The following is a 204,246-nucleotide window of genomic DNA, read 5'->3' on the forward strand; positions in this document are numbered from 1 at the left end:
CTGGGTGCGGTCCTGGATGAAGTGTTGCAACTGCGCCTGCATGCCGTTGAACGCTAGAATCGCCTGGCGGATTTCATGGGGCCCGAGCGGCTCGATGGGCGGCGCACGAAAGTCAGCGCCAAAACGCCGCACGCCCTGGGCGAAATGCTGCAACGGCCGGGCCAGGCGCCGAGTGGCGACCAGCGTGACCAGCGCGGTGGAAATCAGCACCATGACCAACACCACCAGGCCTCGCGGGCCTTCCGCCAGGCCCCAACTGCGCGACGGCGCGCTGAACATCAGCCAGGACTGGTCTACCAGTTGCACCACCAGCGCATAGTGCCCGCCGGGGCCTGCCCAGTCGGACGGTTCATAGGCTTCCATGTGCCGTTCCGGCCCCTTGAGCAATTGCCTGAACACTTGGTCGGAATGAAAACCCGGGTCGGCCAAGACCGGTACATCAATGCCTGCGCGGGTGGCCGACCAACTCACACTGAAACTGTCATCGCCCACCGCCTGCGTCAGTGGTACACGCTGGGCCGGCTCTGCCGCCTCAATCATCCGTACGATCACCGCGACCTTTTCCAGCAGCCCGGTTTCACCCAGCGGCGGCCGGGCCCAAACGCCCGCCAGTTGCGAGAACAGCGCGTTGAAGGCCAGCGCGGTAAGCATCGCCACCAGGATGGTCAGGGCGATCCAGCGGGCTACGGTGTCCCGGGGTTTGAAGCGGCTCATGAGCGGCTCACCGCGACGGTGAACTGGTAACCGCCGTTGCGCACCGTGCGAATCATCGCCGGGCGCTTGGTATCGAACTCCAGCTTGCGTCGCAGGCGGCTGACCTGCACGTCGATACTGCGGTCGAACGCGTCATGGCTATGGCCACGCGCCAGGTTCAGCAATTGCTCGCGGGTCAGCACGCGCTGAGGGTGTTCGACAAATACCAGCAGCAGGTCGAACTCGCCGGACGACAGCGGGATCATCACCTGGTCTGGCGAACGCAACTCCCGGCGCGTCAGGTCCAGTTGCCAGCCGGCGAAGCGAATCAGCGGCCGCGAAGTGTCACCCGGGGCGGGCCGACTTTCTCCGGCGCGACGCAGTACGGCGCGCACCCGGGCGAGCAGCTCACGGGCATCGAAGGGTTTGCTCAGGTAGTCATCAGCGCCCATTTCCAGCCCCACCACGCGGTCACTGAGTTCTCCCATGGCGGTCAGCATTATCACCGGCGTCGCGTATTGCTGGCGCAGGCGCTGGCACAGCAACAGGCCGTTGTCTCCCGGCAACATCAGGTCGAGGATGATCAGGTCGGCAGGCGCACGCTCCATGGCCACCCACAGGTCGGCCCCATTGGCGGCGGTCTCGACCGTGTAGCCGTGTTGCAGGAAAAATTTCTTCAGCAGGGCGAGGACCTCAAGGTCGTCGTCCACGATTAAAAGATGGCTCACCGGCGGGCATCACTTGGTCTTGTCGATGCGCCATCTAAAACCATTCGACGCGGCCCGTCATATATTTCAATCGTGCAATAAAGCAGAAATCTTTGTGCAAGCCACGCCTGCGAGCATCGGCCTCCTTTTCCCGGAGACTGAACCCATGCGCCCGCTGACGTACCCCCAGCACCTGGCTCGCCAGGTGGTGTTATTGCTGACAGTGTCTTACCTGACAGGCTGCGCGAGCCCTGCCAACGTGGCCAGTACCACACGCTGCGCACAGGTTTCCTATCCGGTGTATGACCCCGCCGAGCCAGTCAACCGGGGCGTCTTCGCCTTCAATCGCGCGGTGGACGACTACGCCCTTGCACCTGTAGCCCGTGGCTACCGATACCTGCCGGATTTTTTCCAGCAGGGTGTGCATAACTTCGCCAGTAACTTCAGCGAGCCCAAGGTGTTTATCAACGACCTGTTGCAGGGCAACCCACAGCGCTCGATCAACACACTGGGACGTTTTGCGGTGAACACCACCGTAGGGATCGTCGGGCTGATCGATGTCTCGGACCCGCTGGGCATCCCTCGTCACACCGCCGACTTCGGCCAGACCTTTGGCGTGTGGGGGATTGGCAACGGGCCGATCGTCGAACTGCCCTTGCTGGGCACCGGCAACAGTCGCGACGCGGCGGGCAAAGTCTTGAACTTCCTGGTGGCGCCGCTGGGCGACAGCGATACTGTGCAAACCCTGGGCACCCTCAGCCTGGTGGGCGGTACGGTCGATACGCGAGCGTCATTGCTGCCGCTGACCGACAGCCTGCAAAAGTTGCCGGACTACTACAGTGCGCTGCGTAACGTGGTGGCCGAACACCGCGCGGCCTTTGTGCTGGAGGGCAAGCAGGGAGCGACGTCGCCCCAGGCCGATAGTTGCGCAAAAGGAGCCGGCGATGATTTCTGACTCCAGCTCACTGGTACTGCAACATCGGGTTCGCAAACGCGGGGCCAACGCCCTGCTCTGCCGGGAAACCCGCCTGAGTGTGTCATCCGAACAAGGCCGCCTGGTGCTCAGCCGGTATGTCGAACAGTACAGCCCGCAGGGTGTGCGTTGGGTCGAGCGCCAGCACAGTGTGGCGCTGGGGGATGTACTGCGCTGGATGATTGCTGAAGGCGAGCCCTCTGCCACCCGGTCATGATTTGAGATGAAAGGTTTATAGCTCGGGCTCGCGAGGGCCGCGTAACTTGCCGCTTTCCCGGCTATCGCGCCTTAACAAAACACTGACATTGAATGCGCTACCTTTTCGGCCCAACCTTGCCCAGAGCCGTTGCCTTGATGCCTCACCCCGACTCACTTCCCGCTGTACTCGCCGGCCCATTGCTGCGGCGCCTGGAACCCCGGCGCCTGGTGATGTGGCTGGTAGGAAGTCGCGCCCTGGCGTTGAACCTGAGGCTGCAAATTGCCGAAGGCGAAACGCTCGATATCGAGCTGGACGCCAGCCGCTGCCAAGTGGTGCCCGTCGGACGCCAGGCGTTTATCCACCTGATCGACGTACCGCTGGCCGACGCCCTGCCCCATGACGTGAGCATCGGCTACGACTTGCTCGTAGAGAGTGCCGGCATCGCCGAGTGGGCACCGCACCTGCTCTACCCAGGCGCACCAAGCCCGAACTTCGTCCTGCACAGCCGCATCCACCAACTGGTGCACGGCTCGTGCCGCAAACCTCACCACAGCGCAGACGAAGGTTTGCTGTGTGTCGACCGGCTGCTGGCCGACTCGACCACTGTCGAAGAGCGCCCGGCGTTGTTGATGATGAGTGGCGACCAGGTCTACGCCGACGATGTCGCGGGGCCGATGCTGCGGGCCATTCATGCGCTGGTTGCCCGCCTTGGCCTGTTCGACGAGCACCTCGACGGCGCCGTCGTCGACAACAGCGCAGCGCTCTATGAGCATGCCGCCAGCTACTACCATCGCGCCGATCTGTTGCCCGCCCTGGAGAGTAACGAGACCCTGCGCGAGCGTTTCTTTGGCGGTGTGAAAAAACCGATTTTCACCAGCAGCAGCGCCGACAACCACTTGGTGACCTTCGCCGAAGTCATGGCAATGTACCTGCTCGCCTGGTCGCCCGTGCCGTGGGGCCTGATTAACCCGCGAGCGCCAAGGTTGCGCGCCGAAGAACAGGTGCGTTACGCCCATGAGCAGGTGCAGATCGACAAGTTTCGTGCAGGCCTGGACGGCGTGGCCAGGGTATTCGCCCACCTCTCCTGCCTGATGATTTTCGATGACCACGACATCACCGACGACTGGAACCTTAGCGCCCAATGGGAAGAAACCGCCTACGGCCATCCATTTTCCAAGCGCATCATCGGCAACGCACTGCTGGCTTACATGCTCTGCCAGGGTTGGGGCAATAATCCGGATGCGTTTGACACGCTGCTGGGCAAAACCCTGGCGTTGGCTACACAAACCCATGACAACTATCTGGATGCTGGCGCTTTGGATGAGCTGGTGGAGGCACTGCTGAAGTTCCAGCAATGGCACTACGTATTGCCCACAACGCCCGCGCTGGTGGTTATCGACACTCGCACCCGGCGCTGGCGCAGCGAGTTCAACCTCAAGCAACCCTCCGGCCTGCTGGACTGGGAAGCCTTGAGTGAACTGCAACAGGAACTGCTGGATCACCCCTCGGCGATCATCGTTTCACCTGCGCCTATCTTTGGCGTCAAGCTGATCGAGACGGTGCAAAAGGCCTTCAGCTGGTGCGGCTATCCGCTGCTGGTAGACGCCGAAAACTGGATGGCCCATCGCGGCGCGGCGCAGGTGATCCTCAATATCTTTCGCCACTCACGCACCCCGGGCAACTACGTGATCCTGTCGGGGGACGTGCATTACTCGTTCGTCTACGAAGTGCTGATCCGCCATCGCAACGCCGGGCCGAAGATCTGGCAGATCACCAGCAGTGGCATCAAGAACGAATTCCCCCCACGCCTGCTGGAATGGTTCGACCGCCTCAATCGCTGGCTCTACTCACCGCGCTCACCGCTGAACTGGCTAACCCGGCGCCGGCCCATGCAGGTTGTGCCGCATATTCCGGAACACGCCGAGGCGGGTGAGCGCCTGTGGAATAGCGCCGGGATTGGACAGGTGTTTTTTAACCGGCAAGGGCAGCCAGAGGCGATTTATCAGCACAATGCCAATGGGGCACCGCGCACGAAGATGGTGGCGCCGGAGTGAGTTTTCCTACCCACGCCAGACAACCTTCCGATGTGATTCCCGGAAGCTGCTGAACACGCAGTTTCTCTTGCCATTTTTCGCAATATTTCAGTCCCCACCGTTTACAGCGCAACGTGCGACGCTTTGAAAAAGCATATTGGTTCCGACTTTGATGAATTCCTTAACGAACAGGGGCTCATTGAAGAGGTTTCAGCCGCAGCATTGAAGCGTGTGATCGCCTGGCAACTGGCTGAGGCAATGAAAGCCCAGCGCATCAGCAAAAAAGCACTGGCCGAGCGCATGCACACCAGTCGCACCGCAGTGGACAGAGCGCTGGATCAGAACGATGCAGGCATGACCCTCGCCACCCTGGCAAGCGCCGCACGGGCGTTGGGACAACGGGTTGAGGTGCGCCTTGTGCCGAATCCGAACGCAACGCCGGCAATGATTTGAAGGCTGACCAGACCGCAGAACGAAACAAGCGATGCCACAACAAATAGTAGCCTTTAGCCATGCCCCAACTAGACCAAAGCCCCCCTTTCTAAGCGCCGAAGCGCCGTTGTACAGTACCGCCAGCCACGGAGTATCGGCGTCAACTTAGACTGGCCATCGGAGCCAGTCCACGCAGGGAGCGCGCAATGGACGATACATCCGGCAGCGAATCGTCGACCAACGACTTTTCCGAGCTTAACGCCGACGTGCTGCACGCCATCATGGAGTTGGTCAGCGACGGGATCTGGGACTGGAACGCCAACACCGGCTTCGTCTACCGCAACCCCGGCTGGTACGAAATGCTCGGTTACGCCCGTCACTCGCTGGAAAATAGCGTATTCACTTGGGAAAACGTGATTCATCCCGAGGACTACCCGCAGGTGATGGTGTTGTTCGACGACTACATCAACCGCCGTACCACGCACTATCAAGCCGAATACCGCTGCCTCAAAAAAGACGGCTCCTACCTGTGGATCGAAGACCGCGGCTACGTGATCGCACGTAACAAGGACGGTTCGATCGGCCGCATGGTCGGTGTCCACCGCAGCATCCAGGCGCGCAAGCACTCTCTCGAACAATTGGAACGACGCAACCAATCCCTTGAAGCCCTGGTGGCCGAGCGCACCCGCGAGCTTTCGCGGGTTAATCAACAACTGCAGTTGCAACTGGACGAGAATCGCTCCCTGGCCGAACGCGATGCCTTGACCCGCGTCGCCAATCGTTACCGCCTGGAGCGCGTGCTGCTGGAGGAGTGCGATCGCGCCCAACGCTTTCGCTCGCCGCTGTCACTGATTGCCATGGACATTGATGACTTCAAGCCTATCAACGACCAGCACGGCCACGCCGTCGGCGATGAAACCCTGGTGCGCGTGGTGGAATGCCTGGAAGCCTGCAGGCGCCCTGGCGACTTGCTGGCGCGTTGGGGCGGCGATGAGTTCATGGTGATCGCGCCAAACAGCACGCTGGAAACCGCGCGGCAACTGGCCGAGGGGATGCGCACTGCACTCAAGGACTTGCCCGCCGTGGGCCAATTCAAGGTGACGTTGAGCCTGGGCGTGGTGGAGCGACGCAACGAAGAGTCCCCCGCCTGCCTGATGGCCAGGGCAGATCAGGCGTTGTATCGCTCCAAGGCGGCGGGCAAGGACACCGTGTCTGAGTAAAGCCTTCAGCGAACCGGCGGCGCGTACTGGATGCCGCCGTTGCTCCACAGGGCGTTGAGGCCGCGCTTGATCTTCAGCACACTGCCCTGGCCGATGTTGCGCTCGAACACTTCGCTGTAGTTACCCACTTGCTTGACGATCTGCACTACCCAGTCCTTGCGCAGTTTCAGGTCCTTGCCGTAGTCACCGTCTGCGCCCAGCAGACGGGCGACATCCGGGTTTTTGGTGGACCTGGCCTGCTCTTCGACGTTCTCGGAGGTGATGCCCATCTCCTCGGCGTTGAGCATGGCGAACAGGGTCCACTTGACGATGCTGAACCACTCGTCATCCCCCTTGCGCACCAGTGGCCCCAGCGGTTCCTTGGAAATAACCTCCGACAACACCACGAATTCGTCCGGATGAGCCATCTTGATTCGCTGGGCGTACAAGCCCGACTGGTCGGTGGTCAGCACGTCGCAGCGGCCGGCTTCCAGGCCCTTGGCGCTTTCGTCGGCGGTGTCGAAGGTGATCGGTGTGTACTTCATGCCGTTGGAGCGGAAGTAGTCAGAAACATTCAGCTCGGTGGTAGTTCCGGCCTGGATGCAGATGGTCGCGCCGTTCAGGTCCTTGGCGCTCTTGACCCCAAGTTTGGTGTTCACCAGGAACCCGATGCCGTCGTAATAGGTCACGCCGGTGAACACCATGCCCATGCCGGCGTCACGGGAACTGGTCCAGGTGGTATTGCGGGAAATCAGGTCGATCTCGCCGGACTGCAGCGCTGTGAAACGCTCCTTGGCGGTCAACTGGCTGAACTTCACTTTTGACGCATCACCGAACAGTGCCGCCGCAACGGCGTGGCACACGTCCACATCGATGCCGGTCATCTTGCCGTTGGCGTCCGGCACGCCAAAGCCCGGCAACCCATCACTGACGCCACACTGGATAAAACCCTTCTTCTGGATCGCATCCAGGGTCGCCCCCGCGTGTGCGCTTGCGGCCAGCCCGAATAGTGCTGCGGCGGTGAATGCCGCCAACGTGGACTTCATGTGCTTCATGCAAGGCGCTCCCTGTCGGTCTTTATTATTCGGCGCCGTAAACCCGCGCCGGTTTATAGTGTTGCCGGTCAGTATCGACGGCTTTACTCCTTGGCCACAAACGACGTTTAGGCAAAGGCTCCTTCCGATTTGGAATGAACTCCTCATGATATCGAAACGCTTGACCCCTTCGATGACTGCCCTGCAATGCTTCGAAGCCGCCGCCCGCCACCTGAGTTTTACCCGCGCGGCCGAAGAGCTGCACCTGACCCAAAGTGCGGTGAGCAAGCAGGTGGCGCAGTTGGAAGAAATGCTCTGCCACCCGTTGTTCCAGCGGGTGCGCCAGCGTTTGTACCTGTCGCCGGCGGGCGCTTTGTACCTTGCAGAGGTGCGCAAAATCCTCAACCAGGTGGATATTTCCAGCCGCTATATCCTGACCTACGGCGGCGAAACCGAAGTGCTGCGCATCGCCACCCAGCCGACCTTCGGTGACCGCTGGCTGGTGCCCAAACTCAAGGATTTTGCCGCGCTGCACCCCACTGTCCATCTGGACGTACGTAACGAACTGGAACCGTTCGACGTGTTGCAGGCCAAGGCTGACATTGCGTTTTTCTTCGGCCAGGGATCGTGGCCGGGGGCGACCTGCATCGAGCTGTTTCGCGAAGCCGTGGTGCCGGTGTGCGCCCCCGGCTTTGTCGCCGCCGGCAGCGACGCCTCGTCCCGCCACACGTTGCTGCAATGCACCTCGCGCCCTGAAGCCTGGCACGCGTGGTTTCTGGAACAGGGCCTGCATTCGCAAAACAGCTACCACGGGCCGCGCTTCGACACGTTCTACATGTGCATTCGCGCAGCACAATCGGGGTATGGCGTAGCGCTGGTGCCGCAGTACCTGGTGGCCGAGGAATTGGCGAGCGGCAGCCTGATGATCCCTTGGGATTACACGATGCCCAGCGCCGGCGCGCATTTTATCGCGCATGCCGAACATGCCGGGGAGATCCCGAAAGTGAAGGCATTTTTGAGCTGGATGGTGGAGTACACCACAGCACATCGCGACTTTTAATAATGACCCGGCGACTTTATTTCGTTTGCGGCGCAGGGCGGCTCACGGCTTAGATAAAAGGACGCATCCTATTCTTGAGTCCCGGATCCATGAGCCGCGAAACCATCAGCCAGTCGATTTCCGTTGTCCACCCCATCAGCCTCAGCCACGGCAAGAACGCCGAAGTCTGGGACACCACGGGCAAGCGCTACATCGACTTTGTGGGCGGCATCGGCGTGCTCAATCTGGGCCATTGCCATCCGCGTGTGGTCGAGGCAATTCGCGAGCAGGCGACCAAACTCACTCACTACGCTTTCAACGCCGCACCTCACGCGCCCTACATCGAATTGATGGGCCGTCTTACCGCGTTCATCCCGGTGGACTACCCGGTCAGCGGCATGCTCACCAACAGTGGCGCGGAAGCTGCGGAAAACGCCTTGAAAATCGTGCGCGGCGCCACTGGCCGCACAGCTGTGATCGCCTTTGACGGTGCATTTCACGGGCGTACGCTGGCCACCCTGAATCTCAATGGCAAGGTCGCGCCGTACAAGCAAAAAGTCGGCGTGTTGCCGGGGCCGGTGTTCCACCTGCCCTTCCCCAGCCGCGACAACGGCGTGACCTGCAGCGAAGCGCTGAAGGCGATGGACCGCCTGTTCAGTGTGGAAATCGACGTTGACGACGTGGCTTGCTTCATCATTGAACCGGTGCAGGGCGAAGGAGGCTTCCTGGCCCTGGACGTGGAATTCGCCCAGGCGCTGCGCCGCTTCTGCGACGAGAAAAACATCCTGCTGATTGCCGATGAAATCCAGTCCGGCTTCGGCCGTACCGGCCAGCGTTTTGCCTTCTCGCGGCTGGGGATTGAGCCGGACCTGATCCTGCTGGGCAAAAGCATCGCCGGCGGTGTGCCATTGGGTGCGGTGGTGGGTCGCAAGACATTGCTCGACAACCTGCCCAAAGGCGGCCTCGGCGGCACCTACTCCGGTAACCCGATTGCCTGCGCGGCGGCCTTGGCCACCCTGGATGAAATGACTGACGAGCACCTGCAAGGTTGGGGCGCGCAGCAGGAAGAATCGATCGTCAGCCGCTACGAATCATGGCGTTCGAAAAAGCTCTGCCCATACCTCGGCCGCTTGACCGGCGTGGGCGCCATGCGCGGCATCGAACTGGCCAACGCAGACGGCAGCCCGGCGCCACAACAACTGACCCAACTGCTGGCACTGGCCCGCGAGGCTGGTTTGTTGCTGATGCCCAGCGGCAAATCGCGCCACATCATCCGCCTGCTGGCGCCGTTGACGATTGAGGCGGCGGTGCTGGAGGAAGGGTTGGACATTCTTGAGGAGTGTTTGGCGAAGCTGGCTTAAAAACCAAAAAGCCCGGCGGGGAGCCGGGCTTCGAACGGAAAGACTCAGTGAACGAGTCGGGCGACGCCAAATGCGATGGCAGACAAGGCGCCAGCTGTTCCGACAAACCATTTCAGCAGTCGGGTTTCCAACGATTGCATATCCGTTCTGAAATTGGCGATAGAGAGATCCAACCTAGAGGTTGCTTCGAGCAGGTCGATTTTGGTCTGCATCAGATCGGACTTGGTGGCCATGTGCTCCTGCATGCCATCCAGCTTCGTCTCAACGCGCTCCAATCTCGCCTCAACTTGTGAAATACGCTTTTCCAAATCGTTTTCTCCTCCGTTGCCGCCACCGCCTGCGCCGCCTTTGCGGTCGTAGCCTGATGACGAACCTTGACGGTACTCCTGGCGAAGATAGCTCACATTATCCTTGAGGTCATTCGCCATTTCAGGCCTCCTTCTTTTGGGTCAAAGCATTCAGTCCATCAGCTACACCTTCCATGCAGTCGATAAACTCATTCAGCTTCACCCATGCTTCATCTGCCGCCTGTTTTACATCCACGTCTTCACTATGTTTGAGCGCGCCGGACAAGCAAATGATGCCGGAGCCGAGCCTCGCAATTGCACTGTGATACTGACCAAGAATAATGACTAGTTCCCCGGCTGTTACGGCCTTTGCCTCACCCACGTTGTCGTCGCCTTCCATGTCGACCCCCCATCCGTTTTGGTGACGCAGATAACCACGCCCTCAAACACAAACCAACGAACAGTTTGCTACCAAATCCGACGATCCAGCCCACTATTACCAAATCCGAAAGAATCCATCTTCCGTTTAGCCCTTTCTCTCCCCGCGCCGGGGCTTTATCCTTGTCAGCAACAAACTGAAACGTTTCACCCTTCCATCAAAACATCGACCGCCCGTGTTCACTGCCTTTGTGCGAACGCGCCAGGCCGCTGTTTGCGTTTCAAAACCATAAAATATTAAGACCCCATTTTGCCTATGCCTGCTTTCCCAAACCTGCGCCTGTGCGCTGCGCTGTTACCGTTCGGCCTGATCAACTGTGCCCAGGCCGCACCTGCCTTTGACGCTGAATCCCCATGGATGCTGGGTGATTTCGGCGGCACTCGGACAGCGCTGTCTCAACAAGGCTACGACTTCAAATTTGACTACACCGGCGAGATGGGCAGCAACCTGCACGGCGGTTCAGACCACGACCGCACGGCGCGCTACAGCGATCAATTCGGCCTGGGCACCCACCTGGACCTGCAGAAGATTCTCGGCTGGCACGACGCCGAGTTCCAGTTGACGGTGACCGAGCGCAGCGGCAATAACATCACCAATGACCGGGTCAACGACCCGCGTGTGGGCGGGTTTACCTCGTCCCAGGAAGTGTGGGGCCGTGGCCAGACCTGGCGCCTGACGCAGATGTGGTACCAGCAAAAATTCTTCGACCAGAAGCTCGACATCAAGGCCGGGCGCTTCGGCGAAGGCGAAGACTTCAACAGCTTCCCTTGCGACTTCCAGAACCTGGCCTTCTGCGGCTCTCAGGTCGGCAATTGGGTCGGCAGCATCTGGTACAACTGGCCGGTGAGCCAGTGGGCGTTGCGGGTCAAATATCACCTGACGCCCGAGTTGTACGCCCAAATCGGCGCCTATGAACAGAACCCGTCCAACCTGGACCGCGGCAATGGCTTCAAGCTCAGCGGCAGCGGCACCCAAGGCGCCCTGCTCCCGGTTGAGCTGGTGTGGACGCCCACGCTGAACGGCCTGCCCGGTGAATACCGCGCCGGTTACTACTACAGCAGCGCTACGGCCCGCGATGTCTATAAAGACCGCAACGACCAGCCGGCGGCCCTCAGCGGCGAAGCCTACCGCAGCGCCTCCAGCAAACACGGGGTGTGGCTGGGTGTGCAGCAACAAGTCACCAGCCTGGCCAGCGACCATTCGCGCGGTTTGAGCGTGTTCGCCAACGGCACGATGCACGACAAGAAAACCAACGCTGTGGATAACTACGTGCAGGCCGGCGTGGTCTACAAAGGCCCGTTCGACGCCCGCGCCAAGGACGATATCGGCTTTGCCGTGGCCCGGGTGCACGTCAACCCGGCCTACCGCAAAAACGCCGAGGCAAGCAACCAGGCCCGCGCCGTCTTCGATTTCGATGACCCGGCCTACCTGCCGATTCAGCACACCGAATACAGCGCCGAACTCTATTACGGCATTCACGTCACGAACTGGCTGACGGTGCGTCCGAACCTGCAATACATCCGCCATCCCGGGGCCGTGGCCCAGGTGGATGACGCGCTGATTGGCGGAATCAAGCTGCAAAGTTCCTTCTGATTTCTGAATAAACCTAATTTTCCCTGAACCATGCCTGCGCCGGAACGTCATCTACAGTGAACTGTGCGCAACCAATTCAAAACGTAACGGAGAACCACACTATGAGCACTGATGGTGCTTCAAGTCCAAGTCGCCTGCTGCCCAGGCTACTGGGGATCTTGCTGCTGATAATGGGCCTGGCCTTGTTGGCCGGGGGGATCAAGTTGAGCATGCTCGGCGGGTCGCTGTATTACCTGCTGGCCGGTCTCGGCATCACCGTCACAGGCCTGTTGCTGCTGGCGACACGCCGCGCGGCGCTGGGCTTGTACGCGCTGGTGCTGTTTGCCAGCACCGTCTGGGCGCTGTGGGAAGTCGGCCTGGACTGGTGGCAATTGGTGCCGCGCCTGGCCCTGCTGTTCGCCCTCGGCATCGTCATGTTGCTCCCGTGGTTCCGCCGTCCGTTGCTGCGTGGCCAGGCCTCGCCACTGGGCACTGGCGCCCTGAGCGTCGCCGTAGTACTGGCTGGCGCCGCTGCCTTGGCCAGCCAATTCACCGACCCGGGTGCCTTGGTCAAGAAAGGCCAACTGGACCGCGACGCGGTACCAGGCATGGCCAGCGCCGCGCCGGCCCAGGCCGATGGTGACTGGAACTCCTATGGCCGTTCGGCCTTCGGTGATCGCTACTCGCCGCTGGCGCAGATCACCCCGGAAAACGCCCACAAGCTGGTGCCGGCCTGGACGTATCGCACCGGCGACATCCCTGGCCCAGGCGATCCCGGTGAAACCACCGCGGAAAACACCCCGCTGAAAGTCAACGGCATGCTCTACGTGTGCACCCCGCACAGCCAGGTGATTGCCCTGGACCCGGACACCGGCAAGGAAATCTGGCGTTTCGACCCGAAGATCAGCAGCGAAGGCGCTGCCAACTTCAAGGGTTGGGCGCACATGACCTGCCGTGGCGTGTCGTATCACGATGACGCCGTGTATGCCTCCGAGCAGAGCCCAACCGGCAGCGCCAGCCCGGCCGCCGCGCCGAATGCCTGCCCGAAACGCATCTTCGTACCGACTGCTGACACCCGTCTGATCGCCCTGAACGCCGACACCGGCAAGATGTGCGAAGACTTCGGTGACAAAGGCCAGATCGACCTGCGTGCCAATATCGGCACCTTCGCCCCGGGCGGTTACTACTCCACCTCGCCACCGGCCGTTACCAAGAACCTGGTAGTGATCGGCGGTCACGTGACCGACAACGTCTCCACCGACGAGCCGAGCGGCGTGATCCGCGCGTTCGACGTGCACACCGGCAAGCTGGTGTGGAACTGGGACAGCGGCAACCCGGACGACACCACCCCGTTGGCTGAGGGCAAGACCTACACCCGCAACTCGCCGAACATGTGGTCCATGTTCAGCGTCGACGAAAAACTCGGCATGCTCTACCTGCCGATGGGTAACCAGATGCCCGACCAGTACGGCGGCGACCGTACCCCGGACTCCGAGAAGTACAGCGCCGGCCTGACTGCCCTGGACATCGACAGCGGCCACGTGAAGTGGACCTTCCAGTTCACTCACCATGACCTCTGGGACATGGACGTGGGCGGCCAGCCTTCGCTGATCGACATCAAGACCGCTGACGGCGTCAAGCAAGCGGTAATGGCATCGACCAAGCAAGGCAGCATCTACACGCTGGACCGTACCAACGGCCAGCCAGTGGTGCCGATCAACGAAATCCCTGTACCGCAAGGCGCAGTGGCCGGCGATCACACCGCACCGACCCAACCGAAATCGGACCTGAACTTCATGCCACCGCCCCTCAAGGAGCGTGACATGTGGGGCGTGACGCCGTTCGACCAGATGCTGTGCCGGATTGATTTCAAATCCATGCGCTACGACGGTCCGTTCACCCCGCCATCGCTGCAGGGCTCGATCGTTTACCCGGGTAACTTCGGCGTGTTCGACTGGGGCGGCATTTCGGTCGACCCGGTTCGCCAGATTGCTTTCGTGAACCCAAGCTACATGGCGTTCAAATCGAAACTGATCCCGGCCGCCGACATCGCCAAGCAAGGCCCAAGGGTCAGCGAAACCGAAGGCGTGCAGCCAAACAAAGGCGCGCCGTACGGTGTGATCCTCGAAGCCATGCTGTCGCCACTGGGCCTGCCGTGCCAGGCGCCGGCGTGGGGTTATGTGGCTGCGGTCGACCTGACCAACCACCAGACCATCTGGATGCACAAGAACGGCACCGTGCGTGACAGCTCGCCGGTTCCGATCCCACTGACCATGGGCGTGCCAAGCCTGGGCGGCACGTTCACCACCGCCGGTGGCGTGTCCTTCCTCAGCGGTACACTGGACCAGTACCTGCGCGCCTATGACGTGAAAAACGGCAAGCAGTTGTGGGAAGGCCGCCTGCCTGCAGGCGCGCAAACCACCCCGATGACCTACACCGGCAAGGACGGCAAGCAGTACGTGCTGGTCATGGCCGGCGGTCATGGTTCCCTGGGCACCAAACAGGGTGACTATGTGATGGCGTTCAAACTGCCGGATTAAGCAACACCGGCGGCAAGAAAAAGGCGGCTACCTTTGGGTAGCCGCCTTTTTTATTTTTCGAGGTTTTTTATTTTTCAATGACCTCACCACGCATCGGCGCCAGCCGGGCGATCAGGCGGTTCTGCGCCGGCACTGCAACGCCCTGCGCATCCATCGCCTTGATCAGGTCTTCCACCAGCGCATTGAAGTCACTGCGGCTGACATTCTGGCCCTTGTGGCTCTCGGCCATGGTGTCGCCGGTATAGGTACAAGGCCCGCCCGCTTCAGCGCAGAACTGCTCGATCAACTTGTTGCGCAGGCGCTGAATATCGATGCGCCGAAAACGCTCAACTATCCGCTCGTCCCGGGCAATGTTAAGCAACATGCCTTCCACGATCCGGGTGATTCCCGGCGTGGCACCGAGGTCGCGGTAGAGGCTGTCATCCTTGGGCGGTTGCTGTGCGCAACCCACCATCATCAGTGCGAGCATCCAGGGCAAGACGCGCATCAGAAACTCCCCTGCACAGACAGATAGGTGCCGTTCTGGTTGGCCAGCGTGGCGATTTCCCCAAGGCGCGCATAAGCCAATACAAACGACACATGCTTGTTGGGGAAGTAACCGACAAACACGTCGGCCCAATCGCTTTCACCGGCAAACGACAGGTTGTCCGGCTTCTGTCGGTATTCCACCCCCAACGCCCAGCGCGGGTTGAACAGTACCGCCACCGAACCTTCCTTCAACAGGCTGCGGCTGTCACGGCGGTCGCCGCCAAACCCGAGCAACCCGGTCTCGTTGGCCCGGCTGTAGCGCAAGCTGCCGTTGACCAGCAGGTTGTAGCCAAATGCTGCGCCCATCAACAGGCGACTGGCCGCCAGGTAGCCTTCGACATCACTATCGCGCTTGGCGCCCACCAGGCTCGGGATCTCGAAGTTGTTCTGGTGCTTGTACTCAAGCCCAACGGACACCTGGGGCAGTTGGTCATAGATCACATCCCCGAACAGCCGCACTTTCACCCCAAGCACATCCTGGCCTAGGTTGTCCTCGGGCAAATTGAGCTTATGCACCAACGAGCCGAGGTCGAAGCGCTGACGGGCAAAGGACAGCTCCACACGGTTGTCATACGCCACCGCCAGCCCGGCGACATCCAACCGGTAGTCCGGCAGGTTGACCGTGGTGGCGAACGCCGTGGCGCCCCATTCGTGCCGCTCGCCGTAACCGGCCAGTACCGCCCACGGTGTGATGCCACCACCGCCCGCACCTTCCAGGCTGCTGGCGCCGCCGGTGGCGATCAAGCGGCCGTTGTCGGCCAGGGCTGTTTGCAACGTAAGACCGGCCAGGCAACCGATCACTAAAGAAAAACGCAACGTCATGACACTCAATGAACCAGGGAAGTTTGTGCACTGAGGGGCAAGGCCACCCAGGCTTCGAAAGCGTCGGCACTCAAGGGCCGGCTGATCAGGTAGCCCTGGGCCGTGTCGCATTGCCAGCGCTCTAGCAGGCGCAGGCTGTGGGCGTATTCGACGCCCTCGGCGACCACTTTCAGGCCCAGGTTGTGGCTCATCTCGATGGTCGAACGCACGATCACCGCGTCTTCGCTGGTTTCATCGAGGTTGCGCACAAAGGATTGGTCGATCTTCAGCTCTTGCACCGGCAGGCGCTTGAGGTGCGCCAGGGACGAGTAACCGGTGCCGAAGTCATCCACCGACAGGCTGATGCCGCAGTCGCGCAGCAGGTGCAAGACCTTGAGGGCTTTTTCCGGTTCGCGCATCACCGCGCTCTCGGTGATTTCGAACAACAGTTGCTCGGCGGGCAAGCCGTAGCGACGCAACAACGCCGACACACGATGGGCCAGTTCATCACCGAGCAAGTCATCCGCCGAGATATTCAGGGACAGCTGCAGGTACAGGCCGCGACGGTTCCATTCGCACAGTTGGCGAATGCCCTCCTCGATCACCCATTGAGTCAGCAACTGGATACTGCCGGTGCGTTCGGCCAGCGGGATAAATTCGGCCGGAGAGACCAGCCCGAACTGCGGGTGCTGCCAGCGCAGAAGGGCCTCGGCCTGGCGCACGTGGCCTTGGCGGATATCCAGCTTGGGCTGGTAATGCAGCAACAGTTGGCCATGGCCGGGCGCGTGGCGCAGGTCACGGATCAGGGTGATCTGGCGGCGGTGCGCCAGGTCGCGGCCGTGCTCGTAGACCTGCAGGCGACCGGGCATTTGCGCCGCGTCTTTCATCGCAATCGCCGCGCGCTCCAGCAAGGTATGCGGGCTTTCGCCATCAGCCGGGTAAGCCGCAATGCCCAAGCGGCAATCCAGCGCCAGGTGATGGCCGCCGATGCGGTGCGCACGCAACAGCAACTGTTGAAGTTTGTCGCCCATCGCCACCGCTTCATCGCTGCCGGCACCTTCGAGCAACAACAGGAATTCGTCGGCAATCAGATGCGCCAGGGTATCGCCGGGGCGCAATGCGCCTTGCAGCCTGCGGCTGACTTCGAGCAACAATTGGTCGACCGCCTCCGGCCCGACAGCTTCGCTGGCGGCCCGCAGATTGTCGATGCCCAAGTAGATCAGGGCCACTGGCCGATGCAGCGCCATCGCGCTGCCCAGTCGTTCCATGGCCAGTGCGCGATTAGGCAAGCCGGTGAGGCGATCATGCAGCGCGTTGTGGGCCAGTTGGTGCTCCCGCTCGGCAATCCCGCTTTGCATCGAGTTGACGGCAGTCGCCAGCAGGCCCAATTCGTCGCTGCGCTCAAGGGCCACCGGGGTGTGGTAATCGCCCTGGCCAATGCGTTCCGCCGCCGCAGCCAACGCCTTCACCGGCCGCGATACACCACGGGCCAGCAACAACGCACCGATCAACGAGGCCAGCAGCGCGATCAGCGCAATGCCGAGGATCTTCTCATCCAGTGGCACAAAGGCTTGCATTGCCGCGTCCAGCGGGCTTTGCAGTAGGGCCAGCACCTGGCCGTCGGGGTCACTGGCAAGCACCAGCGACTGGCTGAGAAAGCTGTGCTGCAAATGCTCGGTCATCGACACGCCATGGCGGGTTGAATCGCCCAACATCAGGCCCACGATACTGTCGCGCAGCACCGGGGGCTGGGTACTGACCAAGTCGCCGGGTTGCTGGTGATCCACGGTCAGGAACGACACTTGCAGGTTGCTCAACGAACGCAATTCATCGGCGAAGGCGTTGTCCATGCTGAAGCCCATCACCACCCGCGCAATCGGTAATGGCGCCAGCACCGAAGCCTCCACCAGCAGGTGCGGCTTGCCTTGCAGCGGCACCATCAGCATGGCCTGGCGGTTGCGCCGGGCGTCACGCAGGGCCTGGTCGTAACGAAAAATCGTGCCCTCCCCAACTTCGTCCAGGGTGCTGGCGAGGACTTTGCCGTCCATGCCCAGCAGAATCATGTCACTGGCATTGATGCGCTTGCCATGGTTGAGCAGCACCGAGCGCATGGTCGCCGAATCACCACTGGCTACTGCGTCGCGAAACCCGAAGTCTGCGGCGAGCAATTGCACGCCATCGGCCAGGCGTCGCCCACGCACTTCCAGCAGCCGCTCAAACACCCGCGTGCCAACCTCCAATTGAGTCATGGCCTGCCCGTGTACCGCCGAGCGGGTTGCCGCCTTGACGCTGAAGTACACCGCGCCAATCACCACCAGCAACAGCAGGATCAAAACGCTGGCGACTCGCGCCTGAAAGCTACTGCGCAGTTTCACGGGCAGCTCGACTGAAGGCATCACCGAAGGCGGTCGGCGCCGGTGCGGTGGGGGTCTCGGCAGAGCGCGGTTCAAGGGCCAGTTGAAAATGCCGGGTGAGGCCGCCAGCGGGAATATTCAGGGTGCCACCGTCCAGCGGCTGCATACCGGCGAGCTGCGGATGCCACAGGGTGACCTGGTAATTACCCGCCGGCAGTTGCTCCAGGCGCAGGCGGCCCTGGGCATCGCTGACGCCAAAGCGTGGGTCTTGGGTGACGTAGACGTAGCCGAGCATCCAGTCGTGGATGTTGCAGCCGAGCACCACCACGCCAGGTTTATCGAACAGCAACGGATCGGCAGGCGTACCTTCGTAAAGGCGCAGCTCGAAGCGCTTGGCGGTGGAAAAGGAATACACCTGGTGGCGAATATTGTCGCTGTTGGGGAAGCGAATCTGCGTGCCGGTGTGCACCGCCAGCACGTGGGGCGCGAACTGTTGGCCGCGCTGGTCCATGTCTGCCTTGAGTGCACCGGCCGGCGCACTGGCCGGGCCTTGCAGGGTCACTACCGCGTCATTTACCGGAGTGCCATCGGCCTGCTGCAACTGCACCTCAAGCGTCGCCGCACAGGCCCAGCCAGGCATCGATAACAATAAAGCGACAAGGGAAAACTGCTGGAAAATCCTGGCCATTCGAGGTCCGCAAAAAAGGAAAAATAAAAAGCGGCCTGCCTTGGCACAGAAAGTCGGCAACAGACAATACGGCACAGATGATGCCGTAAATAAGGCTAATTGCCATCATTGAATCTACGAAAGCCCTGACCGCTGGTCGGCAAAAACCTATGCAATCGGTCAGGAGCTGTAGAGGTTATCGACCGACAGGGAAAAACCTGTAGCCGATAAAAAGCCTTTTAGACGGGTACGTGCTCGCGGCGCATCCACCTTTCGAAGGCCACGGCATTTAATGGCCGGCTGATCAGATAACCCTGGGCCGTGTCGCATTTCCAGAGCTTGAGCAGCTTGAGGCTCGGTTCGAACTCCACCCCTTCGGCCACCACCCTGAGCCCCAGGTTGTGGCTCATTTCAATGGTCGAGCGCACGATCACGCCGTCGCCGGAGGTGCTGTCGAGGTTGCGCACGAACGACTGGTCGATCTTCAGTTCCTGCACCGGCAGGCGTTGCAGTTGCGCCAGGGATGAGTAGCCTGTGCCAAAGTCGTCCACCGACAGGCTGATGCCACAGCCGCGCAATTGCTCCAGCACGCTGAGTGCCTGGGCCGGGTTGTGCATGATTGCGCTTTCGGTGATTTCGAAAATCAGTTGTCGGGCTGATACGCGGTAGCGCGCCAGCAGTTCAGTGACCCGCGATGCCAGGTTGTCATCCGCCAGGTCATCCACCGAGATGTTTACCGACAGTTGCACCTGTAACCCGCGCACCTCCCATTCGGCCAATTGCCGAATAGCCTCCTCGATCACCCACTGGGTCAGGCTGCCCATGCTACCGGTGCGCTCGGCCAAGGGAATGAACTCGGCAGGCGACACCAGGCCCAGGCTCGGGTGCTGCCAACGCAACAGCGCTTCGGCCTGGCGCACATGACCATGGTGCAGGTCGAGCTTGGGCTGATAACACAGGTACAACTCGCCCTCGGCCGCCGCACGGCGCAAGTCGCGAATCAGAGTGATCTGGCGTTGATGGGCGAGGTCGCGGTCTTGCTGGTAGATCTGTAAATAACCCGGCAGCGCCGCCGCATCGTGGCGGGCAATCGCGGCGCGGCTGATCAGCTCTTCAACCAGTTGGCCGTCGGCAGGGTAAGCGGCAATGCCAATGCTCACTTCATGGCGCAGGTCATCGCCGCCAATGCGCTGGGGCTCGGTCAACAGCCCATACAGGCGGTCGGCCAAGGCCACGACACGGTCGATCTCGGTGTTTTCCAGCAACAGCAAAAATTCGCTGCCGGTAATGCGTGCGGCCGTGTCGCTGGCCGACAGGCTCGACAGCAGGCAGCGGCTGGCGTCACGGAGCATTTCTTCCACACCTTCCGGGCCGTAGCCTTCGTTGATCACCCGGTAGTTTTCAATGCCCAGGTACACCAACACCACAGGCCGGCCGGCGCTGATAGCGCTGCCCAGGCGCTCCATGGCCAACGCCCGGTTGGGCAGGCCGGTGAGCGAGTCGTGCAGGGCGTTGTGGGCCAGTTGCCGTTCGCGCACGGCGATCCCGTTTTGCATGGCGTTGAAGGCCTGGGCCAGCAAGCCGAACTCATCGTGGCTGCGCACCCGCACCGGTGTGCGGTAGTCACCGGCCCCGATGCGGTCCGCCGCCTGTACCAGCGCGTTGAGTGGGCGCGAAACCCGCCGCGCCAGAAACAGCGCACCCGCCAGCGACACCAGCAGCACCACCAGGGCTATCGCGAGAAATTGCCGGTCCAGCGGCGCGAAGGATTCGAGGGCGTGATCCAGCGGGCTTTGCAGCAGCACCCGTACCTCACCGCCGTCTGCGGTGTTGCCCAGGGGCAGCACCTGGCTCAGATAACGCTGGCCGTGAAACCGGTTCAGTTGCGCCACCGGGTTGATGTAGGTGCGCTGCAAGTCACTGACGATCGATGCTTGAAACGCCAGCGGCTGAGTGCTGAACAGCTCGCCCGGCTGACCGTTGTGTGTACTGATGAACGACACTTCCAGGTTGCTCATGGAACGCAATTCGCTGGCAAAGATTTCGTCCATGGGAAACCCCATGACGACGTGGGCAATCGGTGCGGGGTCAACGACCTCCTGCTGCACCAGCAAAAAAGGCCGGCCATCCAGGGCCACGATCAACATCTGCAGGCCATTGCGCCGGGCCTGGCGCAACGCATCGTTATAGGGAAAAGCCTGCCCGGGCGTCAGCGCCTGCAATGTGCTGACCATCACCTGCCCATCGAGCCCCAGCACAAACACTTCACTGGAGGTAAGGCCGGTGCCATGCCGGCGCAGCGTGGCGAGAATCGCAGCAGGTTCGCCATCGGCTACGGCCTGGCGAAAGGGCAGGTCCGCCGTGAGCCAGTTCAAGCCGTATTGCAGGCGCCGGCCTCGCAGGTCGAGCAAGCGTTCGAAGACCTGGCTGCCGGTTTCCAGCTGCACCTGGGCCTGGTTTTCCACCGCGTGATTGGTCGCCGTCTTCACCGCGAAATACACTGCCGCTACCACCACCAGCAACAGTAACGCCAACACCCCGGCGATCCGGGTTTGAAACGTATGGCGCCACCTCATTTTGTTGCCCTCTGGCAGCGCCTGCTCCCTCCAGCCGAAACGTCCCTGCGTCATGCGCGTCCCTCGCGATAGCTGAACTGGCGTCAAATAAATGCCCTTTCCGTCAGGGCATTCGAATTATCCAGATTAGCTGCGCAAGAGAAGAAGTGCACCCAATAAATACGGGAACTTTAGTGTCATTAATTTGGCGACCACCTCATCAGGCCTAGATGCGCGCCCGCATGAAGTCACCCCAACGCCGCACCAGGTAGTTGTGCTCGTCCATCACCGAGTTCCACACCGCGATATGGCCCATGCGCTGCTGATAGGAACCGCCGTCGCGCACTTCTCCCACGTCGATCAACGGCAGGCCATCGCTGCCCAGCAGCTCCTCCCGCGCGGGCAGGCCGGCGTACCAGTAGTCCCATTCGGCGCCGCTCAAGTGATCACGGCTGCGGGCCGGGTTGCCGATGTAGTAACCCTGGCGCGCCATTACCGCGCCAGGCCAGCCGGACAGCCACCAGTTGAGGTAGGCGTAGGCCGCATCCAGCACTGGGCCCTTGGCATGACGCGACAATGACAACCCGCCGAACCAGGCGCGATAGCCTTCACTGGGCACGGCCAAGCGGTATTTGACCCCGGCCCGATGCAGGCGCATCAGGGTCGGAGACCACAAACTCTGGATGTCGATGCTCGGGCGGAGCATCAATTGCGCCGCTTCTTCGTCATCGGACCAGAACGCTGCAAAGTGCCCTTCCTTCTGCTTGCGCACCAAAATATCGGCGAGTACGTCGATTTCCTCGATGCTCATGTTGCCGATGTCCTTGAAGCTCGCGAGCCCCGCGCCCTGCACCGCCAGCGCGGCGTCGAGGGCTCCGATGGCGGCGTCACTTTGCAACGCGGTGCGCGCTCCCCAGGCCGGGTCCAGCAGCCAGCCCCAGCTCTCGTTGGCGCGGTTGAAACCTTCGGGCAACCGTTCAGGGCGGTAGGCAAAACTGTCGGCATTGTGGGTCAGCGGCAGCATGCTGATGCGTTCGGTGACGGTGCTGCCGAGGCTGCCGTCGTGCTGCACGAACAAGCGCTCGCTGGGCACACTGCCGCTGCCCAGGCGGTCGTTGGCAGACAAACGGCCGCGCTTGGGCAAGTCGTTGATCTCGTGCCACAGGGCAATACGCCGGGTGTCGATCGGCTGGATCGCCCGCGCCGGCCATACGAAGTCGACGTTGTGAAACCACTGGTCGTAGAGGTCGTAGCTGTCGGGCTGCATGACTGCGATGCGCTGGGCCTGCGCCACATCGTGCACCTGGTACACCAGGCGAATGCCCAAGTCTTGTTCAGCGCGCACACGCAAGGTTTCGAGCAAGGTTACCGACGTGCCGAGGACGCGAAGCGTGATCATGCGGCAAACCTTCTGGAGAACACTTCAAAGGAGCGACGCAGCAGCGCCGGGTCGAGGCCACGCAGGATAAACACCAGGCGTGACTGCCGATCGGTGCCCGGCCATGCGGGCAAGTGGACCGGCGCATGCAGGCAATGCTGCACGCCATGAATGACGATGGGGGCCAAGCTTGCGTTCACGTTGAGCAGTCCTTTGACGCGAAGAATACGTTCGCCGTGGCATCTTAACAGCATCGATAACCAGACCCCGAACCCCACCCAATCCAGCGGCTGGTCGAAGGTCAGGCAGCAGACTTGCGCGTCGCCGTGGTTGGCGGCGGTGGTTTGATGGAGTTTCCAGCGGCGGACTTCAGCGGCGGGTTCGGCACTGCGCAGGCCTTCGCCGAGCAGCAGTTGCTCACCGCTGTCGATGTCGCAGGTGTTGAGGATCGGCGTACCGGCGTTCAGTGCCTGCAAATGCGCGCGCAGTGGGCCGCCGTCTTCGATGAGGTCGGTCTTGCTCAACAGCAGGCGATCGGCGGCGGCCACTTGCGCCAGCCATTCCGGGTGCAGGCGCTCTTGCAAGGCGGCGTGGCTGGCGTCCACCAACGTGACCACCAGGCCAATATGAAAGCGCCCGCGCAGTTGCACGTCGTTGTTCAACGTGGCCAGGATCGGCGCCGGGTCGGCCAGGCCGGTGGTCTCCAGGATTACCCGTTTGAACGCCGGAATCTCGCCCCGCTCGCGGCGCTGCAACAGGCCGAGCAAGGCGTCTTTCAACTCGCCGCGAATCGAACAGCAGACGCAACCGCTGGGCAACAACACCGTGTCCGGCGCCACTTCTTCCACCAGCAGATGGTCGATGCCGACGTCGCCGAATTCATTGATCAGCAACGCCGTGTCTCCGAGGCTTTCGCCTTGCAGCAGGCGCTTGAGCAGGGTGGTCTTGCCGCTGCCGAGAAAACCGGTGATGACGTTCAGAGCGATGCTCATATTTCTACCTCAATGATGCCCCTGTAGGAGCCCGGCTTGCCGGCGATGGCGATATGAAGGGCGCCATCGCCGGCAAGCCGGGCTCCTACAGCTCCAGATGATCGAGCAGGCGCGGGTCCAACGGGTCCAGCGGTCGACCGAGCAGGGTCTCTGCCGCCCGCCACAACTCATCCAGGCCGCTGGCCAGTGCCTGTTTGCCGGTAGCGCCCAGCAGCAGATAGGACGCGCCCTGGAAGTCTTCGACCTTGAGCCGGAACACTGCCAGCACCTGATTGATCGCGGCAATGCGGCGCAAGCGTTCGCGCCGTCGCGGCAATTCATCGCCCAACGGGTCGCTCCAGTGCAGGTCTTCGCCCAGCAGGCCGCAGAGTCCGCACATGCTATTGCCCGCTCATGGCATGACATCGCCGGAATTCGGGCCGAGGGTCTGGCCGACGAACAGGTTGCCGCCCTCGCTGGCCAATAGCACGGCGGTGGGTGCCACTTCGTCCGCCAGGCCAAAACGGCCCAGGGGCAGCTCGGCGGCCTTGGCACGTTTCCAGGTGTCGCTGATGCCGCCTACCAATGGCGTCTCGATGGGCCCGGGCGCGATGGCATTCACCAACACGTTGTCCTTGGCCACTTCCAGGGCCAGGGATTTTGTGAAACCAATGACGCCGGCCTTTGCCGCGGCATAGTGCGTGAGCTCTGCACCACCCTTGATACCCAGTTGCGAAGCGACGTTGATAATCCGCCCCCAGCGCTGGGCGACCATGTGGGGCAAGGCGCGCTGGCTGGCGACGAAGACGCTGGTGAGGTCGACGCGCAGCATGTCGTTCCACATGTCCATGGTCAGATCGACGCAACGGGCCTGGGTCAGCATGCCGGCGTTGTTGACCAGGATGTCGATGCCGCCGTAGTGGGCGACGCAGGCATCGACGCTGGCCTGGGCGCCGTCGACAGTGCCGACGTCGGCTACGCACTCAAGGACTTCGGCGCCGAGGTTGCGGCAGGTGATCGCGGTTTCGGCCAGGGTTGCGGCGTTACGGTCGGCCAATAGCAGACGTGCGCCTTCGACGGCATAGGCGCGTGCGATGGCGGCGCCGATACCGCTGCCGGCGCCGGTGATCACAGCACGGCGGTTAGCAAGTTGGGGCATTGTTATTCCTCTACGGGTCGAGTGTTACCTGTGGGAGCTGGCTTGCCTGCGATGGCATCACCTCGGTGTATCTGAAGGACCGAGTTGCCTGCATCGCAGGCAAGCCAGCTCCCACATTTGAATTGCATCAGACTTGAATCCGCATCAATCCGGCCAGCGCACGGTCAAGCCACCATCAATTACAATGCTTTGCCCGGTCAGGTAACTCGACTCCTCACTGGTCAAGAACCGCACCAGGGACGCCACTTCATCCGCCCGCCCTACCCGGCCCAATGGAATCGCCCGCGCCGCTTTCGCCAGTCCTTCCGGGCCCAGGGAGTTTTTCGCATCCAGCGACTGCGGCGTCTCGATCAACCCCGGGATCACCGCATTGCAGCGAATCCCCAACGGCGCCAGTTCCACCGCCAGCGACCGACACAACCCCGGCACACCCGCCTTGGCAGCCGCATAGTGCGCGTGCTCCTGCCAGCCATATACGCCACCGGCAATCGACGAAATCGCCACCAACGCGCCGCCTTCGTGCATATGCCGGGTCGCCGCCCGGAAGGTGCGCATCACCCCGGTCAGGTCGACGTTGAGCATCTCGTTCCACAGCTCGTCGGTCATCTCCAGCAACGGTGCGCGCCTTAACAACCCCGCGTTGGCTACCGCGTAATCGAGGCGACCAAAGTGCTGGACCGCCTGCGCCGCCAGGTTATCCACCGACGCGGTATCGCCCACGTCCAGCGGCAACATCAGGCATTCACCGCCGGCTTCTTCCACCTGCAAAACAGTGTGATGCGGGTCATGAGGATCGGCCGGGTAATACCCGCCCACCACCGCCACGCCACTGCGGGCATACGCCACCGCGAGGGCCTGGCCGATGCCGCTGGCGGCACCGGTAATCAACGCAACTCTACGACTCATCAACTCACTCCTTACTGAACGGTTTCCGGACGCACATGACGCGCGGCAAACATCAACGCACCGGACAGGAAGCACGGCAGCGCGCCGAACCACAGCGCAGCGGTCTGCCAGTCACTGCCGGCCGACAACACTTGAGTGGCGCCGAACCCTGCGACCACGGCACCAATCGGCCCCATGGCATGGATGATCGCGCCACCGGTGGCACGGATGCTGGTGGGAAAACTTTCGCTGATGAAAAACAGCGCCGCCGAGTACGGCCCGATCAGGAAGAACAGGCCCAGGCTGTACAGACCGACCACCATCGCCATGTTGCTCGGGCCATAGAGCATCCCGGCAAACGCCAGCCCGCCGAGCATCCAGCCCAGGCCAATGACGTTGCGGCGGCCGATCTTGTCGCCCATCCAGCCGTGGCTGAGGTAGCCGCAGTAACCCACCAGGTTCGATAGCACGAGGATGATCAGCGAGTTCTCGAACGAGATGTGGTGCACGCTGACGATCACCGAAGTGCCCAGCACGCTGAACACCTGGATCGCCGCCCAGTTGAGCAACAGCGCCGCGCCAATCACCAATGTTGCACGGCGCGCCGGGCCACGGAACGCAGCCTTGAGGCCAGCCTTGCTGTGTTCGTCATAGTCCACGCCGTAGGTCACGGCGACGTTCTGCGCTTCTTTTACCGAGCCGCTTTTGCGCAGTTCGCTGATGCGCTGGTGAATCTGGAACTGCGGGCTTTCCTTGAGCTTGCGCGCCATGACCGCAATCACAATCGCCGGGATCGCTGCAAACACGAAGCAACCCTGCCAGCCAATCACCGGCAACAACAGCGCGGTCAACCCTGCCGCGATCAACGCACCCACCGGCCAACCGCCCTGCACCAGGCTGTAGATAAAGCCGCGACGCTTGGCCAGTTTTGGATCATCGGAGGCAGCGTACAACTCGCTCAGGTAGGTCGCGTTGACGGTTTCCTCGGCATAACCCAGGCCGCCCAGCGAACGGATCAGGATCAGCGACGACTTGCCCCACGCGCCGCCAATCGCGGTGAGTGCCGAGCAGATCGCCGAACCGGCCACGGTGAAAATAATCCCCTTGCGCCGGCCCAGCTTGTCCACGATCGGACCGATGGCCAGCGCGACCACGGCGGTGCCTACCGCCACCCATGTCGCAATCTCTGCCTGCTCCACTTCACCCCAGTTAAAGTGCCGGCCGATTTCCGGCAGCAAGGTGCCGAACAGGATGAAGTCATACACCGCAAACACCCAGGCGAAAAACGCGATCCAGGTGGCGAACCGCACTTCCTTGGGCGTCAGTTGCCGGGGTTTCCAGCCAGTCAGATCAAGCTTGTTGTAGATAGACATAAATCGCGCCTCGCAAGGTGGGCCAGGGGTTAGGTACGGGTGTCAGGTACGCGGTTGGCGGCGGATAAAGTCATCGGCGATTTCGTCGAAGGTGACGAAGCGCACGCCGGCATGGCTCTGGATGTGTTCGATCAACCGTTCAAGCATCAGCAGCACTTGCGGGCGGCCGGAAACGTCGGGGTGGATGGTCATGGTGAACACCGCGTGTTCATGCTCGCGGTAGACCCAGTCGAACTGGTCGCGCCACATTTCTTCCAGGTGACGCGGGTTGACGAAGCCGTGGCTGTTGGGGGCTTTCTTGATGAACATCATTGGCGGCAGGTCGTCGAGATACCAGTTGGCCGGGATCTCCACCAGGTCGGTTTCTTCGCCGCGCACCAGGGGTTTCATCCAGGTGTCGGGGTGCTGGCTGTAGTCGATCTTGGTCCAGGTGTCGCCCTTGCGCACGTAGTAGGGGTGGAAGTCGTTGTGCATCAGGCTGTGGTCGTACTTGATGCCTTTTTTCAGCAGCAGTTCGTTGGTCACCTTGCTGAATTCCCACCATGGCGCGACGTAGCCGGTGGGGCGCTTGCCGGTGACCTGGGTGATCAGCTCGATGGACTTGTCGAGGACGATTTCTTCCTGCTCGGCGGTCATGGCGATGGGGTTTTCGTGGCTGTAGCCGTGCACGCCGATTTCGTGGCCGGCGTCGGCCACTGCCTTCATTTGCTCGGGGAAGGTTTCCATCGAGTGGCCGGGGATAAACCAGGTGGTGCGCAGGCCATAGCGCTCGAACAATTTGAGCAGGCGCGGCGCGCCGATTTCACCGGCGAACAGGCCGCGGGAAATGTCGTCCGGGGAGTCTTCGCCGCCATAGGAACCGAGCCAGCCGGCGACCGCGTCGACGTCGACGCCAAATGCACAGAGGATGTCTTTAGCCATGATGTGTCTCCTTAAAAAGTGAGTGCTGTTTCGACTGACAGGGCAGCCCGAAGCAGGCGCGCGTCTTCGCCGCTGGGGGCGCTGAGTAGCAGGCCGGTGGGCAGGCCCAGGGCATCGCGGCCGCTGGGCAGGCTGACGCCGGGCATGTCCAGCAGGCTGCCGGGCATGGTCAGGCGCAGGGTGGCGAGGTTGGTGCTGACGAACAGTTGATCGTCGGCTTCCAACGGCGCCAGGGCCGGGGCCACGTGGGCCACGGTGGGGGTGATGAGGATCGCGCCGTCGAGCTCGTCAATCAGCTGCTGTTGCAGGCGGCGGCGGGCGTCGTATAACGCCAGCAGTTGGCTGGCCGGCAGTGTGCGGGCCGCTTCAAGGCGGCGGCGTACGCGGGGGTCGAGTTGCTCGGCGTCGGGGCTGTCGAGCAGGGCTTCGTGGAGGGCGAAGGCTTCGAAGGAGCCCAGCCAGCCTTGGTGCTGGATCAAGTCGAGGGTGGCCTGGAAGGTCTTCGAGGGGCGTACTTCGACCAACGCACCACCGGCTTTTAAGCGGTTCACGCATTGCTGCAGGTTGTCGCGCACGGCGGGTTCGACACGGGCATCTTCCAGCACACTTTGTTCGACCCAGAAGCGCTGCCCATTGAGGCTACGGGCCTGGCGTGGCTGGCGCTGGTCGCGCCCGTTCAGTAGGTCGTCGATGGCCAGCGCATCGCGCACGCTGCGGGTCAGCGGGCCCAGGCTGTCGAGGGTATGGGCCAGCGGAAAAACGCCGTCGCGGCTGTAGCGCCGGCAGCTGCTGCGATACCCCACCACCCCGTTCAGCGCAGCGGGAATACGGATCGAGCCGGCGGTGTCGGTGCCCATGGCGATCGGCACGATCCCGGCGGCCACCGCTACCGCAGAACCGGAAGAAGAACCACCCGGGATCCGCGGTTGATCAATGCTGCTCGGGTTGTGCGGCGTGCCGAAATGCGGGTTCAGGCCCAGGCCCGAATACGCCAACTCGCTGAGGTTGGTCTTGCCCACGCTGACCATCCCGGCGCGGCACAGCAGGCCCACACTCGGCGCGTCGAGCAAGGCGGCCGGCGCGTGGCTGCGATAGGCCGTGCCCGCCGTGGTAATGCTGCCGGCCACATCGAACAAATCTTTCCAGGCCAGGGGCACGCCATCAAACACGCTCAACGGCTGGCCGGCACGCCAACGGGCCGCAGAGGCTTGGGCCTCACGCCGGGCACGCTCGGCGCTCAGGGAGATGAATACCCCGGTGGCGCTGCTCGCGTGGGCGAGTGCCTGTTCGAGGGCGTACACCGGATCGCTGCGACCGCTGGCAAAATCCTCGGCCAGTGAAGTGGCGTCTGACATGGGAATAACCTTCTAAAAACGTACATATTAATAAAATGTACATTTTATAAAGGCAGCTTTCGTGCCAGTCTTGTGCACAGCCTCGTTGACGTATCCCACCCTTTGGAGCAGAGCCACGGGCTAGATGGGTTCGAGGCGAGAAAAGAAACAGGGGCAAGCGTTTCATGCTCGTCCGCAATGAAATAATGTATCTTTTATTAATAAATACATTTTGGTGCATAAAAGTAACAAACAGCCTCTCAAGGCCCCAAAAAAGTGCCACCGACGTGGCGCGGAGTGACAGGCACAACTATGAGAGAATCGGCGACCACCGATCCGTTTGCCCCAGAGAGCCCGATGAAAGCAGTGTCAGCCTCGGCTTCCCGTTACGCGATGATTCATCAGGTTTTGCGCGACGCCATCACCCACGGCACCGCCCGCCATGGCCTGGTGTTGCTGGAAGCGCCGCTGGCCGAACTGTTCGGTACCAGCCGGGTGCCGGTGCGCAAAGCCTTGAACCTGTTGCACGACGAAGGGTTGATTTGCCGCTTCGATGGCCGGGGTTACCTGATCAACCCCGATGGCCTGGAGATGGAACCGCTGCGCCTGCCCCTGAGCCACGCGCATCTGGGCCTCAACGGTGAAGATGAACTGGTAGACACCCGGCCACTGGGGGAGCGCATCGTCGAGGAAATCGGCGCAGCACTCTCTACCTGCATCGCCTTCGGGCATTACCGCCTGGATGAACAAGCCGCCGCCGAGCACTACAACGTCAGCCGTGCGGTGGTGCGTGAAGCATTGATGCGTCTGCGCGACCGTGGCCTGGTGGAAAAGGAACCCTATTCCCAATGGCTGGCCGGGCCGCTGACCGCGAGGGAAGTCACCGAAGACTACGAATTGCGCGCCTGCCTTGAGCCCGAAGCCCTGCGCCAGAGCGCGCCGAACCTCGACCGCGACCTGCTGCAAGCCATGTTGCAGCGCGTGCTCGATGCGCAACACAGCGCTCATTGCAGCCTGGAAGAAATCGAGCAGATCGAGGAAGACCTGCACCAGCACTGCCTCGCCGGCCTGCAAAACCGCAAGATTGCCGCGCTGATCCGCCAGGGACAGAGCCCGATGATCATCAGCCGGATTTTCTACCGCCTGCTGGGCATCGGCGCCGACCCGGCGATGCTGGCCGAGCACCGGCTGATCCTTGAGCTGTTGCTGCACGGCGCATTCGACGCCGCCGCGCTGAACCTGCGCGAGCACCTGCAACGGGCCCGGCAACGGATGTTGCAGCGTTTGAAGGTGTTGTCGGTGCTGCCCGAACAGCCGCTGCCCGCCTACCTGCACAAACTCAGCTGACGAAACGCAATCCAACCTGTGGGAGCGGGCTTGCTGTGGTGAGGGGGCTTGTCCCCCGTCGGGTTCACCACAGATGGATGGGGCTGCTTCGCAGCCCTACGCGGGGCAAGCCCGCTCGCCACAGCAAGCCCGCTCCCATATTGGTCCAGCTGCGTTTCGAAAATATTGTGCAATATGTTGCTATCTCACCCCGCCCATTGAAACCACTGCCGACCTGCCCCATCTAACTTGCATACTTCCTTATGCAGGTGCCCCATGAGCGACCAGCAAGAATTCCCGGACATCGACCTCAACGACTACGCCGATCCGGAAAACGCTGAACACACTTCTGCCAACACTGGCCTGGCCCTGCCCGGGCAAAACCTGCCCGACAAGGTTTACATCATCCCGATCCACAATCGGCCGTTCTTCCCGGCGCAAGTACTGCCGGTGATCGTCAATGAAGAGCCATGGGCCGAAACCCTGGAGTTGGTGAGCAAGTCCGACCACCACTCCCTGGCCCTGTTCTTCATGGAAACCCCACCCGAAGACCCGCGCCACTTCGACACCTCCAGCCTGCCGCTGTACGGCACCCTGGTGAAGGTGCACCACGCCAGCCGCGAAGACGGCAAGCTGCAATTCGTCGCCCAGGGCCTGACCCGCGTACGCATCAAGACCTGGCTCAAGCACCACCGCCCGCCGTATCTGGTGGAAGTCGAATACCCGCACCAGCCGACCCAGCCGACCGACGAGGTCAAGGCCTACGGCATGGCGCTGATCAATGCGATCAAGGAACTGCTGCCGCTCAACCCGCTGTACAGCGAAGAGCTGAAAAACTACCTCAACCGCTTCAGCCCCAACGACCCGTCGCCGCTGACCGACTTCGCCGCCGCCCTCACCTCGGCCACCGGCAATGAGTTGCAGCAAGTGCTGGACTGCGTGCCCATGCTCAAACGCATGGAAAAAGTCCTGCCGATGCTGCGCAAGGAAGTCGAAGTCGCGCGCCTGCAAAAAGAAATCTCCGCCGAAGTGAACCGCAAGATCGGCGAGCACCAGCGCGAGTTCTTCCTCAAGGAACAACTCAAGGTCATCCAGCAGGAGCTGGGGCTGACCAAGGACGATCGCAGCGCCGACGTCGAGCAGTTCGAACAACGCCTGGTGGACAAGGTGCTGCCGGCCCAGGCGCAGAAACGCATCACTGAAGAAATGAACAAGCTGTCGATCCTGGAAACCGGCTCGCCGGAGTACGCGGTCACCCGCAACTACCTCGACTGGGCCACCTCGGTGCCGTGGGGCGTGTATGGCGAGGACAAACTCGACCTCAAGCACGCCCGCAAAGTGCTCGACAAGCACCACGCTGGCCTCGACGACATCAAGAGTCGCATCCTCGAATTCCTCGCGGTGGGTGCCTACAAAGGCGAAGTCGCCGGCTCCATCGTGTTGCTGGTGGGCCCGCCGGGCGTGGGCAAGACCAGTGTCGGTAAATCGATTGCCGAATCCCTCGGCCGGCCGTTCTATCGCTTCAGCGTCGGCGGCATGCGTGACGAGGCCGAGATCAAGGGCCATCGCCGCACCTACATCGGCGCCATGCCGGGCAAGCTGGTGCAAGCGCTCAAGGATGTGGAGGTGATGAACCCGGTGATCATGCTCGACGAGATCGACAAGATGGGCCAGAGCTACCAGGGCGACCCTGCTTCGGCCCTGCTCGAAACCCTGGACCCGGAACAGAACGTCGAATTCCTCGACCACTACCTGGACCTGCGCCTGGACCTGTCCAAAGTGCTGTTCGTGTGCACCGCCAACACCCTGGATTCAATTCCCGGCCCGTTGCTGGACCGGATGGAAGTGATTCGCCTGTCGGGCTACATCACCGAAGAAAAAGTCGCGATTGCCAAGCGTCACCTGTGGCCAAAGCAGTTGGACAAAGCCGGCGTGTCGAAAAACAGCCTGTCCATCAGCGACGGCGCGCTGCGCGCCTTGATCGATGGTTACGCCCGCGAAGCCGGTGTGCGCCAATTGGAGAAACAGCTGGGCAAACTGGTGCGCAAGGCGGTGGTCAAGCTGCTGGATGAGCCGGACTCGGTGATCAAGATCGGCAACAAGGACCTGGAAGCCTCCCTGGGGATGCCAGTGTTTCGTAACGAGCAAGTGCTGTCTGGCACCGGGGTGATTACCGGCCTGGCCTGGACCAGCATGGGCGGTGCGACGCTGCCGATCGAGGCGACGCGCATTCACACGCTGAACCGTGGCTTCAAGCTCACCGGTCAGTTGGGTGAAGTGATGAAGGAATCGGCCGAGATTGCCTACAGCTACATCAGCTCCAACCTGAAGTCGTTTGGCGGTGACCCGAAGTTCTTCGACGAAGCCTTCGTGCACCTGCACGTGCCGGAAGGCGCGACACCCAAGGACGGCCCGAGCGCCGGGGTGACTATGGCCAGTGCATTGCTGTCGCTGGCGCGTAACCAGCCGCCGAAAAAAGGCGTGGCGATGACCGGTGAACTGACGTTGACCGGGCATGTACTGCCCATTGGCGGGGTGCGCGAGAAGGTGATTGCGGCGCGGCGCCAGAAGATTCATGAGCTGATCTTGCCGGAGCCCAATCGCGGAAGCTTTGAAGAGCTGCCGGAGTACCTGAAGGAAGGCATGACCGTGCACTTTGCCAAGCGGTTTGCGGATGTGGCAAAGGTGTTGTTCTGACAGTTATGCAGCGCCTGAACTGGCCCCTGTGGTGAGCGGGCTTGCCCCGCGCTGGGCTGCGAAGCGGCCCCTGTGGTGAGCGGGCTTGCCCCGCGCTGGGCTGCGAAGCGGCCCCTGTGGTGAGCGGGCTTGCCCCGCGCTGGGCTGCGAAGCGGCCCTGAAACAGGCAAGCGATTGCTGCCTGAAGAAACGCAGTAGGTTTACCAAGGGCTGCTTCGCAGCCCAGCGCGGGGCAAGCCCGCTCACCACAAGCAAGCCCGCTCACCACGAGCAAGCCCGCTCATCACAATAAACCCGCTCGCCACTATTAAGTGGTGTTTGCCTTCCTGTCACACCTTGTCTCATCTTCGGTTATGCTCGCCCTTCGTCGCCAAACAACGGAGCCCTCATGACCGCTGCCCGTCTGCTTCTCCCCCTGAGCCTTTGCCTGCTCGCCGCCTGTGCCAGTGCGCCGAAGCAAAACGTCACCGTGGAAAAACAGAGCGCTTGCCCGCTGCAACTCAAAACCGGGCAAAACCTGATCCTGACCCTGCCCAGCAACCCCACCACCGGTTACCGCTGGGCCATCCAGGACTCGGCCGGCGGCGTACTGCGCAGCCTGAGCCCCGAGGTCTACAGCAACACCGAAGACACCGGCGTGGTCGGCAGTGGCGGCCAGTCCACCTGGCGCTTCCAGGCCTTCAACGCCGGGCAGGGCCGTTTGCGCCTCACCTCACAACAACCCTGGGAGCCGGAAGCAGAACCGGCCGAAACCTTCGACTGCGCCATTACGGTGAACTGATATGCCATGGATGATCCTTGCGTTGATGGGTGCGGTGACCTTTATCTTCGGCCTGAGCACCCACGCCACCCTGCTCTGCCTGTTGGTAAAGCCGTTGCCGGTGCTGGCGTTGTTGGGCTGGCTGCATGATGCGCCGCCCACCGACTATCGACGCTGGATCAGCCTGGGGCTGATTTTTTCCCTGGTGGGCGATGTACTGCTGGCCTGGCCCGGCGACCTGTTCATCTTCGGCCTGGGTGCCTTTTTATTCGCGCACCTGGCGTATCTGAAAGCCTACTTAAGTGACTGCCGCCGCCCGGCGATTTTGCCGCTGGTGCTGGCACTGGTGGTGGGCGCGATCTTGCTGGGCATCCTGATTTCCCACGGCCTGGGTCCGTTGCTGGTGCCGGTGGTGGTTTACGCCCTGGTGATCAGCGCCATGCTGTGGCGAGCGCTGGCACGCTTGGGCAGCGAGGTACCCAAGCGCTCGGCGTACCTGGCGGCGGCAGGTGCGGCGTCGTTCGTGTTTTCCGACACGTTGATCGGCATCAATCGGTTTGTGGTGGCGTTTGAGGCCGCGCCGTATTTACTGATCGTCAGCTATTGGCTGGGGCAGTGGGGCATTACCGCGTCGGCGTTCCATCAGACAACCCGCGCATCCGAGGAGCAAGTTGGCTAAAATGCCCGGCTTTCCCCCTTCGTCGCCGGAACAGCCGTGAGCAAAGAACCCGATCGCCTATTCGCCCAGCCCCTGCCCCAGGTGCCGGACTTCGCCTTCAACGAAGACGTGGTGCGGGTTTTCCCGGACATGATCAAGCGCTCGGTGCCCGGCTACCCGACCATCGTCGAGAACCTCGGTGTGCTGGCGGCGCAGTTTGCCCAACCCAACAGCGTGCTCTACGACCTCGGCTCATCCCTCGGCGCGGTGACCCAGGCCCTGCGCCGTCACGTGCGCACCGACGGTTGCCGGGTGATCGCTGTGGATAACTCGGCGGCGATGGTCGAGCGTTGCCGCGAATACCTCAATGGCCAGGACTCGATGTTCCAGGAGTTGCTGCCGGTGGAGGTGATCGAGGGCGATATCCTCGCGCTGCAGTTTCAGCCGGCTTCGGTGGTGGCGCTGAACTTCACCCTGCAATTTATCGCCCCCGAACAACGCCTGGCCTTGCTCTCGCGCATTCGCCAATCGCTGCTGCCGGGCGGCGCGTTGATCCTCTCGGAAAAGCTGCGCTTCAATGATTCGCAAGAGCATGCGTTGCTCACTGATTTGCACATCGCCTTCAAACGCGCCAACGGCTACAGCGAACTGGAAATCGCCCAGAAGCGCAGCGCCATCGAAAACGTCATGAAGCCCGACAGCCTCGAAGAACACCGCGAACGCCTGCTGGCAGCCGGGTTCTCGACAGTCGTGCCGTGGTTCCAGTGTCTTAACTTTGCCTCGTTGATTGCCTTGCCATGATTGATCTGTCTCCCCTCGCCCGCCATCTGGTCGGCACTCCCCTGGCCGTATGGGCCCAGGGCCTGCAAGCGCAACTTGATGCGAAGATGGAAAAAGGCCACGGTGACCTGGAGCGCTGGCAAAGCGCGCTGGATGCACTGCCAAAGATCATGCCCAGCGAAATCGACCTGCTGAACGGCCTGCTGCTGGACACCGATTGCGACGATGAAACCCGTGCGCAAATGCGCACCGCGCTGATGGGCCTGTGCCCGTGGCGCAAGGGTCCGTTTGACCTGTTCGGTGTGCATGTCGACACCGAATGGCGCTCGGACTGGAAGTGGTCGCGGGTCGCGCCGCACCTGGACCTCAAGGGCAAACGCATTCTCGATGTGGGCTGCGGTAACGGATATTACATGTGGCGCATGCTCGGCGCCGGCGCCGACAGCGTGATTGGCGTCGACCCGAACTGGCTGTTCTTTTGCCAGTTCCAGGCGGTGCAGCGTTACCTGTCAGAGCCTAAGGCCTGGCACTTGCCGTTCCCGTTTGAAGACCTGCCGCCGCACATGGAAGGCTTCGACACCGTATTTTCCATGGGCGTGTTTTACCACCGTCGTTCACCGATCGAGCATTTGCTGGCACTGAAGGATTGCCTGGTGAAAGGCGGTGAATTGGTGTTGGAGACGCTGGTGGTTGAAGGCGACCAGCAACAGGTGCTGGTGCCCGAAGACCGCTACGCGCAAATGCGCAACGTGTGGTTCCTGCCGTCGGTGCCGGCGCTGATGCTGTGGCTGCGCCGTGCGGGCTTCAGTGATGTGCGCTGTGTGGATGTGAGCGTGACGACGATCGAGGAACAGCGCGGCACGGAGTGGATGAAGTACCAGTCCCTCAGTGACTTCCTGGACCCAGAGGATCACACCAAGACCCTGGAAGGGCTGCCGGCGCCGATGCGGGCGGTGATTGTCGCTCGCAAGTAACCCTCCCCGTAGCAGCTGTCGAGCCCCAGCGAGGCTGCGTCGGGAGCACCGCGCACTAACAGGTGCCGCCGACGCAGCCTCGCTGGGGCTCGACAGCTGCTACGAGAATATGGCGATCAAACTGTGGGTTTGGCTCTTCGTGCCTTGAAGAACTCGCTCAACACCGTTCCGCACTCCTCGGCCAATACCCCGCCTTCATATAGCACCCGATGGTTGAGAAAGCCCTGGGTAAAAAACTGCCCCTGGCTTTGCACAATCCCGGCTTTTGGCTCCAGCGCGCCGTACACCACCCGGGCTATGCGCGAGTGGACGATCAGCCCGGCGCACATGCTGCACGGCTCCAGCGTGACGTAGAGCGTACTGCCCGGCAGCCGGTAATTGCTGACGGCCTGCGCCGCCGCACGAATCGCGACCATCTCGGCATGCGCGCTGGGGTCATGGCCGCTGATGGGGCAGTTGAAACCACGCCCAATGATTTCGCCATCCTGCACCAGCACCGCGCCCACCGGCACTTCACCCAGCGCGGCGCCTTGCGCAGCCAGGGCCAGCGCTTCACGCATGAAGTGCTGGTCGCGGCTGCGGTCGATAATCGCCGTGGGGCGAAACTGGCGCATCACGCCACCTCGATGGCGGCCATCAGGCCGGTTTCCATGTGGTCGATCACATGGCAGTGGAACATCCAGACACCCGGGTTATCCGCCACCAGCGCCACGCGGGCACGCTCGTTCTTGCCCAGCAGGTAGGTGTCGGTGAAGTACGGAATCACCTTGTGACGGTTCGAGGCGATGACCTTGAAACTCATGCCGTGCAGGTGGATCGGGTGTTGGTACTGGGTCATGTTCTTCAATTCGAAAATGTAGCTCTTGCCCTTTTCAAGCTTGGCAATCGGGCGGTCGGCGCAGGTCTTGTCGGTGATGTCCCAGGCCTGGCCGTTGATCTGCCACAGGCTCGGCGGCTTATTGTCCACGTTCACCGAGACCGAGCCAACCCATTCGAAATTGAAGTTGAGTTTCTCGGCATTGGCCAGGTCCGGCTCGGCAATCGGGTTGGCGGGCAGCGCAGGCGGCCACTCGGTGGGCGCATCGGTGCTGGCGACCGAACGGAAGGTGCCCAGGCGTACCGGGCCGTTGCGGATCGACAACTCTTCGCCAGCCGGCGGCGCCTTGATCGCCAGGCAGATGCGCATACCGGGGCCCAGCCAGTATTCCTTGCCCAACGGGCGTGGCTCGATGGGATTACCGTCCAGGGCATAGATCTGCGCTTCAACGTCGGGGATGTTGATGCGATACGTCAGGGTGTTATCAAGGTTAAGCAGGCGCACGCGGGTGATTTGCCCGGCCGGTAAATCGATCACCGCCTGGGACACGCCATTGATGGTCGACAGGCGTCCGGCAGTGCCGCCACGGGCCGCTTCGCGGGGAATGCTGAAGGCGACAAAGGCGCCCTCTTCGTCCACGTGCCAGCTTTTCAGGCTCAGGGTGCGTTCGTGTTTGAAACCGGTGGGTTCGCGCTCTTCGATGATCAGCGGGCCCACCAGGCCACGGCCCAGCTCTTCGCTGCTGTTCACGTGCGGGTGATACCAGTAGCTGCCGGCATCGGGCACGCGGAATTTGTAGTCGAAGTATTCGCCCGGCAGTACCGGCAGTTGCGAGACGTACGGCACACCGTCCATTTCCAGTGGCAGGCGAATGCCGTGCCAGTGGATGGTCGTGGCCACCGGCAGGTGGTTGATAAAGCGCACCCGCAACCATTCACCCTGGCGCACCCGCAGCTCGGTGCCCGGCGCAGAAGGGCCGAACGCCCAAGCCTCGGTCTTGTGCCCTGGCACCAATTCCACGTCCAAAGGCGCGGCGATCAACTCGTAATCGTGCCCCGCCTCGGCCTCAGCGACCTTGCCCAACCAGTAGCGGTAAGCGCCACCGGCGCCGACGCCCACTACGGCGAGACCGGCCAGACCACCCAGGATTTGTCGACGGGAAAACGATTGGGACACAACAACCTCACGTATCTGCCGCGGGTCCGAGCCCCGCAAAGGGCAGATACCATACACCGGCATCACCTAAACAGTAAGGGTTCGCATTGCCACATGTGGGAGCGGCCTTAGTGTGGGAGCTGGCTTGCCTGCGATGGCATCACCTCGGTGCAACTGAAATACCGAGGTGATGCCATCGCGGGCAAGCCCGGCTCCCACACAAGTCACACATTGGATCTTCGTTACTTCAGGCCTTGGCGGCGGCCAGAATCAGGGCTTTCATCTCGGCGACGGCGCCTTTAAACCCGACGAACAGCGCGTGCGCCACCAGCGCATGGCCGATGTTCAGTTCGTTGATGCCCTTGATCGCGGCCACCGCTTCGACGTTGTGGTAATGCAGGCCGTGGCCGGCATTGACGATCAGGCCTTCACCCAGGCCGCAGTTGACGCCGTCGATGATGCGCTGCAATTCGTCAGCCACTTCGGTCGGCGTGGTCGCATCGGCGTACCGGCCGGTGTGCAGTTCGATGGCCGGGGCGCCGACGCGGCGCGAGGCTTCAATCTGGCGCTCGTCGGCGTCGATGAACAGCGAGACTTCGCTGCCGATCTTCGACAGGCGCTCCACGGCGGCCTTGATCCGTGCTTCCTGGCCGGCCACATCGAGGCCGCCTTCGGTGGTCAGTTCCTGGCGGGTTTCCGGCACCAGGCAGATATGCGCCGGGCGAATGCGTTCGGCGAACACCATCATTTCCTCGGTGACGCCCATTTCGAAGTTCATGCGGGTTTGCAGCACGTCCTTGAGCAGCAGCACGTCGCGCTCCTGGATGTGGCGGCGGTCTTCGCGCAGGTGCACGGTGATGCCGTCGGCGCCCGCTTCTTCGGCGTCCAGCGCAGCCTTGACCGGGTCTGGGTAACGGGTGCCCCGGGCCTGGCGCAGGGTGGCTACGTGGTCGATGTTCACGCCGAGAAGAATGCGATTGCTGGTGGTCACGAAAAGCGCTCCTGAAGAGGGAAGGAATCGCTGCACAGCATACACGGGGATGTCAGGGCTTTCGAAACAACTCGCGGCTGACCAATGGCCGACCGCCCAAATGCACGGCCAGGGCCTGGCGCATCAGGCGCTTGGCGGCAGACAAGGCACCGGGCGCAGTCCAGTCGGCTTCGCTCATGGCGAGCAACTCGGTGCCCTGGAACAGGCCTGGTTGCAACAGGTAGACCCGCTCCAGGCCCGCGTCGACTTGCAGGCGGTACATGCCATCGGCGGCGATGGGGTCGCCGTGCAGGTCCTGGCTTAGTTCAAAGCCGTAGCCCAAGTCATCCAGCAGGCGCCATTCGAACGCGCGCAGCAGCGGCTCCAAAGGGCGGCCTTCGGCGAGGGCGAGCAAGGTGGCGGCGTAGTGGTCGAAGACGCCGGGGTGAGGGTCTTCGGCGGGGAGCAGGCGGATCAGTAATTCGTTGAGGTAGAGGCCACTGAACAGCGCCTCACCGTTGAGCCAGTTGGAGGCACCGGCGGCTTCCATGCGGCCCACGTTCTTCAACTCGCCGCGTCCGCGAAACTCCACTTCCAGGGCCACGAAAGGTCGGGCCAGGCTGCCGGCCTTGCCGCGAGCGCTGCGCAAGACGGCGCGCAAGCGGCCTTGGGGCGTAAGGAAATCCACCAGGGCGCTGGTCTCGCGGTAGGCGCGGCTGTGCAAGACGTAGGCGGGTTGGCCGGTGGGTGGGGTTTGAGACATGGGATGTAAGAGTCTCTAAAGAGAAGCCTATGTGACAAAGCGCATTTGTGGCGAGGGAGCTTGCTGTGGCGAGGGAGCTTGCTCCCGCTGGGCTGCGAAGCCGCCCTGAAACCAGGCACCGTGTTTTAGCTGATGGGCCCAGGCGACTGGATTGGGGGCGCTTCGCGCCCCAGCGGGAGCAAGCTCCCTCGCCACAGCAAGCTACCTCGCCACAACAAGCCCCTTTGCCACAACAAGCCCGCTCCCACATTTTATCCTGCGGTGTTGTTTAGAGGTCGCCGTAACCCAACGAACGCAACGCGCGCTCATCATCAGACCAGCCACCCTTAACCTTCACCCACAGGTTGAGCATGATCTTGGAATCAAACAGCAATTCCATGTCCTTGCGCGCCTCGGTGCCGATGCGCTTGATGCGCTCGCCCTTGTCGCCAATGATGATTTTCTTCTGGCCGTCACGCTCGACCAGGATCAGCGCGTGGATGTGCAGGGTCTTGCCCTGCTGCTTGAACTCTTCGATTTCGACGGTGATCTGGTACGGCAGCTCGGCGCCCATCTGGCGCATGATTTTCTCGCGTACCAGTTCGGCGGCAAGGAAACGGCTGCTGCGGTCGGTGATCTGGTCTTCCGGGAAGAAGTGCTCGTTCTCCGGCAGGTAGCCGGCGATCACACGCTCCAGGGCTTCGAGGTTGTGCCCGTGCTGGGCCGAGATCGGCATGATCTGGGCGTTCGGCAGTTGTTCCTGCAGCCAGCTCAGGTGCGGCATCAGCTCGGCCTTGTCTTCGATGCGGTCGGTCTTGTTCAACGCGACGATCAACGGGCCGGTGACGTACTGCACACGCTCCAGAACCATCTGGTCTTCGTCGGTCCACTTGGTGCGGTCGACCACGAAGATCACCACGTCGACGTCTTTCAACGCCGCCGAAGCGGTTTTGTTCATGTAGCGGTTAAGCGCCTTTTCGCCGCCCTTGTGCATGCCCGGGGTATCGACGTACACCGCCTGAACGGCGCCTTCGGTCTTGATGCCCAGCATGTTGTGGCGGGTGGTCTGGGGCTTGCGCGAGGTGATCGCCAGCTTCTGTCCCAGGATATGGTTCAGCAACGTGGACTTGCCCACGTTCGGACGGCCGACGATGGCAACATAGCCACAGCGAGTTGCGGTTGAATCAGTCATGGCCATTCTCCACGCCCAGGGCAATCAGTGCTGCTGCGGCCGCTACCTGTTCGGCAATACGACGGCTCACACCCTGACCTCGGCTTTTTTCATTCAGTAAGGTGATTTCACATTCGACGAAGAACACTCGGCAATGCGGCTCACCCTGGATATCCACCACTTCGTAACGCGGCAGGTCGCAACCACGGGACTGCAGGAATTCCTGCAGGCGGGTCTTCGGATCTTTGTTGGTGTCTACCAGCGTCAGGCTTTCAATCTCGGTCGACAGCCAGGCGACGACGCGCTCTTTGGCCGCTTCCATGCCCGCATCGAGGTAGATCGCGCCGATCAGTGCCTCAAGGGCGTCGGCCAGGATCGACTCGCGACGGAAACCGCCGCTCTTCAACTCGCCAGAGCCCAGGCGCAGGTAATCACCCAGGTCGAAACCACGGGCCAGTACCGCCAGGGTCTCGCCTTTTACCAGCCGCGCACGCAGGCGCGACAACTGGCCTTCGCGGGCAAGCGGGAAGCGCGTGAACAGGGCTTCACCGGCCACGAAGTTGAGGATGGCATCACCGAGGAATTCCAGGCGCTCGTTGTTACGCCCGGCAAAACTGCGGTGTGTGAGGGCAAGGATCATCAATTCCTGATCCTTGAAGGTATAGCCGAGCTGACGCTCGAGACGGCTTAGAGAAACGCTCACGGTTTACCCACATTCAGTTCGAGGCACCGGTGGCCTGCGACGATTAACGCTGTGTTCAAATTCAAATCCTGGTGGTTGCTGCATGGAGCCGGACTTTGTCCAAGCCCCAGAAAAGCATTCGGCGCTGTGTTCACAGCGCCGCATGGATTACTTGATCAGCCCCACCCGCGAGAAATTCGGCAGGTGACTGAGCTTGGGTTCCGGCCAACTCATCCAGACCGCGAAGGCCTTGCCGACGATATTCTGGTCGGGGACCATGCCCAGCAGCTCTTTGGGAATATTGGGGTCATCCCAGTAGCGGCTGTCATTGGAGTTGTCGCGGTTGTCGCCCATCATGAAGTAATGCCCGGCAGGCACCGTCCATTGGTTATCGGGCGGCGAACGGTAGCGGCTCATTTCCTTGCGGATTTCGTGCTCCACCGCCCCGAGTTTCTCCTGGTACAACTCGGCGCTGCCCAGGGTATTCGGCTCGGAACCGATCAGTTTTTCGGCCACCGACTCGCCATTGACGAACAGGCGCTTGTCGCTGGTGTAGCGAATCACGTCGCCCGGCAGGCCCACTACACGCTTGATGTAGTTGACGTTCGGGTCGCTTGGGTAGCGAAACACCATCACATCGCCGCGCTGCGGGTCACCGATCTCGATGACTTTCTTGTCGATCACCGGCAAGCGGATCCCGTAGGAAAACTTGTTCACCAGGATGAAGTCGCCCACGTCCAGGGTCGGTTTCATAGAGCCCGAAGGGATCTGAAACGGTTCCACCAGGAACGAACGCAGCACCAGCACGATGAACAACACCGGGAAGAACGATTTGCCGTATTCAACCAGCATCGGCTCTTTGTTCAGTTTCTCGACCACCGCCACATCGGGCTGGCTGACGCTGCCCTGATAGGACGCGATGGCTGCCCGGCGACGCGGGGCGAAGAACACCAGATCGAGCAACGCCAACAGACCGCAAACGGCAACGGCGATGACCAGCAACAGCGGGAAATTTAGTGACATAGGACCTAACTATCCAACCTGAGCACCGCAAGGAAGGCTTCTTGTGGAATTTCCACGTTGCCCACTTGCTTCATGCGTTTTTTACCGGCCTTTTGCTTCTCGAGCAGCTTGCGCTTACGGCTGACGTCGCCGCCATAGCATTTGGCCAGTACGTTCTTTCTGAGTGCCTTGACGGAGGTCCGTGCAATGATCTGCCCGCCAATGGCGGCCTGGATCGCGACGTCGAACATCTGGCGCGGAATCAGTTCTTTCATCTTTTCGGTCAACTGGCGACCTTTGTAGTGCGCGTTGTCCTTGTGCACGATCAGCGCCAGGGCATCGACCTTGTCACCGTTGATCAGCACATCCAGCTTCACCAGATTAGCTGATTGGTAACGGTCAAAATGATAATCCAGCGAAGCATAGCCGCGGCTGGTGGATTTGAGACGGTCGAAGAAGTCCAGGACCACTTCGTTCATCGGCAAATCGTAGGTCACTTGCACCTGGGTACCGAGGAACAGCATGTCGTGTTGCAAACCACGCTTTTCAACACACAGGGTAATGACGTTACCCAAGTGTTCCTGCGGCACAAGAATATTGGCCCGCACGATCGGTTCGCGCATGTCTTCGATGGAAGACAGGTCCGGAAGCTTGGACGGGTTGTCGACGTAAATCGTTTCACCGGTTTTCAGCAACAGCTCAAAAATAACGGTTGGCGCGGTGGTGATCAGGTCCAGGTCGTATTCGCGCTCGAGGCGCTCCTGGATGATTTCCATGTGCAGCATGCCCAGGAAACCGCAACGGAAGCCGAAGCCCAGGGCGTCGGAGCTTTCCGGGGTGTACTGCAACGACGAGTCGTTGAGGGTCAGCTTCTGCAGGGCTTCGCGAAAATCCTCAAAGTCGTCGGAGCTGACCGGGAACAGGCCGGCGTATACCTGCGGCTGGATGCGTTTGAAGCCCGGCAGCACGTCGACGTCAGGGGTGGCGCTCAAGGTCAGGGTGTCACCCACCGGTGCACCATGGATGTCCTTGATACCGGCGATGATGAAGCCCACTTCACCGGCTTTCAGATCAACGGTTGCGGTGTGCTTGGGGTTGAACACACCCACGCTGTCCACCAGGTGGATCTTGCCGGTGGATTTGACCAGGATCTTGTCGCCCTTCTTCACACGGCCGTGGCGCACGCGTACCAGGGATACAACGCCCAGGTAGTTGTCGAACCAGGAGTCGATGATCAACGCTTGCAGCGGATCTTCGTAGTTGCCGGTGGGGGCTGGAATGGTCTTGACCAGGCGTTCGAGCACTTCGTCGACGCCCAGGCCGGTCTTGGCGCTGCACTCGACGGCGTCGGTGGCGTCAATGCCGATGATCTTCTCGATCTCTTCCTTGACGCGGTCCGGATCGGCCTGTGGCAGGTCGATCTTGTTCAGCACCGGCATCACTTCCAGGCCTTGCTCGATGGCGGTGTAGCAGTTGGCGACGGACTGGGCTTCAACGCCCTGGCCCGCGTCCACTACCAGCAGCGCACCTTCACAGGCCGCCAGCGAACGGCTGACTTCATAGGTGAAGTCGACGTGGCCCGGGGTGTCAATGAAGTTGAGCTGGTACTTGATACCGTCTTTGGCGGTGTAGTACAGGGTAACGCTGTGGGCCTTGATGGTGATCCCGCGCTCGCGCTCGAGGTCCATGGAGTCCAGCACCTGGGCTTCCATTTCACGCTCGGCAAGGCCGCCGCACATCTGGATGAATCGATCGGCCAGCGTCGACTTGCCATGGTCAATGTGGGCGATGATGGAGAAATTGCGGATATGACTCAAATCACTCACGGATCAACACTCAAAAAGGCTGCAGGCAGACTGCCCGCTGAAAAATAGCCGGGAATTGTACCTGATGCGCAGACCAGACGTCATCCACGGTGACCAAGAACAAAAATGCCCCGTTCGTTCGAGCGGGGCATTTTTTGTTCATAAGCGCGGGCTCAACCGGCCCGACGCAACAGCCAGAAGCCGGCCACGGCGCAGATGCCGGTCGGTACCAGCACCGCAAACAGCGGCGAGAAACCGAATACCAGGCTGGACGGCCCCAGCAGGTCCTGGGCAATACGGAACGTGAAGCCCACCAATACGCCGGTAAACACACGCTGGCCGAGGGTGACGGAGCGCAGCGGGCCGAAGATGAACGAGATCGCCATCAGCACCAGCGCGGCAGTCACCACCGGCTGCAACACCTTGACCCAAAACGCCAGCCAATAACGACCGTTGTTCAAGCCCTGGTCCTTGAGGTAATGGATATAACCCCACAGGCCGGAGATAGGCAGGCTTTCCGGAATCATCACCACCGTGTTCAGCAATTCAGGCTTGAGGGAAATATCCCACGGCTCTGTCGGCACATTGATCACTTCGGTGCTGGAGGCCGCACCCTTGCCGATATCGCGGAAATAGGTGGTGCTCACTTCGCTCAGTTGCCACTTTTCGTCGGCGTACTGCGCACGTTTGGCGAAGCTGGACGACAGAAGGTGACGTTCCTTATCGAAATGATAACGGGTGACACCGATCAACAAGCCGCCCGGCTGCACGGCGTTGATGTGGATAAATTCTTCACCCTGACGGTGCCACAGGCCATGCCTGGAGCTCTGCGCATCACCCGAACCCTGGGCCAGCGCACGATTGGCCTGGGCCGTGGATTCGGCGGGAGGCGCCACGTATTCACCGATCAGCACGCTGACCACCATCAGCAACAGCATCGGCTTCATGACCGCCCACACGATGCGGCCGATGGAAACCCCCGCCGCGCGCATGATGGTCAGTTCGCTGTTGCTGGCCAGGCTGCCCAGGCCGATCAAACAGCCGATCAGCGCAGCCATCGGCATCATGTCGTAGAGACGACGGGGTGCGGTCAGCGCCACGTAGCTCAGAACGTCGGCAACGGTGTACGTATCGCTGACGTTGCCGACTTCATCAATGAAGGCGAACAGCGAAGCCAAACCCAGAATAATGCCCAGTACCGCAAGGATTGCGACCAGGACGCTGCTACCAATGTAGCGGTCGAGCTTAACCACGAGCCATCTCCTTCATGCTGCGACGACTCTGCATCTTCAAGCGCAACGGTTCCCAATAAAGCAGGCCCAGGCCAATCGCCAGGAAAACCCCGTGGACCCACCACAACCCGAGGGCCGGCGGCAGCTTGCCCTTCTCCAGGGAGCCACGGGCGGAAATCAGGATGGTCAGGTACGCCATATACAGCAGGATCGCCGGCAACAGCTTGAGGAAGCGGCCCTGGCGTGGGTTGACCCGGGACAGCGGCACGGCCATCAAGGTCACGATAAACACCAGCAGCGGCAAGGAAATCCGCCATTGCAGCTCGGCGATCGAGCGCAATTCCTTGCTGCCGATCAGGTCGGGCGTCGGGATCGCGTCGCGGTCGGTGACCTCGTCGCTGACGTCCGGCCGGGCCAGCATCACGCCATAAGTGTCGTACTTGATTGCGCGGTAATCGGCCTGCCCGGGGCTGCCGTCATAGCGATAACCGTTCTCCAGGATCAGGTAGCGGCTGCCGTCCGGGCGCACTTCCTGGCGCCCGCTGTCGGCCACCAGTATGGAAATACCACGGTCTTTCTGGTTCTGGCCGAGGTTTTTCTGGGAGATGAACACACCGCCCAGGTTGGCACGGTCATCCGACAGTTGCTCGGTGTAGGTCACCCGGGTGCCGTCGTTGAGCGCCTGAAAACGGCCTGGCTCCAGGGTGTCGAATTCGGTCATGGCGTCCTGTTTGTTGAGCACCAGTTGGAACTGCAAGGCACCCTGGGGCGCCAGGCTCAGGCTCAACCAGGCCACGATCAGCGCGATACCGGTGGCCGGGACCATGGTCATGGCCAGCAGGCGCTGCTGGCTCATGCCGGTGGCCGACAGCACGGTCATTTCGCTTTCAAGGTACAAGCGGCCGTAGGCCAACAGGATCCCGAGAAACAGGCCCAGTGGCAGGATCAGCTGCAGGAAGCCTGGCAGGCGAAAACCCATGATCAGGAACAGCGAGCCTGGATCCAGGGCGCCCGAGGCAGCCTGGGCGAGGTATTTGACGAAGCGACCACTCATGATGATGACCAGCAATACCGCACTCACGGCACTCAGGGTCAACAGGACTTCGCGGGACAGATAACGGAAGACGATCAAACCAGACACTCCAGGGTTGTCAGGCTAAGGCGGCCAAACAAGCAAGCATATCGAGTCGACCCTGTGACACAGGCCGGCTAAAAAGATGGCGCATTATCCTGTGATTGGTCGCGCCTGTCACGGAGCTTGCTCGTGCACGTGCACAAAGCTGCCCACAAGGGTTGTCAGCCTCGGGCGGCGAGGTTCAAACTGCGGCCTTTGTCGCGAGCGGCCTACAGGCTGCCAAGCTTACAAGCCGGAGTACAGACTCCAGGCTCACTGACCTTTATAAGGGACCCGAAAATGGAACTGGTTGTAAAAAGCGTTAGCCCCGAAACGTTGAAAACCGCCACCCTCGTGGTCGCTGTCGGCGAAGGCCGCAAGCTCGGCGTTGCCGCCAAGCAACTGGACGAACTGAGCGGCGGCGCCATCAGCGCGGTCCTCAAGCGCGGTGACCTGGCCGGCAAAGTCGGCCAAAGCCTGCTGCTGCAAAGCCTGCCCAACCTTAAAGCCGAGCGCGTATTGCTGGTGGGCGTGGGCAAGGACGCCGAACTGGGCGACCGCCCGTTCCGCAAGATCATCAGCAGCATCCTCACGACCCTCAAGGGCCTGGGCGGCACCGACGCAGCGCTGGCGCTGGACGAAATCGTGGTCAAGGGCCGCGATAGCTACGGCAAGACCCGCCTGCTGGCCGAAAGCCTGCTGGACGGCGGCTACGTCTTCGACCAGTTCAAGAGCACCAAGGCCGAACCCCGCGCCCTGAAGAAAGTCACCCTGCTGACCATCAAGGCCGCCCAGGCTGAAGTCGAACGCGCCGTGACCCATGCCCAGGCCATCGCCGGCGGCATGGCGTTCACCCGTGACCTGGGCAACCTGCCTCCGAACATCTGCCACCCCACCTACCTGGGCGAACAAGCCAAGGCATTGGGCAAGGAATTCAAGGGCCTCAAAGTTGAAGTCCTGGATGAGAAAAAGATCAAGGAACTGGGCATGGGCTCGTTCTATGCCGTGGGCCAGGGCAGCGACCAGCCGCCACGCCTGATCGTGATGCAATACAACGGCGGCAAGAAGTCCGAGAAGCCTTACGCCCTGGTCGGCAAAGGCATCACCTTCGACACCGGCGGCATCAGCCTCAAGCCGGGCCTGGGCATGGACGAGATGAAGTACGACATGGGCGGCGCCGCCAGCGTATTCGGTACCCTGCGTGCCGTGCTGGAACTCAAGCTGCCGATCAACCTGGTGTGCATCCTGGCCTGCGCCGAGAACATGCCAAGCGGCGGCGCGGCGCGTCCGGGCGATATCGTCACCACCCTCAGCGGCCAGACCGTGGAAATCCTCAACACCGACGCCGAAGGCCGCCTGGTATTGTGCGACGCCCTGACCTACGCCGAACGCTTCAAGCCCCAAGCCGTGATCGACATCGCCACCCTCACCGGCGCCTGCGTGGTTGCCCTGGGCGCCCACACATCGGGCCTGCTGGGCAACAACGACGAACTGATCGGCCAACTACTCAGCGCCGGCAAGGCGGCTGACGACCGCGCCTGGCAACTGCCGCTGTTCGACGAGTACCAGGAACAGCTGGACAGCCCGTTCGCCGACATCGCCAACATTGGCGGCCCGAAAGCCGGCACCATCACTGCAGCCTGCTTCCTGTCGCGCTTCGCCAAGAACTTCAACTGGGCCCACCTGGACATCGCCGGCACTGCCTGGACCAGCGGCGGCAAGGACAAGGGCGCCACTGGCCGTCCGGTTCCATTGTTGACCCAATACCTGCTGGACCGCGCCAAAGCCTGAAACTGACGACCCCGGGGCGGCGATTTCAACGCCGCCCCGACCGTAGCAGCTGCCGAGCCCCGGCGAGGCTGCGTCAGCGGAATATCTGACACACCGCAACGCAGCCTCGCTTAGGCTCGACAGCTGCTACGGGATTTCGTGGTGGTCGATCAGACAGTATCTACACATGCGGCGCGGCTATCAGGACCCCCAATGACCCAAGTCGACTTCTATATATTGCCCAGCGCCGATCCTTCCGCGCGCCTGGACTTTGCCTGCAAGCTCACCGAAAAAGCCTGGCGCATGGGCCACCGCATCTACCTGCATTGCAGCGACGCCGCCCAGCGTGACGACCTCGACGCCCGCCTGTGGCGCTTCAAGGGCGAAAGCTTCGTGCCACACGGCCCCGCCGAATCAGAGCCTGACGGCCTGGTGGTACTGGGTTTGGGCGACAGCTGTGGCGACCACACAGACCTGCTGGTCAACCTCGACCTGAAAGTACCGGCCTTCGCCAAGGGTTTCGCCCGTGTGGCGGAAGTGGTGGTGGAAGACCCGGCTATTCGTCAGGCCGCGCGGGAGAGTTTCCGTTTCTACCGTGAACAGGGCTATTCTCTGCAAGATCACCGGCTACAACGACTTTGAGCACATGATGGACACTCCAAACCCGCTAAAAGACTCTGACCACCTGCTGGATGACCTTGAGTCGATCCGCAAGCTGCTCGGTGATGATGACCTGCAACCGCCGCTGCTGACCGATGCGGTCAACGGTGACGTACAAATTCCTTTGCTGTTCGATATGGTCGGTGGCAAGCCTGTGGCGCCGCAGCCTGTCGAAACGCCCGTGGCGCAAGCCACGCCTGCTCCAGCGGTTGCCGTACCAGCCGCCGAAAAAGCGCCCGACGCCCTGCTGCTGCACCTGGACAACGAACTGCGCGCCGCCGCGCAATTGATCATGCAAGACGTGATCGACGATTTTGCCCCGCATATCGAAACCGAGATCAAGCGCCGACTGGATGCGCGCATGGAGCGGTTGTTGAGCCAGTATCAGAACTGAGTTCGAACCCAAATCCCTGTGGGAGCTGGCTTCCCTGCGATAGCGGTTTTTCAGTCAACCTCATCAGTGACTGCTACACCGCAATCGCAGGCAAGCCAGCTCCCACATTTGCCCTATCCCCCGCTATACTTGTCGGCTTTCCTGAATTAATGCCAACTAGGGTCCCGCCGCGCATGGATAAGACCTACCAGCCGCACGCTATTGAAACTTCCTGGTACCAGACCTGGGAGTCCGAGAATTATTTCGCTCCGCAAGGCGCGGGCGATGCCTACACCATCATGATTCCGCCACCGAACGTCACTGGCAGCCTGCACATGGGCCATGGCTTCAACAATGCGATCATGGATGCCCTGATTCGTTTCCGCCGTATGCAGGGTCGCAACACCCTGTGGCAGCCAGGCACCGACCACGCCGGTATCGCCACCCAAATGCTGGTGGAACGCCAACTGGAAGCTACCGGCCAAAGCCGTCACGACTTGGGTCGCGAGAAATTCCTGGAAAAAATCTGGGAATGGAAGGACCAGTCCGGCGGCAACATCAGCCGTCAGATCCGCCGCCTGGGTTCGTCCGTCGACTGGAGCCGCGAGCGCTTCACCATGGACGATGGCCTGTCGGAAGCCGTGAAAGAAGCCTTTGTGCGCCTACATGAAGACGGCCTGATCTACCGCGGCAAGCGCCTGGTCAACTGGGACACCAAGCTGCACACGGCGATTTCCGACCTTGAAGTGGAAAACCACGACGAGAAGGGTTTCCTGTGGAACCTCAAGTACCCGCTGGCTGACGGCGCCAAGACCGCCGAAGGCAACGACTACCTGGTCGTCGCCACCACCCGTCCGGAAACCATGCTGGGCGATGCTGCCGTTGCGGTTAACCCAAACGACGAGCGCTACCAGGCGCTGATCGGCAAGTTCGTTGAGCTGCCGCTGGTTGGCCGTCGCATCCCGATCATCGCCGATGATTACTGCGACCCTGCATTTGGCACCGGCTGCGTGAAAATCACCCCGGCCCACGATTTCAACGACTACGAAGTCGGCAAGCGCCACAACCTGCCGCTGCTGAACATCTTCGACAAGAACGCCGCTGTCCTGCCGGCCTGCCAGGTATTCAACCTCGACGGCACGCTGAACGAGAGCATCGACGGCAAGATCCCGGCTGAATACGCCGGCCTCGACCGCTTCGAAGCGCGCAAGCAGATCGTTGCGGCCTTCGACGCCGCCGGCCTGCTGGTGAGCGTTGACGACCACGGCCTCAAAGTGCCGAAGGGCGACCGTTCCGGCACCATCATCGAGCCCTGGCTGACCGACCAGTGGTACGTGTCCACCAAGCCGCTGGCTGAACCTGCGATTGCTGCCGTGGAAGACGGCCGCATCGCGTTCGTGCCTAAGCAGTACGAAAACATGTACTTCTCGTGGATGCGTGACATCCAGGATTGGTGCATCAGCCGTCAGCTGTGGTGGGGCCACCGGATTCCGGCCTGGTACGACGAGTCGGGCAAGGTCTACGTGGGCCGCGACGAAGCCGAAGTACGTGCCAAGCACAACCTCGGCCCGGACGTGGCGCTGCAACAGGACAACGACGTACTGGACACCTGGTTCAGCTCGGGCCTGTGGACGTTCTCCACCCTCGGCTGGCCGCAACAGACCGAGTTCCTGAAGAAATTCCACTCCACCGACGTGCTGGTCACCGGCTTCGATATCATTTTCTTCTGGGTTGCCCGGATGATCATGCTCACCATGCACTTGGTGAAAAACGAAGACGGCACCCCGCAGGTGCCGTTCAAGACCGTGTACGTGCACGGCCTGGTGCGTGACGGCCAGGGCCAGAAGATGTCCAAGTCCAAGGGCAACGTCCTGGACCCGCTGGACATCATCGACGGCATCGACCTGGAAACCCTGGTGCAAAAGCGCACCTCGGGCCTGATGCAGCCGAAACTGGCGAAAAAGATCGAGAAGCAGACCCGCGACGAATTCGCCGATGGCATTGCCAGCTACGGCACCGACGCCCTGCGCTTCACCTTCTGCTCGCTGGCGTCCACCGGCCGCGACATCAAGTTCGACATGGGCCGCGTCGAAGGCTATCGCAACTTCTGCAACAAGATCTGGAACGCTGCGCGCTACGTGCTGGATAAAGGCGAAGACTGCGGCCAGAACGGCGAGGCCATCGAGCTGTCCCTGGCGGACCGCTGGATCATCTCGCAGTTGCAGCGCACCGAAGCCGAAGTGACCCGTCAACTCGATCAGTTCCGCTTCGACCTGGCGGCGCAGGCCTTGTACGAGTTCATCTGGAACCAGTATTGCGACTGGTACCTGGAACTCTCCAAGCCCGTGCTGTGGGACGAGAACGCGCCGATCGAACGTCAGCGCGGCACCCGTCACACCCTGGTACGCGTGCTGGAAGTGGCGCTACGCCTGGCGCACCCGTTCATGCCGTTCATCACCGAAGAAATCTGGCAGCGCCTCGCGCCGCTGGCCGGCAAAGACGGCAAGACCATCATGCTGCAACCTTGGCCGGTGGCCAACGAGGCGCGCATTGATGAGGCGGCCGAAAGCGATATCGAGTGGCTCAAGACCCTGATGATGGGCACGCGCAACATTCGCGCCGAGATGAACATCGGGCCAGGCAAACCGCTGGCAGTGTTCGTGAAGAACGCCAGCAGCGAGGACCTGCGTCGTCTCACCGAGAATGACGCGTTGCTCAAGAAGCTGGCGAAGCTGGAGTCGATCACTGTATTGGCCGCAGGCGCCGAAGCGCCGCTGTCCGCCACCGCACTGGTTGGCGAGATGGAAGTGCTGGTGCCAATGGCCGGCCTGATCGACAAAAATGCCGAACTGGCGCGCCTGGACAAGGAAATCCTGCGCCTGCAAGGCGAAGTGCAACGGGTGGGCGGCAAGCTGTCCAATGCGGCCTTCGTCGACAAGGCCCCGGCCGAAGTCATCGAGAAAGAACGCGCCAAACTGGCTGAAGCAGAACAGGCTTTGGGCAAACTGGCCGAGCAACATGCACGGATTTCCAGCCTGTAAGGGGCAGCCCGTTTGAAAAAAGAGACCTTCGGGTCTCTTTTTTTTTGCCCAGGCAAGCAATGACATATCTCTTTGAAAACCCGATCAATGTGGGAGCTGGCTTGCCTGCGATGGCCTCACCTCGGTTTGGCAGATACACCGAGTCGCCTGCATCGCAGGCAAGCCAGCTCCCACATTTGACCGAGTTCGACTCAAGAATGTGGGACAATGCCCGCCACTTTGAGCCAAATTCCAGAATCGACGCAGCCCATGACCGCCCCCAGCACACCCAAAGCACCGCGCAAGAAGCCTAAATCCACTACGCAGGCCTTGCCCGTCGCGCCCCGGAAAGAGGCCACTTTGCACCCGCGTAACCGCCACCAGGGCCGTTACGACTTCCAGGCGCTGATCAAGACCACGCCGGAACTGGCGCAATTCGTGATCATCAACCCGTACGGCAAGGAAAGCATCGACTTCGCCAGCCCCGACGCGGTGCGGGTGTTCAACCGGGCGTTGCTCAAGGCGTTCTACGGCATCAATCACTGGGACATCCCGGCTGATTACCTGTGCCCACCGGTTCCGGGGCGTGCCGACTACGTGCACTTCCTCGCCGACCTGCTGGCCAGCGTCAACGAAGGCGTGATTCCCCGTGGCGCGCCGGTGAAGGTGCTGGACATCGGCATGGGCGCCAACTGCGTCTATCCGCTGATTGGCTACAGCGAATACCGCTGGAACTTCCTCGGCTCGGAGGTCGACCCGACTGCCGTGGCCGCCGCCAAGGCGATCGTGCAGTCCAACGGGCTGAACAAGGCCATCCAACTGCGCCAGCAAACCAATCCCAAGCAGATTCTGCTGGGCCTGCTGGAGCCGGGCGAGCGTTTTGACCTGACCATGTGCAACCCGCCGTTCCACGCCTCCATGGATGAAGCGACCAAGGGTAGCGAGCGCAAATGGCGCGCACTGGGCAAGGCTGATCCGAAGCGCAAGTTGCCGGTACTGAACTTCGGTGGTCAGTCGGCGGAACTGTGGTGTGAAGGCGGGGAAGCGCGGTTTGTGACGCAGCTGATCGCTGAAAGCGCGCATTTCCAGCATAAAGTGCTGTGGTTCAGCACCCTGGTGTCGAAGGCGTCAAACCTGCCGGCGATCCAGACAGCGCTGAGGAAGGCTGGCGTGCTGGAAAGCCAGGTAGTGGAGATGTCCCAGGGCCAGAAGCAAAGCCGCTTCGTCGCCTGGACCTTCCAGACCCCAAGCGAGCAACAGGTGTGGCGCCAGCGCTGGGCGCGTAAAGACTAACCCTGTAGGAGCGAGCTTGCTCGCGAAGAACCTACAGGCGCCGCGGGGTATCAGATGCCCCGCGTTATCGTTGACGATCTTCGCGGGCAAGCCCGCTCCCACAGTTAAAACCAAATCGCAGGCAACAAAAAACCGCGCCCGGATCACTCCGGAGCGCGGTTTTTTTTGCTGCGTCTTACTTGTTAACAGCGTCGGTCAGGCCTTTGGCCACAACCAGCTTGATAACTTTCTTGGCAGCGATTTCGATGGCAGCGCCAGTCGAAGGGTTACGGCCAGTACGGGCAGGACGCTCGGTCACTTTCAGTTTGCCAACGCCTGGCAGAGTGATTTCGCCGCCGTTTTCCAGCTGATCAGCAACGATCTGGCTCAGTTGGTCCAGCAGAGCACGCACGGTGGTTTTCGGTGCGTCTACAGCTTCAGCCAGATCAGCGATCAGTTGGTCTTTAGTAATAGCCATTGTGGTGTTCCTTCCCTATCAAATTCATTTGGATTGCAGAGTGCAGTGTCAGCCATCGAGCCCTGCCATCAAGGCCTGGCACCCAAGGGCTATAACCACGAAGATCGGGGTTATAGATACTTGAAACCGGGTTTGGTTCGACCTGACAAATGCTGAATGCACGCTTAACGCCCAGACTGCGCGTAAGACGGGGCAAAACTAGCACAGAGACGGGGAAATATCCGCCTCAACATACCCATTTGGTCAGCTTTATCGCTCTAAACCGTGAAAAAAAGGCATATAGCCCGTCAGACACCCTTCAAAACATCCTGCGAACAGCGCCATCCCCAGCGGGTGCGGTACACTGGCGACTTTTTCCGGGAGCCCAACCACTCCCCTTCACCTGCCGAGAAGCCCATGCCGATCCGTCATTGCATCGTCCACCTGATCGACAAAAAACCCGACGGCACACCCGCAGTTCTCCACGCCCGCGACTCCGAACTTGCCGAGTCGGCCGCGATCGAGAACATGCTTGCCGACCTCAACGAGAGCTATAACGCCAAGCAAGGCAAGGCCTGGGGCTTTTTCCATGCCGAGTCCGGCGCGCACCCGTTCAGCGGCTGGTTGAAGGAATACTTTGATGGCGGCAAGGATTTCACCGCCTTCAGCCGCATTGCAGTCGAACACCTGCAAAAACTGATGGAGGAGTCCAACCTCTCCACCGGCGGCCATGTGCTGTTTGCCCACTATCAACAGGGCATGACCGATTACCTGGCGATCGCCCTGCTGCACCACAGTGAAGGGGTGGCGGTGACCGATCAGTTGGACGTGACGCCGTCGCGCCACCTCGACCTTGGCCAGTTGCACCTCGCCGCGCGAATCAACGTTTCCGAGTGGCAGAACAACAAGCAGTCCAAACAGTACATCTCGTTTATCAAGGGCAAGAACGGCAAGAAGGTCTCGGAATACTTCCGCGACTTTATCGGTTGCCAGGAAGGTGTCGACGGCCCGGGTGAAACCCGCACCCTGCTCAAGGCCTTCAGCGACTTCGTCGAAAGCGAAGACCTGCCGGACGAATCCGCCCGCGAGAAAACCAAGACCCTGGTGGACTACGCCAGCAGCCAGGCCAAGCTCGGCGAGCCGATGGGCCTGGAAGAGCTGTCGGGGTTGATCGATGAAGAACGGCCTAAAGCCTTCTACGATCACATCCGCAACAGGGACTACGGCCTGTCGCCGGAAATCCCGGCCGATAAACGCACCCTTAACCAGTTCCGCCGCTTTACCGGCCGCGCCGAAGGCCTGTCCATCAGCTTTGAAGCGCACCTGTTGGGCGACAAGATCGAGTACGACGAAGCCGCCGGCACCTTGATCATCAAGGGCCTGCCGACCCAGTTGACCGACCAGCTCAAGCGTCGCAACTGATGCTGGGCGGGGTTCTGAAGAAAGTCCTGCTGGTATTGCTGGTGGTGGTGGTTTTCCAGAACTGGGGCAAGATCGAGCGGCTGTTCAACCCCTCGCAGGTGGTGCCGGAGCAAACACGCGTTGCGGCGCGTGTGGTGCTGTATTCCACCCAGTGGTGCGGCTACTGCAAGCAAACCAAGCGCTTTCTGGATTCGAAAGGGATTCCCTACCGCGAGCTTGATATCGAGAAGGACGCCCAGGCGCGCAAGGCGTATGAGGCGTTGGGGGGTGGCGGAATTCCATTTGTGGACGTGAATGGCACGCTGATTCGCGACTACAACCCTGAAGCGATCATGGCGGCCTTGAAGTAACCCGGCCCCACCCAGTGTGGGAACAAGCTTGTGTGGGAGCTGGCTTGTGTGGGAGCTGGCTTGTGTGGGAGCTGGCTTGTGTGGGAGCCGGGCTTGCCCGCGATGCAGGCGCCTCGGTCAGTCAGTTGCACTGAGGTGATGCTATCGCGGGCAAGCCCGGCTCCCACAAAAGCCCATTCCCTCCCAGCAAGGTGTGTGGCTTAGAAGTTGGCCTCCAGGGAAACCATCGCCGTACGCTCCTCACCTACGTTGTAGTAAGCCGAACTGGCCGCCAGGCCATTCACCGGCGCCGAGTTGAACGACACGGTGCGCGCCGAGCTCAAGTACTCCTTGTCAAACACGTTGAGCATCGAGAAGCGCAAAGCGGCCGACTTGAAGACCTTTTTGTCCACCGGCAGGTAGATACCGGCATTGAGGTCAAACACGGTGCGCCCGGAGATTTTCTCGTTGTTGGTCAAGTCACCGTAGAAGGCGCCCACGTACTTGCCGGCAATGTTGCCGTAGTAGCGCTTGTCGTCGTACCCGAACACCAGGTTGAACATGTTTTCCGGTACGTTGGCCAACTGGTTGCCCTTGGTCGGCAACAGCACGTTCTTGCTGGCAAAGTCGTCTTGCTGCTCGGACTTGGTGTAGGTGTACGACGCGTAATAGTTGAAGTTGTAGGGCAGCAGCCCGCTCCACTCCAGCTCCAGGCCTTTGTTGGTCACGTCACCCACGTTAGCCATCACGTAGTCACCGTTCAAGTCGGTGGTCGACAGCTGACGGTCCTTGAAGGTGATGTAGAACAGGGTGGCGCTCAGGGCCATTTTCTCTTCGGTGTAGCGCCAGCCCAGCTCCTGGTTCCAGCTCAACTCGGGGTTGAGGTTGAGGGAATCACCCTTGTTGTACAGCACATAGTTCTGCGGGGTACGCATGTTGCGGGTGACGTTGTAGAACGCCTGGTTGCTCTCGTCGACCTGGTACTTGGCACTGAAGTTCGGCAGGAACTGATGGTAGCGGGCGTTACGTTTTTCCGGCTTGTCGTACAGGCTGCCGAGGTTGTCGCCGTCACGCTCGACGTACTGGTACGCCAGGCCGCCGACAAAGCTCAGGTCTGGCGTGGCTTGCCAACTGTCCTGCACCCACAGCTTCTGGGCCGGGGTGACGGTGTATTGGTGGCGCCCTTGGACGGTCTTGCCATTCTTGTCGACCACTTGGCCGCCACTGTTGTAATCGCCCCAGATGTTGTCGGGTGCACCTTCGCTGTTAATCCCGATATACGGCTGGGTCTGGCGCTGGCGAGCGCGCTCGTACCAGTAGCCGTAGTCCAGGCTGTGCTCCTCGTTGATGTCCCATTTCATTTTGACGGTGACGCCAGGGCGCCAGGTCTCGGTCCATGAAGGGCGATAGTAGTTGGCCGACTTGAGGTTGCTCAGGTCGTAGTTGCCGCCCTTGTCGGACTTCGGCCCCAGGTTGGTCGCGGTCTGGCCGCTGAAACTGCCACCGTTGCCCCAGTAGTAATAAGGCGCAACCGTCAGGGCCAGGTCATCACGCAGGCGCCAGCGCTGGGTGAAGGTGGTCATGACACTTTCGAACGGGTTGCGGTTGAGCTTGTAGGAAGACGACAGCAAACCGTTCTTGTAGACCGGCGTTTCGGCGTAGTCCAGGCGCCGCCCCTGTTGTTGAAACTGGGCTTTGCTGAGGGTGTTGTAGTTGTAGTTTTCCTGCTTGTTGTACTTCATGGTGAAGTTGCTGGAGTTGCCATTGTCGTCTTCGAACAGCGTGCTCCACTCAACTTTGTCACCGCGCACAGTGCCCTTGCCGCGCCACTTGTCGCCCTCGGTGTGAGACGCCGACACCCACGTCTTGAAACCGCCCAGGTCACCGGTATTGAGCCGCGCGAAAGACTTTTGCAGGCTGTTGGAGCCGATGGATTGCTTGACAAACAACCCTGGCTCCTTGGTTGGCCGGAGGGTAACCATGCCGATATTGCCACCGCTGGAGCCGATGTGCGGGCCGTCCGCTTCGGAGGAGCCCTGGGTAACAAACACTTCACCGACGTTTTCCGGGTCGCCCAGTTGGTTGGCATACACGCCGTAGCTGCCGGAGTCGTTGATCGGCACGCCGTCCATGGAAACGCCGACCTGGTCGGAGTTCATCCCGCGCATGGTGAAGCTGGTGCCGCTCATGCCGCTGGCGTCATCACTGGAAACGTTGATGCCCGGCGTGTATTTGAGTTTGTCGATGGCGTTGGCGGTCGGGGCCATTTCGTCCATGGCTTCCTTGGTCACGGTGGACCGGGCCTTGGCACTTTCTTCCTGAATCATGTGGCCGGTGCCCAGGGTCCGTTCGCCGGCGACGTGCACCGAACCGACATCCTGCGAATCGTCTGCCAGAACCAGCGGCGCAAAGCCGCCCAGGCCCGATGCTAAAAGCAGGGCATAGAGTTTGTTGTAGGTCACGAGTAGATCCCTTACATGCATCTGTCTGTTGTTATCGGGGAAATATTGGCGATATGAACTGGGTGAACAGCGCCGCCAATCTTCCTGACCACCTGCTCAGGAATCCGAGGATCATCCGTGCATCACGTAACGGTTTGGTTACAGGTTTTGGCGATTGCGATGAAGGTTAAATGAATGGGCAAAAGACTGCGCAGCGCGAAGGCGCCGTGATTTTGCAGGGGCGAAGGTGTTAGTAATGACAGCGCTACGCCAGAAGGCACAGCGCCAGGTATCTAGCGCAACACAATCATCCGACCGAGCAGCGAATGTTGTTCGAACCCCAAAACTGCCTGCAGCGCGTTGAGGACTGCTTGGGGGTCCTTGCTCGAAAAACTGCCGCTGACACGTCGAGCGCCGAGGTCGTCGTTGAGCAGCAGAATGCGACCGGGGTAGTAGCGACCGAGGTCGTGCACCACATCGGCCAGGGGCGTCTTGTAGTAGTTGAGCCAGCCGTCGCGCCAGGCCAGCCGGGATTCGCTGTCGACCGCGTGCAGCTCATCGGCAATACCGTCGGTGTAGGCCACTTGCTGGCCGGCCGTGAGAATCTGTTGCTGGCCATGCTTGGACGGCGTGACCCCAACCCGGCCGGACAATACCGTCACCTGCGCACCTGCCGGTCGCAGGCGTACTTCGAACTGCGTGCCCAGCACCCGCGCCTCACCGCTGCCGGCCTCGACCACGAAGGACTGGCCCGTGTGGGTCACGCTGAAAAATCCGGCGCCACGGCGCAGCTGGATATGGCGCTCACCGTGACTGAAGTCCACCGCAATGGCGCTGTCGGCGTCCAGGGTCACCTGGCTTTGATCCGCCAGCGTGACGGTCTTCACCTCGCCCGGAGCGGTAACGTAATCAGCGCCAAAATCATCGACCCAGCGCGACGGCTGCCAGCCGGCCCCCACTGAGATCATCAGCAGCAGGCAGGCGGCCATGGCCAACGCGCCGGACCAGCGCCGCACACCAGAGCGCTTCGAGGTGTTCATCGCGTTCAAGTAGCCCTGCAACGCCAGGGCGTCCTCATCCGCCAGCGTTCGCGCCGGCACTTCACTCAGTTCCCACAGCACCTGGGCCTGGGCGTAGGCCTCGACATGTGCCGGGTCGGCTCGCAGCCAATGGCTGAAGATGGCTTGGTCGCCACTGCTGGGCTGGTCGTGCAACACACTCAGCCAGGCCAGTGCGGCCTGTTCCTGGTCGGGCGTCGGGGTGACGCTGGCAGCAGAATTCACGGTGCTTTCCTTGGCGATGGTTCACGAAGGCTGGCCTTGCAGGCTTCGAGGGCACGCATCATATGTTTTTCCACGGCACTTTGGGACAGGCCCATGGCCTTGGCGATTTCTGCATACTTGCGGCCATGGATACGGTTGAGCAGGAAGATCTGCCGGGTACGTTCCGGCAAGCTGCGCAGGGCCGCTTCGACATGGCGCAGATCGTTGCCCACCTCCAGCGCGGCCTGGGGCTCGGAGCCCTGGTTGTCTTGTTGCTCTGGCAGCCAGCCTTCGCTGCTGCGCACCCGAGCGCCTTCGCTGCGCAGGTGGTCGATGGCGATATTGCCGGCGCAGCGCAGCAGGTAGGTGCTGAGTTCCTCCACCTGCACCAAGGGCCGGCGCCAGAAACGCAGGAACAAATCCTGCACCAGGTCCGCCGCCGTCGCACGGCAACCCACACGGCGACTCACCAATGCTTCCATCTGTGAGCGTTGGGACAGGAACACTTGTAGAAAATGCGCCCGTCCACCTGCCGCGTCGGCGTGCTGCTCTTGGGATTCGGGAGGCGTGATGATCATCAACGGTGGACTCAAAGGGTCGCGAAGGCCGCAACCGGACTGGCCAGCAGGCCGACGCCTGCCAGGATCAAGGCCAGCCTTGGCCGATACGGCAACAGCAACACCAGCAGTAATCCGCTGAACATCAGTACCGCGCACCACTCCACCAACCCCTGGCCCCAACCGGTCGCGAGCACCGCGGGCCAGATCGAGACGATCAGCAACAGCCAACCGCCCACACGTAAACCCAGGCGCCGACGGGGTGAAGGTTTACTGCGCAGCAGTTCGCCATGGTGCCTGTCCATGGACAGGCACAACGCAGTAAACCCTGCGTAACACAGCAGCAGCGCGAGAAGCATTTAGTTCACCTCGCCCTTGAGGGCCAGCGGCCGGGCGCGTTCGGCCTTGGGCTGGGTAACGCGGCGGTGCTGCATTTTCCAGGCAGCCCAGGCGAGGAACCCGCCGCTGCACAGGCAAGTCAGGTCGAAGCCGGCCATGGCCCAATCGCCGCGGGCCAGGGACACACCCAAGTGCTGCGAAGTGGTCAACGCATTGAGTACCGGCACGCCGATAAACAGCAACGCGCCCACGCTCAGTTGCTCGACCCAACCGCGTCGGCCCTGGCGTACGATGGCGTGTAAAACGCTCAAGCCCCAGGTGATGAAGAAAGCGTTCACTTCCCAGTCCGAACGCCCGGCAACGCTTGCCGGCAACACCCGGTTGGCCCAGAAGAATACGGCGCTGGCGATCATCAAGCCGGACATGCTGGCGATGTTCAACACTTCCACCAGTCGCAGTTCAAACGGCATTCCACCAGTTTTGGCGTGTTTGAGTTGGCGTTTGCCCAGCCACATCACCAGCCCGGTACCGATCATCGCGGTGCCCGCGAGGCCGCAGATGAAATACAGCCAGCGCAACACCGGCCCGGCGAAGTGCCCCATGTGCAAACCGTAGAAGCTGCCGCCAATGGCCGCCGGCAGTGATTGCTCGCCGCTGACGCGCAGCAGTTCGCCGGTGGTGCCGTTGAAGGAGACGGTGCTGCCAACGTCATGCACCACGCGATCCGAGCCGGCGCGGAACACATTGACCGAGGCGTTCACATCACCTGGGTTATTCACCACCAGCCGTCCGACATGCCCACCGGCCCATTGCTCGCGCGCCTGCTCATACATGGGCCCCAGCGGCAACAACTGCCCCGGCTGGCCAAGGGCCGGCGCATTGTCGGTGGCCGGGAACACATCATTGAAGAATGCACGGGTGTCGTTGCCATAAGAGGCGAGGATGCTCGCCGGCATCACCATGCTCATGAAAATCACCAGGCTGCTGTAGGTGATCATCAGGTGGAATGGCAACACCAGCACGGCCACGGCGTTATGCCCGTCTAGCCAGGAACGCTGGCCCTTGCGCGGGCGGAAGGTGAAGAAGTCCTTGAAGATCTTCTTGTGGGTGATGATCCCGGTGATCAACGCCACAAACATCACCATTGCCGCAATCGTCGACAGCCAGCGGCCCCACGGATACGGCATTTGCAGCTGGAAGTGGAAACGATAAAAGAACTCACCGCCCATGCTTTCCCGCGCGTGGACCTCGCTGCCGGTGACCGGGTCGAGGAGTTTTTCGACGAAGTTGCCGCGCTTGCCAGGGTCGACCTTGTCTTGCCACATCACCGACAGGCCGGGTTCACGCGGGCTGGGCACGTTGATAAACCAGCGCGCTGCGTTGGGCGCCTGTTGCTGCAAATACGTTTGGGCGGCGGCCAGGCTACGCGCATCATCGAGAGGGTAAGACTGAACTTCAGGCTGCATCCAGTGGGTAATTTCGTCCTTGAAATACGCCAAGGTGCCCGTCAGGAAAATCGCAAACAGCAGCCAGCCAAAGATCAACCCGGCCCAGGTGTGCAACCAGGCCATGGCCTGCCGAAAACCCTCTTTCATGTGCGCGCCATCCAGTACGCCAAACCGGCGAACGTGGCCAGGACTGCGCTGGGCAGCAACACGCCAAACCAGGCGCGCCAGGCTGTACGGCAGGCAAAACACCAGATCACCGCCAACAGATAAAACACAAACGAACTCAGCATGCCGCTGATCACCGCATCGGCGCGGCTGATAGGCAGCCACAGCGTCATGCACACGCTGGCCAGGGATGCCAGCAGGTAACCGCCGACCACAGCCGCCAGCACTCGCGAGGTCACGGCAACACGGTAAGCAACGGGAAGTGAGGTTTTGCGTTTCATGCACAGGGCGCCAGGTTCGTCAGCGCGCAATATTAATGATAAATATTCTCATAAGCAAAAGAGAACGTCTCCATGGCAATTGCCGAACCTGCTTGCGCGCCCTACAATGCGAACAATTCTTGTTCTCTAAAGCATGCGCATGCTGCCGGAGTGTTCGCGTTGCAGCCGTCCAACACCGTCGAAGTCCTGTACCACGACCATCACTACTGGCTTACCGGCTGGTTGCGACGCAAGCTCGGCTGCCCGGAAAGCGCCGCGGACCTGGCCCAGGACACCTTCATCCGCGTACTCACCGCACGGGAAACCCCGACGCTGATCGAACCGCGCGCCTTCCTCACCACCATCGCCAAGCGCGTGTTGTTCAACCACTACCGCCGCCAGGACCTGGAACGCGCCTACCTCGACGCCCTGGCGCAAATGCCTGAGCACGTGGCGCCGTCGGAAGAAGAGCGGGCGATCATCCTGCAAACCCTGATGGAGCTGGACCAATTGCTGGATGGCCTGGCGCCCCTGGTTAAACGCGCGTTCCTGCTGTCCCAACTCGACGGCCTGACCTACGCGCAAATCGGCGCAGAACTGGGCATCTCCATCGCCACGGTCAAGCGCCACCTGAATAAAGCGGCGATGCGCTGCTACTTCGCCCTATGAGTTTCTCAACGCAGGTTGCCGAACAAGCGGTGCACTGGCTGATGGAAATGCAGCAGGGCCCGCTCAACCCGCGCAAACAGGCGGCCTGGCAACAATGGCTGGACGCCCACAGCGAACATCAGCGGGCGTGGGAACAAATCCAGCGAGTGAACCAGCGGTTGCGCGGCATGCCATCGCCGCTGGCCCACGCGGCGTTGAATGCCCCGAAATCCAACAGTCGCCGCCAGGCCTTGAAGCTGCTGCTGATACTCGGCGCCGGTTCGGCTGCGGCCTGGGGTTTGCGCCAGCAACATGTTTTGCCACCGCTGACCGCCGACTATCGCAGCCCCATTGGCCAGCGGCGCAAGGTCCAGTTGGCCGATGGCAGCCAATTGCAGCTCAACACCGGCAGTGCGGTGGATGTGCATTTTAATGGCCAACAACGGTTGATCCGCCTGCTCGAAGGCGAAATCCTGCTGACCGCCAAACCCGGCAACGCCCCGCTGCACATCGTCACCGCGCAAGGCTTGCTCAGTGCCCAGGCGGCACGGCTGAACGTGCGCCAATTCAACGATCACACGCAACTGGCGGTGTTTGACGGGCACGTCGACATAAAGCCCAACACGTACGACGGCTTGCCGCTGACCGTCGAGAACGCCCGCCAAATCAACTTCACCCGCAAAGGCTGGGACACTGCCCGCCCCACCGACGCCGGCAGCGGTGCCTGGGCCGACGGCATGCTGGTGGCAGCCCACATGCGCCTGGAAGATTTCCTCGCCGAACTGAGCCGTTATCGCCGTGGCCAACTCAACTGTGACCCGCAGGTGGCCAACCTGCTGATCTCCGGCAGCTACCCGCTGGACGACAGCGAGCGAATCCTGGACCTGCTGCAAGTCAGCCTGCCGGTCAAGGTTCGGCGGTTTACCCGTTACTGGGTGACGGTTGAAGCCCGCGCCTGAATTATTTTCAAACCCCGTGAGCCGTTTTCCACCCCTCGCGTGACAGAGAAGGAAAGCCACCTTGATCCTTCCTTCTCAGGACCGCACTTCATGCCCCAGCAACCGACTCGCCTGACGCCCCTCGCCCGCACCCTGCGCCACTTGTTGCTGGGGGCCAGCCTCAGTTTCGGCGCCGTGCCCTATGTGATGGCGGCTGATGCCAAGCCCTACCGCATTGCCCCCACGTCGCTGGAAGCGGCGTTGAACCAATTTGGCCGTGAGGCCGGTGTGCTGATTTCGTTTGGCTCGGACGTGACCGCCGGCGTGCAAAGCCATGGCCTGTCGGGCAACTACACCGCTGAAGAAGGCTTGAATGCCTTGCTCAAAGGCACCGGCCTGCAAGCCCGTGCCGAGGGCAACAATGCCTTTAGCCTGCAACGGGCGAACGTTGCTCCGGCATCCCTTGAGCTGGGCACCTCCAATGTGGTCGGCGACTGGCTGGGCGATGCCGCACAAACCAACGTGTTCGAACACCCGGGCGCACGGGACGTGATCCGCCGCGAAGAGTTCGAACGCCAGGGCGCCACCCAGGCCCGCGATGTGCTCAACCGCATTCCCGGGGTCAACGCCCCCGAAAACAACGGCACCGGCAGCCACGACATGGCGCTGAACTTCGGCATTCGCGGGCTTAATCCACGCCTGGCCTCGCGCTCCACGGTGTTGATGGACGGCATCCCGGTGCCTTTCGCGCCGTATGGTCAGCCGCAGCTGTCGTTTGCGCCCATCAGCATGGGCAACATGGACGCGGTGGACGTAGTACGTGGCGGCGGCGCGGTGCGTTATGGCCCGCAGAACGTTGGCGGCATCGTCAACTTCGTCACCCGTGCGATTCCCGACGCGCCCACGGTGAAAGGTGGCCTGCAAGCCGAAACCAGCCCGTCCTCCAGCCACGATGGCTTCAAGACCACCGGCAACCTGCTCGCCGGCGGCACCGCGGACAACGGCCTGGGCGGTGCGATCCTGTATTCCGGCACCCGTGGCGGTGACTGGCGCGAAAACAGCGACACGCGCATCGACGACCTGATCCTCAAGGGCAAATACCAACTGGACGACGCCAACAGTTTTAACGCCATGGCGCAGTACTACGAAGGCAAGGCCGATATGCCCGGCGGCTTGAGCAGCGCGGCCTACAAGGCCGACCCGTACCAGTCCACCCGCCCCTACGACCAGTTCTGGGGCCGGCGCACGATGTTCAACGCCGGCTACCGCTACCAGGAAGATCGCCGGGAATTCACCGTCAACAGCTTCTTCACCACCACCCTGCGCAGCGGCTACCTCGATCAGGGCAGCTTCCTTTCCCTGTCGCCACGCGAGTATTGGGTGCGCGGCCTGGAAACCCGCTTCGCCCAAGGCTTCGACCTCGGCCCCACCAGCCACGAAGTCGGCGTGGGCTATCGCTACATCAACGAAGCCGGCCACGAAATGCGCTACCGCACGCCGATTGCCGCCAACCAGCAACTGCCGACCACCGACAGCCGCAACGACCGTGATACCCGGGGCAGCACCGAGGCCAATGCATTCTTCGTCGATGATCGGATTGATATCGGCAAATGGACCATCACCCCGGGCGTGCGCTACGAAATGATCGAGTCCCAGCAAACCAACAACCTCAGCAACGTCAAATACAAGGGTGACTACAACACCGCCCTGCCGGCGCTGAACGTGCTCTACCACCTGACTGACGACTGGAACCTGTACGCCAACACCGAAGGCTCGTTCGGCAGCGTGCAGTACAGCCAGATGCCCAACCGCGTGACCAGCGGCGAAGTGAAACCGGAAAAAGCCCGCACCTGGGAACTCGGCACCCGTTACGACAACGGAACCCTGCGGGCCGAGATCGGCGCGTTCCTGATCAACTTCGACAACCAGTACGACAGCAACCAGACCAACGACACGGTGATTGCCCGTGGCGAAACGCGGCACCAGGGTATCGAGTCGAGCATCAACTATGCCCTCGACGGCTTGAGCCCGGCGCTCGCAGGTTTTGATGTGTACGCGACCTACGCCTACGTCGACGCCACCATCCGCGAGGACGGCCCGAACAAAGGCAACCGCGTGCCCTTCTCCTCCAAGCACAAGGGCACCCTGGGCGTGGGTTACACCGAAGGCCGCTGGAAGTTGAATGTGGACAGCAGCTACCAGAGCAGCCAGTTCGCCGACAACGCCAACACCCAGGCCGAAAGTGCCGACGGCAGCACCGGACGCATCCCCGGCTACATGCTGTTCAGCAGCCGCGCGGCGTATGACTTTGGCCCGCAGCTGTCGGATTTGAACGTGGCGGTGGGGGTGAAAAACATCTTCAACAAGCAGTACTACACCCGCTCGTTTGACGATAACAACAAGGGCAAATACGTCGGCGAACCGCGCACGTTGTATGTGCAGACGTCTATCGCGTTCTGATCAACTGCCCGCCAGGCACGAAGGCGTGCCGGCCACCAGCGCGTCAATGGCACACCGGGTCTTGGCCGGCATGTGCGTCGCCGTGGGCCAGATGACATGGATCGGCATCGGCTGCTGGCGGTGGCCCGGCAGTACCGCCTGCAATTGCCCGCGCAGTACGTAGTGGGCGATCAGCCAACTGGGCAACCAGGCCAGGCCGACCCCGGCAATGGCGGCGTCGGCCACGGCTTGCAGGTCATCGAGTATCAAGGGTGAGGCCACCCGCGCCCGCTGCGGGGCATTGCTGCGGTAGGCAATGCCGCGATGGCCGGCAAGGTCGGCGATGGATTCGATTCGACGGGTGCGCTGCAAGTACGCGGGTGAAGCCGCCAGGGCGATGGCTTGTTCGCCCAGGCGGCGTGCACTCAGGCGGTCGGTGTCGGGCAATGCGCCGATGCGTACCGCCAGGTCGAAGCCTTCCTGGGCCAGGTCGATCAGCCGGTCGGAGAACGAAATCTCCACCTCCAATTGCGCAAATTGGTCCATCAGCCCCCACAGCGCAGGCGCCGCATAGTGATGGCCGAACGCCAAGGGCAAGCTCGCTCTCAACCGTCCACGTGGCTGCTGGCGCCCGCTTTCCAACACGGATTCGGCGGCTTCCAACTCCGCCAGCGCACGCAGGCAATGCTCGTAATAGGCCTGCCCGTCTTCGGTCAAACGCTGGCGCCGAGTGGAGCGCTGCAACAAAGACGTTCCCAGACGTGCCTCCAGGCGCGCCAAACCTTTGCCCACCGCCGAGCGCGTGAGATTCAGCCGGTCGGCGGCTTCGGTCAGATTGCCGCTCTCGACGATCTGTAGAAACAGTTCAACACCATCAAAACGCGGAGTAGCCATCGTCGTTTGTCGCCTTTTATTCCCGTAGCGAAGGAAGAAGTATCGCTAATAAAGAATCCTGTTCCCGTGAAAATGACACCTTCCCCCATCGAAAGGAAGAGGTCATGTCATCCGACGCCGTTGCATCCGCCTTAAGCCCGCCGCGTACCGCCAGAGATGGCCTGGCGCTCACCGCCGTGTGCCTGGTGGCGCTGATGTTCGGGCTGGAGATTTCCAGCGTGCCGGTCATCCTGCCCACCCTTGAACAGAAACTGGGCACCGGCTTCCAGGATGCCCAATGGATCATGAATGCCTACACCCTGGCCTGCACCAGCGTGCTGATGGCGGCGGGCACCTTGGCCGATCGCTTTGGCCGGCGACGCATGCTGGTGCTGTGCCTGTGGGTATTCGGGCTGGCTTCATTGGCCTGCGGGTTGGCCAGCGACGCGTCCACGCTAATCACCGCGCGTTTTGTCCAGGGCGTGGGGGCCGGGGCGATGATGATCTGCCAGTTCGCGATCCTTTCGCACCAGTTCCGCGAGCCGGCAGCACGGGCGCGGGCGTTTGCAGTGTGGGGCGTGATCGCCGGCGTGGGCCTGGGCTTCGGGCCGATGGTGGGCGCGTTGATCCTGGCGGTCGCCGATTGGCGCTGGGTGTTCCTGGTACATGCCCCTCTGACCTTGCTCACCCTGGTATTGCTGCGCATCAGCGTGCAGGAATCCCGCGACCCGGCGGCCCATCACCTCGACATCGCCGGCATGATCACCCTGACCCTCGCGGTATTTGCCCTGGTCTACTTCATCACCCAGGGCACCGAGAGCGGCTTTGCGACACGTGCCATGCTCGGTTGGGCCGGATTGTCGGTGGCGGGCCTGCTGCTGTTCGTACTTATTGAGCGGCGCAGCCCGCACCCGATGTTCGATTTCTCGGTGTTTCGCATCCCGCGCTTCAACGGTGCGTTGATGGGTTCGATCGGCATGAACTTCAGCTTCTGGCCCTTCATGATCTACTTGCCGTTGTATTTCCAGGCTGGTCTTGGCTACGACACGATGCTTACCGGGCTCGCCCTGCTGGCCTATACCTTGCCCACGCTGGTGGTACCGCCGCTGGCTGAACGCCTGGCCCTGCGCTATGGCGCCGAACGTATCATCCCGTTGGGCCTGGGCCTGATGGGCACGGGGTTTATCGTCATGGCGGCGACCAACCATAGCACCCAGCCCAGCGTGGTATTGATCCTGATCGCCTGTGGGATTGCCGGCAGCGGATTGGCGCTGACCAACTCGCCCACCACCAACACCACCACCGGCGCGGTCTCGCCTGACCGGGCGGGAATGGCCTCGGGCATCGACTTCAGCGCACGGCTGATCACCCTGGCACTCAACATCGCGTTGATGGGGTTGGTACTGCTACTCGGGATCGCTCACTCCCTGGCGGGCGCATTGCCCGACACGGCACAGTTGGCCACCCTCAGCCAGGCCATCGCCACCGGCAAGCTGGAGGTGTTGCCGCAGGGCCAGATGATTGCCCAGGCCGCGCTGCGCAACGGCGCCGGTTGGGCCATGCTGTATGCGGGTGTGGGTGCGTGCGCACTGGCTGTATTGAGCGCCTGTTTCTTCAAACGCAGCCCGCACTGAGGCTTTAAACGAAAACGGGCCTGCAAGTGCAGGCCCGTTTTCAGTGGGGTTAAAACTCTCAGCTATCAGCTGTTAAGCGCGGCCTGTTCGTTTTCCAGGAATTCCGCTTCAAGACCGTCTTCATCGATTTTGCGGTCAGGGGTGTTTTTACCTGCCGCCCGGGGCTTGCCTTGCAGCTTGCCGAACAGATGATCCAACGCATGCTCCAGCTTGGTGGCCGCCCCGTCTATCGCTTGCTCCAGGGTGTCGGCTTTATGAATGACCGAAAGCGGTTGATGGCCCTTTGGCCGTGCTTCCAGTCGGCAACTCAGATCGTGGGGACCGGGCTTGTCACCGTTCTCGTCCCGCAGGTAAACCTCGACGCGGGTCAGGTCTTCTTCATAACGTTCGAGCGTGCTCTCAATGGTGGTACGTACCCACTCCTCCAGTCGGATGCTGCTTTCAATATGGTTATCGCTATTGACTTGGATTTGCATAGTTTTCCCTTATTTCAGCTAGCTCGCGGAAGGCCATTCCTGCTTCACCGGATGGGTGAAAACCATGACCTCCTGATTACACAATTGAGCAGACAGAAGAACATTTCAAGCCCTTTGCAAAGATAAATCCCACATTACAAATTAAGTCTGACAACGAGCAAAAGCGCTGTTAGGGTGGGGAGTTAGTTACATCTTCTTACGACCACTTTCCCTACAATTGCCCCTCTCCCAACGGGTGCAATCCGCGAAAAATCCCCGCTTCCTCCACCAGCCAGTCATGCACCGCCCGCACGCCCGGATGGCTCAGCGCGCCCGGCGCATACAGCAGCACATACCGTTTGTGATTAGGCACCGCCAGGCCGAACGGCACGATCAACGTGCCACGCTCCAGTTCGTCATTGAGCAAGGTGCGACGGGCAATCGCCACGCCCATGCCGGCAATCGCCGCTTCGATGGTCAGGTGGTTACGGTTGAAGGTATGCCCGCGCCGCACGTCGGCAGCGTCGTAGCCGATGGCATTCAGGTAAAACTCCCACTCTGCGTACTCATAACTCCCACGCCAGGCGGTAATGTCGTGCAACAGCGGGAAATGCACCAAGTCAGCGGGGCCATGCAGCGGCGGTCTCCCGCGCAACAGGCTCGGTGCGCACACCGGGAAGATCTGTTCGTCCAACAGGGCTGTGGATAACAATCCGGGGTAGCTGCCGTCGTTCAGGTCGATGGCCAGGTCGAAGTCGCCCTCGTGCAGGGCGATGCTGCTGTCTTCGGCCACCATGCGCAGTTGAATATCCGGGAAGCGCTGTTGCAAACGCGGCAGGCGCGGGGTCAGCCATTTGCCGAGAAACGACGGAATCGAGCGCAGGCGCAACGTACCGCTGATCATCCCCGCATCCAGCCGCTGCAACTCGGCATCGATGCTGCCATAGGCCTCGCCCACGGTGATCGCCAGCCGCTGGCCCTCTGCACTCAGCTCAACCCCGCGTGCGCGCCGATGGAACAGCCGGAAGCCCAAACGCTCTTCCAACTGGCGAATTTGCTGGCTGACCGCGCCCGGGGTGATGTGCAGTTCTTCGGCGCAACGGGTGAACGACAAATGCCGCGCGGCGCAGGAAAAAACGTGCAACCAGACGTAAGTCTGGCCATGAAGCGGGCGAGCCATAGGGTTTAGTCCTGCTAAAGGGTGTCTTAGGATAATTCGTTGGTCAGTGCCGATCCAGAGGCTCAGTATCGCGCCAATTGCGCTTGTCCTACAAAAGATGGCAGCGATTCCTACTCCATTGCTTGTAAGGGTTTAGCATGGCTATCAGTGTTTTCGATCTATTCAAGGTGGGCATTGGCCCTTCCAGCTCCCATACCGTCGGCCCCATGCGGGCGGCGGCGACCTTCGTCCAGGCGCTGACCGACCAACAATTGCTCGACGAAACCCGTCGGGTAGAAGTGCGTTTGTACGGATCGCTGTCCGCTACCGGCGTCGGTCACGCCACCGACCGTGCGTGCGTGATGGGCTTGATGGGCGAATGGCCCGACAGCATCGACCCCAACAGCATCGGCCCACGCATCCAACAGCTGCGCGAGTCCGGCCAATTGCTGCTCGGCGGCCGCACCTCGATTGCCTTCAACTGGCAACACGACCTTCTGTTGCTGGACGAAAGCCTGCCCTACCACCCCAACGCCATGTCCCTGCATGCGTATGGCGAAAACGGCCTGTTGAGCGAGCAAACGTACTACTCGGTGGGCGGTGGTTTCATCATCGAAGCGGCGGAAGCCGAATCTGGCATCGCGCCCACCAGCGACGTGCAATTGCCTTACGACTTTTCCAGCGCCGTCGAGCTGCTGGCCTTGTGCAACAAGCACGGCCTGCGGGTTTCCGAATTGATGATGGCCAACGAACGGGCCTGGCGCAGCGATGCCGAGATTCGCAGCGGCCTGCTGCATATCTGGTCGGTAATGCGCGAATGCGTCGAACAAGGCCTGCGCCACGAAGGCATCTTGCCTGGCGGCCTGGATGTGCCACGGCGCGCGGCGAAATTGCACCGCAGCCTGCTGGAAATCGGCAAACCCAATGTCATCACCTCGACCTTGTCGGCCATGGAATGGGTCAATCTGTTCGCCCTTGCCGTCAACGAAGAAAACGCCGCCGGTGGCCGGATGGTCACCGCACCGACCAATGGCGCGGCGGGGATCATCCCGGCCGTACTGCACTACTACATGAAGTTCAATCCGGACGCGTCCGACGATGACGTGGTGAATTTCTTCCTGGCCGCTGCCGCCGTCGGCATCCTCTGCAAGAAAAACGCCTCGATCTCCGGCGCCGAAGTCGGCTGCCAGGGCGAAGTCGGCTCGGCCTGCGCCATGGCCGCAGCCGGCCTGGCCGACATACTCGGCGCGTCCCCGGAACAACTGGAAAACGCCGCAGAAATCGGCCTGGAACATAACCTCGGCCTGACCTGCGACCCGGTCGGCGGCCTGGTCCAGGTGCCCTGCATCGAGCGCAACGCCATCGCTGCGGTCAAGGCGATCAACGCCACGCAGATGGCCCTGCGCGGGGACGGCAAGCACTTCATCTCCCTGGACCGGGTGATCCGCACCATGCGCGACACCGGCGCCGACATGCACGACAAATACAAAGAAACTTCACGGGGCGGCCTGGCCGTTAGCTGGGTGGAATGCTGAGGAGCATTCCCTGACCGCCCCAACGTGAGCCCGCGCAAAAATAATAACGAGGCAATAACGATGACCGATGTACGTACACCTGCTGCCGAAAATCCCGCTGTAGACCTGACCACGACCACCGCAACAACCGGCTGGAACAAACACGACACCACCTGGATGCTCGGCCTCTACGGCACCGCCATTGGTGCCGGCACCTTGTTCCTGCCGATCAACGCCGGCGTCGGCGGCTTCTGGCCGTTGATCGTGCTGGCACTGCTGGCCTTCCCGATGACCTTCTTCGCCCATCGTGGGCTGACACGCTTTGTGTTGTCGGGCAAATCCGGCGACATCACCGATGTCGTGGAAGAACACTTCGGCATCGGCGCGGGCAAGCTGATCACCCTGCTGTATTTCTTCGCGATCTTCCCGATTTTGCTGGTGTACAGCGTGGCGCTGACCAACACCCTGACCAGCTTTATGGAACACCAACTGCACATAGCCCCGCCGCCCCGGGCAATTTTGTCGCTGGTGCTGATCCTCGGCCTGATGGCCATCGTGCGTTGCGGCCAGGGCGTGATCGTCAAGGCCATGAGCGTGCTGGTGTACCCGTTTGTCGCCGCCCTGCTGCTGTTGGCGGTGAGCCTGATCCCCAACTGGAACGGCGCCTTCTTCGCCTCCGCCAGCGAAGGCATGCCCCTGCCGGCGTTTTTCAAGACTTTGTGGCTGGCGATCCCGGTGATGGTGTTTTCCTTCAACCACTCGCCGATCATCTCCGCTTTCGCGGTCGATCAGAAACGCGTGTACGGCCCGCAGGCCGAGCGCAAAAGCAGCGGCATCCTGGCCATGGCCCACAGCATGATGGTGCTGACGGTGATGTTCTTCTGCTTCAGTTGCGTGCTGGCCCTGTCGCCGGCTGACCTGGCTGCCGCCAAGGCCCAGAACATCTCGATCCTGTCGTACCTGGCCAACCACTTCCAAACCCCGGTGATCGCCTACGCCGCGCCGTTGATCGCGCTGGTGGCAATCACCAAATCCTTCCTGGGCCACTACATCGGCGCCAGCGAAGGCTTCCAGGGCCTGATCGTCAAATCCCTGCGCGGGCGCAACCGCAGCATGTCGGCCAAGTGGCTGGAGCGCTGCACCGCGCTGTTCATGGTGCTGACCTGCTGGGCCGTGGCCACCTTCAACCCGAGCATCCTGGGCATGATCGAAACCCTGGGCGGGCCGATCATCGCTTGCCTGTTGTTCCTGATGCCGATGTACGCCATCCGCCGAGTGCCAGCTTTGCGCCAGTACTCAGGCCAGGCGTCCAACGTGTTTGTGGTGTTGATCGGCTTGATTGCGCTGTCTGCGATCGTTTTTTCGGTCATGCCCTGAAACAGGACACACCCACCACGACTTGAGTGAACGCCGCACCCTGTGGGAGCCGGGCTTGCCCGCGATGGCGGTGGATCAGTGGGTATAAATGCCGGCTGATCCTCCGCAATCGCAGGCAAGCCAGCTCCCACAGTTAATTCAAGGCATTGCTGAACGCTTGTACGGCACGCCCCTTGCTGTACAGCACTTGAGGAAAACGGACCTTGTGAAAACCTCAGCGAGAGAATGGCCGGTGGTCAGGAAACGCGAACTAATCCCGACACCGGTCGTCAATGACTGCATGTTCTTATCAGGCGGTAACGCACCATGGACAATCCTTTTCAGATCATCACCGACACCTTCGCCCCGAAATACCGGATCAATTTAAGCATCCAGAGGCTGGACGGCAGCATCATGCTGACCCTGTCCGACGAAGACGGCGTCGTGGCCAAACGCATGATCAGCGCCGAACAACGCAACGACCCGCAGCGCCTGAAACGGCTGGTGCAGAGTGTGCAGTTCGGGATTGCAATTGAGCAGGGCCACAGCGCGATTGAGATATTGGCGGTGATGACCGACGGGGACAGCCATCAGGTACTGCAGCGGCCGCCGGTCAGCAGGCCGCCGCTCAACGCAGGGTTTTAGAGCTCGCCCTTCTCTGTTTCCAGGTTCGCTTCGTCTTTACGTGGCGGGCCTTGGACCTTCACCGACGGAAACGCCGACGACGCATACCGCACCACCAGAATCGCAAACGCCAACAGCAGAATCCCACCGCACAGGTAGATGATGCCGATATCGGGCGGGTTGTGGTGGGACACGTTGGAGATCAGCAGGCGGGTCAGCGCGGTGATCGCCACGTAGATCAGAAAGCGCACCGGCATGTGGTTGGTCTTGAAGTAAATCCCGACCATCGCCCCCAGTTCCAGGTAGATGAACAGCAGCAAGATGTCATCGATCTTGATGTGCCCCGTTTCCAGCATCCCCAAAAACTCCATCACCGCCGCATAGGCAGTCACCGCACCGATGGCGAACAGCGCCAGGTAGTGGAACGTCTCAACGAACAGATTTCCCAAGGACTCGGCCAGTTGGTGCACGGTCTTGCGCAGGTTTTCAGCCCAGTTGATTTTCACGATGATGCTTCCTTAGGTCGGCTCGACCGGATAATGCGGGTTGGACGTGACGGTTTCTCTGCATGCAGAAAAAAGGCCAGGGAACAGGGAGTGAGATGGTGGCGGGGTGATATGAGGCACTTCAATCGGGTTTATGAGCTAAACGCTTAACATCTACCAGCGCCTTTATCTCAGACATGACCTGATCATGGGGGATACCTGATCTCGCGTCTTCAAGGGCGACCTGTACATTAGTGCGGAACCACCGGTCATAGGAAACAGCAGAACTTTCGCTTTCAGGCAATTCCGGAACGTCATGAAAACTCATTGTGGCTCCTTATGCAGTCGTTCCCACCAGCGCAGGAACGACTTAGCAGTCCAACATCAGGTCGGGGCGACTTGATCCAACGCTTGATCGACCAATAACCCACTCATTTCGAGCAGTTGATGGATCGCCAGAAGCAAACTTCGCTGTGGTCCTTCAAGCTCAAAAGCCAGGCTGCTGGCCATTTCACGGGCACTGTTCAAGGTTTCGCTGGCGTTGGCGAGTAACGTTTCGGTGTCAGTATTTGGGGTCACAGCGAAAAGCGCGGTAGGCGGCTTTATAGGCGATTCAGAAAAACAGGCAGTCATTTTTACCATGGTGCAATTCCTTGGATTTACAAGATGTTTGCTCCTTAAATTCGAGCCGCCAAACTCGTGTACCGCATAAGCGAAGCCCGGAGAAGGTAAGCCACTGAATGACGCTCCTGCAACCCCACCAACCTGTGAGAAGTTTCCGATAGGGCAAACCAGCATTTGCCAGCTACATTGAAAAGCCACTACCCAAAGCCCATGGATTGGCTTATGCTTTTAGCTGTATATAAATACAGTAGTCGCAAAAACGCTTGGCGACACTCGAACCAAGGGCAACTCCCTTCAATACTGCACCGATGACGAGGCCGAAAAATGGCTGTTGAAACCCTGTATCGCAGTACCCGTGACCTGGAGACTACATTCGTGGATCGCAAACTTGCCGACGCACACGACCAGATGCTTGAACTGGCAGAGTCCCTGATGGAAGTGCTGTTGAAAAACGTCGAAGGCTTGAGCGAGAAGCAGGCAGAAGATGCCGGTATTTTCATGGCCAAGAACCGCGCGGCGTTTGCGGCGGCGTTCAAGAACAATGCGAGTGCATTGGCAGAAATTGGGCAGCCAGAGGCTGAGTGATGCGTTGCCAGTAGTGGCGAAAGGGCTTGCTGTGGCCGAGGGAGCTTGCTGTGGCGAGGGAGCTTGCTCCCGCTGGAGTGCGCAGCGCTCCCAAGCTTTTGGGTCTGCTGCGCAGCCCAGCGGGAGCAAGCTCCCTCGCCACAGGGTTATGCCGTGTGCTTTACGCCTGCCATAACGTCTTGCCAAAGAACGTCAGCGTGCGGTCCCACGCCAGTTGCGACCAGGCGGCATCGTATTGCGTGTCTGCAATCCGGCCATCACCAATCGCCGTCTCGTTGGCAAACGCATGCCGCGCCAGGTAGCGATGAAAGGTCGCATCCACACCGGCTGCGTGCAGTTTTGACTCCAGTTCAGCCACGGTGTCGATGTTGAAGAAGGCATCCTGCGTGCCCCAATGCCCAATCAGCGGCGCCTTGATCTTCGACGCATCCAGGTATTCCAACGGCGGGAAGCCGTACCACACCACGCCCGCGGCCAATTCCGGAATCGCGTTCAACGCCAACAACGTCAACGCCCCGCCCATGCAATAACCGGTCACACCGACTTTTTTCGAATCCGCCTTCAAGTACTGCACGGCGCCCTTGATGTCCTGGGAAACCGCATCACCAAAATCCAGCCCATCCATCAGGTGATGAGCTTCTTCCTCTTCCACCGTGGAGGCGCCGCGATAAAGGTCCGGCACCAGTACCCGGTAGCCGCATTCGGCGAGGCGATTGGCCACGCCCTTGATCTGATCATTGACGCCCCACCACTCCTGAATCACCACAATCGCCGGCGCGCCTTCAAGTACTGCCGGGCTGGCCAGGTAGCCGTTGACGTCTGCGCCATCCGGGCGCTTGAAGGTGATCATGCGCCCGGTGGAGCGCCCTGCTGTTTGTTTGGACATGCAAACCTCGGTCTGATGGGGTTGAAAAAGTAAGCGTGTAACAGAGATATCTGTATTTGCCCGCGACCGCCACTGCGGGTGTATCAGAGTGTGTATGGATGCCCCTCAGATACACACGTACCGGCAATCGCGGCGGCGCGACACACCACAGATACACACCGGCGCTTAAGTGTTGAAGCCTGTTCAACATTCAATCATCCAGGGCCCGGAAAATAAAATGAATAACCTCCCTTCTGTCGACCGTCTCAGCGTCACCTCCTACACCAACGGCCTGCTCGGCCCCAGCCAGACAATGCTCGGGCCACTGGCCGACGGTGGCACCTTGATCACCGGCACCCCGCCCGGCTGCTGGGGGCCGATGATCACACCGGCTTTCGAAGGCGGTCATGAAGTCACCCAGCCGGTATTTATCGCCGGCGCCGAAATCGGCGACGCGGTAGCGCTGAAGATCAAGCGCATGCGCGTCACTTCCCTGGCCACGTCCTCGGGGGTCATGAGTTTTGTCGAAGGGCGTTACCACGGCGATCCGTTCGTCGCGAAGTTCTGCTCCAACTGTGGGCAAGAGCATCCCGCGAGCCACGTCGAAGGCATTGGCGAAGACGCTATCCGCTGCAACGCCTGCGGTGCCGAAGTCAGTGCGTTTCGCTTCAGCAATGGCTACGTAATCGTCCTGGATGCCGAGCATCAGGTGAGCCTCACGGTCAATCAGGCCGTGGCGGACCGCCTGGCCGGCAAAGCCTCGGACATGTCAGCGCTGCCGCAATTGTCTGCCCAGCATTCGATCCTGTCCCTGGCCCGCGCCGACATCCCCGGCCTGGCCGCGCATATGCGCCCTTTCCTGGGCAACATTGGCACCACGCCTTCACGGGACCTTCCAGACTCCCACAACTGCGGCGACTTCGGCCAATACCTGGTGGGCGCGCCCCATCGCTACGGCATGACCCATGAAGAACTGCACGCCGCGAAAACCGATGGCCACATGGACACCAATTCGGTGCGCGAAGGCTGCATCCTGATCTGCCCGGTGAAAGTCCCCGGCGCCGGGGTGTACATGGGCGATATGCATGCCCAGCAGGGCAACGGCGAAATTGCCGGGCATGCCACCGATGTGTCGGGGGAAACCGAATTGACGGTGCAGGTGATCAAGGGCCTGAGGCTGGACGGCCCGATCCTGCTGCAAAACCTCGACGACCTGCCGCCCATGGCACGCCCGATGACCGCGGAGCAACGCCTGCGGGTAAAGGCATTGGGTGAGCGGTGGGGCCAGGTAGAGATCGAGGAGAATGCGCCCATCACCTTTATCGGCAGTGGGACAAACCTTAACGTCGCGACGGACAACGGACTGGAACGCGCAGCCGCCGTGACCGGGCTGCCGATCGACGAAGTGCGCAACCGCGCGACCCTCAACGGCTCCATCGAAATCAGCCGCCTGCCGGGAACCGTGCGGGTCACGATCCTGTGCCCGATGCACATCCTTGATCGTATGGGCGTGGGCCAACTGGCTCGGGAGAAATATCAGCTTTGACCCGCTTCAGCGGTACAACAACCGCTCTGCCAGCTCATCCGCCACCCGCGCGGGTGAGCGTTTTTCGGCCTGGGCATGCGCGAAGATTTCGGTCAGGCGGGTACCAATGTTCGACAGGTGCGCGGTGATGGTTTCCAGCTCTGCACCGCCGTGCTTGAGGGCAACGTAGATCAGCCCGCCGGAATTGATCACGTAGTCCGGCGCGTAAAGAATCCCACGGCCTTCCAGTTGATCAGCCACGTGCAGGTTGGTCAGTTGCGCACTTGCGGAGCCGGCCACCGCCGCGCAGCGCAACTGCGCGACCGTGTAACGGTTGAACACCGCGCCCACGCCGCAGGGTGCAAGGATGTCGCACGGGGTACTGAGCAAGGCTTCGTTGGCAATCGGGTGCGCGCCCAACTGTTCCATGGCCAGTTGCACCTTGCCGTGGTCGATGTCGCTGACCAGCAATTCCGCGCCGGCGGCGTGCAGTTGCTCGGCCAGCGCATAACCGACGTTGCCCAGGCCCTGGATTGCCACGCGCAAGCCTTCCAGGTTATCGCTGCCCAAGCGGGCCATGGCCGTGGTGCGGATGCCGGCGAATACGCCCATGGCCGCGTGGGGCGACGGGTCGCCCGCCGCCGTGGTGCTGGTGACATAGCGCGTCTGCTGGGCGATGCAGTCCATGTCGGCTACCGAGGTGCCGCTGTCGATGGCGGTGATGTAGCGGCCATCGAGCTGCTCGATGCAACGGCCAAAGGCTTCAAACAGCGCGGCGCGGCTTTCCACATGGGCGGGGCGGATGATCACCGCATTGCCGCCACCCACCGGCAGGCCGGCCAGGGCGGCCTTGTAGCTCATGCCTTGGGCCAGGCGCGCGGCATCCTCCACGGCACTTTCATCGTCGGGGTAAGAGAGGTAGCGGCAGCCTCCAAGGGCGGGGCCCAAGCGGCTGTTATGGATGGCAATAACCGCCTTCAACCCGGTGGCCGGATCGACGCTCAGGTGCAGCGATTCAAGGCGGGTGCTGTGCATGAGCGCAAACATCGTCGAGCTCCCGAATCACTTCTGGTAGGCGCCAAGTATAGGACTGCCAGCGAAAGCCTGCCCAAGTACGCAGGAATAAGGCCACCGGTTTTAAAGGGTTTGCGACATAAACAGATAAGACGCGTCTTAAGGCACTGGACGAAAGGTCGCAGCAAGGCTAAAACGAGACATCCGCCGGAGAACCCAATGAAGCCCCGCGACGCCTTTTTTGCCTGCCTGGAACGCTCACCACCCGCGCTGTTTGAAGCCGCGCTGTGGATGGCGGCCGAGCACGACCCGGCGGTTGACCCCTTGGCCATCCTGCACGACTTCAAGGTGTTGCAGCAGTTGGTCAGCCTGAGCATGCCGATGCTGCCGCCGGATGAACTCGGGCAACCGCTGCTGCGGCGCATGAACGACCTGGGGTTTGCCCAGGATGACCATACCCCGCTGCGCCCCGCCGCCGCCTTGCTGGACAAGGTCTTGAAGCGCAAGCGTGGGCAGCCGCTGGCATTGGGGCTGATTGCACTGGAGTTGGCGCGACGCCTGGACATTCCGTTGGTCGGCGTCAACTTTCCGGGACACTTCCTGTTGCGGGTACCGGGTGCTGATCATCTGCTCGACCCCTGTGGCGGGCGACGGCTGTACCCCAACGACTGCCGCGACCTGCTGACTCGCCAGTACGGGCCCAACCTCAAATTGCAGGCCGACCACCTGCACACCGCCGAGCCGCGTTCGATCCTGCAACGGCTGTCACGCAATCTGCGCCAGTTGCACCTGTCCAATGACGACCACCTGGCCGCCCTGGTGGATGCCGAGCGCGTGCTGGAGCTGGGCAATGCCAGCGCTGCCGATTACCTGGCCCGGGCCAGTTTGTATCAGCGCCTGGATTGCCCGAATGCCGAGCGTTTTGATCTGGAACACGCGCTGATGCTCAGCGAGGATCCGATCCAGCGCCTGCGCCTGACCGAACGGCTGGGGCACTTGCCGCCGAACTCGGTGGTGCATTGACTGGCGAGCGCACCTGAATAATCAACAATGCCGCCATCACCGCCGGAATCGCACAGAAGAAGAAAATCTGCTGCACCGGAATATGCATCGCCAGCAGCAGGCTGCCGAACAGCGGCCCCAGTATCGAACCAAACCGTCCGACGCCCAGCGCCCAGCCGGTGCCGGTCGCCCGCACGTGCGCCGGGTAGAAATTACTGACGAACGCATTCAGCGTCAGCTGGCCGCCGATGATGCACAAGCCCGCCGCAAACACGCAGGCCACCAGGTATCGCGGGTTATCGTGGTTCAGGCCCAGCAGAATGGTGCACACCGCCGCCGCTGCCAGCACGCCGGACAACAAGCGCACTTTGTTTTTGAGCCGGTCGGCAAACCACGCCATGCCAATGGCACCCAAGGTCCCGGCGAACAGGAACATCGAGGTCACCAGATTGGCTTCGTTCAGGCCCAGGCCACTTTCCAGCAACAGCGAAGGCAGCCAGCTGATCATGAAATACAGCAGGATCAGGCTGACAAAAAACGTCGCCCACAGCAGCAACGTCGGGCGCGCATAACCCTGGCGAAACAGCTCCACCACCGTCAGTTTGCTGCCCTGCTCCTGTCGGTTTTCTTCCTCGCTCGCTGCCGGCGGCTGCCAGCCGGGCAACATCCGCCCGGTGACTTTTTGCAGGCGCACGTAAGGCGGCGCGTCACGCAGCAGGCGCGGTAAGGACTCAGGCAACATCCAGGCGAGAAACGGGAACAGCAACAACGGCGTCACGCCCCCGGCGAGGAACACCGCCTGCCAGCCGAAGCTGTCGATAACCCCGGCGGCCACGAAACCACCCGCCGCGCCACCGAAGGAAAAGCCACACGCCGCCAGCGTCACCATCAACGTTCGCAAGCGTGGCGGTGAATATTCCGACATCAAGGCCATGGCGCTGGGCATCGCGCCGCCCATGCCGATGCCGCAGATAAAACGCGCGGCCATCAGGGTATTCAGGGAATTGGCGAACACCATCAACACCGTGAGGCTGGCGTAGATCAGTACGCAGCACAGCAGGATGCGCCGCACACCGAAGCGGTCGGCCAGCGGTGTGACGGCCAGGGAGCCGAGGGTCAACCCCAGCAGATTGGCGCTGAATACCGGGCCGAACGCGGCCTTTTCCAGGCCCCAGTCCTTGGCCAGCGCGGGTACGACGTAGCCCAGGACCTGGGCGTCGTAACCGTCGGTGACCAGCAACAGTGCCAACAACAAGAGAATCAACCACTGATAGCGCGACACCGGGCGGGCGTCGAGTGCCGCACGAAAGCTGGCAATCTGATTTTGCATCGCAAGGGACCTGTATTGTTTTTATATTTTTTTTGGACACGCTGTAGATCACATGTGGGAGCTGGCTTGCCTGCGATAGCGGTGCATCAGTAACAGATACCTAACCTGACACATCGCGATCGCAGGCAAGCCAGCTCCCACATTGATTTATGGCGTGTCAGGGGTATCGGGTTGCTTGGCAGGGTGCGCCGCCATAAACGCCGGATGCTGCGCCGCCAACGCCGCCACCCGCTGAATGCGCGGGTACGCCGCCAGCGACACCTTAAACCGTTCGGCTGCATACAGCTGCGGGATCAAAAACGCATCGGCCATCCCCGGCTGCTCGCCAAAGCAATAGCCCTGATCGCCGATCAACTGCTCCACCGCCGCCAAGCCCTGGCTGATCCAATGCCCGATCCACTCCAGCACTTGCGCCTCATCGTGCCCCCACTGCTTGAGCAGATTTTGGGTGCTGGAGTTGTGCAGCGGGTGGATGTCGCACCCGATGATCGACGCCACCGCGCGCTCATGCGCGCGGGTTGCCAAGTCCCTGGAGAGCAACGGCACCTGCGGATAACGTTCCTCCAGGTACTCGATGATCGCCGGCGACTGAATCAACACATCGCCGTCATCGGTGCGCAAGGCCGGCACGCGACCTTGGGGGTTGATAGCCAGGTATTCCGGCTGGCGATTGGCGCCGCCCTTGGGCACCAGCAGGTTGACCGGCACCGCGGTGAAGTCCACACCCTTTAAGGCCAGCGCGATTCTTACCCGGTAGGACGAAGTGGAGCGATAGTAGGTATAGAGTTCCATGGCCCGGCCCTCTCAGCGCGCCGCGACCACGGTACCCCGGCATTCGCCGAAGCCGATGGAAGCGAAACCGTCGCGGGTGCAGCGGGCACGCAGGATGATTTCGTCGCCATCTTCAAGGAATTTACGCACTTCGCCGGAGGCCAGTTCGATCGGCTTTTTGCCGCCCTCGGTGATTTCCAGCAGGCTGCCGAACTGACCGGGTTGCGGCCCCGACAAGGTGCCTGAACCGAACAGGTCACCGGCCTGCAACTGGCAACCGTTGACGCTGTGGTGCGCAACCATTTGCGCCACGGTCCAGTACATGTGTTGGGTGTTGCTGAGGGTCAGGCGATGGGCCGGCAGGTTCTGCTCGCGCATCGAGGCGGTGGTCAGCAGCACTTCCAGTTCGATATCAAAGCCTCCGGCGGCTTGATCGCGCTTGTCCAGCAGGTACGGCAACGGTTGCGGGTCGCCTTCGGGGCGCGCCGGCTGTGCCTTGCGGAAAGGTTCCAGGGCTTCAGCCGTCACCACCCACGGCGAAATGCTGGTGATAAAGCTCTTCGACAGGAACGGCCCCAGCGGTTGGTATTCCCATGCCTGGATATCCCGCGCCGACCAGTCGTTGAGCAGGCAGAAACCGGCGATGTGATCAGCGGCGTCGCCGATAGCAATCGAGTCGCCCATGGCATTGCCCTGGCCGATCCAGATGCCCAGTTCCAGCTCGTAATCCAAACGTGCACAAGGGCCGAAGGTCGGTTCGGTCTGGCCGGCTGGCAGGGTCTGGCCTTTAGGGCGACGAACTTCGGTGCCTGAAGGACGAATCGTCGACGCGCGGCCGTGGTAACCGATCGGCACGTACTTGTAGTTGGGCAGCAACGGGTTGTCCGGGCGGAACAGTTTGCCGACGTTTTGCGCGTGCTCGATGCCCACGTAGAAGTCGGTGTAATCGTTGATTCTGGCTGGCAGGTGCATCTGGCAATCGGCAGCCAGGAGCAGCGCAGCTTGCAGTTTGCCTTGCTGGTCGCTGCCTTCCGCCAGCAGTTCCAGCAGGCGCTCACGCAGGGCCACACGTGGGCCACGGCCGAGTTCGAAAAAGGCGTTGAGCTGGCCGCCAGCGGTAGCTTCAACGGCGCGACGGGCTTCGCCCGCAAAGCATTCCAAAGCGGCCTGCAGATCGAGAATGTGCTCGCCAATTGCCACGCCACTGCGCGGCGCAGAACCGTTAACGCTGAACACACCCAGCGGCAGGTTTTGCAGCGGGAAATCCCGATGACCGTTGGCGGAAGCCACCCAACTGCGGGTGAGATTAGGCTGAGTCATGGGTTATCTCCGATTCGGGTTGAAGGTTGTGGGCAGCGAGGCCCAGCAAGCGTCGTAGGAAGGTTGCAGCTGCGAGCACTCCAGCGCGAACTGTGTAGGACGCAGCACCTGGCTGGTCTCGAACATGAACGCCATGGTGTTATCAATCTTGTGGGGCGCAAGCTCCACGTTGATGGCCTTGGTGCAGGTTTCGCCATCCGGGCCGTGGGCGCTCATGCAGCTGTGCAGCGACGCGCCACCGGGCAGGAAGCCTTCGGCCTTGGCGTCGTAGGCACCCTGGATCAGGCCCATGTACTCGTTCATCAGGTTGCGGTGGAACCACGGCGGCCGGAAGGTGTTTTCCGCGACCATCCAGCGAGGCGGGAAGATCACGAAGTCGAGGTTGGCCAAGCCGTGCACGCTGGTGGGCGAGGTCAATACGGTGAAGATCGACGGGTCGGGGTGATCGAAACTCACGGTGCCGATGGTGTTGAAGCGGCGCAGGTCGTATTTGTACGGCACGTTGTTGCCGTGCCACGCCACCACGTTCAGCGGCGAATGGTCCAGCTCGCAACCCCACAGTTCGCCGAGGAATTTCTGCACCAGCGTGGTCGGTTGCTTGAGGTCTTCGTAATGGGCGACGGGCGTGAGGAAATCCCGTGCATTGGCCAGGCCGTTGCTGCCGATCGGCCCCAGGTCCGGGAGGCGCAGTGGCGCGCCATGGTTCTCGGCGACGTAGCCGCGGGCCTGGACATCCAGCAGTTCGACGCGGAATTTGAGGCCGCGTGGCAGCACGACGATTTCCAGCGGCTCGACGTCCAGCACACCCAATTCGGTAGCAATACGCAGGCGGCCTTGCTCGGGAACGATCAACAGTTCGCCGTCGGCGTTGAAGAACACGCGGTCCATCGAGCGATTGGCGCGGTAGTTGTAAATGCTGATACCAGAGGGTTTTTCGGACGCTGAATTGGCGACCATGCCTACAAGCCCGTCGATGAAGTCTGTCGGTTCAGCCGGAATATCCAGCGGGTTCCAGCGCAGGCGATTTGGCGTTACGGCGCCCAGCGGGCCACCGGCCAATTGCCGCTCCAGCTTGACGAACGCCGGGTGATTGGCCGACGGCTGGATGCGATACAGCCAGGTGCGCCGGGCTTCGCTGCGGGCCATGGTGAAGGCGGTGCCGGAGAAGAGTTCGGTGTACAGCCCGTAGGGCGCTTTCTGCGGGGCGTTCTGGCCGACCGGCAGGGCGCCGGGCAAGGCTTCGCTGGCAAATTCATTGCCGAAGCCTGATTGGTATTCGAGGGTCATGGATCGTCCTCTGAGCGGAAGTTGTTTTTATCGTAATCCAGTTACGCATAACGTAATTTGATACCTGTTGACCGTCAAGCTATAAAGACGCCCATTCGTCTTTCGGATTCATGCCCTCCATGGAAAAGCCGCCCGCTCCCCGCGACACCGGTAAACAGAAAGTCCGCTCGGCCGAAGTGGGCACCGACATCCTCAAGGCCCTGGCTGAACTGTCGCCGGCCACCTCGTTGTCGCGCCTGGCCGAGCACGTGCAAATGCCGGCGAGCAAGGTTCACCGCTACTTGCAGGCGCTGATTGCCTCAGGGTTTGCCGAGCAGAACACCGCCACCAACCATTACGGCCTGGGCCGCGAAGCCTTGCGTGTGGGCCTGGCCGCGCTGGGCAGCATGGACGTGCTGAAAGTCGCCGCCCTGCCCCTGGCAGAACTGCGGGACGAGTTGAATGAAACCTGCTTCCTGGCCGTTTGGGGCAACCAGGGCGCAACCGTGGTGCATATCGAGCCTGCGGTGCGCGCGGTGACGGTGGTGACGCAATTGGGTTCGGTGTTGCCGCTGCTCAGTTCGTCCACCGGGCTGGTGTTCAGTGCGTTCCTGCCGTCGCGGGAAACCGTGGAGTTGCGCGAGCGGGAGATTCAGGCGGGCATCGCCCATGCGTTGGCGGATGACCAGGCCTACGCCACCACCTGCGAGCAGATCCGCCAGCGCGGCTTGCACTTTGTGCACGGTTTGCTCATGCCTGGCGTAGACGCGTTATCGGCGCCGGTGTTCAACGCGGTCGGCCAGGTGGCGGCGGTATTGACCGTGGTGGGGCCGACGTCGTTGTTCCATGCCGATGAAGACGGCCCGGCGGCGAATCGTTTGTTGGCGGCGACCCAGTCAGTGAGTTGGCGCATGGGTTATCAGCTTCCCTGACACAACGCCTTTCAACTGTGGGAGCTGGCTTGCCTGCGATAGCGGTGCATCAGGTTAGCTATCTGCCCCTGACACACCGTCATCGCGGGCAAGCCCGGCTCCCACATTAGCCTGCGTTGATTTCGAGATTAGAGTTCAAGCCATCAAGCCCAGCGTCTTGGCCTTGGCCACTGCCTGGGTGCGCCGCTCTACCCCCAACTTGCTATGAATGCGCCGCGCATGGGTTTTCACCGTGTGCAGCGAGATAAACAACTGGCTGGCAATTTCCAGATTGGAATTGCCCAGGGCGATCAACTTCAGCACCTCAAGCTCGCGCTGGCTCAACGGGTTTTCCCCCGCCGCCGCCAGGCACTCCTGCGGCTCCAGCCCCAACGCACTCAACAACCCCGGCTGCCTGAGGCGCAACTCGCGAATCGCCTGTTGCACCTGGCAGCGCCCCGCCAGTTCCAGCCCGGCTTCCAGTGAGCGCACGGCTAATGGCCGATCGCCTACTTGCCAGGCCACTTCCCCCAAAACCAACTGCAACTCCGCTTCCAGGCACAGCATGCCGCGTTGCCGAGCAGTCTCCAGTAACCCACCCAGGCGCGCGATGGGCTCTTCGGCCCGGCGCAATTTCACTTCGGCTAGCACCTGCAAGTACTCAAGACGCGGGATCAGCTCCAGGGTGGCCGGCGGTGCTTGTTTGGCCTTGGGCCCACGGTAGTGACGCAGCACGCGGGTCACTGCTTCCAGGGTCAGTTCGGCGCGGCCCTGCTGCAACCAGAAATGCCCACTGAGCAACAGCAGCACGGCACGATAAACGGTGTCGGGCACCTGGCGTTGCTGCATCAGGCGCTCGGCATCCCGCAGTTGGATAAACGCCTGGGCGTAATCGCCTTTGTTGGCCGCCAACAGCGCCAGGCCGAGATAGCCGTAGAGCACGCGCTTGTCCTGGCTGTGCAGGCACATGCCCAGGCCGGACGCGAAACATTCGGCGGCGACGGCGTCGTGACCTTGGCGCAGGGCCAGGTGCCCACGTCGCAGCGAGATACGCCCTACCAACGGCCCGGCCTTGAGGCGCTGTTGCACCAGCATTCGCTGCACGTTTTCCAGCAGGCTTTGAGCCCTATACGGGGCGCCACGCTGCTCCAGCAACTGCGCATGATCCAGCTCCAGCAATGCCTCAAGCAGCAAAGAGCCGTGGGAGCGCGCCAGGCATAACGCCTCACGGTTCAGCCCTTGGGCTACATCCAGCTCGCCTCGCAGCAGGGCTTGCTGGGTCAGCCCCGACAGGCACATCAAGCGCGATGTCCAGGCGCTTTCGGGCAAGTCTTGCAGGGCTTCGAGAAAATGCTCCCGGGCGCGTGCGGCTTCGCCTCCCAGATGCAACAGCCAGCCCCATTGCGCCTGCCAGCGGGCCAGCAGATAGCGCTGCAAGTGCGCGGTCGGTTGCGGCGTGAAACGCGCCAGTTGATCGATGCACAACGCCGCCTGGTCGAAGCGTCCGGCAAACAGCAACGCCGCCGTCACCAGGCCCACCAGTTGCGCCGAGCCCAGCATCAATTCATCGCCATGCTGCTCATGCAGGCGCAACAGCAGCACCGCATTTTGCTGGCGGAACAGGTCTTCAAAACTGAAATGCTGCAACAGGCTCACGGCCACTTCGTATTCTTCGGCCAGCAGCGCCTGTTCAAACGCCGCCTGCCAGTCCTCGGCGACGGTAAACCATTGGCAGGCGCGCCGGTGCCAGGAGCGCTTGGCCGGCCAGGGTTCGTCGCGCATCAGTTGGGCCAGCGGCGGGAAGATTTGCAGCCAGTCGGTGGAATCTTCCCAGGGTTCGATAAAGGCCCCCAACGCCTGCAAGTCACGCAGGTACTCGCCACCGTCGCCAAAGCCAAACAGGTGTTCACACACACTCGGGTTGAAGCGTGGCAGGTGCGCGAGCACGCGCCAGGCTTCGGCCAATTCCGGGGCCAGGCCGCTGAACAGCTCGTGTTGCAGGTAGTCGAGCAAGGTTTTGTCGGGGTGCCCTTCGCCTTCAAGCAATGCGATGCGAGCGCCCGCACACCAGCCGGCGCTGAACTTCAGCACCTTGTCGGCGCACGGCCCGGCCAAGTAGTGGATCTCGGTGTGATCAAACGCCAACTCGGCAGCATTGCACTCCCACAATTCATCGTCGAGCAACAGCCGGGGCCAGTTACAGGCCGGCCGTCGCCGCGCGCCAATCCACCAGGTCAAGGCCGGGCTGCTGGCCGCCAGAATGCGATCAAGCAACGCATCCAACTCCGGCGCCGGCACCCTGCAGAAGTCATCGAGAAACAGCCAGGCCGGTGCTTGCCAGCGGTTGAGAGCCAGCAGCAACGTGGGTTCATCGATAAAATCCAGGCCGAGGTTTTGCGCCAGACGCTGGCATAAATCCTGGCCCGCGCCGTTCAGCGGCAACCAGTACACCTGGCAATCCGCAGGCGCCTGCAACGCACACTCGGCGAGCAGGGCGCTCTTGCCACTGCCGGCCGGCGCACAGAGTAACTTCACCCGCGCCGACGCGTTGAGCAACGGCCCGGCCAGGCGTGGGCGCAGCAGATGATGGGCAGACAAGCGTGGCATGAATCCAGGACGATCCAGACAACGGGTCATGGCGGTCATTACTGCGTCCCTGTTTTTATTTTATACAGCGTGCCGCCTACCCTAGTCCTGTGGCTGGCGGTTGTTGAGGAGTATTCAGCAGGCTGATTGGCGGGCATAAAAAAGCCGGGAGCCAAACGGCAACCCGGCATGAAATTGTAGGCGCTGGCTTGCCTGCGATAGCGGTGTGTCAGGTTAGGTATCTGTTACTGATACACCGCTATCGTAGGCAAGCCAGCTCCTACAGTTTGAGCGCATTTAAATCAGGTTTTAGCGCACGCCTTCCGAGCGCAACGCTGCCGGGGTGTAGTCGGCCGCCTTGGCCGCAAAGCCGAACACGAAGCTGCTCTTCTCCTCGTTCTTCATCCCCAGCGCGATGTAGCGCCCGGCGATGATGTCGTACAGGGTTTCGACGGTGTAGGCCGGCACCTGGTGGTCATAGTAGAACTGCGCATGCCCTTCTGCCACGCGCCACAGTTGGCCGCGGCCGTCGTAGTGGTCCACCAGCGCGACTTGCCAGCTGTCTTCGTCGATGTACATGTGGCGCTTGGCGTAAATATGCCGCTCGCTTGGCTTGACGGTACCGATCACTTCCCAGACCCGGTGCAGCTCGTAGCGGGTCAGGTCCTGGTTGATGTGGCCGGCCTTGATGATGTCGTCGTACTTGAGCGTCGGCGAGTCAAGCTTGTAGCTGTTGTAGGGAATGTACATTTCCTTCTTGCCCACCAGCTTCCAGTCGTAGCGGTCGGGGGCGCCGGAGAACATGTCAAAGTTATCCGAGGTGCGCAGGCCGTCGGCTGCGGTACCCGGCCCGTCGTAGGCCACTTGCGGGGCACGGCGTACCCGGCGCTGGCCGGCGTTGTAGACCCAGGCCAGGCGCTGTTCCTTCACCTGGTCGAGGGTTTCATGCACCAGCAGTACGTTGCCTGCCAGGCGCGCCGGGGCGGTCACCGACTGCTTGAAGAAGGTCAGCACGTTGGCGCCCTTGACCGGGTCCATGTCCGGGATCAGTTGCGGCACGGCCACTTCTTCCTCGAAACGGATCGGCGTGTAGCTGCCGTTGGTCTGCGGCGTGGCCTGGGTGATGATGCGGCGCAGGTTGCCGCCGTGGTAACGGGTGATGTGGTTCCACAGCACTTCCACGCCATTTTTCGGAATCGGGAAGGCGTAGTAGCGGTTGCCGGTGAAGTTTTCCAGGCCATTGCCGTCGTTGATCGCATGCACATTGAGCGCGCTGCGCTTGATCGACTCGTAGATCTCTGGCGGCAGGTTGACCGTGCGGTGGGTTGGGTACACCGGGATCTTGTAGGTTTGCGGGTAGCGCTTGAACATCGCCACCTGGCCTTCGGAGAGCTTGTCCTTGTACTTGTCGACCGTGGCGGCGGTGATCACGAACAGCGGTTTTTCACTGGCAAACGGGTCGGCGAGGAAGCCTTTGCTGTCTACCGCGCCGGCGTTTTTCGGGATGCCGCCGGTCCAGGCGGGGATCGAACCGTCGGCGTTGCCGGCTTTCTCGGCGCCCACCGGGGTAAGCGTGGTGCCGAGCTTGGCCGCTTCTTCAGGCGAAACAGCAGCCATCACGTTGGCAGCCAGCAGGCTCAGGGCCAACACGCCGCATTGCAGAATCATCTTGCGCATAGTCTCTTGTCCTTCCTTAAACCCAATCAGAAGTTCACGCCAAAGCTTAAGGCGATGAAGTCGCGGTCGGTGAGGGTGTTGTAGTCACCGCCAAAAAAGTCGGTGTAGCTCAGGCTTGCGGTGTAGGTGTTGCGGTAGTCCGCGTCCACGCCAACGCTGATGGCCTTGGCGCCTTCGTTGAACAGGCCGTTGGGGCCGTAGCCGCTGACGTCCTGGGACCACGACACGTTGGGCTTGAGGTTGATCCCGGCGAACACGTTGTTGTAGTCGAGGATGGCCCGGGCGCGATAACCCCAGGAGTTGGCCGTGACGAAACCGTCGGTGTCGCCGCCGAAGCCGTATTGGCCGTAGACCGAATCCCGCCCATAACGCAGCTTGGATTTCGCCTCCAGCCCGCCGACGTGCACAAAGGCCGCCTCGCCCACCAGGGTCAGGCGTTCGGCGCCCAGCACCTGGTCGAAGAACTGGGTCATGGTGCTCTGGATCTGGGTGATTTCCTTGCGGCGGTAGCCGGCGTTGTCAGCACCGAAGGAACTGGCGATCGGTGAAGCGGCGTTACCGGCAATCGGGTTGACCAGGGCCAGCGTCAGGTCGGTGGTATTGAGTTGTACGGGAGCATTCGGGCGGTAGCTGATTTCGCCGGTCCACGCGGTGCCGGTGGGCAAGGTGGTGGAGAAGCTGGCACCGAACAGGCGGATGTTCTCCGGGTAGTCGAGGTAATACTGGCCGCGACCGAGCATCGTACTTTGCGCCAGGCCGGCGCCCGAACCCGGAGCGATCCCGTTGGCCGCGTTGACGATACGGCCAATCGTGGCCAGGCTGGTGTTGGCCGTGATGGTACCGACGGTGGGCGTACGGCTGTGGTAGTTCATGAAGTACAGGCCGTACTCCGTGTCGTCGCCCAGCCAGCGCAGGGCCATGCCGAACTGGCCGCCATCGCGCGCTTCGCGATCTTTTGCACGCTGCACCACCACGCCTTCGTTCGTGACCTGGAAGCCCTGGCCAAACGCCGCCGCCACCGGTTGCAACGGCGCAATCGCCGGGCTGCCAACCGTGTAGTTACCGTTGCAACCGTGGGCCACTACGTCGTTACCGAAGAAGGTGCCGCAGTTGTCCACCACGGTGTTTTCCCAGTTCAACTGGTAGAACCCTTCCACGCTCAACTGGTTGGTCAGGCTTTGGGACGCGAACAGCATGTTGACCGGAATCAGGCCTTCCTTGATCTCGGCACCGGGCCGGCGAAAGGCTGAAACGTCAATCGGGTTGATGCTGTTGATGGAGTTGCCGATGAAGGTACTTTCACCCCAGCTGACCACCTGTTTACCGACGCGCACGTTGCCCGGCAAATCACCGATGGAATAGTTGTGGTAGACAAACGCATCCAGCAGTTCATAGCCGGAAGAGCGTGCGCCTTCGTCGCGGTGGTTATTGCTGATCTGCTTGAATTCGCGGTCTTCGTCCTGCAGCTCAAAGTCGTACCAGTACTTGCCACGCACGAACACGCCGCTGTCGCCGTACTTGAGCTCCAGGTCGTGGATGCCCTTGAAGATCTTGGAGAAGGTCTCGCCCTTCTTGAAGTTCAGGCGGCCGTCATCGCCCGTGGACGCCTGGCCGGTGCCGCCGTTGGGAATGCCTACCAACTTTTTATCGGCGTCGCGCATGCCCCAACTGGCACCGACCGACAGCGAGGAATCGAATTGCCCTTCGATCTCGCCGATGTTGAACGAAACAGCCTGCGCCTGGGCACAGCAACCCAAAGCAACCGCAGCGGCCAGCGCCTGTGGCCTGAAGATGGCGCGCATTGTTGTTCTTGTCATGCGTCTTCCCCGGTGGTGTGACAGAAGGCCCCACCCTACTGCCCGTCATCAGGAGCGATAAGCGCACCAAGGAGGTATTCGTGTTGTCGCTCGAAAGGATGAAGGGGCGCTCTGGCCGGGGTATTGGCGGGGATATGGACGAGATGGATGAAGGGTTATCAGGGGGATGTATGAGGCGCCGGCGTCACTGTTGCCAGTTTGGTAACAGTCCTTGTCCCGAATCGCTATTTTTCATTCTGTAACAAAAGCCTATTCTTGCTTGGCTTTCAGGGCGAACCGCCCGCTTCCAGAGCCTGGAAGAACAGCCAGATTTAATGGATTGATCAACATTTTCAATCTGTTACCCGTGTTCACTGACGTTGATTTATTGCTCCTTGATCAAACGTCTTACTTCAGCCGCTGCCTTTGCAGCGGCTTTTTTTATGCCTGAAATAAACCGGGGCGCCATGGCGCCCCGGGTTGATTAAAACTTTTTAATGCAATGATCAGAGGCTGTACTTCTGCAGGTTGGCCATCATCTCCTTCAAGGCCTCGATGTTGTCCTTGGGGTGAGCGGCCCCGTCAAAGTCGCAGATTTGCTGCCAATGGGCAGCGACATCATCCGGCGAGAACCCCGCTTCAGGGTCAAACCCAACCCCCAGGCTGCGCTCCCAGCGGGTCTTGCCGATCCAGCCGCCACCCACTTCAAACAGGCCAGACGTTTCCTGGCAGGCCTCGCTGCCCAGGTACACCACCAGCGGGCTGATCAGTTCTGGCTTGAGCCGCTCGAAGACTTGCGGCGGGATAAGGCCTTCAGTCATGCGCGTGCCGCCGGTAGGCGCGATGGCGTTGACCAGGATGTTGTTCTTGCGGCCTTCCAGCGCCAGCGTGCGGGTCAACCCGTACAGGCCGAGCTTGGCCATGCCGTAGTTGGACTGGCCGAAGTTGCCATAGATGCCGGAAGTCGAGGCGGTGAAGATCACCCGGCCGTAGGCTTGTTCGCGCAGATGCGGCCATGCGGCGCGGGTGACTTTGTAGGCGCCTTCGACGTGTACGCGGTAGACCAGGTCCCAGTCGCTGTCTTCCATTTTGTGGAAGGTTTTGTCCCGCAGGATCCCGGCGTTGTTGACCACCACGTCGATGCGGCCGAAGGCGTCGAGGGCGTTCTGCACGATCTTGTCGCCGTCGGTAACGGAATCGTGGTTGGCTTCGGCGATGCCGCCGGCTTCACGGATTTCGGCTACCACGCGGTCGGCCGCCGAGGCGTTGGCGCCTTCGCCCTGGGTTGAGCCGCCGAGATCATTGACCAGCACTTTGGCGCCGTGTTTGGCGAACAGCAGTGCATGGGCGCGGCCCAATCCGCCGCCGGCACCGGTGACGATCACGACCTTGTCTTGGAACTGCACAGGCTCACTCATTGGGAACTCCAGGGACGGTTAGGGGTGGATGGGTGGATGGGTGGATGGGTGGATGGGTGGATGGGTGGAGTGTCAGGCACGGGGCTTGTGGTCACAATAAACACGGTTGAGGGTGAATGGTGCGCGATAAGGCTGGGGGATGATTGGCGTCCCCGGTCAAATGTGGGAGCTGGCTTGCCTGCGATGGCATCGCCTCTGTGTAACTGAAAGACCGAGTCGCCTGCATCGCCGGCAAGCCAGCTCCTACAGCTTTTGCCTTGGCTTTTAACACTCAGGTCGGCTTTCAGGCCGCCGTGCTCTTGCTTTTGATCTTGATCTGACTGCCCCATTCAGCCCGAGGCCGAACGCAGGGATTGAGGAGCGGGTAAACCGGCAGGACGCCGGTTTAGCCGCGACGGGCCAGGGACGGGCCGTCGCGGCGGCCCGCGGAGCAATGCCTTCGTTCGGGCACACCGAGCCTAAGCGAGGTGCCGACAGGCGGGGCAGAGCGTTTTGGTTACTTTGCCGCTTTTGCAAAGTGACTCGCTGTAAGAGCGAAACCATAAGAAGCCGTTACCGAAGCAACGGATATGTACTCAACCCCAATCAAGAATAAGCCACCCGAGCAGTCCCAACCCCAAGCCCGTCCCGAAACGCCAAATAATGCTTCAACACCTGCACCGGCGCCTCAATCTGCGGATAGTGCCCAATATTCGCCAACACCACCGTATCCGCATGCGGCACCAACTCACAATAACGCTGAACCATATGCCCCCCGGAAATCGGATCAACCTCCCCATCGATCACCCGCAACGCTACCTCCCCCCGCTGCATCGCCGCCACCCACCGATCCCGCTGCTGCCGACGCTGAGGAATGTACGTAATCAACTTGTGCAAAATCCGCGGCCCCTCCTGGCTCTCGATCAAACTCCAAAAATCATCCAGCGCACTTTCACTCGGCCGAGTCGCCGGCCCGAAAATCTGCCCGAAACTGTTGGCCAGCGCATTACGCCCAAACGCCCGCCCAATCATCCATCCCAGCGGGCTGAGTAACAGCTTTTGCACCAAAGCCGGACGATGGGTTTCAGGAAACAACCCACCATTGAGAAACACACAACTGGCCATCTGAAACAGCCCTTCGTAATGCCGCGCCAACAATTCCTGGGCGACGCTGTCCCCGTAATCGTGGGCCAACACATGCACCGGCTGCCGCACCCAAAGATGCTCCAGCAGCGCCTGCTGCAAATCCGCCTGTTCCAGCAGGCAGTAGGCATGGTCCAGCGGCTTGGCCGAATCGCCAAACCCCAGCATGTCGCAGGCAATTACCTGATAGCGCTGCGCCAACGGTTGCCAGAGGTAATGCCAATCCCAACTGGCGGTGGGGAAACCATGGATCAGCAGCAACGGCTCGCCCTGCCCCGCCACCCAGTAACGAATGGTATGGCCACGAAACTCGAAGCTCTGGGCGCGTTGGCGCCAGATGCGCAGCGGGATCTCGGCGAGTGGCATCAGCTTTTATACCCGGGGTCGAGTGCATCGAGCTTGCGCAGCAAGGCCGGCCACGCGAGCGCACCGCCCATGCCTTGGGCGCTTTTGGTAACCCCGGCGATCATCGCCCGGGCACCGGCCAATATCGGTGGTGCGATGCTGATCAACTCGGCGCCACCGTTCTGCGCCAGCACCTGGATATCGCAGGTGCGCTGGAAAGTGAACATCATCAAGAAGGTATCGGCAATGGTGCCACCGCAGGTCAGCAGACCGTGGTTATGCAGCATCAGGAAATTATTGTCGCCAAGGTCGGCCTGCAAGCGGGCCTTTTCCTCATGGTTCAGCGCCACACCTTCGTAAGCGTGATAGGCCAGGCTGGACAACACGAACAAGGATTGCTGGCTGATGGGCAACACGCCCTGCTTTTGCGCCGAAACGGCGATGCCGGAAGCCGTATGGGTGTGCAGCACGCAAACCACGTCATGCCGCACTTCGTGTACCGCACTGTGGATGGTGTAACCCGCCGGGTTGACCTCATAGGGACTGGCCATCAGCTTGTTGCCGGCCTGGTCGACCTTCACCAGGCTCGACGCTGTGATCTCGTGAAACATCAGCCCGTAGGGGTTGATCAGGAAGTCTTCGGTGCCCGGTACCTTGGCCGAAATGTGGGTGAAAATCAGGTCGTCCCAACCGTGCATCGCTACCAGGCGGTAGCACGCGGCAAGGTCGACGCGGGTCTGCCATTCGGCAGCGCTGACCTGATCTTTTACGCTGTGTGTCGATTGAACAGTGGCTAGGCTCACGGCAATGACCTCCTTGGCGCGTTTTATTATTATTTTTTTGGGTGAAGGGCCAGTCTAATCAGACCAACAGGCCGCCGTAGTTGCATTGGCAGCCAGCTTGATGACCGAGCGGGTCAGTCCTGAGAATAGTTCGAAATTGTTCAAATGGCGTCAGAGAAGCGACGCCAGTAAAGGTGCGGCGAACAAGTTGAGCAACCCGGTGAGCACCATCACCAGGCCCGCCACCGAGCCTTCCTCGCCGCCCACTTCATGGGCCCGGCTCACACCCGCGCCGTGGGCGCCCACGCCAAACAATGCGCCGCGCGCCAGAGGCGTGCGCAGCGGCAACCACTTAAGCAGCACGCCGCCGAGCATGGCGCCAAATACGCCGGTGAACATCACGAACACGGCCGTCAGTTCCGGCACGCCGCCCAGGTCCGACGACACGGGCATGGCGAATGGGGTGGTGATCGAACGGGGCACCAAAGACATCGTCACCGAACTGTCCAGCGCCAAAGCCTTGGCCAGGCCATAGGAGGTGGCGATGGACGCCGCGCTGCCCGCCACCATCCCCAGCAACAGGGCGGACCAGTGACGCATCAGCAATTGACGCTGTTGCCAGATCGGAATCGCAAACGCCACGGTCACCGGGCCCAGCACCAGCATCAGCCAGTGGGTGTCGGTGGAGTATTCGGCGTAGGCGGTTTTCATCGGCACGGCCACCGCCAGCAACAGTGCGGGCACTAAAATCAGTGGCGATAGCAGGTAGCGCCCGGTGCGCCGGTAGATCCAGCGGCTGAAGCCGTAGGCCCCAAGGGTCAGCGCCAGCCAGAACATCGGCATCAGTTCAAGCTTCATGGCGCAGCTTCCAGCGGCAGACGAACTCCACGGTAAACGCGGTTACCAGCATGACCGACAAGGTGCTGAAACCGATTACCAGCATGATCCTCCAGCCGTCGTGGCGTACCAGGCCGCCGTAGTCCAGGAGGCTCATCAGGGCAGGAATAAAGAACAGCAACATCTCCGCCATCAGGACACCGGCCCCCAGTTGCAGGGCCGCCGGCTTCACCAGGCCGGTGGCGAAGGTCAGCAGCAACAGGCCCAAGCCGACCACACCTCCGGGGATGGGCCAACTCAGCCAGGCAGCGAATTCGCAACCGAGAAAGTAAATAGCCAGCAGTACGACCAGTTCAGCCAGCAACCGAGCGACGCGTTTGAAGGTGAAACGTTTCATGAGCTTTGGGTCCTCGCGAGGTTCCCATTTTAAAGAGGCCCGTGGCATCCCCACAGCGAATTGTTAGACTGCAAGCCATTCCTAAATGGAATCAGGCCGATGGAATTCAAACAGCTGCGCAGCTTTGTCGAAGTGATCAACCGCGGTGGCTTTACCCAAGCGGGCAAAACCTTACACATCAGCCAGTCTGCCGTCAGCAAGCAGGTGGCCCAGCTCGAACAAAGCCTGGGCACGCCACTGCTGGATCGCCTGGGTTCACAGATTCGCCTGACGGCTGCCGGCCAGGTGGTGCTGCAACGGGCAGAGGCCATGCTGCGCCAGCAAGCCGAGTTGCTCAGTGAACTGGATGACTTGAACCAACTGACCCGTGGCGAGCTGCGCATGGGCCTGCCGCAACTGGGCGGCGATACGTTGTTCGCCGGGCTGTTTGCCGAATATCGCCGGCGCTACCCAAATGTCACGATTCAATTGCTCGAAGGTGGCAGCCGCAATATCGAACAGGCGATCTTGAGCGGGGAACTGGAGGTGGGCGGCAGCCTGATGCCCAGCGACCCGGCGTTCGCCTGGCAAGCGTTTTGTGATGAGCCGCTGGACGCGTTGCTGCCAATGGACCATCCGTTGGCCGATAACGCGCAGATCCGCCTTGAGGAGCTGGCCGATACGCCGTTCCTGATGTATCAGCGCAGCTTTGTGCTGAATGACCGCTTGCTACAAGCTTGTCAACAAGTGGGCTTTACCCCGAAGGAAAGCGGGCGCAGCGGCCAGGCGGATTTTCTCGCAGCATTGGTGGCCGCCGGCCAGGGCGTGGTGTTGCTGCCCAGCGTGGTCGCCAGGGGCCTGGTGCGGCCCGGGGTGGTGCGCCTCACGCTCAAGGCGCCGGAATACCTGCGCTGGGACATCGCCTTTATCTGGCGTGAGGGCGCCTACCTGTCGAAAGCTGCGCAGGCCTGGCTCGCGTTATTGCGCGAGTTTCCGGTCAACCGCGCAGTGCAGTGACCAGCTCGGCCAGCCACGGTTCGGCGTCGGCCTCCGGGGTTACGCTTTCGCTGGCGTCCAGGCGCAGCATCGGCAGCACTTCACGTACGCCCAACTCGGCAAACAGCTCGCGCATTTGTTCACCGCCACCGCAGAAGGTGTCGCCATAACTCGCGTCACCCAGGCCGATCACCGCGCCCGGCAGCCCGCGCCAGGCAGCCGGCAGCTGGTCGCGAATGGTCGAGTACAGGGGCTGCAGGTTGTCGGGCAATTCGCCCATGCCGGTGGTAGAGGTCACGGCCAGGAAAGCTTCGGGCGCGAAGCCCTGCACGTCGGCCAGGGTGGCGCGCGGGTTGTGCCAGGCGTCGAAACCGGCAGCGTTGAGAATGCTTGCAGCGTGGCGGGCGACTTCTTCAGCCGTGCCGTACACCGAGCCGGAAAGGATGGCGACTTTCATCAATCTGATCCTGTAACTGACTAAAAGCCTGGGATATTAACAGCTGGGTCAAGTGGACAGGCGCCCGGCATGTCTTAAACTGCAAATTCCCAAGACAAGCCATGGACCGCTCAATGATTAATGCCAAGCTGATGCAACTGGTGATCAACGCTTCCAACGATGGCATCGTTATCGCCGAGCGCGAGGGCAAGGACAAGCCATTGATCTACGTAAACCCGGCGTTCGAGCGCATGACCGGCTACACCCTCGACGAAATCCTCTACCAGGACTGCCGCTTCATGCAGTCCGGTGACCGTGACCAGCCAGGGCTGATGGCGGTCCGCGAAGCCCTGGAGAGCGGCGGCTCCTGCCGGGAAATCCTGCGCAACTACCGCAAGGACGGCACGCATTTCTGGAATGAGCTGTCGTTATCAACGGTTTACAACCCGGCCGACAGGCAGACTTATTTTGTGGGGGTGCAGAAGGAGGTGACCGCTCAGGTCAAGGCCCAGCAGCGCGTCGCGCATCTGGAAGCCCAGTTGGCAGACCTCAAGGCAGAGCTTGCAGCACTCAAGGCGACGAGCGGATCTAACAAAAACTAGAAAATGCGGTCTTTAGAGAGATAATGGCATTTTAACACCTCACCTCTTGAGCAAGATCAATGCAACGCGACGCGCTTTTGACGCAGGACGAGCTGGATTTTATTCAGACCATGCACCATAACCCGCAACTCAACGTGCGGGATGCGTCGTCGAGCCTCACGGTAAATGGCGGTGCGCAGATCCGTGACTTGCTTACCCGCCTCGCCGCCCAAGACCATGTCACGCTGCAGGCACAATTCGACAACCAGCAAATGACCTTTCCGCTGCAATTGGTGGAAGACGAGTTTCATGCCGTGCATTTGCGCCTGGGTGTACCCAGTATCTTCGAAGACGGGCCAATGATTCGCCCCTGGCGCCTGGCGCTTGAAGAGCCGGTGCCACTGGAAAACATCAAGGGGCAGCCGGGAGCACTGTGGGTGCATGAGGTGTCGTTCAAGGGGTTACTGGTGGAGATTCGCGGGCGGATCAAGGCGCCCCGAACCTTCTCCCTGTGGTTCAGCCCCTCCGGCTACGAGCGCATCGCCGTGCGTGGCACCCTGGAGCGGGAAAACGCACGAGGCCTGTTCGCCTATCGCCTAAGCCAGAATGATGTGGATGAGACCGAGCGCCTGCGCCAGTTCATCCTGCAGCAACACCGGCTGTTTCACCCCGAGGTCCACACCTGACGTCAGGTGTCGAGGCCGCCACGCAAAAACTGCTGCAGACGGCGTTGCATCAATCGTCCTTCATTGCCCAGGCAACCGACGGTCGACCCCTCCAACTGGTCGTAGGCCAATTCCGACGCATCCCCAGCAAGCATCAACGGGCAATCCAGGGTCAGGGCCAGCCGCTCAAGGCGCCGCGACAGGTCGAGGGTGGGCGAATGATTGGAGAACACCACCAGCGCTTGTGGCTTGGTTTTTTCACAGATTAGCGTCAACTCATCAATCGGTTGGCCCACGCTCAGGATCTTGACCGCCAACTCATCACTGCTCATCAGCAGCCCTGCCACCAGCAATTCCAGCTCGCGGCATTCTCCCGCGACGGCGGCCAGCAGCACCCGCGGTGCCGCCGAAGCACAGGCGATTTGCAGGCGTTTCCAGGTGCGGCTGCGCAAGAATCCATCAAAAAACAACCACTCGCTGGTTTGGCCAAAAAGCCCCTGGTGGCGCAACAGCTGCTGCCAGAGAGGCATCAGGATGTCCTGGAAAACCACCGCGACCGGGTAGGCGGAGAAAATCTGGCCATACAACCGGTCCAGTTGCCGGTCGTCAAAGGCCGCGATGGCCGTTCGCATTTGCTGCTGCCATTGGCTCCATTCATATTCCGCACCGGCTGGCGCGCCGGCCGTTGTTTCAGCCTGCTGATCACCACGGGCGAGGATTTTGCCGACCTTGCTCACCGCTACGCCGCGTTCTATCCAGTCAAGAATGCGATGAACGGTATCGATATCGGTGCGTGAATACAAGCGGTGCCCGCTTTCAGTGCGAATCGGCTGGATCAGCCCGTAACGACGCTCCCAGGCGCGTAAGGTAACGGGGTTGATGCCTGTCAATCTTGCCACTTCCCGAATCGGGAACAGCTCACCGCAATCGGCTGGATTGCAAAGCGTCGTATCAGGGAGAGGAGCAGTCATTACGGACATCAGCGCACTAAAAACACCGTGGAAAACTTGGATCCCATTTAACGCCCATAAACCTGTCCGTTTCAAGGCCTACGGCAACCCGACCAATGCCGCTGGCGTATTTTTTCAAAACAGGAATAATCCTTGCCTGTTTTTTCAACGTGGCTGCTTACCCCGCAGCTTCGTTCGTGCGCCGCCTACCCGGCCCAGCGCACCTGATCCTTATGGAGATACACAATGTCTACCTCCCCTGTCACCCTGATGGTTGCGCGCCGCGTGGCCACGGGTCGTTATGAAGAGTTGATGGCTTGGCTGCGCGAAGGCGAGCAATTGGCCACGGACTTCCCCGGCTACCTGGGCTCCGGCGTGCTTGCACCGCCACCCAACGATGATGAATTCCAGATTATTTTCCGCTTCGCCGACGAAAAGACCCTGCATGCGTGGGAGTTTTCCGCGTCCCGTGGCGCATGGCTCGGGCGTGGCAGTGAGCTGTTTGCTGCGCCGTCGGAGCATCGTGTACGCGGTATAGACGGCTGGTTCGGCGCCGCCGCCGCACGACCGCCACGCTGGAAACAAGCCGTGGCCATCTGGCTGGCGTTTTTCCCGGTGTCGCTGCTGTTCAATTTTGGCCTTGAGCCGCTGCTCGCCGAGTTGGGTTTACTCACCCGAGTACTGGTCAGCACCCTCGCGCTTACGCCGTTGATGGTTTACTTCTTTATTCCGTTGTCGACCCACCTGCTGGCCGGTTGGCTGCACCCGGCGCCGGCTCGGGTAAAGGTCACCGAAGCCGCTGCGTGAGTACAAGGGAGGCCGCGCGCTGGTATAGTTTTGGCCTGCCCGCGATACGAGCCTCCCATGTCTTCAACTCCCGCCCCGATCCTGATCACCGGTGCCGGCCAGCGTGTCGGCCTGCATTGCGCCTTGCGCCTGCTGGACGAAGGGCAGCCGGTGATTTTCAGCTACCGCAGTGAACGTCCCGGCGTGCAGGCCTTGCGCGAGCGCGGTGCGACTGGCGTGTTTGCTGACTTTTCCAGCGAGGCCGGCATTCTTGCGTTCATCGACGAGCTGAAGAAGCACACCCAAAGCCTGCGGGCGATCATCCATAATGCCTCGGCCTGGGAAGCGGAAACGCCTGGCGACGAGAGCCGCGCCTTTGCCGACATGTTCAGCGTGCACATGCTTGCGCCATACCTGATCAACCTGCATTGTGCGCACTTGCTGCAACGCTCCACGCCTGCGGATATCGTGCACATCAGCGATGACGTGACCCGCAAGGGCAGCCGCCAGCACATTGCCTACTGCGCCACCAAGGCCGGGCTCGACAGCCTGACTTTGTCGTTTGCCGCGCAACTGGCACCGGATATCAAGGTGAACGGCATTGCCCCGGCGATGGTGATGTTTAACGAGGGCGACGACGCGGCCTACCGCGCAAAAGTCCTGGCCAAGGCGGCACTGGGCATCGAACCCGGGCCCGAGGTGATTTACCAGAGCGTGCGTTACCTGCTGGATAACCCGTATATCACCGGTACCACCCTGACCGTCAACGGCGGGCGGCATATCAAGTAAGCCGTTTGCGAGGATGTTGTATGACTTTATCCCTGCCCCACCACTACCGCGAGATCCTCAAGGGCCTGGGTGAAGACCCCGAGCGTGAAGGTTTGCTCGACACCCCCAAGCGTGCCGCCAAGGCCATGCAGTACTTGTGTCATGGCTATGAACAGAACCTGGAAGAAATCGTCAACGGTGCGCTGTTTGCCTCCGACAACGACGAGATGGTGATCCTCAAGGACATCGAGCTGTATTCGCTGTGCGAACATCATCTGCTGCCCTTTATCGGCAAAGCCCATGTGGCCTATATTCCGACCGGCAAGGTGCTCGGCCTGTCGAAGCTGGCGCGCATCGTCGACATGTTTGCCCGGCGCCTGCAGATCCAGGAAAATCTCACCCGGGAAATCGCCGATGCCATCCAGGCGGTGACCCAGGCGGCCGGCGTGGCGGTGGTTATCGAGGCCAGACACATGTGCATGATGATGCGCGGAGTGGAAAAACAGAATTCAACCATGAACACCTCGGTGATGCTCGGCGCTTTCCGCGACTCGAACACCACGCGCATGGAGTTTCTGCAATTGATTGGACGGAGCAAGTAGCAATGCCACAACTTCAGCCAGGCATGGCGCGCATCCGGGTCAAAGACCTGTGCCTGCGCACGTTTATCGGGATCAACGAGGATGAAATCCTCAACAAGCAGGATGTGTTGATCAACCTGACCATCCTGTATGCCGCCCAGGAAGCCGTACGTGACAACGACATCGACCACGCATTGAACTATCGCACCATCACCAAGGCCATCATCGCCCACGTGGAAGGCAACCGCTTTGCCCTGCTGGAGCGCCTGACCCAGGAGATCCTCGACCTGGTGATGGGCAACACATCGGTGCTGTACGCCGAAGTCGAAGTCGACAAACCCCATGCGTTGCGTTTTGCCGAGTCGGTGTCGATCACCCTGGCGGCCAGTCGCTAACCCTTAATTTGCAGTGAGCACCATGAACGACCAACAACGCCTCGAACTTGAAGCCGCCGCCTTCCGCCGGCTGGTGGCCCACCTGGACAGCCGCAAGGATGTGCAGAACATCGACCTGATGAACCTCTCGGGCTTCTGCCGCAACTGCTTGTCCAAGTGGTACAAGGCCGAGGCCGACGAGCGCCAGATCGAGTTGAGCCTGGATGACGCCCGTGAAGTGGTGTACGGCATGCCGTACGCGCAGTGGAAAGCCCAATACCAGCAAGAAGCCAGTGCCGAACAGCAAGCGGCATTCGCCAAAGGAAAAACCCATGACTGACCTGAACACCCTGCGCGCCAGCCTCAACAGCGGCGAACATGTCTTTGCCGACACCCTGGCCTTTGTGGCCGCCGGTTACGATTACCAGCCACAAGCCTTCAGCAACGCCAGCGTGGAAAATGCTGCCGGGCAGAACGAAGGTTCATGCAAGACCCTGGGCCTGGCGTTGCTGGAAGGCTTGAGCGACCAGGAGGCGCTGTTGGCGTTTGGCGAGCATTACCGTTCGGTGCTGGCCACACCTGAAGGCAGTGACCACGGCAATATTCGTGCGCTGATCGAGCACGGGTTGGCAGGTGTGAAGTTCACTCAGCAGCCGTTGACGCGTCGCTGATTCAATTTGATAACCCGGTTTAATGTGGGAGCTGGCTTGCCTGCGATAGCGGTGTGTCAGCCAACGCCGCTATCGCAGGCAAGCCAGCTCCCACAGTGATTGGGTTACCCAGTTGAGATAGCGCTGAATCATCAAATCCCGCGCATAAAAAAGCCGGCCTCGCAGCCGGTTTTTTTGTTTCTACGGTTTAGAACGCAGCGTCTTTCAAACCGTCGAGGTAACGCTCGGCATCCAGTGCCGCCATGCAGCCAGCGCCGGCGGAGGTGATCGCCTGGCGGTAGACGTGGTCGGCAACGTCACCGGCCGCGAAGATACCTTCGATGTTGGTAGCAGTCGCATTGCCTTCACGGCCGCCCTGCACAATCAGGTAGCCGTCTTTGGCATCCAGTACGCCTTCGAACAACGAAGTGTTCGGGGTGTGGCCGATGGCGATGAACACGCCATCAACGGTCAGTTCGTCGAAGCTGCCGTCATTGTTTTTCAGGCGAGCACCGGTCACGCCCATGTTGTCGCCCAGGACTTCATCCAGGGTGGCGTTGAGCTTGAGGATGATCTTGCCTTCGGCCACGCGAGCATGCAGCTTGTCGATCAGGATCTTCTCGGCGCGGAAGGTCTCGCGGCGGTGAACCAGGGTCACGGTGCTGGCGATATTGGCCAGGTACAGCGCCTCTTCCACGGCGGTGTTGCCGCCACCGACCACAGCCACCGGTTTGTTGCGGTAGAAAAAACCGTCGCAGGTCGCGCAGGCGGAAACGCCCTTGCCCATGAACGCTTCTTCCGACGGCAGGCCCAGGTAACGGGCGCTGGCGCCAGTGGCGATGATCAGCGCGTCACAGGTGTACACGCCGCTGTCGCCGGTCAGGCTGTAAGGCTTCTTGGAGAAGTCGACCTTGTTGATGTGATCAAACACGATTTCGGTTTCGAAGCGCTCGGCGTGTTCTTTCATGCGTTCCATCAACACCGGGCCGGTCAGGCCGTGGACGTCGCCCGGCCAGTTGTCGACTTCGGTGGTGGTGGTCAACTGACCGCCCGCTTGCATGCCGGTGATCAGCAGAGGCTTGAGGTTGGCCCGGGCAGCGTAGACGGCAGCGCTGTAACCGGCAGGGCCGGAACCGAGAATAATCACTCGCGAATGACGGGTATCAGACATGACTCACTCCTATCGACCGCCCGGACTACAGAACGGCTGGAATAAAAAAGGACCGCGAAGCACTTGGGGAAGGCTTGAACTCGCAGATCCTGAAAATAATGGGTGCAGCGTATAGAGGGAGGCAAGATTAAGGAAATACGGAATAACAATCCAGCTCATAGGTGGTCTCTATCCCATGCCCTCTATTAATCGACACCTTTGTTACCGTTAATGTCGTGATGCCGGCCGTGCTTTCCCGTGTCTCGCAAAGCCGGTAAGGTCGGCGCGTTCGCCCCATTGCCCGGAGTTATCCATGCCCGCCCCCGTTCTTTCAGGCCCACAGTACCTGCGCGAAGGTCTCAAACTGGTACTCAGCCCCGGCCTGCGGCTGTTTGTGCTGCTGCCGCTGGCAATCAACCTGATACTGTTCGTCGGGTTGATCTACTTCGCCGGCCATCAGTTCAGCCTGTGGGTCGACACACTGATGCCGACATTGCCGAGCTGGTTGAGCTTCCTCAATTACCTGTTGTGGCCTTTGTTCGTGGTGCTGGTGGTGCTGATGGTGTTTTTCACCTTCACCATGCTCGCCAACATCATCGCCGCGCCCTTTAACGGTTTCCTTTCGGAAAAAGTCGAAGTGGTGGTACGCGGTACCGATGATTTCCCGGCGTTCAGCTGGGGTGAGCTGGCAGCCATGGTGCCGCGTACCCTGGCCCGGGAAATGCGCAAGCTGGGCTATTTCCTGCCCCGCGCTATCGGCCTGTTTATCCTGTCGTTCATCCCGGTGGTCAACCTGGTGGCCGCGCCGCTGTGGCTGCTGTTTGGCGTGTGGATGATGGCAATCCAGTACATCGACTACCCGGCAGACAACCACAAGCTGGGCTGGAACGAAATGCTCGCCTGGCTGCGCCAGAAGCGCTGGCAGAGCATGAGTTTTGGCGGCGTCGTTTACCTGGTGCTGCTGGTGCCGGTGGTCAACCTGCTGATGATGCCGGCGGCAGTCGCCGGGGCCACGTTGTTCTGGGTGCGTGAACAAGGCGCCGAGGCGATGGCCGTCACCAAAGCCTGAGCCGTCACAAATCCATCATCCGAAAGACACAATGACGACATGGCCCGCGCCGACACTGTGGGTCATGACGACAGCTTCGCTCCACATCACCCTGATCACCGAAACCTTCCCGCCAGAGATCAACGGGGTGGCCAATACCCTTGGCCGCCTGTGTGACGGTTTGCGCGCGCGTGGGCATCAAGTCGAACTGGTTCGCCCACGCCAGGGCTGCGACCAGAGCCGGCCCAGTGACGATGGCCTGATGCTCTGCCGCGGCTGGCCACTGCCGGGCTATCCGGGGCTGCAATGGGGCCAGTCGTCGATGCACAAGTTGTTGCGGCGCTGGACCCGCCAGCGTCCGGATGTGCTGTATATCGCCACGGAAGGCCCGCTGGGTTTGTCGGCGTTACGCGCGGCACGGCGCCTGGGGATCAGCGTGGTGAGCGGCTTTCATACCAACTTCCAGCAGTATTCCAGCCAGTACGGGCTGGGCATGTTGAGCCGGGTGCTGACCCACTACCTGCGCTGGTTCCATAACCGTTCGGCCTTGACCCTGGTGCCCAGCGCCAGCCAGCGCCTGGAGCTGGAGCGGCGCCATTTCGAGCGCCTGGGCATGCTCGCCCGGGGCGTCGACAGCCAGCTGTTTCACCCGGCCAAACGCGACAATGCACTGCGTGAAAGCTGGGCATTGAACAGTGACCAGATCGCGGTGCTGCACGTGGGCCGCCTGGCCCAGGAGAAAAACCTCGGGCTGCTCAAGCGCTGCTTTGAAACGCTGCAGGGCATGTATCCACTGCGCCAGATGAAACTGATCATCGTCGGCGATGGCCCACAACGGGCGATGCTCGAAAAGGAACTGCCGGAGGCGATTTTCTGCGGGACTCTGCGCGGTGAAGAACTGGCCCGGCATTATGCGTCCGGGGATCTGTTCCTGTTCCCCAGCCTGACTGAAACCTTCGGCAACGTGGTGCTGGAAGCCATGGCTTCAGGGTTGGGTGTGGTGGCGTACGACCAGGCGGCCGCCACCCAGCACATTCGCCATGGCTACAGCGGCGTGCTGGCGATGCCGGGGGATGAGGAAGCGTTTTGCGATGCGGCCAATTGGCTGCTGGAAGAGCGCGAGAGTCTAAGGCGGGTGCGGCTCAATGCCCGGCAACACGCCAGCCGTCAGGGTTGGCCGGCGATTATCGAGCAGTTTGAGCGGCAGTTACGCGGTGTGTGTGGCGAGCAGCCGGTGATTGCAGGGGCATCACGTTTGATCTGACGCCGGTGTTGGCTGTCAGATCGCTATCGCGGGCAAGCCCGGCTCCCACAGTGGGTCGCATTCCAATGTGGGAGCAAGCCGGGCTTGCCCGCGATAGCGTCAGACCAGGCGCGACTTACACCAACGTCGTCAACGCCTCACGACTGAACGGCAGGATGTCGCCTTCACGGCCTTCGCGGACCTTCAGCGCCCAGTCCGGATCCACCAGCAGCGCACGGCCCACGGCAACCAGATCAAACTCGTCGTTGTTAAGGCGCTCCAGCAGGTTTTCCAGGCTGGCGGGTTGCGCGACCTTGTCGGTGTTGACCATGAACTGCAGGAACTCGCCGTCCAGGCCGACGCTGCCCACAGTGATGGTTGGCTTGCCGGTGAGCTTGCGGGTCCAGCCCGCCAGGTTCAGCTCGGAGCCTTCGAATTCCGGCTCCCAGAAACGGCGGGTGGAGCAGTGGAAAATATCCACGCCGGCGTCAGACAACGGCTTGAGGAATTCACCCAACGCTTCGGGGGTTTGCACCAGGCGCGCGGTGTAGTCCTGCTGTTTCCACTGGGAGAAACGCAGGATGATCGGAAAGTCCGGGCCCACGGCGGCGCGGATGGCCTGGATCAATTCAATGGCGAAGCGCGAGCGGTTGGCCAGGCTGCCGCCGTATTCGTCGGTGCGCTGGTTGGTGCCTTCCCAGAAGAACTGGTCTACCAGGTAACCGTGGGCGCCGTGGATTTCCACGCCATCCATGCCGATGCTCTGGGCATCCTTGGCGGCTTGGGCGAACGCGGCGATCACATTTTGGATATCTTGCACGGTCATGCCGTGGACGACGACGTTGCCGTCCTTGAGTTTTTCGGTCGGGCCGTAGGCCGGCACGCTGGCGTCCGGCTCGGTGCCGATACGCCGTACGCTGCCCACGTGCCACAGTTGCGGGACGATCTTGCCGCCTTCGGCGTGGACCGCGTCGACCACTTTCTTCCAGCCGGCCAGGGCGGCTTCACCATAGAAATGCGGGACGTTCGGGTAGCCGTTGGAGGCCGGGTGACCGACCACGGTGCCTTCGGTGATGATCAGGCCTACGCCCGCGGCAGCGCGGCGGCGGTAGTACTCGATCACTTTGGAGTTGGGCACCCCGCCCGGGGAGAACGAACGGGTCATCGGCGCCATTACCACGCGGCTGGGCAGTTGCAGTGCGCCGAGCTGGAACGGTTTGAACAAGGCTTGGACAGGCATGGGAGCACTCCACACAGAAAGGAATTTATGATGTGGATAATATGGAGTACGCAGCGTGCTGAATAGCACTATTGATTGGGGTGATTAAGGGGTAAAAGCGGGAAGACTTTGGTGATTGGCTTTGTGGTGAGGGGGCTTGTCCCCTCACCACAGTGCAAGCACCCTCACCACAGGGCAAGCACCCTCACCACGGGACAAGCACCTCACCACAGGGCAAGCGCTCTCAGCTCAAGGCTTTTTCGATCGCCTGCACGATGGCAGGGTCATCAGGCGACGTACGCGGCGAGAAACGCGCCAGCACCCGGCCGTCTTTGCCCAGCAGGAATTTTTCAAAGTTCCAGGTGATGTCCCCCGGGAACTCGGCGCCCTCGCCCGCCAGCAATCGATACAGCTGGTGGCGATCGTGGCCATTCACTTCAAGCTTGCTGCCCAAAGGAAAGGTCACGCCGTAGTTGAGGCTGCAAAATTCCTGGATTTCTTGCTCGGTGCCCGGCTCCTGCCCGGCAAATTGATTGCACGGCAGCCCGAGTACGGTGAAACCCTGCTCCTTGTATTGCTGATAGAGGTTTTCCAGCGCAGCGTACTGTGGGGTCAGACCACATTTGGAGGCGACGTTGACCACCAGCACGACTTTCCCCTTGAAGGGCGCCAGAGGCAGCTCCTGACCATTGAGGCCAGTCAGTTTAAGGTCGTGGAAAGCACTCATGACGAACTCCAGATATCCCATGTTCTTTGTAACGGCCCTTCGAGATTACAGCCGCCAAGTCGGCAAGAATAGCCGCCAAATGAAAAAGGCGCCCGAAGGCGCCTTTTTCCAACTGACAGAGCATCGCGCCGTCAATTAATGGTGGTGACCACCTTCGCCGTGCACGTGGCCATGGGCCACTTCTTCCTGGGAAGCGTCACGGATAGCGACGATCTTCACCTGGAAGGTCAGGCGCTGGCCAGCCAGCGGGTGGTTGCCGTCGACGGTCACGTCGTCGCCGTCCAGGTCACGGATGGTGACGATCTGCATCTGGCCGTCCGGAGCGGAAGCGTGGAACTGCATGCCCACTTCCAGCTCGTCGACGCCTTCGAACATGCTGCGGCTCAGGGTGCTGACCAGTTCGGCTGCGTACTCGCCGTAGGCATCTTCAGGTTCTACGGCAACGGTCAGTTCGTCACCGACCTCTTTGCCTTCCAGGGCCTTTTCCAGGCCCGGGATGATGTTACCTGCACCTTGCAGGTAGACCAGCGGCGCGCCGCCGGCAGAACTGTCGATGACCTCACCAGCGTCGTTGGTCAGGGTATAGTCAATGGAGACAGCCTTATTGGCGGCGATCGGCATGGGGCGAGACCTTTGCAAAAGAATGAAGAACGGACAAGTCTAAACAAGGATTTGCCCGAAAGCGAACACAACCCGGACGGACGGGGTCGAACAACTGACCCGACGGTCGCAGGATTTCACCAGGATGAAGACCAGCACTGGGTCGTCGAGCTTTCCTGCGGCCACACCCAGCACCTGCGCCACCAGCCACCCTGGCAATCCCGGGCCTGGGTCACGGACCCGGCGCAACGCCTTGAAAAAATAGGCCAACCCTTTGCTTGTGGCTGGTGTGCGCAAGGCTCAGATAAAGATAACCTTGGCACCTGATTCCCGGTAGGCGGCCAGCCATAGGCCGCCACCGAAGCCATGCACCTCCAGAGAACTCGCATGCAAACTTTTTTTATCGCGCCCACCGATTTTGGTGTGGGTCTGACCTCCATCAGCCTTGGGCTGGTGCGTACCCTTGAACGGGCCGGGCTGAAAGTCGGCTTCTTCAAACCGATTGCCCAGCCACACCCCGGCGACACCGGCCCCGAGCGTTCCACCGAACTGGTGGCCCGCACCCACGGCCTCAAACCGCCCCAGCCTTTAGGCCTGGCCCATGTAGAGCGGATGCTCGGCGACGGCCAGCTGGACGAGCTACTGGAAGAAATCATCACCCTTTACCAGCAAGCCGCCGTGGGCAAAGACGTGCTGATCGTCGAAGGCATGGTGCCAACCCGCAGCGCCAGCTATGCGGCCCGGGTCAACCTGCACCTGGCCAAGAGCCTGGATGCCGAAGTGATCCTGGTCTCGGCCCCGGAAAACGAAGTGCTGACCGAACTCTCCGGCCGCGTGGAGTTGCAGGCCCAACTGTTCGGCGGCCCGAAAGACCCAAAAGTACTGGGCGTGATCCTCAACAAAGTGCGCACCGACGAAAGCATGGAAGCGTTCTCGGCGCGGCTCAAAGAGCATTCGCCGTTGCTGCGCAGCGGCGATTTTCGCCTGCTGGGCTGCATCCCGTACCAGCCGGAACTCAACGCCCCGCGCACCCGGGATGTGGCCGACCTGATGGGCGCGCAGATCCTCAACGCCGGTGATTATGAAACCCGGCGCATGACCAAAATCATCATCTGCGCACGCACCATGCGCAACACCGTGGAGCTGCTCAAGCCCGGCGTGTTGGTGGTAACGCCCGGCGACCGCGACGACATCATCCTCGCCGTCAGCCTGGCCGCCATCAACGGCGTGCCGCTGGCGGGTTTGCTGCTGACCAGCGACACCCTGCCCGACCCACGCATCATGGACCTGTGCCGTGGCGCGTTCCAGGCTGGGCTGCCGGTGTTGTCGGTGAGCACCGGCAGCTACGATACCGCCAACCAGCTCAACAGCCTGAACAAGGAAATCCCGATTGATGACCGCGAACGTGCGGAGATCATCACCGATTTCGTCGCCAGCCACCTCGACGCCCGCTGGCTGCACCAACGCTGCGGCACACCGCGGGAGATGCGCCTGTCGCCGGCGGTGTTCCGCTATCAACTGATCCAGCGCGCCCAGGCGGCCAACAAACGCATCGTGCTGCCCGAAGGCAGCGAGCCGCTGACCGTGCAGGCCGCCGCCATTTGCCAGGCCCGCGGGATTGCCCGTTGCGTGTTGCTGGCCAAGCCGGCGGATGTGGAAGCGGTAGCCCGCGCCCACGGCATCGAGCTGCCCGAAGGCCTGGAGATTCTCGACCCCGACCTGATTCGCCAGCGCTATGTGGAGCCGATGGTGGCCCTGCGCAAAACCAAAAGCCTCAACGCCCCGATGGCCGAGCAGCAACTGGAAGACACGGTGGTGATCGCCACCATGATGCTCGCGCTGGATGAGGTCGACGGCCTGGTTTCCGGTGTCATCCACTCCACTGCCAATACCATTCGCCCGGCCCTGCAATTGATCAAGACCGCGCCGGGCTGCACCCTGGTCTCGTCGGTGTTTTTCATGCTGTTCCCGGAGCAAGTGCTGGTGTACGGCGACTGCGTGATGAACCCGCACCCAAGCGCGGCGGAGCTGGCGGAAATCGCCCTGCAAAGCGCCGACTCGGCCGCCGCGTTCGGCATCACGCCACGGGTGGCGATGATCAGTTATTCCAGCGGCGATTCGGCCACGGGCGAAGAAGTCGAAAAAGTCCGCGAAGCCACCCTGCTTGCCCACGAAGCCCAAAGCTCGTTGCTGATCGACGGCCCGTTGCAATACGACGCCGCTGCCAACGAAACCGTGGCCCGGCAACTGGCGCCCAACAGCCTGGTGGCAGGCAAGGCCACGGTGTTCGTGTTCCCGGATCTCAACACCGGCAACACCACGCACAAGGCAGTGCAGCGCAGCGCCGATTGCGTGAGCCTGGGGCCAATGCTGCAAGGCCTGCGCAAACCGGTAAACGACCTGCCCCGTGGGGCGCAGGTGGACGACATCGTGTACACGATCGCATTGACCGCGATTCAAGCCGCCAACCGACCTATGGATGTCTAAATGCTGGATTTTCTACCTGCCGCCGTGCGCGGGGTAATCGCCTCGCTGTTGCTGGCGTTGAACACGATTTTGCTGTGTTCGTTCCTGTTTATCGTGGCGTTGTTCAAGGCCTTGCCGTTTGCCAAGCGCTTCAGCGAATGGCTGATGAACCAGACCCACGAAGCCTGGATCAGCAATAACAAGGCCTGGATGAACCTGGTGCGCCGCACCCGCTGGCACATCAAAGGCCTTGAAGGCCTGGACTATCAGCACTCGTACCTGGTGACCAGTAACCACCAGAGCTGGGTCGATATCATGGTGCTGCAATACGTGCTCAACCGGCGTATTCGCCCGCTGAAGTTTTTCCTCAAGCAAGAGCTGATCTGGGTGCCCGTGATCGGCCTGGCATGGTGGGCGCTGGGCTTCCCGTTCATGAAGCGTTACACCAAGGCGTACCTGGAAAAGCACCCGGAGAAGAAAGGCAAGGACCTGGAAACCACCCGCAAGACCTGCGCGAAGTTTCGCCACAACCCGGTGGGCATTTTCAACTTTGCCGAAGGCACACGGTTTACGCCCGGTAAACACGCACAGCAGAAATCGCCGTTTCGTTACCTGCTGAAACCCAAGGCCGGCGGTATCGCGTTTGTGCTGGATGCGATGGGTGAGCAGCTCAAATCACTGGTGAACGTGACCATTCACTACCCTGCCGGACGTCCGGGTTACTGGGATTTGCTGTGCGGGAACGTGAAGGACGTGGTGGTGCAGTTTGAAGAGGTGCCGATTCCGACCGAGTTTATCGGCAAGAATTATGAGCAGGATGGCGAATATCGGTTGGCGTTCCAAGGCTGGATCAACCGGTTGTGGGAAGACAAGGATGTGTTGCTCGAAAAGCTCCACCGCGACTTTCCCGCGACTTAAAAACCTGGCGTAGCAGCTGTCGAGCGCCAGCGAGGCTGCGTCGGGAGCGCCTCGGTTCGATGCCTGGCTTAGTTCCGGCGGCGCGGCCAACGCAGCCTCGCTGGCGCTCGACAGCTGCTACAGGGAGGCATGAAAAAAGCCCGCCACCGAGTGATCGGTGGCGGGCTTTTTAGGGCGCGTGACGCTTAGATCGCGCCGCGCTGACGCAGCAGTTCCAGCACTTGCTTGACGCTGTCTTCCAGCGACAGGGCCTGGGTGTCGAGCACCAGGTCAGCATTCAACGGCACGTCGTACGGGAAGGACTCACCCGGGATGTTATCCCCGCCCGCCGCGTACAAGCCTTGCGGATCACGCTCGGCACACACCAGCGGCGAAGCCTGCACGTACACGGTCAGCAAACGATCACCGCCGATCAAGGCCTTGGCCTGTTCACGCCCTTCGGCATCCGGGGCCACGAACGCCGCCAGGGTCAGCAAGCCCGCTTCGTTGAACTGACGCGCCACGTGAGCCGCACGACGCCAGTTCTCGGTACGCCCGGCACGGTCCTGCGGCAGGCCCTTGTTCAGGTCATGCCGCAGGTTCTGGCCATCCAGTACAAACACTGCGCGGCCCAGGTCGAATAGCTTGCGCTCCACCGCGTAGGCCAAAGTGCTTTTGCCGGCGCCCGACAAACCGCTGAACAACACGGTGGCCGGTTGCTGGCCGAAGCGCTGGGCACGTTCTTCGGTAGCCACATGAGCCAACTTGCCATGCTGCGCCGCGCTACCATGAATCACTGGCTGCGCGATGATCATGCCGGCAGCCACGGTGCCATTGGTCAAACGGTCGATGACGATAAACGAACCCGTGGTGCGGTTACTCGCGTAACCGTCCAGGGCGATGACCGCGTCGAGGCTGACCTTGACCCGGCCAATCTCGTTCAACTGCAAGGCACTCGCCGGACCTTCTTCCAGGGTGTTCACATCCACGCGATGCACGATGCTGGTGATGGAACCCGGCACGTAGCTGGTGGCGCGCTTGATATCGTATTTCTTGCCCGGCAGCATCGGCTCTTCGGCCATCCACACCAGCATGGCGTCGAAGGCGTCGGTCACTTGCGGCACGTTGTCGGCATGCACCAGCAGGTCGCCACGGGAGATGTCAATCTCGTCTTCCATGGTCAGCGTCACAGCCTGGCCTGGGCCGGCGTTTTCCAGTTCACCTTCAAAGGTAACGATGGATTTGACGCGGCTGCTCTTGCCCGACGGCAGCACCACAACCTCGTCGCCCTTGTGCACGATGCCGCTGGCCAGGGTGCCGGCGAAACCACGGAAGTTCAGGTTCGGACGGTTGACGTACTGCACCGGGAAACGCAGGTCGGTGTAGTTGCGGTCGTTGGCGATCTCGACGGTTTCGAGAATCTCCATCAGCGACTGGCCGGTGTACCAGGGCGAACGCTCGCTCTTGTTCACCACGTTGTCGCCCTTGAGGGCCGACATCGGCACAAACGCCATGGTGCTCGGCTTGAAGGCAATGCCGTCGGCAAACTTCAGGTAATCAGCCTTGATCGCCTCAAAGATGCTTTGGTCAAAGCCATTGATGTCCATCTTGTTGACGGCCACCACGATGTGCTTGATGCCCAGCAACGAGGCGATAAAGCTGTGGCGACGGGTCTGGGTCTGCACACCGTAACGGGCGTCGATCAGGATAATCGCCAGGTCACAGGTGGAGGCACCGGTGGCCATGTTGCGGGTGTACTGCTCATGGCCGGGGGTGTCGGCGATGATGAATTTGCGCTTGGCGGTGGAGAAGTAGCGGTAGGCAACATCGATGGTGATGCCCTGCTCACGCTCGGCCTGCAGGCCGTCGACCAGCAAGGCCAGGTCGATGTCGTCGCCCGTGGTGCCGGACTTTTTCGAATCGCGGGTGATGGCTTCCAGATGGTCTTCGTAGATCATCTTGGAGTCGTGCAGCAGGCGCCCGATCAGGGTGCTCTTGCCGTCATCGACGTTGCCGCAGGTCAGGAAGCGCAACATTTCCTTGCGCTCGTGCTGGCCCAGGTAGGCGAGGATGTCCTCGCTGATCAAATCAGATACGTGCGACATGACAGCCCCTTAGAAATAGCCTTGACGTTTTTTATCTTCCATCGAGCCGGCACCATCGTGGTCGATGACACGGCCCTGGCGCTCGGAAGTTCGCGTCAGGAGCATTTCCTGAATGATGTCCGTCAGCGTCTCGGCTTCGGACTCCACCGCACCCGTCAACGGGTAGCAGCCAAGGGTACGGAAACGTACTTTCTTTTTGACGATTCGGGCTTTGTCTTCGTCGGACAGGTGCTCGAGGATGCGGTCGTCGTCGATCATGATCAACGTGCCGTTCTTCTCGATCACGTCACGTTCGGCGGCGAAGTACAGCGGAACGATCGGGATGCCTTCAAGGTAGATGTACTGCCAGATGTCCAGCTCGGTCCAGTTGGACAGCGGGAACACACGGATCGACTCGCCCTTGTTGACGTTGCCGTTGTAGACGTTCCACAGCTCCGGGCGCTGGTTTTTCGGGTCCCAGCGGTGCTTGCTGTCGCGGAACGAGTACACGCGCTCTTTGGCGCGCGATTTCTCTTCATCGCGACGGGCACCGCCGAACGCTGCGTCGAAACCATGCTTGTCCAGGGCCTGCTTGAGGCCTTCGGTCTTCATGATGTCGGTGTGCTTGGCGCTGCCGTGGGTGAACGGGTTGATGTTCTGTGCCACGCCATCGGGGTTGATATGGGTGATCAGGTCCAGGCCCAGTTCTTCGACCATTTTGTCGCGGAACCTGTACATCTCCTGGAATTTCCAGCGGGTGTCGACGTGCATCACCGGAAACGGCAGCTTGCCCGGGAAAAATGCCTTGCGTGCCAGGTGCAGCATCACGGCGGAGTCTTTACCGATCGAGTAGAGCATCACCGGGTTATCGAACTCGGCGGCGACCTCGCGGATGATGTGGATGCTTTCCGCCTCCAGCTGTTTCAGATGCGTCAGTTTGTCGACCATGGCTACTCACGGAAAAACGATCTTATGGACGGCCAGCGGGCCGTGTTCGAGCGGGGCATGCTAGCACAGCGCCTAATTCTATTGAGGGAGCTGGCTAGATCGAAACGGTATATGAATATACCGCCGGGTTTGGCTGAAACCTCCCCTTCCCCGTAGCTGCTGTCGAGCGCCAGCGAGGCTGCGTCGGGCGCGCCTGGGTATGGCGCCTGGTTCGGGTTGGCGGTGCTGCCGACGCAGCCTCGCTGGCGCTCGACAGCTGCTACGGAGGTCGGTGCTCTTATATGGGGTTTGGGCAATCGATGAACAGGTGCTCCAGGGCAAAACGCCTTGCCAGATAGTCACCCAGCGCCTGCACACCGTAGCGTTCAGTGGCGTGATGCCCGGCCGCGATAAAGCTGATGTCGTTTTCCCGGGCGCTGTGGAAGGTCTGCTCCGAGGCTTCGCCGCTCAGGTACAGGTCAACCCCGGCAAGCACCGCCTGGTCGATGTAACCCTGGCCACCGCCGGTGCACCAGCCGACGCGGCGGATCATCTCGCTGCCTTCGATCAGCAGCGGCTCGCGGCCCATGGCCTCCTGCACACGGCGGGCGAAGTCGCGGGGCAACATGGGTTCGGCCAAGGATCCCACCAGGCCCACGACCTTGAGGTTGTCGGGGTCCAGTGGGCCTTCGACGGTGATGTCCAGTTGCCGGGCCAGTTGCACGTTGTTGCCGACTTCCGGGTGCACATCCAGGGGCAAGTGGTAGGCCAGCAGACTGATGTCGTGCTTGAGCAGGGTTTTCAGGCGGCGCTGCTTCATGCCGGTGATGCACGGGCTTTCGCCTTTCCAGAAATAACCGTGGTGCACCAGCACCAGGTCGGCCTGGGCTTCGACCGCCGCGTCCAGCAGAGCCTGGCTCGCCGTCACGCCGCTGACGATGCGCAGCACTTGCGGGCGGCCCTCGACTTGCAGGCCGTTGGGGCAGTAATCGGCGATTTTTGCACTATTAAGGTAGCGGTCCGCTTCCTCGACTAAGGTGCTCAGGGCGACGGCCATAAAAGACTCCTAAATATCCCGTTCAGAGGCGCTCACGGCCTCGTATAATGCGCGACATTATGGGCGCTCTCCCGCCCCCTGCAACCCGTCAGGATTTTCTTAATGCTCAAGGCACTGCGTTTTTTTGGATGGCCATTGTTGGCTGGCGTGCTGATCGCGATGCTGATTATTCAGCGTTATCCACAACTGGTCGGCCTGCCGACCCTCGATGTCAACCTGCAACAGGCACCGCAAACCAGCGCGGTGGTACAAGGCCCGGTGACTTACGCCGACGCGGTGGTGATCGCCGCCCCCGCCGTGGTCAACCTGTACACCACCAAAGTCATCAACAAACCGGCGCATCCACTGTTTGAAGACCCACAATTTCGTCGCTATTTCGGCGACAACTCGCCCAAGCAGCGGCGCATGGAATCCAGCCTCGGCTCCGGTGTGATCATGAGCCCCGAAGGCTACATCCTCACCAACAACCACGTGACCACCGGCGCCGACCAGATCGTCGTGGCCCTGCGCGATGGCCGCGAAACCCTGGCGCGGGTGGTCGGCAGCGACCCGGAAACCGACCTCGCGGTACTCAAGATCGATTTGAAAGGCCTGCCCTCGATCACCATCGGGCGCTCCGAAGGCTTGCGCGTAGGTGACGTGGCGCTGGCCATCGGCAACCCGTTCGGGGTCGGCCAGACCGTGACCATGGGCATCATCAGCGCCACCGGGCGCAACCAGTTGGGCCTTAACAGCTACGAGGACTTTATCCAGACCGACGCCGCGATCAACCCCGGCAACTCTGGCGGCGCACTGGTCGATGCCAACGGCAACCTGACCGGCATCAACACCGCGATTTTCTCCAAGTCGGGCGGCTCCCAGGGCATTGGCTTTGCCATCCCGGTAAAACTCGCCACGGAAGTGATGAAGTCGATCATTGAGCATGGCCAGGTAATTCGTGGCTGGCTGGGGATTGAAGTGCAACCACTGACCAAGGAACTGGCCGAGTCGTTTGGCCTGACCGGGCGCCCGGGCATCGTGGTCGCCGGGATCTTCCGCGACGGCCCGGCGCAGAAAGCCGGCCTGCAATTGGGGGATGTGATCCTCAGCATCGACGGCGAACCGGCTGGCGATGGCCGCAAGTCGATGAACCAGGTAGCGCGGATCAAGCCAACCGACAAGGTGGCGATCCAGGTGATGCGCAACGGCAAGGAGATCAAGCTGTCGGCAGAAATCGGCCTGCGTCCGCCGCCGGCGCCGGTCAAAGAAGAAGAATAAAAGCCAGGGCTGAACGCGGTCCCTGCAGGAGCGAGCGTGCTCGCGAAAAACCTGGAGGGTGCCGCGTTGATTGAGGATGCCAGCGTCATCGTTAACGACCACCGCGAGCAAGCTTGCTCCTACAAGGCCACCGGCGCTCTCTCACACAAGGTATTGAGCGCCACCGCCCACTGCGGGTCATCATTCAAGCAAGGCACCAACACCAACTCCTCGCCCCCCGCTTCGCGGAACTGCTCCAGCCCACGATCGCCAATCTCCTCCAGTGTCTCGATGCAGTCCGCCACGAACGCCGGGCACATCACCAGCAACTTCTTCACCCCTTGTTGAGCCAATGCTTCAAGGCGTGCCTCGGTGTAGGGTTCGATCCACTTGGCGCGGCCGAGCCGCGACTGGAACGCCACCGACCACTTGCCTTCCGGCAAACCCAGGCGCTCGGCAAAGTCCCGCGCAACGCTGAAGCACTGGGCGCGATAGCAGGTGGCAAGCACCTCGGCAGAGGCATTCTGGCAACAGTTGGCGTCCTTGAAACAGTGTTGCCCGGTAGGGTCGAGCTTTTTCAGGTGACGTTCCGGCAGCCCGTGAAAACTAAGCAACAGGTGATCAAAATCCTGTTCCACGTAAGCCTTGGCACTGTTGGCCAACGCGTCGAGGTATTCCGGCTGATCATAGAACGGCTGCAGAATCGAAAACTCGATTGCCAGCTTTTTGTCCCGCACCACACGGTGGGCCTCTTCAATCACCGTGGTCACGGTGCTGTCGGCAAACTGCGGGTACAAGGGCGCCAGGGTTACTTTCTTGATGCCCTGGCCGGCCAATCGCACCAGCACTGTTTCAATCGACGGCTCGCCATAACGCATCGCCAACTCCACCGGGCCGTGGGTCCATTGCGCGGTCATCTGTTGTTGCAGGCGGCGGCTAAGGACGACCAGCGGCGAGCCTTCGTCCCACCAGATCGAGGCGTAGGCATGGGCCGATTGCTCGGGGCGCTTGATCAGGATCAGCGACACCAGCAAGCGCCGCACCGGCCACGGCAGGTCGATGACGTAAGGGTCCATCAGGAATTGATTGAGGTAGCTGCGCACATCCGCCACCGACGTGGACGCCGGTGAACCCAGGTTGACCAGTAACAACGCGTGATCCGTCATGCAACATCCTATCTCTAGAGGCGGCTGGACAAGTCGTCCAGGGCCGCGTGCAACTCAGTGAACTGGAAAGTGAAACCGGCCGCCAGCAGCCGCTGCGGCAATGCCCGCTGGCCGCCCAGCAACAAGCCCGACAGCTCACCCAAGCCGATGCGCAAGGCAAACGCCGGCATGGGCATGAACGCCGGGCGGTGCAGCACCTTGCCCAATGTCTTGGCGAACTCAAGGTTGCGCACCGGGTGTGGCGCGCAGGCATTATAAGGACCGCGGGCATCGCTCCTGTGCAGAAGAAAATCAATCAGGGCGATTTGATCCTTTATATGGACCCACGGCATCCACTGCCGACCATTGCCGATAGGCCCGCCCAGCGCCAGTTTGAACGGCAATAGCAGCCGCGACAAAAAGCCGCCCTCGGCCGCCAGCACCAGGCCGGTGCGCACCAGTACGACACGCAGGCCAAACGCCTCGGCGCGCTGGGCGGTTTCTTCCCAGGCAATACACAGTTGGCTGGGGAAATCGTCCTGCACCGGGCCGCTGTCTTCGGTCAGCTCACGCTCGCCGCCGTCGCCATACCAACCGACCGCAGAGCCGGAGATCAACACCTGCGGTTTTTGCTCAAGGCCCTCAAGCCAGGCCAATAACGTTTCGGTCAGACCAATCCGGCTGCTCCACAGCAGCACCTTGCGTTTATGGGTCCATGGCCGGTCGGCAATCGGCGCGCCAGCCAGGTTGACCACGGCGTCCACTGCCTCGCTTATGTCTTGCAGCCGGGCGACCCCACGCACTGGAGCACCGCACAGTTTGGCTACTCGTTCGGGATGGCGACTCCAGACCGTAAGGCGATGGCCTTGGGCAAGCCAGTGTTGGCAGAGTTGGCGGCCGATCAAACCGGTACCGCCGGTCAGCAAAATGTGCATGAGTTGTTCCTCGTGTAACGTTCGCCGACCACCCTTAGTCTATTTTATAAACAGGGATGTTTTAATCGGGCGCAACGCTGGTTAAACCTTCAGGTTTAACCATAGGTCACGCCAAACGATCAGGTACGCCAAAACTTATACCAAAAAACAATATTGTACAGCTATTGGTGTCGGCGTAGTCTGTACCCAACGGTAAAACGAGGCCTCCCATGACTGTTCCCATCGCGATCATAGGCACCGGCATCGCCGGTCTCTCCGCCGCCCGAGCGTTAAAAGACGCGGGGCACGTTGTACAACTTTTCGATAAAAGCCGCGGCAGTGGCGGCCGCATGTCCAGCAAGCGCAGTGATGCGGGCGCCTTGGACATGGGTGCGCAGTACTTTACTGCGCGCGACCGACGATTCGTCATCGAAGTGCAACGCTGGCAAGCCAATGGTTGCGCCGAACAATGGAAGCCACAGCTGTACAACTTCAAGTCCGGGCAACTGACGCCCTCCCCCGATGAACAGATCCGCTGGGTCGGTACGCCGCGCATGAGCGCGATTACCCGCGCCCTGCTCGATGACTTGCCGGTGCAGTTCGGTTGCCGCATCACCGAAGTGTTCCAGGGCAAACAGCATTGGAACCTGCTGGACGCCGATGGCGAAAGCCACGGCCCGTTCAGCCACGTGATCATCGCCACCCCGGCCCCGCAAGCCACCGCCCTGCTGGCCGCCGCGCCCAAGCTGGCGAGTGCCGCCGCCGGGGTGAAAATGGACCCTACCTGGGCCATCGCGCTGGCCTTCGACAAGCCGTTGGATACGCCCATGGAAGGCTGCTTCGTGCAGGACAGCCCGCTCGACTGGCTGGCCCGCAACCGCAGTAAACCGGGGCGCGACACCACCCTCGACACCTGGGTGCTGCACGCCACCAGCACCTGGAGCAAGCAACACCTGGACCTCACCAAGGAAGCGGTAATCGAACACTTGCATGGCGCCTTTGCCGAACTGCTGCACAGCGCCATGCCTGCGCCGTCCTTCGCCCTGGCCCACCGCTGGCTGTATGCGCGCCCGTCCACCAGCCATGAATTTGGCGTGCTCGCCGACGCCGACCTGGGCTTGTACGTGTGCGGTGACTGGTGCCTGTCAGGCCGTGTGGAAGGCGCCTGGCTCAGCGGGCAGGAAGCGGCGCGGCGGTTAATCGAGCACCTGCAATGAACCGCATCAACCCCGCCAAATTGCTGCTGTCGAAGTGGACAGCAGCCCGCCCGCAGCACAAGGAAAAACATTTCCTGGTGACCCAGTTGCTGCGCGATGATGAGGGCGACGTGCAGGAAATCGAACTGGAAGCCGTGATGACCCGCCGCGTGCAGCGCCTGGCCTGGCAAACCCTGCAAAACGCCGAAGACTGGAAAATCGGCTGGCAATAGCCATCATGCAAATACCTGTACAAATTATTTGACTTGTACAGCTTCAAACCTATGATGAGATTAAGTTGTACAGGAACTTAGCCCTGTACAGGAATTTCACCGAGGTTTGGCCATGCTCACCACCCCGCTCACCCCCGGCAAACCGAAAATCGGCATCAGCGCCTGCTTGCTGGGCGAGAACGTGCGCTTCAATGGCGGGCACAAACAATCGCACCTGTGCAGCCAGACGCTCGCCGATTATTTTGATTTCGTGCCGCTGTGCCCGGAAGTCGCCATCGGCCTGGGCATCCCTCGCGAGCCGATTCGCCTGGTGGGCGACCCGCTTAAACCCCAGGCCGTGGGCACCGTGCACCGCGAACTCAACGTAACCCAGCCACTGGACGATTACGGCCAACAAATGGCCGCGGAACACACCGACCTCTGCGGCTATATCTTCATGCAGAAATCCCCGTCCTGTGGCCTGGAGCGGGTCAAGGTTTATCAGGACAACGGCATGCCCATCGACGGCGGCGGCCGCGGCATCTATGCCCAGGCCTTCTGCGCGCGCCATCCCAATCTCCCGGTGGAAGAAGACGGTCGGCTGAATGACCCAGTGCTGCGGGAAAACTTCCTGACCCGGGTGTTCGTCTACGCCACCTGGCAGCAATTGCTTGCCGAAGGCCTGACCCGCCACCGCTTGCTGGAATTTCACTCGCGCTACAAATACCTGCTGATGGCCCACAGCCCGGTGCATTACAAAAGCCTCGGCAACCTGCTGGGCAGCATGCGCAAAGACGTCGACCTTGACGCACTGGCCGGGGGTTACTTCAGCGAACTGATGACTGCCCTGACCCAATGCGCCACTCGTGGCACCCACACCAACGTGCTGCAACACATCAGCGGCTACCTCAAGCAAGCCATCAGCGCCGAAGACAAACAGGAAATGCAGGCCATCATTGGCCAATACCGCCAGGGCATCGTGCCGCTGGTGGTGCCGCTGACCCTGCTCAAGCACCATTTTCGCCAGCACCCGGACCGCTACATCGCGCAGCAGGCCTACCTGCAACCGCACCCGGAAAACCTCAGCCTGCGTAATGCGATTTAACCTATGACTCTTCCCCTGCAAGAACCTGTCGAAGACATTGCCCAGGCCCTGGAACAAGGCTGGCTGCCGATTCGCGAAGTGGCGCGCCAGACCGGCGTCAACGCTGTAACCCTGCGCGCCTGGGAACGGCGCTACGGCTTGATCGTGCCCCAGCGCACGCCCAAGGGGCATCGGCTGTTCAGTGCCGAGCATGTGCAACGCATCCACACCATCCTGACCTGGCTCAACCGCGGCGTACCGGTGAGCCAGGTCAAGAGCCTGATCGACACCGCCCACACCACGAGCGAATCGCCGGTGGAAAACGAATGGCACAACCGCCGCCAGCACCTGTTGCAGGCCATCAGCGAACTGGCCGAGCGCCGGGTGGATGACGCCTTCAACCAGGCCATGGCGCTGTACCCGCCGCGCACCTTGTGCGAGCAGCTTTTGCTGCCGTTGCTCAAGGAGCTTGAACTGCGCTGGCAAGGCCAGTTCGGCGCACAGATGGAGCGGGTGTTTTTCTATTCCTGGCTGCGCAGCAAGTTCGGTGCGCGGATGTACCACAACAACCGCCAGCTCAACGGCGCGCCGCTTCTGCTGATCAACCACTCCGACCTGCCACTGGAGCCGCATTTGTGGCTTACCGCCTGGCTGGCCAGCAGTGCCGATTGCCCGGTGGAGGTCTTCGACTGGCCATTGCCGGCCGGCGAACTGGCCCTGGCTGTCGAACACCTGCAACCGCGCGCGGTACTGCTGTATTCGAGCAAGGCACTCCAGGTGCCGGCGCTGGGCAAACTGTTGAGCGGCTTCAGTTGCCCAAAGCTGATAACCGGACCAACGGTATGCATCCACCAGGCCGAGCTGACCGTATTAACCCAAGACATTCCTGAATTGCTCCTGGCCGAAGACCCATTGTCGGCCCATCAGGCTCTGATCCAGCATGGACTTATTTAAATGCACTTGATCTGGTTGCGCACCGACCTGCGCCTACACGACAACACCGCCCTCGCCGCCGCCGCACAGCGCGGCCCGACAGCGGCTGTCTACCTGATCAGCCCGCAGCAATGGCTGGCCCACGATGACGCGCCGTGCAAAATCGACTTCTGGCTGCGCAACCTCAATAGCCTGAGCGTGGCACTGGGCGAGTTGAACATCCCATTATTGATCCGCCATGCCTCGACCTGGGATGAGGCACCGCAGGTTCTCGCTGACCTGTGCGAGCAATTGTCGATCGAATCGGTGCACGTCAATGACGAATACGGTATCCACGAAGACCAGCGCGACGCCGCCGTGGCCCTGGCCCTCGAAGGCAAGGGCATAACGTTCCACCGTTACCTGGACCAATTGTTTTTCCAGCCCGGCAGCGTCCTGACCAAGACCGGTACGTATTTCCAGGTGTTCAGCCAGTTCCGCAAGGTCTGCTACAACCGCCTGCACAGCGCCTTGCCGCGCCTGGTCGCGACCCCCAAGTCACAAGCGCCGCTCACACTCAAAAGCGACCCGGTCCCGGCTCACGTCGACGGTTTTGCCACGCCGAGCGAAGCCTTGCGTGCCCTGTGGCCTGCCGGCGAAACCGAGGCCCGGCACCGTCTCGACCAGTTTGCCGATGCACAAATCAGCTACTACAAGGACGAACGCGACTTCCCGGCCAAACCTGGTACCAGCCAGCTGTCAGCCTACCTCGCCGCGGGCGTGGTCTCGCCGCGCCAATGCCTGCACGCCGCGCTGCAAAGCAACCAGGGTGAATTCGAAAGCGGCGATGTGGGCACCATCACCTGGATCAACGAGCTGCTGTGGCGCGAGTTCTACAAGCATATTCTGGTGGGCTACCCACGGGTCTCGCGCCATCGCGCGTTCCGCCCGGAGACCGAAGCCGTGGCCTGGCGCCACAGCCCGCAGGACCTGAAGGCCTGGCAGGAAGCACGCACCGGCCTGCCGATTATCGATGCGGCCATGCGCCAATTGCTGGAAACCGGCTGGATGCACAACCGCCTGCGCATGGTGGTGGCGATGTTCCTGACCAAAAACCTGCTGATCGACTGGCGTGAGGGCGAGCGCTTTTTCATGCGCCACCTGATCGACGGCGACCTGGCGGCCAACAACGGCGGCTGGCAGTGGAGCTCCTCCACCGGCACCGATTCGGCACCGTATTTCCGAATTTTCAGCCCCTTGAGCCAGTCGGAAAAATTCGACGGCGAAGGCGTATTCATCAAGCACTGGCTGCCGCAACTGGCGGCATTGAACAAAAAAGAAGTACACAACCCCGACGCCATGGGCGGCCTGTTTGGCGTGGCCGACTATCCTCGTCCTATTGTCGACCTGAAAAAGTCTCGCGAGCGCGCCCTCGCCGCCTTCCGCAGCCTGCCTTCACGCCAGGCAGCCGGAGGCAGCCATGAGTGATTTCCTGCGCAGGTTTGCCCAAGCTTTTGCCAGTGTGGACAAACACAACCTGCACCTGCTCGACAGCCTGTACAGCCAGGACATCAGCTTCACCGACCCGCTGCACGAGGTGCACGGGTTACCGGCGCTGCACCGCTACTTCGCCGAGCTGTACGACAACGTCACCCAGTTGCGCTTCGACTTCCACGGTTTCGACGAGGTGGCAGAAGGCGAAGGTTACCTGCGCTGGAAAATGAGCTTCTGCCACCCGCGCCTGGCCAAGGGTGAGGTGATTCGCGTCGAAGGCTGTTCGCACTTGCTGTGGCGCGACAAGGTGTATTGCCACCGGGATTATTTCGACGCAGGTGCATTGCTGTACGAACACGTGCCGGTCCTCGGCGGCGTGGTCAGTTGGCTGAAAAGGAGAATGGGATGAGCCTTACACCTCCACGGCGTTATTGGTTGACCGGCGCCAGCAGTGGCATCGGTGCCGAGCTGGCCAAGGCGCTGCTCGGCAGCGGCGCCCATGTGGCCGTCAGCTCCCGCTCCAAAGCGCCGCTGGACGAGCTCGCGCAGGCGTACCCCGGGCAAGTGCTGGTGGTGGCAGGCGACCTGACCAACAGCCAGACCGTGCGCGAAATCGGCGAGCATATCGCCGCGGCCTGGGGCTCGCTGGACACCGTAATTCTTAACGCCGGCACCTGCGAATACGTGGACGTCCGGCAGTTCGATTCCTCGATCATCGAACACGTAGTACGCACCAACCTGCTGGCCAGCAGTTACTGCATCGAGGCCGCCCTGCCGCTGTTGCGCGCAGGTCATACACCTCACCTGGTCGGCGTTGCCAGCGCCGTGACCTACCTGCCGATGCCCAGGGCAGAAGCCTATGGCGCCTCCAAGGCAGGCCTGCGTTACTTGTTCGAATCCCTGCGCATCGACCTGTCGCCCGAAGGCATTGACGTGACCGTGGTCAGCCCGGGGTTTGTCGATACGCCGCTGACCGCACGCAACGATTTCCCCATGCCCTTGAGCTGGCCGGCGGACAAGGCCGCACGGCATATTTTCGCCAAGCTGCAAACCCGCCCATTGGAAATTGCCTTCCCCGCCCTGTTCATTGCCGCGATGTGGCCGCTGTCGAAACTGCCGAACCGCGCCAAGCTGATCATCGGCAAACGCATGCTGCGTAGCCCGCCGCCGAAGAAGGACGACCTGTGAAGATCGCCATTATCGGCAGCGGCATTGCCGGGCTGACCAGCGCCTATCTGCTCAGTCGCCGCCACGACATCACCCTGTTCGAAGCCGGTGATCGCATCGGCGGGCACACCCACACGGTGAATGTCACGGTTGATGGCAAAGGCTATGCGGTAGACACCGGTTTTATCGTATTCAACAACTGGACCTACCCCAACTTCATCAAGCTGCTGGGGCAGATCGGCGTGAAGTTCAAGCCCACCGAGATGAGCTTTTCGGTGTGCGACCCGGGCGCCGGGTTCGAGTACAACGGCAACAACCTCAACAGCCTGTTCGCCCAGCGTCGCAATATCCTGTCGCCGGGGTTCTGGGGCATGTTGCGCGACATCCTGCGTTTCAACCGCCAGGCGCCGCTGGACCTGCAAGAGCAACGCATCAGCGCCGAAATGACCCTGGGCGAGTACCTGCAGGCCGGCGGCTACGGCCAGCGGTTTATCCAGCATTACATCGTGCCGATGGGTGCGGCGATCTGGTCGATGTCGCTTTCGGACATGCTTGGCTTTCCCCTGCAATTCTTTGTGCGGTTCTTCAAGAACCACGGTTTGTTGTCGGTGAGCAACCGGCCGCAGTGGTGCGTGATCGAAGGCGGTTCCGGCCAATATATCGCGCCGCTGACCGCCTCGTTTCGCGAAAAGATTCGCCTCAATTGCCCGGTCACCCGGGTTGAGCGCACCCCCATCGGTGCAGTTGTCCACAGCGCCGCCGGCAGTGAGCCATTCGATAAAGTGGTGTTCGCTTGCCACAGCGACCAAGCGCTGGCACTGCTGGGTGATGCAAGCCTGGCCGAGCAGCAGATCCTCGGCGCCCTGCCCTATGCCGACAACGACGTAGTGCTGCACACCGACACCCGGTTACTGCCCGACCGCAAACTGGCCTGGGCCAGCTGGAATTACCGCCTGGACGGCAGTGCGCAAAAACAGGCCGCCGTGACCTACGACATGAACATCCTGCAAGGCATCGACAGCGCCACCACTTTTTGCGTGAGCCTGAACCAGACGGCGATGATCAACCCGCTCAAAGTCCTGGCCCGCTACACCTACGCCCACCCGCAATACAGCCTGGCCGCCGTGGCCGCGCAAGCGCGCTGGGAAGAATTGCATGGCGCGCAGCACACCTATTATTGCGGCGCCTATTGGGCCAACGGTTTTCACGAAGACGGCGTGGTCAGCGCGTTGCGCGTGGCCAAGGCGTTCGGGGAAGTCCTGTGAACAGCGCCCTGTACAGCGGCTGGATCGCCCACCGGCGGTTTGTGCCCAAGGGCCATGCCTTCCGCTACCGGATCGGCCTTTTGTACCTGGACCTCAGCGAACAAAACGAAGTGTTCGGCTTGTCGCCACTGGCGGGCGACCGCTGGGCGCCGTTCGCGTTTCGCCAGCAGGACTACCTGCGTGAATTTACCCGTCACGGCATGAGTTTGACCGATGCCGTACGCCAAGAAGTTGGCAAGGCCCTGGGGCGCATCCCCTCGGGCGTAATCTGCCTGCTGACCCAGGCCCGCAGTTGGGGCCTGGCCTTTAACCCGGTGAGTTTCTTCTACTGTTTCGAGGCCGATGGAACGCTGGCCGCGATTCTCTGTGAAGTGACCAACACCCCGTGGCGCGAGCGCTATCACTACGTGCTGCCGGCCCAGGCGTTGCCTGCCGGCGAGCATCAGCACTTCGCCGTGGCCAAGGCGTTTCATGTCTCGCCGTTTTTGCCCCGCGACCTCGAATACCGCATGAGCTTCAGCCCGCCCGCCGCCAAACTCGGCGTGCACATGGCCGACTGGCAGGGCGAGCTGAAAGTCTTCGACGCCACGTTAAGCCTGCAACGCGAAGCCTTGAACCGCGCCAGCCTGCACCGCTACCTGTGGCGCTTCCCGTGGATGACCGCCAAGACCTGCCTCGCAATTTACTGGCAGGCCTTGCGCCTGCTGCTTAAACGCACGCCGATTTTTCCCCATCACGCCGCCGAAGGCGCCTCTCGCACCGCAGTCGGGTATACCAAGGATCGCCGCCATGAAATCCCCTAGCTTATCGGTCAAATCCAACCGCTTGAACGTCAACGGCATGACCGCTGCGCTGCTGCGCAAAGCGGTGTTGCGCCAGCTCGGCCAATTGCGCCACGGCCAGTTGGTGGTGGTCGAGGATGGCGAACGGCAAGTCTTCGGCGCACGGGAAGCGCACCTGCTGGGGGAAATCCAGATACTCGACTCCGCCGTGTGGGGCCTGGTGGCGGCCAACGGTTCCATCGGCGCGGGCGAGGCATTTATCCATGGTTACTGGAGCAGCCCGGACCTGACCGCCGTAGTGCGCGTGATGGTCAGCAACCTCGACGTGCTGGATGCACTCGAAGGCGGCCTGGCCAAACTGGCACGGCCCCTCACCCAGGGCCTGCACTGGCTCAACCGCAATACGCGCAAGGGGTCGCAGAAAAACATCGCCGCCCACTACGACCTGGGTAATGACCTGTTCGAAGAATTCCTCGACCCGACCATGATGTATTCGGCGGCGCAGTTCCTTACCGCCGATGACACCCTGGAACAGGCGCAGCTGAACAAGCTGGAGCGCATCTGCCAGAAACTCGCACTGAAACCGTCGGACCACCTGCTGGAAATCGGCACCGGCTGGGGCAGCATGGCGATTTACGCGGCGCAGCAGTATGGCTGCAAGGTCACCACCACCACCTTGTCCAAGGAACAGTTTGCCTACACCGAAAAACGCATCGAGGCCCTGGGTTTGCAGAATCAGGTGACGCTGCTGCTGGAGGACTACCGCGACCTGACCGGGCAATACGACAAGCTGGTATCGATCGAGATGATCGAAGCGGTGGGCCATCGCTTCCTCCCCACCTATTTCAAACAGTGTGCGCAGTTGCTCAAGGGCAACGGCCTGATGTTGCTGCAAGCCATCACCATTCGTGAGCAGCGCTACGAGCAGGCCAAGAACAGTGTGGATTTCATCCAGCGCTACATCTTCCCCGGCGGCGCCCTGCCCTGCGTGCAGAAGATGCTGGAGGTGATCAGCCGCGACACCGACATGAACCTGCTGCACATGGAGGATTTCGGCCTGCACTACGCGCGAACCCTGCGCCTGTGGCACGAGAACTTTCGCCGCGCCCATGGCCGCCTGACAGAAATGGGCTACGACGAATACTTCCTGCGGCTGTGGGAGTTTTACCTGTGCTACTGCGAAGGCGGCTTTATGGAGCGCACCATCGGCACCGCGCAAATGCTCCTGGCCAAGCCGGCGGCGCTGACCCAACCGTTGCTCGGGCGCTTTGATGCTTAAACCGCTGGCGAATGCCGTGCTGTTCCAGTGCGGCTGGTTTGCCTGTGTGCTGGGCGGCGATAGCCTGTGGCTGTTGGTAGGATTGGCCGTGCTGGCGGTCCATCTGCTGTGGATAAGTTCGTGGTCAGAGGAGGGCCAGGTGATGCTTGCGGTCACCCTTTTAGGCACAGTGATCGACACTTCACTGCGCGCATTTGGGGTGTTCCATTTCAGCCTGCCCGGGCCGCTGGCGCCTTTGTGGCTGATCCTGTTGTGGGCATTGCTGGCGACCACGCTGCGCCATTGCCTGGCCTGGAGCGCACAGCCCTGGTGGCGCGCCAGTCTGTTGGGCGCAGTGGGCGGGCCGCTGTCTTATTACGCGGGCAGCCAATTGGCCGGCGTCAGTTTCGGCTACGCCACCGTGCCGACCTTCATCGGCCTGGCGTTACTCTGGGGGATGATATTCCCCTTGCTGCACTGGGTTGCCAGGCAGTTGTCACACTGACGTCCGTCAGGCCTTTCACACACGCGTAAGCCGCTTGCCTTACACTGCGCGCCTATGACCAACATCCCCCACACACAAATCGCCGAACCCGCCGTCACCTGTTCCACCTGCGCCGCGTGCTGCTGCCAGTTGGAAGTGATGCTGATCACCGATACCGGCGTGCCTGATCGCTTTATCGATACCGACGATTGGGGCGGCGAAGTCATGCTGCGCCTGGATGACGGTTGGTGCGCGGCGCTGGATCGCGACACGATGATGTGCACGATTTACGAGAAGCGGCCGCTGATCTGCCGGGAATTCGAGATGGGCGCGCCGGAGTGTATTGACGAGCGCCAGGGGATTGCGACGGTATATCGCTGATTTTGAAACCGATATAGATCAACTGTGGGAGCTGGCTTGCCGGCGATAGCATCAACTCGGTGTAACTGATGCACCGAGGTGCCTGCACCGCTGGCAAGCCAGCTCCTACAGGGGGTTTGCGGTGTTCTTGAGAGTTACAGCGGCATCGTGTAGTGCAGCGAATAGCTCTCGACACCATCGTTATTGCTGCTGATCCCGGCATTGGAATAATGGGTGGCCCGAATGCCCACCTCATGCCCGCCGGCAAAGCGCAGGCCAAAGCCCAGTCGGTCTTCAAACTGGAAAGCCTGGCCGATGTTGTTGTCTTCAAGACGTGTGCGCGAGAACACCGCCACGCCAATCCCCGCTTCGATGTACGGCTTTACCTTTTCCCCGGCAAATTCATACACAAATACCGGCGCGAACGACAGGCTGCTGGCCCCCGCGCGCTCGTCACCTTCCCAATAGGTATAGGCACCGCTCCAGTACCCTGTCAGGCGACCGGTGCTGCTCTGCCACCAGCTTTTGTCCCAATCCGAGGTCAACCCCAACCGATAAGTCATGGTCGAATCGCTCGTGCTCCCCACTCCAAACTCCAGGCCCGCCGCCTGTGCTGTAAAAGAGTGCCCCAACATTGCGGCCGCAATCGCAGCCAAACAGAATAAGCGCTTCATAAGAAACATCCTTTCCGAACGAAGTTGTATGATTTTGTACCGGCTAACTTGCTATAGAAGCTGCCGCGTAGCCAGAAGTTCAGCGGATAAACGCGTTATTTCACGTTTTTTTCACACGCCAAAACTACGCACAACGCCAGGAGATTTCCATAGGGTCGGTAGGATATTTCTTAGATGCTGTGGATCGCCGCTGGTCCAGAACTGAGCAGGCTGCGGATTACCGGTGGCCAGCAGTTCGCGATCACTCAAAAGGCGCTGCAATTGACGCGCTACTGCCGCACCGGTATCGATCAAAATGATCGTCGGCGCGAGCATCTCGGCGAGTAATGGCTTGAGGAAGGGATAGTGGGTACAGCCAAGGATGATGGTGTCGCAACCGGCGGCAATCAGCGGTTCGACGTAGCGTTGCAATAACAGGCGCAGGGCCGGGCTGCCCAGGTCGCCGGTCTCGATCAACTCCACCAGGCCAGGGCATGGCTGGGTGATCACCCGTACATCGGTGGCAAAGCGGTCGAGCAAGGCAGCGAACTTGGCGCTTTGCAGGGTGCCGGTGGTTGCCAGCACGCCGACCACGCCACTGCGGGTCGCGGCGGCGGCGGGTTTAACGGCAGGCTCCATGCCTACCAGCGGCCAGTCGGGGTAGTCCTGGCGCAAGTCAGCGACCGCCGCAACAGTCGCCGTATTGCAGGCAATAACAAAGGCTTTGGCGCCCTTCTCACGGAAAAACTGCGCCACTCGTCGCGAGCGATCAAGGATGAATGCCGGGGTTTTCTCGCCGTAGGGGATGTGCCCGCAATCTGCCACGTACAGCAACGACTCACGTGGCAGCAGGCGCTGGATTTCGTCCAGCACCGACAGGCCGCCGACACCGGAGTCGAACACACCAATCGGCGCGTCCTTAACCATGTTGGCTACCGCACACACTGCAACCGGGGTCGCGCTTGACCCGCAGCTCACGGAACCGCGTGGTCAGCGCGTCAATCAACAACAGCCTTCCTACCAGCGGCTCGCCGAAACCGGCCAGCAACTTCAAGGCTTCCAGGGCTTGCAGGCTGCCGACCAACCCCACCAGCGGGCCGATGACGCCGGCTTCGCTGCAGGTCAGTTCGGCCTCGCTGCCATGCCCATATAAACAGTGGTAGCAGGGGCTTTCGGCGCGGCGCGGGTCAAACACCGACAACTGGCCTTCGAGGCGAATCGCCGCGCCGCTGACCAGCGGCTTGCCGGCAGCGACACACGCAGCGTTGACCGCCTCGCGGGTGGAGAAGTTGTCGCTGCAATCGAGCACCACATCGATTGCCGCCACGGCGGCCGCGAGGGAATCGGCATCCAGCGCGCTGCGATGGGCGAGCAGCAGAATTTCAGGATTGATCGCGCTCAGGCGGCGAATCGCCGAGTCGACCTTGCTCAGGCCGACGCTGTCGGTGTCATGGATGATCTGGCGTTGCAGGTTGGTCAGGTCGACGGTGTCGAAATCCGCCAAATGCAACTCACCCACACCTGCCGCCGCCAGGTACAGCGCCACCGGCGAACCGAGGCCACCGAGCCCGACGATCAGCGCGCGGCTGCTTTTGAGGCGCAACTGGCCTTCGATGTCGACATGCTGCAACAGAATCTGTCGGCTATAGCGCAACAGCTCCTGATCATTCATCACGGGCGGCGCCCCAGGGTGATGCGTTCGTGGCCGCCCAGGTCGATGCGGCTGTGGACGTCTTCGAAGCCCTCGCCCAGCAGCAGGTCGCGTACCGCCGGTGCCTGGTCGTAACCGTGTTCCAGCAACAACCAGCCTGCAGCGTCGAGGTGCGCAGGCGCCTGGGCGATGATCAGCCGCAGGTCGTCCAGGCCGTCGTGCCCGGCCACCAGTGCACTGGCCGGCTCAAAGCGCACATCACCGGCCACCAGGTGAGGGTCGGTGTCGGCTATATACGGTGGGTTGCTGATGATCAGGTTGTAGGTATGGCCTTCGAGGGCGCTGAACCAATGGCTGTTCAGCACCGTGGCGTTATTGAGGTGCAGGCGCTGGCGGTTGCGTTCGGCCAGGGCCACGGCTTCCAGCACGCGGTCGACGGCCGTCACTTGCCAGGCCGGGCGTTCGCTGGCCAGGGCCAGGGCAATCGCGCCGCTGCCGGTGCCCAGGTCGAGGACTTTGGCAGGCGTGGCCGGCAGCAATTCCAGGGCGGCCTCCACCAGCATCTCGGTTTCCGGACGAGGGATCAGCGTGTGCGGAGCCACCTCCAGGTCGAGCTTCCAGAAACCTTGCTGGCCAAGGATGTAGGCCACGGGCTCGCCGGTGCGGCGGCGTTGCAGGTAGTCGGCAAAGGTCAGTGCGGCTTCGCTGCTGACGATTTTTTCTGGCCAGGTGTGCAGGTAGCTGCGGGACTTGCCCAAGGCAGCGGCCAGCAACAATTCCACGTCCAGGCGCGCAGTGGGCGAGTCCGGGAGGTCGGCGGCGCGCAGCAGGCTGGCAATAATGGTCATTTATTCACCTATCGCCGCAAGCTGGTCGGCCTGGTATTCGGCCAACAACGGCTCGATGACCGCATCAACGCCACCGGCAAGAATTTCGTCCAGGGAGTACAGCGTCAGGTTGACGCGGTGGTCGGTGACCCGGCCCTGGGCAAAGTTGTACGTACGGATACGCTCGGAACGGTCGCCCGAACCCACCAGCAACTTGCGCTCGCTGGCAATTGCATTGGCGGCGGCGCTGGTCTGCTGGTCGTTGAGCTTGGCCGACAGCCAGGACATGGCCCGCGCACGGTTCTTGTGCTGGGAACGTTCTTCCTGGCACTCCACCACGATGCCCGAAGGCAAGTGAGTGATACGAATCGCGGAGTCAGTCTTGTTGACGTGCTGGCCACCCGCACCCGATGAGCGGTAGGTGTCGACCCGCAGGTCTGCCGGGTTGATCTCGATGGCTTCCTGCTCGTCCGGCTCGGGCAACACGGCCACGGTGCACGCCGAGGTGTGGATACGGCCCTGGGATTCCGTCGCCGGAACCCGCTGCACACGGTGCACGCCAGACTCGAACTTCAGCTTGCCGTAGACATTCTCGCCTTCAACCCGGGCGATGACTTCTTTATAGCCGCCGTGCTCACCGATGTTCTCGGACAGGATCTCGACGCGCCAGCCACGACGTTCGGCATAGCGCGAATACATGCGGAACAGGTCGCCGGAGAAAATCGCCGCCTCGTCACCGCCGGTGCCGGCGCGGATTTCGAGGAACACGTTGCGCCCGTCGTTGGGGTCCTTGGGCAGCAGCATGCGTTGCAGGTCGCCTTCCAGGTCGATCAGCTTGTCCTTGGCTTCACGCACTTCTTCAACGGCCATTTCGCGCATGTCCGGGTCGCTGTCCTTGAGCAGCGCCTGGGCGCCTTCGAGGTCGGCCTGAACCCTGAGCAACTGGGTATAGGTGCGCACAATCGGTTCAACTTCCGCGTATTCCTTGGAATAGGTGCGGAACTTGGTTTGATCGCAGATGACCTCGCCATCGCCAAGCAAGGCGGTCAGTTCTTCGAAACGGTCCTGAAGGACGTCCAGTTTATTGAGCAGTGACGCTTTCATTGCGGTTTTTTATCCGAAGAGCTTTCTGTCGCGCCCTCACCGAGGGCAAAGAGTTCCTGGGCCATGGCCAGCGCATCGAGGCGGCCTTCAGCGGTAAGCTTTTTCAACTGAACACTGGGAGCGTGCAGCAATTTGTTGGTCAGGCCGCGCGCCAGTTGCATCAGCACGTCTTCGGCGCTGCTGCCGTTGGCGAGCATACGCTGGGCCTTGATCAATTCCTCGTCGCGCAGGCGTTCGCCTTGCTGACGGTAGGCCTTGAGCACGTCTACCGCCGCCAATTCACGCAGGCGCACCATGAAATCGTCGGCGCCGGTGCTGACCATTTCCTCGGCGGCCTGGGCAGCACCCTGGCGACTCTTGAGGTTTTCGGCGACCACTTCGTGCAGGTCGTCGACACTGTAGAGGTAAACGTCGTCCAACTCGCCAACTTCAGGCTCGATATCCCGGGGAACCGCGATATCCACCATAAAGATCGGCTTGTGCTTGCGCAGTTTAAGGGCGCTTTCCACCGCGCCTTTACCGAGGATCGGCAACTGGCTGGCGGTGGAGCTGATGACGATATCGCTGCGCACCAGTTCGGCCGGGATGTCGGAAAGCAACACCGCATGGGCACCGAACTGCTCGGCCAGGATGCTGGCGCGTTCCAGGGTACGGTTGGCGACGACGATGCGCTTCACGCCCAGTTCATGCAGGTGACGGGCGACCAGGGTGATGGTCTCGCCGGCGCCGATCAGCAGGGCCTGGCTGCGTTGCAAGTCACTGAAAATCTGTTTGGCCAGGCTGACCGCGGCAAACGCCACGGACACCGGGTTTTCACCGATGGCGGTGTCGGTGCGCACTTGCTTGGCAGAATTGAAGGTGGCCTGGAACAAGCGCCCCAGCAACGGGCCGATGGTCCCGGCCTCGCGGGCCACGGCGTAGGCCGATTTCATCTGGCCGAGAATCTGCGGTTCGCCCAACACCAGCGAATCCAGCCCGGAAGCGACGCGCATCATGTGACGAACTGCCGCATCCTCTTCGTGCACATATGAGCTTTGGCGCAGCTCATCGAGGCTCAAATGGTGGTAATCGGCCAGCCAGCGCAGCACCACATCCGCTGAGAGATGTTCCTGCTCTATATAGAGCTCGCTGCGATTACAGGTCGAAAGGATCGCAGCTTCGCGACTGTCGGTGAGCCGGCAGAGCTGCTGCAAGGCCTCAACCAACTGCTCGGGCGTAAAAGCCACGCGCTCGCGCACGTCTACAGAAGCAGTCTTGTGGTTAATACCGAGTGCAAGGAAGGCCATTCAATATCGCTGATGATGTCGGGAAGCCGACAATTGTCCTACTTCGAATGATTCAGAACAACCACCGTAGGCTATTGTCCTAGTAGCTTACGCCTATAAAGGCCATCTGTAGGAGCGAGCTTGCTCGCGATGGTCGTAAACGATAACGCTGGCTTACGGGATAAAACGCGTTGTCCTCTGGTTCTTCGCGAGCAAGCTCGCTCCTACACGGTTATGTTTGGCCGAAGGCTTGTGTCATGATGATCCGACCGCAGGTTAGTCGTCCTCTTCCTATATGAATAGATCTTCCGCGTTGCTCCTTGCTTTTGTCTTCCTCAGCGGCTGCCAGGCCATGGCACCCGTGTCGCCGGACGGTACGCCGCCGGTAGAAGACAGCACCCCCGCCCCTGAAAAGCCCAAGGTTTATTCCTCGTTCAGTGAAGAGACGATCTTCAGTCTGTTGAGCGCGGAGCTGGCCGGCCAGCGCAATCGTTTCGACATTGCCCTGGATAACTACGTGACCCAGGCCATTAATACCCAGGATCCGGGGATTTCGGAGCGGGCGTTTCGCATCGCCGAGTACCTGGGCGCCGATCAGGCGGCCCTGGATTCCTCGCTGATCTGGGCGAAAAACGCCCCGGACGATCTCGAGGCGCAACGTGCGGCGGCAATTCAGCTGGCGCGCGCCGGGCGCTATGACGACTCCATGGTGTATATGGAGAAGGTTCTGCAGGGCAAGGGCGACACGCATTTCGACTTTCTCGCGCTGTCGGCTGCCGACACCGATCAGGACACCCGCAACGGCCTGATGAAGAGTTTCGACCGCCTGCTGCAAAAACACCCGAACAACAGCCAGCTGATTTTCGGCAAGGCGCTGTTGCTGCAACAGGACGATGAGCCCGAGGCAGCCCTGAAGCTGCTGGAGCAACACCCGCCGGAGGATGGCGAAATCGCGCCGATCCTGCTGCGTGCCCGCCTGCTGCAAAACCTCAATCGCGGCAAGGAAGCGATTCCCCTGCTGGAAAAAAGCATCAAGAAGTACCCGGGCGACAAGCGCTTGCTGCTGACCTATGCGCGCATGCTGGTTGAACAGGACCGCATGGAAGACGCCAAGGTGCAGTTCGCCAACCTCGTCCAGCAATACCCGGACGATGATGAACTGCGTTATTCCCTGGCGCTGGTGTGCCTGGAAGCCAAGGCATGGGATGAGGCCAAGGGTTACCTGGAAGACTTGATCGCCCGCGACAGCCACGTGGATTCAGCGCACTTGAACCTGGGCCGTATCGCTGAAGAGCGCAACGACCCGCAGGCCGCGCTGCTTGAATACGCCCAGGTCGGCCCCGGCAATGATTACCTGCCGGCGCAACTGCGCCAGGCCGACATCCTGATGAACAACGGCCGCACCGACGAGGCGGAAAAACGCCTGGCTGCCGCACGGGATGCCGAACCGGACTACGCGATTCAGCTGTACCTGATCCAGGCCGAGACCTTGTCGGCCAACAAGCAGGGCGACCGCGCCTGGAAAATCCTCCAGCAAGCCCTGCTGCAATACCCCGACGACCTGAACCTGCTGTACACCCGCGCCATGCAGGCGGAAAAACGCAATGACCTGGCGCAGATGGAAAAAGACCTGCGCCTGATCATCAAGCGTGACCCGGACAACGCCATGGCACTGAACGCCCTGGGTTACACCTTGTCCGACCGTACAACGCGTTACGCCGAAGCCAAGGAGCTGATTGAAAAGGCTCACCAGCTGAACCCGGAAGACCCGGCCGTACTCGACAGCCTCGGCTGGGTGAATTACCGCCTGGGCAACCTGGATGAAGCCGAACGCTTGCTGCGCCAGGCGCTGGAGCGCTTCCCCGACCAGGAAGTGGCCGCGCACCTGGGCGAAGTGCTCTGGGCCAATGGCAAGCAGCGTGAAGCGCGACAAATCTGGGAGAAGTTCCTCAAGGAACAGCCCGAAAGCCCAATCCTGCGCAGCACCATCAAGCGCCTGACCGGATCCGAGACCCTTTAATTCTATGTTTTTGCGCCACGTCATCGTTTTCAGCTTTATCGCCCTGCTCGCCGGCTGTTCGGGCCTTGGCACCCGTGAATCTGTCGAAGGCCCGGGCAACCCGGCGCAATGGCAGCAGCACAAGGATCAACTGAGCAGCCTCGATGGCTGGCAGATTGAAGGCAAGGTCGGTATTCGTGCGCCGAAGGATTCGGGCAGCGGCACCTTGTTCTGGCTGCAACGCCAGGACTACTACGATATTCGCCTGTCTGGCCCGCTGGGCCGTGGTGCCGCGCGCCTGACCGGCCGACCGGGCCAGGTCAGCCTGGAAGTGGCCAACCAGGGCCGCTTTGAGGCCCCGACGCCGGAAGCCCTGCTGGAAGAACAGATGGGCTGGAAACTCCCCGTATCGCATCTGGTGTGGTGGGTGCGCGGCCTTCCCGCACCCGACAGCAAAAGCCGCCTGAGCCTCAATGGCGACAGCCGCCTGGCATCGCTGGAGCAGGATGGCTGGCAGGTCGAGTACCTGAGCTATGTGCAACAGAACGGTTACTGGCTGCCTGAGCGCATCAAGCTGCATGGCACCGACCTTGACGTCACGCTGGTGATCAAGGACTGGCAACCGCGCAAGCTGGGGCAGTGACATGACCACGCAACGGCTGACCCTGCCCTCCCCGGCCAAACTGAATTTGATGCTGCACATTCTCGGTCGCCGTGAAGACGGCTATCACGAGTTGCAGACTATTTTTCAGTTTCTCGACTACGGCGATGAGCTGACTTTCGCCGTTCGCGATGACGGCGTGATTCAACTGCACACCGAATTCGAAGGCGTGCCTCACGACAGCAACCTGATTGTGAGGGCCGCGAAAAAACTTCAGGAACAATCCGGTTGCCCATTGGGCATCGATATCTGGATCGAAAAAATCCTGCCCATGGGCGGCGGCATCGGTGGCGGCAGCTCGAATGCCGCGACGACGTTGCTCGGCTTGAATCACTTGTGGCAACTGGCTTGGGACCACGATCGCCTGGCGGCGCTGGGCCTGACACTGGGTGCGGACGTCCCGGTTTTCGTGCGTGGGCACGCCGCTTTTGCCGAGGGCGTGGGGGAGAAACTCACCCCTGTAGACCCCGAAGAGCCGTGGTATGTCGTGCTTGTTCCGCAAGTATCTGTAAGTACAGCAGAAATTTTTTCAGATCCACTGTTGACACGTAACTCTCCTCCCATTAAAGTGCGCCCCGTTCCCAAGGGAAACAGTCGAAATGACTGCTTACCGGTTGTAGCAAGGCGTTATCCAGATGTACGTAACGCTTTGAATTTGTTAGGTAATTTTACCGAAGCAAAATTAACCGGAACTGGAAGTTGTGTGTTTGGGGGCTTCCCAAGCAAAGCTGAAGCTGATAAAGTCTCGGCCCTTCTTACAGAGACCCTTACAGGGTTTGTAGCAAAGGGAAGCAACGTTTCGATGTTGCATCGCAAGCTGCAAAGTCTGCTCTAAAGGAACCGAGTACTGGGTACTCGTTGCAACAGATACAGGGGCGTCGCCAAGCGGTAAGGCAGCAGGTTTTGATCCTGCCATGCGTTGGTTCGAATCCAGCCGCCCCTGCCATTTTCTATACTCATCCAGGTTACCCTCAGCCTCTAGGTACTGCGCGTGTCCAAGATGATGGTCTTTACGGGGAATGCCAACCCCGATCTGGCTCGGCGTGTTGTACGTCAGCTGCATATCCCTCTCGGTGACATCTCTGTCGGTAAATTCTCCGACGGCGAAATTACAGCCGAGATCAATGAAAACGTCCGCGGTAAAGACGTCTTCATTATTCAGCCGACTTGCGCTCCGACCAACGATAACCTGATGGAACTCGTCGTGATGGCTGATGCCTTCCGCCGCTCCTCAGCGACTCGAATCACAGCTGTAATCCCTTACTTTGGTTATGCCCGTCAGGATCGCCGTCCGCGTTCCGCACGTGTAGCTATCAGCGCGAAAGTCGTTGCTGACATGCTGACCGTGGTAGGTATCGACCGTGTTCTCACGGTTGACCTGCACGCTGACCAAATCCAGGGGTTCTTCGATATTCCGGTAGATAACATCTACGGCTCCCCCGTTCTGGTGGATGACATCGAAGACCAGCGCTTTGAAAACCTGATGATCGTGTCCCCGGACATTGGTGGCGTCGTGCGTGCACGGGCTGTTGCCAAATCCCTGGGCGTTGATCTCGGGATCATCGACAAACGCCGTGAGAAAGCCAATCACTCTGAAGTGATGCATATCATCGGTGATGTCGAAGGGCGTACCTGTATTCTGGTTGATGACATGGTCGACACCGCCGGCACCCTGTGCCACGCGGCGAAAGCCTTGAAAGAGCACGGTGCAGCAAAAGTCTTCGCCTACTGCACACACCCTGTGCTGTCGGGCCGAGCGATCGAGAACATCGAGAACTCAATGCTGGACGAACTGGTGGTGACCAACACCATCCCGTTGTCCGCTGCAGCTCAAGCCTGTTCGCGTATCCGTCAACTGGATATCGCACCGGTAGTCGCCGAAGCGGTTCGCCGCATCAGCAACGAAGAATCGATCAGCGCGATGTTCCGTTAAGGGTCACACCTTAGGCATCAACCTGACGAAAAGCGCCCCGCCCCAGCATTCTGTTGGGGCGGGGCTTTTTTGCCCATATCGCCTTTAGCGCTGGTCGCAAACGCTAGGGCGAATGTGGTTATTTTGGAGATACAACATGAACGATTTTACTTTGAATGCTGAACTGCGTTCCGACCTGGGGAAAGGTGCGAGCCGCCGCCTGCGTCGTCTCGCAAGCCTGGTTCCAGCTGTAGTTTACGGTGGCGACAAAGCCCCTGAATCCATCAGCATGCTGGCCAAAGAAGTTGCCAAACTGCTCGAAAACGACGCGGCCTACAGCCACATCATCGAGCTGAACGTTGGCGGCTCCAAGCAGAACGTCATCATCAAGGCACTGCAACGTCACCCAGCTAAAGGCCACGTGCTGCACGCTGACTTCGTTCGCGTAGTAGCCGGTCAGAAACTGACCGCTATCGTGCCTGTGCACTTCGTTGGTGAAGCTGCTCCGATCAAGAAAGGCGGCGAAATCTCGCACGTTACCGCTGAGATCGAAGTTAGCTGCCTGCCGAAAGACCTGCCTGAGTTCATCGAAGTCGACCTGTCGGCTGCTGAAATCGGCGACATCATCCACCTGTCCGACCTCAAGGCCCCTAAAGGCGTTGAGTTTGTTGCACTGGCTCACGGTGATGACAAAGCTGTTGCAAACGTACACGCTCCACGCGTTGCACCAGAAGCTGAAGAAGGCGCTGCAGAGTAATTTACTCTGTAATGCCGGAGCTTGAGGAAACATCGCGGACCGGAACGTAGCGAGAAAGCGGGCGAGAATGCGAAGTTGGCCTCTAACGGTTGATAAGCGTTTGTCGTCCACTTTCGCCGCACCCACGGCGATGTTATCCACAACTCCAAAGGAAGGGCCCCTGTCGTGACTGCCATTAAACTGATCGTTGGCCTGGGAAATCCAGGCGCCGAATACGAACAGACCCGGCATAACGCGGGGGCCCTTTTTGTTGAGCGCATCGCCGCCGCCCAAGGTGTAAACCTTACGGCCGAGCGCAAATATTTTGGCCTGACCGGGCGCTTTTCGCATCAGGGTCAGGATGTTCGTCTGTTGATTCCCACCACCTACATGAACCGCAGCGGCCAGGCTGTCGCGGCGCTTGCGGGCTTCTTCCGGATCAAACCCGAAGAAATCCTGGTGGCCCATGACGAACTTGACCTGCCACCCGGCGTTGCCAAGCTCAAGCAAGGCGGCGGCCATGGCGGGCATAATGGCCTGCGCGACATCATCGCGCAGTTGGGCAATCAGAATACGTTTTACCGCTTGCGGCTTGGCATTGGCCACCCGGGCGTTGCCAGTATGGTTTCAAATTTCGTCCTGGGTCGTGCGCCACGCGCCGAACAGGAAAAACTCGATGCCAGCATCGATTTTGCCCTCGGCGTGCTGCCGGATATCTTCGCCGGTGAATGGAACCGTGCGATGAAAAACCTGCACAGCCAGAAGGCCTGACTCTTTACCCGAGGGGAAACACCATGGGATTCAATTGCGGCATCGTCGGCCTACCTAACGTCGGCAAGTCCACCCTGTTCAACGCCCTGACCAAATCCGGTATTGCGGCGGAGAACTTCCCCTTCTGCACCATCGAACCGAACACCGGTATCGTGCCGATGCCCGACGTACGCCTGGACGCCCTGGCGGCCATCGTGAATCCAAAGCGCATCCTGCCGACCACCATGGAGTTCGTCGACATCGCAGGCCTGGTAGCCGGCGCCTCGAAAGGTGAAGGCCTGGGCAACAAGTTCCTCGCCAACATCCGTGAGACCGATGCCATCGCTCACGTGGTCCGCTGCTTTGAAGACGAGAACGTGATTCACGTTTCCAACAGCGTCGACCCGAAACGCGACATCGAGATCATCGACCTGGAACTGATCTTCGCCGACCTCGACAGCTGCGAGAAGCAACTGCAAAAGGTCACGCGTAACGCCAAGGGCGGCGACAAAGACGCAGTGGTCCAGAAAGCCTTGCTGGAGCAGCTGATTGCTCACTTCACCCTGGGCAAGCCGGCACGCAGCCTGATGAAGAGCATGAGCGCCGACGAAAAGGCCGTGATCAAGGGCTTCCACCTGCTGACCACCAAGCCGGTGATGTACATCGCCAACGTGGCTGAAGACGGTTTCGAGAACAACCCGCTGCTCGACGTGGTCCTGGCCATTGCCGAAGAAGAAGGCGCCATCGTTGTTCCGGTGTGCAACAAGATCGAAGCGGAAATTGCCGAGCTGGAAGACGGCGAAGAGAAAGACATGTTCCTCGAGGCCCTGGGCCTGGAAGAGCCTGGCTTGAACCGCGTGATCCGTGCCGGCTACGAAATGCTGCACCTGCAGACCTACTTCACCGCCGGTGTTGAAGAAGTACGCGCCTGGACCGTCAAGGTCGGCGCCACAGCCCCGCAAGCCGCTGGTGTGATCCACACCGACTTCGAAAAAGGCTTTATCCGCGCCGAAGTCATCGCCTACAACGACTTCATCCAGTTCAAGGGTGAAGCCGGTGCCAAGGAAGCCGGTAAATGGCGCCTGGAAGGCAAGGAATACATCGTCAAGGATGGCGACGTGATGCACTTCCGTTTTAACGTGTAAGCATCACCTGCGGCCTATGCCGCAAAACAAAAAGCCGATGCCATGCATCGGCTTTTTTGTGGGCGATGGTTCTGCCTGTTAAGCAATACCCTTCCAGCAACATCCATTAACTCTTTTTCCCTGTCAGTACACGCAGCAACGTTAAACGACGCCCTCTGAAAAAGCATATACAGACACAATTCTCGCTAACTTTAAGATTATTCCGGCTTATAACGAGGCAATTTCAAGTAGCGCTTACTTGAATATTCTTTAACGGGCGCACTTCAATTTTTCGCACACGGCAAACATCTACATCACACTTTTTACACTAATGACAAACTGGATCATTTCCGTTTTACTGCCCCTATTCGAAAGGACACCCCGCCCACTGGAGTGACGCGGTAAACAATAGGAGTAACAGCAACATGTCGACCTCCTATCAGCATACGTTTGAAACAGATGACCCGCTGACTGAATGCCCAACTATTGAAACCACTATCAATAATACCGCGGCGTTAAACATCGATATTCTTTTGCTGGGGGAAACCGGCACGGGCAAAGATACCCTCGCTCTGCGCGTACATCGCTTATCTGGGCGAAGGGGGAACTTTGTTGCCGTCAACTGCGCCGCCATTCCGGAAACTCTGGCGGAAAGCCAGCTGTTTGGCGTCAACAGCGGTGCCTACACCGGTGCCATGCAATCACGGGCAGGCTTTGTCGAAGCAGCACACTTGGGTACCTTGTACCTTGACGAAATAGACAGCATGCCACTTGCCCTGCAAGCCAAACTGCTCAGGGTGCTGGAGTCCAGGGGCGTCGAGCGCTTGGGGTCGACACGGTTTATCCCCGTGGACATGCGGGTGATCGCGTCTGCGCAGCACTCGCTGCATGAAATGGTCGAGCAAGGGGGATTCAGGCGCGACTTGTATTTTCGCCTGAACGTGGTCTGTATCAAGCTGCCGCCACTGCGAGAGCGCCGTGACCGGATTATTCCGATGTTCCTCAACATGATCCGCCAAGAGGCGGAGCACTTCGACTGCCCTGCCCTCTGCGCGCCCAGCGCGTTGCTCCAGCAATTACTGTGTCACTCCTGGCTGGGCAACGTGCGCGAACTGCGCTCCACCGCCAAGCGCTTCGTACTGGGCCTGCCGCCTTTTTCAGAACACGCCATTGGCTCAGAACCGCAGTTGAACACCCTGAAAGCACGCTTGCATCAAATCGAAAGGTCGCTGATCGAAGAGTCGTTACGCCGCCACGACTATAACGTGGAGGCCGTCGCCGTTGAGCTGGGGGTTGCCAGACGCACACTCTACTACCGGATGAAACAGCTGGAAATAGTTGCCAAAAGTGACACCCAACAACAAACGCCAATAACGTAACAATTTGAATTATCTACGCCTGCGTTATCAGGAACCGTTCCATTCCCATCTACCACAGAGTGTGTAGCTCACTGTACTGAGAATACCGATAACGTCCTTATTATCCGTATTGATGCTATGCACCGTGAGCCATTTGAACATTCCTGCATACCCTTGGAGTATTTAATTATGACCAGCATTTCCTCAAGTTACCCAAACAGCTTTTTCCCACAAATGAATAACAACTCTTCAGACATGCTTGGTTCCAACAGTCGCCCGAGCGGAGGCATGGAAGATATATTGCAACAATCGCAAGCCGACCAGCTACAGACAGCGGAACAAAACCGACAAGCGCGCAAGGCATCGATGCTCAAAGCCGTCGCCGAGAACTACCGATAAGAACATCACCTCCTCGAGTCACTTATCGAGGAGGTGATTACACCCAGGAACATAGCGGTGGCTTATCGAGAACCGCTGTCGCAAACCACGCCAACCTTCATATTACGTACTAGGTTCTATATGCAAATTAAAGAAGTCTTTGGTTTAGCGCATGGCAGCTCGAACGCCACTTACAAGACACCTGAGGCGTCAGCCCCCAGCAGCGATGTTAGTTTTTTCAGCTCCGCGCTTGAGTCTTCCGCGCAACCAATGGGTGCAGCAGATAGACAGCCCAACTCGAACATCTTGTCGCAGGCCTCAGGCGTGCTGACGGACAGCACGCGGCGTATGTCGAAAAGCCTATTGGCGTTCAGCAAAAAAGATAACGAAAAAGAGATGAGTCAGTACCCCAGCCACCTGTCCAACACGTTGTTGCTGACACACGTTCTAGTGAAGGGTGTTGGCAAAACATCCCAATGCATCGAAAAAATCAGCAACCTGCAGTAGACCGACATGATCGCGCGCCTGCCTGTCGCATTTTTGTTGTCGTTGCTGGTCCTGCTGAGCGGTTGCAGTGACCGCGTCGAACTTCATCGCCAGCTATCTGAACAAGAAGCCAATGAGGTCATCGCGGAGCTGGCCGACAAGCATATTCGAGCCCAAAAAATCCCGGCCAAAGACGGTGTTGTCGTGGCGGTGAATGCAAACGACATCGGTCGTGCCGTGCGCACCCTGGAAGCCGCCGGGCTGCCCAAAGTCGCGCGTACCACCCTGGGGGACACGTTTCGCAAGGAAGGCGTTATCTCAACGCCCTTGGAAGAGCGGGCACGCTACATCTACGCCTTGTCCCAGGAACTGGAGGCCACCTTATCCAACATCGACGGGGTCATCATCGCCCGGGTACACGTCGTGCTGCCCGAGCGCATTGCGCCGGGAGAACCTGTACAACCGGCATCCGCGTCGGTGTTCATCAAGCACGACCCACGGCTTGACCCCGACAATATCCGCGCCCGGGTGCGCAGAATGGTCGCCAGCAGCCTCCCGGGCATGACCACGGCAGTGGATAACTCACAAAAACTCACGGTGACATTCGTACCCGCGACGGCTTATCAGGAACAACAACGCCTGGCCTATTTCGGGCCTTTTCTGATACCCGCCGACGACCTCGGGTTTTGGCGAGCCACGGTTGTATTCTCGCTGGTCGCCCTGGTGTTACTCGTGGTTGCCTTGCTGTTCATGCGCAATCGCCAACAGCAACGCCCGCAAGGGATACCAGCACCTGACGGCTCGACGGCGCGCCCATGACAGCCGGCGCGGATCAGCCGACACATGAGCACCTGGCCTGGGCTCAATGGTGGGCATTTCCCTGGGGTACCTCCCACGAAGATTGGAGGACCGTCGACAAGCACGCCACGATCAATGCGCTTTTTCACAGCCGGCGGCTGGTGGCAGGCACGCCTGGGGGGATTGTCCCCTGCCTGCCTCCAGCACCGCACCCCACGGTGCTGCGGCTGGTGCTCGCCTCGGCGGCGCAGCTCAACCTGATGCTCGTATTGATTCATGGCACCTTCAACTCGGCTGCGGCGGCAACCTTGAGCGACGATCATCACCAGTGGTGCGTGCGTCTTTCCAAGGCTTTGCCCCCTGACATGCTTTTACCCGATGACGATCCGTTGCAGTTGCTGCGCAGTTGGGTAAAACCCGCTACCTGGCAACGTCTTCGGTTGCGCTTTCCGTGTGCGCGAGTGCTCGAAATGGAAACAAGAACCTTCTCCTTCGACAACGGACACAGCCGGCTGAACACCCTTTGGCAAGCCGTTGTGTGGCGCATTACCGCGATGACAAACGAGGCCCCGCCTCCTGACTTTAACGGGCAAGGAAACTAGCCATGCTGCGTCGACAAAAGCTGGCGTTGCACGGGGACGCTCCCGGGCTGCCACACACCTTGATCCCCCGGGAAACCCTTGCGGACTTTGCGCAGGCCAACCAGTTGCTGAGTCGCGCCAACGCCAAGGCAGATGAGCGGTTAAGCCTGGCACAGACGCAGTGTGACGTGCTGCTGGAACAGGCGGCAGGTGAGTTCTGGCAACGCGCCGATGCCCAGCTCAAACGCTGGGAGCGCGACCGCCAGCAGATGTGCGACAGCCTCGAACAGTACGCCACCTCGGTCGTCACCCAGGCAATTCGCAGCCTGCTCGACGAGACGATAGAGCCTAGGCGCCTGGCTGCCCTGATCAAGCAACTGCTGGCCAGCCAGGTCGCGCATGTCCACGCGACACTGCTCTGCCACCCACATGAACTCGATGACGTAAGGCAGTGCCTCGCAAGCCACGGGGTCACGCTCTGGAAGCTCCAGCCGCAAGACACCGTCAAACCACAAACCCTGGTACTGAAAACCGACGAGGGAGACTTTCGTATCGACTGGCGCTCCATGTTCGAGGTTTTTTTGAACAATCCGAGTCAATAAACCAGCCGCATCCAGCCTTAAACACCACCGAAAAAACACGTTATAGACGCTACCGTTTTGCCCCCAACACCACACAAGAAAACCCACAGCAGGAGAATCCTCATGGACTTCAATAACGGTTTTAAACAGCAACTTCTCAGAGAAACCCAGAGCGACAGGCTCAATTACAACGCCGCGGCGAAAGAGGCCGCAAGCACGCCGGAAGACACGAACTTGTTTTACCAACTGATGTTCAAGAGGCACCACTCCGATGTCGCCGTCAATGAACATAGCCGTGTTAACCACATGCTGTTGAAAACCGCCATTGATGGTGTGCAGTAAGTTGAGAGAGGCCTTGACGCGCTGGTTGAGCAGCCACAAGGAGCAGCTCAACCTGTTCGAGGATGATGATGAAATCGTCCTGAGACGCCAGGCCGGCGTGATGCTGCTCAGTGTCCAGTTGACCGGGCATCGGCCGGATAACACGCGGCTGGGAAACTGGACACGCCCGGGACGCGCCAGCCTGAGTCACTTCAAAGGTGCGCTCGCCCAGGCGCCGGCCAACGGCGCACTGTGGCTGCTCCAACGGGTGCCGGCAAACCACGGTCTCGAGCCGCTGCTTGCCGACCTCGAATCCCTGCTCAACCAACGCGACACCTGGCGCGCCATCGTCGCGCGCGTCACGACTCCGATCCGCAGCCCCCTACCGACCTCCCTTCGCATGCTGCCGTCCTAACTCAGAGAATTCTCCATGTATAACAACAACCACGAGCCCAACCGCTTGCGTGCCGACTCGCTTGCCAGCCATACAAAACGAGTCCATTGGCGCTGCCTGATCGTACTGCCCTGGCTGCTGGCGCCGCTGGAAAGCACCTTGGCGGCCGTCCCCAGTGAATGGAAGAACACCGCCTATGCGTATGAGGCCGAGCACAAGCCGCTGCGGGACGTGCTGGAAGACTTCGCCCAGACGTTTGGGACGCAACTGCAAGTCGACGGCCCGCTGGAAGGCAACGTCAATGGCAAGATACGCGCCAATACCCCGCAGTCGCTGCTCGACAGGCTGGGTGTAGAGCATCGCTTCCAGTGGTACCTGTACAACAACACCCTGTACATCAGTACCCTGGACCAACAAGAGTCTGCGCGCCTGGAGGTTTCGTCCGAAACCATCGCTGACCTGAAGCGCGCATTGACCGATATCGGCCTGCTGGACAGTCGTTTCGGCTGGGGTGAACTGCCTGATGACGGCGTCGTGCTGGTCTCCGGGCCCAAGCGCTATATCGAACAGATCAAGCAATTCAGCAGCCAGCGCAAGTCTCCCGAGGAAAAGCAGAGCGTCCTCAGCTACCCGCTGAAGTTCGCCAACGCGGCGGATCGCCAGATTGATTATCGTGGCGAAAAGCTCACCATCCCAGGCGTTGCCAGCATGTTGCGGGGCCTGTTGGAGCCTCGCCCGGCCCCGGCGCTTTCGGGGCTGGGCCCACGCCCCGCCTCCCCATCCCAACCCTCGCCCATAACCCCGGCCATTCCCCGCCTGGGCAACCCGATGCTGGGGCAGATGCTCGGCCAGGCAACGAACCCGGGGCAGTTGGACGCCGCCACGACGCTCTCCCCGCGGGCACCGGTGTCCACCAGCAAAATCCGCGTCGAAGCCGATGTGCGCAACAATGCCATCCTGATCTACGACCTGCCGGAACGCCAGGTGATGTACCGCGAGCTGATCAGCCAGCTCGACGTGGCCCGCAAGCTGGTGGAAATCGATGCGATCATCCTCGACATCGAGCGCACTCAACTGCGGGAATTCGGGGTCAACTGGGGTTTCCAGAACAGCCGCTTCCGTGGCGGCGTGAATATGGCGCCCGGCACCTCATCGCAGCTGTCGATCGAAAACCGCGACCGTTTTTATGCCGACGTGCGCGCACTGGAGCAACGTGGCCTGGCGACCATGGTGTCCAACCCCTCGGTCCTGACCCTGGAAAACCAACCGGCGGTCATTGACTTCAACCGCACCCAGTACCTCACTGCCGGCACAGAAGTGGCGACTGTCCTGCCGATTACCGTGGGCACCAGCTTCCAGGTAGTACCCAGGGTGATCACCACCCGCGGCAACCACCAGATCCATCTGGTGGTGGATATCGAGGACGGCAATTTCGACGAGTCCAACCCCGAGCGCATCGGCCCCGACGTACGCCGGGACAAGGTCAGCACCCAGGCCGTGATGGCAGAGAAACGCTCACTGGTGGTCGGTGGGTTCCATGTCACCGAAAGCACCGACAAGCAGAACAAGGTGCCGTTGCTGGGGGACATCCCGCTGCTGGGCAAGGCCCTGTTTTCCTCTACCGAGCGCCAGAACAACCGGCGCGAACGCTTGTTTATCCTGACACCCCGGGTGATCGGCGATCAGGCCGACCCTTCGCGTTACCTGCCCCAGGCAGACCAGGCCGAACTGCAGGCCGCACTCAAACCACTGGCCAGGCGTTATGCCGAGCATCAACCGGTGATCAAGCGCAGCGACATCACCAGCACCCTGGCTCACCTCGTCACCGGGCAAGTGCCCACAGCCTTCAAGGCGGCGCCGATGCCCCTGGGCCTGAACACCTTGTGCGGCACCCGAGACCTACTGGCACTGAACACCGAGCGCAGCCAGTGGTATGCCGGCCCGCAGTTCAACGTAGCCGTGGTGGTGGTGCGCAACCAGTTCAACCGCAACGTACGCATCGATGAAAAAGAATGCAGTAACGCCCAGACCCTGGCGGTCAGCGTCTGGCCACAGGCCTGGCTCAAGCCGGGCGAGGAGGCCGAAGTGTTCATTGCCATGCGCCCTGTGATCAAGGATGAGCACATTGGCGTCACCCGCCCCTCCCTGCTCACCCCTGCCCGGAATAACGCCCAATGAACCCTCGACTGTCCTGCGTCACCCTGATCGGCCTGGCCCTGCTAATCGGCGCCTGCACACCCACGTGCAAGGGCGACTCCTGCTCACGCCCTCAATCGAGCGCCGATAAGCTGGTGGTCTGGTGGCCGCCGCAGATGCGCGCCGAACCTGGCCCGGCCGGAGAGCGGGCGGATTACCAGACGGTTTCACTGGAGCGATGAACGCCATGGGATCGCCGGACGATGATGCCCATCGCCAGGTATTCCTGGACAACCTGCTGGGCGGCCATGCCGCCCAGTTGTCGCTTGGCCCGGGCGTTGGCCTGTGCCCCTTGAACGCCGGCACCCAACTCGGGCTGGCCTTGCAGATCCAGCCAGAGGCGTTGCACGCCGGGCAACTGGAGCGGGTGCTGGAGCGGCGTTTCGAGCAAGCGCTGGCATTCGATGGCTGCTATGTCTACGTTGATGCCAAGGGTGCCGTGGTGGTCTGGCATGCGCTGCCAGCGCAGCCGGCAGCAGGCAATGCACTGGATAACATCATCAGCACGCTGCTTTCACTGGCCAACCTCCAGGCGCTGGATGTACACCGCTACCGCTAACGCTGCGCGAGCTCGGGGAATGCCAGGGTTTCGCGCTTGGCCTCTTCGTCGAGTTCACGCAAGGTGCGGTAGAGGAATGCCACCGCCTGCAACGTCTCCCGTGGAATGCTCGCCCCAGGTTTTTTCTCATACAGCGTACGTGCCAGCCAGACACACTGGACCACCGGCACATCGGCGGCCTTGGCCCGGTCAATCAGTTTGCGCGCCTCGGCGTCCGTGCCCTTGTCCACCAGCAGCGGCAGCGGCGTTTTACCCGGGCGGTAGTACAGCGCGACGGCATAGTGCGTCGGGTTGACCACCAGCATGTCGGACTCCTCCAGCTTGGGCAGCTTGACCTTCGGTTCCTCCTGGGCCAATTGCTGGGCCAACGCGCGGCGTTGCCCCTTGACTTGAGGGTCGCCCTCCATGTCCTTGTACTCCTTGACCACCTCCACCTGCGTCATCCGCATGCTCTTGGCAAAGAAGTGCTTTTGCAACGCCATGTCGATCAGCGCCAGCACCAGCAGCAAGCCCAGGCAAGCGTGCAGCAGGTAACGGAACAAGATGATCAACGCGAGGATATAACTCTGCAGGTCACTGCTGGCCAGGTTGATCAAGGCGCCCAGTGACGGGCCGATCACCACGTACAAGATCAACCCAAGCATCAGCGCCTTGGCCAGGCCCATCAACAGGTTCATCACCGACTTGGCAGAAAACATCTGCTTGGCCTGACTCAGAGGGTTGAGACGACTGAAATTCAGCTTCAGGCTTTCCGGTGCAAACAGGAAGCCGAACTGTATCCAGCCGCTGATCAACTTCACGGCAATCGCCAACCCGGCCATCAGCAGGGCAAAGGAGAAAAACACGATCAGGCCTTGCGTCAACACCTCCTCCAGCGCCCGCACAAAGGGCTGCCCGAAGCGGGACATGGGCATCACCAGTAATTCCTGGAAGCGCTGCATGCTGGTTTCAGCGGTGAACAAGGCGATTTCGCTGAGCACCGTCAGCACCAGTAATTTGCCGATGTCCTGGCTTTGGGCGACCTGGCCTTTCTTGCGCTGATCCCTGAGTTTCTTGGGCGTGGCCGCGTGTTTTTTCTCACCCGAGTCACTCATGCCCCGCGCCCCTGAACATCAAGCCGAGGGCGTGCTTGAGGTCGCCCAACTGCGCCATGCGTTCGACGATCAAGTCCTGCAACAACGGAAAGTACAGCAACAGGATCCCCAGCCCTACCAGGCTCTTGACCGGCGTTGCCAGGGTTGAGACTTGCAGTTGCGGGCTGTAAAGGCCCAGCAGCGCAAAGCCAAACTCCAAAAACAACAGCACCGCAATAAAAGGCGCGGCGTACAGCATCATGTGGGTAAACGTATCGCCCAAAAGCCCAAGGAACACACTCAAACCGTTGGCTGCCGGCAGCGGAAACCAGGCGGTGGCCGGCCAGACCAGGTAGCTGTCCCAAATCACCTGGGTCAGCACGCTCAGGCCCAGGACCGCGATCAACAGGTAGATCACCAACTGCTTGAACAAGTGCCCGATGGGGGTCGCGTCCGGGCCGAGGGAAGGGTTGAGTTGGCCACCCGCCAGGGCGCCGCGCTGGTTGTCCAGCAGCGCCCCCACCGACTCGAACATCCAGAACGGCATGGCCAACAGGACGCCCAGCAAAAACCCCAGGGCGGCTTCCTTGAGTACCAGGCCGCTGATCATCAGCGCGGAGTAATCCTGGCCGGCCAGCACGGCATGGATGCCGGGCGCAGGAATCAACGCCATGACCATTACGATCACGTGCCGGGGCATACCGCGCAGGTGCTGGAAACAGAACGCCGGCACCAGAAAGGCACACGGGTAAATACGCGCCATGGCCACCAGCAGGCTCGGCAAAAATTCGAGATAAAGCAGCAAGCGTGTTCCCTCAGTTCAAGGCCGAGCGGGCAATCATGTCGAACATCAGGTTGATCAGTTGGATCAACTCCACGCCGATCCAGCGGCCCGTCAGAATCAGCGTGATCCCCACCGCAACCAGCTTGATGCCAAAGGGCAGCGTCTGGTCCTGTATCTGCATCAGGGCCTGCACCAGCGACGTCAACACGCCGACGACCACCGCCACGATCAGCGGCGGTGCCGACAGCACAACCACCAGCAACATGCCCTGTTTGAACAGCACAATCGGTTCCATAGGTCACTCAGAGGTAGGAAAGAAACAGGCTGTCGAGCAACCGCGACCACCCGGAGACCATGACGAACAACAACAATTTGAGGGGCAGCGAAATGGTCATGGGCGAGACCATCTGCATGCCAAGGGCGAGTAGCAGGTTGGAAACAATCAGGTCGATGACAATGAACGGGATGTAAATCAGGAAGCCAATCTCGAACCCCGCCTGCAGTTGCGACAGGACAAAGGCCGGCACTAACAGGATCCAGTCGTCGCGCTGAGTGCTCTGGGCCATTTCCGGCGGCCACATGCGCGCACTGTTTTCCAGCAGGTGGGTCAAGACGTCCGCATCCGTATTGCGCAGCATGAACGCACGCAACGGCTGTATGGCCTCCTGCCCGGATTCCAGGAGCCTCTGCACGCTGCTCGTGTCTACGGGCGAGGCCTGGACGTTGTGGGCGATCTCGTAGCCTACCGGGGCCATGATGAAGAGCGTCGCAGCCAGCGCTATTCCATTGATGGCCATGCTCGGTGGCACCTGCTGCACGCCGATGGCATTGCGGGTAATCATCAACACGATGACGATCTTGAGAAACGCCGTGCAGATGATCAACAACATCGGCATCAGCGACAGGGCGCCGAGAAACAGGGCCAGGACAAGGGGGTCAATCCCCTGGAACGTCATCTGGCGAAAATCACACGGGACAACTGCAGCCCCAGGCGCCCGTCGACTTCCACCAACTGCCCCTGGCCGATGGGCCGGTCGCCGTAATACAGCCCTGCCATGCCGGGGGCGTAGCCGCCAATCCCCAGCACCGCACCGGGGGCGAGGTTACGCAGTTCGCCGAGCGTCAGGTTCAGCGTGCCGCAGCGCACATTCAGGGCCATGCTCAACTCATCAAAGGGTTCATGGCCGAAGACATCCGCCACGGGTTGATCATCCTCATGCCCTGGGTATTGTTGTGTTGCAAAATCCTCGTCCACGGGCGTTTCCTCAATCGAAATTAGCGTCAGGCACAACGGCCCGGTTTCATCATCAATGCGCCCTTGCAGCCGGTGCCTGCCGATGTGCAGGTGGCCGATGCCCTGTGCATCGAACAAGGGTTGCTCGAGCATCACCACATCACCGGCACGCAGGTGGCGTACCTGAATATTGGGTAACCGCAGGCGCCCCAGCTTCACTGCCAGCGCCAGTTGGAACGACGCCGGCAGCGGCCCGGCTGTCGGCTGCCAGGGCCCGGCGTCGCACAGCGCCAGCCAGGTCTGGGGAGTTGCCCACAAAAAACCCACGACTCTGGATGCGCCCAGCGTCACCGTAAACTGGCAGCCAAACGGCAATTCCCCGCTGGAAGGCAGCAACCGAAAGTAACCGAACAGTGCCCGCACCTCGGGGCTCAGGTGCTGCTGGAACAAGTCCCAGAACCAGGAATCCGGATCGTTGCCTGCCTCTGCCAGTGTTACCGGGCATTCACCCAACAGGCTGAACAGCGGCCCGGGTTCAGCGAACGCCAGCACCCCACATGCACTCTCGAAATACATAGGTGTAACGCCCACCGGTGCACGGCCTGGCGCCATCAACAATTCACCGTGCAACCCCGAAACCTGAAACGCCAGGCGCGCGCCGCGACCCAGCCGGCGCCGCGCTGCCGCCAGCGTTGAGTTGACCTTCGGCAAAGTTAACGCCGGCATGATCATGCCCGGTCCACATCGACCAGGTGCACATGGACCGGCGTTGCCAGTGCCTCGGCCAAGCCCCCCTCAAGGCGTTGCCGTACACCGGGCAACCACCGCGCCGTGTGCACCTCCTGCGCCTCCAGTTCAACGTTCCAGGCCCCCTGTTCCCGGCGCACGCTCGCGGTGATGCGCCCCAGGCGCGGCAGGTACAGCATCGCTTGCAGCGGCCATTGCGTGGCCAGCTGTATACGAGGCGCCAGTTGCTCGGCCATGGCCTCGATCATCTGGGTTTCGGTCACCGCAGCCATTGCCGTGCGCGAGGAACCGTAGCCGCCTCCTTCGCGGTCGCGGCTGAACAGTTGGGTAAACAACAGCGCCTGCTCCAAGGGCACGAACGTCCCCGTGCCAGGTTCGCGCTCGTCCCGGGGCTCGCGCAGGCGCGGGCGCTCAGGCGTATTCGCTGGAACTTGCGTCATGGTTTTCTTCCTGCAGTAAAAGGGACAATTCCTGGAGTTTTTCAACCTCGCGCAGCGCTTGGGTCACCCGTCTCTGTGCGCTGTCGATGTGGGTCAACTGCTCATCACGCTGGCCGTGCAGTGACTTCAACTGCCCTTCTTCACGGCGGGTGTCAGCAGACAACGTGCGCTCCTCGGTATTCCAGGACGTGAGGTCCCGAAACGAGATCACCTGCCCCTGGTGCTTGCCCAACAGCTCGGCGATTTTGCGCGCCTCGTCCTGCCGGGTTTGTTCAAGGGCATCCCCGGCCTGCTGGATTTGCACGAGCAGCGCCTGCTGCTGCCGCCTGGCCGCATGCAACGCGCGCTCGGCCCGGTCGGCACGGTGCTTGCGCAAGCGTCGCAACGTATCGATTTCAGAAAGGGACATCGGTGGTCAACTCCATCAGTTGGTCCAGGGTCATCGCCATCGACGCCGGCTCACGCAGGTCCTGGCGCAGGAAACCATCGACCGCCTGGCGCGTGCCCACCGCCAGGTCGGTCAGTGCATCGCTGCCGGGTTGGTATTCACCCAGCTTGAGCATCAATTCGATCTGCTGGTACGCCGACAACAGCCGCCGCAAGGCTGTGCCGGCCTTGATATGTTCGGGGGACGCAACGTTGCTCAAGATCCGCGAAAGGCTGCCCAGCACATCCACCGCCGGGTAGTGGCCGCGCTCCGCCAGCTTGCGTGACAACACAATGTGGCCGTCGAGCAGGGAGCGCACTTCGTCCGCCACCGGATCGTTCATCGAATCCTGCTCGATCAGCACGGTGTAGATGGCAGTGATCACCCCGTCACGGGTCAACCCCGCCCGCTCCACCAGGCGCGGCATCAGGCTGTACACCGAGGGAGGCAAGCCGCCGCGGCCCAGTGGCTCGCCAGCGGCCAGGCCGATTTCACGCTGGGCACGGGCGAACCGGGTCAAGGAGTCGATCAGCAGCAACACCCGCTTGCCCTTGCGACGGAACCCTTCGGCCAACGCCGTTGCGGTAAAGGCAGCCCGGGCGCGCTCCATGCTTGAGCGATCGGACGTTGCACACACCAACACTGCCTTGGCGCGCAATTGATCATCCAGTTCGTGATCCAGAAACTCCCGCAGCTCACGGCCACGCTCACCAATCAGCCCGAACACGATCACATCACACTCAACGTTGCGGGCGATCTCGGCCAACAGGGTGGTCTTGCCACAGCCGGCACCGGCGAACAGGCCTACGCGCTGCCCCTCTCCCAGCGTGATCAACCCATCGATGGAGCGCACGCCGGTAGACAACGCCCGACTGATCCTGGGACGTTCGGTGGGCAGCGGCGCCTCGCACAACACCGTACTCGCCTGCGGTGTGTCGGCCTCCACGAAAGCGCTGGGCCCTTCGCCCGCAATCGGCCGGCCAAAACCATCGAGCACCTGGCCGAGCAAGTCATCGCCGACCCGCACCCGGTGCGGCACCCCCAGGCGTTGCACACTGGCGCCCACGCACACGCCTTCAAGGTTACCCAGGGCACTGAGCACCGCATCCTGCTGATCAAAACCGATGATCTCGGCCAGCATATATTCGCCGGCAGACTTTTCGACCTGGCACAAATCGCCGATGCGCGCCTGTGGTAGACGGCACTGCAACAGCATGCCGTTCACCCGCTGGATACGGCCGCGTACGGCCACCGGCGCAAAACTTTCGAGTGTGCTTGACTGGCGCTGCTGCCAGGCCTCCAGCCGCGCGTGCAGATCCGGGGTCACCAGCGCACCTCATAGCGCTGCTGCCCGTCGAATACCACCTTGCTGTTATCAATCAGCACCAGCCGCAAGCCGTCTACTTCATCCCCCACAAACAGCCGGTTGCCCTGCTCCAGCACCACGTGACCGTTAGGCCCGCCGACGATCTGCAGAATCTTGAAAGGGAACGTTGCATCGCGAGTTCTGACGCGGCTCATCACCGGCACCGCCGTATCAAACTGCTCGCCAAACCGGCGGAGCATGCGCGACACCAATTCCAGGTCATCCTGGGGCACATCGCCGTCGAGCAGCACCTGGTCGTTGACCAACTGGATGCTGATGCGGTTGATCAACTCGCGCTCGTTGAGCATCTTCAACAACTGCTGGCGCACCTCGAACGGTGAGCCGAGTGGGTGTTTCGGTGTGGCCGCAGGCATCAGCGATGCCTGGGCCTCGCGTTCACCTGTAGAGGCCATGCCCAAGGCCATGATGATGACCGCGACCACGGCCACCAGGCTTATCAAGCGCTTTTGTTGTACGCCGGAAATTGAAGACAACTTCAGCGAAGCGCTTGCCTCCTCGGGCGGCATGGGCGCCTGATGCACAGGCGCCTGCGGCCAGGGTTGGTCGGCGCGGGTGACGCAGAGCCGGACGTTGCCAATTGAAAATATTGCGTTCAGTTCCAGGTCGGCAATCTGTGCCAGGATCAGGCCGTCGGCATCCTGCATCACGCCTTCCTCGGCCTGCACCGACCAGCGCTGCTCGACACACTGCAAGCGCACATGGCGCTCGGCAATGCCCGGGTCGTAAAGCGCGAGGTCAGCATCAGGGTGTGCACCAATGCTCCACTGCTCGCCGAACAATGGCAGCGCCGCCCCCCGGTGCAAGCCATCGAGCACGCGTAGCTCAAACATCGTCAGGCCCTCATTGCCGTGCGAAGTAACCGGCCAGTGCTCATGCCGCGGCCCCGCGCAGCAGATCGTCCTGGCTCAGGTCAAACCGCCCCAGCACCTTGACCTTGGACGAACTGCCCAATTCGGCAAACGACAGCACCGGTACGTGGTTGAACTCTTCCAGCAACAAGGTGCGCAAAGGGCTACGCAGGTCTTGCGCCACCAGCAGCACGCTTTTGCTTTTGGCGCGCACGGCAAAGGCCTGCTTGAGCAAGCTCACCAGCGCCGCGCTGTTGTCATTGTCGAGGGAAAAGAACACCCCGGTCTGGGTTTGGCGCAGCGCCTCACGCAGGATATTTTCGGTAGACGGTGACAACAGCCAGGCATGCAAGCCATCGGCTTCGCTGTACTGGTGCAGGATCTGCGATTTGAGGGCGATGCGCGCATAGTCGGCCAGCGCGTCCGGCTCGCGCTCATGTTGGCCATACTCGATCAGCGACTCGACAATCAACCGCACAGCCCGAAGCGGCACCCCCTCACTGGCCAGGCGCTGCAACACCGCCGAAAAGCGCGAAAGCGGCATGATGCGCTGCAGTTCCTGAACCAGTTCCGGTTGGTTGAACTCCAGCCAACTGAGAATCGACTTGCTCTCCTGGATGCCGAGAAACTGCGGCCCGCTGAGCATCATCGCCCGCGTCATGCGCTCGATGATCAAGTCATGGGCGGTATAGCGTTCAAGCTGCGCATCGTCGAGCAACGGGTCGTCGGCTGCCAACCATACCCAGTCCTGCTCGTCTCGCTCGGCCAGCCCCTGGCTTCCCTCTTGAGGTTCGACGCGCAGCGCCGCCAACTCAACCGCCATGCGGTCACCCAGGGTGGCCTTGATCATCGGCACTTCGTGTACGCAAAAGCGCAACTCATCGTCAGCCAGGACGGGGGTGAACTCCACCTCGAACGGCGGCAACGTCAGGCCAATCTGCGTCACCAGGCCATTTCGGGCCTGGCGAATCCCATGCACCAACGCCCCCAACTGCTCGGTGTTTCGCAGGTGCGGCGGGAACTGCAACAGGTACGGTCGGGACGGATCAAACCCGCGCAGGTCCACCTCACCGTTTTCTTCCGGCGCAACGGTATCAGCCCCTGCCTCGGCCGGCGCTTCCAGCTTTTGACGCTGACGCATCAGGTAATAACCCAGGGAACCCGTCATCAGCGATATGAGGATAAAGACCACTGTCGGCATTCCCGGAAGCGCCGCGAAAGCGAGCATGCCGATGGAGGCGATCACCCAGCTCTTGGGTTCACTGGTCATTTGCCGGGCGATTTCAGCGCCCATGTTATTGGCCCCTTTGTTCCGCCCGGACGGCGCGACACGGGTAATGATCATGCCGGCCGTCAGGGAGATCAGCAGCGCAGGAATTTGCGCAATCAGGCCATCGCCAATCGTCAGTACCGAATACAACGCCATGGAGTCGCTGGCGCTCATGCCATGCTGGAACATGCCGGTGCTGAACCCGCCCAACAAGTTGATCACCACGATAATCAACCCGGCCACGGCGTCGCCCTTGACGAACTTCATGGCCCCGTCCATCGCCCCAAACAGCTGGCTCTCGCGGGACAACTGCTCGCGTTTGTCGCGTGCTTGCTCGCCATCGATCAGGCCGGCACGCAAGTCACTGTCGATCGACATTTGCTTGCCGGGCATCGCATCCAGGCTGAAGCGCGCCGCCACTTCGGCGACACGCTCCGAGCCCTTGGTAATCACCAGGAAGTTGACGATGGTCAGGATCATGAAGATCACCAGGCCCACCGCCAGGTTGCCCCCCACCACAAAATTGCCGAAGGCCTCGACGATGTCGCCGGCGTCTTGCTCCAGCAGGATCAGGCGCGTGGTCGCAATCGACAACGCCAGGCGAAACATGGTGGTCAACAGCAGGATCGACGGAAACGAGGAAAACGCCAGCGGCCCTGGCAGGTACAGCGCCAGCACGATCAACAGGCACGAAATGCAAATGTTGACGGCAATCAGGATATCCACCAGCCAGGTCGGCAACGGCACGATAAAGATAAACACGATGCCCAGGATCACGACCGCGCCCAGCACCTCGGCACGTTGCGCAACCTTGAGCAGCAGCGTATTGATTGCCCGTAACGCACTCATGCGCGGTTTCTCGGCCACGCCTCGACATGCAGGGTGCCCCGCTCAACGACCGCGTAGTCGTCCATCACCAGCACAAAATTGTGCAACGCTTCATGACGCCCCTTGCTGTCGCGCCACAAAACCAGGGGCAAACTCTGGAGCACGGGATACAGGGCATTGAGCGAAACCAACTGGGCGGTTGAAGCCACGCCACCCAGTTCGCCGGCCAGGCGCAGAACCTCGTCACACCCGATGCCTGTGCTCGCGTACCCAAGAACGCGTTGCAGCAACGCCACGGCGTCCCGATCAATGCAGGGGTGCACGGCGGCCAGCCGATCGATCACCCCATGGCAACCGGACAACACGCTGCCCAGGTGGCCGCAACTGCGCAATCCCAGCAGCAAGGTGCGCAATTGGGCAGTGGGCAGCGAAGGGCTATAGGCGGCAATGTCATCGGCCAAGGCCCGGCGCATCAGCATCAACCCGTGGCCAAATTCCTCGCCACCGAATAACCCCAACAGCGCCTGCATCATGCTGGCCAGCGATTGCCGGGAGACCACACTGGCGTAATACACATTGCGTACCGCCTGCCGCAAGTTGGGGTCATCACTGCTCGCCTGCAAGGCCAGCGCAATGTTCAAGCCCGCCTGGATTTGCGGCTTGAAGCGAATCTCCAACCGCGCCAGGGCATCGCGGGCCAGGGCCGCCTCATGGGTGCGCGCTTCGGTTTGCGCCTGCTCTGCCACCTGCGTGAGCACGACAAATGTGCGGGCCGGGTCGTTTCCTGTCAGGTCCAGCAACTTCTCGACGCTGGGCGTGAGCAACAGTTGAACCCTGACGTTACGCGCGATCGTCGCCAACGTGGCTTGAGCCGGATGGCCCAACTGTTCATAGAGTTGGGTGAGTTGCTCCAACGGCGTCACACGCGTGCCCAGCAGGCGTCGGCCCAAACCCTTGCTGTTTATTTCAACCTCCTGGCTGAACAGCGCGGCAAGGTCATCAACCCCAGCCGAACCCGGTGAATGGCCCACCGAGCGGCTCTCACTACTGGCTGGAGCAGGCTGTTCCAGGCGCTGGTTTTTTTGCACATCAATCTGGGAATCGACTTTCATGGAGAGGCCTGGACAGGAAGTTTCGTTTCCTTGTGTGGCAGGCCAACCCGGTTCAGTTCCATCTCTATCGACAACGCCCGCCACTTTGAAAAGACCGGCACAAGTTTGCAGCCATTAAATGCAGGTTCTTGCAAAAAATACCGCACACCTAAAATATTTATTTATATATATCAACTAGATACGTGATTTTTTCGTTTGGCACAGCCAGTGCTAAGAGGGTTCCCGTCGAAACCATTTCGATCGTGTCTACCCTGAGGAAAAATTCATGGATATCCCTATCGATGTTCAAGTTCACCTTACGCCCGACCCGCACCGCTCCATCCAAGGCCTGTCGGAAGACCACCAAAAAAAACTCCGGCGGTTCATTCATAAACGCGTACTGAACCCGGAAGATGCAGACGATCTTCTGCAACTAACCTACCTGGAGGCCTGGCGCAACAGGGACCGCTTCAATGGCCAAGCGACACTCAGCACCTGGATGTGCGGGATTGCCCAGAACCTGATCCGCAATCACTTCCGGCGGCTGTATGCCAAGCCGGTGCATTGCGAATTCGATGAGGCGCTGTGGCATGGGCAGGAGGAAACCAACAACCTGGACTGGGAGTTCGAGGTCAACCGCAGGCTCGAAAGAACCTTGCTGGCCATCAAGCATTTGCCGGTGGAAATGCGCAAAACGCTGTATGCCTCACTGGAGACTGACGGCAGTTATCAAGACACTGCCGACGTGCTGGCCATTCCCATCGGCACCGTTCGCTCACGCTTATCCCGTGCGCGCGAACAACTCAAGCGGGCTACCTGCAACCCACTACAGCCGTAAATCGGGGCACCGGCGCAACGCCGATACCCTTTGCAGGAGCAACTGATTTACCCGTTTGACGCAAGCGTTGGGCAGCAAGGATATCTGCCCGACTCGATTGACCTGACATCAGGCCTTTTTGTTGCGCGGCAACAGAATCGCCAACACCCCGAACAGCGGCAGGAACGAGCACAGCGTGTACACGTACTCGATGCCGTGGATGTCTGCCAGGTGGCCCAGCAGCGCTGCGCCAATCCCGCCAAACCCGAACATCAAACCGAAGAACACCCCGGCGATCATCCCCACATTGCCCGGCACCAGTTCTTGCGCATACACCACAATCGCCGAGAACGCCGAGGCCAGGATAAAGCCGATCACCACGCTCAGGATGCTGGTCCAGAAGAGGTCCACATGGGGCAGCAGCAAGGTGAACGGCGCCACGCCGAGGATCGAAAACCAGATCACTGCCTTACGGCCGATCTTGTCGCCAATCGGCCCGCCAAAGAACGTACCCGCCGCCACTGCGCCCAGGAACAGGAACAGGTGCAGCTGGGAACTGGCCACCGACAGGTCGAACTTCTCGATCAGGTAGAAGGTGAAGTAACTGGTGAAACTGGCCATGTAGAAGTACTTGGAAAACACCAGCAGCCCCAGCACCACCAGCGCACTCAGCACCCGGCGCCTGGACAGGCCATGAGTGGCCGCCTGGCCCTGCTTGAGCTTGAACAGGTTCAAGTGGTGCGCGTACCAGCGGCTGATCGCGTACAGCACAAACAATGCAAACACCGCGAACAGACCGAACCAGGCCACATTGCCCTGGCCGAACGGAATAATGATGGCCGCCGCCAGCAACGGGCCGAAGGCCGAGCCGGCATTGCCGCCCACCTGGAAGGTCGACTGCGCCAGGCCATACCGCCCGCCCGACGCCAGGCGCGCCACGCGGGACGCTTCCGGGTGGAAGGTTGACGAGCCGACACCAATCAGCCCCGCTGCCAACAGGATCAACGGGAAGCTGCCCACCTGGGACATCATCAAGATGCCCACCAGGGTGCAGACCATTCCGCAGGGCAACAGGTACGGCTTGGGATGGCGGTCGGTGTAATAACCCACCCACGGTTGCAGCAGGGACGCGGTGAGCTGGAACGTGAGGGTGATCAGGCCGACCTGAGTGAACGTGAGGCCGTAATTGGCCTTGAGCATCGGGTAGATCGAGGGCAGAACCGACTGGATCAAGTCATTGATCAAATGCGCCAGCGCCACCGCGCCGATCACACGCATCACCAACGGGCTGGTTTGCCCGGCGGCAGGCGTCGTAGCCACGGAGGGCTGGGAATTGCTCAGAGCCATGGGAGGTTTTCCGTACAGCAGATGGATGCACAGGTGCAGGTGCGACAATGTGCCACTTTTGGGTGCAGGAAGGCTATCCCGTTAGCAGGCTAACGAGTAGATGAATCGATGCAGCGGTCATGGTTTGTAAAGGGCCAGCAAGATGAATCTCTTTAATTTGCGGGACGTTTCCTAGAGAATCTTTCGGCCTTGTGCCTGGGGGAGTCGGTGGCTAGTCTTCGGTCCGTCGCTGGTTTTCAGTGATCGGGTTTAGCAGCCTGAACTCAATAGGCACACGTTTTACGGCTCCGTTTTATGGTGGCTGTGCGTGGGGCACCTTCGGGTGCGCCGGTTTTCCTATTGACTGGTCTGCTAACCCGCGTACAGCCGCCACCCTACGTTTAGCAGCGAAGGTGGCAGCTTCTTCAGATCAATAGGAGCTACACCATGTTCAAGATCGTCCCCGATCCACCCCGTGACCAGGCCAAAGACCGCGCCGCCTTCACCCGAGCGCTCGACCACTACCTGCCGACCGACCCGCCGCAACCGTCGACCAGCTTCTACGCCATCAGCGACGACATCAGCTTCGAAGACTCCCTGCTCTACACCGCCGACCTGCTGCACAGCGCCTCGGCCACCGCGCTTGATTGCGGCGAACACCTGCAAAGCCCCGAGCGTGCGAAAGTCCTCGCCGTGTGGCACCTGCTGGAAATCGCCAAGGCCATGGTGGACCGCTCGATAGAGTGCCTGCACCCGCGCAAAACCTGACGCTTAACCCCGAACAAATGTAGGAGCCGGCTTGGCGGCGATAGCATCACCTCGGTATCAGGGATACACCGCGGTGCCTGTATCGCCGGCAAGCCAGCTCCTACAGAAGATTTTTGTGAGGCCGGGACCTGCGCAAACCCCAACCGCTCGTCACCAAACCCGGTGTTTCCCGTTAAACAGTTGATAGCGTAGATAAATTTTCAAAAAAAGCGCTTGACGCATTCCCGTTCTCCGCGAATAATGCGCGCCACTTGGCTACATAGCTCAGTTGGTTAGAGCATAGCATTCATAATGCTGGGGTCCGGGGTTCAAGTCCCTGTGTAGCCACCAAGTACTAAAAACGGCTTACCGAAAGGTAGGCCGTTTTTTTATGCCTGCAGAAAAGTCCCCGGCCCTGTTGCCCTGGCGAAGTCAGTGTTTATGCCGATGGTGTACATCGGGAAAATGCGCATGACTATGCTGAACCGGTGCGTGCTGATGCACATGACTATGTGGCTCGGTACCATCCCACTCAACGCCATGCACATGTTGATGGTGCTCATCGTGTGTATGGCGATGACCGTGTGTGAGGGGTTCGTGCTGATGCTCGTGAGCATGGTTTTCCATCAAATGAAACCACACCCCGATGGCCATCAAGGCGGCAGCGAGCAAGAACATCAGCGAGACCGATTCACCGAGCAGCAGGATCGAGATGACCGCGCCAAGGAAGGGAGCGGTGGAAAAGTAGGCGCCGGTGCGCGCGCTGCCAAGCCCGCGCAGAGCGAGCACAAACAGCACCAGACTCACGCCATACCCAAGCAACCCAACCACCATGATCGACCCCAGCGTGGCCAAGCCTGGCAGTTGCGAGCCGATGGCCAACGCCAAACAGCAATTGACCACCCCCGCCGCCAAGCCTTTGCTGCCGGCGATAAAAAGCGCATCTGAGGCAGAGACCTTACGGGTCAGGTTATTGTCGATGGCCCAACACAAGCAGGCGAAAGCCACGCCCAGCGGTCCCGTCCAATCATGAGCCGTCGCTGTACCTTGCGGCCATGACAAAACGATCCCGCCCAGAACAATAGCGATCATGCCGATAACAATCCGGCGATCTGCGTTCTCTTTAAACACGACCCACGCCAGCACGGCCGTGAGCACTGATTCCAGATTGAGCATCAGCGATGCGGTGGCGCCCGCTGTGCGGGTGAGCCCGTACATGAGCGCCACAGGCCCAAGCATGCCCCCAAAGACGATGGCGCCGATCAGCCAGGGCCACTCCCCTGCTGCAAGCCCGGGCCGTTTCCAGCCGTGGTCGCGCGCAAACCGAACGATGGCCAGGCCCAGGCCGCTGCCCAGATAGAGCAGCCCTGCCAACAGGATGGGCGGCGTACCCACCCCCAGGAGCTTGGCGAGCGGAGTACTGGCGCCGAACAATGCCGCCGCCGCCAACGCGTAGAGAACGCTCACATTCATAATGGGTCGCCCTGTCAGGCTTATTGCATAAGGACGAGCATCATAGCTGTGCCCGGGCAGGAATAATGTGAACGCTGCCTGTCTGTGGGGCTGAAGCACCAGGATAGCCCGGCTGGCGACCGCCTTCTGAAATCACGGCAGGCGGTCAACCCGGCAGATCACTAAAACCAATCAGCCATTCATCGCCGCCGGCTCATGCCGCACCTCGGCCCCAATCCCCATGAACCTGCGCACCCGCTCCCCCGCGGCGTCTTGCCGTATCACCTGCGGCGCCGCATCCAGTTGCACCTTGCCGTCCTCCATGAAAATCACCCGGTCCGAAATCGACATGGCGAAGTCCATTTCATGGGTGACGATAACCATGGTCATCCCCTCGTTCGCCAGATTGCGGATCACACCGAGCACCTCGCCCACCAGCTCCGGGTCCAGCGCCGAGGTGGGCTCGTCGAACAACATGATGTCCGGCTCCATCGCCAGCGCCCGGGCGATAGCCACGCGTTGTTGCTGGCCACCGGAGATCTGGTGCGGGTATTTGCCGGCGTGGGCCAGCAGGCCGACCTTGTCCAGCAACTGGTACGCGCGCTGTTCACTCAGGCGCTTTTGGCTGCCGTGGTAACGCTGGGCCAGGGTGATGTTGTCGAGGATGTTGCGGTGAGGGAACAGGTTGAAGTTCTGGAACACCATGCCGATGCGCCGCACGCCCCGGCGGATTTGCGCGTTGTTGGGCTTGTCATGCGGCTCGATAAAGCCTTCGCCGAAGAGCAGGATCTTGCCTTGGTCGATGGCCTCAAGGCCATTAATGGTGCGGATCACCGAGGTCTTGCCCGAGCCTGAAGGCCCGATGATGGAGATCACTTCGCCGGACTTCACCTGCAGGTCGATACCCTTGAGCACCTGATGCTCGCCGTAGCATTTGTGAATGTTGTTCAACTGCAATGCCGGGGTCGCCGCTGGCTGCGCATTACGCACCACCGGCACTTGCGCGTCGAGGGTTTTGCGCAGTGCGGCGGTGGCGGTTTCGTTGAGGCTTTGCGGCTTGCGCTTGCTCAGGTCCAGGTAGTTTTCCAGCCACTGCAACAGTTGGCCGAACACCGTGACGATCAGCACGTAGTAAACCGCGACGGCCAGCAGGGTTTCCATCACCAGGAAGTTTTGCGCATACAGCCGCTGGCCAACGGTGAGGATTTCCGTGAGGGAGATCACCGAGATCAGCGAGGTCAGTTTGACCACCGTGATGTATTCGTTGATCAGGGTCGGCAGCGCAATGCGAAAGGCCTGGGGAATCACGATCAGCCGCTCGATGCCCACAGTGCCGATGCCCAGGGCGCGGCCGGCTTCTTTCTGGCCCTTGAGCACCGAGATCAGCCCACCGCGATGGATCTCGGCCATGTAGGCCGACTCGGTCACCACCAGCGCGATCAGCCCGGAGTAGAACGGGTTTTGCAGCAACGAGCCGCTGGCCGGGAACATCTGCGGTGCGTTGTAGACGAACACCACCAGCACCAGCAGCGGCACGCTGCGAAAGAACCAGATATACACCGCCGCCGGCGCACTGAGCAGGCGGTTTTTCGAGAGTTTGGCCGAGGCCAGGAAAAACCCCAGCACCATGCCGATGAACCAGCTCAAGGCGCTGAGTTCGATCACCACCAGGCAGGCGTCCCAGAAGGCCCGCATGGAAAACAGCGAGACGAAATACGACCAGTCAAATTGCATAAGAAACTCCCATCGCCGCCCGCATGGGGCGGCATCGCCCTAAAGGAAAGTCAGTCCGGGATCGCGTCGAGGTTGTATTTCTTGAGGATCGCCGCGTACTCGCCACTGGCTTTGCTCTGGGCCAGGGCTTCGGTCAGGGCTTTGAAGGTCGCGTCATTGCCTTTTTTCACGTAGATACCGAGGGTCTGCGGGTAGATCAACGTGTCGGAGGTGATCATCACCCGCCCGCCGGTGCGTTTTACGATCATCTCGGCGGCGCCGCCGATTTCCACTTGGGCTTCGATGTTGCGCGACATCAGGGCCTGGGTGACTTCCGGGGAGTTGGGGTATTGGTTGACCGTGATCGCGCCCTTGTTGTTGGGCAGGCAGTAATCGCTGGAGAGCTGCAGGAATTTCGCAACCCAGGCGCTGCCTTGCAGCAGGCCGATTTTGTGGCCGCAGAGGTCTTGCGGCGTCTTGGCATTCAGCTCACTGCCTTTGGGCGCCAAAATCGACGCACCCGCCTGGGCATACGGGATGGTTTGGGCCTGGAGTTGGCGCTCGGGGGTGATATAGATCCCGGAAATCACCGCGTCGTAGTGCCCGGCATTGAGGCCCATGATCAGGTTGGGAAACTTGGTGTCCAGCAGCTGGGTTTTCAGGCCCAGGTGCGCGGCCATGGCGGTGATCAGCTCCGGGTCGGAGCCGACGACTTTGTCGCCATCGTAGGACTCGAACGGCGGGTAGGTGATTTCCATGCCGATTTTCAGCACACCGGGCGTGGCGGTGACGTCGGCCTGGCTCTGGCCGATGCACAGCAGGGACGCAGTGAACAGGGCGGCGCGGGTGATACCGGAGGTTTTGGCGAACATAGGTAAGGCCTCGATCTTATTGTTGTTGGATGAAACGCTCGGTGCTGCGGTGGATTACTCGTCGTCCCTGGCCGGAATCCACCACTCTTCGCCGCGTACGGTGCTGATGTATTCCGGCCAGCGGAAGCGGTGCGGCACCTGGAAGTCTTGCGGCAACAGCGGCGCCTGCCACTGTGTGCCGCCGATGCCGCCGCCGGTGCGTTCGTTGAATTCGCGCTGGGCGGCGTGCAGCAGGTCGGGTTGGGTGAACAGGTCGATCAAGGAGGTGGCAATGGTTTTGGCGGCGACGCTGATCATTGGGTCGATGGTTTGGCGAATGCCACCCAAGGCATTGGAGACCCAGTCCGGGTAGGTGTAGCCGGGCGGCGCCGAGAGCATCGGGCGCGCTACGTACAGGCGTACGGTCGGGCAATGCCAGGTGTATTCGGGGTAGTCATCGGAGGTCAGGTATTTTTGCCAGGCCGGCATTTGCAGGCGCAGTTGGCGCTCACACTCGCGGGGCTCCATCAGCGCTTCGGTGGCTGGCAAAAAGGGTTTTTCCATCGGGTCGAGGTTGAGGTTGGCCTGGATTTGCTGGGCGATGGCGATGGCTTCAGTGTCCCAGGTCGGGGCGCCGATGGCGGCCAGGTTGTCGTAGGTGGCCTGGGCCATGACGTGGTTGGCCAGGCCACCACGGGACTTGCACACCCAGGTCTTTTTCCACTGGCAGCCGGTGGCCAGTGAGACCGCTGCGGCGTTGTTGTCCATCACCTGGGAAATGGTTTCGGCCTGCTCGATGGAGTCGCAGCGCAGCAGGTATTGCACCTGCGCAATGTGTGGCGGCAAGTTATCGGCAGTGGCCTGGCCGGCGGTGAGGATGGCTTCGTTGAAACTCCACAACCCGGTGAACGGCAGCGTCGAGCGGCGCAGGCTTTCGTTCAAGGTGTAGAAGTGCACCAACGCATCATTGGCACCGGGCGCCCGGGCGGCGAGGTGATTTTGCGGGATCGGGCTGTACTTGTCGGCGGCGATCCAGTTCTGCGGCTCTTCGCAGGTAAAGGTGTAGATGTAGGAATAGGCGATGCCGCAGTGGGTGTCCCAGGTGGTGGTGTTGTTCAGCGGCAGCATGTAGGTGGGGTGGAAACTGATGGCGGCGTCGAGGTCATCGTAGTAACCCTTGGCGGCGTGTACCGGTTTCGAGGCGCGGAGTTTTTCCGCTGGTTCGCCGAAGAACTTGATGGTGCCCTGAATACCGAATTCGAGCATCGCCGCCTTGGCTGCCAGTGCACCGCCGAGGGCGCTGATGCCGAGTGCCGAATGCGGGTCGGTGTGGCCCGGGGCGAATTTGGACAAGCCGTCGCGAGGCATTTTTTTGGTGGCCGCGGCCTGGCAATTGCCGGGCACCGCGTCGTATTCGGCGTAGGTGGCGAGCACTGGGCCGTCGCCTTGGGTGAAGGTGGCGCAGAACGCGGTAGGCATGCCGCCGCTGCCCTCTTCCACGGTGAAGCCTTCCTTGCGCAGCAGCTCGACGTACCAGGCGCACGACTTGTACTCCCGAAAGGCCGGCTCGGCGAAGTGCCAGATGGTCTGGTGCCAGTCGGACAGTTGCTGACGGTTGGTGTCGATCCAGTCCAGCACAAATTGTTTGTGTTGCAGCATTGCGGCTACCTCGGCTTTTTTATTTTTAGTGGTCGGGACGGTCACGCCGGTGTCTCGTTTCGCCTTAGTATTGGTGAAGGGAAATAAACAACAATCGAAAAAAACCGGCGGTTATTGGGTAAATAGTTTTGCCTGTTACCCGCACCGCCGATGCCTTTAGACTCCAGAAAAAAACCGGAGCATAAGCCATGCGATTCCCCTCGATGACGGCGTTGCGCGCCTTTGATGCCGTGTCGCGGCTGGGCAGCGTCACCGCGGCGGCCGTGGAGCTGAACCTGACCCGCAGCGCTATCAGCCACCGCATTAACACTCTGGAGGAAGGCCTCGGTTACGCGCTGACCGAGCGTACCGGGCGAGGCATCAAGCTCACCTACGAAGGTGAGCGTTATGCCCGGGAGGTGCACAAGATTCTGGCCAGCACCCAGGAGGCCGGGCGACGTTCCGATGACGACCAGTTCACCGGGCCGTTGTGTGTCAGTTGCAACCCGGGGTTCGCCACGTATTGGCTGTGCCTGCACATCGGCTCGTTCCTCAAGCAATTCCCCAAGGTGCGCCTGAAGATCATCTCGCCGCGTTCCGTCGAAGACACCAGCGACACCGGCGCCGACGTGTTCATCGCTTATGGCGTGGGTGACTGGCCCAACCAGGTGACACGCCAGGTGGTGGGCCTGCACTACTTCCCGGTGTGCAGCCCGCGCTTGATCAATGGCAGCCCGGGCCTCAAAACGCCCCAGGACCTTGCGGCCTACCCGCTGCTGCACATGAATGACAATTCGGACTGGCGCACCTGGCTCGGGGCGGTGGGCGCCACCGGCATCGATGTCACTGCCGGCGTGCTGTTCACCGATGCCCACTGTGCGATTTCCGCGTGCATTGCCGGCCAGGGCGTGTCGATCGGCGACAACCTGCTGGCCGGTGATGCGCTGACACGAGGGTTGCTGGTGCGGCCGTTTGAGCTGTCGATTCATTCCAATCGCGGCTATTACCTGGTGGCCGACCCGCTGAAGGCCGAACGGCCGGTGGTGAAGGCGTTCAGTGAGTGGCTGACGCGACAGGTGTATGCGACCACGCCGAACATGAGCGGGATTTTTGCACCGGAGCCGGATGCGGGGGGTTAGCTCCCTGTTCCCTCGTGTGCCAGGGGCAATCTCGACGAGTGATTTTCAGGCCGTGGGGCGCTGTGCATCAAACCCCTTGGCGCACAAAACACTGCTCCACCACCGACTTGCCCCACTGCTGCCCTTCCTGTTCCGACTCCAGCACAAAACCTGCGTCTTCATAGAGCTTGCGCGCCACATCCAGGCCCTTGAACGTCCACAGCCGCGCCGCCGCAAACCGGTGCTCATCACAGAAACCCAGCGCCTCTTTCAACAACCGTTTACCCAAGCCCTGGCCGTGAGCCGACGGGTCCAGGATGAAACAGCGCAAGATCGCCTCGCCGTTTTCGCCCTCGCCATCAATGGCGATCGAACCGACGATCTGTGCCCCCTCCAGCACCACCCACACCTCGTTGCGCGGGTTGGCCAGGCGCCCCATCAACTCAGCCATGTCTGCCGCCACCAGGCTTTCAAACGGCTGGCCAAAATTGGCGTGTTTGGCGTAGTACTCGGCGTGCATCTGCGCGATGCGCCCGATGACGCCAGGCCGGTAGCCACGGGCAATGCGGTAGTGCCGGGGTTGCCGGGCGCCAGTGCGCTGGGTTTGCAGGGCCCCGGCGTATTGATCCAGCCCATGGCTGACGGCCTGTTGCTGTTCGCTGGACAAGTCACCAATCGCCGCCCCCACCTGGCGCCGGGCAAACGTTTCGATGTCGCCAAGCGTGTGCTGACCTTGAGCAGTGAGCCGCAGCTTTTTCGAGCGGGCATCGTTCTCGTTGGCAAACTCTTCCAGCTCGCCTGCCTCGATCAGCTTGCGCACCATGCGGCTTACCGACGACTTTTCAAGCCCCAGCAAGGTGACCAGTTCAGCCGCCGTCAGTGAGCCGCGCTCGCCAATTTCGACAATCGTGTGCACCGATGACGGCGGATAACTGCTGGAGGCCAATTTCGGCTGCATGAAGCCCAGCTCTCGCACCATAAGGCGCGAGGCACAACGGATCTGGTCGATAAGGTCTGGCATGGAACGGTTCACGAGAAACCTCTTGCCCGAATGAGGAGAGATATAGTTGTACTGCACAACCAAATACAGATCAATCTCCCCTCTCCCAAAGCACTGAGGTACATTCCCTACACGGACAACAGATCATTCTCAAATGAACGGAGTCATCGCGTGCTTTCGATTTTCCACCGTCAACGCCTTACCACCCTCTCGCTGATTACCGCCGCCCTCACCCTCGCCGCCTGCCACAGCGCCACCGCGCCCGAACTGCCACCCGCCCCGGAACTCGGCTCGGGTTATCGCACCGACATGAGCCCCCGCCACGCCGAGCGCCATATGGCCGCCGCTGCCAACCCGCTGGCCGCCGAAGCCGGGCGCGAAATATTGCGCAAGGGCGGCTCGGCCATCGATGCGGCGATTGCCATGCAGGCCGTACTGACCCTGGTAGAGCCGCAGTCTTCCGGGATCGGCGGTGGCGCATTCATCATGTTGTGGGACGGCAAACAGGTGCACGCCTACGACGGTCGCGAAACCGCACCGGCGGGCGCCACCGAGCGGTTGTTCCTCAACGCCGATGGCACGCCGATGTCGTTCCCGCAGGCACAGATTGGCGGGCGTTCGGTGGCCACACCGGGGGTGTTGCGTGCCCTGGAAATGGCCCATAAAAAGACCGGCCACCTGCAATGGGCGACGCTGTTCGAGCCGGCCATTCGCCTGGCCGAACAGGGCTTTCCGATCTCCGCGCGCCTGCACAGCCTGATCGCCGCCGACCGCCATATGAGCCGCTCGCCGGAAATGACCGCGTACTTTCTGAACGCCGACGGCAGCCCCAAGGCTACCGGCACGCTGCTGAAAAACCCGGCGCTGGCCAACGTGTTCAAGCGCATCGCCAAAGAAGGCCCGGACGCGCTGTACTACGGCCCGATTGCCGAAGAAATCACCCGCAAGGTGCAAGGCAACAGCAACGCCGGCAGCCTGACGTTGACCGACCTCAAGGGCTACAGCGCGGTTGAGCGGGCGCCGTTGTGCACCGACTACAAGCGCTGGAAAGTCTGTGGCATGCCACCGCCGTCATCGGGCGGGATTGCCATCGCGCAGATCCTCGGTACGTTGCAGGCCCTGGAGGCTCGCGACCCGCGTATGACGCTGGCGCTGTTGAAGCCGGTGAAGAACGACTCCCCGGCAGGCCTTGAGCCAGTCCCCGAGGCCGTGCACGTGATCGCCGAGGCCGAGCGCCTGGCCTATGCCGACCGCGCCCAGTACGTGGCGGATTCTGACTACGTACCGGTGCCGGTGGCCGGGCTGGTCGCTCCCGATTACCTGGCCGCCCGTGCGGCGTTGGTGGGTGAGCGCAGCATGGGCGTCGCCAAGCCGGGCAAGCCTGCCGGGATAGAAGTGGCCTACGCGCCGGATCGCTCGCCGCTGCGCATTTCCACATCCCAAGTAGTGGCGGTGGATGACGTGGGTGGCGCGGTGTCGATGACGACCACGGTGGAATCCGCGTTCGGTTCGCATGTGATGGTTCAGGGTTTCTTGCTGAATAACCAGATGACGGATTTCTCCTTCATCCCCGAAGAAAATGGCCAGCCCGTAGCCAACCGGATCGAGCCGGGCAAACGCCCGCGGTCATCGATGGCACCGACTCTGGTGTTTGATCGCCAGAGCGGCGAGCTGGTGGCCACGGTGGGTTCGCCGGGCGGTTCGCAGATCATCGAATATGTGAGCAAATCCCTGGTGGCCATGCTCGACTGGAACCTCGACCCGCAAGCCGCCGTGGGCCTGCCCAACTTCGGCAGCCGCAATGGGCCTACCGAGCTGGAAGCCGGGTTGTTCAGTGCGCAGTTGAAACAGGCGCTGAAGGACAAGGGCCACGCCCTGAGCGAAATCGACATGACCAGCGGCGCCCAGGCGATCGTGCGGGTGCGTGATGCGCAGGGCAAGGCGTCGTTGATCGGCGGGGCTGACCCACGGCGTGAAGGCGAAGCATTGGGGGATTGAATTGACTCACTGGAGAGCTGCGCGTGCACAAGGCAAATAACCTCGGCGCCCTGGTTGGCGTCGACCATGGGTTCTGTTCGATTGACGATCCCTTGCGGCCGGACGAGGTGTTCATCTGCAAGCAGGTGCACAGCGCCACGACCATTGAATGGAACGCGCAGCTTACGCCCAACACGGTGGAGGCTGACGGGGTTTCCAGCCGGGATGTGCAGCCGATTGCGGTGATCACCGCCGATTGCCTGCCGTTGCTGATGGCCTCGGAAAACGGGGATCTCGTCGCGGCGATTCATGGCGGCTGGAAGGGGCTGCAAGGCGGGATCATCGCCAATGCCATGCAACGGTTTACCCGCGAGGGTGTGGCGTTGAATCAATTGCGGATTGCGATTGGGCCGTCGATCAAGCCGTGTTGTTATGAGGTGAGTGGCGAGTTTGTCGCGCAGTTGCAGGCGAGCCAGGGGCATTTGTGGCGGGACGCAAATGCGCCTTGGACGTTTGAACAGCCGGGGCCTTTGTTGACACCGCAGATTCAGCCGCCCTTGCCGAGGCAGGCGTTAAGTGCATGGTTTGACTTGAGCCGGTATGCGCTGATCTTGCTGGAGGCGGCGGGGATAAAGCGTGAGCAGGTTGAGGTGAGCGAGGTGTGTACGTATTGCACCTCGCCGGCGTTTGCGAGTTATCGCCGAAGGACCCATGACACTGCGGAGCGCAAGACGTTGTTGTATTCGTGGATTTCCAGGACTGCGCAAATCTAGTGTGGGAGCTGGCTTGCCTGCGATGACGGAGTGTCAGTCAATATTTTATTCACTGATCCACCGCTATCGCAGGCAAGCCAGCTCCCACATTTGATCTTTAGCGGCTGATCTTCAACCCCTTGCGCCCCGCATGCCGCTCCAGCGCCAGCTCGATCAACCGGCTCACCAGCTCGCTGTAGCTCATGCCTGCCGCCTGCCACAACTTGGGGTACATGCTGATCCGCGTAAAACCCGGCAACGAGTTGATCTCGTTGATCAGCACCTCACCCTCGTCTGTCAGAAACACATCCACCCGCGCCAACCCGGCGCAGCCCAGGGTTTCAAACGCTTCAATGGCTAACGCACGAATGCGCTCGCTGTCTTCAGCACTGATGTCCGCCGGCACCACCACTTGGGCCGCCTGGTCATCGATGTATTTGCTGTCGTAGGAATAAAACCCGTCGCGCACCACGATCTCGCCGCAGCCACTGGCGATGGGGTTCTCGTTACCCAACACGGCGCATTCGATTTCCCGGCCTTTTACCGCCGACTCCACCAGCACCTTTTCATCAAACCCGAGGGCCAGCTCAACGGCCGCGTGGTATTCAGCCTCGCTGCCTACCTTGCTCACGCCCACGGATGAACCCTGGTTCGCCGGCTTCACGAACATCGGCAATCCGAGTTTCTGTTGGGCGTGTTCGAAGGTGGTACGCGCCGCATTGCGACGTGTGAGGGTAATGAACGGCGTTACCGCAATCCCGGCATCACGCAGCAGGCGCTTGCTGATGTCCTTGTCCATGCACACCGCCGAACCCAGCACGTCAGAGCCGACAAACGGCAAATCGGCCATGCGTAGCAAGCCTTGCAGGCAGCCGTCTTCGCCGAGGGTGCCGTGCACGATCGGGAAGATCACGTCGACGTGTTCCAGCGTGGCCTGGCCGGCGGTTTCTACCAGTTGCTGGCTGGCCTTGCCCGGCACTACGGCCAGTTCACGGTTGGATTGGTTGAGGGCGATCAGTGCCGGGTTTTCTTCGTTGAGCAAAAAACCCGAGGTGTCGTTGAGGTGCCAGTGGCCGGCCTTGTCGATACCGATCAGGATCGGCTCGAAGCGCGAAAGGTCCAGTGCATCGACAATGTTGCGCGCCGATTGCAGCGACACTTCGTGCTCGGCCGAACGGCCACCAAAAATAATCCCTACCCGCAGCTTGCTCATGACCGGCCTCACATTTGAAAGTAAGGCTTCTTACCATGAGCCGTCAGCGATTCGCTACCAGCGTGGCCCCGAACAGCACATAACAGCCACCGGCAAACCGGTCCAGCCACTTGCGCGAGCGACTGTAGACGGCGGCCATCCGTTCGCTGGAAAACACCAGCGCCACGCAGGAATACCAACTGAATGACAGGGTTGCCATGGTGGTCACGGCCAGGGTCAGCAGCATCGGCGACGGTGACTGCGGCATGGTGGACGCAAAGATCGTCGCGACGAACAGCGCCGCCTTGGGGTTGGACAGGTTGCCCAGCAACCCCAGGCGCCAGGCAGAGAACAATGAGCGACGCGGTTCGTCGGGCAACAGGTTCTGAGCCATGGACGGTGCCGAGCGCCGGAACAGTTTCAACCCCAGGTAAATCAGGTAGCAGCCGCCGATAATCTTGAACGCCAGGTACAACATCGGCGCCGCCGTGAACAACGACTTGATCCCCAGCCCTCCCGCCAGGCCCCAGATCACCGTACCGGTGGCCACGCCCGAGGACGCCACAACGCCATGGCGGCGCGAGCAACTGGCCGCCAGTTGCGCGGTGTTGAAGAAGTTTGGTCCTGGCGTGACGACCGCGACGGTCCACAACAAGGCCAGCGACAGCAACGGCGCGGCGTAGGCCGGGTTGAACAATTCCATATCAGGCTCTGCCAGGACAATGATCGAATCAGGATCATAGGCCCGGCACACGCTGCGCACAATCGTACAAGACCCCGGCAGACAGCGGATTCAGACTGGGTTAACGTACTTCCACCCCTTTGCGCGACAACTCATCATGGCGACCAATATCGACTGGCTGCACCGCGCGCCCCACGCCAGTGGCCTGGAGCGTATCGAGGCATATTTCGCCGGGTTTGGCTTCGACCCCCATCGCCACGACACCTATGCCATCGGCCGCACCCTATTCGGCGTGCAGAGTTTTCACTATCGCGGCGGCATGACCCACAGCCTGCCGGGGCGGACCATGGTGATCCATCCCGACGAAGTGCATGACGGTTGGGCCGGCAGCGAGGAAGGTTTCAAATACCGGATGATTTACGTGGAGCCGGCGCTGATCCAGCAGGTGCTTGGCGGCAAGCCGTTGCCGTTTATTCCTGGCGGGCTGTCCCGCGACCCAAGCTTGTACCGCGCCAGTGAAGTGTTGTTGCAAAGCCTGGATTGCCCGATCGATCCGTTGCAGGAACAAGACGCAATGTTCGACCTGGCCCAGGCGCTGAACAACGCGTCGGGCATCACGGTAAATCGCAAGACCTTCGACTACCGCGCCGCCGAACGCGCACGGGAGTTTATCCACAGCGCCCTGGGCCGGCCGATCACCCTGGATGAAATGGCGGAATACGCCAACCGCGACCGCTGGGCGTTGTCACGGGATTTTCGCTTGTTGTTTGGCACCAGCCCTTATCGCTACCTGACCATGCGCCGCCTGGACCTGGTGCGCAGCCTGTTGGGCCAGGGCCAGTCACTGGTGGATGCGGCGCTGACTGCCGGCTTCACCGACCAGAGCCACATGACCCGCCAGTTTCGCAGCACCTTCGGCATGCCACCTTCGCGTTGGGTGAAGATGCTCGGGCGCTGAAAATCCCGCCTTGAAATGCGATCAACCTGTGGGAGCTGGCTTGCCTGCGATGGCGGTGGATCAGTTAATAAATTGTTGGCTGACACTCCGCTATCGCTGGCAAGCCAGCTCCTACAGTTGAACTATGTCGCTGCCGAAATCGTATTCGACGCTGGAGCTCGTTCTTTAAGGGCCAACGCCAGCACCGCACCTGCCAGGGCAATCGCCGCGCTCCACCACAACGCCAGTTCAATCCCGCCCGCCTGCGCTGCGCCCGTCGACCCACCGGCGTTCGCCAACGACACCAGCAACGCCAGCCCCAACGCGCCGCCAATCTGCTGGCTGGTAGACGCCATGCCTGCCGCCACACCCTGCTCGCCCGGGCGGATACCCAACCCGGCAGCCACCCACATCGCCGTCCAGGTCATGCCCTGGCCGATACTCAGGATAAAAATCCCCGGCAGCAGCGACCAAAACCCCGCCCCCGTCGGCAACGCCAGGCACACCAGCGCGATACCCACCGCGCCCGCCAACTGGCCGCTGACCAGGGTGGTGCGTAACCCCAGCCGCGCCAACGAACGCTCCGCCAGCCAGATGCCGGCGGTGCACACCAGGGTCGCCGGTAAAAACGCCAACCCTGCCTGCAACACGCTGTAGCCATAGACCTGCTGGTAGTACATCGCCAGGAAGTAGTACTGCACGCCAAAGCTGCTCATGAACACTGCCGTCAACACCATGGCCATGCGCAACTCGCGATAGCCAAGCAGCCGAAGCGGCATCAACGGGTCACGGCCGCGGTGTTCGATCCAGGCAAACACGCCCAGCAGCGCCAGCGCCAAGGCCATGCAGCCCACGGTCGACGGCGCCGCCCAGCCCCATTCCGGCCCTTGCACCAGGGCGAACACCAGCAACGTGCCGCCCACCGTGACGGTCAACGCACCGCTGATATCAAAATTGCGCCCACGGGCCCGCTCGCCATCGGCGGGAATCCAGTAGCGCGCCGCCAGGGCACAGGCACCGGCCAATGGCACGTTCACCAGAAACACCGCTTCCCAGCCCCACGCCTGGGTCAACACACCGCCGAGCAACGCGCCCAATGCCAGGCCGGCTGCCGAGGCCGCACTCCACACCGCAAACGCCCGGTTACGCGCTGGCCCCTCGGCATAGTGGGTGTTGATCAGCGCCAGCGTGGCCGGGAATAACAGCGCCCCGCCCACACCCTGCACTGCCCGGGCCAGCACCAGCAGCAGGGCACTGCCGCCCAGCACCGCCGCCAGGGAAGCCAACGCGTACAGCGCTTGGCCGAGGATGTACAAACGTCGCTTGCCCAGCAGGTCTGCCGCCCGGCCACCCAGCAGCAGGAAACCACCGAACGCCACGCTGTAGGCGCTGACCACCCACTGCAACTGCTGGGCGGAAAAACCCAGGTGGCTGCCGATTTGCGGCAGCGCGACAAACACAATGGTCGCGTCTAGGGCGATGATCAGTTGCGCGGTGGCCAGCAGCAACAGCATCCAGCCTGAGGGTCGAGATAAAGGCATCACAGCGTCCTGCCAGAAAATAAGAGGCGCCAGTGTCTTTCATGCTCAACAGATGATAAATAGCCTTATCACTCTTTCAGTAATGACTTTAATCATGGACCTGAACGCTGTACGCCTGCTGGTACGCGTCGCCGAAACCCGCAGTTTTACCCGCGCTGCCGGGGACTTGGGGTTGACCCAATCGGGCTTGTCCCGCGCCATTTCCCGGCTGGAAAACCAACTGGGCGTGCGCCTGCTGCAACGCAACACCCGCAGCGTCAGCCTCACGCCCGACGGGCAAATGCTGTATGAGCGCAGCGCGCCGTTGCTGGCAGAGCTGGCCGAAGCCGAGCGGCAAATGCTCGACCGCCGCGCCTCACCGTCCGGCTTGCTGAAGATCAGCACACCGTCATTGTTTGGCCGCAAGGTGGTGATGCCGGTGATCGGCGAACTGACCCTGAAATACCCCGAGTTGCGCATCGAAGCGGTGATGACCGACCGCCTGGTGGACATCGTCGACGAAGGCTTTGACGCCCTGCTGCGCACCGGCGATATCCAGGACCAGCGCCTGATCGCCCGGGCGCTGCCGCCGCTGCGTTGGATCACCGTCGCCGCCCCGGCGTACCTCGCGCGTTTTGGCACACCGCGCACCGTCGATGAACTCAAGGACCACAACTGCCTGACCGTGCGCAACCTGCGCACCAGCCGGCTGGTGGACTGGCAGTTCATGCTGGAGGGCAAGGTGCAGGATGTGAGCGTCGAGGGAAGGCTGATCTTTGATATCGGCGACGCGCTGGTGGACGGTGCAGTGGGTGGGTTTGGCATCGCCCAGGTGATGGATTTTGCGGTGCGCGAAGACTTGGCTGCCGGGCGCCTGGTGCCCTTGCTGGAAGATTTTGCCGGGCGCAGCCGGGCGATATCGCTGGTGTACCCACCGTCGCGGCAGTACTCGCCGAAGTTGATGGCGTTTGCCGAGGCACTCAACAAGGCGCAGTGGTAACACACCCATTGTGGTGACGGGGCTTGTCCTGTGGCAGGGGGACCTCTCTGTGGCAGGGGGACTTCTCTGTGCAAGGGGACTTGTCTGTGCCAGGGGGACTTCTCTGTGCCAGGGGGACTTGTCTGTGGTGAGGGGGCTTGTCCCCCGCTGGGCTGCGTAGCGGCCCCAAAAAAAGCGGGAGCGCTACGCACTCCAGCGGGGGACAAGCCCCCTCACCACAGGACAAGCCCCCTCACCACAGGACAAGCCCCCTCACCACAGGACAAGCCCCCCTCACCACAGGACAAGCCCCCTCACCACAGGGCAACCCCCATAGCCACAGGACAAGCCCCCTAGCCACAGGTTTTTTGATGTACGGCATTACGCCAGGTGTTTACCTTCCAGCGGTTCGCCAATCGTCAGGAAATGCCCGCCCGCCACATGGTGCACCGTACGCAGCGCATCCTGCCCTTCGAAATGCCAGCGGCCATCACTGAACACCCGCTCATCCGCCTCGGCCGCCACCACTTCAGCCAGGAATAAATCATAGGTCTGCTGGTTATGCGGCTCGGGCAGCAACCGGCACTCCAGCCACGCCACGCACCCTTCCAGCATCGGCGCGTCCGTGTGCTCGCCACTGAACGTCTGCAAGCCATAGGCGGCGAACTTATCGGTCTCGCTGCCAGTGGTGTTGCCCACGGTCTGCACGATATCGGCCTGGGCCGCACACGGTACGTTGAGCACGAAGGTGCCGGCGCCTTCCAGCAGTTGCCGGGTCCAGGTGGCCTTGTCCAGCACGACGGCGACTTTGGGCGGCTCGAAATCCAGCGGCATGGCCCAGGCCGCCGCCATGATGTTGCGCTGGCCGTTATGTGCGGCGCTGACCAGCACGGTCGGGCCGTGGTTAAGCAAGCGGTAGGCCTTGGACAGCGGGACGGGACGGCGATGGTTAGGGCTCATGGACGAAAGCTCGGAGAAAAAACCTACGATACCTCAAGCATGAGCCGCAGTGATTAGCTGCTCAGTTGATTGGCGAATTGCCCCACCGCGCTGACCACTTTCTGGGCACCGTCCTGGATCTCGACAATCACCGTGCCCGCCTCCGCCGCCAGGGCCAGGCCTTGTTCGGCTTGCAGGCGGCCATCGGTCATCAGCGCCACGGCATCGCGGGCCATGTCCTGGTTCTGGCGCACCACGCCGACGATCTCCTCGGTGGCCTTGCTGGTACGCGACGCCAGTTGCCGAACCTCATCGGCCACCACCGCAAAACCACGGCCCTGCTCGCCGGCGCGGGCGGCTTCGATGGCGGCGTTGAGCGCCAGCAGGTTGGTCTGTTCGGCGATGCCGCTGATGGTCTTGACGATGCTGCCAATCACCTGGGACTGGGCGTTAAGCGCTTCGATGCCCTCGCCGGCCTGTACCATGTGCTTGGCCAAATCGCGCATTACCTCTACCGCTTGGGTGACCACCGTGGTGCCCCGCTGGGCGCTGCTGTCGGTTTGCAGGGAGGTGCTGTAGGCGATGTTGGCCGCTTCGGCCACCGCCTGTTCCTGGTTGATCTGATCGGTGATCACCGTGGCGAACTTGACCACTTTGTACAGGCGCTCGTTGGCGTCGAGCACCGGGTTATACGAGGCCTCCAGCCACACCGTACGCCCGTGGCTGTCTACACGTTTGAAGCGGCCGGCGACGAATTCGCCGGCGTTCAGGCGCTTCCAGAACTGCTGGTACTCGGTGCTGTTGGCGTCCTGCGGCTCGCAGAACAAGCGGTGATGTTTGCCCTTGATCTGCGCCAGGCTATAACCCATGCCGTTGAGGAAACGGTCATTTGCCGTCAGCACATTACCGTTGAGGTCGAACTCGATGACCGCCGTGGAACGCACCAGCGCAGTGATCAGGTTTTCGTGCTCGCGGGACGCTTCGATGGTGCGGGTCAGGTCGCTGGAGTACATCGAAATGTGCTTGATACGCCCGTCGCTACCGCGCACCGGTTGCACGATGGAGCGCAGCCACGCCTCATCGCCGTTGCATCGTACCAGGCGCACGGTCCCGGCAAAGTGTTCACCGCGTACCAGGGCGTTCTTGAAACGCAGTTGAAAGCTGTCCTGCTTGACGTGCGCGGGCACCAGGTCGTCGATCAAGCGGCCCTGCAACTGGCTTGGCTGGTACGCCATCTCCTGTAGAAAAATGGCATTGACAGACTCGATGCGCCCTTCGGGGTTCAGGGTCAGGGTCATCATCTCGCTTTCCAGGCTCTCCTTGACCTGCTGCAAACTGGATAATTCTTCGCGAAGAGCAGACAGCTCCTGCTTGAGACGGGTGTTGAACATGGAGGCACCGGAGGGCAAGTAAGGAGGGGATCTGACCTGCATCGGCGCTGCGGGCGTTTTCTTAAGCGCGCTGTGGCGCATTGCTTAAGTATATTTTCGGGGCGCCTGCGCGGCACTGGCTTGCGGGTTGTTTTGCATCACCTTGGCGAAGGTGCGGTTGCCGATAAGTTAATCAAGGCCAGCACCGTGGCTGACGGTCAGGGGTGCACCTCGTCATGTTCGTCGTGCTGAAAACCATCGCCCTCGACCTGAATGGTCGCGTGGGAAATATCGAACTGTTCATGCAGTAATTGCGTCACCTGGCTGAGGATTTGTTGCTCGGTGCCTTGGGCCGAATCTGCCACCAGATGAGTACTGAGCACGTTCTTGCCGCTGGTGAGCGCCCAGATATGCAGGTCGTGTACGTCCTTTACCCCGGGCACCCCACGCAGCGCCTGCTCCACTTTGTCGATATCCATGCCGTGCGGCACACCTTGCAGCAGCACGTTCATGCTTTCCTTGAGCAGGGTCCAGGTTCGCGGCAATACCCAGAAGCCAATCGCTGCGGCGACCACCGAATCCACCCACGCCCAGCCGGTGTACATGATCACCAGCGCCGCGATGATCACGCCGATGGAGCCGAGCATGTCGCTCCAGACTTCCAGGTAGGCGCCCTTCACATTGAGGCTCTCGCCGCTGGCCGCGCTCAACAGACGCATGGAAATCAGATTGACGACCAGCCCCAGCACCGCGATCACCAGCATGCCGGTGGGCTGGACCTGGGCGGGTGCCTGCAAGCGTTGATACGCCTCATAAAGGATATAGAACGCCACGGCGAACAGCAGCAGTGCATTAAACGCCGCCGCCAGGATCTCGAAGCGGGCATAGCCAAAGGTGCGCTTGCGGTCGGCGGCGCGCTTGGCCACCTGGATCGCCACCAGGGAAATCCCCAGGGCCAGGGCGTCAGTCATCATGTGCGCGGCGTCGGACAACAGCGCCAGGCTGGCGGTGATAAAGGCCGCGATCACCTCGGCAATCATAAAACTGCCAGTCAGCGCCAATGCGATCCATAACAGCCGTTCGTGGCCGGCGCGTACCTGGGCGTGGCTATGTCCTGCGCTCATGAAATGTCCTCAAGTGTCGTCGTCCGGTTGATCATAGAGCTATAGGCCAAAACCACCGGCATGGGCTGGGAAATTGTCATCCCGCCGTCAGGTGGGCGTTATGCCACGCGCACCAAAATTGCACATGGACGCTCTGTAACCCTTCTATCAGGTATGCTTTTCGAGCAGGAAACAAAAAGAAACATATTAGCCAACCTGTTCGATAAGGAGTCCCGTTTTGGAGTTATCGACTGCCGCGTGGATGGTTCACGACACCCGCCTCATGTTTTGCGTATTACTGGCCATCGCCAGCATCATCGTGTTGATCAGCGCGACCAAGCTGCCGCCGTTCCTGTCGATCCTGATCGGCACCTTTATCGCCGGCGTGGGCGCAGGTTTGCCGCCGGAAGAAGTGGCGAAGGCTTTCAGCAAAGGCGCCGGGGCGATCCTGGGTGAAGCCGGGATCATCATTGCCCTGGGCTCGATGCTCGGCGCGTTGATGGCTGAGTCCGGGGCTGCCGATCGTATCGCCACCACCTTGCTGGGGTTGGGCAAGGGCAAGTCGCTGCCGTGGGTGATGGCGCTGGTGGCTATGGTGATTGGCTTGCCGCTGTTCTTTGAAGTGGGCCTGGTGATGATGGTTCCGATCATTTTCGTCATGGCCAAGCGTTCGAACCAGCCGCTGCTGAAAATCGCGATTCCGGCGCTGGCGGGCATGACCACCCTGCACGCCCTGATGCCACCGCATCCGGGGCCGCTGATTGCGGTGGGCGCGTTGCACGCCGACCTGGGCCTGACCATGCTGCTGGGCTTTTGCCTGGCGGTGCCGGCCGTTATTCTGGCAGGCCCGCTGTACGGCAACTGGTTGTCCAAGCGCATGCACGTGGATGAGCCGGCCGACATTGGCGCGCTGTTCAGTGCGCCGCCCAAGGCGCCGCGCCAGCCGAGTTTTGGGGTGTCGCTGCTGATCATCCTGTTGCCGGTGATTTTGATGCTCGGCAGCACCTTGGCCAAGGTCGCCATGTCGCCGGAAAGCCCGGTGGCGCTGACGTTGAAATTTCTCGGTGAGCCGTTGATCGCGCTGGGCCTGGCGGTAATTGCTGCGGTGATTTGCCTGGGTTGGGCCAGTGGTATGCCGCGGGCTGATGTCGGCAATACCTTGCGCAAGGCGCTGGCACCGATCGCGGTGCTGTTGCTGACCATCGGCGCGGGCGGCGGGTTGAAGCAAACATTGCTGGATGCCGGCGTTAGCCAGACCATCAGCAAGGTGGCCGAAGGCGCGCACATGCCGTACCTGCTGCTGGCCTGGTTGATTGCGGTGGCGCTGCGTCAGGCCACCGGCTCGGCGACCGTTGCCACGACCACCACGGCGGGCATTCTGGCGCCGATGATGGCGGGGTTGGCAGCCACGCAGAGCTCACTGGTGGCTCTGGCGATTGGCGCCGGCTCGGTGTTCTTCTGCCACGTCAACGACGCCGGCTTCTGGATGGTGCGTGAGTACTTCGGCTTGCAGTTGAAGCAGACGATTTGGGTGTGGTCGGTGTTGCAGACCATTGTCTCGGTGGTCGGCCTGGTCGGCACGCTGCTGATGTGGCACTTCCTGACGTAAGCCTTACCCTGCCTGGGTGCGGCGCTTGCCAAAATGCGCCGCACTCACTGCGCCCACCGCGCCCATCACCACGCAATACCCCACGCAGACCCACGGGCTGGTCGGCATCAAGGCGATCAATATCAGCGGCGTGGTACTCGCCCACAGCGCATACGCAATGTTGTAGGTGAAGGAAATCCCCGACACCCGCACCTGCGCCGGGAACAGGCCAACCATCACCGACGGCACCGCGCCCACCACCCCGCAACTCAAGCCGGCAAGCGCATACGCCGCGCCCAGCCACACGCCGCCTGCAATCAGGCTGGCATACAGCACCGCGATCCCCACTGGCAGCAACAGGCTGTAGACCAACACCGCGCGCCAGGCGCCAATGCGGTCTACCAGCAGGCCGGCCAGCACGCATCCGATGTTCAGGAACACGATGCCCAATGCGCTCAAGGCGAAGGTGTGGCTGGGGCTCATGCCGAAGGTTTTCTGCATCATGGTTGGGGTGATCACCACCAGTACCACCACGGCCGAGGTGAGCACGCAGGTGAGGATCATCGCCGGCAGCAGCGCGTTGCGGTGTTCGCGCAGCACGGTGCGCAACGGTAATTCTGCGCCAGCTTGGCGCCGCGCCTGCATCTGCAGGAACACCGGGGTTTCGTTGAGCCAGCGCCGCAGCCATACGCCGATCACGCCGAATACGCCGCCCAGCAGGAACGGGAAGCGCCAGGCGTAGTCGAGGATTTCGGCCGGGGTGAAGGCTTGCGCCAGCAGCGTCGCGGTCAGCGCGCCGAGCAGGTAGCCGAAGGTCAGCCCGGCTTGCAGGAAGCCCAGGGCATATCCGCGATGGTTACCCGGTGCGTGTTCGGCGACAAATACCCAGGCGCTGGGCACTTCCCCGCCCACCGCCGCGCCCTGGAGGATGCGCAGCGCCAGCAGGATCAAGGGGGCGAAATAGCCGATTTGTGCGTAGGTGGGCATGATCCCGATCAGCAGGCAAGGCAGCGCCATCATCAGGATGCTCAGGCTGAATACCCGTTTGCGCCCCAGGTGATCGGCAAAATGCGCCATCAGGATCCCGCCCAGCGGGCGCGCGAGGTAGCCGGTGACGAAGATGCCGAAGCTTTGCAGCAGGCGCAGCCATTCGGGCATTTCCGGCGGGAAGAACAGTTGGCTGAGGGTCAGCGCAAAAAAGACGAAGATGATGAAGTCGTAGATTTCCAGGGCCCCGCCCAGGGCAGCCAGGCCCAGGGTTTTGTAGTCGGAACGGGAGAAACGCTGCGCCTGTGGATAAGAGGTGGCAGTCATGAAGAAGCTCGGCAGACAAACAAAATGGACTGCAGGTTATGAGCTGGGCCGGGTGATGGCAATCGCGCTGGATATATTTGCTTTACTCATTGATCAATGAAGATAACTACATTCCCAAATGAATAGCCGTAGAGGAACATGCAGCAAAACTGCCGCCCCATAATAAATACAAATAGAGGTACTGAACGTGGCCGATGCTATCGAAGAAAGCCGCTACGCCCGATTTGCCCTGCGTTGTTCCAACTTCGCCGAGCGCTGGTTCCCAGACTCCTGGGTGTTTGCCGCCCTCGCCGTGATCATTGTCGCGGTAGCGACCTTAAGCATGGGCGCCGCGCCGACCGAGGCCGCCAAGGCGTTTGGCGATGGGTTCTGGAGTTTGATCCCGTTCACCATGCAAATGGCCTTCGTGGTGATTGGCGGTTATGTGGTGGCGAGCTCCCCGCCCGCCGTGAAATTGATCGACCGCCTGGCGCGCATCCCGAAGAACGGCCGCTCTGCCGTGGCGTGGGTGGCGTTGATTTCAATGGTTGCCTCGTTGCTCAACTGGGGCTTGTCCCTGGTGTTCGGCGGTTTGCTGGTGCGGGCGCTGGCCCGGCGTACGGATTTGCGCATGGATTATCGCGCGGCCGGTGCTGCAGCCTATTTGGGCCTGGGCGCGGTCTGGGCGTTGGGGCTGTCATCGTCAGCGGCGCAATTGCAGGCCAACCCGGCCAGTTTGCCGCCCTCGATTCTGTCGATCACCGGGATGATTCCGTTCACCGAGACGATCTTTTTGTGGCAATCCGGCGTGCTGCTGCTGGCGCTGATCGTAGTGTCGCTGATCATCGCCTACGCCACCGCGCCCGGGCCGAACTCCGCCCGTGACGCCAAGGCTTGTGGGGTCGACCCGGCCTTCAACCTGCCCAAGCCGCAAGCGCCGACCCGCCCCGGCGAATGGCTGGAACACAGCCCATTGCTGACCATCCTGTTGGCGTTACTGGCGGCCGGGTGGCTGTTTCATGAGTTCTCGACCAAGCCGGCGATCAGCGCCATCTCCGGGCTCAATACCTATAACTTTCTGTTCCTGATGGTGGGTGCGCTGCTGCACTGGCGCCCGCGCAGCTTCCTCGATGCAGTGGCCCGTGCGGTGCCGACCACCACCGGGGTGCTGATCCAGTTCCCGTTGTATGGCTCGATTGCGGCGTTGATGACGGTGGTCAAAGGCGGTGACGGCGCGACCCTGGCCCACCATATCTCGACCTTCTTCACCTCGATCGCGTCCCACGACACCTACGCGTTGTTGATGGGCGTGTACTCGGCGGTGCTGGGCTTCTTTATCCCCTCGGGCGGCGGCAAGTGGATCATCGAGGCGCCGTATGTGATGCAGGTCGCCAATGACCTGGAATATCACCTGGGCTGGGCGGTGCAGATCTACAACGCCGCCGAGGCGCTACCGAACCTGATCAACCCGTTCTATATGTTGCCACTGCTGGGCGTGCTGGGGTTGAAGGCGCGGGATTTGATCGGCTTTTCGTTTGTGCAGTTGCTGGTGCATACGCCGCTGGTGTTGTTTTTGCTGTGGGCGTTGGGCACCACGCTTAAATATTTGCCGCCGGTAATGCCTTAATTTTTCGAAGCTGCACCCGCTCTTCAGGCGGGTGCGGCTGGCAGGTTGCTCAGCAGCTCAGAAAGCGCGTGCTGGACCGTGTCCCATACCACTTCAAGATTTATATCGAAGTAACCATGGGCAATCCGGTTGCGCATCCCTCGCATACTGCGCCAAGGCACCTGCGGTTGGGCAGCTGCAAACTCTGGATGTTGATCCATTATTTTGGTCGACGCTTCGCCGATGATGATCAAACTCATGATCACGGCTTGCTGAGTACGCTTGTCTTCAACAAACTCAGGCTTGCTCAAACCGTCGACAAAGGTAATCGCGTCAGATGATGCCTGGCGTATGTGCTCCAGGTAATCACCAATACGATTTGACGTCATACAGGCCTGGCCTCTGCCAAGACTTGGGCACGAAACTTCAATGGCAGGTCGCCAGGCGTCAACAGGTCAACGTTGACCCCCAACAAATCCTCCAACTCAACTTGAAGCCCGCCAAGGTCAAAAAGCGTGGTACCCGGAAGTGCATCAACCAGCAAATCGAGATCGCTGCCCTCTTTGTCGGTACCGAGTAAAACAGAGCCGAATACCCTGGGATTGGAGGTGCGAAAGCGCCCGACCACTTCACGCACGGCCACTCTCTTGAGATCAAGGGCGGTTGAAGGTTTCATGATTCACCTCGATGCATGCAATATCGTGCCAGTCTAGCAGTGCTTGGGATGGGTAAACATGCTGGCGTCATCCCACTTGTGTCTTCCATCCGTCACAATCCGCTGATACCGTTTCCGCGAAACATATTGCAACAACTATTCAGTAGGGATCCCCAGTAATGAGTGACGAGCACCAAGATCGCCCTTCTTCCGATAATGCTGAAAAGCCGCCAATAGACACTAGCCGTCGGCGTTTTCTGGGTGGTGCGGCGGTACTGGGGGTCGGAGCCACCCTGAGCGCCTGCGGCGGCACAGCTGAACAGCCGGGCCCGCCGGTCGACCGCGAACTGACTCCTGCAGAACTGGACAAGGCCCTGCACGACAACGTGAAAACCGTGGTGGTGATCTACGGCGAGAACCGCAGCTTCAACAATCTGTTTGCCGATTTCCCCGGCGTGGAAAGCCCGCTCTCCGCGCTCAAACCTGTCGACTACCAGCAGCATGACCGTGATGGCAGCCTGTTGGACACCTTGCCTGAGGTGTGGGGTGGCGTGACCCAACTGGGCCCGCAGACCATCGACGGGGTGGTCTACCCGAGTGCCACGCAATACCAGGAACACCTGCCCAACGCGCCTTTCGCGTTGAAAGGCCCGGACGCTGAAGACCTCCCGCTGGCCCTGATCACCCGCGACCTGTGGCACGTGTTCTATCAAAACCAGATGCAAATTAACGGCGGCAAGAATGACCGCTTCGTCGCCTGGGCCGACTCGGGCGCGCTGACCTTTGGCCATTACTCGCAAACGCGCTACTCCCTGCGCTTGTGGGACGTTGCCAAGGAATTTGTGCTGTGCGACAACTTCTTCCAGGGCGCCTTCGGCGGTTCGTACCTCAACCACCAGTACCTGATCAGCGCCCAAGTGCCGTTCTACCCCGACGCCGCCAACTCGGTGGCCAAGTCGCAGATCGCCACGTTGCAAAGCGACGACCCCACCGATACGCGCCTCAAGCCACTGGATAAATCCCCGGCCAGCGCCATGACCGGCCCGCCGCAATTCGGCCCGAGCGCACTGACCCCCGACGGCTACGCGGTGAACACCATGGCGCCGCCTTACTGGCCCACCTGGATCCGCGACCCGCAACGCCCGGACTACGCCAAGCCCGACCTGCCCAGCGTACTGGTGCCACAGAGCCACGAACATATCGGCGACAAGCTCTCCAAGAAGAACGTCGACTGGGCCTGGTACGGCGGCGCCTGGCAGGCAACGATTGACGAGCACAAGGATTCGTTAGCGATTCCGAAGATCCCAAGCTTTCAGTATCACCATCAGCCGTTCAACTACTTCAAGCAGCAGGGCCCGCAAAACCCGGTAGAGCGCAAGAAGCGCCTGCGCGATGGCGGGCTGGGTGATGAGCCGAGCACCAACCACTTCATGGCCGACGCCCAGGCAGGCACGCTGCCGGCGGTGAGTTTCTACAAGCCCCAGGGCAACCTGAACATGCACGCCGGTTACGCCGACGTGGCCTCGGGCGACCGGCATATCACCCGCACCCTTAAGATGCTGCAGGAAAGCCCGCAGTGGAAAAACATGGTGGTGATCATCACCGTCGACGAAAACGGCGGCTGGTGGGACCACGTAGCCCCGCCAAAAGGCGACCGCTGGGGCCCGGGCACTCGCATCCCGGCGCTGGTGATTTCTCCGTTCGCGCGCAAGGGCACGGTGGACCATACGGTGTACGACACCGCGTCGATCCTGCGCCTGATCACCCGGGTGTTCCAGCTGGAGAAACTCGACGGCATCAAGCTGCGGGACGAGTCGATGGTCGCCCGCGGCCAGAAACCCATGGGCGACCTGACCAACGCGCTGCACTTCAAGGTGTAGGCGCTTTTGCTCAAAAGCGACAAGCGCGCAGTTTTTCTACGCGCTTTTCCCGGTCAACCGCTACTGTGTGAGGGTGGGCATTCACCCCGCGCAGACGGGCTTTCGCTGACAGGGAACCATCCATGTTTAAACTCGCCAGGTTGTCCTACACCCTGGCCGCACTGACCTTGAGTGCGGTCGTACAGGCTGACATCACCGTACCGCTGGGTACCCCGCAACGGGTCACCCAGTTGTTCGCCTACCCGAACAATTGCAACGTCGTGTGTTTTCGCCCCTGGACGCTGGAACAGACCGTCGAGCACTACCTCAACCAGAGCCTGCAACGCGATGGTTACAGCCGGGGGAAAGTCAGCGTCAAAACCGAACATGACCAAGTGCTTGCCACCTTCAGCGGCGTGCCGCAGGGTTATGGCCAACCGCTGACCACCTTGCTCGACACTGCAGACCTGGCTTACCAGGGCGCCAGCAAACTCAATAGTGATGGCAAGTGGCAGTTCAACTGGTACCTGTTCCTGCCCCTGGGCATGGCCCTGGAAAACCGCAAGAGCATCGAACTGCTGCACTTCCCGCCGGATTACTCGCTGACCCATTTCCAGGATTACCTGGAGTCGGCCACCACCGACCGCTGGGCAACCTTGCTCACCGCCAATGGCATCCCGGCAACCCAGACGCCGGAATACCAGACCATCATCGACATTGCCCCGATCGCCGCTCCCGCTACGGCGGGCAAGGACCTGGAAGGCGTGTACGGTTATTTCACCGACTACCAGACGCGCATGGTCAAGGAACTGAGCCTGCACGCAGGTGGCGCTTTGCCGATGGTGGCCTTCGGGGCGCCGGTGCGCAGCTGGATCAAGCAGCAATACGGGCAAACCGTGGGGGTGTTGGGCCTGGCGCAGATCAGCCCGGTCGATGGCAGCAAGGTAGCCGTGCTGGGCGCCAATCACCCGAGCTACATCTGGTATGCCGCCAACCCCGACACATATGAGGGTGACGAGCAAAAGGCCGATGAGGCCGGTTTAAAGGTGATGGGCCAGGATTTAAGCGCCGCCTGCTGGCAAGCCGCGATGGGCCAGAAGCCCGCCAGCGATCCAAATGTGCAACTCAAAGGCTGCATGAACACGTGGCAGGTGACGCGCAAGGAGCAGACCTGCGAACTGTTCTACACCTCGATCCGCGAGCTGACGCCCGAACAAGCGAACGCCAAATGCGCTCAACCTGCGATCAAAAATCAGCTGAGGCAATTGAAAAGCGCACCGCCCGCACCGTCGGTTGATGCACCGGAGCTTTGATGCAGGCTGCAAGAAGGGCATTTTCCTACATAAAACATAGCCAATTTCTACTGTCAGATTTGACAGTAGAAATTGGATCCCACTTCAGCGAGTCTTGAGCCGCGCCCATCCGCTGCAAGACTGGCAGTCGAGACACCAACGGCAGGTCAATGCAGCCCCTTCCTGGAGAGTTATGAAGACTCAAGCCATGGACAAGGCTAAAACCGCGGTGAGTGACTGCCTTTATCCCTTTGGGCCCCTGCTCGGCGAGCAGCGCTACCCCCGTGCGAGCGACTATGAAGTGGTGCATACCCGGGAGGGGTCAGGCGAGGGGATCAAGACACGTGTCGCGTTTGATAGCCGCCTGTGCATCGCCAAGGTGTCCGGCTATGCGTTGAGCGAACGACGCCTGCATACGGTGCAGATGTCGTCGCGCATCCACTTGTACGACCCGTGGTTCAGCGGCCTGCTGTCGCACTCGTGCAACCCGAACACGTTCCTCGACATGACGTACCTGGAACTGTGGTCCGTTCAACAGGTGCCTGCCGGCGCCCTGCTGACCATGGATTACGCCCACACCGAGGACGTGTTGTTCCGACAGTTTCGCTGCCAATGCGGCGAACTCAACTGCCGGGGGTGGATCACCGGCATGAAGGAGCCACTGAATACCGAGGGTCAACAGTTCATGGAGCAGTGGCGCAAGCGCAAAAGCCCCTAGACCGCACCCAACGGGCGCAGGCGGTATTGCGGCGGCAACTGCTCGAAACCACTGATGGTGGTGTTCAGGCTCTTCCACCGACCATCCTTGATCCCGTAGATGCAGCCGTGAACCGACAGGCTCTGCCCGCGATGCCAGGCGTTTTGCACAATGCTGGTGTGGCCGACGTTAGCCACTTGCTGGATCACGTTCAGCTCGCACAGGCGGTCTACGCGCTCCTCTTCCGTGGGCAACTGGGCCAGCACGTCGCGGTTTTCGTAATACAGGTCACGGATGGTGCGCAGCCAGCCGTCGATCAGGCCCAACTGGTTGTCCTGCATCGAGGCGCGCACGCCGCCACAGCCATAGTGGCCGGTGACCAGGATGTGTTTGACCTTGAGCACGTCAACCGCGTACTGGATCACCGACAGGCAATTGAGGTCGGTGTGGAGTACCACGTTGGCCACGTTGCGGTGCACAAACAGGTCGCCCGGCAGCATGCCGACGATCTCGTTGGCCGGTACGCGGGCGTCGGAGCAGCCGATCCACAGGTATTCCGGGGTTTGCTGGCGGGCGAGCTTGGCGAAGAATTCGGGATCTTCCTGTTTGATCGCATCCGCCCAGCGTTCGTTGTTATCAAGCAGGTCTTGTAGTTCGTTCATCAGGGAAAGCCTCAGGAATGATGCGCAGCTTTGACAATCGACCGCCCATCCGGGTCACGCCAGGAATAAAGATAGCCGGCTGGCAATTACTTGAATCTTGGGGAGCCATGCCTGTCCACACACTATAAGCCCCACAGTATGAGGAATCGCCATGACTGATTCACGACGTCCCTACGGCGCTACACAGCCCGAACCGATTGATGACAATGAAGATCGCATGGGCGAGATGCGCGAGCTGGATTTTGACCAGGAGGAGCCGACCGCGGAAATCGGCGATGAGATTCCGCTTCGCGAACGCGAGCACCTGATGCCCGACGAACGGGTGCGCGAAGCCGGGATGACAGGCGCCTCCACCGACGATCATGACTCAACCGATGATGACATGAGCCCGGAAACGCTGATCCATGAGGATGGCGCCCGCGATGCGCAGGAAGCGGGTGAAGACAACCCGGCGGATTACGATTTGAGTATCGTCGATGAAGACGAGATCGGCGGCGGCAATGGCCTGGATGAGGCCGAGTTGGCCGATATCGATCCAGTAGACGGCAACCGCTGACACAACACAGACTCAGCGGTGAAAAATGCCCCTTGTGGGAGCCGGGCTTGCCCGCGATGCAGGCGCCTCGGTGTCTCAGCGAGACCGAGGGGATGCCATCGCAGGCAAGCCAGCTCCCACAGTGGGTCGCATTCCAATGTGGGGCGAGGTTGCCCGCGAAGCTTTTGGGATCAATCCACCAGGGTGCAGGCCATCACGACCGCATCTTCACGACCACCAACGGCGGGGTAATAATCCCGCCGACGGCCAATCTCGTTGAAACCGTAACGCTCATACAACCGGAATGCGCCGGTATTACTGTCGCGCACCTCCAGGAAACATTCCCGCGCCTTGGCCGCGTAAGCCCGGGACATCAGGTGCTCCAGCAGGCTCAACCCCAGGCCACGCCCCTGGTTTTCCGGCTTGACGGTGATGTTCAGCAAATGTGCTTCATCAAGGATGATCTGCACCACGCCGTGGCCCACCTGCTGCTCACCTTCGAACATCAGCCATATCTGGTATTTGCCCAGCCCGTCGAGAAAAATCCCGCGGGTCCAGGGATGGCTGAACGCTGCGTATTCGATCTTCAGTACAGCGTCGAGGTCCGCCTCGGTCATCGGGCGGAAGGATAAAGCTTCACTCATCGGTACTTTTCCAGCGCGCCATCAGCCGGCGCATGGCTTGCCAGACATCAGCCTTACGCTGTGGCTCTTCCATTAATAGTTCCAGGCCCGGCAGGGCCCAGACGCAGCCCAGGCCTTCGACCTGCAGTTCGCGGTACCAGGCCTCGGCGTTGGCTTCGCCGGCAAACCGCACGGCGGGCAGGCCGATCAGCCACAGGCACACGCAGGGTTCGTCTTCCAGGCGCGCCGACACAAAACCTTGCACAAAATCCCGCGCAGCGTCCGGGCCCTGGTCCATGGTGCCCCGCACCAACAGCGGCCAGCGTACCGGCTCACCGACAATTTGCGGGCTGTCGGGCAGGCCGGCGGCGCGCAGCATGTCTTTGAGCAGCAAATACGCGGGGTCGCGGGTCTGGAAGCGCTCGCCTGTGGGTAACTCCACCAGCAACAGGCAACGCCCGGCCCGCAGCAACTGCAAGGCAAAGCGCGGCGGCGGCACCACCGGGGCCTTGGCCACGGCGGGCGCCTCTTCGGCGACGACTGGCTTGGCCACCGGCGACGGGCGTGGGACTTCGACCTTTGGCCGCACCACCGGGGTTTCGGCCACAGGCTTGACCAGTGGCACCGGCGCAGCCGCCTCCTCACCCGAAGGCTGGAAAACCTCGAACGGTTGCGGGGCCTCCAGCAGCTCGGGCCGCGAGGGCGCGGCGAACGGTAATTCAGTGCGCGGCAGCCAGTTGACCACCTGCATGGCGGTCAAGTAAGCGCGACGTCGGGACTCGATAAGCAAAGGTCGGCCACTTGTGGATAACTAAAGAACGGGGATTCTACCGCCCTTCGACGAAGATCGCCCGCAGTTGATCGTTCCGCTGAACGCCTCACGACCGGCTGTGGATAAATCCCGGCACCGATGCAGTACAATCGCCGCTTTTAATCGCTAACCAGCCGGCCATTCCGATGATCGAACCCAAGCGCGTCTTGCGCGCCCTCGCCGAACACTGGGCCCTGCTTGAGCCACTGTGCGAACACTTCGACCAAGGCACCCTGAGCCTCAGCGAATTACGCGCCCAACTGGCTGCCCAACAACTGGACAGCACGCCACAGGACATCACCAGCCTGCTGGACGTGTGGATTCGCCTGGATATCCTGGTGCCTGTCGCCAAGAGCCCGAACCGTTTCGAGCTCAATGCACAGATCCACGACTTCCTGGCCTATCTTCGCAAGGAGCACCGGCTGGGCCTGTGCCTGGAAATCGAAGCCTACCTGCGCCACCTTGAGCGCCTGGCGGGTTATATCCAGGACGCCTTCGACATCCGTGACGGCCATGACCTGGCGCGCCAACTGCGCCTGCTGGACATGCGCGTGCGCGACGTGCTGAAAAAACTCGCCAACGACGAACAGGCCCTCGCCGCCGTGGCCGACCGCGCCAAGACCAGCGACCGGCAGATCCCGTTGCGCCAGCGTTACGCCGAAGTACTGGCAACCTGGGACGAATACGTCGAGCCGATGATCCAGTTGGTGAATGCCGACGGCGCCTTCGAGCAAGGCGTGCGCAAGGTCGAGAACGTGCTGCTGCGCATGCTCACCGAGCAGCAGCGCCTCGGTCATTTGGTGGACGACGACATGCTGCTGCGCACCCACGCGCGCATCCTCGAAATGCAGACCAGCGCCCAGCTGACCTTGCGCCATGCCCGGGAACTGCTGCTGCCGTTGCGTGAAGAAGCGCGGCGGCACAACGCCGTGACCCGTGGCGCGGCGCTGGCCTTGTCGGCGATCCGCCGCAAGGGCCTGGACGCGGTGCCGCAAGCGGCGATGCCGATGTTTACCCGGCCGCAAAGCACCTTCCTGGGCGGTGCCAGCCAGGTTGAAGCCTATGTGTACGCCCTGGCCAACTTCGAACCGAAGCCGGCGCGTTTCCCCAAGGCGCACAAATCCCACAAGGGCGAAGCCCCTCGCGCCCCGCGCACGGTCAAGGAAATGCTCGAGCGCTGCGAAGATGCACTGCCGATGCCCGACCTGATGACCTGGCTGCTGGAGCAGGAACCGGACGGCGCAACCGACGAGTTGCTGTACTGGTTCTCACGCCTGTCGCGGGAGAAACGCTTCAAGCGCGAACGCCTGGAACGACGGGATTACCACACTCACGAGCATCAGGTCAGCCTGCGCTCATTCGCCCTGCTTCCAGCCAGCATTGAAGCGGCCGGGAATTCTGCGAGCACCCCTAATGCATCTTGATCTATCCGAACTGTCCCAGCTGGCGCCGATCTTTCGCGAGCTGTTCAAGGGTTACCACGTCAGCCGCCGCGACCCGGAGCTGTACGCCCAACTGTCGAACTTCCAGGACCAGTACCGCACGCTGTTCAAGGCCCTGGGCTTTGAACTGGTGTGCGACACCCGGGGTTTCTACTACTTCGTGCCGGATACCGCCGTGGCCGCCGCGCAGGTCAACAAGACCGCCCAGCGCCTGGCGTTGTTCACCTTCATCATCGTCGAACACCTGGCCGACCAGGGCCGCGACCCAATCGCCGTGCTCGACGGCGGCAGCCTGGGCCGTGATGAGCTGCCGTCGTTGCTGGAAAAGTACCGCGACCTGTTTATCCAGGCCGAAGTGACGACCGTTGAGGAGCTCGAAGAAAAAATCATGCGTCGTATGACGCAACTGGGTTTTGCCAGTGAAGAGAACGGCATCTACCGCTTCTTGCCGCCGATGCACCGCTTCCTGGATGTGTGTCTCTCGGTGCAGCAAGACCGTGACCTCGCCGCCAGTATCCACAGCGTGTTGCCGCTGCCGGCCCCGGTGATCATCGATGAAGACAGCGATGAAAAACTGCTGAAGACCGATGACCCGCTGGACTTGACCGAATTTGAAACAGAGAGCGAAGAAGACGCCATGGCCCGCGCCATTGCCGAAGAACAGGAGACCGACGCATGAGCAAGGAACGCTACGGCATTCGCCGCTTCGCCCTTTTGAACACCGCCGGTTACAGCCTGGGTTTGTTCCCGCTGGAAGAACCGCTGTCGGTGTATGGCGCGAACAACCTCGGTAAATCGGCTTCGATCAACGCCTTGCAGTTCCCGATTCTGGCGCGCATGTCAGACATGAGTTTCGGCAAGTACACCCTGGAACAATCCCGGCGTTTCTACTTTGCCACCGACACCAGCTACATCCTGGTGGAAGTCGCCCTGCCCCACGGCCCGCACGTGATCGGCGTGGTCGGGCGCGGCCCGGGCGGTGGGTTTGGTCACCAGTTCTTCGCCTATGCCGGCAAGCTGGACTTGGCGCATTACCAGAAGAACGACACCTGCCTGCGCCAGAAAGAGCTGTTCACCAACCTTGAGCGTGAAGGCCTGAAAGCCTATGAGCTGAAGCCCGATGAACTGCGGCGTTTGCTGGTGGGCGGCCATACGTCGATCCCGCTGGACCTGACCCTGATTCCGCTGCGCTCCACCAGCGAGCAGAGCCTGAAAACGTTCCGTGCGCTGTTTATCAACCTGCTGCACATGCGGGAAATTACCGCGGCCAAGTTGAAGCAGCTGTTCCTGGATGCCTTCGAACACAGCCTGCGTTCCGGCAGCGTGGATTACATCGCGGCGTGTGAAGAAGCGTTCCGTGATGTAAGGCGCATGGAACAGGACTACAACTCATTGGTCGCAGCAGGGCCGCTGGTGGAAGCGCTTTCCAATGGCGTGAAACAGCGGGAAATCCTGCGCGGCAAACTGCATCGCCTGTCGCCATTGCTGGATTCGTTGCTGGGCACCTGGTCGGACTACGCCAGTGCGCGCAAGGAAGAGCTGACGATCCAGGCCGAGCATTATCGCAACGAGCAAGACTCGCTGCAGAACGACCAGCGCGGCGGCACTCAGGAGCTGATGCGCCTGGAGCGGGAAATCAGCGGTATTCAGCGCTGGCTGGGTGAGCTGTCGGTGCTCAAGCATCGCTTCGCGCTGGTGGATGACGTCAAGGTGCTGGAGCAGCAACTGCTGGCGGCCAAGGATGCTCACGATGAATTGGCCGGTGCCCTGGCGCAGTCGCGTCAGTTCAGCGCCGAGGATTTGGACGAGCGCCTGCGCGACCTGGAAAAACGCCTGAAGTCGGTGAAGCAGCAACTCGATCACGCCGACAACAACAGCTACGCCAAGCTGCGCGAAGAATTCTCGCAGCAGGATGTCGAGCGCCTGATGCGCCTGTTCAACAGCTCGCTGTTCAGCTTGCCGCTGGGTGAACATGGCATCACGCTGGATGAAGACGGCCTGTGGGTTAAATCCCTGGAGCAGATCCTCGATGGTTTCAAGGGCGAGCGGTTTGAAGTGCCGGGGTTGGCCATTGATATCTCGCATATCGAGCCGCCGGCGTTGCAGGCGCTGGCTGACCGCGCCGCGTTGCGCGACCAGAAAGAGCGCCTGGAAAAAGAACTCAAGCAACTGAAAACCCAGCAGGCCGTAGCCTCTGATCGCGCGGCGAGCAAGACCCAGACTGAAGCGTTTTACCAGCAGGTGCTGGACGCACAGAAGGCGCTGGAAGACTTCCGCCGCGCCCAGACCCTGAGCGCCGAAGAAGGTGAGAAGCTGGAAAACCTGGCGCAGATGGAAGGCGCCCAGGACGAGTTGAAACGCTCCAGCGATGCGTTTACCGAACGCGTCCAGCAACTGTCGGCCAAGCTGCAACTGGTGGGGCGCCAGATTGGCGACATGGAAGCCAAGCAGCGCACGCTGGATGACGCGTTGCGTCGTCGTCAGTTGCTGCCGGCGGACTTGCCGTTCGGTACGCCCTTCATGGACCCGGTCGACGATTCCATTGAAAACCTGCTGCCGCTGCTCAATGACTATCAAGACAGCTGGCAGGGTTTGCTGCGCGCTGATGGCCAGATCGACGCACTGTATGCGCAGGTACGCCTCAAGGGCGTGGCCAAGTTCGACAGTGAAGATGACATGGAGCGTCGCCTGCACCTGCTGATCAACGCTTACGCGCACCGTACTGACGAAGCCCTGACCCTGGGCAAGGCACGGCGTGCGGCGGTCACCGATATCGCGCGCACCTTGCGCAATATCCGCAGCGACTACGACAGCCTTGAACATCAGTTGGCGCTGTTCAACCGTGAGATCAACAAGCGTCAGGTATCCAACCTGCAGAGTTTCCGCATCGTGCTCGCGCCGAACAAGGAAGCCCTCAAGCATATCGACCAGATCATCCACAGTGCCGGCCAATATGAAGAAGGCGAAACCCTGTCGGTGTTCGACCTGAGCCAAAGCGCCGAGCAAGACAACAAGAACGAGGAAGCCAAGGAATACCTGGCGCGCCTGGTCGCGGCCAACCATAACCAGCTGGGCCTCAAGGACTTGTTCGAACTGGCGTTCGAGATCACCAAGGTCAACGGCCAGCCAATCATTCATACCGACATTGATGGCGCCGCCTCCAACGGCACCACCATGACCATCAAGGCGCTGACCAACATGTACTTGTTGCTGCACTTGATGGACCGCGACCAGGCTGGGCGCGTGCGCTTGCCTTACTACCTCGATGAGGCCGCGGACATCGATGAGAAAAACCAGGCAGCATTGCTGGAAACCAGCTTGCAGTTGGGCTTTGTGCCGATTCTGGCGAGCGTGAAGCCGCAGGTCTCCGCCCAAGTGGCGATTGACCTGGAAGGCGGCAGCGGGCCGAACGGGATCTACATTGACGAGGCAGACTGGAAGTACATTCGTCGTCACGATGTGGTGAAGGCGACGGTGAATGTGCAGGCGGATGAGCCGGAGCTGGATGAAGTTTAATCGGCTGCGCTGACATACAAAAAGGCCGCGATCTTTGGATCGCGGCCTTTTTTGTGGCTTGGGATTTGTGGTTTTTTTGAGTGCCCTGTCGGGCAAGCCCGGCTCCCACATAGGGATGCATGCCCCTGTGGGAGCCGGGCTTGCCCGCGATAGCCGCGCCTCGGTTTACTTGCCGAGCGAAATTTTAGGTGCCCAGGTCAGCCATTCGTCTTCAAACTTGTCGAACAGCGGGAAGGTCTGCTGCGGGCGTGCGACATTGCCCATGCGTTCGCCGTCTGGCGTCGCAAAGGCGATGCCGCCGGCGACCAGGGTCTCCAGGGATTCGGTACGTACCGTCGCGCCCTTGAACAGGCCGAAGTCGAGACCAAACCCGCTGGTGTTCCAGAAGCGGCTGCCACTGCGCACCAGGGGCGCGTACTTGGGCTCGATCAGGATGTGGATCAGTACGCGGTCGGCGGTCTGGCCCAACTCGTAGCCTGTGACTTTACCCACCGTGACTTCGCGATAGGTAACCGGTACACCCTCCTTCAGCGAGCCACGGCGCGCGGCGCTCAACACCAGGCTCAAGCCCACTTCCTGATGGACAGCTTCCGGCGGTTGGTCGAGGGCGACAAAGCTCTTTTGCGGGCCGGCGTTCTTTACCGCTGGCTGCACTTCGATGTATTGCCCGGTGACCAGGGTTTCCAGGTTCGACGTCTTCATCAGCCCAAGTTCAGGCTTGACCACCCAGAACTGACTGCCAGCCCGGGCGATACGATCTGCTACCTGGGTGATGCGTGCACTGAGCAGCACCGATTGCATGTCGGCACTCAAGTCGACGCTTTCGATCTTGCCTACGTCCAGCCCCTTGAAGCGGACCGGCGTACCCGGGCGCAGGCCATCGGCGCGGTCAACCTTGATGGTCACCAGCGTACCGTGCTGGTTGGCGGCTTCGCGATCGGGGAACAGGCGGAAACGCGGGATGCGCTTTTTCAGCGGCACATTCTGTTCCGGGGTCTCGAAGGCGATACCGCCCGCCATCAGGCTGGCCAAAGATTCGCTTTTGACCTGGATGCCCCCTGTCAATCCGCCGGTCAGGGTTACGCCGCTGGCGTTCCAGAATCGGGTGGAGCCGTTGACCAGGCCTTCGTATTCCTTCTCGATGTGGACGCCGATCACCAGTTGCTTGTTCTTGCGCGAGAACTGGTAGCTCTGCACGGAGCCGACCTTGACCTGCTTATAGAGGATCGGGCTGCCGACATCCAGGGAACCGAGGTTGTCGGTGAACAGCACCATGTGCAGGCCAGGGGAACGCAGGTCCAGCGGCGGTGCCTTGGCCCGGGCCACAAATTCCCGTTGCGGTGCGCTGCCCTTGTCGCCGGGGCGGATGGCGATGTAGTTACCTTTGACCAAGGCTTCCAGCCCGGTAATGCCCGCCAGGGAAATCGACGGCTTGACCACCCAGAACTGGGTGTCCTGGACGAGGTAGTCTTCGGCCAATGGGTCAAGGGTCAACTCGGCACTCGCGCTGGAAAGGTCCGGGTCGATCTTCAGGGTTTTCAGGCTGCCGATCTGGATGCCTTTGTACATCACCGGCGTGCGCCCCGCTTGCAGGCCCTCGAAGTCGCTGAGTTTGACCTTGACCTTGATGCCCGCGGCGGCGGCGTCAAAGTCTTCATACAGGCGAAACGGCAGGCTCGGATCCGTCGGCGGGCTGTCCTTGCGGTTCTCTGGCGTAGCGAAGGCGATACCGCCGGCCACGATGCTGGCCAGGGATTCGCTGCGCACTTTTACGCCGGAGAGGTTGGCGTCGATGCTGATGCCGCTGGCGTTCCAGAAACGCGTGTGTTTGCGCACCAGGCTGGCGTAGGTCGGCTCGATGTAGACCTTGATTTCGACGGTGGTCTGGTCCTCGGAGAGCAGGTAGCTTTTGACCTGGCCCACCTGGATCTGCTTGTAGAACACCGGGCTGCCACGGTTCAGCGAGCCGAGGCGATCAGCTTTGATCGTCAGGTGCAGGCCGGGTTTGGCGTCGGATAAAGGGGGCTCTTCGGACAAGGCCTTGAACTTGCGCGTCGGCTCACCATCGCCCGGGCTGGCAGCAATGTAGTTGCCCGAAACCAACGTTTCCAGGCCGGTGATACCGGCCAGGCTCACGCTGGGTTTTACCAGCCAGAAGCGGGTGTTGGTCTTGAGGTATTGCTCGACGTCCTTGTTCATCTCGATGGTGGCAATCACCCCGCGATTGTTACCTTCGTCATCCAGGGCCAGGGTTTTGACCTTGCCCACGGACATGCCTTTGTAGACCACTTCGGTCTTGTTGGCCTGGATCCCTTCGCCGCTTTCAAAGCGAACCTGAATCTCGATACCTTGCTGGTTGTAGGCGCGCCATCCCAACCAGCCGCCGATGATCAGGGCAATCAGGGGCAGCACCCAAATGGCCGACCAGTTGGAAGCTGGGCGGGTTTTAGCCTTAGGCAAATCACTCATGGTCGTCGTCCGACTCCGTGTTATCCCAAATCAGTCGGGGATCAAAAGTTACGGCGGCAAGCATCGTCAAGATCACCACACTGGCGAACGCCACGGCACCGAGATTGGCCTCGACACTGGCAAGTCGCCCAAAGTTTACGACCGCCACCAGGATGGCGATCACGAAGATATCCAGCATGGACCAGCGGCCAATGAACTCGATAAAGCGGTACATGATAATGCGTTGTTGCGCGGAAAGTGGCTGGTGACGCTGCACCGAAAACAGCAGCAGGCCGATGCCCACCAGCTTGAAGGTCGGCACCAGGATGCTGGCGACAAATACCACTGCGGCAATGGGGAACATGCCGTGCTGCATCAGTTGGATCACGCCGGACATGATGGTGCTCGGGTCGCCTTGCCCCAGGGAGCTGACGGTCATGATCGGCAACAGATTGGCTGGGATGTACAAGATGGCCGCCGTGATCAGCAGCGCCCAGGTGCGCGTCAGGCTGTTCGGGCGACGAGCATGGACCAGCGCACCGCAACGGGTACAGGTTTGCTCGTCGGTGTCCGGGTCTTGCTTGTTCAACTCGTGGCATTCAGTACAGATCAGAATGCCCGCATCAATCGCCCGCATGAGTTTGCTCTCCTGACAGCGCTTCCCAGATCTGGTGAGGCGACATAACCACTTCCAGCAGTATCTGGACCATTAACAGACTCACGAAACAGGCCAGGCCCAGCCCGATGGTGATGGAGGCCATGTCGGCCAGTTTTACGATCGCCACCAGCACGCCCATCAGGTAGACCTCGAGCATCCCCCAGTCTTTGAGGTGGTGGTAGATGCGATAAAACAGCAGGCCGTGGCTGCGGCCGATGTTCCAGCGGATACTCAGCAATACCGCCAGTTGGCACAAGAGCTTGAGCAACGGGATGCCCATGCTGCACAGGAACACCACCACGGCGACGCCTTGCATGCCGGTATCGAACAGACCGACAACGCCGGTCCATACGGTGTCTTGCGAGGACTGCCCGAGTAGATTGAGCTGCATGATGGGTAAAAAGTTCGCGGGGACGTACAACAACAGCGCGGCAATCACTAACGCCAGGCTTCTTTCAACGACGTTGTTGCGATGGGCGTACAGCTCGTAGCCGCAGCGCGAGCACTGGGCCTTTTCACCGCGGGCGAGTTCTGGCTTGCGCATCAGCAGGTCGCACTCATGGCATGCCACCAGCTTGTCCAGCGGTAAGTCTGACACCTCGTGGGTATCAACCGGGTCGGGCATATAGGGCTCGGGCTCTAAAAAAGATCAGGTGCCTATTCTAGTGTTCTGGTTCAGAAATAACTGTGCAAATTTGTCGGCTGCAGGTGTAGATCAAACGGGGCGGCTTGCTCGTAAAGTTTTCGACCGCGCAAAAACAAAACCCCTGATTGCGTTAGCAATCAGGGGTTCTGGAATTTAATCTTGACGATGACCTACTCTCACATGGGGAAACCCCACACTACCATCGGCGATGCATCGTTTCACTGCTGAGTTCGGGATGGGATCAGGTGGTTCCA

Annotated in this window: 197 protein-coding genes, 2 tRNA genes, 1 rRNA gene and 3 pseudogenes (1 of these 203 running past the window's edge); 96 read left to right on the forward strand and 107 right to left on the reverse strand. The window is 61.1% G+C overall.

The genetic code is table 11. The features are described from left to right. Positions 1 to 714 carry the 5' portion of an ATP-binding protein gene (locus ACZRN6_RS14165; protein ID WP_322143355.1) on the reverse strand. The gene continues 606 nt to the left of window position 1, outside the view, so only the first 714 of its 1,320 coding nucleotides appear in the window; its start codon is at positions 712 to 714; the stop codon falls past the left edge of the window. Beyond that, positions 711 to 1,421 (reverse strand): response regulator, encoded by a 711-nt coding sequence (locus ACZRN6_RS14170; RefSeq protein ID WP_464008231.1) that lies wholly within the window; start codon positions 1,419 to 1,421, stop codon positions 711 to 713. Before ACZRN6_RS14170 ends, ACZRN6_RS14165 begins: the two co-directional genes overlap by 4 nt. Positions 1,422 to 1,566: 145 nt before the next feature. Between ACZRN6_RS14170 and ACZRN6_RS14175 the strand changes: the two genes are divergently transcribed. The 5 genes from ACZRN6_RS14175 to ACZRN6_RS14195 all read left to right on the forward strand — a co-directional run bounded on the left by ACZRN6_RS14175 (position 1,567) and on the right by ACZRN6_RS14195 (position 6,257). Next, positions 1,567 to 2,355 carry an MlaA family lipoprotein gene (locus ACZRN6_RS14175; protein ID WP_464008232.1) on the forward strand — a complete coding sequence of 263 codons (789 nt, stop codon included), beginning with the start codon at positions 1,567 to 1,569 and terminating at the stop codon, positions 2,353 to 2,355. Further along, positions 2,345 to 2,590: a hypothetical protein gene (locus tag ACZRN6_RS14180; RefSeq protein WP_322143352.1), complete on the forward strand. Its 246-nt coding sequence runs from the start codon at positions 2,345 to 2,347 to the stop codon at positions 2,588 to 2,590. Before ACZRN6_RS14175 ends, ACZRN6_RS14180 begins: the two co-directional genes overlap by 11 nt. Before the next feature lie 137 nt (positions 2,591 to 2,727). After that, positions 2,728 to 4,626: an alkaline phosphatase D family protein gene (locus tag ACZRN6_RS14185; RefSeq protein WP_464008233.1), complete on the forward strand. Its 1,899-nt coding sequence runs from the start codon at positions 2,728 to 2,730 to the stop codon at positions 4,624 to 4,626. Between the two features lie 123 nt (positions 4,627 to 4,749). Next, on the forward strand, positions 4,750 to 5,058 hold the full coding sequence (locus ACZRN6_RS14190) for a Fis family transcriptional regulator (RefSeq protein ID WP_322143350.1): 309 nt from the start codon (positions 4,750 to 4,752) through the stop codon (positions 5,056 to 5,058). A 185-nt stretch (positions 5,059 to 5,243) separates the two neighbouring features. After that, positions 5,244 to 6,257: a diguanylate cyclase domain-containing protein gene (locus tag ACZRN6_RS14195; RefSeq protein WP_464008234.1), complete on the forward strand. Its 1,014-nt coding sequence runs from the start codon at positions 5,244 to 5,246 to the stop codon at positions 6,255 to 6,257. A gap of 5 nt (positions 6,258 to 6,262) precedes the next feature. Here the strand turns inward: ACZRN6_RS14195 and ACZRN6_RS14200 are convergent, their stop codons facing one another. Continuing rightward, positions 6,263 to 7,291 (reverse strand): amino acid ABC transporter substrate-binding protein, encoded by a 1,029-nt coding sequence (locus tag ACZRN6_RS14200; RefSeq protein WP_322143348.1) that lies wholly within the window; start codon positions 7,289 to 7,291, stop codon positions 6,263 to 6,265. Positions 7,292 to 7,436: 145 nt separating this feature from the next. On the opposite strand from ACZRN6_RS14200, the gene ACZRN6_RS14205 reads away from it, so the two are divergent. Next, positions 7,437 to 8,330: a LysR substrate-binding domain-containing protein gene (locus ACZRN6_RS14205; protein WP_322143347.1), complete on the forward strand. Its 894-nt coding sequence runs from the start codon at positions 7,437 to 7,439 to the stop codon at positions 8,328 to 8,330. Positions 8,331 to 8,419: 89 nt separating this feature from the next. Next, entirely contained in the window at positions 8,420 to 9,670 is a 1,251-nt protein-coding gene (locus ACZRN6_RS14210; protein ID WP_464008235.1) for a 2-aminoadipate transaminase, read from the forward strand. Positions 9,671 to 9,714: 44 nt separating this feature from the next. Here the strand turns inward: ACZRN6_RS14210 and ACZRN6_RS14215 are convergent, their stop codons facing one another. Together ACZRN6_RS14215 and ACZRN6_RS14220 are read right to left on the reverse strand one after the other, a co-directional pair. Further along, positions 9,715 to 10,098, reverse strand: a complete 384-nt coding sequence (locus tag ACZRN6_RS14215; protein WP_003210382.1) for a DUF1640 domain-containing protein — start codon at positions 10,096 to 10,098, stop codon at positions 9,715 to 9,717. A 1-nt stretch (position 10,099) separates the two neighbouring features. Further along, entirely contained in the window at positions 10,100 to 10,357 is a 258-nt protein-coding gene (locus tag ACZRN6_RS14220) for a hypothetical protein (protein ID WP_322143345.1), read from the reverse strand. Positions 10,358 to 10,651: 294 nt separating this feature from the next. Here ACZRN6_RS14220 and ACZRN6_RS14225 point away from each other — a divergent pair, with 294 nt between their 5' ends. Together ACZRN6_RS14225 and ACZRN6_RS14230 are read left to right on the forward strand one after the other, a co-directional pair. Next, positions 10,652 to 11,989: a carbohydrate porin gene (locus tag ACZRN6_RS14225; protein ID WP_464008236.1), complete on the forward strand. Its 1,338-nt coding sequence runs from the start codon at positions 10,652 to 10,654 to the stop codon at positions 11,987 to 11,989. A 101-nt stretch (positions 11,990 to 12,090) separates the two neighbouring features. Continuing rightward, positions 12,091 to 14,508, forward strand: coding sequence for a glucose/quinate/shikimate family membrane-bound PQQ-dependent dehydrogenase (locus tag ACZRN6_RS14230; protein ID WP_322143343.1), 2,418 nt, complete (start codon positions 12,091 to 12,093; stop codon positions 14,506 to 14,508). 67 nt (positions 14,509 to 14,575) lie between these two features. Here ACZRN6_RS14230 and ACZRN6_RS14235 read toward each other — a convergent pair whose 3' ends face one another. The 13 genes from ACZRN6_RS14235 to ACZRN6_RS14295 form a co-directional block, all read right to left on the reverse strand. Continuing rightward, positions 14,576 to 14,995, reverse strand: a complete 420-nt coding sequence (locus ACZRN6_RS14235) for a group I truncated hemoglobin (protein WP_464008237.1) — start codon at positions 14,993 to 14,995, stop codon at positions 14,576 to 14,578. Then, a complete protein-coding gene (locus tag ACZRN6_RS14240; RefSeq protein WP_464008238.1) occupies positions 14,995 to 15,858 on the reverse strand; it encodes a DUF3034 family protein in 864 nt (287 codons plus the stop codon). Before ACZRN6_RS14240 ends, ACZRN6_RS14235 begins: the two co-directional genes overlap by 1 nt. Positions 15,859 to 15,863: 5 nt before the next feature. Further along, the gene (locus tag ACZRN6_RS14245) at positions 15,864 to 18,212 is read right to left on the reverse strand and encodes a putative bifunctional diguanylate cyclase/phosphodiesterase (RefSeq protein ID WP_464008239.1); all 2,349 of its coding nucleotides are present in this window, start codon (positions 18,210 to 18,212) and stop codon (positions 15,864 to 15,866) included. Further along, a complete protein-coding gene (locus ACZRN6_RS14250; protein ID WP_416152059.1) occupies positions 18,196 to 18,879 on the reverse strand; it encodes a methylamine utilization protein in 684 nt (227 codons plus the stop codon). The genes ACZRN6_RS14245 and ACZRN6_RS14250 overlap by 17 nt, the downstream gene beginning before the upstream one ends. A 218-nt stretch (positions 18,880 to 19,097) precedes the next feature. After that, positions 19,098 to 21,434 (reverse strand): putative bifunctional diguanylate cyclase/phosphodiesterase, encoded by a 2,337-nt coding sequence (locus tag ACZRN6_RS14255; protein ID WP_322148616.1) that lies wholly within the window; start codon positions 21,432 to 21,434, stop codon positions 19,098 to 19,100. A gap of 205 nt (positions 21,435 to 21,639) precedes the next feature. Beyond that, the gene (locus tag ACZRN6_RS14260) at positions 21,640 to 22,812 is read right to left on the reverse strand and encodes an ABC transporter substrate-binding protein (RefSeq protein ID WP_322143340.1); all 1,173 of its coding nucleotides are present in this window, start codon (positions 22,810 to 22,812) and stop codon (positions 21,640 to 21,642) included. Continuing rightward, the gene (locus ACZRN6_RS14265; RefSeq protein WP_322143339.1) at positions 22,809 to 23,783 is read right to left on the reverse strand and encodes a CobW family GTP-binding protein; all 975 of its coding nucleotides are present in this window, start codon (positions 23,781 to 23,783) and stop codon (positions 22,809 to 22,811) included. The genes ACZRN6_RS14260 and ACZRN6_RS14265 overlap by 4 nt, the downstream gene beginning before the upstream one ends. Before the next feature lie 85 nt (positions 23,784 to 23,868). Next, the gene (locus ACZRN6_RS14270; RefSeq protein ID WP_322143338.1) at positions 23,869 to 24,162 is read right to left on the reverse strand and encodes a hypothetical protein; all 294 of its coding nucleotides are present in this window, start codon (positions 24,160 to 24,162) and stop codon (positions 23,869 to 23,871) included. Between the two features lie 12 nt (positions 24,163 to 24,174). Further along, the gene (locus tag ACZRN6_RS14275) at positions 24,175 to 24,921 is read right to left on the reverse strand and encodes an SDR family NAD(P)-dependent oxidoreductase (RefSeq protein ID WP_464008240.1); all 747 of its coding nucleotides are present in this window, start codon (positions 24,919 to 24,921) and stop codon (positions 24,175 to 24,177) included. A 144-nt stretch (positions 24,922 to 25,065) separates the two neighbouring features. Further along, positions 25,066 to 25,827, reverse strand: coding sequence for an SDR family NAD(P)-dependent oxidoreductase (locus ACZRN6_RS14280; RefSeq protein ID WP_464008241.1), 762 nt, complete (start codon positions 25,825 to 25,827; stop codon positions 25,066 to 25,068). A gap of 11 nt (positions 25,828 to 25,838) precedes the next feature. After that, positions 25,839 to 27,179, reverse strand: coding sequence for an MFS transporter (locus ACZRN6_RS14285; protein WP_322143335.1), 1,341 nt, complete (start codon positions 27,177 to 27,179; stop codon positions 25,839 to 25,841). 42 nt (positions 27,180 to 27,221) lie between these two features. Further along, complete coding sequence (locus ACZRN6_RS14290) at positions 27,222 to 28,100, reverse strand: polysaccharide deacetylase family protein (protein ID WP_003210406.1); 879 nt, start codon at positions 28,098 to 28,100, stop codon at positions 27,222 to 27,224. An 11-nt stretch (positions 28,101 to 28,111) separates the two neighbouring features. Next, entirely contained in the window at positions 28,112 to 29,455 is a 1,344-nt protein-coding gene (locus ACZRN6_RS14295) for an amidase (protein WP_464008242.1), read from the reverse strand. Positions 29,456 to 29,791: 336 nt separating this feature from the next. Here ACZRN6_RS14295 and ACZRN6_RS14300 point away from each other — a divergent pair, with 336 nt between their 5' ends. The 6 genes from ACZRN6_RS14300 (at position 29,792) to cmoB (ending at position 36,629) form a co-directional block, all read left to right on the forward strand. Next, positions 29,792 to 30,781: a GntR family transcriptional regulator gene (locus ACZRN6_RS14300; protein ID WP_322143333.1), complete on the forward strand. Its 990-nt coding sequence runs from the start codon at positions 29,792 to 29,794 to the stop codon at positions 30,779 to 30,781. Positions 30,782 to 31,036: 255 nt separating this feature from the next. Continuing rightward, a complete protein-coding gene (gene lon / locus ACZRN6_RS14305; RefSeq protein WP_322143332.1) occupies positions 31,037 to 33,457 on the forward strand; it encodes an endopeptidase La in 2,421 nt (806 codons plus the stop codon). A gap of 388 nt (positions 33,458 to 33,845) precedes the next feature. Continuing rightward, entirely contained in the window at positions 33,846 to 34,238 is a 393-nt protein-coding gene (locus ACZRN6_RS14310; protein ID WP_010176924.1) for a protease inhibitor I42 family protein, read from the forward strand. Between the two features lies 1 nt (position 34,239). Then, positions 34,240 to 34,896, forward strand: a complete 657-nt coding sequence (locus ACZRN6_RS14315) for a lysoplasmalogenase (RefSeq protein ID WP_464008243.1) — start codon at positions 34,240 to 34,242, stop codon at positions 34,894 to 34,896. Between the two features lie 36 nt (positions 34,897 to 34,932). Continuing rightward, a complete protein-coding gene (gene cmoA, locus ACZRN6_RS14320) occupies positions 34,933 to 35,676 on the forward strand; it encodes a carboxy-S-adenosyl-L-methionine synthase CmoA (protein WP_322143330.1) in 744 nt (247 codons plus the stop codon). Continuing rightward, positions 35,673 to 36,629, forward strand: a complete 957-nt coding sequence (cmoB, locus tag ACZRN6_RS14325) for a tRNA 5-methoxyuridine(34)/uridine 5-oxyacetic acid(34) synthase CmoB (RefSeq protein ID WP_464008244.1) — start codon at positions 35,673 to 35,675, stop codon at positions 36,627 to 36,629. The genes cmoA and cmoB overlap by 4 nt, the downstream gene beginning before the upstream one ends. 116 nt (positions 36,630 to 36,745) lie before the next feature. Here cmoB and tadA read toward each other — a convergent pair whose 3' ends face one another. The 10 genes from tadA to lptF form a co-directional block, all read right to left on the reverse strand. Beyond that, positions 36,746 to 37,243 (reverse strand): tRNA adenosine(34) deaminase TadA, encoded by a 498-nt coding sequence (gene tadA, locus ACZRN6_RS14330; RefSeq protein WP_322143328.1) that lies wholly within the window; start codon positions 37,241 to 37,243, stop codon positions 36,746 to 36,748. Further along, on the reverse strand, positions 37,243 to 38,622 hold the full coding sequence (locus tag ACZRN6_RS14335; protein WP_322143327.1) for a multicopper oxidase family protein: 1,380 nt from the start codon (positions 38,620 to 38,622) through the stop codon (positions 37,243 to 37,245). The genes tadA and ACZRN6_RS14335 overlap by 1 nt, the downstream gene beginning before the upstream one ends. A gap of 226 nt (positions 38,623 to 38,848) precedes the next feature. Further along, complete coding sequence (gene pdxJ / locus ACZRN6_RS14340; RefSeq protein WP_464008245.1) at positions 38,849 to 39,592, reverse strand: pyridoxine 5'-phosphate synthase; 744 nt, start codon at positions 39,590 to 39,592, stop codon at positions 38,849 to 38,851. Positions 39,593 to 39,644: 52 nt separating this feature from the next. Beyond that, positions 39,645 to 40,334, reverse strand: a complete 690-nt coding sequence (gene recO, locus ACZRN6_RS14345; RefSeq protein WP_322143326.1) for a DNA repair protein RecO — start codon at positions 40,332 to 40,334, stop codon at positions 39,645 to 39,647. Positions 40,335 to 40,602: 268 nt separating this feature from the next. Then, the gene (gene era / locus ACZRN6_RS14350) at positions 40,603 to 41,505 is read right to left on the reverse strand and encodes a GTPase Era (protein WP_003210432.1); all 903 of its coding nucleotides are present in this window, start codon (positions 41,503 to 41,505) and stop codon (positions 40,603 to 40,605) included. Beyond that, a complete protein-coding gene (gene rnc / locus ACZRN6_RS14355) occupies positions 41,498 to 42,187 on the reverse strand; it encodes a ribonuclease III (RefSeq protein ID WP_322143325.1) in 690 nt (229 codons plus the stop codon). The genes era and rnc overlap by 8 nt, the downstream gene beginning before the upstream one ends. A 147-nt stretch (positions 42,188 to 42,334) precedes the next feature. Beyond that, complete coding sequence (gene lepB / locus ACZRN6_RS14360; RefSeq protein ID WP_322143324.1) at positions 42,335 to 43,189, reverse strand: signal peptidase I; 855 nt, start codon at positions 43,187 to 43,189, stop codon at positions 42,335 to 42,337. A gap of 5 nt (positions 43,190 to 43,194) precedes the next feature. After that, positions 43,195 to 44,994 (reverse strand): translation elongation factor 4, encoded by a 1,800-nt coding sequence (lepA, locus tag ACZRN6_RS14365; protein WP_464008246.1) that lies wholly within the window; start codon positions 44,992 to 44,994, stop codon positions 43,195 to 43,197. Between the two features lie 152 nt (positions 44,995 to 45,146). Beyond that, entirely contained in the window at positions 45,147 to 46,226 is a 1,080-nt protein-coding gene (lptG, locus tag ACZRN6_RS14370; RefSeq protein ID WP_322143322.1) for an LPS export ABC transporter permease LptG, read from the reverse strand. Beyond that, positions 46,219 to 47,337, reverse strand: coding sequence for an LPS export ABC transporter permease LptF (lptF, locus tag ACZRN6_RS14375; protein WP_322143321.1), 1,119 nt, complete (start codon positions 47,335 to 47,337; stop codon positions 46,219 to 46,221). The genes lptG and lptF overlap by 8 nt, the downstream gene beginning before the upstream one ends. 282 nt (positions 47,338 to 47,619) lie before the next feature. On the opposite strand from lptF, the gene ACZRN6_RS14380 reads away from it, so the two are divergent. From ACZRN6_RS14380 to rlmF, 5 genes are all read left to right on the forward strand, one after another. After that, on the forward strand, positions 47,620 to 49,110 hold the full coding sequence (locus tag ACZRN6_RS14380) for a leucyl aminopeptidase (RefSeq protein ID WP_464008247.1): 1,491 nt from the start codon (positions 47,620 to 47,622) through the stop codon (positions 49,108 to 49,110). Positions 49,111 to 49,302: 192 nt separating this feature from the next. Further along, the gene (locus ACZRN6_RS14385) at positions 49,303 to 49,731 is read left to right on the forward strand and encodes a DNA polymerase III subunit chi (RefSeq protein ID WP_322143319.1); all 429 of its coding nucleotides are present in this window, start codon (positions 49,303 to 49,305) and stop codon (positions 49,729 to 49,731) included. A 7-nt stretch (positions 49,732 to 49,738) separates the two neighbouring features. Beyond that, a complete protein-coding gene (locus ACZRN6_RS14390; RefSeq protein WP_464008318.1) occupies positions 49,739 to 50,143 on the forward strand; it encodes a DNA polymerase III subunit chi in 405 nt (134 codons plus the stop codon). Positions 50,144 to 50,316: 173 nt separating this feature from the next. Next, the gene (locus tag ACZRN6_RS14395; RefSeq protein WP_322143318.1) at positions 50,317 to 53,163 is read left to right on the forward strand and encodes a valine--tRNA ligase; all 2,847 of its coding nucleotides are present in this window, start codon (positions 50,317 to 50,319) and stop codon (positions 53,161 to 53,163) included. Between the two features lie 249 nt (positions 53,164 to 53,412). Continuing rightward, a complete protein-coding gene (gene rlmF, locus ACZRN6_RS14400; RefSeq protein ID WP_322143317.1) occupies positions 53,413 to 54,435 on the forward strand; it encodes a 23S rRNA (adenine(1618)-N(6))-methyltransferase RlmF in 1,023 nt (340 codons plus the stop codon). Here rlmF and ACZRN6_RS14405 read toward each other — a convergent pair. Together ACZRN6_RS14405 and ACZRN6_RS14410 are read right to left on the reverse strand one after the other, a co-directional pair. Further along, a pseudogene (locus ACZRN6_RS14405) lies at positions 54,426 to 54,525 on the reverse strand (outer membrane lipoprotein carrier protein LolA); the annotation flags it as partial. The gene rlmF and the pseudogene ACZRN6_RS14405 overlap by 10 nt on opposite strands. Before the next feature lie 85 nt (positions 54,526 to 54,610). Continuing rightward, entirely contained in the window at positions 54,611 to 54,892 is a 282-nt protein-coding gene (locus tag ACZRN6_RS14410; protein ID WP_003212743.1) for an HU family DNA-binding protein, read from the reverse strand. 396 nt (positions 54,893 to 55,288) lie between these two features. Between ACZRN6_RS14410 and yejK the strand changes: the two genes are divergently transcribed. Next, entirely contained in the window at positions 55,289 to 56,293 is a 1,005-nt protein-coding gene (yejK, locus tag ACZRN6_RS14415) for a nucleoid-associated protein YejK (RefSeq protein WP_464008248.1), read from the forward strand. Further along, a complete protein-coding gene (locus ACZRN6_RS14420) occupies positions 56,293 to 56,643 on the forward strand; it encodes a glutaredoxin family protein (RefSeq protein ID WP_322143316.1) in 351 nt (116 codons plus the stop codon). The genes yejK and ACZRN6_RS14420 overlap by 1 nt, the downstream gene beginning before the upstream one ends. A 200-nt stretch (positions 56,644 to 56,843) precedes the next feature. Here ACZRN6_RS14420 and ACZRN6_RS14425 read toward each other — a convergent pair whose 3' ends face one another. The 6 genes from ACZRN6_RS14425 to ACZRN6_RS14450 form a co-directional block, all read right to left on the reverse strand. Then, positions 56,844 to 59,084, reverse strand: coding sequence for a TonB-dependent receptor (locus tag ACZRN6_RS14425; RefSeq protein WP_464008249.1), 2,241 nt, complete (start codon positions 59,082 to 59,084; stop codon positions 56,844 to 56,846). Positions 59,085 to 59,356: 272 nt separating this feature from the next. Beyond that, positions 59,357 to 60,346 carry a FecR family protein gene (locus ACZRN6_RS14430; RefSeq protein WP_464008250.1) on the reverse strand — a complete coding sequence of 330 codons (990 nt, stop codon included), beginning with the start codon at positions 60,344 to 60,346 and terminating at the stop codon, positions 59,357 to 59,359. Further along, entirely contained in the window at positions 60,343 to 60,903 is a 561-nt protein-coding gene (locus ACZRN6_RS14435) for an RNA polymerase sigma factor (RefSeq protein WP_464008251.1), read from the reverse strand. Before ACZRN6_RS14435 ends, ACZRN6_RS14430 begins: the two co-directional genes overlap by 4 nt. Positions 60,904 to 60,914: 11 nt before the next feature. After that, entirely contained in the window at positions 60,915 to 61,241 is a 327-nt protein-coding gene (locus ACZRN6_RS14440; protein WP_464008252.1) for a DUF3325 domain-containing protein, read from the reverse strand. Next, positions 61,242 to 62,816, reverse strand: a complete 1,575-nt coding sequence (locus ACZRN6_RS14445) for a PepSY-associated TM helix domain-containing protein (RefSeq protein ID WP_464008253.1) — start codon at positions 62,814 to 62,816, stop codon at positions 61,242 to 61,244. After that, complete coding sequence (locus tag ACZRN6_RS14450; protein ID WP_322143310.1) at positions 62,813 to 63,115, reverse strand: DUF3649 domain-containing protein; 303 nt, start codon at positions 63,113 to 63,115, stop codon at positions 62,813 to 62,815. The genes ACZRN6_RS14445 and ACZRN6_RS14450 overlap by 4 nt, the downstream gene beginning before the upstream one ends. A gap of 159 nt (positions 63,116 to 63,274) precedes the next feature. Here ACZRN6_RS14450 and ACZRN6_RS14455 point away from each other — a divergent pair, with 159 nt between their 5' ends. From ACZRN6_RS14455 to fecA, 3 genes are all read left to right on the forward strand, one after another. Next, positions 63,275 to 63,763: a sigma-70 family RNA polymerase sigma factor gene (locus ACZRN6_RS14455; RefSeq protein ID WP_322143309.1), complete on the forward strand. Its 489-nt coding sequence runs from the start codon at positions 63,275 to 63,277 to the stop codon at positions 63,761 to 63,763. Then, positions 63,760 to 64,701 carry a FecR domain-containing protein gene (locus tag ACZRN6_RS14460; RefSeq protein ID WP_464008254.1) on the forward strand — a complete coding sequence of 314 codons (942 nt, stop codon included), beginning with the start codon at positions 63,760 to 63,762 and terminating at the stop codon, positions 64,699 to 64,701. The genes ACZRN6_RS14455 and ACZRN6_RS14460 overlap by 4 nt, the downstream gene beginning before the upstream one ends. Positions 64,702 to 64,791: 90 nt before the next feature. Then, positions 64,792 to 67,140 carry a TonB-dependent Fe(3+) dicitrate receptor FecA gene (gene fecA / locus ACZRN6_RS14465; RefSeq protein WP_464008255.1) on the forward strand — a complete coding sequence of 783 codons (2,349 nt, stop codon included), beginning with the start codon at positions 64,792 to 64,794 and terminating at the stop codon, positions 67,138 to 67,140. Here fecA and ACZRN6_RS14470 read toward each other — a convergent pair whose 3' ends face one another. Continuing rightward, positions 67,141 to 68,013: a LysR family transcriptional regulator gene (locus tag ACZRN6_RS14470; RefSeq protein WP_464008256.1), complete on the reverse strand. Its 873-nt coding sequence runs from the start codon at positions 68,011 to 68,013 to the stop codon at positions 67,141 to 67,143. A gap of 104 nt (positions 68,014 to 68,117) precedes the next feature. Between ACZRN6_RS14470 and ACZRN6_RS14475 the strand changes: the two genes are divergently transcribed. Next, the gene (locus ACZRN6_RS14475; protein WP_464008257.1) at positions 68,118 to 69,626 is read left to right on the forward strand and encodes an MFS transporter; all 1,509 of its coding nucleotides are present in this window, start codon (positions 68,118 to 68,120) and stop codon (positions 69,624 to 69,626) included. Between the two features lie 65 nt (positions 69,627 to 69,691). On the opposite strand, the gene ACZRN6_RS14480 is transcribed toward ACZRN6_RS14475, so the two are convergent. Together ACZRN6_RS14480 and ACZRN6_RS14485 are read right to left on the reverse strand one after the other, a co-directional pair. Then, the gene (locus tag ACZRN6_RS14480) at positions 69,692 to 70,102 is read right to left on the reverse strand and encodes an HPF/RaiA family ribosome-associated protein (protein WP_322143304.1); all 411 of its coding nucleotides are present in this window, start codon (positions 70,100 to 70,102) and stop codon (positions 69,692 to 69,694) included. Positions 70,103 to 70,313: 211 nt separating this feature from the next. After that, the gene (locus tag ACZRN6_RS14485; protein WP_010176953.1) at positions 70,314 to 71,261 is read right to left on the reverse strand and encodes a LysR substrate-binding domain-containing protein; all 948 of its coding nucleotides are present in this window, start codon (positions 71,259 to 71,261) and stop codon (positions 70,314 to 70,316) included. Between the two features lie 137 nt (positions 71,262 to 71,398). Between ACZRN6_RS14485 and ACZRN6_RS14490 the strand changes: the two genes are divergently transcribed. The 3 genes from ACZRN6_RS14490 (at position 71,399) to ACZRN6_RS14500 (ending at position 74,755) form a co-directional block, all read left to right on the forward strand. After that, positions 71,399 to 72,775: an L-serine ammonia-lyase gene (locus ACZRN6_RS14490; protein ID WP_464008258.1), complete on the forward strand. Its 1,377-nt coding sequence runs from the start codon at positions 71,399 to 71,401 to the stop codon at positions 72,773 to 72,775. Positions 72,776 to 72,835: 60 nt separating this feature from the next. Then, entirely contained in the window at positions 72,836 to 74,131 is a 1,296-nt protein-coding gene (locus tag ACZRN6_RS14495) for a serine/threonine transporter (RefSeq protein WP_464008259.1), read from the forward strand. Positions 74,132 to 74,437: 306 nt separating this feature from the next. After that, positions 74,438 to 74,755, forward strand: a complete 318-nt coding sequence (locus ACZRN6_RS14500; RefSeq protein WP_322143300.1) for a DUF3509 domain-containing protein — start codon at positions 74,438 to 74,440, stop codon at positions 74,753 to 74,755. Here ACZRN6_RS14500 and ACZRN6_RS14505 read toward each other — a convergent pair. From ACZRN6_RS14505 to ACZRN6_RS14515, 3 genes are all read right to left on the reverse strand, one after another. Further along, positions 74,752 to 75,240: a phosphate-starvation-inducible protein PsiE gene (locus ACZRN6_RS14505; RefSeq protein WP_322143299.1), complete on the reverse strand. Its 489-nt coding sequence runs from the start codon at positions 75,238 to 75,240 to the stop codon at positions 74,752 to 74,754. The two genes, ACZRN6_RS14500 and ACZRN6_RS14505, sit on opposite strands and share 4 nt — an antisense overlap. Positions 75,241 to 75,361: 121 nt before the next feature. Next, positions 75,362 to 75,547, reverse strand: a complete 186-nt coding sequence (gene relB, locus ACZRN6_RS14510; RefSeq protein WP_322143298.1) for a type II toxin-antitoxin system RelB family antitoxin — start codon at positions 75,545 to 75,547, stop codon at positions 75,362 to 75,364. Between the two features lie 56 nt (positions 75,548 to 75,603). Continuing rightward, a complete protein-coding gene (locus ACZRN6_RS14515; protein ID WP_008438570.1) occupies positions 75,604 to 75,861 on the reverse strand; it encodes a DUF6124 family protein in 258 nt (85 codons plus the stop codon). 306 nt (positions 75,862 to 76,167) lie between these two features. Here ACZRN6_RS14515 and ACZRN6_RS14520 point away from each other — a divergent pair, with 306 nt between their 5' ends. Next, on the forward strand, positions 76,168 to 76,428 hold the full coding sequence (locus ACZRN6_RS14520; protein ID WP_010176960.1) for a YebG family protein: 261 nt from the start codon (positions 76,168 to 76,170) through the stop codon (positions 76,426 to 76,428). Between the two features lie 160 nt (positions 76,429 to 76,588). On the opposite strand, the gene ACZRN6_RS14525 is transcribed toward ACZRN6_RS14520, so the two are convergent. Then, the gene (locus ACZRN6_RS14525) at positions 76,589 to 77,314 is read right to left on the reverse strand and encodes a dienelactone hydrolase family protein (protein ID WP_464008260.1); all 726 of its coding nucleotides are present in this window, start codon (positions 77,312 to 77,314) and stop codon (positions 76,589 to 76,591) included. Between the two features lie 217 nt (positions 77,315 to 77,531). Here ACZRN6_RS14525 and ACZRN6_RS14530 point away from each other — a divergent pair, with 217 nt between their 5' ends. Next, positions 77,532 to 78,839, forward strand: a complete 1,308-nt coding sequence (locus ACZRN6_RS14530; protein WP_464008261.1) for an acetamidase/formamidase family protein — start codon at positions 77,532 to 77,534, stop codon at positions 78,837 to 78,839. 6 nt (positions 78,840 to 78,845) lie between these two features. On the opposite strand, the gene ACZRN6_RS14535 is transcribed toward ACZRN6_RS14530, so the two are convergent. Beyond that, positions 78,846 to 79,865: a Leu/Phe/Val dehydrogenase gene (locus ACZRN6_RS14535; RefSeq protein WP_177083354.1), complete on the reverse strand. Its 1,020-nt coding sequence runs from the start codon at positions 79,863 to 79,865 to the stop codon at positions 78,846 to 78,848. Positions 79,866 to 80,051: 186 nt separating this feature from the next. Between ACZRN6_RS14535 and ACZRN6_RS14540 the strand changes: the two genes are divergently transcribed. Continuing rightward, entirely contained in the window at positions 80,052 to 80,855 is an 804-nt protein-coding gene (locus ACZRN6_RS14540; protein ID WP_464008262.1) for a SirB1 family protein, read from the forward strand. Here ACZRN6_RS14540 and ACZRN6_RS14545 read toward each other — a convergent pair. From ACZRN6_RS14545 to hmgA, 4 genes are all read right to left on the reverse strand, one after another. After that, entirely contained in the window at positions 80,779 to 82,164 is a 1,386-nt protein-coding gene (locus tag ACZRN6_RS14545) for an MFS transporter (protein ID WP_464008263.1), read from the reverse strand. The genes ACZRN6_RS14540 and ACZRN6_RS14545 overlap by 77 nt on opposite strands. A gap of 147 nt (positions 82,165 to 82,311) precedes the next feature. Further along, positions 82,312 to 82,956 (reverse strand): maleylacetoacetate isomerase, encoded by a 645-nt coding sequence (gene maiA, locus ACZRN6_RS14550; protein WP_464008264.1) that lies wholly within the window; start codon positions 82,954 to 82,956, stop codon positions 82,312 to 82,314. Positions 82,957 to 82,968: 12 nt separating this feature from the next. Beyond that, a complete protein-coding gene (gene fahA, locus ACZRN6_RS14555) occupies positions 82,969 to 84,255 on the reverse strand; it encodes a fumarylacetoacetase (protein WP_464008265.1) in 1,287 nt (428 codons plus the stop codon). Between the two features lie 3 nt (positions 84,256 to 84,258). Beyond that, positions 84,259 to 85,542 carry a homogentisate 1,2-dioxygenase gene (gene hmgA / locus ACZRN6_RS14560; protein WP_464008266.1) on the reverse strand — a complete coding sequence of 428 codons (1,284 nt, stop codon included), beginning with the start codon at positions 85,540 to 85,542 and terminating at the stop codon, positions 84,259 to 84,261. A 119-nt stretch (positions 85,543 to 85,661) separates the two neighbouring features. Between hmgA and ACZRN6_RS14565 the strand changes: the two genes are divergently transcribed. Further along, positions 85,662 to 86,453: an IclR family transcriptional regulator gene (locus ACZRN6_RS14565; RefSeq protein ID WP_464008267.1), complete on the forward strand. Its 792-nt coding sequence runs from the start codon at positions 85,662 to 85,664 to the stop codon at positions 86,451 to 86,453. Between the two features lie 135 nt (positions 86,454 to 86,588). Here ACZRN6_RS14565 and ACZRN6_RS14570 read toward each other — a convergent pair whose 3' ends face one another. The 8 genes from ACZRN6_RS14570 to ACZRN6_RS14605 all read right to left on the reverse strand — a co-directional run bounded on the left by ACZRN6_RS14570 (position 86,589) and on the right by ACZRN6_RS14605 (position 97,392). After that, the gene (locus ACZRN6_RS14570; RefSeq protein WP_464008268.1) at positions 86,589 to 89,078 is read right to left on the reverse strand and encodes a LuxR C-terminal-related transcriptional regulator; all 2,490 of its coding nucleotides are present in this window, start codon (positions 89,076 to 89,078) and stop codon (positions 86,589 to 86,591) included. A gap of 249 nt (positions 89,079 to 89,327) precedes the next feature. Then, positions 89,328 to 90,695 (reverse strand): DUF1329 domain-containing protein, encoded by a 1,368-nt coding sequence (locus ACZRN6_RS14575; protein WP_464008269.1) that lies wholly within the window; start codon positions 90,693 to 90,695, stop codon positions 89,328 to 89,330. Between the two features lie 26 nt (positions 90,696 to 90,721). Continuing rightward, positions 90,722 to 92,512 (reverse strand): DUF1302 domain-containing protein, encoded by a 1,791-nt coding sequence (locus tag ACZRN6_RS14580; protein WP_322143289.1) that lies wholly within the window; start codon positions 92,510 to 92,512, stop codon positions 90,722 to 90,724. Positions 92,513 to 92,997: 485 nt separating this feature from the next. Next, positions 92,998 to 93,909, reverse strand: a complete 912-nt coding sequence (locus ACZRN6_RS14585) for an SDR family oxidoreductase (RefSeq protein WP_076017726.1) — start codon at positions 93,907 to 93,909, stop codon at positions 92,998 to 93,000. A gap of 585 nt (positions 93,910 to 94,494) precedes the next feature. Then, positions 94,495 to 95,397 carry an alpha/beta fold hydrolase gene (locus tag ACZRN6_RS14590; protein WP_464008270.1) on the reverse strand — a complete coding sequence of 301 codons (903 nt, stop codon included), beginning with the start codon at positions 95,395 to 95,397 and terminating at the stop codon, positions 94,495 to 94,497. Then, positions 95,397 to 96,179 (reverse strand): class II aldolase/adducin family protein, encoded by a 783-nt coding sequence (locus ACZRN6_RS14595; protein ID WP_322143287.1) that lies wholly within the window; start codon positions 96,177 to 96,179, stop codon positions 95,397 to 95,399. Before ACZRN6_RS14595 ends, ACZRN6_RS14590 begins: the two co-directional genes overlap by 1 nt. Positions 96,180 to 96,329: 150 nt before the next feature. Continuing rightward, positions 96,330 to 97,016 carry an LrgB family protein gene (locus tag ACZRN6_RS14600; RefSeq protein ID WP_017476029.1) on the reverse strand — a complete coding sequence of 229 codons (687 nt, stop codon included), beginning with the start codon at positions 97,014 to 97,016 and terminating at the stop codon, positions 96,330 to 96,332. Further along, positions 97,006 to 97,392, reverse strand: coding sequence for a CidA/LrgA family protein (locus ACZRN6_RS14605; protein ID WP_322143286.1), 387 nt, complete (start codon positions 97,390 to 97,392; stop codon positions 97,006 to 97,008). The genes ACZRN6_RS14600 and ACZRN6_RS14605 overlap by 11 nt, the downstream gene beginning before the upstream one ends. Before the next feature lie 99 nt (positions 97,393 to 97,491). Here ACZRN6_RS14605 and ACZRN6_RS14610 point away from each other — a divergent pair, with 99 nt between their 5' ends. Then, on the forward strand, positions 97,492 to 98,388 hold the full coding sequence (locus tag ACZRN6_RS14610; protein ID WP_464008271.1) for a LysR substrate-binding domain-containing protein: 897 nt from the start codon (positions 97,492 to 97,494) through the stop codon (positions 98,386 to 98,388). On the opposite strand, the gene ACZRN6_RS14615 is transcribed toward ACZRN6_RS14610, so the two are convergent. Further along, positions 98,369 to 98,824: a flavodoxin gene (locus ACZRN6_RS14615; RefSeq protein ID WP_010176981.1), complete on the reverse strand. Its 456-nt coding sequence runs from the start codon at positions 98,822 to 98,824 to the stop codon at positions 98,369 to 98,371. The two genes, ACZRN6_RS14610 and ACZRN6_RS14615, sit on opposite strands and share 20 nt — an antisense overlap. A 113-nt stretch (positions 98,825 to 98,937) precedes the next feature. Between ACZRN6_RS14615 and ACZRN6_RS14620 the strand changes: the two genes are divergently transcribed. Next, positions 98,938 to 99,405, forward strand: a complete 468-nt coding sequence (locus tag ACZRN6_RS14620; protein WP_464008272.1) for a PAS domain S-box protein — start codon at positions 98,938 to 98,940, stop codon at positions 99,403 to 99,405. A 59-nt stretch (positions 99,406 to 99,464) separates the two neighbouring features. After that, the gene (locus ACZRN6_RS14625; protein ID WP_322143283.1) at positions 99,465 to 100,070 is read left to right on the forward strand and encodes a hypothetical protein; all 606 of its coding nucleotides are present in this window, start codon (positions 99,465 to 99,467) and stop codon (positions 100,068 to 100,070) included. Between the two features lie 2 nt (positions 100,071 to 100,072). Here the strand turns inward: ACZRN6_RS14625 and ACZRN6_RS14630 are convergent, their stop codons facing one another. After that, a complete protein-coding gene (locus ACZRN6_RS14630; RefSeq protein WP_464008273.1) occupies positions 100,073 to 101,029 on the reverse strand; it encodes a MerR family transcriptional regulator in 957 nt (318 codons plus the stop codon). Positions 101,030 to 101,245: 216 nt separating this feature from the next. Between ACZRN6_RS14630 and ACZRN6_RS14635 the strand changes: the two genes are divergently transcribed. Genes ACZRN6_RS14635 through ACZRN6_RS14660 form a run of 6 tightly spaced genes read left to right on the forward strand, consistent with a single transcriptional unit; the run spans position 101,246 to position 104,179 of the window. Continuing rightward, positions 101,246 to 101,806, forward strand: coding sequence for a putative antibiotic biosynthesis monooxygenase (locus tag ACZRN6_RS14635; protein ID WP_322143281.1), 561 nt, complete (start codon positions 101,246 to 101,248; stop codon positions 101,804 to 101,806). A gap of 57 nt (positions 101,807 to 101,863) precedes the next feature. Next, positions 101,864 to 102,574, forward strand: a complete 711-nt coding sequence (gene folM, locus ACZRN6_RS14640) for a dihydromonapterin reductase (protein WP_322143280.1) — start codon at positions 101,864 to 101,866, stop codon at positions 102,572 to 102,574. Between the two features lie 20 nt (positions 102,575 to 102,594). Continuing rightward, positions 102,595 to 103,155, forward strand: a complete 561-nt coding sequence (gene folE, locus ACZRN6_RS14645) for a GTP cyclohydrolase I FolE (protein ID WP_464008274.1) — start codon at positions 102,595 to 102,597, stop codon at positions 103,153 to 103,155. Positions 103,156 to 103,157: 2 nt separating this feature from the next. Continuing rightward, the gene (gene folX, locus ACZRN6_RS14650) at positions 103,158 to 103,529 is read left to right on the forward strand and encodes a dihydroneopterin triphosphate 2'-epimerase (protein ID WP_322143278.1); all 372 of its coding nucleotides are present in this window, start codon (positions 103,158 to 103,160) and stop codon (positions 103,527 to 103,529) included. Between the two features lie 22 nt (positions 103,530 to 103,551). Then, positions 103,552 to 103,848 (forward strand): DUF1244 domain-containing protein, encoded by a 297-nt coding sequence (locus ACZRN6_RS14655; protein WP_322143277.1) that lies wholly within the window; start codon positions 103,552 to 103,554, stop codon positions 103,846 to 103,848. After that, complete coding sequence (locus ACZRN6_RS14660; protein WP_322143276.1) at positions 103,841 to 104,179, forward strand: HopJ type III effector protein; 339 nt, start codon at positions 103,841 to 103,843, stop codon at positions 104,177 to 104,179. The genes ACZRN6_RS14655 and ACZRN6_RS14660 overlap by 8 nt, the downstream gene beginning before the upstream one ends. Positions 104,180 to 104,366: 187 nt before the next feature. Here the strand turns inward: ACZRN6_RS14660 and trxB are convergent, their stop codons facing one another. After that, positions 104,367 to 105,329 carry a thioredoxin-disulfide reductase gene (trxB, locus tag ACZRN6_RS14665; RefSeq protein WP_322143275.1) on the reverse strand — a complete coding sequence of 321 codons (963 nt, stop codon included), beginning with the start codon at positions 105,327 to 105,329 and terminating at the stop codon, positions 104,367 to 104,369. A 292-nt stretch (positions 105,330 to 105,621) separates the two neighbouring features. On the opposite strand from trxB, the gene cysZ reads away from it, so the two are divergent. Both cysZ and ACZRN6_RS14675 read left to right on the forward strand, forming a co-directional pair. Then, positions 105,622 to 106,377: a sulfate transporter CysZ gene (gene cysZ, locus ACZRN6_RS14670; protein ID WP_322143274.1), complete on the forward strand. Its 756-nt coding sequence runs from the start codon at positions 105,622 to 105,624 to the stop codon at positions 106,375 to 106,377. 64 nt (positions 106,378 to 106,441) lie between these two features. After that, positions 106,442 to 107,620, forward strand: coding sequence for a glycosyltransferase family 4 protein (locus ACZRN6_RS14675; protein ID WP_322143273.1), 1,179 nt, complete (start codon positions 106,442 to 106,444; stop codon positions 107,618 to 107,620). Between the two features lie 115 nt (positions 107,621 to 107,735). Here the strand turns inward: ACZRN6_RS14675 and ACZRN6_RS14680 are convergent, their stop codons facing one another. From ACZRN6_RS14680 to ACZRN6_RS14690, 3 genes are all read right to left on the reverse strand, one after another. Continuing rightward, positions 107,736 to 108,839: an NADH:flavin oxidoreductase gene (locus ACZRN6_RS14680; RefSeq protein WP_464008275.1), complete on the reverse strand. Its 1,104-nt coding sequence runs from the start codon at positions 108,837 to 108,839 to the stop codon at positions 107,736 to 107,738. Between the two features lie 223 nt (positions 108,840 to 109,062). Then, positions 109,063 to 109,545: a glutathione peroxidase gene (locus ACZRN6_RS14685; RefSeq protein WP_322143271.1), complete on the reverse strand. Its 483-nt coding sequence runs from the start codon at positions 109,543 to 109,545 to the stop codon at positions 109,063 to 109,065. 135 nt (positions 109,546 to 109,680) lie between these two features. Then, a complete protein-coding gene (locus ACZRN6_RS14690; protein WP_322143270.1) occupies positions 109,681 to 110,166 on the reverse strand; it encodes an FKBP-type peptidyl-prolyl cis-trans isomerase in 486 nt (161 codons plus the stop codon). Between ACZRN6_RS14690 and ACZRN6_RS14695 the strand changes: the two are divergent. The 3 genes and pseudogenes from ACZRN6_RS14695 to ACZRN6_RS14705 all read left to right on the forward strand — a co-directional run bounded on the left by ACZRN6_RS14695 (position 110,135) and on the right by ACZRN6_RS14705 (position 113,529). Further along, a pseudogene (locus ACZRN6_RS14695) lies at positions 110,135 to 110,472 on the forward strand (DUF3565 domain-containing protein). The gene ACZRN6_RS14690 and the pseudogene ACZRN6_RS14695 sit on opposite strands and share 32 nt — an antisense overlap. 60 nt (positions 110,473 to 110,532) lie before the next feature. Continuing rightward, positions 110,533 to 112,632, forward strand: a complete 2,100-nt coding sequence (gene pta, locus ACZRN6_RS14700; RefSeq protein ID WP_017476010.1) for a phosphate acetyltransferase — start codon at positions 110,533 to 110,535, stop codon at positions 112,630 to 112,632. Then, a complete protein-coding gene (locus tag ACZRN6_RS14705; RefSeq protein WP_322143268.1) occupies positions 112,633 to 113,529 on the forward strand; it encodes an acyltransferase in 897 nt (298 codons plus the stop codon). A gap of 185 nt (positions 113,530 to 113,714) precedes the next feature. Here the strand turns inward: ACZRN6_RS14705 and cysN are convergent, their stop codons facing one another. The 3 genes from cysN to ACZRN6_RS14720 form a co-directional block, all read right to left on the reverse strand. Beyond that, positions 113,715 to 115,613 (reverse strand): sulfate adenylyltransferase subunit CysN, encoded by a 1,899-nt coding sequence (cysN, locus tag ACZRN6_RS14710; protein ID WP_322143267.1) that lies wholly within the window; start codon positions 115,611 to 115,613, stop codon positions 113,715 to 113,717. A 9-nt stretch (positions 115,614 to 115,622) separates the two neighbouring features. Next, complete coding sequence (gene cysD / locus ACZRN6_RS14715) at positions 115,623 to 116,540, reverse strand: sulfate adenylyltransferase subunit CysD (protein WP_099489720.1); 918 nt, start codon at positions 116,538 to 116,540, stop codon at positions 115,623 to 115,625. A gap of 277 nt (positions 116,541 to 116,817) precedes the next feature. Next, positions 116,818 to 117,576: a Nif3-like dinuclear metal center hexameric protein gene (locus ACZRN6_RS14720; protein WP_322143266.1), complete on the reverse strand. Its 759-nt coding sequence runs from the start codon at positions 117,574 to 117,576 to the stop codon at positions 116,818 to 116,820. A 102-nt stretch (positions 117,577 to 117,678) separates the two neighbouring features. Between ACZRN6_RS14720 and algW the strand changes: the two genes are divergently transcribed. Further along, on the forward strand, positions 117,679 to 118,833 hold the full coding sequence (gene algW, locus ACZRN6_RS14725) for a Do family serine endopeptidase AlgW (protein WP_003208442.1): 1,155 nt from the start codon (positions 117,679 to 117,681) through the stop codon (positions 118,831 to 118,833). Between the two features lie 119 nt (positions 118,834 to 118,952). On the opposite strand, the gene hemH is transcribed toward algW, so the two are convergent. Further along, positions 118,953 to 119,978 carry a ferrochelatase gene (gene hemH, locus ACZRN6_RS14730; protein WP_464008276.1) on the reverse strand — a complete coding sequence of 342 codons (1,026 nt, stop codon included), beginning with the start codon at positions 119,976 to 119,978 and terminating at the stop codon, positions 118,953 to 118,955. A gap of 14 nt (positions 119,979 to 119,992) precedes the next feature. Further along, positions 119,993 to 120,892 carry a TIGR01777 family oxidoreductase gene (locus ACZRN6_RS14735; RefSeq protein ID WP_464008277.1) on the reverse strand — a complete coding sequence of 300 codons (900 nt, stop codon included), beginning with the start codon at positions 120,890 to 120,892 and terminating at the stop codon, positions 119,993 to 119,995. Between the two features lie 209 nt (positions 120,893 to 121,101). Here ACZRN6_RS14735 and ACZRN6_RS14740 point away from each other — a divergent pair, with 209 nt between their 5' ends. The 12 genes from ACZRN6_RS14740 to ACZRN6_RS14795 all read left to right on the forward strand — a co-directional run bounded on the left by ACZRN6_RS14740 (position 121,102) and on the right by ACZRN6_RS14795 (position 131,106). Then, positions 121,102 to 122,088 (forward strand): NAD(P)/FAD-dependent oxidoreductase, encoded by a 987-nt coding sequence (locus ACZRN6_RS14740; protein WP_464008278.1) that lies wholly within the window; start codon positions 121,102 to 121,104, stop codon positions 122,086 to 122,088. Continuing rightward, positions 122,085 to 122,300, forward strand: coding sequence for a TIGR02450 family Trp-rich protein (locus tag ACZRN6_RS14745; protein ID WP_464008279.1), 216 nt, complete (start codon positions 122,085 to 122,087; stop codon positions 122,298 to 122,300). The genes ACZRN6_RS14740 and ACZRN6_RS14745 overlap by 4 nt, the downstream gene beginning before the upstream one ends. A 112-nt stretch (positions 122,301 to 122,412) precedes the next feature. Beyond that, a complete protein-coding gene (locus ACZRN6_RS14750) occupies positions 122,413 to 123,384 on the forward strand; it encodes a YbgA family protein (protein WP_464008280.1) in 972 nt (323 codons plus the stop codon). A 3-nt stretch (positions 123,385 to 123,387) separates the two neighbouring features. Continuing rightward, positions 123,388 to 124,317 (forward strand): MerR family transcriptional regulator, encoded by a 930-nt coding sequence (locus ACZRN6_RS14755; RefSeq protein WP_464008281.1) that lies wholly within the window; start codon positions 123,388 to 123,390, stop codon positions 124,315 to 124,317. Then, positions 124,318 to 125,763 (forward strand): deoxyribodipyrimidine photo-lyase, encoded by a 1,446-nt coding sequence (gene phrB, locus ACZRN6_RS14760; protein ID WP_464008282.1) that lies wholly within the window; start codon positions 124,318 to 124,320, stop codon positions 125,761 to 125,763. Further along, positions 125,756 to 126,178, forward strand: a complete 423-nt coding sequence (locus tag ACZRN6_RS14765) for a nuclear transport factor 2 family protein (protein WP_464008283.1) — start codon at positions 125,756 to 125,758, stop codon at positions 126,176 to 126,178. Before phrB ends, ACZRN6_RS14765 begins: the two co-directional genes overlap by 8 nt. Continuing rightward, entirely contained in the window at positions 126,175 to 126,957 is a 783-nt protein-coding gene (locus ACZRN6_RS14770) for an SDR family NAD(P)-dependent oxidoreductase (RefSeq protein ID WP_322143257.1), read from the forward strand. Before ACZRN6_RS14765 ends, ACZRN6_RS14770 begins: the two co-directional genes overlap by 4 nt. Next, positions 126,954 to 128,201 (forward strand): NAD(P)/FAD-dependent oxidoreductase, encoded by a 1,248-nt coding sequence (locus tag ACZRN6_RS14775; protein WP_464008284.1) that lies wholly within the window; start codon positions 126,954 to 126,956, stop codon positions 128,199 to 128,201. Before ACZRN6_RS14770 ends, ACZRN6_RS14775 begins: the two co-directional genes overlap by 4 nt. Continuing rightward, positions 128,198 to 129,004: a DUF1365 domain-containing protein gene (locus tag ACZRN6_RS14780; protein ID WP_322143255.1), complete on the forward strand. Its 807-nt coding sequence runs from the start codon at positions 128,198 to 128,200 to the stop codon at positions 129,002 to 129,004. The genes ACZRN6_RS14775 and ACZRN6_RS14780 overlap by 4 nt, the downstream gene beginning before the upstream one ends. Beyond that, the gene (locus tag ACZRN6_RS14785; protein ID WP_464008285.1) at positions 128,991 to 130,262 is read left to right on the forward strand and encodes a class I SAM-dependent methyltransferase; all 1,272 of its coding nucleotides are present in this window, start codon (positions 128,991 to 128,993) and stop codon (positions 130,260 to 130,262) included. The genes ACZRN6_RS14780 and ACZRN6_RS14785 overlap by 14 nt, the downstream gene beginning before the upstream one ends. Beyond that, positions 130,255 to 130,746, forward strand: coding sequence for a DUF2878 domain-containing protein (locus tag ACZRN6_RS14790; protein WP_322143253.1), 492 nt, complete (start codon positions 130,255 to 130,257; stop codon positions 130,744 to 130,746). The genes ACZRN6_RS14785 and ACZRN6_RS14790 overlap by 8 nt, the downstream gene beginning before the upstream one ends. Before the next feature lie 54 nt (positions 130,747 to 130,800). Then, positions 130,801 to 131,106, forward strand: a complete 306-nt coding sequence (locus tag ACZRN6_RS14795; protein ID WP_003208416.1) for a YkgJ family cysteine cluster protein — start codon at positions 130,801 to 130,803, stop codon at positions 131,104 to 131,106. A 134-nt stretch (positions 131,107 to 131,240) separates the two neighbouring features. Here the strand turns inward: ACZRN6_RS14795 and ACZRN6_RS14800 are convergent, their stop codons facing one another. The 6 genes from ACZRN6_RS14800 to hemA all read right to left on the reverse strand — a co-directional run bounded on the left by ACZRN6_RS14800 (position 131,241) and on the right by hemA (position 136,606). Beyond that, complete coding sequence (locus tag ACZRN6_RS14800) at positions 131,241 to 131,759, reverse strand: acyloxyacyl hydrolase (protein ID WP_322143252.1); 519 nt, start codon at positions 131,757 to 131,759, stop codon at positions 131,241 to 131,243. A 111-nt stretch (positions 131,760 to 131,870) separates the two neighbouring features. Then, complete coding sequence (murI, locus tag ACZRN6_RS14805) at positions 131,871 to 132,665, reverse strand: glutamate racemase (protein ID WP_322143251.1); 795 nt, start codon at positions 132,663 to 132,665, stop codon at positions 131,871 to 131,873. Next, positions 132,658 to 133,413, reverse strand: a complete 756-nt coding sequence (locus ACZRN6_RS14810) for a molybdopterin-synthase adenylyltransferase MoeB (RefSeq protein WP_464008286.1) — start codon at positions 133,411 to 133,413, stop codon at positions 132,658 to 132,660. Before ACZRN6_RS14810 ends, murI begins: the two co-directional genes overlap by 8 nt. Continuing rightward, positions 133,410 to 134,237 (reverse strand): peptide chain release factor N(5)-glutamine methyltransferase, encoded by an 828-nt coding sequence (gene prmC / locus ACZRN6_RS14815; protein WP_322143249.1) that lies wholly within the window; start codon positions 134,235 to 134,237, stop codon positions 133,410 to 133,412. Before prmC ends, ACZRN6_RS14810 begins: the two co-directional genes overlap by 4 nt. Beyond that, entirely contained in the window at positions 134,238 to 135,320 is a 1,083-nt protein-coding gene (gene prfA / locus ACZRN6_RS14820; protein WP_322143248.1) for a peptide chain release factor 1, read from the reverse strand. After that, the gene (gene hemA / locus ACZRN6_RS14825; protein WP_008432265.1) at positions 135,317 to 136,606 is read right to left on the reverse strand and encodes a glutamyl-tRNA reductase; all 1,290 of its coding nucleotides are present in this window, start codon (positions 136,604 to 136,606) and stop codon (positions 135,317 to 135,319) included. The genes prfA and hemA overlap by 4 nt, the downstream gene beginning before the upstream one ends. Before the next feature lie 274 nt (positions 136,607 to 136,880). Between hemA and ACZRN6_RS14830 the strand changes: the two genes are divergently transcribed. From ACZRN6_RS14830 to ACZRN6_RS14920, 19 genes are all read left to right on the forward strand, one after another. Beyond that, positions 136,881 to 138,605 (forward strand): tetratricopeptide repeat protein, encoded by a 1,725-nt coding sequence (locus tag ACZRN6_RS14830; RefSeq protein WP_322143247.1) that lies wholly within the window; start codon positions 136,881 to 136,883, stop codon positions 138,603 to 138,605. 4 nt (positions 138,606 to 138,609) lie between these two features. Further along, positions 138,610 to 139,227 carry a lipoprotein insertase outer membrane protein LolB gene (gene lolB / locus ACZRN6_RS14835; RefSeq protein WP_063033130.1) on the forward strand — a complete coding sequence of 206 codons (618 nt, stop codon included), beginning with the start codon at positions 138,610 to 138,612 and terminating at the stop codon, positions 139,225 to 139,227. Between the two features lies 1 nt (position 139,228). Continuing rightward, positions 139,229 to 140,080: a 4-(cytidine 5'-diphospho)-2-C-methyl-D-erythritol kinase gene (gene ispE / locus ACZRN6_RS14840; protein WP_464008287.1), complete on the forward strand. Its 852-nt coding sequence runs from the start codon at positions 139,229 to 139,231 to the stop codon at positions 140,078 to 140,080. Positions 140,081 to 140,116: 36 nt separating this feature from the next. Then, positions 140,117 to 140,191 (forward strand) — tRNA-Gln (locus ACZRN6_RS14845). A gap of 45 nt (positions 140,192 to 140,236) precedes the next feature. Continuing rightward, positions 140,237 to 141,178, forward strand: a complete 942-nt coding sequence (locus tag ACZRN6_RS14850) for a ribose-phosphate pyrophosphokinase (protein WP_003208392.1) — start codon at positions 140,237 to 140,239, stop codon at positions 141,176 to 141,178. A 136-nt stretch (positions 141,179 to 141,314) separates the two neighbouring features. Next, on the forward strand, positions 141,315 to 141,914 hold the full coding sequence (locus tag ACZRN6_RS14855; RefSeq protein ID WP_322143245.1) for a 50S ribosomal protein L25/general stress protein Ctc: 600 nt from the start codon (positions 141,315 to 141,317) through the stop codon (positions 141,912 to 141,914). Between the two features lie 165 nt (positions 141,915 to 142,079). Beyond that, positions 142,080 to 142,664 (forward strand): aminoacyl-tRNA hydrolase, encoded by a 585-nt coding sequence (gene pth, locus ACZRN6_RS14860; RefSeq protein ID WP_322143244.1) that lies wholly within the window; start codon positions 142,080 to 142,082, stop codon positions 142,662 to 142,664. A 23-nt stretch (positions 142,665 to 142,687) separates the two neighbouring features. Next, on the forward strand, positions 142,688 to 143,788 hold the full coding sequence (gene ychF / locus ACZRN6_RS14865; RefSeq protein WP_322143243.1) for a redox-regulated ATPase YchF: 1,101 nt from the start codon (positions 142,688 to 142,690) through the stop codon (positions 143,786 to 143,788). Positions 143,789 to 144,192: 404 nt separating this feature from the next. Further along, on the forward strand, positions 144,193 to 145,146 hold the full coding sequence (locus tag ACZRN6_RS14870) for a sigma 54-interacting transcriptional regulator (protein WP_322143242.1): 954 nt from the start codon (positions 144,193 to 144,195) through the stop codon (positions 145,144 to 145,146). 168 nt (positions 145,147 to 145,314) lie between these two features. Then, positions 145,315 to 145,524 (forward strand): hypothetical protein, encoded by a 210-nt coding sequence (locus tag ACZRN6_RS14875; protein ID WP_464008288.1) that lies wholly within the window; start codon positions 145,315 to 145,317, stop codon positions 145,522 to 145,524. Between the two features lie 57 nt (positions 145,525 to 145,581). After that, positions 145,582 to 146,010 carry a hypothetical protein gene (locus ACZRN6_RS14880; RefSeq protein ID WP_464008289.1) on the forward strand — a complete coding sequence of 143 codons (429 nt, stop codon included), beginning with the start codon at positions 145,582 to 145,584 and terminating at the stop codon, positions 146,008 to 146,010. A 6-nt stretch (positions 146,011 to 146,016) separates the two neighbouring features. Further along, complete coding sequence (gene sctJ / locus ACZRN6_RS14885) at positions 146,017 to 146,808, forward strand: type III secretion system inner membrane ring lipoprotein SctJ (RefSeq protein ID WP_322143239.1); 792 nt, start codon at positions 146,017 to 146,019, stop codon at positions 146,806 to 146,808. Continuing rightward, on the forward strand, positions 146,805 to 147,389 hold the full coding sequence (locus ACZRN6_RS14890) for a type III secretion protein (RefSeq protein WP_464008290.1): 585 nt from the start codon (positions 146,805 to 146,807) through the stop codon (positions 147,387 to 147,389). Before sctJ ends, ACZRN6_RS14890 begins: the two co-directional genes overlap by 4 nt. Positions 147,390 to 147,391: 2 nt before the next feature. Continuing rightward, positions 147,392 to 147,970: a type III secretion system stator protein SctL gene (gene sctL / locus ACZRN6_RS14895; RefSeq protein WP_322143237.1), complete on the forward strand. Its 579-nt coding sequence runs from the start codon at positions 147,392 to 147,394 to the stop codon at positions 147,968 to 147,970. A gap of 102 nt (positions 147,971 to 148,072) precedes the next feature. Continuing rightward, complete coding sequence (locus ACZRN6_RS14900; protein WP_322143236.1) at positions 148,073 to 148,291, forward strand: hypothetical protein; 219 nt, start codon at positions 148,073 to 148,075, stop codon at positions 148,289 to 148,291. A gap of 13 nt (positions 148,292 to 148,304) precedes the next feature. Next, the gene (locus ACZRN6_RS14905; protein WP_464008291.1) at positions 148,305 to 148,685 is read left to right on the forward strand and encodes a type III secretion protein; all 381 of its coding nucleotides are present in this window, start codon (positions 148,305 to 148,307) and stop codon (positions 148,683 to 148,685) included. Between the two features lie 15 nt (positions 148,686 to 148,700). Then, entirely contained in the window at positions 148,701 to 150,842 is a 2,142-nt protein-coding gene (gene sctC / locus ACZRN6_RS14910) for a type III secretion system outer membrane ring subunit SctC (RefSeq protein WP_464008292.1), read from the forward strand. Continuing rightward, the gene (hrpT, locus tag ACZRN6_RS14915) at positions 150,839 to 151,042 is read left to right on the forward strand and encodes an HrpT family type III secretion system protein (protein ID WP_322143233.1); all 204 of its coding nucleotides are present in this window, start codon (positions 150,839 to 150,841) and stop codon (positions 151,040 to 151,042) included. The genes sctC and hrpT overlap by 4 nt, the downstream gene beginning before the upstream one ends. Continuing rightward, on the forward strand, positions 151,039 to 151,419 hold the full coding sequence (locus ACZRN6_RS14920) for a transcriptional regulator (protein WP_464008293.1): 381 nt from the start codon (positions 151,039 to 151,041) through the stop codon (positions 151,417 to 151,419). Before hrpT ends, ACZRN6_RS14920 begins: the two co-directional genes overlap by 4 nt. Here the strand turns inward: ACZRN6_RS14920 and sctU are convergent. The 11 genes from sctU to sctW are packed head-to-tail and all read right to left on the reverse strand — an operon-like array spanning position 151,416 to position 161,569. Beyond that, complete coding sequence (gene sctU / locus ACZRN6_RS14925; protein WP_464008294.1) at positions 151,416 to 152,513, reverse strand: type III secretion system export apparatus subunit SctU; 1,098 nt, start codon at positions 152,511 to 152,513, stop codon at positions 151,416 to 151,418. The two genes, ACZRN6_RS14920 and sctU, sit on opposite strands and share 4 nt — an antisense overlap. Then, on the reverse strand, positions 152,506 to 153,297 hold the full coding sequence (gene sctT / locus ACZRN6_RS14930; protein WP_464008295.1) for a type III secretion system export apparatus subunit SctT: 792 nt from the start codon (positions 153,295 to 153,297) through the stop codon (positions 152,506 to 152,508). The genes sctU and sctT overlap by 8 nt, the downstream gene beginning before the upstream one ends. Positions 153,298 to 153,307: 10 nt before the next feature. After that, complete coding sequence (gene sctS / locus ACZRN6_RS14935) at positions 153,308 to 153,571, reverse strand: type III secretion system export apparatus subunit SctS (protein WP_003208363.1); 264 nt, start codon at positions 153,569 to 153,571, stop codon at positions 153,308 to 153,310. Positions 153,572 to 153,578: 7 nt separating this feature from the next. Continuing rightward, positions 153,579 to 154,232, reverse strand: a complete 654-nt coding sequence (gene sctR / locus ACZRN6_RS14940) for a type III secretion system export apparatus subunit SctR (RefSeq protein WP_322143230.1) — start codon at positions 154,230 to 154,232, stop codon at positions 153,579 to 153,581. Then, a complete protein-coding gene (locus ACZRN6_RS14945) occupies positions 154,229 to 155,242 on the reverse strand; it encodes a FliM/FliN family flagellar motor switch protein (protein WP_322143229.1) in 1,014 nt (337 codons plus the stop codon). The genes sctR and ACZRN6_RS14945 overlap by 4 nt, the downstream gene beginning before the upstream one ends. Further along, positions 155,239 to 155,697, reverse strand: a complete 459-nt coding sequence (locus ACZRN6_RS14950; RefSeq protein ID WP_322143228.1) for a type III secretion system HrpP C-terminal domain-containing protein — start codon at positions 155,695 to 155,697, stop codon at positions 155,239 to 155,241. The genes ACZRN6_RS14945 and ACZRN6_RS14950 overlap by 4 nt, the downstream gene beginning before the upstream one ends. Beyond that, positions 155,669 to 156,106 carry a type III secretion system stalk subunit SctO gene (gene sctO / locus ACZRN6_RS14955; RefSeq protein WP_322143227.1) on the reverse strand — a complete coding sequence of 146 codons (438 nt, stop codon included), beginning with the start codon at positions 156,104 to 156,106 and terminating at the stop codon, positions 155,669 to 155,671. The genes ACZRN6_RS14950 and sctO overlap by 29 nt, the downstream gene beginning before the upstream one ends. Continuing rightward, positions 156,093 to 157,451 carry a FliI/YscN family ATPase gene (locus ACZRN6_RS14960; protein ID WP_322143226.1) on the reverse strand — a complete coding sequence of 453 codons (1,359 nt, stop codon included), beginning with the start codon at positions 157,449 to 157,451 and terminating at the stop codon, positions 156,093 to 156,095. Before ACZRN6_RS14960 ends, sctO begins: the two co-directional genes overlap by 14 nt. Continuing rightward, positions 157,448 to 158,341: an FHA domain-containing protein gene (locus ACZRN6_RS14965; RefSeq protein WP_322143225.1), complete on the reverse strand. Its 894-nt coding sequence runs from the start codon at positions 158,339 to 158,341 to the stop codon at positions 157,448 to 157,450. The genes ACZRN6_RS14960 and ACZRN6_RS14965 overlap by 4 nt, the downstream gene beginning before the upstream one ends. Positions 158,342 to 158,381: 40 nt before the next feature. Next, positions 158,382 to 160,478, reverse strand: a complete 2,097-nt coding sequence (gene sctV / locus ACZRN6_RS14970) for a type III secretion system export apparatus subunit SctV (RefSeq protein WP_464008296.1) — start codon at positions 160,476 to 160,478, stop codon at positions 158,382 to 158,384. Beyond that, positions 160,475 to 161,569, reverse strand: a complete 1,095-nt coding sequence (sctW, locus tag ACZRN6_RS14975) for a type III secretion system gatekeeper subunit SctW (protein WP_464008297.1) — start codon at positions 161,567 to 161,569, stop codon at positions 160,475 to 160,477. The genes sctV and sctW overlap by 4 nt, the downstream gene beginning before the upstream one ends. 265 nt (positions 161,570 to 161,834) lie before the next feature. Between sctW and ACZRN6_RS14980 the strand changes: the two genes are divergently transcribed. Beyond that, positions 161,835 to 162,386, forward strand: coding sequence for an RNA polymerase sigma factor (locus ACZRN6_RS14980; RefSeq protein WP_322143222.1), 552 nt, complete (start codon positions 161,835 to 161,837; stop codon positions 162,384 to 162,386). Positions 162,387 to 162,494: 108 nt separating this feature from the next. Here ACZRN6_RS14980 and ACZRN6_RS14985 read toward each other — a convergent pair whose 3' ends face one another. Further along, positions 162,495 to 163,712 carry an MFS transporter gene (locus tag ACZRN6_RS14985; RefSeq protein WP_322143221.1) on the reverse strand — a complete coding sequence of 406 codons (1,218 nt, stop codon included), beginning with the start codon at positions 163,710 to 163,712 and terminating at the stop codon, positions 162,495 to 162,497. A gap of 426 nt (positions 163,713 to 164,138) precedes the next feature. Here ACZRN6_RS14985 and ACZRN6_RS14990 point away from each other — a divergent pair, with 426 nt between their 5' ends. Together ACZRN6_RS14990 and ACZRN6_RS14995 are read left to right on the forward strand one after the other, a co-directional pair. Continuing rightward, positions 164,139 to 164,459 (forward strand): DUF6124 family protein, encoded by a 321-nt coding sequence (locus ACZRN6_RS14990; RefSeq protein WP_322143220.1) that lies wholly within the window; start codon positions 164,139 to 164,141, stop codon positions 164,457 to 164,459. Positions 164,460 to 164,712: 253 nt separating this feature from the next. Further along, a tRNA-Met gene (locus ACZRN6_RS14995) sits at positions 164,713 to 164,789 on the forward strand. 81 nt (positions 164,790 to 164,870) lie between these two features. Here ACZRN6_RS14995 and ACZRN6_RS15000 read toward each other — a convergent pair. The 4 genes from ACZRN6_RS15000 to ACZRN6_RS15015 all read right to left on the reverse strand — a co-directional run bounded on the left by ACZRN6_RS15000 (position 164,871) and on the right by ACZRN6_RS15015 (position 170,113). Further along, complete coding sequence (locus tag ACZRN6_RS15000) at positions 164,871 to 165,911, reverse strand: EamA family transporter (RefSeq protein WP_322143219.1); 1,041 nt, start codon at positions 165,909 to 165,911, stop codon at positions 164,871 to 164,873. 171 nt (positions 165,912 to 166,082) lie between these two features. After that, entirely contained in the window at positions 166,083 to 167,624 is a 1,542-nt protein-coding gene (locus ACZRN6_RS15005; RefSeq protein ID WP_464008298.1) for an amino acid ABC transporter permease/ATP-binding protein, read from the reverse strand. Positions 167,625 to 167,674: 50 nt separating this feature from the next. Next, positions 167,675 to 168,475 (reverse strand): transporter substrate-binding domain-containing protein, encoded by an 801-nt coding sequence (locus ACZRN6_RS15010; RefSeq protein ID WP_464008299.1) that lies wholly within the window; start codon positions 168,473 to 168,475, stop codon positions 167,675 to 167,677. Between the two features lie 54 nt (positions 168,476 to 168,529). Next, the gene (locus tag ACZRN6_RS15015; RefSeq protein WP_464008300.1) at positions 168,530 to 170,113 is read right to left on the reverse strand and encodes a zinc-binding metallopeptidase family protein; all 1,584 of its coding nucleotides are present in this window, start codon (positions 170,111 to 170,113) and stop codon (positions 168,530 to 168,532) included. Positions 170,114 to 170,301: 188 nt separating this feature from the next. Between ACZRN6_RS15015 and ACZRN6_RS15020 the strand changes: the two genes are divergently transcribed. Beyond that, the gene (locus tag ACZRN6_RS15020) at positions 170,302 to 171,231 is read left to right on the forward strand and encodes a LysR substrate-binding domain-containing protein (RefSeq protein ID WP_464008301.1); all 930 of its coding nucleotides are present in this window, start codon (positions 170,302 to 170,304) and stop codon (positions 171,229 to 171,231) included. Between the two features lie 67 nt (positions 171,232 to 171,298). On the opposite strand, the gene ACZRN6_RS15025 is transcribed toward ACZRN6_RS15020, so the two are convergent. Continuing rightward, on the reverse strand, positions 171,299 to 172,189 hold the full coding sequence (locus ACZRN6_RS15025) for a bifunctional helix-turn-helix transcriptional regulator/GNAT family N-acetyltransferase (protein ID WP_464008319.1): 891 nt from the start codon (positions 172,187 to 172,189) through the stop codon (positions 171,299 to 171,301). Between the two features lie 192 nt (positions 172,190 to 172,381). On the opposite strand from ACZRN6_RS15025, the gene ggt reads away from it, so the two are divergent. Continuing rightward, the gene (gene ggt / locus ACZRN6_RS15030; protein WP_464008302.1) at positions 172,382 to 174,208 is read left to right on the forward strand and encodes a gamma-glutamyltransferase; all 1,827 of its coding nucleotides are present in this window, start codon (positions 172,382 to 172,384) and stop codon (positions 174,206 to 174,208) included. A 23-nt stretch (positions 174,209 to 174,231) separates the two neighbouring features. Continuing rightward, positions 174,232 to 174,960: a purine nucleoside phosphorylase YfiH/LACC1 family protein gene (locus ACZRN6_RS15035; RefSeq protein WP_464008303.1), complete on the forward strand. Its 729-nt coding sequence runs from the start codon at positions 174,232 to 174,234 to the stop codon at positions 174,958 to 174,960. A gap of 97 nt (positions 174,961 to 175,057) precedes the next feature. Here the strand turns inward: ACZRN6_RS15035 and ddlA are convergent, their stop codons facing one another. Both ddlA and ACZRN6_RS15045 read right to left on the reverse strand, forming a co-directional pair. After that, complete coding sequence (gene ddlA / locus ACZRN6_RS15040) at positions 175,058 to 176,152, reverse strand: D-alanine--D-alanine ligase (RefSeq protein WP_464008304.1); 1,095 nt, start codon at positions 176,150 to 176,152, stop codon at positions 175,058 to 175,060. Between the two features lie 43 nt (positions 176,153 to 176,195). Then, complete coding sequence (locus ACZRN6_RS15045) at positions 176,196 to 176,834, reverse strand: LysE family transporter (protein WP_464008305.1); 639 nt, start codon at positions 176,832 to 176,834, stop codon at positions 176,196 to 176,198. A gap of 136 nt (positions 176,835 to 176,970) precedes the next feature. Between ACZRN6_RS15045 and ACZRN6_RS15050 the strand changes: the two genes are divergently transcribed. Beyond that, positions 176,971 to 177,771, forward strand: coding sequence for an AraC family transcriptional regulator (locus tag ACZRN6_RS15050; RefSeq protein ID WP_322143210.1), 801 nt, complete (start codon positions 176,971 to 176,973; stop codon positions 177,769 to 177,771). A gap of 122 nt (positions 177,772 to 177,893) precedes the next feature. Here ACZRN6_RS15050 and ACZRN6_RS15055 read toward each other — a convergent pair whose 3' ends face one another. Then, positions 177,894 to 179,264: an MFS transporter gene (locus ACZRN6_RS15055; protein ID WP_464008320.1), complete on the reverse strand. Its 1,371-nt coding sequence runs from the start codon at positions 179,262 to 179,264 to the stop codon at positions 177,894 to 177,896. A gap of 121 nt (positions 179,265 to 179,385) precedes the next feature. On the opposite strand from ACZRN6_RS15055, the gene ACZRN6_RS15060 reads away from it, so the two are divergent. After that, positions 179,386 to 180,270: a LysR family transcriptional regulator gene (locus ACZRN6_RS15060; RefSeq protein WP_464008306.1), complete on the forward strand. Its 885-nt coding sequence runs from the start codon at positions 179,386 to 179,388 to the stop codon at positions 180,268 to 180,270. 360 nt (positions 180,271 to 180,630) lie between these two features. On the opposite strand, the gene ACZRN6_RS15065 is transcribed toward ACZRN6_RS15060, so the two are convergent. The 4 genes and pseudogenes from ACZRN6_RS15065 to ACZRN6_RS15080 all read right to left on the reverse strand — a co-directional run bounded on the left by ACZRN6_RS15065 (position 180,631) and on the right by ACZRN6_RS15080 (position 183,682). After that, on the reverse strand, positions 180,631 to 181,209 hold the full coding sequence (locus ACZRN6_RS15065; protein WP_322143208.1) for a flavin reductase family protein: 579 nt from the start codon (positions 181,207 to 181,209) through the stop codon (positions 180,631 to 180,633). A gap of 53 nt (positions 181,210 to 181,262) precedes the next feature. Continuing rightward, entirely contained in the window at positions 181,263 to 181,694 is a 432-nt protein-coding gene (locus ACZRN6_RS15070) for a methyl-accepting chemotaxis protein (RefSeq protein ID WP_464008321.1), read from the reverse strand. Positions 181,695 to 181,802: 108 nt separating this feature from the next. After that, positions 181,803 to 182,660, reverse strand: a pseudogene (locus tag ACZRN6_RS15075) (PAS domain-containing protein); the annotation flags it as partial. A 116-nt stretch (positions 182,661 to 182,776) separates the two neighbouring features. Next, complete coding sequence (locus tag ACZRN6_RS15080; RefSeq protein WP_464008307.1) at positions 182,777 to 183,682, reverse strand: cation diffusion facilitator family transporter; 906 nt, start codon at positions 183,680 to 183,682, stop codon at positions 182,777 to 182,779. Positions 183,683 to 183,899: 217 nt separating this feature from the next. Between ACZRN6_RS15080 and ACZRN6_RS15085 the strand changes: the two genes are divergently transcribed. Next, complete coding sequence (locus tag ACZRN6_RS15085) at positions 183,900 to 185,270, forward strand: GntT/GntP/DsdX family permease (protein ID WP_023659163.1); 1,371 nt, start codon at positions 183,900 to 183,902, stop codon at positions 185,268 to 185,270. Between the two features lie 3 nt (positions 185,271 to 185,273). On the opposite strand, the gene ACZRN6_RS15090 is transcribed toward ACZRN6_RS15085, so the two are convergent. After that, on the reverse strand, positions 185,274 to 186,563 hold the full coding sequence (locus ACZRN6_RS15090; RefSeq protein WP_464008308.1) for an MFS transporter: 1,290 nt from the start codon (positions 186,561 to 186,563) through the stop codon (positions 185,274 to 185,276). Between the two features lie 187 nt (positions 186,564 to 186,750). On the opposite strand from ACZRN6_RS15090, the gene ACZRN6_RS15095 reads away from it, so the two are divergent. Further along, the gene (locus tag ACZRN6_RS15095) at positions 186,751 to 188,169 is read left to right on the forward strand and encodes a short-chain fatty acid transporter (protein WP_322143204.1); all 1,419 of its coding nucleotides are present in this window, start codon (positions 186,751 to 186,753) and stop codon (positions 188,167 to 188,169) included. Between the two features lie 23 nt (positions 188,170 to 188,192). Here ACZRN6_RS15095 and ACZRN6_RS15100 read toward each other — a convergent pair whose 3' ends face one another. Continuing rightward, complete coding sequence (locus ACZRN6_RS15100) at positions 188,193 to 188,537, reverse strand: HepT-like ribonuclease domain-containing protein (protein ID WP_464008309.1); 345 nt, start codon at positions 188,535 to 188,537, stop codon at positions 188,193 to 188,195. Next, entirely contained in the window at positions 188,534 to 188,824 is a 291-nt protein-coding gene (locus ACZRN6_RS15105) for a nucleotidyltransferase family protein (protein ID WP_076014916.1), read from the reverse strand. The genes ACZRN6_RS15100 and ACZRN6_RS15105 overlap by 4 nt, the downstream gene beginning before the upstream one ends. A gap of 158 nt (positions 188,825 to 188,982) precedes the next feature. Here ACZRN6_RS15105 and acpA point away from each other — a divergent pair, with 158 nt between their 5' ends. The 3 genes from acpA to ACZRN6_RS15120 all read left to right on the forward strand — a co-directional run bounded on the left by acpA (position 188,983) and on the right by ACZRN6_RS15120 (position 192,672). Further along, entirely contained in the window at positions 188,983 to 190,683 is a 1,701-nt protein-coding gene (acpA, locus tag ACZRN6_RS15110) for an acid phosphatase (protein ID WP_464008310.1), read from the forward strand. Between the two features lie 122 nt (positions 190,684 to 190,805). After that, positions 190,806 to 191,975: a hypothetical protein gene (locus tag ACZRN6_RS15115; protein ID WP_464008311.1), complete on the forward strand. Its 1,170-nt coding sequence runs from the start codon at positions 190,806 to 190,808 to the stop codon at positions 191,973 to 191,975. Positions 191,976 to 192,147: 172 nt separating this feature from the next. Continuing rightward, the gene (locus ACZRN6_RS15120) at positions 192,148 to 192,672 is read left to right on the forward strand and encodes an SET domain-containing protein-lysine N-methyltransferase (protein WP_322143200.1); all 525 of its coding nucleotides are present in this window, start codon (positions 192,148 to 192,150) and stop codon (positions 192,670 to 192,672) included. Here ACZRN6_RS15120 and can read toward each other — a convergent pair. Then, on the reverse strand, positions 192,669 to 193,313 hold the full coding sequence (gene can, locus ACZRN6_RS15125) for a carbonate dehydratase (RefSeq protein ID WP_003214385.1): 645 nt from the start codon (positions 193,311 to 193,313) through the stop codon (positions 192,669 to 192,671). The two genes, ACZRN6_RS15120 and can, sit on opposite strands and share 4 nt — an antisense overlap. Before the next feature lie 151 nt (positions 193,314 to 193,464). On the opposite strand from can, the gene ACZRN6_RS15130 reads away from it, so the two are divergent. After that, positions 193,465 to 193,869: a serine kinase/phosphatase gene (locus tag ACZRN6_RS15130; protein ID WP_322143199.1), complete on the forward strand. Its 405-nt coding sequence runs from the start codon at positions 193,465 to 193,467 to the stop codon at positions 193,867 to 193,869. 170 nt (positions 193,870 to 194,039) lie between these two features. Here the strand turns inward: ACZRN6_RS15130 and rimI are convergent, their stop codons facing one another. Together rimI and ACZRN6_RS15140 are read right to left on the reverse strand one after the other, a co-directional pair. Then, entirely contained in the window at positions 194,040 to 194,492 is a 453-nt protein-coding gene (gene rimI / locus ACZRN6_RS15135) for a ribosomal protein S18-alanine N-acetyltransferase (RefSeq protein ID WP_048724386.1), read from the reverse strand. Then, complete coding sequence (locus tag ACZRN6_RS15140) at positions 194,485 to 195,222, reverse strand: energy transducer TonB (protein WP_464008322.1); 738 nt, start codon at positions 195,220 to 195,222, stop codon at positions 194,485 to 194,487. The genes rimI and ACZRN6_RS15140 overlap by 8 nt, the downstream gene beginning before the upstream one ends. 206 nt (positions 195,223 to 195,428) lie before the next feature. Between ACZRN6_RS15140 and mksB the strand changes: the two genes are divergently transcribed. From mksB to mksF, 3 genes are read left to right on the forward strand one after another with little or no spacing between them, the layout of a single operon-like run. Then, positions 195,429 to 196,706, forward strand: a complete 1,278-nt coding sequence (gene mksB / locus ACZRN6_RS15145) for an Mks condensin complex protein MksB (RefSeq protein WP_464008312.1) — start codon at positions 195,429 to 195,431, stop codon at positions 196,704 to 196,706. Next, positions 196,696 to 197,403 (forward strand): Mks condensin complex protein MksE, encoded by a 708-nt coding sequence (gene mksE, locus ACZRN6_RS15150; protein WP_322143197.1) that lies wholly within the window; start codon positions 196,696 to 196,698, stop codon positions 197,401 to 197,403. The genes mksB and mksE overlap by 11 nt, the downstream gene beginning before the upstream one ends. Next, complete coding sequence (gene mksF, locus ACZRN6_RS15155) at positions 197,400 to 200,240, forward strand: Mks condensin complex protein MksF (protein WP_464008313.1); 2,841 nt, start codon at positions 197,400 to 197,402, stop codon at positions 200,238 to 200,240. Before mksE ends, mksF begins: the two co-directional genes overlap by 4 nt. A gap of 165 nt (positions 200,241 to 200,405) precedes the next feature. Here the strand turns inward: mksF and ACZRN6_RS15160 are convergent, their stop codons facing one another. The 4 genes from ACZRN6_RS15160 to rrf form a co-directional block, all read right to left on the reverse strand. Next, positions 200,406 to 202,709, reverse strand: a complete 2,304-nt coding sequence (locus ACZRN6_RS15160) for a PqiB family protein (RefSeq protein WP_464008314.1) — start codon at positions 202,707 to 202,709, stop codon at positions 200,406 to 200,408. Further along, the gene (locus ACZRN6_RS15165; RefSeq protein ID WP_226477389.1) at positions 202,702 to 203,325 is read right to left on the reverse strand and encodes a paraquat-inducible protein A; all 624 of its coding nucleotides are present in this window, start codon (positions 203,323 to 203,325) and stop codon (positions 202,702 to 202,704) included. Before ACZRN6_RS15165 ends, ACZRN6_RS15160 begins: the two co-directional genes overlap by 8 nt. Continuing rightward, positions 203,312 to 203,971, reverse strand: a complete 660-nt coding sequence (locus tag ACZRN6_RS15170; protein ID WP_464008315.1) for a paraquat-inducible protein A — start codon at positions 203,969 to 203,971, stop codon at positions 203,312 to 203,314. The genes ACZRN6_RS15165 and ACZRN6_RS15170 overlap by 14 nt, the downstream gene beginning before the upstream one ends. Positions 203,972 to 204,149: 178 nt before the next feature. Beyond that, positions 204,150 to 204,246: ribosomal RNA gene (gene rrf, locus ACZRN6_RS15175) — 5S ribosomal RNA — on the reverse strand; the annotation flags it as partial.

The organism is Pseudomonas sp. A125 (genome assembly GCF_055409485.1).

Coding starts and splice junctions, on each gene's coding strand:
- ACZRN6_RS14790 (WP_322143253.1), top strand. CDS start 130,255: ATGCTTAAACCGCTGGCGAATGCCGTGCTGTTCCAGTGCGGCTGGTTT.
- ACZRN6_RS15045 (WP_464008305.1), bottom strand. CDS start 176,834: ATGGAATTGTTCAACCCGGCCTACGCCGCGCCGTTGCTGTCGCTGGCC.
- ACZRN6_RS14540 (WP_464008262.1), top strand. CDS start 80,052: ATGAAGCCCCGCGACGCCTTTTTTGCCTGCCTGGAACGCTCACCACCC.
- ACZRN6_RS14475 (WP_464008257.1), top strand. CDS start 68,118: ATGTCATCCGACGCCGTTGCATCCGCCTTAAGCCCGCCGCGTACCGCC.
- era (WP_003210432.1), bottom strand. CDS start 41,505: ATGACTGATTCAACCGCAACTCGCTGTGGCTATGTTGCCATCGTCGGC.
- ACZRN6_RS15105 (WP_076014916.1), bottom strand. CDS start 188,824: ATGAAACCTTCAACCGCCCTTGATCTCAAGAGAGTGGCCGTGCGTGAA.
- ACZRN6_RS14675 (WP_322143273.1), top strand. CDS start 106,442: ATGACGACAGCTTCGCTCCACATCACCCTGATCACCGAAACCTTCCCG.
- ACZRN6_RS14220 (WP_322143345.1), bottom strand. CDS start 10,357: ATGGAAGGCGACGACAACGTGGGTGAGGCAAAGGCCGTAACAGCCGGG.
- ACZRN6_RS14800 (WP_322143252.1), bottom strand. CDS start 131,759: ATGAAGCGCTTATTCTGTTTGGCTGCGATTGCGGCCGCAATGTTGGGG.
- ACZRN6_RS14200 (WP_322143348.1), bottom strand. CDS start 7,291: ATGAAGCACATGAAGTCCACGTTGGCGGCATTCACCGCCGCAGCACTA.
- ACZRN6_RS15115 (WP_464008311.1), top strand. CDS start 190,806: ATGTTTAAACTCGCCAGGTTGTCCTACACCCTGGCCGCACTGACCTTG.
- ACZRN6_RS14440 (WP_464008252.1), bottom strand. CDS start 61,241: ATGCTTCTCGCGCTGCTGCTGTGTTACGCAGGGTTTACTGCGTTGTGC.
- ACZRN6_RS14620 (WP_464008272.1), top strand. CDS start 98,938: ATGATTAATGCCAAGCTGATGCAACTGGTGATCAACGCTTCCAACGAT.
- ACZRN6_RS14765 (WP_464008283.1), top strand. CDS start 125,756: ATGAGTGATTTCCTGCGCAGGTTTGCCCAAGCTTTTGCCAGTGTGGAC.
- ACZRN6_RS15065 (WP_322143208.1), bottom strand. CDS start 181,209: ATGAGCCCTAACCATCGCCGTCCCGTCCCGCTGTCCAAGGCCTACCGC.
- recO (WP_322143326.1), bottom strand. CDS start 40,334: ATGTCTCAAACCCCACCCACCGGCCAACCCGCCTACGTCTTGCACAGC.
- ACZRN6_RS14545 (WP_464008263.1), bottom strand. CDS start 82,164: ATGCAAAATCAGATTGCCAGCTTTCGTGCGGCACTCGACGCCCGCCCG.
- prmC (WP_322143249.1), bottom strand. CDS start 134,237: ATGACCATTATTGCCAGCCTGCTGCGCGCCGCCGACCTCCCGGACTCG.
- ACZRN6_RS14570 (WP_464008268.1), bottom strand. CDS start 89,078: ATGACCGCCATGACCCGTTGTCTGGATCGTCCTGGATTCATGCCACGC.
- sctO (WP_322143227.1), bottom strand. CDS start 156,106: ATGTCCCTTTCTGAAATCGATACGTTGCGACGCTTGCGCAAGCACCGT.
- ACZRN6_RS15060 (WP_464008306.1), top strand. CDS start 179,386: ATGGACCTGAACGCTGTACGCCTGCTGGTACGCGTCGCCGAAACCCGC.
- ACZRN6_RS14500 (WP_322143300.1), top strand. CDS start 74,438: ATGGACAATCCTTTTCAGATCATCACCGACACCTTCGCCCCGAAATAC.
- ACZRN6_RS14795 (WP_003208416.1), top strand. CDS start 130,801: ATGACCAACATCCCCCACACACAAATCGCCGAACCCGCCGTCACCTGT.
- ACZRN6_RS14250 (WP_416152059.1), bottom strand. CDS start 18,879: ATGGCCAGGATTTTCCAGCAGTTTTCCCTTGTCGCTTTATTGTTATCG.
- ACZRN6_RS14420 (WP_322143316.1), top strand. CDS start 56,293: ATGCTGGGCGGGGTTCTGAAGAAAGTCCTGCTGGTATTGCTGGTGGTG.
- ACZRN6_RS14175 (WP_464008232.1), top strand. CDS start 1,567: ATGCGCCCGCTGACGTACCCCCAGCACCTGGCTCGCCAGGTGGTGTTA.
- ACZRN6_RS14195 (WP_464008234.1), top strand. CDS start 5,244: ATGGACGATACATCCGGCAGCGAATCGTCGACCAACGACTTTTCCGAG.
- ACZRN6_RS14945 (WP_322143229.1), bottom strand. CDS start 155,242: ATGATCATGCCGGCGTTAACTTTGCCGAAGGTCAACTCAACGCTGGCG.
- ACZRN6_RS15010 (WP_464008299.1), bottom strand. CDS start 168,475: ATGTTCGCCAAAACCTCCGGTATCACCCGCGCCGCCCTGTTCACTGCG.
- ACZRN6_RS14855 (WP_322143245.1), top strand. CDS start 141,315: ATGAACGATTTTACTTTGAATGCTGAACTGCGTTCCGACCTGGGGAAA.
- ACZRN6_RS14590 (WP_464008270.1), bottom strand. CDS start 95,397: ATGCCACTCGCCGAGATCCCGCTGCGCATCTGGCGCCAACGCGCCCAG.
- ACZRN6_RS14770 (WP_322143257.1), top strand. CDS start 126,175: ATGAGCCTTACACCTCCACGGCGTTATTGGTTGACCGGCGCCAGCAGT.
- hemH (WP_464008276.1), bottom strand. CDS start 119,978: ATGACGGATCACGCGTTGTTACTGGTCAACCTGGGTTCACCGGCGTCC.
- ACZRN6_RS15120 (WP_322143200.1), top strand. CDS start 192,148: ATGAAGACTCAAGCCATGGACAAGGCTAAAACCGCGGTGAGTGACTGC.
- ACZRN6_RS14215 (WP_003210382.1), bottom strand. CDS start 10,098: ATGGCGAATGACCTCAAGGATAATGTGAGCTATCTTCGCCAGGAGTAC.
- ACZRN6_RS14575 (WP_464008269.1), bottom strand. CDS start 90,695: ATGCGCAAGATGATTCTGCAATGCGGCGTGTTGGCCCTGAGCCTGCTG.
- pta (WP_017476010.1), top strand. CDS start 110,533: ATGCAAACTTTTTTTATCGCGCCCACCGATTTTGGTGTGGGTCTGACC.
- sctS (WP_003208363.1), bottom strand. CDS start 153,571: ATGGAACCGATTGTGCTGTTCAAACAGGGCATGTTGCTGGTGGTTGTG.
- tadA (WP_322143328.1), bottom strand. CDS start 37,243: ATGCGCCAGTTTCGCCCCACGGCGATTATCGACCGCAGCCGCGACCAG.
- ACZRN6_RS14985 (WP_322143221.1), bottom strand. CDS start 163,712: ATGGCTCTGAGCAATTCCCAGCCCTCCGTGGCTACGACGCCTGCCGCC.
- ACZRN6_RS14390 (WP_464008318.1), top strand. CDS start 49,739: ATGGACACTCCAAACCCGCTAAAAGACTCTGACCACCTGCTGGATGAC.
- ACZRN6_RS14785 (WP_464008285.1), top strand. CDS start 128,991: ATGAAATCCCCTAGCTTATCGGTCAAATCCAACCGCTTGAACGTCAAC.
- ACZRN6_RS14445 (WP_464008253.1), bottom strand. CDS start 62,816: ATGAAAGAGGGTTTTCGGCAGGCCATGGCCTGGTTGCACACCTGGGCC.
- trxB (WP_322143275.1), bottom strand. CDS start 105,329: ATGTCTGATACCCGTCATTCGCGAGTGATTATTCTCGGTTCCGGCCCT.
- ychF (WP_322143243.1), top strand. CDS start 142,688: ATGGGATTCAATTGCGGCATCGTCGGCCTACCTAACGTCGGCAAGTCC.
- ACZRN6_RS14900 (WP_322143236.1), top strand. CDS start 148,073: ATGGACTTCAATAACGGTTTTAAACAGCAACTTCTCAGAGAAACCCAG.
- ACZRN6_RS14480 (WP_322143304.1), bottom strand. CDS start 70,102: ATGCAAATCCAAGTCAATAGCGATAACCATATTGAAAGCAGCATCCGA.
- ACZRN6_RS14315 (WP_464008243.1), top strand. CDS start 34,240: ATGCCATGGATGATCCTTGCGTTGATGGGTGCGGTGACCTTTATCTTC.
- hemA (WP_008432265.1), bottom strand. CDS start 136,606: ATGGCCTTCCTTGCACTCGGTATTAACCACAAGACTGCTTCTGTAGAC.
- cmoB (WP_464008244.1), top strand. CDS start 35,673: ATGATTGATCTGTCTCCCCTCGCCCGCCATCTGGTCGGCACTCCCCTG.
- ACZRN6_RS15020 (WP_464008301.1), top strand. CDS start 170,302: ATGCGATTCCCCTCGATGACGGCGTTGCGCGCCTTTGATGCCGTGTCG.
- ACZRN6_RS14605 (WP_322143286.1), bottom strand. CDS start 97,392: ATGAAACGTTTCACCTTCAAACGCGTCGCTCGGTTGCTGGCTGAACTG.
- ACZRN6_RS15090 (WP_464008308.1), bottom strand. CDS start 186,563: ATGACTGCCACCTCTTATCCACAGGCGCAGCGTTTCTCCCGTTCCGAC.
- ACZRN6_RS14735 (WP_464008277.1), bottom strand. CDS start 120,892: ATGCACATTTTGCTGACCGGCGGTACCGGTTTGATCGGCCGCCAACTC.
- sctV (WP_464008296.1), bottom strand. CDS start 160,478: ATGAGTGCGTTACGGGCAATCAATACGCTGCTGCTCAAGGTTGCGCAA.
- ACZRN6_RS14890 (WP_464008290.1), top strand. CDS start 146,805: ATGACAGCCGGCGCGGATCAGCCGACACATGAGCACCTGGCCTGGGCT.
- lolB (WP_063033130.1), top strand. CDS start 138,610: ATGTTTTTGCGCCACGTCATCGTTTTCAGCTTTATCGCCCTGCTCGCC.
- ACZRN6_RS14410 (WP_003212743.1), bottom strand. CDS start 54,892: ATGGCTATTACTAAAGACCAACTGATCGCTGATCTGGCTGAAGCTGTA.
- rimI (WP_048724386.1), bottom strand. CDS start 194,492: ATGAGTGAAGCTTTATCCTTCCGCCCGATGACCGAGGCGGACCTCGAC.
- ACZRN6_RS15140 (WP_464008322.1), bottom strand. CDS start 195,222: ATGCAGGTGGTCAACTGGCTGCCGCGCACTGAATTACCGTTCGCCGCG.
- sctJ (WP_322143239.1), top strand. CDS start 146,017: ATGATCGCGCGCCTGCCTGTCGCATTTTTGTTGTCGTTGCTGGTCCTG.
- folE (WP_464008274.1), top strand. CDS start 102,595: ATGACTTTATCCCTGCCCCACCACTACCGCGAGATCCTCAAGGGCCTG.
- ACZRN6_RS14610 (WP_464008271.1), top strand. CDS start 97,492: ATGGAATTCAAACAGCTGCGCAGCTTTGTCGAAGTGATCAACCGCGGT.
- ACZRN6_RS14225 (WP_464008236.1), top strand. CDS start 10,652: ATGCCTGCTTTCCCAAACCTGCGCCTGTGCGCTGCGCTGTTACCGTTC.
- ACZRN6_RS14230 (WP_322143343.1), top strand. CDS start 12,091: ATGAGCACTGATGGTGCTTCAAGTCCAAGTCGCCTGCTGCCCAGGCTA.
- phrB (WP_464008282.1), top strand. CDS start 124,318: ATGCACTTGATCTGGTTGCGCACCGACCTGCGCCTACACGACAACACC.
- ACZRN6_RS14705 (WP_322143268.1), top strand. CDS start 112,633: ATGCTGGATTTTCTACCTGCCGCCGTGCGCGGGGTAATCGCCTCGCTG.
- ACZRN6_RS14580 (WP_322143289.1), bottom strand. CDS start 92,512: ATGACAAGAACAACAATGCGCGCCATCTTCAGGCCACAGGCGCTGGCC.
- sctC (WP_464008292.1), top strand. CDS start 148,701: ATGTATAACAACAACCACGAGCCCAACCGCTTGCGTGCCGACTCGCTT.
- ACZRN6_RS14205 (WP_322143347.1), top strand. CDS start 7,437: ATGATATCGAAACGCTTGACCCCTTCGATGACTGCCCTGCAATGCTTC.
- sctR (WP_322143230.1), bottom strand. CDS start 154,232: ATGACGTTCCAGGGGATTGACCCCCTTGTCCTGGCCCTGTTTCTCGGC.
- ACZRN6_RS14495 (WP_464008259.1), top strand. CDS start 72,836: ATGACCGATGTACGTACACCTGCTGCCGAAAATCCCGCTGTAGACCTG.
- cysN (WP_322143267.1), bottom strand. CDS start 115,613: ATGTCGCACGTATCTGATTTGATCAGCGAGGACATCCTCGCCTACCTG.
- ACZRN6_RS15165 (WP_226477389.1), bottom strand. CDS start 203,325: ATGCGGGCGATTGATGCGGGCATTCTGATCTGTACTGAATGCCACGAG.
- hmgA (WP_464008266.1), bottom strand. CDS start 85,542: ATGACCCTCGAATACCAATCAGGCTTCGGCAATGAATTTGCCAGCGAA.
- ACZRN6_RS14655 (WP_322143277.1), top strand. CDS start 103,552: ATGAACGACCAACAACGCCTCGAACTTGAAGCCGCCGCCTTCCGCCGG.
- ACZRN6_RS14395 (WP_322143318.1), top strand. CDS start 50,317: ATGGATAAGACCTACCAGCCGCACGCTATTGAAACTTCCTGGTACCAG.
- ACZRN6_RS14660 (WP_322143276.1), top strand. CDS start 103,841: ATGACTGACCTGAACACCCTGCGCGCCAGCCTCAACAGCGGCGAACAT.
- ACZRN6_RS14280 (WP_464008241.1), bottom strand. CDS start 25,827: ATGAGTCGTAGAGTTGCGTTGATTACCGGTGCCGCCAGCGGCATCGGC.
- ACZRN6_RS14240 (WP_464008238.1), bottom strand. CDS start 15,858: ATGACGTTGCGTTTTTCTTTAGTGATCGGTTGCCTGGCCGGTCTTACG.
- mksF (WP_464008313.1), top strand. CDS start 197,400: ATGAGCAAGGAACGCTACGGCATTCGCCGCTTCGCCCTTTTGAACACC.
- ACZRN6_RS14235 (WP_464008237.1), bottom strand. CDS start 14,995: ATGCGCGTCTTGCCCTGGATGCTCGCACTGATGATGGTGGGTTGCGCA.
- ACZRN6_RS14270 (WP_322143338.1), bottom strand. CDS start 24,162: ATGTGCGGACTCTGCGGCCTGCTGGGCGAAGACCTGCACTGGAGCGAC.
- ACZRN6_RS14585 (WP_076017726.1), bottom strand. CDS start 93,909: ATGAGTGAGCCTGTGCAGTTCCAAGACAAGGTCGTGATCGTCACCGGT.
- ACZRN6_RS14635 (WP_322143281.1), top strand. CDS start 101,246: ATGTCTACCTCCCCTGTCACCCTGATGGTTGCGCGCCGCGTGGCCACG.
- ACZRN6_RS14750 (WP_464008280.1), top strand. CDS start 122,413: ATGCTCACCACCCCGCTCACCCCCGGCAAACCGAAAATCGGCATCAGC.
- ACZRN6_RS14535 (WP_177083354.1), bottom strand. CDS start 79,865: ATGTTTGCGCTCATGCACAGCACCCGCCTTGAATCGCTGCACCTGAGC.
- ACZRN6_RS14460 (WP_464008254.1), top strand. CDS start 63,760: ATGAGTTTCTCAACGCAGGTTGCCGAACAAGCGGTGCACTGGCTGATG.
- cysD (WP_099489720.1), bottom strand. CDS start 116,540: ATGGTCGACAAACTGACGCATCTGAAACAGCTGGAGGCGGAAAGCATC.
- rlmF (WP_322143317.1), top strand. CDS start 53,413: ATGACCGCCCCCAGCACACCCAAAGCACCGCGCAAGAAGCCTAAATCC.
- can (WP_003214385.1), bottom strand. CDS start 193,313: ATGAACGAACTACAAGACCTGCTTGATAACAACGAACGCTGGGCGGAT.
- ACZRN6_RS15160 (WP_464008314.1), bottom strand. CDS start 202,709: ATGAGTGATTTGCCTAAGGCTAAAACCCGCCCAGCTTCCAACTGGTCG.
- ACZRN6_RS15025 (WP_464008319.1), bottom strand. CDS start 172,189: ATGGTGCGAGAGCTGGGCTTCATGCAGCCGAAATTGGCCTCCAGCAGT.
- ACZRN6_RS14870 (WP_322143242.1), top strand. CDS start 144,193: ATGTCGACCTCCTATCAGCATACGTTTGAAACAGATGACCCGCTGACT.
- ispE (WP_464008287.1), top strand. CDS start 139,229: ATGACCACGCAACGGCTGACCCTGCCCTCCCCGGCCAAACTGAATTTG.
- ACZRN6_RS15070 (WP_464008321.1), bottom strand. CDS start 181,694: ATGCGCGATTTGGCCAAGCACATGGTACAGGCCGGCGAGGGCATCGAA.
- ddlA (WP_464008304.1), bottom strand. CDS start 176,152: ATGAGCAAGCTGCGGGTAGGGATTATTTTTGGTGGCCGTTCGGCCGAG.
- ACZRN6_RS14600 (WP_017476029.1), bottom strand. CDS start 97,016: ATGAAGCTTGAACTGATGCCGATGTTCTGGCTGGCGCTGACCCTTGGG.
- ACZRN6_RS14380 (WP_464008247.1), top strand. CDS start 47,620: ATGGAACTGGTTGTAAAAAGCGTTAGCCCCGAAACGTTGAAAACCGCC.
- ACZRN6_RS14530 (WP_464008261.1), top strand. CDS start 77,532: ATGAATAACCTCCCTTCTGTCGACCGTCTCAGCGTCACCTCCTACACC.
- folM (WP_322143280.1), top strand. CDS start 101,864: ATGTCTTCAACTCCCGCCCCGATCCTGATCACCGGTGCCGGCCAGCGT.
- ACZRN6_RS14310 (WP_010176924.1), top strand. CDS start 33,846: ATGACCGCTGCCCGTCTGCTTCTCCCCCTGAGCCTTTGCCTGCTCGCC.
- ACZRN6_RS14755 (WP_464008281.1), top strand. CDS start 123,388: ATGACTCTTCCCCTGCAAGAACCTGTCGAAGACATTGCCCAGGCCCTG.
- ACZRN6_RS14625 (WP_322143283.1), top strand. CDS start 99,465: ATGCAACGCGACGCGCTTTTGACGCAGGACGAGCTGGATTTTATTCAG.
- ACZRN6_RS14300 (WP_322143333.1), top strand. CDS start 29,792: ATGAAAGCAGTGTCAGCCTCGGCTTCCCGTTACGCGATGATTCATCAG.
- yejK (WP_464008248.1), top strand. CDS start 55,289: ATGCCGATCCGTCATTGCATCGTCCACCTGATCGACAAAAAACCCGAC.
- lepB (WP_322143324.1), bottom strand. CDS start 43,189: ATGTCACTAAATTTCCCGCTGTTGCTGGTCATCGCCGTTGCCGTTTGC.
- ACZRN6_RS14295 (WP_464008242.1), bottom strand. CDS start 29,455: ATGTCAGACGCCACTTCACTGGCCGAGGATTTTGCCAGCGGTCGCAGC.
- algW (WP_003208442.1), top strand. CDS start 117,679: ATGCTCAAGGCACTGCGTTTTTTTGGATGGCCATTGTTGGCTGGCGTG.
- prfA (WP_322143248.1), bottom strand. CDS start 135,320: ATGAAAGCGTCACTGCTCAATAAACTGGACGTCCTTCAGGACCGTTTC.
- ACZRN6_RS14685 (WP_322143271.1), bottom strand. CDS start 109,545: ATGAGTGCTTTCCACGACCTTAAACTGACTGGCCTCAATGGTCAGGAG.
- ACZRN6_RS15170 (WP_464008315.1), bottom strand. CDS start 203,971: ATGCCCGACCCGGTTGATACCCACGAGGTGTCAGACTTACCGCTGGAC.
- ACZRN6_RS14980 (WP_322143222.1), top strand. CDS start 161,835: ATGGATATCCCTATCGATGTTCAAGTTCACCTTACGCCCGACCCGCAC.
- folX (WP_322143278.1), top strand. CDS start 103,158: ATGCCACAACTTCAGCCAGGCATGGCGCGCATCCGGGTCAAAGACCTG.
- ACZRN6_RS15080 (WP_464008307.1), bottom strand. CDS start 183,682: ATGAGCGCAGGACATAGCCACGCCCAGGTACGCGCCGGCCACGAACGG.
- ACZRN6_RS14740 (WP_464008278.1), top strand. CDS start 121,102: ATGACTGTTCCCATCGCGATCATAGGCACCGGCATCGCCGGTCTCTCC.
- ACZRN6_RS14745 (WP_464008279.1), top strand. CDS start 122,085: ATGAACCGCATCAACCCCGCCAAATTGCTGCTGTCGAAGTGGACAGCA.
- hrpT (WP_322143233.1), top strand. CDS start 150,839: ATGAACCCTCGACTGTCCTGCGTCACCCTGATCGGCCTGGCCCTGCTA.
- ACZRN6_RS14260 (WP_322143340.1), bottom strand. CDS start 22,812: ATGATCACGCTTCGCGTCCTCGGCACGTCGGTAACCTTGCTCGAAACC.
- mksE (WP_322143197.1), top strand. CDS start 196,696: ATGCATCTTGATCTATCCGAACTGTCCCAGCTGGCGCCGATCTTTCGC.
- ACZRN6_RS15005 (WP_464008298.1), bottom strand. CDS start 167,624: ATGCAATTTGACTGGTCGTATTTCGTCTCGCTGTTTTCCATGCGGGCC.
- ACZRN6_RS14680 (WP_464008275.1), bottom strand. CDS start 108,839: ATGCCTGTCCAAGCCTTGTTCAAACCGTTCCAGCTCGGCGCACTGCAA.
- ACZRN6_RS14490 (WP_464008258.1), top strand. CDS start 71,399: ATGGCTATCAGTGTTTTCGATCTATTCAAGGTGGGCATTGGCCCTTCC.
- lon (WP_322143332.1), top strand. CDS start 31,037: ATGAGCGACCAGCAAGAATTCCCGGACATCGACCTCAACGACTACGCC.
- sctU (WP_464008294.1), bottom strand. CDS start 152,513: ATGAGTGACTCGGGTGAGAAAAAACACGCGGCCACGCCCAAGAAACTC.
- ACZRN6_RS14180 (WP_322143352.1), top strand. CDS start 2,345: ATGATTTCTGACTCCAGCTCACTGGTACTGCAACATCGGGTTCGCAAA.
- ACZRN6_RS14185 (WP_464008233.1), top strand. CDS start 2,728: ATGCCTCACCCCGACTCACTTCCCGCTGTACTCGCCGGCCCATTGCTG.
- fahA (WP_464008265.1), bottom strand. CDS start 84,255: ATGACTCAGCCTAATCTCACCCGCAGTTGGGTGGCTTCCGCCAACGGT.
- ACZRN6_RS14385 (WP_322143319.1), top strand. CDS start 49,303: ATGACCCAAGTCGACTTCTATATATTGCCCAGCGCCGATCCTTCCGCG.
- ACZRN6_RS14950 (WP_322143228.1), bottom strand. CDS start 155,697: ATGACGCAAGTTCCAGCGAATACGCCTGAGCGCCCGCGCCTGCGCGAG.
- ACZRN6_RS14615 (WP_010176981.1), bottom strand. CDS start 98,824: ATGAAAGTCGCCATCCTTTCCGGCTCGGTGTACGGCACGGCTGAAGAA.
- sctL (WP_322143237.1), top strand. CDS start 147,392: ATGCTGCGTCGACAAAAGCTGGCGTTGCACGGGGACGCTCCCGGGCTG.
- ACZRN6_RS15130 (WP_322143199.1), top strand. CDS start 193,465: ATGACTGATTCACGACGTCCCTACGGCGCTACACAGCCCGAACCGATT.
- ACZRN6_RS14285 (WP_322143335.1), bottom strand. CDS start 27,179: ATGTCTATCTACAACAAGCTTGATCTGACTGGCTGGAAACCCCGGCAA.
- mksB (WP_464008312.1), top strand. CDS start 195,429: ATGATCGAACCCAAGCGCGTCTTGCGCGCCCTCGCCGAACACTGGGCC.
- ACZRN6_RS14690 (WP_322143270.1), bottom strand. CDS start 110,166: ATGCCGATCGCCGCCAATAAGGCTGTCTCCATTGACTATACCCTGACC.
- ACZRN6_RS14875 (WP_464008288.1), top strand. CDS start 145,315: ATGACCAGCATTTCCTCAAGTTACCCAAACAGCTTTTTCCCACAAATG.
- sctW (WP_464008297.1), bottom strand. CDS start 161,569: ATGAAAGTCGATTCCCAGATTGATGTGCAAAAAAACCAGCGCCTGGAA.
- ACZRN6_RS14485 (WP_010176953.1), bottom strand. CDS start 71,261: ATGGCTCGCCCGCTTCATGGCCAGACTTACGTCTGGTTGCACGTTTTT.
- ACZRN6_RS14920 (WP_464008293.1), top strand. CDS start 151,039: ATGAACGCCATGGGATCGCCGGACGATGATGCCCATCGCCAGGTATTC.
- ACZRN6_RS14210 (WP_464008235.1), top strand. CDS start 8,420: ATGAGCCGCGAAACCATCAGCCAGTCGATTTCCGTTGTCCACCCCATC.
- cysZ (WP_322143274.1), top strand. CDS start 105,622: ATGCCCGCCCCCGTTCTTTCAGGCCCACAGTACCTGCGCGAAGGTCTC.
- acpA (WP_464008310.1), top strand. CDS start 188,983: ATGAGTGACGAGCACCAAGATCGCCCTTCTTCCGATAATGCTGAAAAG.
- ACZRN6_RS14265 (WP_322143339.1), bottom strand. CDS start 23,783: ATGAGCATCGCTCTGAACGTCATCACCGGTTTTCTCGGCAGCGGCAAG.
- ACZRN6_RS14830 (WP_322143247.1), top strand. CDS start 136,881: ATGAATAGATCTTCCGCGTTGCTCCTTGCTTTTGTCTTCCTCAGCGGC.
- ACZRN6_RS15050 (WP_322143210.1), top strand. CDS start 176,971: ATGGCGACCAATATCGACTGGCTGCACCGCGCGCCCCACGCCAGTGGC.
- fecA (WP_464008255.1), top strand. CDS start 64,792: ATGCCCCAGCAACCGACTCGCCTGACGCCCCTCGCCCGCACCCTGCGC.
- ACZRN6_RS14630 (WP_464008273.1), bottom strand. CDS start 101,029: ATGTCCGTAATGACTGCTCCTCTCCCTGATACGACGCTTTGCAATCCA.
- ACZRN6_RS14255 (WP_322148616.1), bottom strand. CDS start 21,434: ATGAGGTGGCGCCATACGTTTCAAACCCGGATCGCCGGGGTGTTGGCG.
- ACZRN6_RS14990 (WP_322143220.1), top strand. CDS start 164,139: ATGTTCAAGATCGTCCCCGATCCACCCCGTGACCAGGCCAAAGACCGC.
- ACZRN6_RS14525 (WP_464008260.1), bottom strand. CDS start 77,314: ATGTCCAAACAAACAGCAGGGCGCTCCACCGGGCGCATGATCACCTTC.
- ACZRN6_RS15015 (WP_464008300.1), bottom strand. CDS start 170,113: ATGCTGCAACACAAACAATTTGTGCTGGACTGGATCGACACCAACCGT.
- ACZRN6_RS15000 (WP_322143219.1), bottom strand. CDS start 165,911: ATGAATGTGAGCGTTCTCTACGCGTTGGCGGCGGCGGCATTGTTCGGC.
- ACZRN6_RS14515 (WP_008438570.1), bottom strand. CDS start 75,861: ATGGTAAAAATGACTGCCTGTTTTTCTGAATCGCCTATAAAGCCGCCT.
- ACZRN6_RS14965 (WP_322143225.1), bottom strand. CDS start 158,341: ATGTTTGAGCTACGCGTGCTCGATGGCTTGCACCGGGGGGCGGCGCTG.
- ACZRN6_RS14470 (WP_464008256.1), bottom strand. CDS start 68,013: ATGGCTACTCCGCGTTTTGATGGTGTTGAACTGTTTCTACAGATCGTC.
- murI (WP_322143251.1), bottom strand. CDS start 132,665: ATGGTTAAGGACGCGCCGATTGGTGTGTTCGACTCCGGTGTCGGCGGC.
- ACZRN6_RS14520 (WP_010176960.1), top strand. CDS start 76,168: ATGGCTGTTGAAACCCTGTATCGCAGTACCCGTGACCTGGAGACTACA.
- ACZRN6_RS14720 (WP_322143266.1), bottom strand. CDS start 117,576: ATGGCCGTCGCCCTGAGCACCTTAGTCGAGGAAGCGGACCGCTACCTT.
- ACZRN6_RS14435 (WP_464008251.1), bottom strand. CDS start 60,903: ATGATCATCACGCCTCCCGAATCCCAAGAGCAGCACGCCGACGCGGCA.
- maiA (WP_464008264.1), bottom strand. CDS start 82,956: ATGGAACTCTATACCTACTATCGCTCCACTTCGTCCTACCGGGTAAGA.
- ACZRN6_RS14290 (WP_003210406.1), bottom strand. CDS start 28,100: ATGGCTAAAGACATCCTCTGTGCATTTGGCGTCGACGTCGACGCGGTC.
- ACZRN6_RS15100 (WP_464008309.1), bottom strand. CDS start 188,537: ATGACGTCAAATCGTATTGGTGATTACCTGGAGCACATACGCCAGGCA.
- relB (WP_322143298.1), bottom strand. CDS start 75,547: ATGAGTTTTCATGACGTTCCGGAATTGCCTGAAAGCGAAAGTTCTGCT.
- ACZRN6_RS14275 (WP_464008240.1), bottom strand. CDS start 24,921: ATGCCCCAACTTGCTAACCGCCGTGCTGTGATCACCGGCGCCGGCAGC.
- ACZRN6_RS15055 (WP_464008320.1), bottom strand. CDS start 179,264: ATGCTGTTGCTGCTGGCCACCGCGCAACTGATCATCGCCCTAGACGCG.
- ACZRN6_RS14450 (WP_322143310.1), bottom strand. CDS start 63,115: ATGAAACGCAAAACCTCACTTCCCGTTGCTTACCGTGTTGCCGTGACC.
- ACZRN6_RS14565 (WP_464008267.1), top strand. CDS start 85,662: ATGGAAAAGCCGCCCGCTCCCCGCGACACCGGTAAACAGAAAGTCCGC.